The organism is Rivihabitans pingtungensis (genome assembly GCF_003201855.1).
Taxonomy (GTDB): Bacteria; Pseudomonadota; Gammaproteobacteria; order Burkholderiales; family Aquaspirillaceae; genus Rivihabitans; species Rivihabitans pingtungensis.
The window spans coordinates 227,792-434,445 of record NZ_QJKI01000001.1; the positions used below are offsets into that span (position 1 = coordinate 227,792).

At 63.4% G+C, this 206,654-nt stretch carries 189 protein-coding genes, 3 tRNA genes, 3 pseudogenes and 1 CRISPR repeat array (1 of these 196 cut by a window edge); of the genes and pseudogenes, 62 read left to right on the forward strand and 133 right to left on the reverse strand.

Annotation, left to right across the window (positions count from 1 at the left end):
• The 3 genes in view from lpxB to DFR34_RS01020 are tightly spaced (each overlapping or abutting the next) and all read left to right on the forward strand, a layout consistent with a single transcriptional unit that may run on beyond the window.
• On the forward strand, positions 1–190 hold the end of the coding sequence (lpxB, locus tag DFR34_RS01010) for a lipid-A-disaccharide synthase (protein ID WP_110389282.1). It extends 980 nt beyond the left edge of the window; only the last 190 of its 1,170 coding nucleotides appear in the window; the start codon falls outside the window, past its left edge; the stop codon is at positions 188–190.
• A complete protein-coding gene (gene rnhB / locus DFR34_RS01015; RefSeq protein ID WP_110389283.1) occupies positions 183–785 on the forward strand; it encodes a ribonuclease HII in 603 nt (200 codons plus the stop codon). Before lpxB ends, rnhB begins: the two co-directional genes overlap by 8 nt.
• Positions 785–1,297, forward strand: coding sequence for a DNA-deoxyinosine glycosylase (locus DFR34_RS01020; protein WP_110389284.1), 513 nt, complete (start codon positions 785–787; stop codon positions 1,295–1,297). The genes rnhB and DFR34_RS01020 overlap by 1 nt, the downstream gene beginning before the upstream one ends.
• A gap of 65 nt (positions 1,298–1,362) precedes the next feature.
• Here the strand turns inward: DFR34_RS01020 and DFR34_RS01025 are convergent, their stop codons facing one another.
• The 3 genes from DFR34_RS01025 to DFR34_RS01030 all read right to left on the reverse strand — a co-directional run bounded on the left by DFR34_RS01025 (position 1,363) and on the right by DFR34_RS01030 (position 3,594).
• On the reverse strand, positions 1,363–2,379 hold the full coding sequence (locus DFR34_RS01025; RefSeq protein WP_158281706.1) for a ribonuclease T2 family protein: 1,017 nt from the start codon (positions 2,377–2,379) through the stop codon (positions 1,363–1,365).
• Positions 2,380–2,498: 119 nt separating this feature from the next.
• Positions 2,499–2,672: a hypothetical protein gene (locus DFR34_RS17040; protein ID WP_158281707.1), complete on the reverse strand. Its 174-nt coding sequence runs from the start codon at positions 2,670–2,672 to the stop codon at positions 2,499–2,501.
• Between the two features lie 127 nt (positions 2,673–2,799).
• On the reverse strand, positions 2,800–3,594 hold the full coding sequence (locus DFR34_RS01030; protein ID WP_110389286.1) for an AraC family transcriptional regulator: 795 nt from the start codon (positions 3,592–3,594) through the stop codon (positions 2,800–2,802).
• Between the two features lie 97 nt (positions 3,595–3,691).
• Here DFR34_RS01030 and DFR34_RS01035 point away from each other — a divergent pair, with 97 nt between their 5' ends.
• Complete coding sequence (locus DFR34_RS01035) at positions 3,692–4,876, forward strand: YbfB/YjiJ family MFS transporter (RefSeq protein WP_110389287.1); 1,185 nt, start codon at positions 3,692–3,694, stop codon at positions 4,874–4,876.
• 240 nt (positions 4,877–5,116) lie between these two features.
• On the forward strand, positions 5,117–5,437 hold the full coding sequence (locus DFR34_RS01040) for a hypothetical protein (protein WP_110389288.1): 321 nt from the start codon (positions 5,117–5,119) through the stop codon (positions 5,435–5,437).
• A 108-nt stretch (positions 5,438–5,545) separates the two neighbouring features.
• On the opposite strand, the gene DFR34_RS01045 is transcribed toward DFR34_RS01040, so the two are convergent.
• Genes DFR34_RS01045 through lptF form a run of 3 tightly spaced genes read right to left on the reverse strand, consistent with a single transcriptional unit; the run spans position 5,546 to position 10,319 of the window.
• Positions 5,546–8,128, reverse strand: coding sequence for a [protein-PII] uridylyltransferase (locus DFR34_RS01045; RefSeq protein ID WP_110389289.1), 2,583 nt, complete (start codon positions 8,126–8,128; stop codon positions 5,546–5,548).
• Positions 8,129–8,158: 30 nt separating this feature from the next.
• The gene (gene lptG, locus DFR34_RS01050; RefSeq protein ID WP_110389290.1) at positions 8,159–9,232 is read right to left on the reverse strand and encodes an LPS export ABC transporter permease LptG; all 1,074 of its coding nucleotides are present in this window, start codon (positions 9,230–9,232) and stop codon (positions 8,159–8,161) included.
• Position 9,233: 1 nt separating this feature from the next.
• Complete coding sequence (gene lptF, locus DFR34_RS01055) at positions 9,234–10,319, reverse strand: LPS export ABC transporter permease LptF (protein WP_110389291.1); 1,086 nt, start codon at positions 10,317–10,319, stop codon at positions 9,234–9,236.
• 205 nt (positions 10,320–10,524) lie between these two features.
• Here lptF and DFR34_RS01060 point away from each other — a divergent pair, with 205 nt between their 5' ends.
• The 3 genes from DFR34_RS01060 (at position 10,525) to DFR34_RS01070 (ending at position 15,469) form a co-directional block, all read left to right on the forward strand.
• On the forward strand, positions 10,525–12,093 hold the full coding sequence (locus DFR34_RS01060; RefSeq protein ID WP_110389292.1) for a leucyl aminopeptidase: 1,569 nt from the start codon (positions 10,525–10,527) through the stop codon (positions 12,091–12,093).
• Positions 12,077–12,505, forward strand: coding sequence for a DNA polymerase III subunit chi (locus DFR34_RS01065; RefSeq protein WP_110389293.1), 429 nt, complete (start codon positions 12,077–12,079; stop codon positions 12,503–12,505). The genes DFR34_RS01060 and DFR34_RS01065 overlap by 17 nt, the downstream gene beginning before the upstream one ends.
• A gap of 147 nt (positions 12,506–12,652) precedes the next feature.
• Entirely contained in the window at positions 12,653–15,469 is a 2,817-nt protein-coding gene (locus DFR34_RS01070) for a valine--tRNA ligase (RefSeq protein ID WP_110389294.1), read from the forward strand.
• Positions 15,470–15,681: 212 nt separating this feature from the next.
• Here the strand turns inward: DFR34_RS01070 and DFR34_RS16700 are convergent, their stop codons facing one another.
• Positions 15,682–16,443: a hypothetical protein gene (locus tag DFR34_RS16700; RefSeq protein ID WP_146215022.1), complete on the reverse strand. Its 762-nt coding sequence runs from the start codon at positions 16,441–16,443 to the stop codon at positions 15,682–15,684.
• Positions 16,444–16,782: 339 nt separating this feature from the next.
• Here DFR34_RS16700 and DFR34_RS01075 point away from each other — a divergent pair, with 339 nt between their 5' ends.
• Entirely contained in the window at positions 16,783–17,061 is a 279-nt protein-coding gene (locus tag DFR34_RS01075; RefSeq protein WP_110389295.1) for a virulence factor, read from the forward strand.
• 232 nt (positions 17,062–17,293) lie between these two features.
• Here DFR34_RS01075 and DFR34_RS01080 read toward each other — a convergent pair whose 3' ends face one another.
• Positions 17,294–18,160, reverse strand: a complete 867-nt coding sequence (locus DFR34_RS01080) for a hypothetical protein (protein WP_110389296.1) — start codon at positions 18,158–18,160, stop codon at positions 17,294–17,296.
• 211 nt (positions 18,161–18,371) lie between these two features.
• On the opposite strand from DFR34_RS01080, the gene DFR34_RS01085 reads away from it, so the two are divergent.
• Together DFR34_RS01085 and DFR34_RS01090 are read left to right on the forward strand one after the other, a co-directional pair.
• The gene (locus DFR34_RS01085) at positions 18,372–19,229 is read left to right on the forward strand and encodes an EamA family transporter (protein WP_110389297.1); all 858 of its coding nucleotides are present in this window, start codon (positions 18,372–18,374) and stop codon (positions 19,227–19,229) included.
• A gap of 12 nt (positions 19,230–19,241) precedes the next feature.
• The gene (locus tag DFR34_RS01090) at positions 19,242–20,129 is read left to right on the forward strand and encodes a cobalamin-binding protein (RefSeq protein ID WP_110389298.1); all 888 of its coding nucleotides are present in this window, start codon (positions 19,242–19,244) and stop codon (positions 20,127–20,129) included.
• 34 nt (positions 20,130–20,163) lie between these two features.
• Here the strand turns inward: DFR34_RS01090 and corA are convergent, their stop codons facing one another.
• From corA to DFR34_RS01135, 9 genes are all read right to left on the reverse strand, one after another.
• Complete coding sequence (gene corA, locus DFR34_RS01095) at positions 20,164–21,234, reverse strand: magnesium/cobalt transporter CorA (protein WP_110389299.1); 1,071 nt, start codon at positions 21,232–21,234, stop codon at positions 20,164–20,166.
• On the reverse strand, positions 21,231–22,724 hold the full coding sequence (gene ppx / locus DFR34_RS01100) for an exopolyphosphatase (RefSeq protein ID WP_245906779.1): 1,494 nt from the start codon (positions 22,722–22,724) through the stop codon (positions 21,231–21,233). Before ppx ends, corA begins: the two co-directional genes overlap by 4 nt.
• Positions 22,725–23,165: 441 nt before the next feature.
• Positions 23,166–23,864 carry a phosphate signaling complex protein PhoU gene (phoU, locus tag DFR34_RS01105; protein ID WP_110389301.1) on the reverse strand — a complete coding sequence of 233 codons (699 nt, stop codon included), beginning with the start codon at positions 23,862–23,864 and terminating at the stop codon, positions 23,166–23,168.
• A 147-nt stretch (positions 23,865–24,011) separates the two neighbouring features.
• On the reverse strand, positions 24,012–24,677 hold the full coding sequence (gene rpiA, locus DFR34_RS01110; protein ID WP_110389302.1) for a ribose-5-phosphate isomerase RpiA: 666 nt from the start codon (positions 24,675–24,677) through the stop codon (positions 24,012–24,014).
• Positions 24,678–24,734: 57 nt separating this feature from the next.
• A complete protein-coding gene (ispF, locus tag DFR34_RS01115; RefSeq protein WP_110389303.1) occupies positions 24,735–25,211 on the reverse strand; it encodes a 2-C-methyl-D-erythritol 2,4-cyclodiphosphate synthase in 477 nt (158 codons plus the stop codon).
• 24 nt (positions 25,212–25,235) lie between these two features.
• Positions 25,236–25,937 carry a 2-C-methyl-D-erythritol 4-phosphate cytidylyltransferase gene (gene ispD / locus DFR34_RS01120; protein WP_110389304.1) on the reverse strand — a complete coding sequence of 234 codons (702 nt, stop codon included), beginning with the start codon at positions 25,935–25,937 and terminating at the stop codon, positions 25,236–25,238.
• A complete protein-coding gene (gene dnaQ / locus DFR34_RS01125) occupies positions 25,934–26,647 on the reverse strand; it encodes a DNA polymerase III subunit epsilon (protein WP_110389305.1) in 714 nt (237 codons plus the stop codon). Before dnaQ ends, ispD begins: the two co-directional genes overlap by 4 nt.
• Before the next feature lie 17 nt (positions 26,648–26,664).
• Positions 26,665–27,114, reverse strand: a complete 450-nt coding sequence (gene rnhA, locus DFR34_RS01130; RefSeq protein ID WP_110389306.1) for a ribonuclease HI — start codon at positions 27,112–27,114, stop codon at positions 26,665–26,667.
• Positions 27,111–27,869, reverse strand: a complete 759-nt coding sequence (locus DFR34_RS01135) for a class I SAM-dependent methyltransferase (protein WP_110389307.1) — start codon at positions 27,867–27,869, stop codon at positions 27,111–27,113. The genes rnhA and DFR34_RS01135 overlap by 4 nt, the downstream gene beginning before the upstream one ends.
• A 66-nt stretch (positions 27,870–27,935) precedes the next feature.
• Here DFR34_RS01135 and gloB point away from each other — a divergent pair, with 66 nt between their 5' ends.
• Positions 27,936–28,694, forward strand: a complete 759-nt coding sequence (gene gloB / locus DFR34_RS01140; protein ID WP_110389468.1) for a hydroxyacylglutathione hydrolase — start codon at positions 27,936–27,938, stop codon at positions 28,692–28,694.
• 147 nt (positions 28,695–28,841) lie between these two features.
• Positions 28,842–30,662, forward strand: a complete 1,821-nt coding sequence (locus DFR34_RS01145; protein WP_110389308.1) for a LysM peptidoglycan-binding domain-containing protein — start codon at positions 28,842–28,844, stop codon at positions 30,660–30,662.
• 116 nt (positions 30,663–30,778) lie between these two features.
• Here the strand turns inward: DFR34_RS01145 and DFR34_RS01150 are convergent, their stop codons facing one another.
• Positions 30,779–31,174 carry a hypothetical protein gene (locus DFR34_RS01150; RefSeq protein WP_110389309.1) on the reverse strand — a complete coding sequence of 132 codons (396 nt, stop codon included), beginning with the start codon at positions 31,172–31,174 and terminating at the stop codon, positions 30,779–30,781.
• Positions 31,175–31,868: 694 nt separating this feature from the next.
• On the opposite strand from DFR34_RS01150, the gene DFR34_RS01155 reads away from it, so the two are divergent.
• Positions 31,869–34,070: a malate synthase G gene (locus tag DFR34_RS01155; protein ID WP_110389310.1), complete on the forward strand. Its 2,202-nt coding sequence runs from the start codon at positions 31,869–31,871 to the stop codon at positions 34,068–34,070.
• 202 nt (positions 34,071–34,272) lie between these two features.
• Here the strand turns inward: DFR34_RS01155 and DFR34_RS01160 are convergent, their stop codons facing one another.
• From DFR34_RS01160 to DFR34_RS01170, 3 genes are all read right to left on the reverse strand, one after another.
• Positions 34,273–35,499 (reverse strand): multifunctional CCA addition/repair protein, encoded by a 1,227-nt coding sequence (locus DFR34_RS01160; RefSeq protein WP_110389311.1) that lies wholly within the window; start codon positions 35,497–35,499, stop codon positions 34,273–34,275.
• 10 nt (positions 35,500–35,509) lie between these two features.
• A complete protein-coding gene (locus DFR34_RS01165) occupies positions 35,510–36,448 on the reverse strand; it encodes a complex I NDUFA9 subunit family protein (protein ID WP_110389312.1) in 939 nt (312 codons plus the stop codon).
• Positions 36,449–36,592: 144 nt separating this feature from the next.
• Positions 36,593–38,065 (reverse strand): methyl-accepting chemotaxis protein, encoded by a 1,473-nt coding sequence (locus tag DFR34_RS01170; protein WP_110389313.1) that lies wholly within the window; start codon positions 38,063–38,065, stop codon positions 36,593–36,595.
• A gap of 343 nt (positions 38,066–38,408) precedes the next feature.
• Between DFR34_RS01170 and DFR34_RS01175 the strand changes: the two genes are divergently transcribed.
• A tRNA-Ser gene (locus DFR34_RS01175) sits at positions 38,409–38,498 on the forward strand.
• A gap of 132 nt (positions 38,499–38,630) precedes the next feature.
• The gene (locus tag DFR34_RS01180; protein WP_146215023.1) at positions 38,631–39,476 is read left to right on the forward strand and encodes a 23S rRNA (adenine(2030)-N(6))-methyltransferase RlmJ; all 846 of its coding nucleotides are present in this window, start codon (positions 38,631–38,633) and stop codon (positions 39,474–39,476) included.
• A gap of 102 nt (positions 39,477–39,578) precedes the next feature.
• Here DFR34_RS01180 and DFR34_RS17470 read toward each other — a convergent pair.
• The 12 genes and pseudogenes from DFR34_RS17470 to DFR34_RS01240 form a co-directional block, all read right to left on the reverse strand.
• Positions 39,579–39,704 (reverse strand): annotated as a pseudogene (locus DFR34_RS17470) (GIY-YIG nuclease family protein); the annotation flags it as partial.
• Positions 39,701–42,034 (reverse strand): carbamoyltransferase HypF, encoded by a 2,334-nt coding sequence (hypF, locus tag DFR34_RS01190; RefSeq protein ID WP_211309249.1) that lies wholly within the window; start codon positions 42,032–42,034, stop codon positions 39,701–39,703. The gene hypF and the pseudogene DFR34_RS17470, both read right to left, overlap by 4 nt.
• Positions 42,034–42,969 carry a hydrogenase nickel incorporation protein HypB gene (gene hypB, locus DFR34_RS01195; RefSeq protein ID WP_110389315.1) on the reverse strand — a complete coding sequence of 312 codons (936 nt, stop codon included), beginning with the start codon at positions 42,967–42,969 and terminating at the stop codon, positions 42,034–42,036. The genes hypF and hypB overlap by 1 nt, the downstream gene beginning before the upstream one ends.
• Positions 42,970–43,549: 580 nt before the next feature.
• Positions 43,550–43,891 (reverse strand): hydrogenase maturation nickel metallochaperone HypA, encoded by a 342-nt coding sequence (gene hypA / locus DFR34_RS01200; RefSeq protein WP_110389316.1) that lies wholly within the window; start codon positions 43,889–43,891, stop codon positions 43,550–43,552.
• Positions 43,884–44,927, reverse strand: a complete 1,044-nt coding sequence (locus tag DFR34_RS01205) for a hypothetical protein (protein WP_110389317.1) — start codon at positions 44,925–44,927, stop codon at positions 43,884–43,886. Before DFR34_RS01205 ends, hypA begins: the two co-directional genes overlap by 8 nt.
• A complete protein-coding gene (hybE, locus tag DFR34_RS01210) occupies positions 44,924–45,367 on the reverse strand; it encodes a [NiFe]-hydrogenase assembly chaperone HybE (protein ID WP_110389318.1) in 444 nt (147 codons plus the stop codon). The genes DFR34_RS01205 and hybE overlap by 4 nt, the downstream gene beginning before the upstream one ends.
• Entirely contained in the window at positions 45,364–45,570 is a 207-nt protein-coding gene (locus tag DFR34_RS01215; protein ID WP_110389319.1) for a rubredoxin, read from the reverse strand. Before DFR34_RS01215 ends, hybE begins: the two co-directional genes overlap by 4 nt.
• The gene (locus tag DFR34_RS01220) at positions 45,563–46,423 is read right to left on the reverse strand and encodes a hydrogenase expression/formation protein (RefSeq protein ID WP_110389320.1); all 861 of its coding nucleotides are present in this window, start codon (positions 46,421–46,423) and stop codon (positions 45,563–45,565) included. The genes DFR34_RS01215 and DFR34_RS01220 overlap by 8 nt, the downstream gene beginning before the upstream one ends.
• Complete coding sequence (locus DFR34_RS01225; RefSeq protein WP_158281708.1) at positions 46,420–46,872, reverse strand: thioredoxin domain-containing protein; 453 nt, start codon at positions 46,870–46,872, stop codon at positions 46,420–46,422. Before DFR34_RS01225 ends, DFR34_RS01220 begins: the two co-directional genes overlap by 4 nt.
• The gene (locus DFR34_RS01230) at positions 46,869–47,189 is read right to left on the reverse strand and encodes a HypC/HybG/HupF family hydrogenase formation chaperone (protein ID WP_110389321.1); all 321 of its coding nucleotides are present in this window, start codon (positions 47,187–47,189) and stop codon (positions 46,869–46,871) included. Before DFR34_RS01230 ends, DFR34_RS01225 begins: the two co-directional genes overlap by 4 nt.
• Positions 47,190–47,192: 3 nt before the next feature.
• Complete coding sequence (gene hybD, locus DFR34_RS01235) at positions 47,193–47,813, reverse strand: HyaD/HybD family hydrogenase maturation endopeptidase (protein ID WP_110389322.1); 621 nt, start codon at positions 47,811–47,813, stop codon at positions 47,193–47,195.
• Between the two features lie 282 nt (positions 47,814–48,095).
• Positions 48,096–48,317: a YMGG-like glycine zipper-containing protein gene (locus tag DFR34_RS01240; RefSeq protein WP_110389323.1), complete on the reverse strand. Its 222-nt coding sequence runs from the start codon at positions 48,315–48,317 to the stop codon at positions 48,096–48,098.
• 172 nt (positions 48,318–48,489) lie between these two features.
• On the opposite strand from DFR34_RS01240, the gene DFR34_RS01245 reads away from it, so the two are divergent.
• The 3 genes from DFR34_RS01245 (at position 48,490) to DFR34_RS16705 (ending at position 50,574) form a co-directional block, all read left to right on the forward strand.
• The gene (locus tag DFR34_RS01245; RefSeq protein ID WP_273479694.1) at positions 48,490–48,939 is read left to right on the forward strand and encodes an AtaL-like protein; all 450 of its coding nucleotides are present in this window, start codon (positions 48,490–48,492) and stop codon (positions 48,937–48,939) included.
• A gap of 26 nt (positions 48,940–48,965) precedes the next feature.
• A complete protein-coding gene (locus DFR34_RS01250; protein ID WP_110389325.1) occupies positions 48,966–49,316 on the forward strand; it encodes a hypothetical protein in 351 nt (116 codons plus the stop codon).
• A 433-nt stretch (positions 49,317–49,749) separates the two neighbouring features.
• A complete protein-coding gene (locus tag DFR34_RS16705; RefSeq protein WP_146215025.1) occupies positions 49,750–50,574 on the forward strand; it encodes a hypothetical protein in 825 nt (274 codons plus the stop codon).
• Between the two features lie 243 nt (positions 50,575–50,817).
• Here the strand turns inward: DFR34_RS16705 and DFR34_RS01255 are convergent, their stop codons facing one another.
• The 4 genes from DFR34_RS01255 to DFR34_RS01270 form a co-directional block, all read right to left on the reverse strand.
• Positions 50,818–51,627, reverse strand: coding sequence for a restriction endonuclease (locus DFR34_RS01255; RefSeq protein ID WP_110389326.1), 810 nt, complete (start codon positions 51,625–51,627; stop codon positions 50,818–50,820).
• A 173-nt stretch (positions 51,628–51,800) separates the two neighbouring features.
• On the reverse strand, positions 51,801–53,222 hold the full coding sequence (locus DFR34_RS01260; protein WP_110389327.1) for an aminotransferase-like domain-containing protein: 1,422 nt from the start codon (positions 53,220–53,222) through the stop codon (positions 51,801–51,803).
• Between the two features lie 60 nt (positions 53,223–53,282).
• Positions 53,283–53,885: a LysE family translocator gene (locus DFR34_RS01265; RefSeq protein ID WP_110389328.1), complete on the reverse strand. Its 603-nt coding sequence runs from the start codon at positions 53,883–53,885 to the stop codon at positions 53,283–53,285.
• A gap of 120 nt (positions 53,886–54,005) precedes the next feature.
• Entirely contained in the window at positions 54,006–54,629 is a 624-nt protein-coding gene (locus tag DFR34_RS01270; RefSeq protein ID WP_110389329.1) for a riboflavin synthase subunit alpha, read from the reverse strand.
• Between the two features lie 189 nt (positions 54,630–54,818).
• Here DFR34_RS01270 and DFR34_RS01275 point away from each other — a divergent pair, with 189 nt between their 5' ends.
• From DFR34_RS01275 to hypE, 5 genes are all read left to right on the forward strand, one after another.
• Positions 54,819–56,429 carry a peptide chain release factor 3 gene (locus DFR34_RS01275; protein ID WP_110389471.1) on the forward strand — a complete coding sequence of 537 codons (1,611 nt, stop codon included), beginning with the start codon at positions 54,819–54,821 and terminating at the stop codon, positions 56,427–56,429.
• 142 nt (positions 56,430–56,571) lie between these two features.
• Entirely contained in the window at positions 56,572–58,695 is a 2,124-nt protein-coding gene (locus DFR34_RS01280; protein ID WP_158281709.1) for a TonB-dependent receptor plug domain-containing protein, read from the forward strand.
• Positions 58,696–58,909: 214 nt separating this feature from the next.
• Positions 58,910–59,134 carry a HypC/HybG/HupF family hydrogenase formation chaperone gene (locus DFR34_RS01285; protein WP_245906781.1) on the forward strand — a complete coding sequence of 75 codons (225 nt, stop codon included), beginning with the start codon at positions 58,910–58,912 and terminating at the stop codon, positions 59,132–59,134.
• Positions 59,131–60,249: a hydrogenase formation protein HypD gene (hypD, locus tag DFR34_RS01290; protein WP_110389332.1), complete on the forward strand. Its 1,119-nt coding sequence runs from the start codon at positions 59,131–59,133 to the stop codon at positions 60,247–60,249. The genes DFR34_RS01285 and hypD overlap by 4 nt, the downstream gene beginning before the upstream one ends.
• Positions 60,246–61,292, forward strand: a complete 1,047-nt coding sequence (hypE, locus tag DFR34_RS01295) for a hydrogenase expression/formation protein HypE (protein WP_110389333.1) — start codon at positions 60,246–60,248, stop codon at positions 61,290–61,292. Before hypD ends, hypE begins: the two co-directional genes overlap by 4 nt.
• A 129-nt stretch (positions 61,293–61,421) precedes the next feature.
• Here hypE and DFR34_RS01300 read toward each other — a convergent pair whose 3' ends face one another.
• The 3 genes from DFR34_RS01300 to DFR34_RS01310 all read right to left on the reverse strand — a co-directional run bounded on the left by DFR34_RS01300 (position 61,422) and on the right by DFR34_RS01310 (position 64,954).
• Positions 61,422–62,348 carry a helix-turn-helix domain-containing protein gene (locus tag DFR34_RS01300; RefSeq protein WP_110389334.1) on the reverse strand — a complete coding sequence of 309 codons (927 nt, stop codon included), beginning with the start codon at positions 62,346–62,348 and terminating at the stop codon, positions 61,422–61,424.
• Positions 62,336–62,899 carry a zinc ribbon domain-containing protein gene (locus DFR34_RS01305; protein ID WP_110389335.1) on the reverse strand — a complete coding sequence of 188 codons (564 nt, stop codon included), beginning with the start codon at positions 62,897–62,899 and terminating at the stop codon, positions 62,336–62,338. Before DFR34_RS01305 ends, DFR34_RS01300 begins: the two co-directional genes overlap by 13 nt.
• A gap of 351 nt (positions 62,900–63,250) precedes the next feature.
• Positions 63,251–64,954: a glutamine--tRNA ligase/YqeY domain fusion protein gene (locus DFR34_RS01310; RefSeq protein WP_110389336.1), complete on the reverse strand. Its 1,704-nt coding sequence runs from the start codon at positions 64,952–64,954 to the stop codon at positions 63,251–63,253.
• 562 nt (positions 64,955–65,516) lie between these two features.
• Here DFR34_RS01310 and ppk2 point away from each other — a divergent pair.
• Positions 65,517–66,521 (forward strand): polyphosphate kinase 2, encoded by a 1,005-nt coding sequence (gene ppk2 / locus DFR34_RS01315; RefSeq protein ID WP_110389337.1) that lies wholly within the window; start codon positions 65,517–65,519, stop codon positions 66,519–66,521.
• 231 nt (positions 66,522–66,752) lie between these two features.
• Here ppk2 and DFR34_RS01320 read toward each other — a convergent pair whose 3' ends face one another.
• The 21 genes and pseudogenes from DFR34_RS01320 to DFR34_RS01420 form a co-directional block, all read right to left on the reverse strand.
• A complete protein-coding gene (locus tag DFR34_RS01320; protein ID WP_110389338.1) occupies positions 66,753–67,610 on the reverse strand; it encodes a substrate-binding domain-containing protein in 858 nt (285 codons plus the stop codon).
• Complete coding sequence (locus tag DFR34_RS01325) at positions 67,603–68,163, reverse strand: globin domain-containing protein (RefSeq protein ID WP_110389339.1); 561 nt, start codon at positions 68,161–68,163, stop codon at positions 67,603–67,605. The genes DFR34_RS01320 and DFR34_RS01325 overlap by 8 nt, the downstream gene beginning before the upstream one ends.
• Positions 68,164–68,235: 72 nt before the next feature.
• Positions 68,236–68,919: pseudogene (locus DFR34_RS01330) on the reverse strand (ABC transporter ATP-binding protein); the annotation flags it as partial.
• A 59-nt stretch (positions 68,920–68,978) separates the two neighbouring features.
• Positions 68,979–70,049: a FecCD family ABC transporter permease gene (locus DFR34_RS01335; RefSeq protein WP_211309252.1), complete on the reverse strand. Its 1,071-nt coding sequence runs from the start codon at positions 70,047–70,049 to the stop codon at positions 68,979–68,981.
• Entirely contained in the window at positions 70,030–71,064 is a 1,035-nt protein-coding gene (locus DFR34_RS01340; RefSeq protein ID WP_110389341.1) for an ABC transporter substrate-binding protein, read from the reverse strand. The genes DFR34_RS01335 and DFR34_RS01340 overlap by 20 nt, the downstream gene beginning before the upstream one ends.
• A 106-nt stretch (positions 71,065–71,170) precedes the next feature.
• Entirely contained in the window at positions 71,171–73,381 is a 2,211-nt protein-coding gene (locus DFR34_RS01345) for a TonB-dependent receptor (protein WP_110389342.1), read from the reverse strand.
• Positions 73,382–73,601: 220 nt separating this feature from the next.
• Positions 73,602–73,802 carry a zf-HC2 domain-containing protein gene (locus DFR34_RS17475; protein WP_110389343.1) on the reverse strand — a complete coding sequence of 67 codons (201 nt, stop codon included), beginning with the start codon at positions 73,800–73,802 and terminating at the stop codon, positions 73,602–73,604.
• The gene (locus DFR34_RS01355) at positions 73,799–74,419 is read right to left on the reverse strand and encodes a sigma-70 family RNA polymerase sigma factor (RefSeq protein ID WP_110389344.1); all 621 of its coding nucleotides are present in this window, start codon (positions 74,417–74,419) and stop codon (positions 73,799–73,801) included. The genes DFR34_RS17475 and DFR34_RS01355 overlap by 4 nt, the downstream gene beginning before the upstream one ends.
• Before the next feature lie 97 nt (positions 74,420–74,516).
• Positions 74,517–75,719, reverse strand: a complete 1,203-nt coding sequence (locus DFR34_RS01360) for a cation diffusion facilitator family transporter (protein WP_110389345.1) — start codon at positions 75,717–75,719, stop codon at positions 74,517–74,519.
• Positions 75,720–75,810: 91 nt separating this feature from the next.
• On the reverse strand, positions 75,811–76,245 hold the full coding sequence (locus DFR34_RS01365; protein ID WP_110389346.1) for a hypothetical protein: 435 nt from the start codon (positions 76,243–76,245) through the stop codon (positions 75,811–75,813).
• Positions 76,246–76,263: 18 nt separating this feature from the next.
• Positions 76,264–77,661: a sodium:proton antiporter gene (locus DFR34_RS01370; protein ID WP_110389347.1), complete on the reverse strand. Its 1,398-nt coding sequence runs from the start codon at positions 77,659–77,661 to the stop codon at positions 76,264–76,266.
• 288 nt (positions 77,662–77,949) lie between these two features.
• Positions 77,950–78,339, reverse strand: a complete 390-nt coding sequence (gene gloA, locus DFR34_RS01375) for a lactoylglutathione lyase (RefSeq protein ID WP_110389473.1) — start codon at positions 78,337–78,339, stop codon at positions 77,950–77,952.
• 265 nt (positions 78,340–78,604) lie between these two features.
• Positions 78,605–79,312 (reverse strand): M48 family metallopeptidase, encoded by a 708-nt coding sequence (locus DFR34_RS01380; protein WP_110389348.1) that lies wholly within the window; start codon positions 79,310–79,312, stop codon positions 78,605–78,607.
• Positions 79,313–79,315: 3 nt separating this feature from the next.
• Complete coding sequence (locus DFR34_RS01385) at positions 79,316–80,041, reverse strand: lysophospholipid acyltransferase family protein (protein ID WP_110389349.1); 726 nt, start codon at positions 80,039–80,041, stop codon at positions 79,316–79,318.
• Positions 80,042–80,097: 56 nt separating this feature from the next.
• Positions 80,098–80,643, reverse strand: a complete 546-nt coding sequence (gene gmhB, locus DFR34_RS01390) for a D-glycero-beta-D-manno-heptose 1,7-bisphosphate 7-phosphatase (RefSeq protein ID WP_110389474.1) — start codon at positions 80,641–80,643, stop codon at positions 80,098–80,100.
• Positions 80,644–80,729: 86 nt separating this feature from the next.
• The gene (gene glyS / locus DFR34_RS01395; protein ID WP_110389350.1) at positions 80,730–82,805 is read right to left on the reverse strand and encodes a glycine--tRNA ligase subunit beta; all 2,076 of its coding nucleotides are present in this window, start codon (positions 82,803–82,805) and stop codon (positions 80,730–80,732) included.
• 20 nt (positions 82,806–82,825) lie between these two features.
• Positions 82,826–83,245, reverse strand: coding sequence for a surface-adhesin E family protein (locus tag DFR34_RS01400; RefSeq protein WP_146215027.1), 420 nt, complete (start codon positions 83,243–83,245; stop codon positions 82,826–82,828).
• Positions 83,246–83,250: 5 nt separating this feature from the next.
• Positions 83,251–84,141 carry a glycine--tRNA ligase subunit alpha gene (glyQ, locus tag DFR34_RS01405; protein ID WP_110389352.1) on the reverse strand — a complete coding sequence of 297 codons (891 nt, stop codon included), beginning with the start codon at positions 84,139–84,141 and terminating at the stop codon, positions 83,251–83,253.
• A gap of 161 nt (positions 84,142–84,302) precedes the next feature.
• Positions 84,303–85,406 carry an anhydro-N-acetylmuramic acid kinase gene (locus DFR34_RS01410; RefSeq protein ID WP_110389353.1) on the reverse strand — a complete coding sequence of 368 codons (1,104 nt, stop codon included), beginning with the start codon at positions 85,404–85,406 and terminating at the stop codon, positions 84,303–84,305.
• 92 nt (positions 85,407–85,498) lie between these two features.
• A complete protein-coding gene (locus DFR34_RS01415; protein WP_110389354.1) occupies positions 85,499–86,626 on the reverse strand; it encodes a succinylglutamate desuccinylase/aspartoacylase family protein in 1,128 nt (375 codons plus the stop codon).
• 130 nt (positions 86,627–86,756) lie between these two features.
• A complete protein-coding gene (locus tag DFR34_RS01420; RefSeq protein WP_110389355.1) occupies positions 86,757–89,678 on the reverse strand; it encodes a sensor domain-containing protein in 2,922 nt (973 codons plus the stop codon).
• Between the two features lie 500 nt (positions 89,679–90,178).
• Between DFR34_RS01420 and DFR34_RS01425 the strand changes: the two genes are divergently transcribed.
• On the forward strand, positions 90,179–91,804 hold the full coding sequence (locus DFR34_RS01425) for a methyl-accepting chemotaxis protein (protein WP_110389356.1): 1,626 nt from the start codon (positions 90,179–90,181) through the stop codon (positions 91,802–91,804).
• Positions 91,805–92,102: 298 nt separating this feature from the next.
• Positions 92,103–92,273 carry a hypothetical protein gene (locus DFR34_RS17045; RefSeq protein ID WP_158281710.1) on the forward strand — a complete coding sequence of 57 codons (171 nt, stop codon included), beginning with the start codon at positions 92,103–92,105 and terminating at the stop codon, positions 92,271–92,273.
• A gap of 153 nt (positions 92,274–92,426) precedes the next feature.
• Here DFR34_RS17045 and asd read toward each other — a convergent pair whose 3' ends face one another.
• The 4 genes from asd to leuC all read right to left on the reverse strand — a co-directional run bounded on the left by asd (position 92,427) and on the right by leuC (position 96,871).
• Positions 92,427–93,539 carry an aspartate-semialdehyde dehydrogenase gene (asd, locus tag DFR34_RS01430; RefSeq protein ID WP_110389475.1) on the reverse strand — a complete coding sequence of 371 codons (1,113 nt, stop codon included), beginning with the start codon at positions 93,537–93,539 and terminating at the stop codon, positions 92,427–92,429.
• A gap of 95 nt (positions 93,540–93,634) precedes the next feature.
• Positions 93,635–94,702, reverse strand: a complete 1,068-nt coding sequence (gene leuB / locus DFR34_RS01435; RefSeq protein ID WP_110389357.1) for a 3-isopropylmalate dehydrogenase — start codon at positions 94,700–94,702, stop codon at positions 93,635–93,637.
• Between the two features lie 109 nt (positions 94,703–94,811).
• Complete coding sequence (gene leuD, locus DFR34_RS01440) at positions 94,812–95,450, reverse strand: 3-isopropylmalate dehydratase small subunit (protein WP_110389358.1); 639 nt, start codon at positions 95,448–95,450, stop codon at positions 94,812–94,814.
• Between the two features lie 14 nt (positions 95,451–95,464).
• Entirely contained in the window at positions 95,465–96,871 is a 1,407-nt protein-coding gene (gene leuC, locus DFR34_RS01445) for a 3-isopropylmalate dehydratase large subunit (protein WP_110389359.1), read from the reverse strand.
• Positions 96,872–97,237: 366 nt separating this feature from the next.
• Between leuC and DFR34_RS01450 the strand changes: the two genes are divergently transcribed.
• From DFR34_RS01450 to DFR34_RS01460, 3 genes are all read left to right on the forward strand, one after another.
• Positions 97,238–97,313: transfer RNA gene (locus tag DFR34_RS01450), tRNA-Met, on the forward strand.
• A 134-nt stretch (positions 97,314–97,447) separates the two neighbouring features.
• Positions 97,448–97,702, forward strand: a complete 255-nt coding sequence (gene infA / locus DFR34_RS01455) for a translation initiation factor IF-1 (RefSeq protein ID WP_110389476.1) — start codon at positions 97,448–97,450, stop codon at positions 97,700–97,702.
• 102 nt (positions 97,703–97,804) lie between these two features.
• Positions 97,805–99,385 carry an ABC transporter ATP-binding protein gene (locus DFR34_RS01460; protein WP_110389360.1) on the forward strand — a complete coding sequence of 527 codons (1,581 nt, stop codon included), beginning with the start codon at positions 97,805–97,807 and terminating at the stop codon, positions 99,383–99,385.
• Between the two features lie 21 nt (positions 99,386–99,406).
• On the opposite strand, the gene DFR34_RS01465 is transcribed toward DFR34_RS01460, so the two are convergent.
• Positions 99,407–99,928, reverse strand: coding sequence for a MarR family winged helix-turn-helix transcriptional regulator (locus tag DFR34_RS01465; protein WP_110389361.1), 522 nt, complete (start codon positions 99,926–99,928; stop codon positions 99,407–99,409).
• An 85-nt stretch (positions 99,929–100,013) separates the two neighbouring features.
• On the opposite strand from DFR34_RS01465, the gene DFR34_RS01470 reads away from it, so the two are divergent.
• The gene (locus tag DFR34_RS01470; protein WP_110389362.1) at positions 100,014–100,895 is read left to right on the forward strand and encodes an EamA family transporter; all 882 of its coding nucleotides are present in this window, start codon (positions 100,014–100,016) and stop codon (positions 100,893–100,895) included.
• On the opposite strand, the gene rarD is transcribed toward DFR34_RS01470, so the two are convergent.
• Both rarD and DFR34_RS01480 read right to left on the reverse strand, forming a co-directional pair.
• Positions 100,871–101,821, reverse strand: a complete 951-nt coding sequence (gene rarD, locus DFR34_RS01475; RefSeq protein WP_245906782.1) for an EamA family transporter RarD — start codon at positions 101,819–101,821, stop codon at positions 100,871–100,873. The two genes, DFR34_RS01470 and rarD, sit on opposite strands and share 25 nt — an antisense overlap.
• A gap of 178 nt (positions 101,822–101,999) precedes the next feature.
• On the reverse strand, positions 102,000–102,773 hold the full coding sequence (locus tag DFR34_RS01480; protein WP_245906783.1) for a tRNA pseudouridine(65) synthase TruC: 774 nt from the start codon (positions 102,771–102,773) through the stop codon (positions 102,000–102,002).
• Positions 102,774–102,879: 106 nt separating this feature from the next.
• Here DFR34_RS01480 and dinG point away from each other — a divergent pair, with 106 nt between their 5' ends.
• Positions 102,880–105,012: an ATP-dependent DNA helicase DinG gene (dinG, locus tag DFR34_RS01485; RefSeq protein ID WP_110389479.1), complete on the forward strand. Its 2,133-nt coding sequence runs from the start codon at positions 102,880–102,882 to the stop codon at positions 105,010–105,012.
• Positions 105,013–105,194: 182 nt separating this feature from the next.
• A pseudogene (locus tag DFR34_RS01490) lies at positions 105,195–105,482 on the forward strand (DUF3579 domain-containing protein); the annotation flags it as partial.
• A 288-nt stretch (positions 105,483–105,770) separates the two neighbouring features.
• Here DFR34_RS01490 and DFR34_RS01495 read toward each other — a convergent pair.
• The 11 genes from DFR34_RS01495 to DFR34_RS01545 all read right to left on the reverse strand — a co-directional run bounded on the left by DFR34_RS01495 (position 105,771) and on the right by DFR34_RS01545 (position 120,557).
• Positions 105,771–108,293, reverse strand: a complete 2,523-nt coding sequence (locus DFR34_RS01495; protein ID WP_110389364.1) for a DNA translocase FtsK — start codon at positions 108,291–108,293, stop codon at positions 105,771–105,773.
• 163 nt (positions 108,294–108,456) lie between these two features.
• Entirely contained in the window at positions 108,457–109,596 is a 1,140-nt protein-coding gene (locus DFR34_RS01500; RefSeq protein ID WP_110389365.1) for an ABC transporter permease, read from the reverse strand.
• Positions 109,593–110,744 (reverse strand): ABC transporter permease, encoded by a 1,152-nt coding sequence (locus DFR34_RS01505; protein ID WP_110389366.1) that lies wholly within the window; start codon positions 110,742–110,744, stop codon positions 109,593–109,595. The genes DFR34_RS01500 and DFR34_RS01505 overlap by 4 nt, the downstream gene beginning before the upstream one ends.
• Entirely contained in the window at positions 110,741–112,675 is a 1,935-nt protein-coding gene (locus DFR34_RS01510; protein ID WP_110389367.1) for an ATP-binding cassette domain-containing protein, read from the reverse strand. Before DFR34_RS01510 ends, DFR34_RS01505 begins: the two co-directional genes overlap by 4 nt.
• An 8-nt stretch (positions 112,676–112,683) precedes the next feature.
• Positions 112,684–113,706, reverse strand: coding sequence for an HlyD family secretion protein (locus DFR34_RS01515; protein ID WP_110389368.1), 1,023 nt, complete (start codon positions 113,704–113,706; stop codon positions 112,684–112,686).
• Positions 113,707–115,032 carry a TolC family protein gene (locus tag DFR34_RS01520; RefSeq protein WP_110389369.1) on the reverse strand — a complete coding sequence of 442 codons (1,326 nt, stop codon included), beginning with the start codon at positions 115,030–115,032 and terminating at the stop codon, positions 113,707–113,709. It lies immediately after the preceding gene.
• 263 nt (positions 115,033–115,295) lie between these two features.
• On the reverse strand, positions 115,296–115,664 hold the full coding sequence (locus DFR34_RS01525; RefSeq protein ID WP_110389370.1) for a DUF2325 domain-containing protein: 369 nt from the start codon (positions 115,662–115,664) through the stop codon (positions 115,296–115,298).
• A 150-nt stretch (positions 115,665–115,814) separates the two neighbouring features.
• Positions 115,815–116,942, reverse strand: coding sequence for an SPM autocatalytic domain-containing protein (locus DFR34_RS01530; protein ID WP_110389371.1), 1,128 nt, complete (start codon positions 116,940–116,942; stop codon positions 115,815–115,817).
• A gap of 123 nt (positions 116,943–117,065) precedes the next feature.
• Positions 117,066–118,523, reverse strand: coding sequence for a cobyric acid synthase (locus tag DFR34_RS01535; protein WP_245906784.1), 1,458 nt, complete (start codon positions 118,521–118,523; stop codon positions 117,066–117,068).
• Entirely contained in the window at positions 118,520–119,353 is an 834-nt protein-coding gene (locus DFR34_RS01540; protein ID WP_110389481.1) for an ABC transporter substrate-binding protein, read from the reverse strand. Before DFR34_RS01540 ends, DFR34_RS01535 begins: the two co-directional genes overlap by 4 nt.
• 373 nt (positions 119,354–119,726) lie before the next feature.
• Positions 119,727–120,557, reverse strand: coding sequence for an AraC family transcriptional regulator (locus DFR34_RS01545; protein ID WP_110389372.1), 831 nt, complete (start codon positions 120,555–120,557; stop codon positions 119,727–119,729).
• Between the two features lie 254 nt (positions 120,558–120,811).
• Here DFR34_RS01545 and DFR34_RS01550 point away from each other — a divergent pair, with 254 nt between their 5' ends.
• Positions 120,812–121,810: a bile acid:sodium symporter family protein gene (locus DFR34_RS01550; protein WP_110389373.1), complete on the forward strand. Its 999-nt coding sequence runs from the start codon at positions 120,812–120,814 to the stop codon at positions 121,808–121,810.
• Between the two features lie 187 nt (positions 121,811–121,997).
• Here DFR34_RS01550 and DFR34_RS01555 read toward each other — a convergent pair whose 3' ends face one another.
• Positions 121,998–122,417: an OsmC family protein gene (locus DFR34_RS01555; protein WP_110389374.1), complete on the reverse strand. Its 420-nt coding sequence runs from the start codon at positions 122,415–122,417 to the stop codon at positions 121,998–122,000.
• Positions 122,418–122,917: 500 nt separating this feature from the next.
• Between DFR34_RS01555 and tsaD the strand changes: the two genes are divergently transcribed.
• Both tsaD and DFR34_RS01565 read left to right on the forward strand, forming a co-directional pair.
• A complete protein-coding gene (gene tsaD, locus DFR34_RS01560) occupies positions 122,918–123,985 on the forward strand; it encodes a tRNA (adenosine(37)-N6)-threonylcarbamoyltransferase complex transferase subunit TsaD (protein WP_110389375.1) in 1,068 nt (355 codons plus the stop codon).
• Positions 123,982–125,895, forward strand: a complete 1,914-nt coding sequence (locus tag DFR34_RS01565) for an ATP-binding cassette domain-containing protein (protein WP_110389376.1) — start codon at positions 123,982–123,984, stop codon at positions 125,893–125,895. Before tsaD ends, DFR34_RS01565 begins: the two co-directional genes overlap by 4 nt.
• Positions 125,896–125,941: 46 nt before the next feature.
• On the opposite strand, the gene DFR34_RS01570 is transcribed toward DFR34_RS01565, so the two are convergent.
• From DFR34_RS01570 to DFR34_RS01580, 3 genes are all read right to left on the reverse strand, one after another.
• Positions 125,942–127,162: a molybdopterin molybdotransferase MoeA gene (locus DFR34_RS01570; protein ID WP_245906785.1), complete on the reverse strand. Its 1,221-nt coding sequence runs from the start codon at positions 127,160–127,162 to the stop codon at positions 125,942–125,944.
• Positions 127,159–127,656, reverse strand: a complete 498-nt coding sequence (gene mobB / locus DFR34_RS01575) for a molybdopterin-guanine dinucleotide biosynthesis protein B (protein ID WP_110389482.1) — start codon at positions 127,654–127,656, stop codon at positions 127,159–127,161. Before mobB ends, DFR34_RS01570 begins: the two co-directional genes overlap by 4 nt.
• A gap of 229 nt (positions 127,657–127,885) precedes the next feature.
• Positions 127,886–128,842: a DMT family transporter gene (locus DFR34_RS01580; RefSeq protein WP_158281711.1), complete on the reverse strand. Its 957-nt coding sequence runs from the start codon at positions 128,840–128,842 to the stop codon at positions 127,886–127,888.
• Positions 128,843–129,367: 525 nt separating this feature from the next.
• On the opposite strand from DFR34_RS01580, the gene DFR34_RS01585 reads away from it, so the two are divergent.
• Positions 129,368–130,207 (forward strand): polysaccharide deacetylase family protein, encoded by an 840-nt coding sequence (locus DFR34_RS01585; RefSeq protein ID WP_146215028.1) that lies wholly within the window; start codon positions 129,368–129,370, stop codon positions 130,205–130,207.
• Between the two features lie 14 nt (positions 130,208–130,221).
• Here DFR34_RS01585 and DFR34_RS01590 read toward each other — a convergent pair whose 3' ends face one another.
• Positions 130,222–130,881, reverse strand: a complete 660-nt coding sequence (locus DFR34_RS01590; protein WP_110389380.1) for an energy-coupling factor ABC transporter permease — start codon at positions 130,879–130,881, stop codon at positions 130,222–130,224.
• A 191-nt stretch (positions 130,882–131,072) separates the two neighbouring features.
• Between DFR34_RS01590 and nadC the strand changes: the two genes are divergently transcribed.
• Positions 131,073–131,918, forward strand: a complete 846-nt coding sequence (nadC, locus tag DFR34_RS01595; protein ID WP_110389483.1) for a carboxylating nicotinate-nucleotide diphosphorylase — start codon at positions 131,073–131,075, stop codon at positions 131,916–131,918.
• A gap of 203 nt (positions 131,919–132,121) precedes the next feature.
• Here nadC and DFR34_RS01600 read toward each other — a convergent pair whose 3' ends face one another.
• From DFR34_RS01600 to DFR34_RS01635, 8 genes are all read right to left on the reverse strand, one after another.
• Positions 132,122–133,405: a hemolysin family protein gene (locus tag DFR34_RS01600; protein WP_245906786.1), complete on the reverse strand. Its 1,284-nt coding sequence runs from the start codon at positions 133,403–133,405 to the stop codon at positions 132,122–132,124.
• Between the two features lie 330 nt (positions 133,406–133,735).
• Positions 133,736–135,088: a DEAD/DEAH box helicase gene (locus DFR34_RS01605; RefSeq protein ID WP_110389381.1), complete on the reverse strand. Its 1,353-nt coding sequence runs from the start codon at positions 135,086–135,088 to the stop codon at positions 133,736–133,738.
• A 98-nt stretch (positions 135,089–135,186) separates the two neighbouring features.
• Positions 135,187–136,107 carry a CobD/CbiB family protein gene (locus DFR34_RS01610; protein ID WP_110389382.1) on the reverse strand — a complete coding sequence of 307 codons (921 nt, stop codon included), beginning with the start codon at positions 136,105–136,107 and terminating at the stop codon, positions 135,187–135,189.
• A gap of 100 nt (positions 136,108–136,207) precedes the next feature.
• Complete coding sequence (locus DFR34_RS01615; RefSeq protein WP_110389383.1) at positions 136,208–136,675, reverse strand: flagella synthesis protein FlgN; 468 nt, start codon at positions 136,673–136,675, stop codon at positions 136,208–136,210.
• A 16-nt stretch (positions 136,676–136,691) separates the two neighbouring features.
• Positions 136,692–136,994, reverse strand: coding sequence for a flagellar biosynthesis anti-sigma factor FlgM (gene flgM, locus DFR34_RS01620; protein WP_110389384.1), 303 nt, complete (start codon positions 136,992–136,994; stop codon positions 136,692–136,694).
• A gap of 131 nt (positions 136,995–137,125) precedes the next feature.
• On the reverse strand, positions 137,126–137,797 hold the full coding sequence (gene flgA, locus DFR34_RS01625; RefSeq protein WP_110389385.1) for a flagellar basal body P-ring formation chaperone FlgA: 672 nt from the start codon (positions 137,795–137,797) through the stop codon (positions 137,126–137,128).
• A 41-nt stretch (positions 137,798–137,838) separates the two neighbouring features.
• Positions 137,839–141,168 carry a PAS domain-containing protein gene (locus DFR34_RS01630; RefSeq protein WP_158281712.1) on the reverse strand — a complete coding sequence of 1,110 codons (3,330 nt, stop codon included), beginning with the start codon at positions 141,166–141,168 and terminating at the stop codon, positions 137,839–137,841.
• 267 nt (positions 141,169–141,435) lie between these two features.
• Positions 141,436–142,026 carry an SAM-dependent methyltransferase gene (locus DFR34_RS01635; protein ID WP_110389387.1) on the reverse strand — a complete coding sequence of 197 codons (591 nt, stop codon included), beginning with the start codon at positions 142,024–142,026 and terminating at the stop codon, positions 141,436–141,438.
• A gap of 389 nt (positions 142,027–142,415) precedes the next feature.
• Between DFR34_RS01635 and DFR34_RS01640 the strand changes: the two genes are divergently transcribed.
• Positions 142,416–143,273, forward strand: a complete 858-nt coding sequence (locus DFR34_RS01640) for an isocitrate lyase/PEP mutase family protein (protein ID WP_110389388.1) — start codon at positions 142,416–142,418, stop codon at positions 143,271–143,273.
• Between the two features lie 98 nt (positions 143,274–143,371).
• Here the strand turns inward: DFR34_RS01640 and DFR34_RS01645 are convergent, their stop codons facing one another.
• Positions 143,372–144,916: a cryptochrome/photolyase family protein gene (locus DFR34_RS01645; RefSeq protein WP_170121682.1), complete on the reverse strand. Its 1,545-nt coding sequence runs from the start codon at positions 144,914–144,916 to the stop codon at positions 143,372–143,374.
• 11 nt (positions 144,917–144,927) lie between these two features.
• Positions 144,928–145,998 carry an AI-2E family transporter gene (locus DFR34_RS01650; RefSeq protein ID WP_110389389.1) on the reverse strand — a complete coding sequence of 357 codons (1,071 nt, stop codon included), beginning with the start codon at positions 145,996–145,998 and terminating at the stop codon, positions 144,928–144,930.
• A 144-nt stretch (positions 145,999–146,142) separates the two neighbouring features.
• Between DFR34_RS01650 and purM the strand changes: the two genes are divergently transcribed.
• From purM to DFR34_RS01685, 7 genes are all read left to right on the forward strand, one after another.
• Complete coding sequence (gene purM / locus DFR34_RS01655) at positions 146,143–147,180, forward strand: phosphoribosylformylglycinamidine cyclo-ligase (protein WP_110389390.1); 1,038 nt, start codon at positions 146,143–146,145, stop codon at positions 147,178–147,180.
• Positions 147,181–147,824: 644 nt separating this feature from the next.
• A complete protein-coding gene (purN, locus tag DFR34_RS01660; protein WP_110389391.1) occupies positions 147,825–148,454 on the forward strand; it encodes a phosphoribosylglycinamide formyltransferase in 630 nt (209 codons plus the stop codon).
• On the forward strand, positions 148,429–149,469 hold the full coding sequence (locus DFR34_RS01665) for a DUF3108 domain-containing protein (RefSeq protein WP_110389392.1): 1,041 nt from the start codon (positions 148,429–148,431) through the stop codon (positions 149,467–149,469). Before purN ends, DFR34_RS01665 begins: the two co-directional genes overlap by 26 nt.
• Positions 149,465–150,715, forward strand: a complete 1,251-nt coding sequence (locus DFR34_RS01670; RefSeq protein ID WP_373277927.1) for an RsmB/NOP family class I SAM-dependent RNA methyltransferase — start codon at positions 149,465–149,467, stop codon at positions 150,713–150,715. Before DFR34_RS01665 ends, DFR34_RS01670 begins: the two co-directional genes overlap by 5 nt.
• 223 nt (positions 150,716–150,938) lie before the next feature.
• Positions 150,939–151,475, forward strand: a complete 537-nt coding sequence (locus DFR34_RS01675) for an OmpA family protein (RefSeq protein ID WP_110389394.1) — start codon at positions 150,939–150,941, stop codon at positions 151,473–151,475.
• Positions 151,476–151,864: 389 nt separating this feature from the next.
• Entirely contained in the window at positions 151,865–152,404 is a 540-nt protein-coding gene (locus tag DFR34_RS17050; protein WP_158281713.1) for a hypothetical protein, read from the forward strand.
• 77 nt (positions 152,405–152,481) lie between these two features.
• The gene (locus DFR34_RS01685) at positions 152,482–152,769 is read left to right on the forward strand and encodes a DUF6156 family protein (RefSeq protein ID WP_211309254.1); all 288 of its coding nucleotides are present in this window, start codon (positions 152,482–152,484) and stop codon (positions 152,767–152,769) included.
• Positions 152,770–152,912: 143 nt separating this feature from the next.
• On the opposite strand, the gene nagZ is transcribed toward DFR34_RS01685, so the two are convergent.
• Genes nagZ through DFR34_RS01705 form a run of 4 tightly spaced genes read right to left on the reverse strand, consistent with a single transcriptional unit; the run spans position 152,913 to position 155,712 of the window.
• On the reverse strand, positions 152,913–153,995 hold the full coding sequence (nagZ, locus tag DFR34_RS01690; protein ID WP_110389397.1) for a beta-N-acetylhexosaminidase: 1,083 nt from the start codon (positions 153,993–153,995) through the stop codon (positions 152,913–152,915).
• Positions 153,996–154,019: 24 nt separating this feature from the next.
• The gene (locus DFR34_RS01695) at positions 154,020–154,307 is read right to left on the reverse strand and encodes a DUF4936 family protein (protein WP_110389398.1); all 288 of its coding nucleotides are present in this window, start codon (positions 154,305–154,307) and stop codon (positions 154,020–154,022) included.
• Positions 154,304–155,176, reverse strand: a complete 873-nt coding sequence (gene ubiA / locus DFR34_RS01700) for a 4-hydroxybenzoate octaprenyltransferase (RefSeq protein ID WP_110389399.1) — start codon at positions 155,174–155,176, stop codon at positions 154,304–154,306. The genes DFR34_RS01695 and ubiA overlap by 4 nt, the downstream gene beginning before the upstream one ends.
• On the reverse strand, positions 155,173–155,712 hold the full coding sequence (locus DFR34_RS01705) for a chorismate--pyruvate lyase family protein (protein WP_110389400.1): 540 nt from the start codon (positions 155,710–155,712) through the stop codon (positions 155,173–155,175). The genes ubiA and DFR34_RS01705 overlap by 4 nt, the downstream gene beginning before the upstream one ends.
• Positions 155,713–155,834: 122 nt before the next feature.
• On the opposite strand from DFR34_RS01705, the gene DFR34_RS01710 reads away from it, so the two are divergent.
• The 3 genes from DFR34_RS01710 (at position 155,835) to DFR34_RS01720 (ending at position 159,258) form a co-directional block, all read left to right on the forward strand.
• Positions 155,835–157,220, forward strand: coding sequence for an MATE family efflux transporter (locus DFR34_RS01710; protein WP_110389401.1), 1,386 nt, complete (start codon positions 155,835–155,837; stop codon positions 157,218–157,220).
• A 198-nt stretch (positions 157,221–157,418) separates the two neighbouring features.
• On the forward strand, positions 157,419–158,441 hold the full coding sequence (gene murB / locus DFR34_RS01715) for a UDP-N-acetylmuramate dehydrogenase (RefSeq protein WP_110389402.1): 1,023 nt from the start codon (positions 157,419–157,421) through the stop codon (positions 158,439–158,441).
• Positions 158,442–158,685: 244 nt separating this feature from the next.
• On the forward strand, positions 158,686–159,258 hold the full coding sequence (locus tag DFR34_RS01720; RefSeq protein WP_110389403.1) for a hypothetical protein: 573 nt from the start codon (positions 158,686–158,688) through the stop codon (positions 159,256–159,258).
• A 214-nt stretch (positions 159,259–159,472) separates the two neighbouring features.
• On the opposite strand, the gene DFR34_RS01725 is transcribed toward DFR34_RS01720, so the two are convergent.
• Positions 159,473–159,799 carry a hypothetical protein gene (locus DFR34_RS01725; protein WP_110389404.1) on the reverse strand — a complete coding sequence of 109 codons (327 nt, stop codon included), beginning with the start codon at positions 159,797–159,799 and terminating at the stop codon, positions 159,473–159,475.
• 873 nt (positions 159,800–160,672) lie between these two features.
• Between DFR34_RS01725 and DFR34_RS01730 the strand changes: the two genes are divergently transcribed.
• On the forward strand, positions 160,673–161,875 hold the full coding sequence (locus DFR34_RS01730) for an aspartate aminotransferase family protein (RefSeq protein WP_110389405.1): 1,203 nt from the start codon (positions 160,673–160,675) through the stop codon (positions 161,873–161,875).
• 75 nt (positions 161,876–161,950) lie between these two features.
• On the opposite strand, the gene DFR34_RS01735 is transcribed toward DFR34_RS01730, so the two are convergent.
• The 7 genes from DFR34_RS01735 to DFR34_RS01765 form a co-directional block, all read right to left on the reverse strand.
• Positions 161,951–162,556: a TetR/AcrR family transcriptional regulator gene (locus tag DFR34_RS01735; protein ID WP_110389406.1), complete on the reverse strand. Its 606-nt coding sequence runs from the start codon at positions 162,554–162,556 to the stop codon at positions 161,951–161,953.
• Positions 162,553–163,581, reverse strand: a complete 1,029-nt coding sequence (waaF, locus tag DFR34_RS01740) for a lipopolysaccharide heptosyltransferase II (protein WP_110389407.1) — start codon at positions 163,579–163,581, stop codon at positions 162,553–162,555. Before waaF ends, DFR34_RS01735 begins: the two co-directional genes overlap by 4 nt.
• A 183-nt stretch (positions 163,582–163,764) precedes the next feature.
• On the reverse strand, positions 163,765–163,968 hold the full coding sequence (locus DFR34_RS01745) for a zinc-finger domain-containing protein (protein ID WP_110389408.1): 204 nt from the start codon (positions 163,966–163,968) through the stop codon (positions 163,765–163,767).
• A gap of 61 nt (positions 163,969–164,029) precedes the next feature.
• Positions 164,030–164,953 (reverse strand): branched-chain amino acid transaminase, encoded by a 924-nt coding sequence (locus tag DFR34_RS01750; protein ID WP_110389409.1) that lies wholly within the window; start codon positions 164,951–164,953, stop codon positions 164,030–164,032.
• Positions 164,954–165,279: 326 nt separating this feature from the next.
• A CRISPR array of direct repeats spans positions 165,280–165,919; the repeat unit is 29 nt; unit sequence CGGGTCTTCCACACGCCCGTGGATGCAAC.
• Positions 165,920–166,078: 159 nt separating this feature from the next.
• Positions 166,079–167,302, reverse strand: a complete 1,224-nt coding sequence (locus tag DFR34_RS01755) for an RNA-guided endonuclease InsQ/TnpB family protein (protein WP_110389410.1) — start codon at positions 167,300–167,302, stop codon at positions 166,079–166,081.
• Positions 167,303–167,372: 70 nt separating this feature from the next.
• Positions 167,373–167,585, reverse strand: a complete 213-nt coding sequence (locus tag DFR34_RS01760) for a hypothetical protein (protein ID WP_110389411.1) — start codon at positions 167,583–167,585, stop codon at positions 167,373–167,375.
• Complete coding sequence (locus DFR34_RS01765) at positions 167,582–168,592, reverse strand: C40 family peptidase (protein WP_110389412.1); 1,011 nt, start codon at positions 168,590–168,592, stop codon at positions 167,582–167,584. The genes DFR34_RS01760 and DFR34_RS01765 overlap by 4 nt, the downstream gene beginning before the upstream one ends.
• A 93-nt stretch (positions 168,593–168,685) precedes the next feature.
• Between DFR34_RS01765 and DFR34_RS01770 the strand changes: the two genes are divergently transcribed.
• The 3 genes from DFR34_RS01770 (at position 168,686) to DFR34_RS01780 (ending at position 171,379) form a co-directional block, all read left to right on the forward strand.
• The gene (locus tag DFR34_RS01770; RefSeq protein ID WP_110389413.1) at positions 168,686–170,368 is read left to right on the forward strand and encodes an ABC1 kinase family protein; all 1,683 of its coding nucleotides are present in this window, start codon (positions 168,686–168,688) and stop codon (positions 170,366–170,368) included.
• Between the two features lie 51 nt (positions 170,369–170,419).
• The gene (gene yaaA / locus DFR34_RS01775; RefSeq protein WP_110389414.1) at positions 170,420–171,199 is read left to right on the forward strand and encodes a peroxide stress protein YaaA; all 780 of its coding nucleotides are present in this window, start codon (positions 170,420–170,422) and stop codon (positions 171,197–171,199) included.
• 104 nt (positions 171,200–171,303) lie between these two features.
• Positions 171,304–171,379: transfer RNA gene (locus tag DFR34_RS01780), tRNA-Thr, on the forward strand.
• A 136-nt stretch (positions 171,380–171,515) separates the two neighbouring features.
• On the opposite strand, the gene DFR34_RS01785 is transcribed toward DFR34_RS01780, so the two are convergent.
• From DFR34_RS01785 to DFR34_RS16710, 11 genes are all read right to left on the reverse strand, one after another.
• Entirely contained in the window at positions 171,516–171,989 is a 474-nt protein-coding gene (locus tag DFR34_RS01785; protein ID WP_110389415.1) for an acyl-CoA thioesterase, read from the reverse strand.
• Between the two features lie 138 nt (positions 171,990–172,127).
• Positions 172,128–173,006: a DMT family transporter gene (locus DFR34_RS01790; RefSeq protein ID WP_110389416.1), complete on the reverse strand. Its 879-nt coding sequence runs from the start codon at positions 173,004–173,006 to the stop codon at positions 172,128–172,130.
• 37 nt (positions 173,007–173,043) lie between these two features.
• The gene (locus DFR34_RS01795) at positions 173,044–173,832 is read right to left on the reverse strand and encodes a TrmH family RNA methyltransferase (RefSeq protein WP_110389417.1); all 789 of its coding nucleotides are present in this window, start codon (positions 173,830–173,832) and stop codon (positions 173,044–173,046) included.
• Positions 173,833–173,907: 75 nt separating this feature from the next.
• Positions 173,908–175,248, reverse strand: a complete 1,341-nt coding sequence (locus DFR34_RS01800) for an HDOD domain-containing protein (protein WP_110389418.1) — start codon at positions 175,246–175,248, stop codon at positions 173,908–173,910.
• A complete protein-coding gene (locus tag DFR34_RS01805) occupies positions 175,245–175,970 on the reverse strand; it encodes a class I SAM-dependent methyltransferase (RefSeq protein WP_110389419.1) in 726 nt (241 codons plus the stop codon). The genes DFR34_RS01800 and DFR34_RS01805 overlap by 4 nt, the downstream gene beginning before the upstream one ends.
• Complete coding sequence (gene motB, locus DFR34_RS01810; protein WP_110389420.1) at positions 175,967–176,932, reverse strand: flagellar motor protein MotB; 966 nt, start codon at positions 176,930–176,932, stop codon at positions 175,967–175,969. The genes DFR34_RS01805 and motB overlap by 4 nt, the downstream gene beginning before the upstream one ends.
• A gap of 25 nt (positions 176,933–176,957) precedes the next feature.
• Complete coding sequence (gene motA / locus DFR34_RS01815; protein ID WP_110389421.1) at positions 176,958–177,824, reverse strand: flagellar motor stator protein MotA; 867 nt, start codon at positions 177,822–177,824, stop codon at positions 176,958–176,960.
• Positions 177,825–178,075: 251 nt separating this feature from the next.
• Positions 178,076–179,455 carry an aspartate aminotransferase family protein gene (locus DFR34_RS01820; protein WP_110389486.1) on the reverse strand — a complete coding sequence of 460 codons (1,380 nt, stop codon included), beginning with the start codon at positions 179,453–179,455 and terminating at the stop codon, positions 178,076–178,078.
• Positions 179,456–179,541: 86 nt separating this feature from the next.
• Entirely contained in the window at positions 179,542–180,876 is a 1,335-nt protein-coding gene (locus DFR34_RS01825) for a glutamine synthetase family protein (RefSeq protein ID WP_110389422.1), read from the reverse strand.
• The gene (locus tag DFR34_RS01830; RefSeq protein WP_110389423.1) at positions 180,873–181,664 is read right to left on the reverse strand and encodes a gamma-glutamyl-gamma-aminobutyrate hydrolase family protein; all 792 of its coding nucleotides are present in this window, start codon (positions 181,662–181,664) and stop codon (positions 180,873–180,875) included. The genes DFR34_RS01825 and DFR34_RS01830 overlap by 4 nt, the downstream gene beginning before the upstream one ends.
• Positions 181,665–181,892: 228 nt before the next feature.
• Positions 181,893–182,108, reverse strand: coding sequence for a hypothetical protein (locus DFR34_RS16710; protein WP_146215030.1), 216 nt, complete (start codon positions 182,106–182,108; stop codon positions 181,893–181,895).
• Positions 182,109–182,125: 17 nt separating this feature from the next.
• Here DFR34_RS16710 and DFR34_RS01835 point away from each other — a divergent pair, with 17 nt between their 5' ends.
• Complete coding sequence (locus DFR34_RS01835; protein WP_110389424.1) at positions 182,126–182,671, forward strand: cupin domain-containing protein; 546 nt, start codon at positions 182,126–182,128, stop codon at positions 182,669–182,671.
• Between the two features lie 207 nt (positions 182,672–182,878).
• Here the strand turns inward: DFR34_RS01835 and DFR34_RS01840 are convergent, their stop codons facing one another.
• Genes DFR34_RS01840 through DFR34_RS01850 form a run of 3 tightly spaced genes read right to left on the reverse strand, consistent with a single transcriptional unit; the run spans position 182,879 to position 184,197 of the window.
• On the reverse strand, positions 182,879–183,439 hold the full coding sequence (locus DFR34_RS01840) for a DUF4136 domain-containing protein (RefSeq protein ID WP_110389425.1): 561 nt from the start codon (positions 183,437–183,439) through the stop codon (positions 182,879–182,881).
• Positions 183,440–183,474: 35 nt separating this feature from the next.
• Positions 183,475–183,960 carry a YajQ family cyclic di-GMP-binding protein gene (locus DFR34_RS01845; protein WP_110389426.1) on the reverse strand — a complete coding sequence of 162 codons (486 nt, stop codon included), beginning with the start codon at positions 183,958–183,960 and terminating at the stop codon, positions 183,475–183,477.
• A 33-nt stretch (positions 183,961–183,993) separates the two neighbouring features.
• Entirely contained in the window at positions 183,994–184,197 is a 204-nt protein-coding gene (locus tag DFR34_RS01850) for a DUF2788 domain-containing protein (protein ID WP_110389487.1), read from the reverse strand.
• Between the two features lie 324 nt (positions 184,198–184,521).
• Here DFR34_RS01850 and DFR34_RS01855 point away from each other — a divergent pair, with 324 nt between their 5' ends.
• The gene (locus DFR34_RS01855; RefSeq protein WP_110389427.1) at positions 184,522–184,833 is read left to right on the forward strand and encodes a hypothetical protein; all 312 of its coding nucleotides are present in this window, start codon (positions 184,522–184,524) and stop codon (positions 184,831–184,833) included.
• 281 nt (positions 184,834–185,114) lie between these two features.
• On the opposite strand, the gene DFR34_RS17300 is transcribed toward DFR34_RS01855, so the two are convergent.
• Positions 185,115–185,828, reverse strand: coding sequence for a hypothetical protein (locus tag DFR34_RS17300; protein ID WP_211309255.1), 714 nt, complete (start codon positions 185,826–185,828; stop codon positions 185,115–185,117).
• A 398-nt stretch (positions 185,829–186,226) separates the two neighbouring features.
• Between DFR34_RS17300 and ccoS the strand changes: the two genes are divergently transcribed.
• Both ccoS and DFR34_RS01870 read left to right on the forward strand, forming a co-directional pair.
• Entirely contained in the window at positions 186,227–186,400 is a 174-nt protein-coding gene (gene ccoS, locus DFR34_RS01865) for a cbb3-type cytochrome oxidase assembly protein CcoS (RefSeq protein WP_110389488.1), read from the forward strand.
• Positions 186,401–186,439: 39 nt separating this feature from the next.
• The gene (locus tag DFR34_RS01870; RefSeq protein WP_110389428.1) at positions 186,440–187,729 is read left to right on the forward strand and encodes an MFS transporter; all 1,290 of its coding nucleotides are present in this window, start codon (positions 186,440–186,442) and stop codon (positions 187,727–187,729) included.
• A 57-nt stretch (positions 187,730–187,786) separates the two neighbouring features.
• Here DFR34_RS01870 and DFR34_RS01875 read toward each other — a convergent pair whose 3' ends face one another.
• Positions 187,787–188,119, reverse strand: a complete 333-nt coding sequence (locus DFR34_RS01875) for a 7(1) septoil knot domain-containing protein (protein WP_110389429.1) — start codon at positions 188,117–188,119, stop codon at positions 187,787–187,789.
• A gap of 152 nt (positions 188,120–188,271) precedes the next feature.
• On the opposite strand from DFR34_RS01875, the gene DFR34_RS01880 reads away from it, so the two are divergent.
• Both DFR34_RS01880 and elbB read left to right on the forward strand, forming a co-directional pair.
• A complete protein-coding gene (locus tag DFR34_RS01880) occupies positions 188,272–188,664 on the forward strand; it encodes a hypothetical protein (RefSeq protein ID WP_110389430.1) in 393 nt (130 codons plus the stop codon).
• Positions 188,665–188,780: 116 nt separating this feature from the next.
• Entirely contained in the window at positions 188,781–189,470 is a 690-nt protein-coding gene (elbB, locus tag DFR34_RS01885) for an isoprenoid biosynthesis glyoxalase ElbB (protein WP_110389431.1), read from the forward strand.
• A gap of 95 nt (positions 189,471–189,565) precedes the next feature.
• Here elbB and gltX read toward each other — a convergent pair whose 3' ends face one another.
• Positions 189,566–190,951, reverse strand: coding sequence for a glutamate--tRNA ligase (gene gltX, locus DFR34_RS01890; protein ID WP_110389489.1), 1,386 nt, complete (start codon positions 190,949–190,951; stop codon positions 189,566–189,568).
• Between the two features lie 234 nt (positions 190,952–191,185).
• Entirely contained in the window at positions 191,186–191,638 is a 453-nt protein-coding gene (locus DFR34_RS01895; RefSeq protein WP_110389432.1) for an NfeD family protein, read from the reverse strand.
• 340 nt (positions 191,639–191,978) lie between these two features.
• Between DFR34_RS01895 and DFR34_RS01900 the strand changes: the two genes are divergently transcribed.
• Complete coding sequence (locus tag DFR34_RS01900; RefSeq protein WP_110389433.1) at positions 191,979–192,512, forward strand: DUF2059 domain-containing protein; 534 nt, start codon at positions 191,979–191,981, stop codon at positions 192,510–192,512.
• Positions 192,513–192,928: 416 nt separating this feature from the next.
• Here the strand turns inward: DFR34_RS01900 and prpF are convergent, their stop codons facing one another.
• From prpF to DFR34_RS01940, 8 genes are all read right to left on the reverse strand, one after another.
• The gene (prpF, locus tag DFR34_RS01905) at positions 192,929–194,116 is read right to left on the reverse strand and encodes a 2-methylaconitate cis-trans isomerase PrpF (protein ID WP_110389434.1); all 1,188 of its coding nucleotides are present in this window, start codon (positions 194,114–194,116) and stop codon (positions 192,929–192,931) included.
• A gap of 59 nt (positions 194,117–194,175) precedes the next feature.
• Positions 194,176–196,794 carry a Fe/S-dependent 2-methylisocitrate dehydratase AcnD gene (gene acnD, locus DFR34_RS01910; RefSeq protein WP_110389435.1) on the reverse strand — a complete coding sequence of 873 codons (2,619 nt, stop codon included), beginning with the start codon at positions 196,792–196,794 and terminating at the stop codon, positions 194,176–194,178.
• A 107-nt stretch (positions 196,795–196,901) separates the two neighbouring features.
• Positions 196,902–198,050, reverse strand: a complete 1,149-nt coding sequence (gene prpC, locus DFR34_RS01915; protein ID WP_110389436.1) for a bifunctional 2-methylcitrate synthase/citrate synthase — start codon at positions 198,048–198,050, stop codon at positions 196,902–196,904.
• A gap of 84 nt (positions 198,051–198,134) precedes the next feature.
• Positions 198,135–199,013, reverse strand: coding sequence for a methylisocitrate lyase (prpB, locus tag DFR34_RS01920; RefSeq protein WP_110389437.1), 879 nt, complete (start codon positions 199,011–199,013; stop codon positions 198,135–198,137).
• 297 nt (positions 199,014–199,310) lie between these two features.
• Complete coding sequence (locus DFR34_RS01925; protein WP_110389438.1) at positions 199,311–199,973, reverse strand: cytochrome b/b6 domain-containing protein; 663 nt, start codon at positions 199,971–199,973, stop codon at positions 199,311–199,313.
• Between the two features lie 102 nt (positions 199,974–200,075).
• Entirely contained in the window at positions 200,076–201,104 is a 1,029-nt protein-coding gene (gene trpD, locus DFR34_RS01930) for an anthranilate phosphoribosyltransferase (RefSeq protein ID WP_110389439.1), read from the reverse strand.
• A 177-nt stretch (positions 201,105–201,281) separates the two neighbouring features.
• Complete coding sequence (locus DFR34_RS01935; RefSeq protein WP_110389440.1) at positions 201,282–201,851, reverse strand: aminodeoxychorismate/anthranilate synthase component II; 570 nt, start codon at positions 201,849–201,851, stop codon at positions 201,282–201,284.
• 204 nt (positions 201,852–202,055) lie between these two features.
• Positions 202,056–203,681, reverse strand: a complete 1,626-nt coding sequence (locus tag DFR34_RS01940; protein WP_146215031.1) for a hypothetical protein — start codon at positions 203,679–203,681, stop codon at positions 202,056–202,058.
• Between the two features lie 165 nt (positions 203,682–203,846).
• Here DFR34_RS01940 and DFR34_RS01945 point away from each other — a divergent pair, with 165 nt between their 5' ends.
• Both DFR34_RS01945 and pdxH read left to right on the forward strand, forming a co-directional pair.
• A complete protein-coding gene (locus tag DFR34_RS01945) occupies positions 203,847–205,466 on the forward strand; it encodes a GGDEF domain-containing protein (RefSeq protein ID WP_110389442.1) in 1,620 nt (539 codons plus the stop codon).
• Between the two features lie 76 nt (positions 205,467–205,542).
• Positions 205,543–206,181: a pyridoxamine 5'-phosphate oxidase gene (pdxH, locus tag DFR34_RS01950; RefSeq protein ID WP_110389443.1), complete on the forward strand. Its 639-nt coding sequence runs from the start codon at positions 205,543–205,545 to the stop codon at positions 206,179–206,181.
• A 105-nt stretch (positions 206,182–206,286) separates the two neighbouring features.
• Here the strand turns inward: pdxH and DFR34_RS17055 are convergent, their stop codons facing one another.
• Complete coding sequence (locus tag DFR34_RS17055) at positions 206,287–206,448, reverse strand: hypothetical protein (RefSeq protein ID WP_158281714.1); 162 nt, start codon at positions 206,446–206,448, stop codon at positions 206,287–206,289.
• Between the last annotated feature and the right edge of the window lie 206 nt (positions 206,449–206,654).

The following is a 206,654-nucleotide window of genomic DNA, read 5'->3' on the forward strand; positions in this document are numbered from 1 at the left end:
CATCGTGCCGGAACTGCTGCAAGACGACGCCACCCCGGAAAACCTCGCCCAGGCCCTGCTCAACGCCTGGCGCGACGCCGACTACCGCGCCTGGCTGGATGGCAAACTGACCGAACTGCACCACACGCTGAAGCAGGACAGCGCTGCACGTGCTGCGCAGGCGGTGCTGGAGGTGGCAGAACATGGCTGAACAACAGAACCGACTCTGCGGCGTTGACGAAGCCGGCCGTGGCCCCTTGGCCGGCGCAGTATTTGCCGCTGCGGTGATTCTTAACCCCACCCGCCCGATCAGCGGCCTGGCCGATTCCAAAAAACTCTCTGAAGCCAAGCGCGATGCGCTGGCACTGGAAATCCGTGAGAAAGCCCTGGCCTGGGCGATTGCCAGCGCCAGTGTGGAAGAAATCGACCAGATCAATATCCTGCACGCCAGCATGCTGGCCATGGCGCGGGCGGTGGATGCGCTGGCAGTGACGCCCAGCGAAGTGCAGGTGGACGGCAACCGCACGCCCAAGCTGTTCAAACCGCTGCCGGTCAGCGCCATCGTCAAGGGCGACGCCAAGGTGGCGGAGATTTCCGCGGCGTCGATTCTGGCCAAAACTGCGCGCGACGCCGAGCTGGTGGCGCTGGATGCGCAATATCCGGCTTATGGCTTTGCCCGCCACAAGGGCTACCCCACCGCCGAGCATCTGGCAGCGATTGCCGAACACGGCGTGCTGAGCATTCACCGCAAGACATTTGGCCCGGTCAAAGCCTGGCTGGCGACGCATCAGGGCGAGTTGTTCTGATGGCGGCAGTGGGCGAGGGCGCTGCGCTGGCGCGCTGTTTTACCCCGGTGGTCAACGCCGACACGCAAGTATTGATTCTGGGCAGCCTGCCCGGCGCGGCCTCGCTGGCGGCTCAGCAGTATTACGCCCACCCGCGCAACCAGTTCTGGCCGCTGCTGGCGGCGGTGCTGAAGCAGCCCGACTTGCCGGCGCTGGCCTACCCCGCGCGGCTGCAAGCCTTGCTGGCGGCGGGGGTCGGGCTGTGGGATGTGGTGGCGCAAGCGCAACGGCGCGGCAGCCTGGACGCCAATATCCGCGACGCCCAGGCCAACCCGCTGCCGGCGCTGATTGCCCAGCTGCCGCGCCTGCACACGGTGGCCTTCAATGGCGCCACCGCCGCGCGGGCGGCGGTGCAACTGACGCCTTACCCCTGGCTGCGGGTGTTGCCGCTGCCCTCGTCCAGTCCGGCACACACGCTGGCGTTTGCCGACAAGCTGGCCGCCTGGCAGGCCCTGGGCGACGACATACACTAGCCTGTCACTGCTTGAGCATGTCTTTGCCCAGCCCGGCCTGTCGGTGACAGCGCCAGACCCGGTGCTTACATCACATCCACCCGGAAGCTCTCGCCGCAACTGGAAGAAAACCCTTCCTCGGCGGCTTGCAACAGCGGCCCCAGCTTGGGCTGCTGACGCGGGATGCTGTTCGGCAGGTTCATGTAGATGTCTACCAGTTGGCCATTGGTGCAGAAGAATTTCATCCGCTTGTGCGCATTGGCGCCCAGGCCCTGATCAATGACGGCAAACAGATCCTGGGTGGGAATGCTCAGGCCCCGGTTGGCCGCAATGAACGGCCCGACACTCGAGGCATTGAATTGCTTGACCAGATCAATGGCCACCTCAAAGTAGCCATCGGCATCCCATTCAGTCTGGCAGGTGCCGTGCTTGAACCACTCATGACGTTGCAGGCAAGAACCCGCCGCAGCGCTGGGCATCACTTCGCCCAGTTGGCGCATGGTGCTGGCGCTGATGGCCGGCTCAGGATAGTTGCAGAAATTCTTCTGCTGCGGCTGGCTGCTGCAATAGCCATAATTGGTGCCGCAGCGCCCCAGATTGGGCCACAGGCCATGCAGCGTGAAGTTCTGGCTGGCCCACGGGGTGGGCTGCTGACATTCTGGCTTGCTTTGATGGGTTTCACAGAAAGCCGCCTGCCAGCTGACGGCAAACACATAGCTGTCACCTTGCCCGGCCAGATTGCAGGCCTTGCCGCTGCTGGCTGACGACGTGCTGCTGGTGCTGGCAGGTCTGGATGTCAGCGCACCCCGACCGCAATGGGCCGATACCCAGCGCTCTGCCGGCTGTGCGCCTTGGGCTTGTATCCGATACCAGGTCGGGGCATTGGGTGCATCAGCGTCAATGATCGGATACACCACCCCGGACTGCACGGTGAACTGATCGGGATTATTGTCAGGCTTGCCGGCCTTGGGCTTGTTGACGGTGGCGGTGCAGGCTTGCTCAGCAGAGAATGCGCCAGCATAGCCGGCAGCGTGGGCCTGGGCGGTCAGACCGCCGAGCACCAGGGCCAGCGTCAGGGCAAGAGAAGGGCGTGACAGAATCATGCAGGGCTCCTTGGGAAGGGAAGATGAACGGGCGGCTTGCCATATCCACAACGGCAATTTATGCATTATTCATCATACCCATTCATGTCTGACAATAGCTGACTACCCCCTTCTCCCCGTTACCACTTGCCTTCCAGCGTCAGCAAAAAGCTGCGGTTGGCACGGCGGCTTTCCACTTCCTGGCGCTTGAGTGCACCAGTGCTGTCATACTCCCACACCTGATTGCGGGCTTTTTCACCGGTAACATGCTGTACCGAGGCGCGGGGAGGACAGGAGAAAAAAGCCGTGGGCATCCGAAGGCTTTGTTAAGAGCCGCTCACAAAACTCAGCGAAGCGCGCCTGGCTAGGTGCGCAGCCGCAGACAGTACAAGGCGTACGGCCAGGCTGCGCAACAACGCCAGGAGGGTCTTGTTAGCAGCTCTAACCACACTCCCCCCGCCGCCAGTCGCTCGGGCTGCACCCCATGGCCTGGCGGAACATATGGCTGAACGCCGAGGGTGAGGCGTAGCCCAGCTCCAGCGCCACGTCGGTGACGGCGCGGCCAGCGCCCAGCCATTCCAGCGCACGGATCAGCCGCAGGCGGGTGCGCCAGTCGCGCAGGCTGATGCCCAGTTCGCGCTCGAAACGTCGGCTCAGCGTGCGCGCCGAGGCGCCCAACGCGGCGCCCCAGGCGGGCAGGTCGCGCGGGTCGGCGGGCTGGGCGTACAGCGCCTCGCACAGGATGCGCAGCTGCGGGTCTTTTGGCCACGGCAGGTGCACATCCTGCCGGGGCAGGCGTGGCAGCTGATCAACAATCAACTGCTGCACGCGGGCGGTGTAGTCGGCGCTTTCCTGGCGCTGGCCGATGGCGTCCAGCTCGACAATCAGCGCGCGCAGCAGCGGGGTGGCGGCCAGCACCTGGCAGTGCTCGGGCATGTCCAGCGCCAGCGCGGCGTCCACATACAGATTGCGAAACTCCGCATCGTGCAGGGCGCCGGTGGCGTGCAGCACGCCGGTGGGCAGCCACACCGCTTGCTCGGGGGTGATCACGCACCAGGTGTCTGGCGCCTGCACCAGCAGCGCGCCAGCGGTGGCGTACACCAGCTGACGCCAGCGGTGGGTGTGCGGCAAAAAACTGTGCCGCGCCGGCAGGCGCTGCGAGCGCAAAAACACCGGGCTGGGCAGGGTGTCGATTTCTGGCAGGTCTACGGCGCGCCAGTCTGGGCCAAGGGGCATGGTAGCTGTCTTTTCATCGATAGTGATCGTCAGATTATCGAATGCCGGCCAGCCGCGCCAGCCTTACCATGGCGCATTGCCTGCCGGAGCGCCCATCATGTCTATTGCTGTTTCCCTCGACCCCGCCCTGGCCAGCGCCCGCTGGCGGGTGCTTGCCGCTGGCGTGTGCGCGCTGATTCTCACCGTGGGGCTGGCGCGCTTTGCCTATACGCCGATGCTGCCGATCATGCGCACACAAGCCGGGCTGAGCGATCTGGCCGGCGGCTGGCTGGCCACGTTCAATTATGTCGGCTATATCAGCGGCGCCTTGCTGGCGGCAACCTTGTCGCGCTTGCAGGATAAATTCCGCCTGTATCGGCTGGGGCTGGCGCTGGCGGTGCTGACCACGCTGGGCATGGGGCTGACCGACAATCTGTATCTGTGGACGGCCTTGCGCCTGCTGGCCGGAATTTCCAGCACCGCCGGCTTGCTGATTGCCTCTGGCCTGGTGCTGAACTGGCTGATTCGCCACGGCTGCCGCGCCGAGCTGGGCCTGCACTTTACCGGCATTGGCCTGGGCATTGTGGTGTCCGGGCTGGCGGTGGCGGCGATGGCGTCGCTGGATTGGGCCGGGCAGTGGCTGGGCCTGGGCGTGCTGGGCCTGGTTTTCATGCTGCCCGCCTGGTGGTGGATGCCGGCCCCGGCTGGGGCCGGCGCCACCGCCACAGCGCCGGCCGCCGGACCCAGCCGGCGCTGGATGGGGTTTTTTGTGGCGGCGTATTTTTGCGCGGGGTTTGGCTATGTGATCAGCGCGACCTTTATCATCGCCATTGTCGGCAAGCTGCCGCTGCTGGCCAATCTGGGCGGCTGGGTGTGGGTGCTGGTCGGGCTGATGGCCACGCCGTCGTGCTTTGTCTGGGATCGATTGGCAGCGCGGCTGGGGCAGATTCCGGCGCTTTTGCTGGCCTATGGCCTGCAAACCGTGTCGATTGCCCTGCCGGCGGCCAGTGAGGGCGCGCTGCTGAACCTGCTGAGCGCGGCCTTGTACGGCGGAACCTTTGTCGGGATTGTCAGCCTGACGCTGTCGATTATTGGCCGGCATTTTCCGGCCAACCCGGCCAAGGCGATGGCGCGCATGACGCTCAGCTATGGCGTGGCGCAGATTGTGGCGCCGGCGCTGGCTGGCTATATCGCCACCGTCACCGGCAGCTATCGCGGCGCGCTGTGGCTGGCGGCGGCGGTGATGCTGGCCGGTATGGCGGCGCTGGCGGCCCTGCGGGAAAAACCCGCTCACCACCCTTGACAAGATCAACAAGCCCGCAGTAAATTGGCACCCACAGCGCCGATTTGAGCTTCAGCTTGCGGGCGCTTTACAAATGCAGCTAAAGCGTATGCGAAACCCGCACAGCTTTGGCTGGCGGGTTTTTCGTTTTGGCCGGCCCGCCCGGCAGCGCCGATTTAATGCACACAACTTGCAGGCGCTTGATAAATCTTGCTAAAGCGTGGCCCACACGGGCTTCGCACACCGAACAGGAGATGCCCGATGTACGATTGCCAATCCGACAGCTATGCCGATTTCACCGTCGCCCAGCAGACCACCACGACCACCACGCAGGCACGGCGCCGCCCCGAGCCACTGGCCGGCGATGTGCGAGTGCGTGCCCTGCCCGGCCACGAGGCCGTGCTCACCGAGCTGGCCATCAGCGCCGAGCGCCAGGGCTATCTGGCCGAGCGACGCGGCGCACGGCTGACGCTGTTTGCAGTGACGCTGGCTGACGTGCTGGCATTCAACCGCGCCTTTGCCGCCCGCGCCACCTTCAGCGCCGAATTCCGCCTGGCAGCGCCAGTGGCGTTTCATGGCTGAGCGGTCCACCCACGACTGAAAAAACCCAGGATTGCCGCTGGTGCGGACATCCTGGGTTTTGATTTTTTGGCAAATACGATCTTGCTTGCGGGATCAATCCACGCCGCCCTAGCCCTGCAATTGCAGTTCATCCAGCAGTTCGCCTTCCAGTTGCAGCGCGCGTTTGGCGTCGTTCAGCGCACCGCCTTGCAGCAGGAAGGAGTCTTCCACCCGTGAGCCCAGGGTCATGATTTTGGCGGATTGCACGCTCACCTGGTGGCGCGACAGCACCCAGGCGATGCGCGCCAGCAGGCCGGGGCGGTCGCCGGTGACGATGGACAGCACATGGTAGTTGCCGCGATCGTCCGGGCGGATGCTGACCTGCGGTTCGATGGGAAAGTATTTCAAATGGCGGTTGATGCGCCCGCCGCTGGGCGGCGCCAGCGGGGCCTGGCGGGTGAGCAGGGCGGCCAGTTCAAATTCCACATAGTTGATCAGGTCGCGGTAGTCGCCGTCAAAGTGTTCGGGCACAAACACATGAAAGGTGTCCAGCGCGTAGCCGTGGCGGGTGGTGTAAATCTTGGCGTCGGCAATGCTGTAGTGGGTGCGGCCAAAAAAGCCGCAGATGCGGGCAAACAGGTCGGGCTGGTCGGGGGTGTAGACCAGTACCTTGATGCCTTCTTTGCTGGTGGAAATCCGCGCCTTGACGATGGGGGCATCGGTATCGACAAAGCGGTTGAGCACGCGCGCGTGCCAGGCGATTTCCCGCGCTTCGTGGCGCAGAAAATACACCGTGTCCAGCTGCTTCCACAGTTTTTCTTCGACGCCGTCGGGCACCAGCGACAGGCGCAGCAGGTTGCGCGCTTCGTTGCGGCGTTCTTCCAGCTCGGATTCGGTGTCCACCTGGCCGCCGCGCGCCAGCATGCGCAGGGTGGAGGTGTACAGGTCTTCCAGCAGTTTGCCTTTCCAGGCGTTCCACACCTTGGGGCTGGTGCCGCGAATGTCGGCCACCGACAAGAGATACAGCGCGGTCAGCCGGCGAACGTCGCCCACCCGCTCGGCAAAGGCTTGCACGGTTTCCGGGTCGTAGATGTCTTCTTTTTGCGCCACCGCCGACATGGTGAGGTGCTCGCCCACCAGCCATTCCACCAGATCAATGTCTTCTGGCGGCAGGCCGTGGGTCTGGCAAAATTCGCGGGCGTCGGCCATGCCCAGCTTGGAATGATCGCCACCCCGGCCTTTGGCGATGTCGTGGAACAAGCCAGCCAGATACAGCGCTTCCGGGCGCTCAAAGTCGTTCAGCAGCTTGCTGCAAAACGGGTATTCGTGGTTGAAGGCCGGCGAGGCAAAGCGGCGCAGATTGCGCACCACCATCAGGATGTGTTCATCGACGGTGTAGACATGAAACAAATCATGCTGCATCTGGCCAACAATACGCCCCCAGGCCGGCAGGTAGCGGCCGAGCACGCCGTATAAATTCATCCGCCGCAGGCCGCGCGTCAGCCCGGCCGGCTCGCGAAACATCTGCAAAAACAGCGCCTGATTGGCCGGGTCGCGGCGAAAAGCGCCGTTGATCTTGCCGCGCGCGTGCCACAGGGCACGCAGGGTTTTTGGAGTAAAGCCGGTCAGCTCGGGGTGGCGCTGCAACAGCAAAAAGCCTTCCAGGATGGCGGACGGGGTTTTTTCAAACACATCGGGGCGGCGCACCGCCAGCATGCCGTTCAGCGTGCGAAAACGCTCGTTCAGCACATGGCTGACCTGGCGCACTTGCGAATACAGCCGGGATTTCAGGTTGGGCAGCAGGATGCCGTTCAGTTGGCTGACCAGCCGGGCAGCGCGGTAATACAGCTGCATCAGCTGCTCGGAGGCGCGCCGGCTGGGGCTGTCTTGCAGACCCCAGCGCAGGGCGACTTGCTGTTGCAGGTCAAAAATCAGCCGGTCTTCGCGCCGTTTGGCGGTCAGGTGCAGGTCGATGCGCAGGCATTGCAGTTGGTGCTCGCTGTGGCGAATCAGCCGCGCTTCCTGGGCGGTGAGGATGCCGCCTTCCACCAGCGCGCCCCAGCTGTCGCCCAGGCCGCTGGCCTTGCTGATCCACAAAATGGTTTGCAGGTCGCGCAGGCCGCCGGGGCTTTCTTTGACGTTGGGCTCCAGATTATTGGCCACGCCAAAGTATTTATTGTGCCGCTGCTGTTGCTCGAATTGCTTGGCCTCAAAAAACGCCACCGGGTCGATGTGCGCTTCCAGCTGCTGGTTCAGCGCGGTGTGCAGCTGGGCATTGCCAATCAGCCAGCGGTTTTCCAGCAGGGTGGTTTCGATGGTGATGTCGCCGGCGGCCTCGGCCATGCATTCGCTCAGCGTGCGCACGCTGTGGCCGACTTCCATGCCCACGTCCCACAGCGCGCCAATCAGCTGCTCCACCGCCGCCGACAGCGCCTGGTCGGGGTTTTCTGGCAGCAGCACCAGCAGATCGATGTCCGAGTGCGGAAACTGCTGGGCGCGGCCATAGCCGCCCACGGCAATTGCCGCCGCGCGCTCGCCCAGCGCCAGCGCCTGCCAGACTTCGCGGATGATCACGTCTACCATATCGGTGGCGCGCTTCATCACCCAGCGCGGGTCGCGCTGGCGGGCAAAATGTTCGGCCAGTTTTTCGCGGCCTTGCTTGAGTTTTTCGCGCCAGCTGGCAAGCTGCTCGGCGGACAGGGGGGTATTCATCCAGCAACGCTTCCGGGGGTAGGATCAGGGTCAGCGACGTTCGCGCCGCGCGGTCAGGACGGCGCCAGCAGCCAAAAAGGTCAGCGTGGGCACAATCGCCACCGCCGCCGGCCACCAGTCATACAGCAAGCCCAGATGGCCCAGCAGGCGGTTGAAAAAGTGAAACGACAGGCCAATCAGGATGCCGATAAACAGCTGCATGCCCAGATTACCTTCGCGGCGGTTGACCGGGGTGAAGGCCAGCGCCATCAGCGCCATCGACAAACAGGCCAGCGGGTAAAAAATCTTGCCCCACAGGGCGATTTCATAGCGCGAGGTTTTTTGGCTGTTGTTTTTCAGGTGGTCGATATAGGCCACCAGGTTCAGGCCGGACATCTGCTCGGGCACCACCAGCAGCACCGAGAGGATTTCCGGGCGAATGACCGACTTCCACACCAGGGCATCATGGTGGCTGCGCACGATGCGCTCGGGCGTGATGTCGGAATCCTGGACTTTTTCCAGCCGCCAGCTGCCGTCACCCAGATAAAAACCACGCTCGGCGTAGCGGGTGCGGGTCAGGCGCAGATCAGCGTCGTAGCTGTAAATACGAAGGCCAATCAAGGAATTATCCGGCAGAATTTCCCGCACATTAATAAAATTGCGGTCGTCTTTCATCCACGAGCCAGAGTTGAATTGCTGGGCCACCACCGAGCGGGTAGCGCGGATTTTCAGCCGCTCGGCCTCTTGCTCGGCCTTGGGGGCAATAAATTCGCCCATCAGCAGCGTGACCAGGGCAAACACCAGGCCGATTTGCACCAGGATGCTGCCCACGCGCAGCAAAGACACCCCGGAGGCGCGCATCACCGTGTATTCCGAGCCCGAAGCCAGCAGGCTCATCGCCACCAGGGTGCCAATCAGCACCGCCAGCGGCAGCAACTCGTAAATATGGCCGGGAATTTGCAGCAGCACATGCACCAGCATGATGCCCAGAGTGTAGCTGCCTTTGCCCAGGTCGCCAGCTTCGTTGATGATGTCAAAAAACGAAAACAGCGCCACCAGCGCCAGCAGGGTGAACAAGGTCACCAGGCTGATGCGCGAAATCAGATAACGGGTGAGCAAGCTCATCTCAGCACACCCCCTTGTTGCGCCGCAGGGCGCCACTGCGCCAGGCCATCAGACCGACAAACAGGATGAACAGCGACAGGTGCAAGGGCAGCATGCCGGTCAGCCAGCCCACCTTGCCGCGCGAAATGGCTGATTCGACCACGCCCATGGTGTTGTAATAAAACATGTAAATAAACAGCGCCACCAGCAGGTTGAGGGTTTGCCCGGCACGCGGGTTGTAGTGCGACAGCGGAATGGCCAGCAAGGCCAAAATCAAGGCGCTGATCGGCACTGAGAAGCGCCAGGCCAGCTCGCCACGGCTGCCCTGATCCCCCTCAGTCATCAGCTCGACCGTGGGACGAATCTTGCTGCTGCTTTCGCTCAGCGGCTTCAAGCCCTGGTCAATGCGCACCCGGTAACGCTGAAACTCCACCACCCGGAAATCCTGGCGGCCGGCCTCGCCCTCGTAGCGGCGGCCATGCTCCAGCAGCAAAAAGCGCTCGCCATGGGTGTCGTCGGTATACAGCCGGCCCGATTGGGCAAACACCGACGACAAGCGGCCCTCGCTGTCGATCAACTGCACAAAGATATTATTGGCAGCGCCGGCCTCGCCCGAGTAATTCTCGATAAAGTACACCCGCTTGCCGCCCTGGGTTTCTTTGAACACCCCCGGCGCCAGCGCCGAGATTTCTTCGCGCTGCTTAAGGAGGTTGGCATACTGATTGCCTTTCCCCTTGGCCCACGGCGCCAGAAACAGGCTGACCACCGCCACCAGCGCCACCAGCGGCACGGCAAATTTCAGCACCGGGCTGATCCACGCGGTCGGCGACAAGCCGGAGGTTTGCCACACGGCCATTTCGCTGTCGCGATGCAGGCGGGTGAGCACAATCATGATGGAGATAAACAAGGTCAGCGACAGCACCACGCCAAACGACCCCAGCGTGGCAAAGCCCACCATGGCAAAGATGGCGTCAGAAGCCAGCTGGCCAGCGGCGGCGCGGCCAAACAGCTTGAGCACCTGGGTGGTCAGCACAATGGCGAGCAGCACGGTAAACACCGCCATCGCCACCTGAGTGAGCTCACGAATCAGGCTGCGTTGAAAAATCATGCGAAAAGCGCCTTCTTTGACTTTTTATCAGGGACAGGCCAATAATTGAAAACAATGCAAAAACGGCGGTGATGGTGAATTTTCTGCGCTTTGGCGCGGTTTTCACCAGACTTCGACGCGCCAGACGCGCGGCCGTTCCTGATGTCTGCACATATTCCCGGCCGGGCCGACCGGCCTGCAACCCTGCCAAATTTGGGAGCAAACCATGGAATTTAACATAAAAAGCGGCAGCCCTGAAAAACAGCGCGTGGCCTGCGTGATTGTCGGCGTCTACGAAGCCCGCAAACTGTCGTTTGCCGCTGACCTGCTGGATCGCATCTCCAATGGCTTCATCAGCGACGTGCTGCGTCGCGGCGATATGGAAGGCAAACTGGGCAGCACGCTGGTGCTGCATTCGGTGCCGCACACCCTGTGCGACCGGGTGATGCTGGTCGGCCTGGGCAAAGAGCGCGATTTCCGCGAAAAAGAATACCGCGACGCCGTGCGCGCCTCGCTGGCGGCGCTGGCGAAAACCGCCGCCGTCGAGGCAGTGAGCTACCTCACCGAACTCACCCTGAAAAAACGCGACGTCGAATGGATGATCGAAACCGCCGCCTGCCTGTCGCTGGACGCGCAGTATCGTTTTGATCAGTTCAAATCCAAAACCGACGACGCCCCGCGCAGCCTGCGCAAGCTCACCCTGTCGGTCAGCCGCCGCAGCGACCTGGCCGAAGGCGAAGTGGGCCTGGTGCGCGGCCTGGCCATTGCCAACGGCATGAAACTGGCCCGCGACCTGGGCAATCTGCCGGGCAATGTCTGCACCCCGGCCTATCTGGCCGACACCGCCCGCGCGCTGGCCGAGCGCTTTGGCTGCGAATGCACGGTGCTGGAGCAGGATGACATGGCCGAGCTGGGCATGGGCTCGCTGCTGTCGGTGGGCAAGGGCAGCATCCAGCCGCCCAAGCTGATTGTCCTCAAGCACAACGGCGGCCCGGCCGGGCAAAAGCCGGTGGTGCTGGTGGGCAAGGGCATCACCTTTGACACCGGTGGCATTTCGCTGAAACCGGGCGAAGGCATGGACGAAATGAAGTTCGACATGTGCGGCGCCGCCAGCGTGCTGGGCGCCTTCCAGGCGGCGGTGGAAATGAAGCTGCCGCTGAACGTCATCACCGTGGTGGCCGCCGCTGAAAACATGCCGTCCGGCGGCGCCTCCAAGCCGGGTGATATCGTCACCAGCCTGTCTGGCCAGACCATCGAAATCCTCAACACCGACGCCGAAGGCCGGCTGGTGCTGTGCGATGCGCTGACCTACTGCGAGCGCTTCGAGCCCGCCGCCGTGGTGGACGTGGCCACGCTGACCGGCGCGTGCATCATCGCCCTGGGCCATCAGGCCAGCGCGCTGTTCAGCAATCAGGATCACCTCAGCCGCGAGCTGCAAGCCGCCGCCGACGAAGCCGCCGACCGCGTGTGGCCGATGCCGATGTGGGAGGAATACCACGAGGTGCTGAAAAGCAACTTCGCCGACGTGGCCAATGTCGGCGGCCGCCCCGGCGGCAGCATCACCGCCGCGTGCTTTTTGTCGCGCTTCACCAAGGCTTACGACTGGGCGCACCTGGACATCGCCGGCGTGGCGTGGAAGAGCGGCAAGGAAAAAGGCGCCACCGGCCGCCCAGTGCCGCTGCTGACCCAGTTCTTGCAGGACCGCGCCGATACCGCCGCCGGCAATGTGGTGCGCCGTGGCCGCCCGCGCCGCGACGCCGCCGACACGAGCCACGACGATGACGCAGCGGATTGACTTTTATCACCATGTGCGCGACCCGCTGGCCTTTGCCTGCAAGCTGGCCGCCACGGTGATGGGCAAGGGTCAGCGCTTGCTGGTGCTGCTGGCTGACCCCGCCCAGCTGCACGCGTTTGACGAACGGCTGTGGACCTGGCAGCCCACCAGTTTTATCCCGCATTGCCGGCTGGACGAGCCCATCGCCGCCGATACCCCGGTGCTGCTGGCCACCCGGCTGCCGCCGGGGCCGGCGCCGTGCCCGGTGCTGCTGAATCTGTCGCTGGGCGTGCCGGACGAATATTCCCGCTTTGAACGCCTGCTGGAAATCGTTGGCGAAGACCCCGACTCACTCGCCCGCGCCCGCCAGGTGGCCCGTGCCTACAAGGCCGCAGGGTTAGAGACGGTATACCACGACATGACCGGCCGCTGATGCGGCCGGTTTTTTGTGCCCATCCGCCGGCCGGGCCCATTCTGCCCTTGGCCGGCTTTCTCTTCCGCCGCGCGCCCACCGCCAGCCACCCCAGCCGCCGGTGTATAATCAGCCACTTTTCTCATCAAAATTCCGCATAAGCACAACATGGAACTTGCCAAAAGCTTCGAACCGGGTGATCTGGAAAACCGTTGGTACGCGCGCTGGGAAAGCGCCGGCTATTTCAAGCCGCACATGGACCTCAGCAAACCGTCCTTTTGCATCCAGCTGCCGCCGCCCAATGTGACCGGCACCCTGCACATGGGCCACGCCTTCAACCAGACCATCATGGACGGCTTGACCCGCTACCACCGCATGAAGGGCGACAACACCAGCTGGATTCCCGGCACCGACCACGCCGGCATCGCCACCCAGATTGTGGTGGAGCGCCAGCTGGCCGAACAAGGCGTCAGCCGCCACGACCTGGGCCGCGAAGACTTCATCAGCAAGGTGTGGGAATGGAAAGCCAAATCCGGCGGCACCATCACCCAGCAAATGCGCCGCGTGGGCTGCTCGGTGGACTGGGAGCGCGAATACTTCACCATGGATGCCACCCGCGCCGAAGTGGTCACCGAAGTGTTTGTCCGCCTGTTTGAACAAGGCCTGATCTACCGAGGCAAGCGCCTGGTCAACTGGGACCCGAAACTGGGCACCGCCGTGTCTGACCTGGAAGTGATCTCGGAAGAAGAAGACGGCCATATGTGGCATATCCGCTACCCGGTGGTGGGCAGCGATGACACGGTGATTGTCGCCACCACCCGCCCGGAAACCCTGCTGGGCGACGTGGCGGTGGCGGTGAACCCCAATGACGAGCGCTATCAGCACCTGGTGGGCAAGCAACTGCAACTGCCGCTGACCGGCCGCCAGATTCCGGTGATTGCCGACGAATACGTCGATGCCGCCTTTGGCACCGGCTTTGTCAAAATCACCCCGGCGCACGACTTCAACGACTATCAAGTGGGCAAGCGCCATGCCACCACGCTGATCAATGTGATGAGCCTGGAAGCCAAAATCCTGGCCAAGGCGCAGGTGTTTGGCTTTGACGGCAGCGTGCAAGGCCAAATCGACCTGCCCGCCGCCTACGCCGGCCTGAGCACCGCCGAAGCGCGCAAGGCCATGGTGGCCGATCTGGACGCCGCCGGCCTGCTGGTGGAAGTCAAACCGCACAAACTGATGACCCCGCGCGGCGACCGCACCGGCTCGGTGATCGAACCCCTGCTGACCGACCAATGGTTTGTCGCCATGAGCAAGGTCAGCGAACAGGACCCCACCGGCAAATCCATCACCCAAAAAGCCATCGACGCGGTGGAATCCGGCCAGGTGCGCTTTATCCCGGAAAACTGGGTGAACACCTACAACCAGTGGATGAACAATATCCAGGATTGGTGCATCAGCCGCCAACTGTGGTGGGGCCACCAAATCCCCGCCTGGTACGACGAAGACGGCAAGGTGTATGTCGGCCGCAGCCTGGAAGCCGCGCAAGCGCAAGCGCCGGGCAAAACCCTGCGCCGCGACGACGACGTGCTGGACACCTGGTTCAGCTCGGCGCTGGTGCCGTTCTCCACCCTGGGCTGGCCGGAAGACACCCCGGAACTGCGCGCCTTTGTGCCCTCGCAAGTGCTGGTCACCGGCTATGAAATCATTTTCTTCTGGGTAGCCCGGATGATCATGATGACCACCCACTTCACCGGCAAAGTGCCGTTTACCGACGTCTACATCCACGGCATCGTGCGCGACCACGAAGGCAAAAAGATGTCCAAGTCCGAGGGCAATGTAATTGACCCGGTGGACCTGATCGACGGCATCGCCCTGCCCGAGCTGGTGCAAAAGCGCACCACCGGCCTGCGCCGCCCGGAAAAAGCCCCGCAAATCGCCAAAGCCACCGAAAAGCTCTTCCCGGATGGCATCCCGCCGTTTGGCGCCGACGCGCTGCGCTTTACCATGGCCAGCTACGCCAGCCTGGGCCGCTCGGTCAACTTTGACTTCAAGCGCTGCGAAGGCTACCGCAACTTCTGCAACAAGCTGTGGAACGCCACCCGCTTTGTGATGATGAACGTGGAAGGCAAAGACTGCGGCCAGGACGAAACCCTGCCTTTGGAATACAGCTTTGTGGACCAATGGATCATCGGCCGCCTACAACAATGCGAAACCAGCGTCACCACCGCGCTGGACAGCTACCGCTTTGACCTGGCCGCCCAGGACATCTACGAATTCATCTGGAACGAATACTGCGATTGGTACGTCGAGCTGGCCAAGGTGCAGCTGCAAACCGGCAACGATGCCCAACAACGCGCCACCCGCCGCACCCTGGTGCGCGTGCTGGAAGTCGCCCTGCGCCTGACCCACCCGATCATGCCCTTCATCACCGAAGAGCTGTGGCAAACCGTCGCCCCGCTGGCCAACGCCAACAAAACCGACTCGCTGATGCTGGCCCCGTGGCCGGTGGCCGCCCCGGAAAAGATCAACGCCCAGGCCAACGCCCGCATGGCCGCCTTCAAGGACATGGTCAACGCCGTGCGCAACCTGCGCGGCGAAATGGCCATCGGCCCGGCAGTGAAAGCCCCGCTGTTTATCGAAACCCAGGACGCCAGCCTGGCCGACTACATCCCCTACCTGAAACTGCTCTGCCGCCTGTCCGAAGGCAGCCTGCTGGCGCAACTGCCCGAAGACGACGCCCCCGTCGCCATGGCCGGCAACGCCCGCCTGATGCTCAAGGTGGAAATCGACAAAGCCGCAGAAACCGCCCGCCTGACCAAGGAAATCGGCAAGCTGGAAATTGAGCTGGGCAAGCTGACCGCCAAGCTGGAAAAACCGGGGTATGTGGATAAGGCCCCGGCGCATCTGGTGGAGCGCGACAAGGCGCAGCTGGCGGAGTTTGGGGATAAGCTGGTGAAGTTGAAGGGGCAGTTGGCCAAGTTGGGGTAAAGCCTAAAGATAAGCAGAAAAATTGTCATTTCCGCGAAAGCGGGAATCCAGTAGTTTTAATTTTGCTGGATTTTGCTTTTGACCAAGATGATTTTCTGAGCAAATCGGCACCCCCAACTGATTATGAACAAAGCCCTGACTGAGTGAGCACTCAGTCAGGGCTTTTTATACAGTACGCATGGATTGTGGTTTATTCTTAATTTGGAGCCGGGCTAATTTTTAGAAAATTTCATCTCGACTTGTATCTCACACGAAAAAAGCTGATCTTGAGCCTGCCTCCATAAGCTATCTAATTCTTGATATAGCTCATCTCTTGTTTCTCGGTATTTGCTCGTTGTTTCATTTATTGGTTTTATTTGCATGCTTGGAGGCATGCACGACGGCCCTAGATCATATGGAGTGGTCTGGCCGTGCAACATGCTCTCAATTTTATTGTAAAGTTTAGTTGCCTTTTCATGAAATTCATGTCCAAAAACATAAGTTTTTGAGAAGGCTTGGTATCTATGTGCGCTTATCTCTTCAAAGTCTTTCAGTGTAACATCTGCATTGCTTCCTTTTAAGCGGTTGAGTATGTGATGAGTTTTTCCAATGAGCCTAATAATTTCCAATCTTTCTGGTATAACCTGCATATCAATTGCGTTAATTGCAATTTGGTTGGCTAATTTCGCGGCTTCTTTGGCCGCTTCTGTTGCTTCACTGCTCTGCCGTGCAGCAAAATACGCCTTCCAAGTTGCAATTGCAGACAGCGCGGCAATCAAAATTTCAAGTACATCAACGCTAAAAAAATGGGATTTAATGAGGTTAATTACAGTAGTGGGTTTTTCTCCAACCGACAGAAAAATAACCCACCCATATTCGCTACTTGCGTTCGGGTATGAGTAGAAATCTAAAGAAATTACTGCGCACATTAAAAATATAATTGCCATGCCTGCAATTAAAAATCCGGTGCGATGTTTTTTGTAAAGCTCTCTCATGAATGCCTTTGTTTACTGAACATTTCAAACCGCCATATAAAAAGATGAGACACGCGAATAACACATGGCACCATCTCATGCTTATGAGATATTACACGAACTCGCCCCCCTACTCAATAGGAGAAAATTGATTTATTGGAAAACCATGCCCACCAAAAGCAAAATGCAGCAAAAGCAAGCACCTACCCCTTTGCATGGAAGTAACTTTTTTTAGTGCTTCGATAGACTGCTATGTATTGTTTCGCTTGGTAGCAGATTACTTGAAGTCGCTGTTACGTAACATACGTCAAGACGACCCCATCCAGCATACCCACAGAACCACGCACCAAAGAGAAACTCATGCACGCCATCATATTTGACCTAGACACCACCGACACCGAACACCACCACCCCAAAGGCGTTGCCCAAGCCTATACCGAAATAGGCGCGATTCTGGCGGAGTTCGGTTTTCGCCGGGTGCAGGGCAGTTTGTATGTCACCGACAGCGAAGACATGGCGCAGTTGTTTCTGGCCATTCAGGCCTTGCGTGCTCGCGCCTGGTTTCCCAAATCGGTGCGCGATATTCGCGCCTTCCGCATTGAGCAGTGGTCGGATTTTACCGCCGTGGTAAAGGCCTGATTTTGCCAGGCTTGGCCAGCCAAGCACCCATAAAAAAATAGCTGAGTTCACATCAGCATGGGACAGAATGTCCAGAACACCCGCCACGCCCGGCGGGTGGCTCAGTGCGATAGCGCGACCGATTGAACCTGGCCACCCAGGGCATCTGGCAACTCATGCGAAACGAATACGGCGACCGCTCCTTGCACGGGCCAAGAGACAGCGGCAAACCGGTAGCGATGCCCAACAACCATCAGTCAGCCGTCACACTGCCCGCACTGATACTGACATTCCCCGGATTGCTGGCCGGGCTAACGGCGGCGACTTGAATATTGAGCGAGGTATCGCCGCTGCCGGCGCTGCTCTGTGTGGCGCCACCGCTCAGGTTATTCAGCATCTTGCCGATGTCGCCCAGGGCTTTTTCAGCCTGGCGCACCACGCTATCGCTCTGCCGGCGCAGTTTGCGCTTGAGCATCTCCAGGGTGCGTTTGATGTCGCTGGCCAGTTCTTTGGCTTCACGCACAAAGTCCTGCTTTTCTTTATTGCTGGCGCCTTGGCCACTCTGGCCGCTGGCGGTGGCTGTCTGGGCGTTGGTCTGGTGCTTGCCGGTTTCCGTACTGTTGGCATCGGTGCTGTCAGGTGTGCTGCCGGCGGAGGCGGTTTGCGGGTTGGCTTGCTGAGCGGTGTTGTCTGGGCTGATGGCCGCGTTGGCGGATTTCGGGGCGCTGGTTTGCCCGCTGCCGCTGGCATCGGAAAAATTCTTCACCGCGGCTTTCAGTTCGTTGGCAATCTGCCCCAGTTGGCGCGCCAGTGCCTTGCGTTGTGCCGGGCTGGCGCCGGCCATCATGGATTTCAGCAGTTTCATGCGTTTTTTCAGCTCGGCCACTTTTTCGTTGGCGCGCTGACGGGCGCTGGCAGCGTCATTGCTGCTCAGCTGGCCAAAGCGGTCATAAATGCTTGGGCCGCTGTCACGGCCGCCCAATTGCACTTTGGTGTCTGGCGTACTGGTCGATGCGGTCTTGGCTTCGCTGACGGTGGCTACTTGGGCCACGGGACGGTTAAGCGGGTTCAAGTTGGCAAAGCGGCTGCGCAAGGAGTCGGTCAGGCTGGACAGGTTCATGGCTGGCTTTCGTTGAGCGTCAGGTTTTGTTATCGTCTGTCATTGGCGCAGGTTAAGCGCGCCATCGACCAAACTTCTGGCATGAATGCGCATTTCAGCCATCTGGCGCGATAAACCACGCCAGAAATGTGAATTCACGCAATAAATTTATCTCTTGCGGCTGGCACGACATACCGGCAGCCCTGCTGATTGCTTACCCCGAACGCTGCACATGAATCCTCCCACGCATCTTCCGATTATGGCGGCATTTGCCGCGCTGATTTCCGTACAGACTGGCGCCGCCTTTGCCAAGTCGCTGTTTCCGCTGGTGGGCGCCGAGGGCGTGGCGGCCTTGCGCCTGGGCCTGTCGGCGCTGTGGCTGTCGTTGTGGTTCCGGCCGTGGCGCTTGTGGCGGGCGCGGCCGGACTGGCTGGCGCTGCTGGGCTACGGCATCATGCTGGGCTTGATGAATCTGCTGATTTATCGGGCGTTTGTGTATATTCACGTCAGCCTGGCCGTGTCGATTGAGGTGATTGGCCCGCTGGCGGTGGCCTTGCTGAATTCGCGTCAGCGCAGGGATGTGCTGTGGGTGGGTTTGGCGCTGCTGGGCCTGGCCTTGCTGCCGTTTGGCCAGTTGGGCAGCGGGCTGGATGTTCGGGGCGTGGCGTATGCGCTGGCGGCGGCCTTGTGCTGGGCGCTGTATGTGGTGTTTGGTGCGCGCGCCGCCAGCGGCGGCGGCCAGGCCGTGGCCACCGGCATGCTGGTGGCGGCGCTGTTTGCCGTGCCGCTGGGCGTGGCGCAATCTGGCGCACAGCTGCTGACCCCCTACGCGCTGGCCATTGGCCTGGTGGTGGCGGTGTTGTCCAGCATGTTGCCGTTTTTGCTGGATATGTACGCCATGCGCTGGCTGCCAGCGCGGGTGTTTGGCGTGTTGCTCAGTGCGTCGCCGGCGATGAGCGCACTGGCGGGCTGGTGGGTGCTGGGCGAAACGCTGGGCCCGCTGCAAATTCTGGGGGTGAGCGCCATCATGCTGGCCTGCGCCGGCAGCGCGCTGTTTGCCCGGCCGGCGAGTACCGGCGATCAATCATGAACAAGGATGCACATGGTGTTGAAGTATTGTAAGCAGCTGGGGGTGGGCCTGGTGTTGTCGGCGCTGGCGGCCACCGCCGGGGCTCAGGTGCAGGTGCGCGACGATGCCGGGCAGATGGTGACGCTCAACGCGCCGGCACGCCGGGTGATCAGCCTGGCGCCGCATGTCACCGAGCTGATTTACGCAGCCGGTGGCGGTGCGCGGCTGGTGGGAGTGGTCAGCCACAGTGATTACCCCGAGGCGGCCAAGCAGGTGCCGCGCGTGGGGGACAATCGCCAGGTGGATATCGAGCGGGTGCTGGCCTTGAAGCCGGATTTGCTGGTGGTGTGGCTGCACGGCAACGCCGAGCGCCAGCTGGAGCCTTTGCGCCGGCTGGGTGTGCCGCTGTTTTACAGCGAGCCGACCAAGCTGGAGGCTATTCCGGAGACTTTGCTGAAGCTGGGCACGCTGATGGGCAGCGAGCTGCAGGCGCAGGCGGCGGCCGGGCAGTTTCGCCAGCGGCTGGCGGGCTTGCGCCAGCACTATGCCCAGGCGCGGCCGCTGCGGGTGTTTTATCAGGTGTGGGATCAGCCCTTGTATACGCTGAATGGTCAGCATATGGTCAGCGATGTGCTGCGGCTGTGCGGTGGGGTGAATATCTTTGCCGATTTGCCGGTGACAGCGCCGACGGTGACACAAGAGGCGGTGATTGCGGCCGATCCCGACGTGATTCTGGCGGGCGAGATGAGCGGGCGCGGCGCGGTGGACAACTGGAAGCGCTTTCCGCGGATGCGCGCGGTGCGCCAGCAGCAGCTCTACACGCTGAATGGCGATTTGCTGCATCGCCCGGGGCCGCGCATTCTGGATGGCGCCAGCCAGGTGTGCCAGCGGCTGGCGCAGGCCCGGGCGCAGCGGCCGTAGCCGCTCGTGGCCTTGCGCAAAAACGCTCAGCGGCTCACCACCAGCGCCAGCGCTTGAACAGATAGCCCATGCCGGCGGCAATCGCCGCCATCACGCCCAGCACAATAAAATAGCCCCACTTCCAGTGCAGCTCGGGCATGTATTCAAAGTTCATGCCGTAGATGCTGGAAATCAGCGTCAGCGGCATGAACAGCGTGGCGATCACCGTCAAAAAACGCATCTGCCGGTTCATCTGGTTGGATTGGGTGGAGATATACAAATCCACCATGCCGGCGATCAGGTCGCGCTGCATGTCCACGGTTTCCAGCAGGTGCACCAGATGGTCGTAGACATCGCGCAGATACACGCGGGTTTCGTCGTCCAGCAGCGCAGAATCGCCATGCTGCAAGGTCATCACCGCCTCGCGCAGCGGCCATAGCGCGCGGCGCAGCGACAGCAGGGCCATTTTCAGGGTGTGGATGCGCGCCAGCGTGCCGCCGTCCGCCTGGCCGGCCAGCAAGCGGGTGTCTAATTCTTCTACGGTGTCGCCCAGCTGATCCAGGGTGACAAAATACTGATCGACAATCACGTCCAGCAGGCTGTAGGCCAGATAACCCGCCCCCAGTCGGCGGCCCTGGCCAATGCCGTTTTTCAGCCGCTCGCGCAGCGGCTGAAAGCGCCCGGCCGGGCGCTCTTGAAAGGTCAGCACCACATTGCGGCCCAGCACCATGCTGATTTGTTCTTCGCTCAGCGTGCGGCTGGCCGGGTGGTAGTCAAACACATGGGTGACGATAAAAATATAGTCGCCGTAGTCTTCGATCTTGGGCCGCTGATGGGTGTTGAGCACGTCTTCCATCACCAGCGGGTGCAACTGAAAGCGCCGGCCGATTTCCGCCATCATCGCCACATCTTGCAGGCCGTAGACGTTCAGCCACAGCGTGCCGTCGCCTGGCTGGTGGGTGCGGCTGGCGGCCAGGCTGGCAAAGGTGGTTTCCTGGTAGTGCTCGGGGCTGAATTCAATCAGCAGAATGCGCGGTTCGGCGGTTTTGGTTTCGCCAATATGCACCAGTTCGCCCGGCGCGTGGCCTGCATGGCGGCTCAGCCGGGCGGATGGGTGGCGGCTCATGCCTGACGGACGTGAAAGCTCAGGCCAGTGGCGCGCCAGGGGGCTTCTTCCTGCTTCAGCGCCCCGGCGGTCAGCGGCGTGCTGGCCAGCCAGCCGCCGTCCACAGTCAGGGTAAAGCCGCGCGGTGCGGTACTCAGTTGCAGGGGGGTCGGCAACTCCACCGGCCGCCGGCTGCGGCTGAACAACACCGCCAGGCGCAGGGCCAGCACCGCCGGCCAGTAGGCCGGCTGCTCGTTCAGCAGCGCCACCATCTTGCTCAACGAGCCCTTGTGCGCCAGGATCAGATGGGCGATCTGACGTTGCTCGCGGCGCGAGAAGCCCGGCATATCCGCCTGTTCGACGATATAGGCCGAATGCTTGTGGTAGCTGGAATGCGAAATCATCAGGCCGATTTCATGCAGCTTGGCCGCCCATTCCAGCTGACGCGGGATTTCCGGGTGCTGCATCGCCTCGCTGCCGGCCAACTGGGCGTAAAACTGCCGCGCCAGCCCGGCCACCCGCTCGGTCTGGCCGGTGTCCACGTGATAGCGGCGCTTGAACTGGGTGACGGTGACGTCGCGCAAATCCTTGTGATACTGGCGGCCAAGCAAATCGTACAGCACGCCATCGCGCAGCGCGCCCAGGGTGACGGTCATCTGCTCGATGCCCAGCTCTTCAAAAATCGCCAGCATGATGGCCAGCCCGCCCGGCAGCACTGGCGCGCGGTCGGCGCGCAGGCCATTCAGGTTCACCGCCTCCATGCTGCCGCAGCGCAACAGCTCGGTTTTCAGCCGCTCCATGCCGGCGCGGGTGATGCCATCCACGCTGTAGTCGTTCAGCTCCAGGATGTCGCGCAAAGAGCGCGCCGTGCCCGAGGTGCCCACCGCCAGTTGCCATTGATCGGGAGTGTAATCATGGGTGATGCGCTGGATTTCATTGCGCGCCGCCACTTCGGCATTCTTGAAATTGGCCTTGCTCAGCTTGCCATCGGGAAAATACCGCAGGCTGTAGGTGACGCAACCCAGGCCCAGGCTTTCGGTTTTTTGCGCCTTCATGCCGCTGCCGATGATGAACTCGGTCGAGCCGCCGCCGATATCCACCACCAGGCGTTTTTCTTTGCCGGCCGGCAGGCTGTGTGCGGCGCCGACATAAATCAGCCGGGCTTCTTCGCGCCCGGCGATGATTTCAATCGGAAACCCCAGACGCGCCTCTGCTTCGCGGATGAAGGCGGCGGAGTTTTTTGCCACCCGCAGGGTGTTGGTGCCCACCACCCGTACCTGGTCGGGGCGGAAGTGGCGCAAACGGTCGCCAAACCGCGCCAGGCAGGTCAGCGCGCGCTCTTGGGTGGCGTCGTCCAGAAAATTGTCAGCAGTCAGGCCAGCGCCCAGGCGCACGGTGTCTTTGAGGGTGTCGAGCGGAAAAAACTGCTCGCCATCGACGCGGACGATTTGCAGACGAAAGCTATTGGAGCCGAGATCAACGGCGGCAAGGGTTTCAAACGAGGAAGGCACCAGAAAACCTCGGGACAGGATGGGTAAGAGTCAGTTGGGCGATATGATAGCGGGAAAGGGGCGCAGATCAAACAGGCTTGGCTTCGGCTGGCGTAAGTCGAACTGCGCTTGCGCGCAGAGCCTGATTGAGGGCGGGGTTTCACCCCGCACCCGACCCTATTTCTTTGTCTCGCCAAAGAAATAGGAGAAAGAAAGGCGACCCGGGCGTCGCGGTCAGCCCTGCGGGCTGACTCCCCTGCGCTTCTCGGAATCCGGGGCCGCCACGGAATGGCGCGTCGGCTGCGCCGCCGCTTAGCCGTGACGGATGGGGGTCCCCCGGCCTCCTGCGATGCTCGGCGCGCCACACGGGGAGGCAAAGCGGCTAAGCGCCACGGGTCGGCTAGCTTGATCTTAAGAGCCGCATGCCCTGTCCGCTACGCGCAAGGCCATGCAGACCAATAATTACAGCTCAATCCGCTCAACATCTTCCAGCGCGGTGTGGCGAATATCCTTGCCTTTGACCAGATACACCACATACTCGGAAATATTCTTGGCGTGGTCGCCAATCCGTTCAATCGCCTTGCACATGAAAATCGTGTCAATCGACATCGAAATCGCGCGCGGGTCTTCCATCATGAAGGTTACCAACTGACGGAAGTTGGCGTCGAATTCTTCATCCAGCTTGCGGTCCTGACGGGCCACGTCCAGCGCGCCGGCCACGTCCAGGCGGGCAAAGGCGTCCAGCGCGCGGCGCAGCATGGCCAGCGCCACTTCGGCCATTTTCTGGATTTCACGAAAGCGCGGCATGTGCACGCGGTCGGCCAGCAGAATGGTCTTGCCCATGCGCGCCACTTTTTGCGCCTCGTCGCCGATGCGCTCCAGGTCGGTGATGGTCTTGATCACGGTGATGACCATGCGCAGATCGCTGGCGGCCGGTTGGCGGCGGGCGATGATGTGCTGACATTCTTCGTCCAGGCTGACTTCCATGGCGTTGACCAGCGCGTCTTCGGCAATCACCTTGTCCAGCTTGGCGATGTCCGACGACATCAGGCCGTCGATCGCCCCGACGATTTGCGCCTCGACCAGGCCTCCCATCTGCAACACGCGGGTGCGGATGGTTTCAAGCTCCAGATCAAACTGCTTGGAAATATGCTCTGCCATGGTGAATTCCTGGGATTGAGGTTCGGTGAATGTGCAATTGTTGCGAGGCAAGATGAATATTTAATGACATCCATGCAAATAACGGGCCGACAGGCGCCGCCGCAGGCTGTTTTGGCGCGGCGGCGGCCGGTTTGGCCCGGTTTTTGGTCAGCGGATCACTTTGACGCCGTCGTCAGCACCCAGCAGCAGCACGTGGGCGTGCTGACGGGCAAAGATGCCGCAGCACACCACACCGGCGATTTGGTTGATGGCGGTTTCCATCTCCAGCGGCTTGAGGATGTCCAGATCGTGCACGTCCAGGATCAGGTTGCCGTTGTCGGTGGTGAAGCCCTGGCGCAGTTCCGGGTGGCCGCCCAGGTGCACCAGCTCGCGCGCCACCACCGAGCGCGCCATTGGAATGACTTCCACCGCCACCGGAAAAGCGCCCAGCTTGCTGACGTATTTGGCTTCGTCGGCAATGCAGATGAATTCGCGCGCGGCCGAGGCGACGATTTTTTCGCGGGTCAGCGCGCCGCCGCCGCCCTTGATCATGTGCAGCGAGTGGTTCACCTCGTCGGCGCCGTCGATATACACCTGCAACTCGCCAACGCTGGAGAGCTCGTACACCGGGATGCCGTGGGCTTTCAGTCGGGCGGTGGAGGCGTCCGAGCTGGACACGCAGCCGTCGATGCGCGCTTTGATACGGGCCAGTTCGTCGATAAAGAAATTCACCGTCGAGCCGGTGCCCACGCCGATGATGCTGTCGTCGGGCACAAAATCAATGGCCTTGCGCGCCACGGCGCGTTTTTTGTCGTCTTGGGTCAGGGTGCTCATGGGGGTCTCGCTATGGAAATCCAGTATTGGCCGGCATTATCCCATATTCGCCGGGGTTCAGGCCCGTTCGATCAGGCACACCGCCTGGGCGGCAATGCCTTCTTCGCGGCCCATCGGGCCGAGTTTTTCGCTGGTTTTTGCCTTGACGTTCACTTCGTCCATTTTCAGGCGCAGGTCGGTGGCGATATTGGCGCGCATGGCGGCGATATGGCCGGCCAGTTTCGGGCGCTGGGCAATCACCGTGCTGTCCACATTCACCACTTTCCAGCCGCGCTCACGCAGGCGGGCGGCGGTTTCCCGCAGCAGAATGCGGCTGTCCACGCCATGAAACGCCGGGTCGGTATCCGGAAAATGGCTGCCGATATCGCCCAGGCCGGCCGCGCCCAGCAGGGCGTCGGTGATGGCGTGCAAGAGCGCGTCGGCGTCAGAGTGGCCCAGCAAGCCCTTGTCGTGCGGGATGGTCACCCCGCCCAGAATCAGGGGACGCCCTTCCACCAGTTTGTGAATGTCCCAACCTTGTCCAATGCGGATCATCTTGCCTGTTTCCTGTGTGTTCGCTCAATTCTGGCCCGCGCTCAGCAAGGCGGCGGCCAGCCGGATATCCTGAGCATAGGTCACTTTGAAGTTGCTGGCGTCGCCGCGCACCAGGCGGGGGCAAAGGCCCAGGCGCTCGATGGCGGATGCCTCGTCGGTGATGTCGGCGCTGCTGCTGATTGCCAGCGCCTGCGACAGCAGGCCGTGGCGGAACATCTGCGGGGTTTGCGCTTGCCACAGGCCGTCGCGGGGCACGGTGACGGCCACGCGGCTGTCCTTGTCCTGGCGTTTGAGGGTGTCGGCCACCGGCAGCGCCAACAGCCCGCCGCAGGGGTCGGTGTCCAGCTCGTCGATCAGCCGGGCCAGCGCTTCGGCCGGCAGGCAGCAGCGCGCGGCGTCGTGCACCAGCACCCAGTCGTCGGGCTGGGCGTCCAGCGCGGCCAGGCCGTTGCGCACGCTCTCGGCGCGGGTGGCGCCGCCCTGGCGCAGCACGCGCAGCTTGGATTGCGCCCAGGCCTGTTGCGCAAAGCCAAATGGCTCGAACCAGTCGTCGTCCGGGCTGATCACCACCCACACTTGATCAATGCGCGGTTCGGCACACAGCACGGCCAGGGTGTGCGCCAATAGCGGCTGGCCGGCCAGCAGGGTGTATTGCTTGGGGGTGGCCTGGCCAAAACGGCTGCCGCTGCCGGCGGCCGGCACCACCGCCAGGCGGCGCGCGCTCATGCCGCCTCCGGCGGCGTTTGCCGCCACAGGCAGGGGCCTTTCATGGCTTTGTCCAGCTCGTCCAGATAGCCTTCGTGGGCGGCCAGTTCTTCGGCGCTGGCGGCTTGCACCCGTGGGCGCGGGCCGTCGGCCAGGCGCATGCTCGGGCCGCCGCGCTCGCTGCTGAGCGGCTCGATGTCCATCAGCAGGCTTTCCTGGCCTCGGGTCATGGCCAGGTACACCTCGCCCAGCAGCTCGCAGTCAATCAGCGCGCCGTGAAACACCCGGTTGGAGCGGTCGACTTCAAAGCGGTCGCACAGCGCGTCCAGGTTGTTGCGCTTGCCGGGAAACTGGTCTTTGGCCATGGCCAGGGTGTCGATCACCTCGCCCACTTGTTCGCGCGCGCTGGGCAGGCCCAGGCGGGTGAATTCCATATCCAGAAAACCCATGTCAAACGGGGCGTTGTGGATGATCAGCGCAGCGCCGCGAATAAACTCGCTGATTTCCGCCGCCACGCCGGCAAAGGTGGGCTTGCCTTCCAGTTGATCCAGGGTGATGCCGTGAATGCGCGAGGCTTCTTCCGGGATGTCGCGCTCGGGGTGCACATACAGGTGCAGCGAGCGGCCAGTGAGCTTGCGCCCGACCATTTCCAGCCCGGCAAATTCCACCAGGCGGTCGCCGGTGCGCGGGTTCAGGCCGGTGGTTTCAGTATCGAGAATGATGTAACGCATACATGCCTTGCCGGGGCTCAGCGCCCGGCCAACGCGGTTTCCACGCCGCGATTGGCCAGGGCGTCGGCCCGTTCGTTGAATTCATGACCGGCGTGGCCCTTGACCCAGCGCCAGTCGATTTGGTGTTGGCCAGTGGCGGCGTCCAAAAGACGCCACAGATCGGCGTTTTTGACCGGCTCTTTGGCGGCGGTTTTCCAGCCGCGCGCCTTCCAGCCGTGAATCCACTCGCTGATGCCTTTTTGCACATATTGCGAGTCGGTGTAGAGGTGGATGGCGCAGGGGCGCTTGAGGCTGTTGAGCGCCTGGATCACCGCCAGCAGCTCCATGCGGTTGTTGGTGGTGTCCAGCTCGCCGCCCCAGAGTTCTTTTTCCTGGCCTTTGTAGCGCAGCAAGGCGCCCCAGCCGCCTGGGCCAGGGTTGCCCTTGCAGGCGCCATCGGTGTAAATCTCGACAAATTCAGTGCTCATTCAGTCTGCTTCATGGAAGGGGCTTTGGGGTTCAGAGAGGGAGACACCGCGCCGCGCTGGCCCGCCGGGCGCGCCGCCACCCCGGCCAGCGGCGCCGGGGTCAGCAGGCTCCAGCGTGGGGCCAGCAGACGCATGCCACGCACGCGCTTGACCGCCGAAATGGCGTACACGCCGCCGGCCAGCGGCCACCAGCGCGCGCCCAGGCGCTCCATAAAGCCCCAGCGCGCGCGCCAGGCTTCGCGCTCAAACGGCGGCGCGTAACACAGGTGCTGGCAGTCGGCGGGCTCCAGGCCCAGCAGCTGCATCCAGTCTTTCAGCCGGCCTGGCGCAATAAAATTGGCCCGCCAGGGCATCACATCGCGCGGTTTGCAGCGCCGCGCCAGCCCCCACAGGCTGATCGGGTTAAAGCCGGTGACCATCAGGCGGCCTTCCGGCACCAGCACCCGCTCGGCTTCGCGCAGCACCTGATGCGGATGGCTGGTAAAATCCAGCACATGCGGCAGCAGCAGCAAATCCAGGCTCTGGCTGGCAAACGGCAGCGCCGCCGGGTCGCAGGTGACGTCCACCGCGCCGCTCTCGCCAGCGCGGCAGCGCCACGGCATGCGGTTTTCCCGCAGCAGCGGCTGATCGGGCAAGCCAAACTGCACGGCGTGATAGCCAAACACATCGGCCACCGCCTGGTCGAAATACGCCTGCTCGCGCGCCAGCACATGCTGGCCCAGCGGCGTGTCCAGCCATGAGTTCAACGCCGGCATGCCAGCCCTCCCGGGGTTGTGTGCGCCAAGATCAAGATCCTGTCCGACAGAAACGGAGTTTTCATGTTGCGCGTGTCTCCCGTTCCAGCATTTGCTGACAATTATATCTGGGTTTTGCACGACTCGACGCATGCGCTGGTGGTGGACCCAGGCGACGCCGCGCCAGTTCAGGCGTTTTTGGCCGAACATCAGCTGACGCTGGCCGGCGTGTTGATCACCCATGGCCATATTGATCACATTGGCGGCGTATCGGCATTGCGCGCCGACTGGCCCGAGGCGCCAGTGTATGGCCCGGCCGATGTGGCCTGTGTCACCCAGCCGGTGGGCGAAGGCGAATCCGCCAGCCTGCCCGGCCATGGCGAAGCGCTGACGGTGTGGGCCACGCCCGGCCACACCGCCAATCACCTCAGCTATCTGCTGCCCGGCGCGGTGTTTTGCGGCGATACGCTCTTTGCCTGCGGCTGTGGTCGGGTATTTGACGGCACGCCAACGCAGCTGCACGCCTCCTTGCAACGCCTGGCCGCCCTGCCCGACGACACCCAGGTGTATTGCACGCATGAATACACCCTGGCCAACCAGCGCTTTGCCCGCCATCTGGAACCGGACAACGCCGTCTTGCTGGCGCGCTGCGCCGCCGACGAAGCCCTGCGCGCGCAAGGCCTGCCCACCGTGCCGACCACTATCGGCCTGGAGCGGCAAACCAATCCGTTTTTGCGGGTGAATCAGCCAGCAGTGCGCGCCGCGCTGGCTGCGGAACTGGGCGAAGCGCCCGCCGATGCGCTGGCGGCGTTCACCGCCTTGCGTGAATGGAAAAACCGCTTTTGAATGCAAATGGAATGCGCAACTCAGGCCAGCGCGGCACAGGCGGCAAATTTTGCCGGCAATGCGCAAAATGATTGATTTTTATGGGTTGACAGCCTCGCCAAGTAAAACTAGCATCGCTGCAACTTTGAAAATAAAGGTCATTTTGGCATGAAACGACTGGCCCCGCTGACACTGGCGCTCTCACTGGCTTATTCCGCTGCCCAGGCGGGGACATTCTCCTCTTATGACGATGCCTCGCTGCAAGTTGGCCAGCAGCTGATGCAAAGCAATGGCCTGCTGCTGCGCAACGGCGACGACGTCTGGAAGCGCATCCGCGAAGGCTACCAGCTCACCGAAGTGGACAGCGAGCTGGTGCGCCGCCACGAGCGCATGTACAGCGCCAAGCCGGAATACCTCAAGCGCACCTTGACCCGTGGCCAGCGCTATCTGTTTCACATCATGAACGAAGTCGAGCGGCGCGGCATGCCGACCGAAATCGCCCTGTTGCCGCTGGTGGAAAGCGCCTTCAATCCCACCGCGGTATCCGGCGCCAAGGCCGCCGGCCTGTGGCAGTTCATGCCCGCCACCGGCCGCCACTATGGCCTGGAGCAAACCTTCTGGTACGACGGCCGCCGCGATGTGCTGGGCGCCACCAACGCCGCGCTGGATTACCTGGAAAACCTCTACGCCATGTTTGGCGACTGGAATCTGGCGCTGGCGTCCTACAACTGGGGCGAAGGCAATGTCAGCCGCGCGCTGGAGCGCAATCGCGCCAAGGGCCTGCCGGAGACGTTTGAAGCCATCCGCATGCCCAACGAAACCCGCAACTACGTGCCCAAGCTGTTGGCCGTGCGCAATATTCTGGCCGAACCCGAGCGCTTTGGCCTCAAACTGGACAAATTCGACAATCGCCCGTATTTCGTGGCGGTGAGCACCGGCAAGCATATGGACATTGACGTCGCCGCCAAGCTGGCCGGCATGTCGCTGGACGAATTCAAAGCCCTCAACCCGGCGTTTAACCGCCCGATCTACGCCCACAAGCCTGGCCGTCAGTTGCTGGTGCCGGCCAGCAAGGCCGAGCTGTTCGAAAAAAATCTGGCCGAATACCGCGAGCCCCTGCTCTCCTGGCAGGTATACACCGCCCAGGCCGGTGACAATATCGACGAACTGGCCCAGCGCCACGGCATGAGCGTGGAGCGCCTGCGCAATGTCAATGGCCTGGCCAGCAACAGCCTGGCCCCCGGCCAGCCGCTGCTGCTGGCCGCGCTGAGCAGCCAGACCGCCAGCCCGGCGCCGGCCGCGCTGAATACTGATGTGGACACCACGCCGGACACTTACGTCTCGCCGCTGCTGACCGCCAACGCCGGCGCTGGCGCCGCCGTCGAACGTCTGGCCCAGACTGACAGCAAGCCTGCCGTGGTGCGGGTGAGCGCCGACAGCGAAGCCAAACCGCGCCCGGCCACGGTGGCCAGCGAACCGGCCCGCGCCGTGCAAACCGCCGCTGCCGACGCCAATGGCGGCAGCACCCGCCGCGTCAGCGCCGTGCTGACGCCCTCGCCGGCCGTGACCAGCAATACCGTGGCCAGCAGCGCCGATACCCCGGCCACCAGCCGCCACACCGTGGCGCCGGGCGACACGCTGTACAATATCTCGCGCCGCTACAACCTGAGCGTGGCCGAGCTGAAAACCCTGAACCAGCTGGATGGCGAAGCCGTGAAGCTGGGGCAAACCCTGGCGGTGAAGCTGATGGCTACCGCCGTGGCGGCCGCCGCGCCGTCGGCCTCGCCGGCCAAGGCTGACAAAGCCGACAAGCCCGAGCAGAAGGAAGTGCGCAAAGAATACGTGGTGCAAAGGGGTGACACCTTGTTCAGCATCGCCCGCAAGTTCAATATCGACCACGACGACCTGAAAAAATGGAACCCCACCCACGCGCTGGCGCGCCTGCAACCGGGTTTCAAGCTCACCCTGTGGACCTCAGGCGTGCGTTGATGAGGTTGTGAAACAGACGACGTAAAAAAACCGCCGCAGGTGCCAACACCTGCGGCGGTTTTTTTACACCAGCGCCTGACGGCGCTGACTGCCCTACACGGCGCAATACGCGCCGATCAATTCACCAGGCCCGCATACGCCAGCCCACCGCTGGCGCGACCCAGCGCGGTAAAAAAGCGCGAGGTATTGCGGATTTCCTGTTGCAAATAATCGCCCCAGGGTTTGGCCCAGGCCGGTTGGCCGCAGGCATCGTACATCAGCTGCCACTGGCTGACCTGTGCTTGCAGCGCTTGCACCGACAAGTCATGGCTCAGGGCCAGGCTGTCGCTGAAGCCAATGCAGGCCAGGCGCTCGCGCTTGCGCTGCCACGGTTTTTCACGGGCGGCTTCGCGCATCACGCGCAGCATCGAATCACCCACGCGGGTATAACAGGTTTGTTGCTGGCGCAGGGCATGCAAGGCGGCTTCATTGCCCAGCGCAACATTGAGGGAGGCTACGGCAGGATAGTCCATGATGCGTCCTTTCCAAATTTGTGCATTGCAACATCACTATACGTGAAACTACGGCAAACAGCAAAAAGCCTGGCCGATTTTTTGTCGGCAATGTCGCTTACACGCAAAAGAAATGTACTTAAAAACCAAATATTTCCACATTGACATCAGGGTTAAGCAGAATCCATGCCAATGGCTAGGCGCAGCGCACCAACCGCCACATGCATATTGCAAAGCAACATAAAGCAGCCACAGCGCTCCCACAATGTGACCATGGTCATCGCCCGGCCCGGCAGGCTTTCCGCCCACGTCAACTTCAGGCCGACAAACTACAAAAAAGCGACGCGCTATTTGGAATAGCGGACAGTTCATGCAACAATACCGCGTTATCCAAACATGCCGCGCACGTCAGCGCCGCGCCCGCTTCGGCGGCGCGGGGAAGCGGGCCACAAGCCCTGCGCCCGGCCAGAACCTGTTTGTCAGCCACAACAGCCGCACAGCCTGCTCAACGCGCGCTGGCCCACCGCCAGCCGCCACACCCCGCCGTTGACAGCGCTTGCGCCGCCGCGCCCCTGGCGCGGACACACAGCAGCCCACGACGCCCGCCGGACGTCGCCGCGCCAATGCGCGCAGCATGGCGACGCCCAAATAGCCGGGCGCGATGGGCCGCGCCGCACAGACATCGAAAAAACTTATTGATTTGAAAGGTTGTTTCATGACCGCACGCACCCCCCTCCACGGTCTGCAAGTCGCCAACGAGCTGCATCGTTTTGTTGAAGAACAGGTGCTGCCCGGCACTGGCGTGAACAGCGAGGCCTTCTGGGCCGGCTTTAGCCAGATTGTCAGCGACCTGGCCCCGAAAAACGCCGCCCTGCTGGCCGAGCGCGACCGCATCCAGGCCGAGATGGACGCCTGGCATCAAGCTCACCCCGGCCCGATTGCCGACATGGCCGCCTACCAGGCCTTCCTGGCGCAAATCGGCTACATCGTGCCGGCGCCGGCCGAGGTGCACGCCACCACCAGCAATGTGGATGACGAACTGGCCGTGCAAGCCGGCCCGCAACTGGTGGTGCCGGTGCTGAACGCCCGTTATGCGCTGAACGCCGCCAACGCCCGCTGGGGCAGCCTGTACGACGCCCTGTACGGCACCGACGCCATCCCGGAAGACGGTGGCGCCGAGAAAGGCGCTGGCTACAACCCGGCGCGCGGCGCCAAGGTGATTGCATTCGCCCGTCAGTTCCTCGACCAATCCGCCCCGCTGGCCGGCGCCAGCCACCAGGACGCCGCTGGCTACGCCATTGTGGACGGCCAACTGGCGGTCAAGCTGGCCAATGGCGGCAGCGCCGCGCTGGCCAACCCGGCCCAACTGGTGGGCTACCAAGGCGACGCCGCCGCCCCCAGCAGCGTGCTGCTGGTGAACAACGGCCTGCACATCGACATCCGCATCGACCGCAGCACCACCATCGGCGCCTCGGATGCCGCTGGCGTGGCCGACGTGGTGCTGGAAGCCGCGCTGTCCACCATTCTTGACCTGGAAGACTCGGTCGCCGCCGTGGACGCCGAAGACAAAGTGCTGGGCTACAGCAACTGGCTGGGCATTCTGCGCGGCACGCTGACCGAAACCTTCAGCAAGGGCGGCAAGGCGCTGACCCGTGGCCTGAACCAGGATCGCGTGTACACCGCCGCCAACGGCCAGGGCGAAGTCACCCTGCACGGCCGCAGCCTGCTGTTTGTGCGCAACGTCGGCCACCTGATGACCAACCCGGCCATCCTGTGGGGCGCAGAAGGCAAGGAAATCCCGGAAGGCATCATGGACGCGGTGATCACCACCACCATCGCCATCCACGACCTCAAGGGCCTGGGCCAATCCGGCCTGAAAAACTCGCGCAAGGGCTCGGTGTACATCGTCAAGCCCAAGATGCACGGCCCGGCCGAAGTGGCCTTTGCCTGCGAACTGTTCAGCCGCGTCGAACAACTGCTGGGCCTGCCGGAAGCCACCGTCAAGCTGGGCATCATGGACGAAGAACGCCGCACCTCGGTCAACCTCAAGGCGTGTATTGCCGCTGCCGCGAACCGTGTGGCCTTCATCAACACCGGCTTCCTCGATCGCACTGGCGACGAAATGCACACCGCCATGCTGGCCGGCCCGATGATGCGCAAGGGCGACATCAAAACCAGCGCCTGGATTGCCGCCTACGAGCGCCGCAACGTGCTGATCGGCCTGCAATGCGGCCTGCGCGGTCGCGCCCAGATCGGCAAGGGCATGTGGGCCATGCCGGATCTGATGGCCGAGATGCTCAAGCAGAAGATCGGCCACCCCAAGGCCGGTGCCAACACCGCCTGGACCCCGAGCCCCACTGCCGCCACCCTGCACGCCCTGCACTACCATCAAGTGCTGGTGGCTGACGTGCAAAAAGCCATCGAAGCCAGCGGCGACGCCGACAACGCCGACGTCACCGCCAAACTGCTGGCCGACCTGCTGACCATCCCGGTGGTCGCCGAAGCCCAGTGGAGCGACGCTGAAAAGCAGCAAGAAATCGACAACAACATCCAGGGCATTCTGGGTTACGTGGTGCGCTGGGTCGATCAAGGCGTGGGCTGCTCCAAAGTGCCGGACATCAACGACATCGGCCTGATGGAAGACCGCGCCACCCTGCGCATCTCCAGCCAGCACGTCGCCAACTGGCTGCACCACGGCGTGGTGACCGAAGCGCAAGTGCGCGAGAGCTTCGCCCGCATGGCCGCCAAGGTGGACGGCCAGAACGCTGGCGATCCGGCGTACCAAAGCCTGGTGGCCAACCCGGACGGCGCCGCCTACCAAGCCGCGCTGGAACTGGTGTTCAAGGGCAAGGAACAGCCGAGCGGCTACACTGAGCCGCTGCTGCATGCCTGGCGGTTGAAGGTGAAGGCGGCTTGAGCTTGCCACGCTGACTGAGCGGCCGCTGTGGGTTTGAGCTGCGGCGGTGAAGCCAAACAAAAAGCGCCGAAGTGGCGCTTTTTGTTTTTAGAACCGCTCACCAAACCTTCCTGACCTTAATTGCCGTTGTCTGCGGTCGTGCGCCTGACCAGGATCGCTGTGCTGGGTGTTGTGAGCGGCGCTTATGGCCTGTGACGCGCGCTCACTTCCCCAATCGTGCTTTTTCCCCCGCCACCGCCGCTTCCCGCGCTGCGTCCACCGCCTTGGCAATGTCCGCCGGATTGCTGCATTGGCGGGCGATGGCGCCGGCGTCCACGCTTTGCGCGGCTGTAAGCAGGGCGGCCAGGTAGTCGGCTTGCGGGTAGGGGCTGTCGGCAAAGCCCAGGCGGCCACGGGCGTCGGCGCGGCAGGCGGCCAGCAGTTGGGCAAAGCGCGCAGGGCGGCGCAGGGCGTCGGCGCGTTTGAACAGTTTCAGCACGGTGTCGGCGCGCAGTTCGTGGGCGCGGTGCACCAGGGTGTGTTCGGCGCACATCAGCAGGGCCAGTTCGCGGCATTCCACTGGCGCGCGCAGGCGTTCGCACAGGGCTTTGAGTGGGGCGAGGCCGCGTTGTTCGTGCATCAGGTGGCGGGGCAGCACGTCGGCCGGGGTGAGCGCCTTGCCCAGGTCGTGGGTGAGGGCGGCAAAGCGCACGGGCAGCGGCTGGTTTTCTTGCGCGGCGTAGTCCAGCACCATCAGGGTGTGCACGCCGCAGTCGATTTCCGGGTGGTAGTCGGCGCGTTGCGGCACGCCCCACAGCGCGTTGATTTCCGGGGCGATGCGCGCCAGCGCGCCGCAGTCGCGCAGCACGGTGAACATGGCTGAGGGCGTGGTTTCCATCAGGCCCTTGGCCAGTTCTTGCCACACCCGCTCGGCCACCAGCGCATCCACTTCGCCGTCGGCGACCATCTGTTGCATCAGCGCGCGGGTTTCCGCCGCCACGGCAAAGCCATAGCGGGCGGCAAAGCGCGCCAGGCGCAAGATGCGCACCGGGTCTTCGGCAAAGGCGGGGCTGACGTGGCGCAGCAGGCCGGCGCGCAGGTCGTCCTGGCCGTGGTAGGGGTCGATGATGTCGCCGTCGGCGGTTTGCGCCATGGCGTTGATGGTCAGGTCGCGGCGGGCGAGGTCTTCTTCCAGGGTGACGTCGGGCGCGGCGTGGCAGACAAAGCCATGGTAGCCCTTGGCGGTTTTGCGTTCGGTGCGCGCCAGCGCGTATTCCTCGTGGGTGCGCGGGTGCAAAAACACCGGAAAATCCCGCCCCACCGGCTTGAAGCCGGCGGCCAGCATGGCCTCGGGCGTGGCTCCCACCACCACCCAGTCCCGATCCGGGGCCGGGCGGCCCAACAGGCGGTCGCGCACGGCGCCGCCCACCATATAACACGTAAAGTTCATGCCTGCCGTTTCAGCGCCGCGCCAGACGGCGGAAGCTGTCGTAACGCGCGCGCGGGGTGTTGCCGGCCAGCCAGCCCGGCGCAATGCTGGTCAGCGCGGCGGGAGCAAAGCCAAAGGTTGCCGAGGGAAAGCCCTGCGCGCTGACATTGTCGTGGCGCAGCGAGCGCACATTATCGCGCGACATCGGCGGCTTGGGCAGCCTTTCCATCAGCGCCGCCTGCGCCATGGCCAGCCCTTCCGGCAGGCCAAACACTAGGCGCGGGTGGCCGGTGAGCTGGCCGACATAGCGCACCAGCTCGGCCAGGGTGAAGGTTTCCGGGCCGGCCAGCTCATAGCGCTGGCCGTGGGTGTCGGCGCGGTCCAGGCAGTCGGCCAGCACATGGGCGACGTCTTCCACCCACACCGGCTGAAAGCGCGTGCCGGCGCCGGCCAGCGGCAGGCAGGGGGCCACGGCCAGCAGGTCGGCAAACAGGTTCAAAAAGCTGTCGCCCCGACCAAAAATCACCGAGGGGCGAACAATGGTCCAATCCAGCCCGCTGGCCATCAGCGCGGCTTCGCCCTTGGCCTTGGTTTGCTGATAATCCGAGGCGGCGTCCACCGCCGCGCCCAGCGCGCCCACCAGCACCAGCCGGCGCACGCCCTGGCGCTGGCAGGCGGCGATCACGTCTTGCAGCAGCCCGACATGGGCGCGCTCAAAGTCTTGCCGGCTGCCGTGCAAAATCCCCACCAGATACACCGCCGCGTCCTGCCCGGCCAGGAGCGCATCCAGCGATTCGGCGCCGCCTTCGTGCAGGCTGACGCCCGGCAAGGTGGCCAGCGCCTTGCAGCGCTCGCGCCGACGGGTGAGCACGCGCACCTGGCGCTGACGGCGCACCAGCCATTCGATTAAATGCGTGCCGACAAAACCTGTGCCGCCAATCAGGGCGATGTGTTGCGGACCAGAAGACATAAAGCACTCCAAAAAAACCGCGTAACGAGAGCTTCATGATAGCAAGGAATTGTGACTGTCACAGCCAATCGGCTGAGCACTGCGCACAAAACCTGCCGGGTGTGCTTGCATGGTGCCGGTATGGTCCGGGGTGAAACAGCGCGCTCAGCGCCCCGCCTCCAGCGTGCGCACGGTGTCGCCCAAATCCGCCATCAGCTTGTCCAGCCGGCGGGTAGCGCCAGCGATGATTTCGGTTTCGGCCGACAGGCTTTGCGTGGATTGGCCGATTTCTTCGATGTCGCGGGTGAACTCGCGGAATCCTTCGGTTTGCGAGCGGCCGGATTCTGACACTTTGGCCAGCACGCGCGACAGATTGCGTGTGCCGCCGATAATCGCCGCCAGGCTATCCTGCGCGCTGCGGGCGTGGCTGGCGCCGTGGGTCATTTTTTCGTTGCCGTCGCGCATCGCCACCAGGGCGTGGTTGGTGCCGCTGACAATCAGGGTGACTTTGTGGTCGATGTCCTTGGTGGCTTGCTGGGTGCGTTCGGCCAGCTTGCGCACTTCGTCGGCCACCACGGCAAAGCCGCGCCCGGCTTCGCCCGCGCGGGCGGCCTCAATCGCCGCGTTCAAGGCCAGGAGGTTGGTCTGGTCGGCAATCTCGGCAATCATCTGGGCAATGCCGCTGACTTCGCTGCTGCGCCGGCCAAGCTCTTCCATTTGCGCTGCCGCACGGCCAATCACCTCGCTGGCCTCGGTCAGCCGGCGCATGGCGCTGTCCATCACCTCGCCGCCGTCGCCGGCCTGGCTTTCCGCCTCGCGCGAAACATTGGCCGCCTGGCTGGAGGCGTCGGCGTTTTTGCGCGTCATGGCGTCCATCTCCTGCACGGCGCTGACCATATCGTGGGTGCGGCGGGTTTGCTGGTTCATGGTGGTGGCCATCATGTGCGCGGAATCGGCGATTTCCTTGCTTTCGCGGCTGGCGGCGCGGATTGAGCGGGTGACTTGCTCCAGCATGCGCGCCAGGCTGGCGTGCGAGCGCTCGGCTTCTTCGCGGGCTTGCTCCAGCTTGGTGAAGCCCCGGCTCTTGGCGCCTTCAAAAGCCAGCACCAGCGCCAGCACGACAATGGTCAGGCCAATCAGTGATTTGGCTTGCAGGCTAGGCAAGGCCTCGTGCGGAATCGGCGACACCGGCAGCCAGCCGGGTTGATCGTGCGCCAGCAGAAATAAACCAATGGCGGCAAAGGTGAGCACGCTCCACACATAGCCGGCGCGACGGCCCGAGACAAACACCGCCGCCACCGGGATGCAGGCATACCAGATGATCGAGGTGGACATGATGCCGTTGTTGACATACACCATCCAGCTGACCATGCCAAACATCACCGTGGTGACGTATTCCGCCGCCAGCCACACCCGGCCGGTGAGTTTGAGCAGGGCGATGGCCAGCACCATGCCCACGCCGCCCAGCACAATGCCGTGCGCCATCGGGTAGTGGTGCAGCTTGTAATAAGACAAGGCAAACAGCGGCGCCAGGCCGCCGGCCAGCAGCGCCACCATGATCACGGTGCGCGCCTGGATGGCTTCGTCTTGTTCGAGTGTGTCCGGGAGCAAACGCTCCAGCATGGATTTGGCCGCCATGTTTCCCCTCTTTCCTCGCGGTGGTGCAGTCGCGTGCTTGTGCGCGACGGTCTGGTGTGTGGCTGCACAGCGCATGCTGTTGAGAATTTTTTGCGTTGCAATACAAGTCACTGCACGCAATCATGCGTCTGTTTGGCGAGGGGATTATGCCCCTTTTTTTCAGCAAATCAAACGGGTGTTTGAGTTATTTTGTTGTTGCACTGCGATGGATTGGCCAAATCCGCCACACTGTGGCGCGTGTCGCCAGCACCACAAGCAGCGGGCCAAATCGGCCTGAGTCAATTTTTTCTGCAAGAACCGCTTGCCAAAACTGAAAACCATGTCTAAGATACGCATCTCTTTTGGAGAGATGCCGGAGCGGCTAAACGGCCCTGACTCGAAATCAGTGGGGGACGCAAGTCCCACTAGGGTTCGAATCCCTATCTCTCCGCCAGCATCACCGCAAAAGCCCTTGATTTTTCAAGGGCTTTTGCTTTTTGTGCGCCACGTCCCGCTTAGGCTGGCCTTCGCACCTGGCGCGCTGCTTATCGAAATCAGTCGCCGCCCGGCGGCCAAAGGACTCGCCATGCTCAGCTACCGTCACGCCTTCCATGCCGGCAACCACGCCGATGTGCTCAAGCACTGGGTGGAAATCCTGCTGCTGGATCACCTGGGCCGCAAAGACAAACCTTATTGGTATATCGACACCCACGCCGGCGCTGGCGCCTATGCGCTGGACAGCGCCTACGCCAGCAAAAACGCCGAATACAATACTGGCATCGGCCGGCTGTGGACGCGCGACGACCTGCCGCCCTCGCTGGCCGACTATGTGGCGCTGGTGAAAACCTTCAATCCCGATGGCCAACTGCGCGCCTACCCCGGTTCGCCGATGGTGGCGCAGCGCCGGCTGCGCGCCAGCGACCGCATGCGCCTGTTCGAGCTGCACAGCACCGACCACGGCCTGCTGGCGGAAAACTTCGCCCACGCCCAGCGGCAAACACGCATTGAGCACGCCGACGGCTTTGATGGCGTAAAAGCCATCCTGCCGCCGCCGCCGCGCCGCGCGCTGATGCTGATCGACCCCCCTTATGAGGATAAGCGCGACTACGCCCGCGTGCTGACCTGCCTGAAAGAATCGTTCAAGCGCTTTGCCACCGGCTGCTATGCGGTGTGGTATCCGCAATTGCAACGACTGGAATCGCGCGACCTGCCGGAAAAACTCAAGCTCTTGGGCGAGATGGATTGGCTGCACGTCAGCCTGTCGGTGCAAACCCCGTCGGCCGACGGCTTTGGCATGCACGGCAGCGGCATGTTTGTGCTGAATCCGCCGTGGACGCTGCCGGAAGTGTTAAAAGCCGAGCTGCCGTATCTGGTCAAGGCGCTGGGGCAGGATGCCGGCGCGCGCTACACGCTGGACTGGCGGATTCGCTAACAGTCACCAACTAAACTCAGCGCTGCGCGCCTGGCATGCAGCCGCAGACAATACCAGCAGTACGGCAAGACCGGGTAACCATGCATGGCGGATTTGGCGGGCAAAGCCTTGCGCCGTGCCTTGCCGGTGTAGCCAGATGCGCGGCGCCAAGTTGGACGTCACGCCGATGTACAGCGTGCCGTTGCCTTGGCTGGCCAGGATAGACACCGCTGGCGCGCGTCTACTCATCGGCCGAGGTGTCGCGCCACCCACGCTTGCCCCAGGCTGACGCCGCCGTCGTTGGGCGGCAGTTCAATGGCCAGCAGCGGGGTGAGGCCGGCGGCGGTGAGTTGGGCGCATAGTGCGTCCAGCAGGGTGAGGTTCAGGCAGACGCCGCCGGCCAGCGCGATGTGGCGCACGCCTTGGCGCTGGCTGGCAGCATGCGCCCAGTGGGCCAGCGCCGCCGCCAGGTTGGCGTGCCACAGCGCGGCGCTGGCGTGGGCGTCGTTGAGGGCGCTGATGCGCGCCAGCAGCGGGCGCAGGTCCAGCTCGGATGCGTCATCGGCCAGCCGCCACAGCGCCGGATCAGGCGCGGGCCAGGGGCCTTGGGCGTGGGCTTCCAGTTTTTGCGCGGCTTCGCTTTCGTAGCTTTGTTCGGCGCAGACGCCGGCCAGCGCGGCCACGGCGTCGAAGGCGCGGCCCAGGCTGCTGGTGGGCGGGCAGTTGACGCCGCGCGCCAGCATGGCGGCCACCGCCGCCGCGCCAGGGTGCATCGCCAGCCGGGCGGCGATGTCGGCTTCGCGGTGGCCCAGCGCCGCCAGCGCGCTGGCGGCCATGCGCCAGGGTTGGCGGGCGGCGATGTCGCCCCCGGGCAAGGCCAGCGGGCGCAGCCGGCCCAGGCGCTGGCAGTCGGCGCCGCGCACGCGCAGCAGCTCGCCGCCCCAGGCGCCGCCATCGTCGCCCAGGCCAAAACCATCCAGCGCCAGGCCCAGCACTGGCTGCTCAGCCGGCCAGTGGTGTTCGGCCAGCACAGCGGCCAGGTGGGCGTGATGGTGTTGCACCGGGGCCAGCTCGGCGTCAAAGCGCAGGGCCAATTCAGCGGCCAGCCGCGACGACAGTGCGTCCGGGTGGCGGTCGTGGGCGATGCGCGTGGGTTGCGCGCCGGTCAGCGTCAGCCAGTGACGTACGGCGTCTTCCAACACGTCCCAGCTGTCCGGGTGATCCAGGTCGCCCAGATGCTGCGAGGTGTGCCAACCACTGCCGCTGGCCACGGTGAGGGTGTTTTTCAGCTGTGCGCCCAAGGCCAGCACCGGCTCGCCAGGCGCAGCAGCCAGCGGCGTCGGCGTGCGGCCCCGGGCGCGGCGCACCCACACCTGACGCGCGCCGCGCACCGCCAGCACGCTGTCGTCACAGCGGGCGACAATCTCGCGGTCGTGCAGCAAAATAAAATCCGCCAGCCCGGCCAGGTCGCGCAGCGCCTGGGCGTTGTCGGTAATCAACGGCGCGCCGCTGAGGTTGGCGCTGGTGAACACCAGCCGCAGCGGGTGCGGCTGCGTCAGCCAGTCCACCCCGCTGGGGCGGCCGGCGGCTTCGTGAAACAGCAGGTAATGCAATGGCGACATCGGCAGCACCGCGCCTACCCGGCTGACGCCGGGGGCAATGCCCGGCCAGAGGGCGTCCAGCCCGGCGCGCGCCGGGCTGAGCACCACCGGACGGCTGGGGTCGTTCAGCCAGCGCGCCGCCAGCGGGGCGATGTCGGCCACGTCGGCCAATGAATCAGCATTGAGCGCCATCACCGCCAGCGGCTTGGCCGGCCGGCGCTTGCGCGCGCGCAGCATGGCCACCGCCTGCGGCTGGTCGGCGTCGCACACCAGATGAAAACCGCCCACGCCCTTGATGGCGATAATCTGCCCGGCGCGCAGCAAGGCCACGGTGTGCGACAGCGCATCGCCAGCCACCGGGCTGCCGTTCAGGTCGCACAGGCTGAGCCGGGGGCCGCAGTGCGGGCAGGCAATCGGCTCGGCATGAAAACGCCGGTCAGCCGGCTGGCGGTATTCGCCGGCGCAGTCGGCGCACAGGGCAAAGCCGGCCAGGCTGGTGTGGGCGCGGTCATACGGCAGCCGGCGGCTGACGCTAAAGCGCGGGCCACAGTCGGTGCAATTGATAAACGGATGCCGCCAGCGGCGGTTGCTGGGGTCGAACAGCTCGGCCAGGCAGGCCGGGCACGGGGCCAAATCCGGCGGCAGGCGCGCGCCGCCGCCTGCGCCGGGCTGGCTGTCGATCACGGCAAACCCCGTTTCTCCCTGACACGGCTGCACGCTGAGTTCAGCATGGTCCACCTGCGCCAGCGGCGGCAGCGCAGCAGGCAGCGCCGCCAGCCAGGCGTGCAGATCGGCGCGCGCGCCTTCCAGCTCGATGCATGCGCCGTCGCCGTCATTGCGCACCCAGCCGGCCAGCGGCCAGCGCTGGCTGAGCCGCCAGATCGCCGGGCGCAAACCCACGCCCTGCACCCCGCCCAGCAAGCGCAGCCGCAGCCGCGCCGGATCGGGCAGCGCCGGGCAGGCCGGCAGCCAGGCCATCACAGCCCCTGCGCGGCCAGTTGCGCTTCCAGCGCGGCAATGCGCGCCTTCAGCTCGGACACCGTGTGCTGGCCCGCCTGAATCACCTCGCCGCGCCGCGCCGCCAGCCACGCCAGCCAGGCGTCCATGCCCTCGCCCGTGCGCGCCGACAATTGCAGCACTTCAATGGCCGGATTCACCCGGCGGGCGTAATCAATGCAGGCGGCCACGTCAAAATCCAGATGCGGCAGCAGGTCGATCTTGTTCAAAATCATCAACCGGGCGGCGGCAAACATATCCGGGTATTTCAACGGCTTATCTTCGCCCTCGGTCACCGACAAAATCGCCACCTTGGCGGTTTCCCCCAGATCAAACGCCGCTGGGCACACCAGATTGCCGACGTTTTCAATAAACAACACGCCCTGCTCATCCAGCGGCAAACGTTGCAGCGCCTCGCCCACCATATGCCCATCCAGATGACAGCCCTTGCCGGTGTTGATCTGCACCGCCGGCGCACCCGCCGCGCGAATGCGCTCGGCGTCGTGGCTGGTTTGCTGATCGCCCTCAATCACCGCCACCGGCATCTGCGGCAACAAACGCGCCACCGTCGCTGCCAGCAAGGTGGTCTTGCCCGAACCGGGGCTGGACACCAGATTCAGCGCCAACACACTGCGCTCCTCCAGCCAATCGCGGTTGCGCTGGGCGTATTGGTCGTTTTTGGACAGGATATCTTGCTCAATCTTCACCATCCGCGCCTGACTCAAGCCCGGCGCATGCGCCCGCGCCGGCCCCGCGCCATAATCCAACGCCCCTTCACTGGCCGACACAGGCGACGGCGCAGCGGCGGCAGCCGGCGCAGCCGCCGGCTTGCGGCCCAAGGCGCGATAATTGAAATGACCGGGCGCCTGCCCGTCGATATGGACCTGATCCGGGCCACAGCCACATACCGTACACATAAGGTTCTCCTTGTCGGCCCTGCTCCGGCCTGCCTGTTGCTATCCGCGCCGACCACGACGCGCATCCTGCTTGCCCACTGATCGCGGCAAGTATTGTTATTTTTTATGGACTGCTTTTAAAACCAAAAATCAAACAAAATCAAAAACCTGGATTCCCGCCTGCGCGGGAATGACGGGGAGACGCAGCGGTAAGATATTAAACGAGCGCAAGACATTTAAATTGCCAAGCATTAAATAAAACACCTGCAACACCAAGCAAGCCAACTATTCAAGCACCGCCCGTCGCGCCTAGCCGATTTACCCCCCGTGTGGCGCGCTGAGCATCGCAGCCGGACAGGGAGGTGTCCGCCACGGCTAAGCGGCGGCGTAGCCGACGCGCCATTCCGTGGCGGCCCTGGCCGGCGAGAAGCGCAAGGCGCCCGAAGCCGCAGGCGCAGGGCGCGACGCCCGGGTCGCCTTTCTTTCCCCTATTTCTTTGGCGAGACAAAGAAATAGGGTCGGGTGTGGGGTGAAACCCCGCCCAAAATCAACCCCAGCCCCTCTGCGCGCAGCGCAGCCAACCCACCCCCGACCTACAATCTCACTCCACCTCCAACTCCGCCACCCGCAACGCATCTCCGCCACTCACCTGCAACTGATGACTGCCGCACAGCGGGCAACCACTCACCCGATCCCGCACCTCCACCGCCTGCGAACACGCCAGACACCACCCCTGCGCCGGCTGGCGGCGGATATGCACCTGTGCGCCTTCCATCAAGCTCTCGCGCATCACCACATCCAGACTAAACGTCAGCGCCTCGACCTCCACCCCGGCCAGCTCGCCAATCTCCAGCCAAATCGCCTTCACCCGGCTGAACCCCTCCGCCTCGGCGTGGCTTTCCACCAGGCTGACAATGCTTTCCGCCAAGGACATCTCATGCATATTGACGGCTATCCCTGATCATCAATTGATACTCCACACACGGATCCAGCCACAGCGCGGCGCGGCGGGCGGCGGCTTCGGCCTGCTCGGGCAACACGCGGTCCAGCGCCGCCGCCCAGGCCCCTTGCGGATGAAAATTCCAGGCGGTGGGCGGCAGGATGCGCCAGTCGGCCACCTGGCCGTGGGCGTCCACCGCCACCGCGTGCAGCAACAGGCCGCGCGCGGTGTCCACCGCCGCCACCGCCCGCTGCGGGTCCAGCGCCACCGCACGCGCCTGATAGCCGGCGCGGCCCTGGCTCAGCCGCACCAGCTCAATCAGCCGCGCCAGCATGCGCGCGGCCGGCCAGTATTCGGCGGCAAACAGGCTGGCCACCCAGTTGGCCTGGCGCGCCAGCGGGCCGGTTTCAGCCGGGCTGCCCACCCAACTGGGGGTTTGGGCAAATTGATCGTCGTCCAGCAGCTCACGGCCCAGCGCGGCCAGCTCGCCTTCGCTCGGAAAACTCAGCAAGGGCATGCCGCCGCAGGATTCGGCCATCAGATCCGCCAGCCGCCAGGCGTATTGGGTGTGGCGCTGGCGCGCCCAGGCCAGCCAGCCGTGATAGCCGCGCGCCAGCCAGTCGGCGCAGGGTTCGCCCAGCACATAGTCTTGCAGCGCCTGGCCCAGCGCGGCGGGCTGGGCGCGCACGGCGGCGACAAAGTCGGCGTCCGGGCTGTCGCCGCAGGCCAGCGGCCAATCCAGCGCCACCCGGCGCAGGATGTCCTGGCGGGCTTCGGCTTCCAGCTCGGCCAGCGCCTCGGGGCGGGGCGCCGCCGGGCCGTGCAGCGCCTGGGCGGCCAGGTCGGCGGCCAGCGCGTGGGCGCGGCGGCACACGGCAAACAGCGGCGCCAACCGGGCGGCGGCGTCAGCGGGGGCAGCGCCGGCCAGCAGGCGGGCGGCCAGCGGCGGGCGGGAGAATTCGCTATGGCAATGGGTGACGGCGGCGCCGTCGTGGGTCAGCGTCAGGGTCAGGCGGCCAGCCAGGTGTTCAAGGGTCATGCGCGCAATCCAAACAGCCGCCGCCGCGACAAATCCGGCGCGGGCGCGGCTGGAAACAGCAGGTTCATCACTTCCTCGGCCGTGGCCCGCGCTGCGTCCTGATGGGCAAATTGCCACATCGGCGAAAACAGCGAAGCTTGGCGGTAATGGCCGAGCGCCGGCTCGAAAGCGCCATGGAAATCCACCGCGCCATCGGGCAGGGTCAGGCTGTCCACCGCGTGCGCGCCCAGCGGCGCAAACGGGGTGACCCCGGCCAGCGCCAGCAGATTCATGCTCCACGGGGTGATCAGCACGCCCAGCCAGCTATCCTGCCACAAGCGAAAGCCCACCGTCTCCACTGTCAGCGCCGGATTGAGCAAGGGCACGTCGGCCATGCGCTCGGCCTGGATGCGGCTGAACACCTCGCGCAGACGGGCGGAAGGATTGCCGTGATGGATCATTCCAGCACCATGAACTGGTCACGCGCGCCGTCGCACACCGGGCATTTCCAGTGCGCCGGCAGCTCGGCAAACGGCGTGCCGGGCGGAATCTGCCAGACATCGTCACCCAGCGCCGGGTCGTACACCCACCAGCAGATTTTGCATTCCAGCCGGGCGTCGGCCGGCAGTCGGCCGGCGTCGCCCAGGTAGCTGCCTTCAAACATGGTCAAACGCTCCGCACAGCCAGTGGTGCGCCTCGCCCAGCCGCTCGGCAGAATCGGCGATGTCCTCGCCGTCGGCCAGCGTCACATCGGGGATGCGGGTGATTTCCAGGGTGTCCAGCAGCAGGGTGTTCATGGTGTTGAAATACTGCACCCGCCAGACATGGGTCAGCGCGGTGGCCAGCACCCGGCATTTGCCATAGCCGCGCGAAAAAATCCCCACCGCGCCTTCGCCGACCAACTCGGTGATCCAGGCCAGGTCATCCGGGGTGACCGGCAGCAGGGTGAAGTTGATCACATGCGGGCTGTCCAGCGCCTGGCGCTGGCGGGCCAGCAGCTCGGCGCCGATGGGCGCGGCGTTCATCAGCGTGGCTGGCATTGGCGGCAGCGCGTCCAGCCAGCGGCTGGCGGCCTGGGCGCGCTCGATCAGCAGCTCGGGAATGGGGGCCACTTCCACGCTGTCGCCGGTTTGCTGGCCATTGGCGTCAAAGCGGCACACCCGCCACACCCCGGCAAACACCGATTCCTGAATGCGCGCCTCGCCGCCGTCGGCCAGCAGCGCCTTGGCGCTGACTTCGCCCTCGCCCAGCACCTGATTCACCAGCGCCAGCTCTTCGCTGTTCAGCCCGGCCAGCTCGCGCACGCAGCGCTCGCCCGGCTGCCAGCGCGCCGCCAGCGCGGCCAACTGGCCAATCAATTCAATGGCGCGGCCCAGGTGGCTGACGTCTTCCGAACTGGGCAGCGCCGGCATGATAAAGCTCTCGACTTCGCCGGGCAGCGGCATATAGGCCAAATCCGGGTCTTCCGGTTGCGAGCCCGCGCCCAGGGCCACCACAGGCAGAGGAAACGGTTTCATGCGCAGCCTCCTGCATTCGGGCCGGCCACCTTGATGCCGATGCTGGGCGCGCGGCCCACCGGGCGGGCGCGCATCTCGTGGACTTCGTGCAGGTATTCGCCCCAGCTGCGCAGGCCGGCCATCACGCCGACATAGCCGCCATCGCGCAAAAACAAAAACGCCGGGTATTTCATCACCCCGTAGCGCGTTTGCAACTCGGCGTTGCCGGCGGGATCGACCACACAGGGGGTGAGCGGCAGACCGCTGTCTTTCAGCAGCTCGGGCAAAATCACCGCCGCGTCGGCCACTTCCGGCAGCTTGGTGGGGTCGTCCACACAGAACGCCACCACTTCGCCGTGCTGGCGAGCAAAATCGGCCAGCGCATCCACGCTGAGCAGCGGCCAGCCGCGCGCGCTCAGGCGCGACAACAAAGCCGGCAGGGCGGCAGAAACAGAAACAGGGGCAGTCACGCAGCGGACTCCTTGGCGGGCAGTAAAAATTCGGGCAATTGCGGTTCGCGGTTGATCAAATCGGCAAAGTGCGCGTCCAGATCGTGTTCGCCGTCCAGCGCGGCGGCCACCGCCGCCAGCGCGGACTGAATCTGCGCGGCGGTCTGTTCGTCGATCACCTCGCGCGCCGCGCCTAAAAAGGTCAGCAGCCAGTCGCCCGGCTGCGGCGCGGCAATCAGGCCGATGTCGATCAGCGCTTCGCCGCCGCTGGCGTCGCGGCACCACACGGCAAACGGGGATTCCAGCCGCAAGACTTGCATTGGCACACCCACACACATGGCTTAGCCCTCCCCTTGCGCCAGCACGCGCGCATCGCCCACCCGACAGGCGGCCTCGGCGCTGGGCCGGCCGGCTTCGTAGGGCAACAGCGCCAGGCTGGCGTCGTGCAGGCCGTCGGCGGCCGGCGCCTGGCGTGCGGCGGGATACACGCCCCAGCCGGCCAGGATGTCCAGCGCGCGCGCCAGCGCCAGCGGCAACTGCGCGCGCACCGGCGCAGTCAGGCTGCCGCCGTAGTCTTCCAGCTCCACCGGCTGCACGCCCACCAGCGCCAGCCGGCACGGCGACTGACCAGACAACTCGGCCAGCGCCAGCACCTCGGCAAAGCCGGTTTGGTGCAAGCTCATTTTTTTGGCGGTGAGATAGGCCGGCACGGCATCGTCGGCAAACACCGCCAGCTCGCCCGGCGCCAGACCGGCGTCGATGGCGTCCAGAATCAGCAAATGGCTGGCCGCCTGCACAATCGGCAATAGCGCCAGCCCCTGAGTGCCGCCATCCACCAGCTCGACCTCGGCCGGCCACTGCCAACCCGCGTGCAGCGCCTCTACCGCGCGCACGCCAAAGCCCTCGTCGGCCCACAGCAGGTTGCCGATGCCCAGAATGACAATATGAGAAGAATCCGCCATGTGCACAGGCCCAGACGTGTTACAGATGGCGTAACACAGACACAAAGCGTGCCATGGCCGGTTAAAGCAGGAGAATGGGAATTGTGGCGTGAAATCAGGCCACTGGCGGAACAGAAAGGGAAAGCCTGAGGATTTTTGCGGTTATGTGCTTTGCGGTTTATCAGCCAACTGCAAGACAGATAACCACTTGCCAGCAGGATAATCTGGCATCACACCATCTCGGCGGGGTGCGACCATGCCGTCACCCCGCTGCGTGAAGGCTGGCCGAGCGGCCAGCCGGGATTATTTTTTCTTGCCGCTGTCGCCCTGGCTGCCAATCACGCCGCCCACCACCGCGCCACCCACGGTGCCCACCGTGCTGCCGCCGGTCAAGACCGAGCCGGCCACGCCGCCCACGGCAGCGCCAATGGCGGTGTTGCGCTGGCGTTTGTTCATGTCGGCGCAGCCCGTCAGGCTGGCGGTCAGCAACAGGGCACACACCCCGATACTCAGCATGCGATTCATCGAACATCCTTTCCCGGCGTCGCGCGCCGTTTATCAAAGCCACAAATAGGGCCGCGCCATCGGGCAAAAAGTTCCGACGGCCTCCCTTTGTGCGGCGAATGGTTTTACACTGGCGGCTGTTTTGCGTCCAGCCAAATAAAGGACTGTTGTGTACTTCGAGCATGTTATCCAGGTGAACGACCTGAACAACCCCATGGCCACCACCCTCTCGCGCCAGGTGCTATGGCGTGGCCTGGTGCGCCGCGCCGAGCGGCCGCAGGATTTTCTGCCCGACCTGGCTCACGGCGACATCATCGCCCGTGGCGAAGACTGGTTCGACCGCGTCGTGCGCCTGGGCACCCTGCACGTGCGCGACCGCGTGACCCTGCAAGCCGAACACAGCCTGCGCCACGACACCGCCGCCGGCGATGGCTACCCGGCCAGCACGCTGACCATCAGCATTGAAGAACCCGAACCCTTGTCGCTGTTTGTGCGCTTTGTGTATCAATCCACCCTGCCCGAGCACACCCCGCCAGGCAGCGAAGTGGATTACGTGGCCTACCTGAAATCCGCCTATCAGCAAATGGACACCGAAGCCATCGCCACCCTGCGCCAACTAGCCGAAGCCGGCGAACTGGATTGACCCTTCACCCCGCAAGGATTGCCACGATGAATGTTCGCCTGTGCGCGCCGCTGCTGGCGGCGCTAAGCCTATCCCCACTCGCCCTGGCCGACACCCCCGCGCAACGCTGCCAGGATTTGCTGGAAAGCGGCATGCGCATGGCCGGCTGGGAACAACACTGCCAATTTAACGCCGGCGTCGCCCCCGCCCTGCGCGCCGCCTATATGCAAGCCGGCTGCCCCGGCATCATCAAGGACGACACGGTAGACCGCACCGTGCGCCAACTGGACGCCGAACTGAACGGGCAAATCCAGCGCGCCGGCAGCGAAGCGGCGTTTTGCACGGCCGTGCGACCGGCGTATGAGGATATTGTGGGGGCGATGCCGAGGGGGAGGTAGGGAGCATTGTAGGAATGGGGGCGAACAACGGCGAGCAAACAAATGTTGATTGAGATGATCGGGTGGCATTTGGGTAGAATGCGATCAAGAGACTCAAGGCTTGCTAATTTTTAGCATTGGCATAAAATATGCTATGATGATTGTTTAAATTGTACAAGTGAACCCTGTTTATAGATTAAAATCTAAGATAAGTGTATTTGCACAGCCTGGCCAGAGAGATTAAAATGTAAATATCATAAATTTTAACAGCAAATTCGCCAAGCCTATCGATACCTGCCTTGCTAAAACACTTGGTCCTGGAGTGCCTAATTCCTGGTTATATTCTATCGTACCAAAAAGAAAGCTGGGCTTGCCCACATATGGGCTTACCCACATAACTTTTTAATTCAAAAAAGCAGTGCCCCCCTTTTGTTTTATTTTTCTGGTAGCTTATATGTCTAGATTATCTGCTTGTACAATGATTGCATGGAGCATTGGAGCCCTCCTGATTTTTTCTATTTTTTCAAGTGCAATTGGCTTAAAAAGCCCCTTGCTCGTTTTAAATGAAAACCAAGTTCTTTACTTGTTCTCAACATCCGCTCAAGTAATTGCCGCGATTTATGGTCTAACACTCACCGGATTTCTTTTCTTTCGAAATGAATTGACCCGCGAAGTTACGGAAGATGAAACTCTCGCTGAAGCAATTGATCAACTCAAGTCTCGATACTTTGTGCTACTTGTATTTATAAGCATATTGGTTTTTTTAATGCTTGCCTTGGCAAATATTATTATTTCCTATGAGGCATCGCCTTATACAAATCAGACTACAATTCTAATCAATATCGGGCAATCCACATTTGTTGTTTCATTTCTTGCTATTGTGCTATTCATCTTCGATGTCGTTGCGCCTCAACGTATCGAAAGTGCCAGTAGAAACATCCAGGACCAATTAGACCCAAAACAAGCCAATGAAAAACCGGGCGACATAAGCGAATTTCTTCGCAATTATAATGAAATCGAAATTTTGCTCAATGAGGCTGGCAAGTCTTATCTATCGACCACCGCTGAATTCAAGAGATCGCACAGGGTATCAAATATACGCTTAGCTGAAATGCTATTTCGCAATGAGCAAATTGACTCAGCCCTCTATCAACAACTTCGAGAGCTCATAACTCTTCGAAATGTAATTATTCACGGAGCTGAGCCAGTCGTTAGTAAAGCGCTCGTTAAAAACTCTGCTGAGGTACTTTGTAAATTAAAAGCGGTGGTTGGTAACTAATAATAGACAAGGCTAAAAATGGCGATTTACTCAAAGCAGTTAATTCACGGCCAGAGTATTTTTTGAGATATTCTGTGGTATTAAAATTCAACCCCTACGGAGAACCGGAAACCTTATCCATCCGATGTTAGCAACGAAGAATGGGCATTCGTCGCATCGCACTTGATCCTGTTTTTCCATGGGCACAGAGCAGCACAAACACCCCACCTCCTAAAAGGAAGTGAAATTGGGTGCTGGGTTAACTTAATTTAAGCGGTAACTAGATATCCAGCCAAGCACATCATTTATATCCCTCAAGTCCATATCCCATTTGCTTCGCGAACCCTCATTAGCGAAGCAAATGGCTTCGGAAGTGAATGACGAAGTAGTTGCAATGATGGATTTGTTGGGGCCGCCATTGCCTGAATGAACCCCATATAGAGCACGAACAATACCAACGTCAACCTTGTTTTCTGGGGCGAATTTTTTGCACTCAATAAAATAACGAGTTTCTATCCCCATTGAATCTCTTTGAATGGCAATGATATCTTTTCCTCCATCCCGTGTTCGCTTTGTTAGCTCAACACCAAAACCCTGCCGCCTAAAAACCTCAGCAATAATTTCTTCAAATTCTCTGGAGGAGATTTTATAGATGTGGCTATTGTTCTGCTGAATCAAATGTATTAGTTTCGGAATGGTGCTATTTATATCGGATAGCTCTGTAATTATCCTTTTGTCGGGAATGTGAATCTTAGGTTCTGGAAACGTATAGATCGGGCTTTCATCGGCATGCTCTATAAATGGCACTCCGTTACAATCGACACCCGTGGAGTTATCAATTACGTAACTAAGAAAGCCTGCTGGATATTCTGTAGCATCAAACGAAACCTCAAATTCTGAACGGCAATTGCGACAAGAGAAGGCCTGGAAAATTTCGTAGTTACTCTCTTCCCCCATGCCATTTTCGTGATATTCACCCCCATAGCAATTTACATCCAAATCAGAAACATTGATTTCATGCTCGGTGCCACATTTATTGCAGGTGGCAATGATTACGCCATCAAAATGCCACATCGAAGAATAGCTCCTCTTAAACCTAACGTAAAAATCACCTACAAACTCTAGGGAAATATCCCACCCTAGATTCCCGCCCTCTCCAGAATGACGCCTTCTTCAGCGCACCCTTATCAGCCTAACCAAGCAGCCATGTTAAACCCCACCCACTTTACATAGCAAGCGCCCCCCCCTCACGCCAACCGCAACCGCCTCTCCCCCAGTGCGTCCAACCCCTCCCGCAAGCACGCTAGCACCGCCGGGTCACTGGCGTAGGCGGCGTGCAGGCGCAGGTGTTGTTGGCCGCCGCCGCTGGGGGAGAACAGCGTGCCGGGGGCGAACAGGATGCCGGCGTCGGCGGCGCGGCGGGTGATGGCGTCGGCGTGCAGGCCGTCGGGCAGTTGCGCCCACAGGAACACGCCTTCGCCATCGGCGTGCGGCAGGGTGACGCCGCATTCGGTGAGGGCGGCGATGCTGACGCGGCGGGCGCGGGCCAGGCGTTCGCGCAGGCGTTCGGTGTGGCGGCGGTAGTAGCCGCTTTCCAGGATGTCGGTGATCACTGCTTCGTTCAGCGCCGAGCCGGACAGGGTGCTCATCACTTTCAGTTCAATCAGCTTGTCCAGCCAGGTTTTTGGCGCGGCCACATAGCCCAGGCGCAGGCCGGGGTTGAGGGTTTTGGAGAAACTGCCGATGTAAAACACCCGGTTCAGGCCGTCGATTTGCGCCAGGCGCATGCCGGGCTGGCTGGCCAGTTCGCCATACACATCGTCTTCCAGCACCAAAAAATCATGGCGTTCGGCCAGCATCAGCAGGCGGTGCGCCACTTGCGGCGAGGTATTGCCGCCAGTGGGGTTGTGCAGCAGGGTTTGCGTGAACAACAGACGCGGGCGGTGTTCGCGGGCCAGGGCTTCCAGGGTGTCCAGGTCGGGGCCGTCGGCGCAACGTGGCACCGGCAGCACCTGCATGCCCAACGCGCGCAGTTGCGCGTGGATCATGAAATAGCCGGGGTCTTCCACCAGCACGCTGTCGCCGGGGCGCAGGCAGGCGCGCAGCACCAGGTCAAAGGCCTGGGTGGCGCCGTGGGTGATCAGCAGTTGTTCGTGCGGGATGGGCAGTTGCAGTTGCGCCAGGCGCAGGGCAATTTGCTCGCGCGCGGCCGGGTGGCCTTGCATCGGGGCGGGTTGGCTGGCAAAGGGCTGACGGCGCAGGGCGCGGGTGAGCACGGCCGGGGCCAGGGTGTCTTCCAGCCAGGCTTCGGGCAAAAAGCCCGAGCCGGCCGGCACTTTATAGCGGCTGCCGCCCAGCACGCCCTGCACCAGGCCCAGCGCGGTGTTGGGCAGCAATTGCGGGTCGGCGGCGGCCACCAGCGCCGGCGCGCCAATGCCGGGCCGGCGGCACACAAAATACCCGGCGCCCACCCGCGAGCGGATCACCCCGCGCGCCAGCAGGCGGTCGTAGGCGTTGACCACGGTGAACACGCTGACCTCCAGCCGCGCCGCCAGCTGGCGCACCGAAGGCAGCCGCGCGCCTTCGCCCAGCCGGCCGCTGTCGATGGCGGCTTGCGCCTGATTGACGATTTGTTCGGTGGCGGGCAGGGTGGGGTCCAGGGTGAACATGGCTTTCTCGTGTATTCAGCAGCCGCCCGTCGGGCGGCGGGCGGGGTGGGTGAAGTGGCGCTAACGCCACACCAGCATCGCGGCGGTGCCCACCAGCAGGGCGGCCATCAGTTGGTTGAATTGCCGCAGCCGTGCCGGCTCGGTCAGCGCCCGGCGCAGCATGGCGCCAAACAAGGTCCACACCGACACGCAGGGGTAGTTCACCACCACGGCCACCAGGGTCACCCAGGCGGCGCCGGCCAGCAAGGGCCAGTCCGGCGGCAGGAACAGGCTGGCCACCGAGGTGGCCATCACCCAGGCCTTGGGGTTGATCCACTGAAACCCGGCCGCTTGCCAAAAGCTTTGCGGCCGCTGCAAGGCCGCCTCACCCGCGCCGCCCGCGCCCAGCATGCGCCAGGCCATCCACAGCAGATACGCGCCGCCGGCCCAGGCCAGCAGTTGGTGCAGCCAGGGCCAGCGCACAAACACGCTGCCCAGGCCCAGGCACACCAGGCCAATTTGCGCCGAATGGCCCAGGCTGACGCCCAGCAGATGCGGCAGGGTGCGGCGATAGCCAAACGCCACGCCCGAGGCGGTCAGCATGACATTATTCGGGCCGGGGGTGATCGACATCACCGCCATATAGGTGGCCAGCGGCAACATCCAGGAAAGTGAGACAGTCATTGCATCAGTCCTTTGCAAGCCATGAAGAATACGCCCCCATGCTAGGGGGCGCAGGCCAGCGCGGACAGTGACAGTGAGCGCAGACTGTGTGACAGAAAAAACAATACAGTTGGGGCGGATTCAGCCCCCGGCAATCAAACCACGTTCCAGCAGCAAGCGCTCGACGGTGTCCACAATCACCTGGGTTTGCGGGTCGATTTCGATATTCACCCGCTGGCCGGGGGCGCGCCAGCCCAGGGTGGTGCGGGCCAGGGTTTCCGGGATCAGGTGCACGCAAAACTCGCTGCCGCGCACTGCACCGATGGTCAGGCTGCATCCGTCCACACCGATATAGCCCTTGGTGAACAAAAAGCGCGCGTAGTCGTCGGGCAGGCGGAACCAGGTGGTGCGGTTGTTCGGGGTGTCGATCACCTCGATTACTTCGGCGGTGCACAGCACATGGCCGCTCATGGCGTGGCCGCCGATTTCGGCGCCAAAGCGGGCGGCGCGCTCGATGTTCACCCGGTCGCCGGTTTTGATGTCGCCCAGATTGGTGCAGGCCAGGGTTTCCTGCATCAGGTCAAAGCTCACCCGTGCGCCGTCCACGGCGGTGACGGTCAGGCAGCAGCCGTTGTGCGCCACCGAGGCGCCGGGCTCCAGGCCGTCGGTCCAGTCCAGCGGCAGCTCGACAATATGGGTCTGAAATTTTTCGCGAGCATCAATGGCCACCACCGGCGCGGTGCCGGCGACGATTCCGGTAAACATGGGCATGCCTTTCTGACAAAGGGTGGGGTTAAAGGATTGTACTCGCTTCGCTGTGCCGATGGCGCAATGCAGCAGGAGGCACAGGTGCGTCGCTTTGACGGCGGCAATTTGGCCGGCACGCTGGCGCGGGGTTTTGCTGACCGGCTATCTCCGTTACAATTCAAGGCTTTTTCTTTCCCTGGCCCTCCCATGTCCGACGCCTTGACCGCCGTGGCCGGCGAAGCCGCGCGCCGCCGCACTTTCGCCATTATTTCTCACCCTGATGCGGGTAAAACCACGCTTACCGAAAAACTGCTGCTGTTCTCCGGCGCCATCCAGATGGCCGGCACGGTCAAGGGCAAGAAAAGCGGCAAGTTCGCCACCTCCGACTGGATGGAAATCGAAAAGCAGCGCGGCATTTCGGTGGCCTCGTCGGTGATGCAGTTTGACTACCGCGAGCATGTGGTGAACCTGCTGGACACCCCAGGCCACCAGGACTTCTCGGAAGACACCTATCGCGTGCTGACCGCAGTGGACGCCGCCTTGATGGTGATTGACGCCGCCAAGGGCGTAGAAGCGCAAACCATCAAGCTGCTGAATGTCTGCCGGCTGCGCACCACGCCGATTGTGACCTTCATGAACAAGTACGACCGGGAAGTGCGCGACTCGCTGGAGCTATTGGACGAAGTCGAAAACGTGCTCAACATCCGTTGCGCGCCGATCACCTGGCCGATTGGCATGGGCAAGACTTTCCGTGGCGTGTATCACCTGATGAATGACCAGGTGATGCTGTTTGAAGCCGGGCAAGACATCGCCGACCAATTGGTCAGCGAGGTGATTCAGGGCATCGACAACCCGCGTCTGGACGAGCTGTTCCCGCTGGAAATGGCCCAGCTGCGCATGGAAATCGAGCTGGTCAAAGGCGCATCCAATGAGTTCGACCTGGAAGCCTTCCTGGCCGGCGAGCTGACCCCGGTGTTTTTTGGCTCGGCCATCAATAACTTTGGCGTGCGCGAAATCCTCAACGCCCTGGTGGATTGGGCGCCGCCGCCGTCGCCGCGCGATGCCAGCGTGCGCATGGTGGACCCGAGCGAAGAAAAATTCTCCGGCTTTGTGTTCAAGATCCAAGCCAATATGGACCCGAAACACCGCGACCGCATTGCTTTTATGCGCGTGTGTTCCGGCCGTTTTGAGCGCGGCATGAAAATGAAGCACCTGCGGCTGAACCGCGACATCGCCGCCTCCAGCGTGGTGACCTTCATGGCCCACGACCGCGAGATTGTCGAAGAAGCCTTTGCCGGCGACATCATTGGCATTCCCAACCACGGCAATATCCAGATTGGCGACAGCTTCTCGGAAGGCGAGGCGCTGCAATTTACCGGCATTCCGTTTTTTGCCCCGGAGCTGTTCCGCTCGGTGCGCATCCGCAACCCGCTGAAAATCAAGCAATTGCACAAGGGCTTGCAACAGCTGGGTGAAGAAGGCGCGGTGCAGGTGTTCAAGCCGGCCAATGGCGCCGATTTGATTCTGGGCGCGGTGGGCGTGCTGCAATTTGAAGTGGTGGCGCACCGTCTGCAAACCGAATACGGCGTGGAAGCAGTGTTCGACCCCTGCCAGATTTACACCGCCCGTTGGGTGAGCTGCGACGACGCGCGCATGCTCAACGACTTTGAAAAAGCCCTGGTCAACAACGTCGCCATCGACGCCGCCGGCAGCCTGGCCTATCTGGCGCCCAACCGCGTCAATCTGGACCTCACCCAGGAGCGCTGGCCCAAGGTGGTGTTCCACGAAACCCGCGAACACGCGGTGAAACTGTCGTAAGCGCCGCTGACAAAACCCCCTGGCCTTGTGGCGTGACCTTGCCGTAGGGCCGCTACGCTGGGTTTTGTGAGCCACGCCAAGCCTGTGTGGTCAGGCCGGATATGCCGGCCTGGCCGCCCGCCCTCCTGCTGAAATGTCCGCCATGCGCCATTCTCCCCACGCCCTCAGCCTGACCGTTGGCGCCTTGCTGGCCGCTCTGCTGCCTGCCGCCCAGGCTGCCGAACCCACCGAACCCGACGCCGCCGTGTTGTCGGAAATCACCGTCAGTGCCACCCGCAGCGCCGAAGCCCTGCGCCGCGACGCCAGCGCCGGCAAGCTGGTGGTCGGCCGCCAGGAGCTGGACGCGCTCAACAGCAGCAGTGTGGCCGAGCTATTGCGCAAGCTGCCCGGCGCCGGGATTTTTACCGATCTGGACAACCCCGGCCGGGGCGGGCGCAGCCGCGTTGCCGAACGCAATCTGCCGCAAATTCTGGTGGATGGCCAGTTGCTGCCCGGCGGCGGCCGCGCGCCGGCCACCGCGCTGCGCCTGCCGGTGGAGCTGATCGAGCGGGTGGAGATCATCCGCAACAGCACGGCGGAATTCCCCAATGTCAGCCCGGCTGGCACGATTAATCTGATTCTGCGCGACGCGCCCAACCGGCGCACACTGGCGGCCAAGCTGGGCGTGGGCGCCAGTCAGGGTCGGCCCAGCCTGCGCGCCGAAGGGCAATATGGCAATCGGGAGGGTGGGTTCAGTTATTTGTTGTCCGGCTCGCTCACCGAGCGCCCCAGTCAGGGCAGCCGCGACACCGCGCGCAGCCTGTACAGCGCCCAGGGCGAAACCCGGCAGCAAGAAGCTGCGCACAGCCATGGCCAGGATCGCAACGCCAGCTTCAGCCCGCGCTTTACGTGGCGGCTGGGCGAGTATGGCCAGTTGATTGTCAGCCCCTTGCTCAGCTACACCCGCGCCGACCAGCGCAGCAGCACCGACATCCCCGGCGTCAGCCACGAAGACAGCCAGCAGCACGACACCCGCGCCAGCGCCCGCCTGCTGACCGAGTGGAAGCTCAGCCATGCCGATAATGGCGAAACCAGCATCAAGCTGATGAGCCAGGGCGAGCGCGAGCAATCGCGCCGGCGCAGCGTGCGGCCAGACGCCAGCGGCGCGTGGCAAAGCCAGCAAGACGACACGCTGCGCCACGAGCGCGAATGGCTGGCCAGCGCCCGCCATCAGCGCGCATTGGGCGAGGCGCATCTGCTGACCGGCGCGCTGGAATGGCGCATCCGCAGCGGCGACGACCGCCAAAACGGCGGACGCGACCCCAGCCAGGCCGGCCAGCGGGCAGAAACCCGCGAACGCCAGCAGGTATTCTGGATTCAGGACGAATGGCAACTGGCCGGGCAACAGGTGCTCACCCCTGGCCTGCGCTGGCAGCTGGACCACACCGAGGTCAGCGATATGGACGGCGAGCGTCGGCGCAGCCATCGCGCCTGGTTGCCGTCCTTGCATTATCTGTGGCAAGTGAACAGCCAATGGAATCTGCGCGCCAGCGCCAGCCGCAATAACCGCGCGCCGTCGATTTATGAGCTCAGCCCGGTGGTGCGCGCTGCCAGCGGCGACAACAGCGCCAGCAACCCGGACCGGGGCGGCAACCCGGATTTGCGCGGCGAACAGCTCACCGTGCTGGACATGGGCATCGAACACTTTTTGCCCGACCGCGCCGGGGTGATTGGCCTGTCCTTGTTTGCCCGCCGCATCGACAACTACAGCCAGCGGCTGACGCTGCTGGAAGGCGAGCGCTGGGTGGCGCGCCCGCATAATCTGGGCCAGGCCAGCACCCATGGCCTGCTGTTCGACGCCAAGGCCAAACTCAGCCAATGGGGCCTGCCGCAGCTTACCGTGCGCAGCAATGCGATGCTGTCGCGCACCCGGCTGCGCGACAGCCCACTGGGCGACGGCCCGCGCAAAAGCGCCAATCTGGGGCTGGATTACGAATCCCCCGCCGGCTGGAGCGTGGGCGGCACGCTCAGCCATGTGTCCACGCTGGACCGCGACAGCAGCCTGACCGTGCGCCAGCAGCAAGACGCCAACACCCAGCTGGACCTGTACGCCACCTATAAGCTGGATCGTCAGTTGACGGCGCGGCTGGCTTTGAGCAATGTCACCGGGGCAAAATCACGCAATCAGGTGTGGGAATACGACAGCACCGGCGCTTTGCAGCGCCAGGAAGTCGAAAGCCGCCGCGCCAACCGCAGTGTGCTGCTGACGCTGGAAGGCAAGTGGTGAACCCGGGGGCGTGAGAGATGCGCGGATGGATTCAGCCATACAGGGATAAAATTTGCCCAAAGCCCGCCCCTGAAAAATCAAAATGTATACGCGCAGGCGGGAGCCCAGACGGTTCCACGTCGTGCGTGACTGGCGCGCAGCGCACCCATGGATGTTTCGTCCTGGCGATTTTTGCCAAGACATTTTGTAAGGAGTCACAAGCATGTGTCTGGCCATGCCAGTTCAAGTGACCGAGCTGTTGCCCGGTCAGCGCGCGCGCGTCAGCGTGGATGGCGTCAGCCGTGAGGTGTCGGTGGCGCTGGTGGAAGACTTGGCCGTGGGGGATTTTGTCATCCTGCACGTCGGCTACGCCATCGGCAAGCTGGACGAGGACGAGGCGCGGCGCACGCTGGCCTTGATTGCCGAGGCGGTGGACAAGCTGGCGGAGGGCGCGGTATGAAATACGTGGACGAATTCCGCGATGGCCACGCCGCGCGCGCGCTGGCGGCCGAGATTGCCGCCGTGGTCCAGCCCGACCGCCAGTATCGGCTGATGGAGTTTTGCGGCGGCCACACCCACGCCATTGCCCGCTACGGGCTGAGCGCCTTGCTGCCGGACAATGTCGAGCTGATCCACGGCCCCGGCTGTCCGGTGTGCGTGTTGCCGATTGGCCGGCTGGATGGCGCGATTGCCCTGACGCTGGAGCACGGCGTGACCTTGTGCACTTACGGCGACACCCTGCGCGTGCCCGGTTCAGGGCGCATGAGCTTGTACAAGGCGCGCGCGGCTGGCGGCGATGTGCGCATGGTGTATTCGGTGGATGACGCCTTGGCCCTGGCGCGCGCCGAGCCGCAGCGCCAGGTGGTGTTTTTCGCCATCGGCTTTGAAACCACCACGCCACCTACCGCGCTGGCCTTGCTGACCGCCCGCGCCGAGGGGCTGAACAACTTCAGCGTGTACGCCAACCATGTACTGACCCCGGCAGCGATGCGCCATTTGCTGGCCAGCGGCGATGGTGTGGCGCTGGATGGTTTTATCGGGCCGTCGCACGTCAGCACGGTGATTGGCTCGGACGCCTACGCCGACATTGCCCGCGACTCGGGCAAGCCGGTGGTGATTACCGGCTTTGAGCCGCTGGACGTGCTGATTGGCGTGCGCATGCTGATCGAGCAGATCAACCAGGGCCGCGCCGAGGTGGAAAACCAGTTTATCCGCGCAGTGACCGCCACCGGCAACCGCAAGGCGCGGCAGGTGGTGGACGAAGTGTTTGCCCTGCGCCCGGTGTTTGACTGGCGCGGGCTGGGCGAGGTGGCCGCCAGCGCGCTGGCCATTCGCCCGGAATGGTCAGCGTGGGACGCCGAGGTGAAATTTGGCCTCACCACCCACAGCGTGGCGGATAACAAAGCCTGTGAATGCGGCGCCATTTTGCAGGGGCGCAAAAAACCGCAAGACTGCAAAGTCTTTGCCACGGTGTGCACCCCGGACAACCCGCTGGGCGCCTGTATGGTGTCCAGCGAAGGCGCCTGCGCGGCGCACTACGCCTATGGCCGTTTTGTCAGCAAGGAGCCGGCATGAGCATCAAACCAGGCTACACCCGCCCGCTGGACCTGAAACACGGCCGGGTGGACATGACCCACGGCAGCGGCGGCCGGGCGATGGCGCAGCTGATTCATGAGCTGTTTGCCGCCGAATTTGGCAATGAATGGCTGGCGCAGGGCAACGACCAGGCGATTGTGCCGCCGCCGGGTGGCCGCCTGGCGGTGGCCACCGATGGCCATGTGGTGTCGCCGCTGTTTTTTCCCGGCGGCGACATCGGCAGCCTGGCGGTGCACGGCACGGTCAACGACCTGGCCATGGGCGGCGCCACGCCGCTATACCTGACGGTGGGTTTTATTCTGGAAGAAGGCCTGCCGCTGGCTGATCTGGCGCGCATTGTCCGCTCGCTGGCGCACGCTGCACGTGAGGCTGGCGTGGCGGTGATCACCGGCGACACCAAGGTGGTCGAGCAGGGCAAGGGCGACGGCGTGTTTATCACCACCACCGGCATTGGCGTGGTCCCCGACGGGGTGAATCTGTCTGGCCACCTGGCGCAGCCGGGTGACGCGGTGCTGGTGTCCGGCATGCTGGGCGACCATGGCGTGGCGATTCTCAGCCAGCGCGAAGGCCTGGCGTTTGCCGCCGATGTGGTCAGCGACAGCGCCGCGCTGCACACCCTGGCCGCCCAGTTGATTGCCGCCTGCCCGTCGCTGCGGCTGATGCGAGACCCCACTCGGGGCGGCCTGGCCACCACGCTGAACGAAATCGCCGTGCAATCTGGCGTGGGCATTCGTCTGGACGAAGCGGCGATTCCGGTGCGCCCGGTGGTGCGCGCCGCCTGCGAGTTTTTGGGGCTGGATCCGCTGTACTGCGCCAACGAAGGCAAGCTCACCGCCATCTGCGCCGCCGCCGACGCCCCGGCGCTGCTGGCCGCCATGCGCGCCCACCCGCTGGGCCAGGACGCGGCCATCATCGGCGAGGTGATTGCCGACCCGCGCTGCTTTGTCCGCGCCCGCACCCCGTTTGGCGGCGAGCGGCTGGTGGACTGGCTGAATGGCGAGATGCTGCCGAGGATTTGCTAGGAATGCGCTGAAGCCCGATACGCCAGACAGACAAAACCCCCGCCAGCGTCAGCCAGCGGGGGTTTTGTCATCTCATCAACCCGGGAGGGTCTGCAATCACACGCCTTTGCCGAGTTTTGTGCGCGGCGCTTACTCCATCCCCAACACCCGCCGGGCATCCATGCTGTTGAAACGGTAGGGCCACAGCGCCGGATCCTGCTCGGCCAGCTGGCGGGCCAGTTGCGCCGGGCTGTAGCCGGTAAACCGACGCATGTCGCGGCTGAAGTGGGCTTGATCAAAATACGCGCCATCCAGCGCGATATCGGCCCAGGGCCGTGGCTTGCTGGCGGACGACATGCCAAACACCTGACTGGCCAGCAGCTGACTGCAACGCCATTGCTGACGAAACTGGCGCAGGCTTTGGCCATAGGCGCGCAAAAACTGACGCTCGAACTGACGCACACCCAGCTGACAATGCTCGGCCAGCCTGGCCAGCGGCCAGTCCAGGCAAACCTGCGGCAGCACCAGGTCCGGGCTACGCTGCATGTGGCGGGCGGCCTGGGTGCACAAGCCGGTTTCCAGCGCATGGCGGCAGGCAGCTGGGGTGCCGGCCTGGCGCAGACGCTGTGCCCAACTGGCCACCCAGGCAGGCGGGGCCAGGGTATCCAGCGGCACAAATTCTTCCATCACATCCTGTGCTGATACGCCAAACAGCCGTGGCAGTTGGCCTGTGCGCACGGTCACGGCCAGAATTTGCGTGCCGGGCGTGGCCCACGCTTCACGCACGCTGCGGGTGGCGCCACACAGCCCCAGCACCGGCAGAGCCGGGCACGCCTCGGCAGGCCGTAACAGATCGGCTGGCGCCAGGCGGATTTCACCGTGGGTGATGGCCAGCAGCATCGGTTGCAGCGTGGCCGGCAACAGATAGCGTCCGCCGGGCAAGGTGGCGGTCAGCACATTGGCCACCAGCGGCAGCAGGGCGGGGGCGTGGGGTGGCGTAGCAGGGGAAGCGGAATCGACATTGACATCCTCCCCGGCCTGAAGGCCGGAGATTCCTACAGCGCTCAGGCGCGGCATTGCGCCACCCCTGAATCGCTTCGGTGAGTTCCTGCTGCTGGCAGCATGACTGCACCGCTCACTTCACAGGCTAACCGGGCGTGTCCCGCCCTTAGTATATTGATCGCGCCGACGACATCGGCGTTTTCTTCAAAGCCGCATTCGACGCATTCAAACTTGGCTTGCGTCTGGCGATTCGCCGCCGACACATGGCCGCAGCACGGACACGTCCTGCTCGTGTTCTGCGGCGGCACGGCGATGATCGGACTGGTTTTTTTCTTGCAGCGCGGGAAGTCGGCCCGCTTGGCGAAGAAGTTGCTGTAGGCCCGTTCCAGGTCTTTGAGCGCCTGTTGCAAGGGATGGACTGGCGCATCGGCCAGCCAAGCCGTTTCCGTGCTGTTGCGCCACTCGGTGAGCAGCTTGCACAGTCCTGCGTAGCCGAGCTTCTTCTCCCCTTGCTCATAGCGTTCCTTCTGCAACGCCAGCGCCTTGTTGAACACGAAGCGGCGCATTTGCCGCACCTGCTGGCCGTCTGGCATCAGTTCGTATTTGAAGGCTTGAAGTCGTTGCATGGCTCTATCATATCCCAAAGGACGGCTGCGCCGTCGCGCTATCCTCCCCCGCCCTGAACGGCGGGGCTTGTCGCGCACAGGGTCATGATGATAGGGCGCCGCTGGTGAGGTAGCAGAACACGGCCGCAGCTGGCGTATTTATCTTGAATCAAAGATAAATACGCCAGCTGCGGCCAGAATACCGACCAAAGTCAGACGGGCCACATGCTCCACCCGTGAAGCGCCCGCGGCCGCGCGTCGCGTCGCGCATAAAACTCAGCGCAGCGTTCCTGGCTGGGCACGCGACCACAGACAGTACCAGTCGTACAGCAAGGTCGCGCACAACACCAGGGCGGGTTTTGTGAGCCGCGCTTACTTGCTCCAGGTATCCTTCAGCCCCACCGTGCGGTTGAACACCGGGCGGCTGGCGCTGTGTTCGTGGCGGTCGGCGCAGAAGTAGCCGATGCGCTCGAACTGATAGCGGGCTTCGGCTTGCGCCTGGGCCAGCGCCGGTTCGGCGTAGCCGGTGACCACGCTGAGCGAATCCGGGTTGATGAAGGTTTTGAAGTCGATTTCGGCGCCGGCTTCGTCTTTCATGGCGTCCGGGCGCGGCACGCTGAACAGGCGGTCATATAGGCGCACTTCAATCGGCAGGGCGTGGGCGGCGGCGACAAAGTGGATCACGCCCTTCACCTTGCGGCCCACCGGGTTTTTGCCCAGGGTGTCGTGGTCGATCGAGCAGTGCAGTTCGATCACTTCTCCGGCCGCGTCGCGCACCACGTCATCGCATTTGATCACATAGCTGTAGCGCAGGCGCACTTCGCCGCCCGGAGTCAGCCGTTGCCAGCCGGCCGGCGGGTTGTCGGAGAAATCATCGCGTTCGATCCAGATTTCGGCCGACAGCGGCACTTCGCGCTCGCCAAATTCCGGGTGGTTGGGATGAAAACCGGCACTGCGCGCGGCGGTGACGCCTTCGGTGTAGTTGGTCAGCGTGACTTTCAGCGGGTTGATCACCGCCATCACGCGCGGCACGCTGTGCTCCAGCTCTTCGCGCACGGCGCCTTCCAGCACGCTCATGTCCACATGGTTGTCGGATTTGGAGATGCCGATGCGGCGGGCGAACAGGCGGATGCCTTCCGGGGTGTAGCCACGGCGGCGCATGCCGGCGATGGTGGGCATGCGCGGGTCGTCCCAGCCGGCCACCAGTTTTTCGGTCACCAATTGGTTGAGCTTGCGCTTGGAGGTGACGGTGTAGAACAGCTCCAGGCGGGAGAATTCATACTGGCGCGGGTGGCAGGGGATGTCGAGATTGTCCAGCACCCAGTCGTACAGCGGGCGGTGGTCTTCAAATTCCAGCGTGCACAGCGAGTGGGTGATGCCTTCCAGCGCATCCGAGATGCAGTGGGTGTAGTCGTACATCGGGTAGATGCACCAGGCATCGCCAGTGCGGATGTGGTGGGCGCGGCGGATGCGGTAGATCACCGGGTCGCGCAAATTGATATTGGGCGAGGCCATGTCGATTTTCAGGCGCAGGGTTTTGCTGCCGTCCGGAAATTCACCGGCCTTCATGCGGCGGAACAGGTCCAGGTTTTCCGCCACGCTGCGCTCACGGTAGGGGCTGTTTTTGCCCGGCTCTTTCAGCGAGCCGCGATATTCGCGCATTTGCTCGGCGTTGAGCTCGCACACATAGGCCTTGCCGGCCTGAATCAGCGCCTCGGCGTACTGGTAGAGCGCATCAAAATAATCCGACGCCCATTTCACCTCGCCGGCCCACTCAAAACCCAGCCAGCGCACGTCGGCCTGGATGGATTCGGCGTATTCGGTGCTTTCTTTTTCCGGGTTGGTGTCATCAAAGCGCAGATTGCACTGGCCGGGGTAGGCAGCTTCGCCCTGCACCAGGCCAAAGTTCAGACAGATGGATTTGGCGTGACCCACGTGCAGATAGCCGTTGGGCTCAGGCGGAAAACGGGTGAGGAGGCTGCTGTGTTTGCCCTGCGCGAGGTCGTCGTCGATGATGTTGCGGATGAAGTTGGCGATCACCGGCTCCTGGCCGGGGGCTTTATCAGTGTGGCTCATGGTGGCTCGCGTCATGAAAGGGACAAAGGCGCGCCCGGGGCGGATTCGGCCAGGCCCAAACAGGCCGGCGTGCGTCCAGGGCGCGCGGTTTAACCTGCAATTCTACCCAAAACCGCTGAAACTGGCGCTGTGCATCTGGTCATGCCCGGCAAAACAGCGTCACTGAATTGCAATACTGTCGACAGGGTTATTTGAAAGGCATAGGATAGTGGATGAGGCGAGTCGCCCAGGCCAGCCTGACCTGCTGGAGGGCGACTCTTGAAAGCGCCTGCATGGCGCTTTCCAAACCCATCCCGAACCGGCTGATCCGCCAGAACGGGGCGTCACACCAGGCTTGGGCCTGGGCTTGCTGCGGCATGAAACGGACGACCGAGCCGTCATCCCCCCACGCTGCGCAGCCCGGCCTTGGCCAACGGGATGAGTGCCCCAGGCGCGCAACAGACCGACGGGACGGGCCGACAGGCCGCCGCCCACCCGCGCGCCGCCCGCCGACCTGCCACGCCAGGCCTGGTCACGCTTGAATTTCGCCATTTCTGAAATCCCAAGAAAGGAAGGTTGTGCAATGACCGATTCGCTGGAAAACAAGACCCCCGCCACCGCTACCGCGACGGCCGCGCGCACTCGTCACCGGTCACAAGCCACAACGGACAAGGCGCACCAGCAACAGGAACACGCCGCCGAAGAAATCCGCGCCATCAGCGAGGCGCCCGTCGCCGTCCAGGTGGCCACCGCCCCGCACGGCAGCGACGAAGACAGCTCGTCCGCCCCGCTACCGGCTGACTACCCCTACAAGACCCGCATCCGCCGCGCTGATTACGAGCGGCAAAAACAAGCGCTGCAAGTTGAATTGCTCAAGGTGCAAAACTGGGTGAAAGAAACCGGCCAGCGCATTGTGATTCTGTTTGAAGGCCGCGATGCCGCCGGCAAGGGCGGCACCATCAAGCGCTATATGGAACACCTCAATCCGCGCGGCGCGCGGGTGATCGCCCTGGAAAAACCCACCGAAATCGAACGTGGCCAGTGGTACTTCCAGCGCTATATCCAGCACCTGCCGTCGGCTGGCGAAATGGTGTTCTTCGACCGCTCCTGGTACAACCGCGCCGGCGTTGAGCGGGTGATGGGCTTTTGTACCCCCAGCGAATACCTGGAATTCATGCGCCAGACCCCCGAGCTGGAGCGCATGCTGGTGAACAGCGGCATCCGCCTGTTCAAATACTGGTTCTCGGTGAACCGCGAAGAGCAGCTGCGCCGCTTTATCTCGCGCCGTGATGATCCGCTCAAGCACTGGAAGCTCTCGCCGATCGACATCCAGTCGCTGGACAAATGGGACGACTACACCGCCGCCAAAAAGGCGATGTTCTTCCACACCGACACCGCTGACGCGCCGTGGACGGTGATCAAGTCCGACGACAAGAAGCGTGCACGCCTGAACTGTCTGCGCCACTTCCTGTCCACGCTGGACTACCCGAACAAAGACCCGAAAGTGGCCTGCCCGCCGGATCCGCTGCTGGTGGGCAATGCCTCGCACGTGCTGGAAGCCGACGAAACCCATATCGACCGCTTCTGACGCGCTGCGTGCAGGCAAAAAAATCGGGCGGGGGAGTCATCCCCGCCCGCGCCACGCCCCGCGCACTCGGCTCGGAAATCATCTGACGGCCTGTTGCCCATGTCTTACCGCATGGGGGACAGGCCGTGATCACGTGGGGCGGCGAAAAACCTACCACAGCAAGGCGCTTCATGGCTGGCGGGACAGCCGTTGTGCGCCCGCTTGCTGCACCACGGCCGCACCAGCTGTCTGTCAACGCGCCGGGCCGCTTGTTGTCAGCGCAAACACCCACGGCCCGCCGGCCTCACGGTCTGCCGCGCGCAAATCGGCCTGGCCGTGCGCGCTCAGCAGATAATCCGCCAGCCGCCGCGCCAGGCGGCGGCGCTCGGCATTGGCCGGGTGCGCCGGGCCGGGTTCGACCAGCACATACACCCGGCGCATGGCCGGATCGCCATGCAGCAGCACCTTCAGGCCATGGCTGGGCATCTTGCCGCTGGCCACTGGAATATGTCCGACCACGGCATAAGCGCCCTGACGCGCGGCGCTGACCAGCACGGACTGTGGCGATTCGGCGTCGTCGTACAGTTGCTGGCGCGGGCCAGGGCGCACGCCAGCGCGGCGGAACAGCGCCTGGGCAATGCTGAAGCTGCCGGGGTCGCGAAACGCCAATAAGGGCGCGTCGGCGGCAACAATCCGCGCCATCGCCGCCGCGCCATCCGCCGCCTGCGCCACGCCGGCCGGGTCATCCGCAGGGCCGACCAGCACATGCTCATTGGCCGCCCAGGCGCGCAGCGGCGCTGCCAGGCCGGCAGCCAGCAGCGCATAGCTTTCGTCGCTGCCATGAATCAGCATCAGGTCGGCGTCGCCACGGGCGAACACCGGCACAATGCCCTCCTTGGGCGCCGCCGCCACGGTGTCCACCCGCAGGCCGGCGCCCACAGCCGCCTTGTCGGCCAGCCGTGGCCATACCCCGCTTTGCAGCAAGCCGCCAACCACCGCCACCCGCACCACAGGCCTGGCCGTGGCGCTTGGCGCTGGCGGCTGCGCGCCCGCCCATGTCGCCCAGACCAGCGCCAGCAGGCCGAGGCCGCTGCGCCAGGCCTTAAGCATGACGCGCCGCCATCTCGGCATAGCCCCAGCGCGCCGGCTGCGCCTTGGTGGTGCGCCGGTTGATCATGCGCAGCGAGAAGGGCTCCATCCACGCCCAATATTCCTCGCGCACCGCCGCTGGCGCGGCGCAGTCAGCCAGCGCCTGCCACAGCAGGGTCAGCCAGACTTCGCGCGCCGCTTCGTCAATGGTGAACGGAAAATGCCGGGTGCGCATGCAGGTGTGGCCGTGCGCCGGCGTGTATTGCGCCGCGCCGCCACAGGCCTCGACGACAAAATCGGCCACCCGCTCGACCAACTGGGCAAACTGCGCCGCATCCTGGGCAAACAGATGGCCGATGGCGCTCTGGCGCAGCAGCGCGTGATGCTGCGCCACCAACTGGCGCAGGCCGTGTTCGCCCAGCGCTTCGATCACCCGCAGGGACGGAAACGGCACTTCCGGCAAAATCAGTTCCGGCGCAGCGGGAACCCGCTTGCCCGGATGCGGGCCCGCCTGCTGCTGGCAGGCGCAGTGATGTTCGGCGGCCGGGGTCGGTGGGGAAGCGTGCTGACACATGGCGAGGCTCCTTCAGTCAAAAAACACAGTCAAACAGCAATGTAAAAAATCAGACCAACAGCGTCAGCGAGATCAGCGTGCGCTCAGCAGGCGCTGTTCGTCCTCATTCAACCCATACAGCCTGGCCACCGCGGCCTCGGTCAGCACCTCGGCGGGCGCGCCGTCGGCGTCTATCCGGCCGTCGGCCAGCAGCGCCACCCGGTCGGCGGCCTGGCGGGCGTGGTCGGGGTGATGGGTGGTGAACAGCACGCCATGGCCGGCCTGGGCCAGCCGGCGCATGCGCGCCAGCAAGCGCAACTGGCCGCCGTAGTCCAGGCCATTGCTGGGTTCGTCAAACACCAGCAGCCGCGCGCCCTGCGCCAGCGCGCGGGCAATCAGCACCCGCTGACGCTCGCCGCCAGATAGCTCGGTGTAGCGCCGCTCGGCCAGCGCGGTCAGTTCCAGCTCGGCCAGCGCGACGTCGGCGGCGTGCAGGTCGGCGCGGCTGGGGGCGGCCAGCAGGCCATGGCTGGGCAAGCGCCCCAGCAGCACCACCTCGCGCACCCGATACGGAAACGGCGCTTGGTGCAGCTGCGGCACATAGGCCAGCTCGCGCGCCAGCGCCCGTCGCGGCCAGGCGGATAACGGGCGTTCGTGCAGGCGCACCTCACCGCCAGTCGGGCGCAGCAGGCCCAGCAACAGGCGCAGCAGCGTGCTCTTGCCAGCGCCATTGCCGCCCAGCAGCGCCAGCACTTCGCCAGGGCGCACAGTCAGGTTCACGCCTTGCAACACGGTGCGGGCGCGGTAGGCAAAGCGCAGGTCATGGGCGCGCAGCGTCATGCCGTCCACCCATGGCGGGCGCGGCGCAGCACCAGCACAAAGGCCGGGATGCCCAGCAGTTCGGTGAGGATGCCCAGCGGGATTTCCGTGGTGGTCAGCGTGCGCGCCAGGCCATCGGCACACAGCAGAAAAATCGCCCCCAGGCAGGCGCTGACTGGCAGCAGCCGGGCATTGCCGGGCCCGGCCAATAACCGCGCCAAATGTGGAATCAGCAGCCCCACCCAGCCGATCATGCCGGCCAGCGACACAGTCAGCGCCGAAGCCAACGTGGCCAGGGCAATCACCCCATAGCGCAGCGCGCGCACCGGCACGCCCAGGCTGCGCGCTTCGTCGTCGCCCATGCTCAATGCGTCCAGCCCGCGTCCGCACAGACACATCGCCAGCATGGCCAACAGCATCGGCGGCCCCAGCCGCGCCAGGTCGTCCAGATTGGCCATGGCCAGGCTGCCCATCAGCCAGTAAACAATCGCCGGCAGCTGGTTGTAGGGGTCGGCCAGGTATTTGCTGATGGACAGGATGGCGGTGAACAAGGCGCCGCTGATCATGCCGCCCAGCACCAGGGTGATCAGTGAGCCGCCGCACCAACTGGCCAGCAGCACGCCCAGCAGCACCGCCGCGCCGCCCAGGGCAAACGCGCCCAACTGCACCAGCCGCCAGTCGCCGCCATACAGCATGCCCAGCGCCGCGCCGGCCGCCGCGCCCGCCAGCACGCCCAGCAAGTCGGGCGACACCAGCGGATTGCGAAACACCGCCTGATACGCCGCGCCCGAACACGCCAGCGCCGAGCCCACCAGCACGGCGGTGAGCACGCGCGGCAGGCGGATGTCGATGATGAGATTGTCCAGCAAGGCCAAGCGCGCAGGCGGCAGGCTCAGCCAGCCCAGCTTGGCCAGCGCATAGCCCAGCACCTCAGTTGGCGGCAGCGGAAAACGGCCAATGCCCAGCGCCAGCAGCATGGCCAGTGGGGTGGCCAGCGCCAGCAGGGCCGGCAAGCTCGCGCGGCAGAGGCCGCGCCAACGCCGCGCCAGGCCAGCCGGCAGGGCGGGATTACTGAAACAGGCGGTCAATGTCTTGCTCCGTCAGGCTCACCCCCAGCACCTGCTGATAAAACGCCCGGGTGTGCGCCAGCCGGTCAAACGGCAGTTGCTTGGGGTAGAACAGCCCGGCCAGCCACTGCACGCCCAGCACGCGCATCAGCGACGGCGGACGGTCGATCCAGTTGTGCGGCCAGCGCGGCACGCTGTACACCCGGCCGGCGCGCACGGCTTTCACCTGCCGCCAGCGCGGGTCTTGCGCCACCACGCGGGCAAACTGGGCGTCCTGGGCGATGATGATGTCCGGGGCAAAGGCCAGCACCTGCTCCAGGCTGACTTTTTCCATGCCGGTGTGGTCCTTGGGCTGGCAGCGGTAGACGTTATAACCGCCGGCCAGCTCAATGGCTTCGGTGTGAAACGACTGATGGCAATCGGTGGCCAGGCCGTCCGGGCCTTCGGCGTAATACACCCGTGGGCGCTGCTCCAGCGGAATGCGCGCAGTGACTTGCGCCACCTTGGCCAGCGGCGCTTCCACCAGACGGGCCAGCGTTTCGCCGCGCGCCGGCTGGCCCAGCAGCCGGCCGGTGTAGCGCAGCGCTGCCGGCCAGTCGGCCAGCGTGTCCAGCTGGATGAACACCACGGGCAGGCCAATCTTGGCAAACGCCGCTTCAATGCGGGCCTGGTCAATAAACGGGCTCTTCCAGGCCAGGGCAATGTCCGGCTGCATGGCCAGCACAGCTTCCGGGTTCATTTGCTGGCCCATGCCGAAAATGCCGCCCACCACCGGCAGTCCGCGCAGGCGGGGCGGAAAATAGCGCTGGCCCTCGGCCGGAATCGGAAAGCTCAGGCCAATCATCTTGTCTGGCGCCAGGCTGTGCAGCAGCACATTCAGCGGCGGCGCGGCGCCAAACACCCGCTCGATATGGTCAGGCGCCTGCACGCGCCGGCCGACCATATCCACCACTTCGGCGGCCTGGGCGCTGGCGGCCAGCGCCAGACTCAGCGCGCCCCAGCTCAGCCGCCGCCAGGCGTCAATCATTCGTGTCATCAGTCATTCTCCGGGATAACGCCGCTCACCACGCCCGCGCCACACGTCGAGCCCGGCATGCTGTTTCAGCCAGCACAGGGGAACAGGCCGGGATGGTGAGCGACGCTTAGAAGGTCAGCTTGACCTTGCCCACCACCGTGCGCGGCGCGCCGGGGTAGTAGATGGCGCCATTGCTGGTGGTGTTGATTTCGCTGGTGCTGATCTGGCCGATATAGCGGCGATCAAACACATTCAACACGCTCAGGCCCAGCTCCCAGCCGCCCCAGCGCGCCTTGCCGGCATAGCTGAAGTTCAGGTCGGCGGTGAGATAGCCGGGCAGCCGCTCGGTGTAGGTGCTGGTGCCCCAGCGCGAACCGATATAGTTGACGCTGGGGGCGACGGTCAGCCCCTGCCACTGCCAGGCCGCGCCCAGATTGGCCATCCAGCGCGGCACATCGGGCAATTGCTTGCCCTGCACCGGCAGCCAGGCGCCGTTATTGGTGCGCACGTCTTCGCTGAATTGCGACCGGCTGTAAGACAGCGCGCCAAACAGGCGCAGCCCGCTCAGCGGGGTGAGGCCGGCCGACAGTTGCAGGCCATAGCCGCGGGTCTGGCCGATGTTCTGCGAATACACCGTGCGGGTTTGCTCGCTGTAGACATTCACCCCCTTATTGCGCGAGCGGCTGAAATACAGCGTCGGCTCCAGGTAGGCGCGTTCTGCTTGCCAGCGCAGGCCCAGGTCCAGCTTGGTGCTGAGCTCGGGCTTGAGCTGGTCCCAGTACTGCTGGCTGGTGGTGATGGCGCCGGACGGCGCCTGGTTGTAGGCGTCAAACGACGGCGCGCCGATGGTGCGGCCCAGGCTGGCGCGCGCTTGCAGTTGTGGGGTGAGCTGGTAGGCCGCGCCCAGTTGCGGCAGCCAGTAGGCCAGCGTGCGGCCACTGACGCTGCGCGCGGCATTGCGGCTGGCCAGGCTGTAAGCCTGGTCGGCGGAGACGTCCCAAGTGCTGTTGGCGCCGACGGTATAGGCGTCGATCGACGGCAGGGTTTCCCGCGCGTAGCGCAGGCCGCCCTGCACGGTCAGCGGGCCGGCCTGGTGCAGCGCGCTCAGATAAAAGCTGTGGAATTCATGGCGGTCCACGGTTTTCGACAGCATGGCCCAGCGGTCAAATTGCAGGCTGCCATTGCGGATCACATACTGTGTGCGCGTGGTCGGCGGCCCCGGCGGCTCGGTGGAGGTCCAGCTGTGGCCCAGTTTGATTTCGGTGTCGCCCCACAGCCCGCGCAATTCGCTGTTGACGCCATAGGTGGTGTGGTCGATCAGCCATTTCAGCACCTGGGTGTCGGTGCTGCCGGCGTACAGGTAGTAGCCTTGCTCGCGGCTGTAAAACGGCTTGATGCTCAGGCTCAGCGTCGGGCTGAAGGTGTAATTCAGCTCGGCCAGCAGCGCTTCGTTGCGAAAATCCTGGCGGTTGTAGTCGTAGTGCAGGGCGGAGTTGCGGTTGTTGGGGTAGTCACTGCGGTAATAGGCGTCCAGATTGGTGGCCTGGCTGTAGGTGAGCGCTTGATAGTTGTGCTGGGATTGCTCATTGCGCGCATACCACAGCTTGAGGTTCAGCGGCCCCAGCGCCTGGCTGAGGCCAAATTCCAGATTGTCGCGGTTGCCCGGCGCCTGGCCGTTGCCACGCCATTTATTGGCGCGGGTGTCCGAGGCCGAGATGAAAAACGCCGTGCCGCTGGCCAGTTGGCCGCTGTCGGCGCGGGCAAATACCCGCTGAAAGCGTTCTGAGCCCATGCTGAACGACAGCTCACCGCCCGCCTCGCGGCGCGGCCATAACAATTGGCTGTCCAGCGCACCATAGCTATTGAACAAGCCGGCCTGGTCGGCTGCCAGCGCGCCCTGGGCAAAGGTCAGGCTGACCAGGTTTTCCCGATCAAACAAAAACAGATAACCCGGCCCTGGCCCCGGCCCGTTCAGCGCCAGGCCTTCCACCGTGCCGGATACGCCATGGGTGCTGACTTCGCCGCGCACGCGCATGCCTTTTTGGCCGCCTTGCATATTGTTCAGGCCGTAGGCGTCCACCGGGGTGATTTTCACGCCGGGCAGGTCAGCCAAGTTCAGGTAGGGGTTGGTTCCGCCGGGGTTGCCAAACGCGCCCAGCGCCTCGCCGCCAACGCGGTAAACCGTGCTGGGCGTGACGCGTTCTGGTTTCAGCCAACCGTCTTCAGCGGAGGCAGAGACTTCCACCACCGGCAGGGTGGTCACTTCAGCGGCCAGGCTGGGCGCGCACAGGCTGGCGAGCAGGCAGGGCAGCAGTTTGCGGCGCATTGGGGGTGTCATGGGCCAGGGTTCCTCTCAAGCGTGTCATCCGGGGATTGCCCGCAGTATTCGTCATGTAAATGTTTATATATCGACGAACGGGCAACGACAGCTCAAGAGCACGCAAGAGCCAGGCCAATGGTTAATTTTGCTTAAAGCACCTTGAAATCAGCGTTTTGCTGATAGCCCAACAAAGCGAAGGGATTCGTTATGTCATCTTGACTACAACGAATGTCAGCTATCAGTCAGAAGAGTCACCCGGGTCTTCTGTGTGCCCAGGGGTGAACTGGCGGCAGGCGCGGTGCAGAAAATCCAGCTGCTGCTGATAAGCACGGCAGCCAGTGCAATAGCCCAGATGCACGCGCAGGCCCAGGCGTTCGCGAAAGCTGAGCGGGCGGTCCTGGCGCAGCGACAGCAGCCAGGTGGCGTGTTTGCAGTTCATGCGCGCGCCTCCTCGCCAAACCAGCGGGTTTGCAGACACAGCCGCAGCCCGGCGCGGGCGCGGTGCAGGATGACCCAGCAGTGATTGGGGGTGATGTCGAAATGGCCGCAGATTTCCGGGGTGTCCAGGTCGAGAAACTCGCGCATCATGAACACCCGTGCGGTGGATTCCGGCAGCCGGGTCAGGCAGGTTTCAAATACCTGCCAGAACTGGCGCTGCTCCAGCGAGGCGTCCGGATCGCTCCAGGCAGGCGGCTGGTCGTCGGCGTTCCAGTGGCCGCGCGCGTCAAAGAGTGCGTCAAAATCGTCAGCCTCGTCCTCACTGGGCAAGGGCGTCAGATACACCCGCCGGCGCTGGCGACGGATTTCGTCGATCAGCTTGTGCTTGAGAATGCCAAACACCCAGGTGCGCACCACTGCGCGGCCAGCAAAACGCTCGGGCGCGCGGCTGGCGGCCAGCAAGGCCTCCTGCACGGCGTCTTCGGCGCTGTCGTCGTCGTGGTTCAGGTATAAACAGGCAAAGCGCAGCAAGTCGCGGCGCAGGCTGGCCAAAAAGCCGGCGTCGCGCAGCAGGCTGGCGGCGTCGGCGGCAGACGGAGAATCAGCAATATCGGGCATGGAGCAGCACTGTAGCGAATGACAAGGCCAAAGGCAAAACTGGCGCGGCGCGCACGCCGCCGCCGCACCAGAAAAACCACAAGCGTATCAGAACACTCTACCGCAGCGCCGCCGGCTGGCTGGGGCTGGCTTCCAGTGTGTGGTGAATGCGCACCTGGCTCAGCCCGGCCACCTGGCCCACCAGGGCATGCAGTTGCCGGCTGATCCGTTCGCGCTCGGCGGCGTCGCGGCAGGCTTGTGGATCGAGCACGGCGTCCAGCTCCAGCACGCCGTTCAGGTAGTGCAACTCCAGGCTGATGCGGGCGCGCACGTGTTCGTCCAGCACCTCGGCCAGTGCGTCTTCCACCTGCGCCCGATGCGGCAGCGCCAGCATCTGCCGGCTGTGGCCGCTGTCGTCTTCCGGGTCGATGTGCACCATCACGTCCAGCACCCGGTGCGCGTCCAGCACGCGCTGGCGGGCGTTGGCGGCGATATAGTGCCCTTCCGAGACGCTGATGCGGCCATCCACCAGAATATGCACGTCCACCATGGCCAGGTCGCCCATGCGCCGGGTGCGCAGGTCATGCGCGCTGCGCACGCCGGGCGTGGCCTCCAGCGTGGCGCAGATGGCGGCTTGTTCTTCGTCGTCCAGGCTGTGGTCCATCAGGTCGGACAATGCCGACCAGCTGAATTTCCAGCCCATATGGGTGATCATGAAACCCACCAGCGCCGCCGCCAGCGGATCCAGCCAGGCAAAGCCCAGCAGATTGCCGGCCACGCCAACGCCCACCACCAGCGACGAAGCAGCGTCCGAGCGGGCATGCCAGGCATTGGCCACCAGCATGCTGGATTTCACCGATTCGGCGATTTTCAGCATATAGCGAAACAGCAATTCCTTGCTGACCAGCGCCAGCCCGGCCACCCACAGCGCCAGGCTGTGCACCTGGCCAATGCTGGCCGGATCGGTGATTTTATGCGCCGCCGACCACAGCATGCCCACGCCCACGCTGAGCAAGAGCACGCCAATCACCAGCGAGGCGGCGGTTTCAAAGCGGCCATGGCCGTAAGGATGATTTTTGTCGGCGTCGGCGGCACTGTGGCGGTTGGCGAACAGTACGACAAAGTCCGACACCAGATCCGACAGCGAATGCACGGCATCGGCCACCAGCGCCTGTGAGCCGGCCCACAGGCCGACCAGCATCTGGGTGATCGACAGGGCGATATTCACCCCCACGCTCACCCAGGTGCTGCGCTGCGCCGCCGCCTGGCGGGCGGCGTTGGGGGTTTCTTCGCGCGGATCAAAGGAATGGGAATGCGTCACAATACAAATTCCATCTAAATCAAAGACTTGGCATTGTGGCACAAATAAATGAATTTTCGCTTATCTGCATGGGCTGTGCCGACAGCAGCGCTTAGCGCCCGGCGCCAGCGCGCGCGCCGGGCATTGGCGCCAGCCGTCCGCCGATGATGCGCACCCGCTCGCCGCGTCGCCACGGCGGCGGCGCGGTGTAGGCAAAGGTGTGCGTCGGGCCGCTGTCCAGCTGCACATGCACCGTCCAGGCGCGGTTGCGCCAGCGCTCGGCGGCCAGTTCGCGCTCGACGATCTCGCCGGCCATCATGCCGGCCGCGCCGCCATAAATCGCCCCACCCGCGCCGCCGTGCTGGGCGCCCAGCTGCGCGCCGGCCATGGCGCCCGCCTGCTGGCCAGCGCCGTTCACCCGTGGCGCGGCGGGCGCTTCAATCCACACCACCACGCCATTGCGCGGCTGGGTGCCGACATTCCAGTTGCCGGCCGCCGCCAGCGGCGCGGCGGCCAGGGTCAAACTTAGCAGCAGCCTGTGCAGCATGGCGCGCTCCCGGTGGGTTTACAAAAAGAACAGCACGCTCAACAGCACAAACAGCGGGAACAGCCACACCCAGGCCCAGGCCATATAGCCAAAAAAGCCAGGCATGGCCACACCGCGATGCTCGGCAATGGCTTTGATCATGAAGTTGGGCGCATTGCCAATATAGCTGTTGGCGCCCATGAACACCGCGCCGGCCGAAATCGCCAGCAGGGTGCTGCTGTATTGCGTCATCATCAGCGCCGGGTCGCCACTGGCCAGGTTGAAAAACACCAGATAGGTCGGCGCGTTGTCCAGAAAGCTCGACAAGCTGCCGGTCATCCAGAAATACATCAAATCAATCGGGCTGCCGTCGGCGCGCGACACCAGGCCCACCAGTTGGGCCAGCGCGCCATCCGGGCCGGCGCGCAAAATGGCGATGGCCGGCGCCATGGTGATGAAAATCGCGCCAAACAGCTTGCCCACTTCGGCAATCGGCTCCCAGTTGAATTCATTGCCGTCGCGGATGCGGGTGGAAGTAAACGCCAGCGACGCGCCGGCCAGGCCCAGCAACATGCCGTCGCGCAGCAGGTTTTGAATGCCGACTTTCACGCCAAGAATGTTCAGCTCCAGCCCGGGCTTCCACATGCCGGACATCAGCACCGCGCCGACCACGCCGGCCAGCAGCAGAAAATTAAACCCGCCCTGCACGCCCAGCCGGGCGTTGTCCGGGGTGGGGTCGCGCGGCAACACGCCTTCTTTGCGGTAGTAATAACTGTCCAGCAGGTAAAACGCCAGCAGCAACAGGCCGCAGGCGGTGAGCACCGGCAGCAGCATGGCCTGGAAAGTCCAGCTGAAACTCACGCCCTTGAGAAAACCCAAAAACAGCGGCGGGTCGCCAATCGGGGTCAGGCCGCCGCCGATATTGCCCACCAAAAAGATAAAAAACACCACCACATGCACGTTGTGCCGGCGGTTGTCGTTGGCGCGCAGCAGCGGGCGAATCAGCAGCATGGCCGCGCCGGTGGTGCCCATCAGGCTGGCGCACGCAGCGCCCAGCGCCAGAATGCCGGTGTTCAACGCTGGCGAGCCGTGCAGATTGCCGGTGATCAAAATGCCGCCAGAAATGGTGTACAGGGCAAACAGCAGCACGATAAACGGCAGATATTCGTCCACCATGGCGTGCACCACCACATTGCCGGCGTCGGCTGGGCTCAGCCACAGCGCGCAGGGCAGCAAAAAGGCCAACGCCCAGCCCAGGGCAATCTTGCCAAAGTGATGGTGCCAGAAGGCCGGGGCAACAATCGGAAACAAGGCAATCGACAGCAGCAGGCCGGCAAACGGCAGCGACCACAACAAGGACAACTCGGCGCCGTTCAGGCCGGCGGCCTGCGCCAGCGTGGGGCACAGCAGAGCAAACACACACAATACACGGGACATCGCAGACTCCTGTGGCGCGCGGGGGGACGCGCGGTCAGGCCGGGCAAGGCGCCCGGCAGGGTCGGCGGCAGGCAGGGCCAAAGGGCGCGGCAGGGGCCGCAGGCAAGACAGGACAACCGCCTGGCCTGGGGGAGTCTGGCCTGCGCCGCCGCCAGGAGGCGGCGCAGGCGCGGTCAGCGGGAGCCGCGCCGAGCTGGCTTCGCGTCGCTCACCAAACCCAGTGAAGCAATCCTGGCTAGGCGCACGGCCGCACGCCACAACGCCAGGCGGGTTTGGTGAGCGGGACGCTTACTGCGTGCCGCGCTGAATGAATTCGATTTTGTAGCCGTCCGGGTCTTCGACAAAGGCAATCACCGTCGTGCCGTGCTTCATCGGCCCGGCTTCGCGGGTGACCTTGCCGCCCAGCGCGCGCACCTGATCACAGGCTGCCGCGGCATTGGGCACTTCCACCGCCAGATGGCCAAAGCCATTGCCCAGCTCGTAGCTGGCGGTGTCCCAGTTGTGGGTGAGCTCAATCACCGTGTGGTCGATTTCTTCGCCGTAACCGACAAAAGCCAGGGTGAAGCGGCCTTCCGGGTAATCGGTGCGGCGCAGCAGGCGCATGCCCAGCACTTCGGTGTAAAAACGCAGCGAGGCATCCAGATTGCCCACGCGCAGCATGGTGTGCAGTAAACGCATAATCAGAAAAAACTCCAACAGGCGCCGCCGTGGCGGCGCGGGGGTAAAGGGCGGGGGCTTAAAGCGGCTAAGAGTCGCTCACAAAACCCAGCGAAGCAGCCCTGGCTAGGCGTGTGCAGACAGTGCAAGCCGTACGGCAAGGTCACACAACAACGCTAGGAGGGTTTTGTGAGCCGCGCTTAATATTCGGGCAGATTCATCACCATTTGGCGCATTGTGCGCCGTCTGCCGTCAGCGCCTTGCGCCAGGCGGAGAAAACAGGCGCTCACCACTGTGGCGCATGCTGTCCGTATTGCCTGAGCCAGGCGCGTTGTGCCGCCCAATCGGGACATAAACGTGCCACTTCGACCCAAAAGCGCGACGAATGGTTCATTTCGATGCGATGCGCCAGTTCGTGGGCCAGCACATAATCAATCACCGGCAGCGGGGCAAACAGCAGCCGCCAGGACAGGCGAATCACCCCGTCGTGGGTGCAGCTGCCCCAGCGCGCGCGCGCGGGCGAGAGCTTGAGCGCGCTGGGCGGCGTGCGCCAGCGCCCGGCAAAGCCTTGCAGCCGTTCGGCAAACAGGCGGCGGGCCATGGCCTGATAGCGCTGTTTCAGCAGCTGCGCGGCGTGGGCGTCGTCGCGCGCGCCGCGCACGCACACCCGCTCCGGCTCCAGGCTGACGCCGGGCGGGCCGGCTTCGCGCACAATCGGCAGCGGCCGGCCCAGCAGCCACAGTTGTTGCAGCGCCGCCAGCTGCGGCGCAGGGGCCAGCGCGCTCAGGCGGTCCAGGTGTTTCCACAGCCAGTCGGCGCGCTGGTTCAGCAGGGCGACAATCTCGGCGTGCGGCAGGCGCAGCGGCGCGCGCACTTCCACCCCAGCCGGGCTGACGCGCAAGCCGATGGTCTTGCGCGCGCTGCGCGCCAGCGTGTAGTCCAGCGGCCCGCGCGCGGTGGCCAGCTGGTGCGAGCTAAGGCGCGCGCCGGCCATGTTTCAGTCCGGGCGGCACGGCCCACGGCCAACCAGCGCCGCTTGTTGCGCCAGCGTCCAGCTTTCCAGCGCCTGGGTCAGCGCTTCGGCGCTTTGGCCAGCGGGCAGGATGGGCGGGCCAATCACCACGTCGATCACGCCGGGGTGCTTCAGAAAAGAATTGCGCGGCCAGAATTCACCCGAATTCAGCGCCACCGGCGACAAGGGCACATCCAGCGACTGCGCCAGCCGCGCCGCGCCCTGCTTGAACTTGCCCGGCTTGCCCGGCGGCATGCGCGTGCCTTCCGGGAAGATCACAATCCAGAAGCCGTCGCGCATGCGGTCGCGGCCCTGGTCCACCATCTGCTGGGCGGCCTGGCGGCTTTTGCGGTCGATCATGATGGCGCTGACCGCCGCCAGCCCCCAGCCAAAGAACGGAATCCACATCAGTTCTTTTTTGGCCACCCACACCTGACGCGGAAAAATCAGTTGCAGGGCCATGGTTTCCCAGCCGGACTGGTGCTGGCAGGCAATCACCGAGGGGGTGTTGGGGATGTTTTCCAGCCCGCGCACGCGGTAATGCAGGCCGCAGGTCAGCCGCAGCCAGGCCAGCATCAGGTGCGTCCAGGTGGTGACCACGCGATGGCGCAGCACGCGCGGAAACGGCAGCATCAGGATGGCCAGCAGCGAATACGGCGGGGTCAGCAGCAAAAAGCCGACCCAATACAGCAGGTTACGCAACACTAACATGAGCAGGAACAATCGCTTTCTACAAACACGGACAAAAACCGGCGCGCGGCGCGCGCTCAGTCGGCATGGTGACGGATCAGATATTCCGCCGCCACATACAAATCGTCAAACACCAGGGTGCGCGGCGGCAAATCACCCTTGGCCAGGGTGGCCTCGCCCTTGCCGGTGCGCACCAGGATGGGCAGGCCGCCCACCGCCGCCACCGCTTGCAGGTCGCGCAGGCTGTCGCCCACCAGCGGCAGGCTGTCCGGGCGCAGGCCAAAGCGCTCGGCGATGTCCAGCACCATGCCCGGCAGCGGCTTGCGACAGGCGCAGCCGGCTTCGGGCTTGTGCGGACAGAAAAACACCGCGTCGATGCGCCCGCCGGCCTTATGCGCCAGATGGTGCATTTTTTCGTGCATGGCGTTCAGCGCGTGCATATCGAACAAGCCCCGGCCCAGGCCGGATTGATTGGTGGCCACCACCACATGCCAGCCGGCCTGCGTCAGCATGGCGATAGCGTCCAGGCTGCGCGGCAGCGGCACCCATTCCATGCTGTTTTTGACGAAATCATCGCGATCGTGGTTGATGACGCCGTCGCGGTCGAGGATGACGAGTTTCATGCATTCCATCCAGAAAAAACCGCCCGGACAGCACACGGCCCGCCGTTGCCAGCGGGCCGGGCGCAAGGGCGCAAAAAGAGCGTGGGTTATTCCGCCAGCAACGAAATATCCGCCACCCGGTTGAACAAGCCCGCCAACTGCGCCAGCAGGGCCAGGCGGTTCTGGCGCACGGCCAGGTCGTCGGCCATCACCATCACGCCGTCAAAGAAGGCGTCCACCGGGGTTTTCAGCGCCGCCAGGCGGGTCAGCGCGCCGGTCAGGTCGCCAGCGGCCTGGGCGGCGTCCACCTCGGCGCGCACGCTGGTGATGGCCTGGGCCAGCGCCTGTTCGGCGGCTTCGGCCAGCAGGGCCGGGTTGACCGCTTCGCTGACTTCGCCTTCGACCTTTTTCAGGATGTTTTTCACCCGCTTGTTGGCGGCGGCCAGGGTGGCGGCTTCCGGCAGGGCGCGGAAGGCGGCCACGGCGGCCAGCACGGCGCGCACATTGTCCAGGCGGGTGGGCGCCAGCGCCAGCACGGCGTCGATTTCATCAGCACGGGCGTCGGCCAGCAGCAGGTTTTTCAGCCGTTCCTGCATAAAGCCAAACACATCGGCGGCCACGGTGGCGGACAGCTTGCCAGCCGGGAAGGCGGCGGCGGTCAGCGCCAGCAGCGCGGTGATATCCAGCGGCAGCTCCAGCGCCATGCGCAGAATGCCCAGCGCGTGGCGGCGCAGGCCAAACGGGTCTTTGTCGCCGGTCGGGATCAGGCCGATGCCATAGATGCCGACCACGGTTTCCAGCTTGTCGGCCAGCGCCACGGCCTTGGCCACGTCGCCCACCGGCAGGCTGTCGCCGGCAAAGCGCGGGTGGTAGTGGCCTTCGATGGCGGCGGCGACGGTGTCGTTTTCGCCATCCAGGCGGGCGTAGTACATGCCCATGATGCCTTGCAGCTCGGGGAACTCGCCGACCATATCGCTGACCAGGTCAGCCTTGGCCAGGCGGGCGGCGCGGCGGGCGTCGTCCACATTGGCGCCAATCAGCCCGGCAATCTGGCCGGCCAGGCTTTCCAGCCGCTCGACGCGCTCCAGCTGGGTGCCAATCTGGTTGTGGTACACCACATTGCCCAGACGCGGCACGCGGCTTTCCAGTTTTTGCTTTTGGTCTTGCTCAAAGAAAAACTTGGCGTCAGACAAGCGGGCGCGCAGCACGCGCTCGTTGCCGTGGATGATGTGCGAGGGGTCGGCGGTTTCCAGGTTGGACGCCAGCAGGAAGCGGTTGATCAGCTTGCCTTCGGCGTTCAGCAGCGGAAAGTACTTCTGGTTTTGCTGCATGGTCAGGATCAGGCATTCCTGCGGCACTTTCAGAAAGTCTTCGGCAAAGCCGGCTTCCAGCACCACCGGCCATTCCACCAGCGCGGTCACTTCGTCCAGCAGGGCGTCGTCGCTGGCCAGGGTGGCGTTCAGCGCGGCGGCGCGGCTGGCCAGGCCAGCGCGAATGGCGTCGCGGCGGGCTTCAAAACTGGGGACCACCTTGCCCACGCTTTGCAGCGTGCTGACATAGCTGTCGGCGTCGGTCAGCGTGACTGCGCCAGCCGACAAAAAGCGGTGGCCGCCGGTTTCGCGGCCGGCCGTCAGGCCCAGCACTTCGCCAGCCACCACCTCGGCGCCGTGCAGCATCACCAGCTTGTGCACCGGACGGACAAAAGTCACGTCAGAATCGCCCCAGCGCATCACCTTGGGGATGGGCAGCTTTTTCAGCGCATCCTGCACGATGCCGGCCAGCACGTCGGCCAGCTTGGCGCCGGCGGCCTGGTAGCGGTAGAAAAAGGTTTCGCTCTTGCCGTCCAGACGACGCTCGAACTGGGCGACGGCGTCCAGGGCAATACCGCGCGCTTCCAGTTTTTTGCGCAACGCCGGGCTGGGCTGGCCATCGGCGCCCAGCGCCACCGCCACCGGCATGATTTTTTCAACGGCTTCTTCGTCGGCGGCCACCGCCAGCACGGCGGGAATGCTCACGCCCAGGCGGCGCGGGCTGGCAAAAATCTGCGCGGCGACGTCGGCGGCGACGAGTTTTTTCTCGGCCAGGCCGGCCACAATCGCGCCGGCAAAGCTGGCGGCCAGGCGCGGCAGCGCCTTGGGTGGGAGTTCTTCGGTAAACAGTTCGACAAGCAGGGTGTGTTTCATGGCGTCAGGTCAGGCATTCGTTAGGGTTGCGCAGGCGCGAGCTTGCAGACCACATCCAGCATGCCCGCGCCCATCGAGCCGTCCGGCGCAGGCTGGAATTTCCATTGGAAATCCTGCAACTGGAACAGCGAGTGGTAGACCGACTTGCCGGCCTGGTCAAAGAGATCAATCGAGGCAAAGGCGTAGCGGCGCTGAAGGCAGTCGCCGATCACCAGCATGCGTCGGGTGTGGAAAGAAATTTTCAGCTGCGGGTCGCGTTGTTGCTGGGTGTAGCGCTCTTCGTGCTCAAAGCGCAGCAGATTGTTTTTTTCCGTCCGCACCGAATTGCGGTCCACCGCCAGCGCGGCCAGCGTGCCGCGCTGGTACACCACCCAGTCCGGGGCGGCGAAAGCGGGCGCGGCGGCCAGCAGGGACAATGACAACAGGGCAAGTCGGCGCATCAGCGTCAGTCCTTTTTCAGCATCGGGAAGCCCAGCGCTTCGCGCGAATCGTAGTAGGCCTGCGCCACCAGCCGCGCCAGCGCGCGCACCCGGCCGATGTAAGCGGCGCGCTCAGTCACCGAAATGGCGCCACGGGCGTCGAGCAGGTTGAAGGTGTGCGAGCACTTCACCACCATTTCATACATCGGCAGCGCCAGATTCACTTCGTGCAGGCGCTTGGCCTCGCCTTCAAAGTCGTTGAACAGGCGGAACAGCAGCTCGGTGTTGCTGTGCTCGAAGTTATAGGTGGATTGCTCGACTTCGTTCTGGTGGAACACATCACCATAGGTGACAACCTGGCCATCCGGCAGCACATTCCACACCAGGTCGTAGACGTTTTCCACGCCTTGCAGATACATGGCCAAGCGCTCCAGGCCATAGGTGATCTCGCCCAGCACCGGCTTGCAATCCAGGCCGCCCACTTGCTGGAAGTAGGTGAACTGGGTGACTTCCATGCCGTTCAGCCAGACTTCCCAGCCCAGGCCCCAGGCGCCCAGCGTCGGGCTTTCCCAGTCGTCCTCGACAAAGCGGATGTCGTGCACCGAGGTGTCGATGCCCAGCTCGCGCAGGCTGCCCAGGTAGAGGTCTTGAATATCCGGCGGGCTGGGTTTCAGCACCACTTGATACTGGTAATAGTGTTGCAGGCGGTTGGGGTTTTCACCGTAGCGGCCATCCTTGGGGCGGCGCGAAGGCTGCACATAGGCGGCACGCCACGGCTCCGGGCCCAGCGCCCGCAGGAAGGTGGCGGTATGGAAGGTGCCTGCGCCCATTTCCATGTCGTAAGGTTGCAGCAACGCGCAGCCTTGCGCGTTCCAGTAGTTCTGCAAGCGGAGGATGATTTCCTGAAAGGTGAGCATAGTCCCGGCACGGCAACGTGAAAAATAACACGTCATTTTACTGGCGTTTGCGGGTGGGGGAAAGGTGGCGGTGATTCTGCTGCTGCCAGCCCAGCCCGATGGCGGCATCGCCAGCTGCCGTGACGAGGCAAGCCAGCCGGAAAACCCCTCATCGGCGGCGATCAGGCCGGATACAGCGCCCCCAGCACCCGCCCGCCTGTCGCGCCGGTGACGGCGGGCAGATTGCCCGGCAAGCGCTGCATAAACCGTTGCGCCAGCCAGGCAAAGGCCAGTGCTTCCACTTGCATGGCCGGCACGCCCAGTGCATCCGTGGCGCTCACCCGGCAATGCGGCAGCGCGGCGGCCAGCTCGGCCATCAGCAGCGGGTTCAGCGCGCCACCACCGCACACATACAGCGCACGGGTGGCGGGCGCGTGCTGGGCAATCGCCTGTGCCGCGCTGCTGACGGTCAGCTGCAACAAGGTGCGCTGCACATCGGCCGCTGCCAGACCAGGGTGAGCGGCCAGCCGCGCGTGCAGCCAGTCCAGCGAGAACAGCTCGCGGCCGGTGCTCTTGGGCGGCGGCGCAGCAAAATACGGGTCGGCCAGACAATCCGCCAGCAGCGCAGGCACGCAACGCCCGCTGGCCGCCCAGGCGCCGCCCGCATCAAAACGCGCCCCCGGCTGGCAATCGGCAATCCAGGCATCCATCAGCATATTGCCCGGCCCGGTGTCAAAGCCGATGACGGGCAAGGCCGGATCCAGCCGGGTGAGGTTGCCGATGCCGCCCAGGTTCAACACCACCCGCGCTTCGTGCGCGTCGCCAAACCAGGCCTGATGCGCTGCCGGCACCAGCGGCGCGCCCTGGCCGCCCGCCGCCAGATCGCGACGACGAAAATCGCCCACCACATCAATGCCGGTCAACTCCGCCAGCAAAGCCAAATCGGCCAATTGCACGGTGTAGCCAGCCTGCGGCGCGTGGCGCACGGTCTGGCCATGACACCCCACCGCCACCACCTGCGCCGCGCTGACACCAGCCTGCGCCAAGGCCAGCTGGCACACTTCGGCGTACAAGCGCGCCAGCTGCTGAGCCAAGCGGGCGGCGCGATCCAGTTCATTATCGCCCACCGGCTGCAAGGCCAGAATCTCGGCACGCAGCGCATCCGCATACGGCAGGCTGCCGCAGGCCAGTACGCGCGGTTGGGCGGCGGATAAATCCGCCAGAACGGCGTCTACGCCGTCCAGGCTGGTGCCGGACATCAGGCCGAGATAAAAACCTTGGGGCATATGTTGTGGTGAGATGTGCATTCGGTCAGTGAGAAAAAAGGGCGATCGTGTGGCATCGCCGTGCGGGGGCATGAGATGTTTCGGACAGGTATTTACGCCGTCAACAAGGCCCCGGTGCGAAACGGCGTGCTGCCGGCGATTTTGACCAGTTCCATGCCCAGCATGGCGTAGCGCTGTGTGGTGCGGGCGTACACGCGGCCAGCCACGCTGGCGCGGCGGGTGCTGCGCGTGCCGCTGATCGGGTCGAGCAGTTCACAAACCGGCTCACCAGCGTCCACCCAATCACCCAGGGAGCGCAAAAATGTGACGAGGCCGGCCCGGTCTGCGCGCACGGCTTCCGACCCGGCCAGAGGGGTGGGCGGAAACGGCAATGGCGGCAGGGGCGGGGGCTCGCCGCGCAATACGCCACGGTGGCGCAAAAAGGCCAGCAATCGAGCAGCGTCTTCCTGGGCCAGTTTTTCATCGACGTCGGTCTGGCCGCGCAATTCCAGCGTAACGGCCAGACAGGCCAGCGGCAGTGGATGATCCGGCGGCAAGGTGTCGGCCAAGCGCCACCAGGGCTGGCTGCATGCCTCGTCAAACGAGCAGGCCACGCCGCTGCCGCGCGCCAGCAGGTTGACTTCACTGCCCAGGCAGCGCGCCAGGGTTTCCGCCTGCGGCCAGTACGGGGTTTCGGTATACAGATGGACAATCGCCTCGGTATCGGCGTGCACGTCCACCACCACATCGGCATCGCAGGCCAACCCCAGCAGGGTGAGCCGCAGTGCGTCCAGCTCGCTGATGGCGTCCTGACGCAGCTCGGTCAGATGCTGGCGCATGGCGGCGCGCACCAGGGCGATATTGTGGGCGCCGTCATTGCCCCATTGCCCGGCCAGCCGGGCGCGCACCGGCTCGGCCAGCTCGGGGTAGCCCCGATTGAAATTGTCACCACTGTGCAGGGCAAAGCGGCCCACCGGCTCGCGCAGCACGCTTTGCCCCAGGCCGATCGGGTTGGCCACCGGCACGACAATCACCTCGCCAATCAGCTCGTCCGCTTGCTCGGCCGCCGCCAGCGCTTGCGCCAGATGGTGTAGCACCAGCATGCCCGGCAGTTCATCGGCATGCAGGCCGGCTTGCAAATACACTTTGGGCCCGGCGCCGGGCGCACCAAAGTGCAGGCTGACCACGTCGCGCTGCATACCCAGGCTGGGCGCGGGCAACGGGTGGGAATGACGGTGCATGCAAGCTCTCCGTAGGGCAGGCGGGGACAGCATATGGTATGTCAACTTGCTGCGCCGCTCCAGCGGCTTGGCGGACAGCTCAGGGGGCAACGGTCATCCTGTGGCCTGACATGCGGCAGGATGACCGTATTCAGGCGGCAGGCGCGGGCGGTGTCAGAAAGCGTTTGATGAATTCGGCTTCCGGGCTGGGGTAGCCCAGCAGATAGCCCTGGGCTTCGTCGCAGCCGCGCTGGGTCAGCAGGGCCAGCTGTTCGCGGGTTTCCACGCCCTCGGCAATCACCGACAGGCCCAGATTGCGCGCCAGATTCAGAATGGTGTCCACGATGGCGGCGGCGCTGGTGTCGCTGGCGATGTCGGTGACAAACGAGCGGTCGATTTTCAGCCGGTCAATCGGAAAGTGCCGCAGATAAGACAAGGACGAATAGCCGGTGCCAAAGTCGTCAATGGCCAGGCGTACGCCAATGCGCTTGAGCTCGGACAGAATGGCGATGATGGCCTTGATGTCACCCATCACCGTGCGCTCGGTGACTTCCAGCTCCAGACAGCGGGCGTCCAGCCGGTAACGAGCCAGTGCCTCCTGCACTTTGCCGGGCAAGCCCGGATCCTGAAAGTGGACGGCGGAAAGATTGATGGCGATGGTCAGCGGTTCGCCCTCGAAGGTCCACGCCGGCCAGCTGGCGCGCTGGCGGCAGGCTTCGTTGAGCACCCAGTCGCTGATGTCGCGGATCAGATGCGTGTCTTCCGCCACGGGAATAAAACGCGCCGGGCTGACCAGGCCCCATTGCGGGTGCTGCCAGCGGATCAGCGCTTCGCCGCCAATCAGCTTGCCGTCGCTCAGACGGAATTGCGGCTGCACATACAGGCGGAATTCATCACGACCATGGGCGTGCTTGAGGGCGTTGAACAGATTAAAGCGTTCGGCGGCGCGCTCGGACAAATCCGGCTTGAACAGGGCAAAATTATCGCCGCCCAGCGCCTTGGCCTCCTGCATGGCCGATTCAGCCTGCTGGGCCAGCACCTCCACCGTATCGGCGTCATACGGAAAGCAGCTGACGCCAATGCTGGCGCTCAGATGCACATTGGCGGCGCCGTCCACCGTGCATGGCTGGCGCACGGCATCCAGCAGACGCTCGACCAGCGGGCGCCATGACTCGCCGCCCCCCACGCTGGGGGCCAGAATCAGAAAATGGTCGCTTTCCAGCCGTGCCAGCGTGGCGTCGTCGTCCAGGCAGCTGTGCAGCCGCCGCGCCATCGCCACCAGGAGCGCATCGCCGGCATGTGGCCCGGTGATGTCGTTGACCAGCTTAAAGCCATCCAGATCGACAAACAGCATGGCCGCCGAGCCGCCGTGCGCCAGTTCGGCAGCCAGCGCCAGCCGGGCGCGCTCGTTGAACAGGTGGCGATTGGGCAGCAGCGTCAGACTGTCATAATTGGCCAGTTGATAGATGGCGCGTTCTTTTTCCTTGCGGCTGGTCATGTCGGTGAAAATGCCGATAAAGCGATGAATCGCCCCCTCGGCATTGCGAATGGCGGTGATCGACAGCCATTCCGGGTACACCTCGCCGGATTTGCGTCGGTTCCAGATTTCACCGGACCAGCGCCCCTGCTCGTGCAGCGACGCCCACATATCGCGGTAAAAGTTGCCGTCCTGGCGGCCAGAAGCCAATAGCGCCGGGGTATGGCCCACGGCTTCTTGTGCGGTGTAGCCGGTGATGCGCTCAAACGCCCGGTTCAGTGCAATGATTTTGCCGTTGGTGTCGGTGATGACAATCCCTTCACCGGAGTGCTGGAACACCTGCGCCGACAGCTGCAATTGCTCGGCGGCCTGCTCACGGTCGCTGACGTCAAACGACATGCCGATCACGCCGGGGCGACCTTGCTCGTCCGGCATTGGGGTGTAGTGGGTTTCCAGCCACAGGCGCTCGCCAAAGCGGCGCAGGGCGCTGAAGCGCTCGCCCTTGCGCGCGCGCTCAATTTGAAACGGGAAATCCGGCAGGCTGGCCAGGCAATCCTGCACCCGCGCGCCCACCACCGGGGTGAGGTTGGCCGGCAGGCCGCGCAGGCCGGTGCCTACGCACAGGGTAAAGCGGTTGTCGCCGTCCACTGCCCACAGAATCACTGGCAGCTGGCGCAGCACCTGATCCAGATAGGTTTCGCTCAGGTGCAGCTGGCGGGTGAGGTCGTGCCAGGCGGATTGGTCACGCAAGGTGGTCCACACCGCGTGACGACCATGAAAATTCAGCCGGTGCGAGCTGACTTCCACTGGCAGCTCCGGGCCGTCGCGGCGCAGCAGTCGTGCCTGCCAGCGATGCTCGCTACAGGTGTCGCTGGACAATACCGCATGCACCTGATCGCGCAGCACGGGCAGATCGTCAGCGTGCAGCAGGGAGGACAGTGGCGCATCCAGCAGGGCATCAGCCGATTCGTGGCCCACCAGCCGGGCGCAAGCCGGGTTGGCGAACAACACGCGCTGGCGGTCGTGAATCAGCATGGCGTCGCTGCTGGCGGCCATCAGCTCGCGTTCGTGGCCTTCTACCTGGGTGGCCAGCGCCATGGCCTGGTCGCGCTGGTGCAACAGGCTGAATACGCCCACCAGGGTGGCCAGCGCATCGCGCTCGGCCTCGCTCCAGTGATATGCACTGTCACGGTGCGCCACGCACAGCAACGCTGCCCCCTGACCGGGCACGCGCAGCACCGCCAGCGCCGCAGTCTGGAAGCTGTGCTGACCATCAAAAAACGGCGACAGCACGAATACCTCGCACATGCGTTCCGGCTGTTGCAGCAACCAGTGACCCAGTGCCGGGATGGTCTGGCAGAGCGGCATGCCCGATTCACTCATCGGGCAGCGGCTCAGGCAGCGATCATCCTGGATCTGGTAGTCCGGGCAAAAGGCATCCGCGCGGAAGGCGCCGTAATCGGCGCCCACCTGGGCACACAGCAGTTCAATCGCCTCACGCATCGGCGACTGGCCTGGCGTGGGCGTGGCAAAGAAACTTTCCAGGGTGTGCCGGACCCGCTGCGCCAATGTCGAAATGGCGTCAGTGTTGGTCATGTCCGCGACGGAACTGGCTGATGGATGAGACAGACTGGCATCTCCCTTGCTAAATCTACGGGGCTGAATCGGCCATGCGGTGCTGCCATAGGGTGGCAGGCAGGGCAAGGCGGGAGCTCGTTCAGGCGGCGCGCAGTGTAACACGCCTGCAACGGGCAACCAGCCGGGAATCCGCGCATTGTCTGACTTGGCGCAAATTCCCGACCTATGGTTTGACCAGGGCTTTGTCCGTATGCTACGGCCCGGATTGCATTCGGGCCGCAACGGACGTGCACCACACGATCCATAACCAGTTTTGCAAAATGGTTACACAAAAGTCATGTTTTGACCATGCACCATTTGAGCTTAGCAAAAAAACCGGCAGCGTTCACCCCGCATAGCCGGTGCTCAGGCGTCCGCCTACCCCATGGCGGGCATAAAGAAGATGAGTGCCAGCGCTTCCTACCCGGAAGGCCGCCGGCCCGCGCCACAGCCGGCGCGGATCACGAGAGAGACGATTCATGAAGCTGACCCTGTCGCGCAAGCTGTACGGGGGATTTGGCGTGGTGCTGGCCATTCTGGCCGTGCTGGTTGCCGCTGCCTTATTCTCTACCGACCGTCTGGTCGAATCCAAAACCGCCAGCCAACGCAGTTACGACACCGTGCAGCGTGCGCTTGAGCTGGAAAACCAGCTGGCCAATATCAGCATTGGCATTCGCGGCTTTATGCTCACCGGCAAAGAAGACATGCTCAGCGCCGTGTATGCCGGCGATGGCGAAGTGGAAAAAACCCTGAAAACCCTGCGCGCCAATCTGGCCGATCAGCCAGAACAACTGGCGCGGCTGGATAAAGTCTCCCAGCTCAAGGGCGCGTGGATGGGCACCTCGGTGTATCCGGCCATTGAGGCACGGCGCGGCAAGTTGAATGACAACACCGCCATTGGTCAGGTATCCAGCTATTATCTGTCGCTGGGCGGCACCGACAAGGCCGGGCTGATTCGCCATGAGCTGCGCGCCTTTATGGCCGCCGAACGCCAGGCGCTGGAGGCGCGCAACGAAGCAGTGGAGCAATCCACCGCACTGGCGCGCACTGTGCTGCTGGGCGGCGGCGCCATCGCCCTGTTGTTGGGCTTGTTGATTGCCGCCGGTCTGGGCCGCCATATTGCCGGCCGCCTGCGTCATGCGGTGGACGTGGCACACGCCGCCGCCCAGGGCGACCTCACCGTCAAGGTGCGCGCCGACGGTCACGACGAAGTGGCCGACGTGCTGGCTGCGTTTGCCAGCATGCAACAGCGCCTGCGCACCCTGCTGACTGACATCCAGCACGGCGCGCGCAATCTGCTGGATTCGTCCGGGCAGATTTCCGCCGCCTCGGCGCACATCAGCGAATCCAGCGAAGTGCAATCCCACTCCGCCACCGCCATGGCCTCGGCGGTGGAACAACTGTCGGTGAGCATTGGCCATGTCACCGAAAGCGCCGCCGAAGCGCAGCGCATCTCCACTCAATCCGGCGAATTGTCGATCAGCAGCGGCGACATCATCGCCCAGGCGGTCAGCGGCATTCAGCATATTGCCGAAAGCGTGACCCACGCCGCCGAAGAAATCGCCCAGCTGCAAGCGCAGTCCAGCAAGATTTCGGCGATTGTCACCGTGATTCAGGACATCGCCGACCAAACCAATCTGCTGGCGCTGAACGCTGCCATCGAAGCCGCCCGCGCCGGCGAGCAAGGGCGCGGCTTTGCCGTGGTGGCCGACGAAGTGCGCAAGCTGGCCGAGCGCACCAGCCAGGCCACCGGCGAAATCACCCAGATGATCCAGTCCATCCAGAACGGCAATCAGGGTGTGGTCTGCACCATGCAGGAAGGCGTAACCCAAGTCACCCAAGGCGTGGCGCTGGCGCACCAGGCCGGCGAAGCGGTGGTCAGTATTCGCGCCAGCGCCGAGCGGGTGGTCAATGTGGTCGGCGCCATCACCACGGCGCTGCAAGAGCAGGTGCAGGCCAGCGCCGACGTGGCCGCCAATGTGGAAAAAATCGCCGCCATGGCGGAAAGCAACAGCCAGTCAGTGCGCCAGGCACACAGCACCGCCGTGGGCCTGCAACAGCTGGCGCAGACGCTGGAGCGTTCGGCGGCGGGTTTCAAGGTGTAAAGGCGCACTGATTCTGCCACGCATCGCACGAAGAGCCGCTCACAACCCCCCCTGGCGTTGTGGTGTGACCTTGCCGTACTACCCGTACTGTCTGTGGTCACACGCCTAGCCAGGACCGCTTCGCTGGGTTTTGTGAGCGACTCTCACTTTGGCGCAGTTCACCCCGCACGGCAACCGGGTGAGGCATACCGTGGCCTGAACAGACAAATCGACACGGTGAGGGCCGCAGACAAAACCGGTCTGGCGCGATGGATTAGCGTTTTTATTTCACGCGCATGCGTTACGTTGGCGAGGTCAGGTGGGCTGGTTTCAGCTGGGTGCCGAGCCTGCGTTCTATGCGCCAAAACACTCGGTGCTGATTTTTAATCCTGCAGGAGGGGTAGATGTGGCCAGCGGCGCCAACCTGGGGGATACCAGTGATTTTCTGCAGGGCTTGCACAGCGCTTACGATGCCAGCCTGATGATTTGATGGCAGGTGCTGCTGACGCTGTTGCCGGCTACAACAGGCTGGAGAGTGTGGAGGGTTTGTTGGCCGGATCGCCGGGCCAAGCGCCGCTCGCCACGCCAAAGGCTTGTGAGCGGCGCTTGGGTCATCATGCCCTGCGTGGCAGCGCCTTGCTTGTTACTTGTCCAGCACGATGCGCAGCATGCGGCGCAGCGGTTCGGCGGCGCCCCACAGCAGTTGGTCGCCGCAGGTGAAGGCGCTGATGTATTCGCCGCCCATGCCCAGCTTGCGGATGCGGCCGACCGGGACGGTCAGCGTGCCGGTGACGGCGGCCGGGGTGAGGTCTTTCATCGAGGCTTCGCGCTGGTTGGGCACCACTTTCACCCAGTCGTTGGCCTTGGCCAGCAGGGCTTCGATTTCGGCCACCGGCAGGTCTTGCTTGAGCTTGATGGTCAGCGCCTGGCTGTGGCAGCGCATGGCGCCGATGCGCACGCACAGGCCGTCGATGACGATCGGGCTGTCGCTGCGGCCCAGGATCTTGTTGGTTTCCACGCCGCCTTTCCATTCTTCCTTGGATTGGCCGTTGCCCAGATCTTTGTCGATCCACGGAATCAGGCTGCCGGCCAGCGGCACGCCAAAGTATTCGGTCGGGTTGGCGTCCGAGCGGATGAACTCGGCCACTTTGCGGTCGATGTCCAGGATGGCGCTGTTCTTGTCGGCCAGCTCGGCGGCCACGGCGGCGTTGACTGCGCCCATGCCCTTGAGCAGTTCGCGCATATTGTTGGCGCCAGCGCCCGATGCCGCTTGGTAGGTCATCGAGGTGGCCCAGTCCACCAGGTCGTTCTGGAACAAGCCGCCCAGCGCCATCAGCATCAGGCTGACGGTACAGTTGCCGCCGACAAAGGTCTTGCCGCCCTTGGCCAGCGAGTCCTTGATCACGTTCATATTGACCGGGTCGAGGATGATGACGGCTTCGTCTTCCATGCGCAGGGTGCTGGCGGCGTCGATCCAGTAGCCGTTCCAGCCAGCGGCGCGCAGCGGGCCGTAGACTTCGGTGGTGTAGTCGCCGCCCTGGCAGGTGATGATCACATCACATGCCTTGAGCTCGCCCAGGTTTTTGGCGTCCTTCAGGGCCGGGGCGGTTTTGCCGCCAAAGCTCGGCGCGGCGCCGCCGGGGTTGGAGGTGGTGAAATACACCGGATCGATGTGGGCAAAGTCGTTTTCTTCGACCATGCGCTGCATCAGCACCGAGCCGACCATGCCGCGCCAACCAACCAGACCTACTTTCAACATGATGATTTCCTTACTTTTTTAGTTGTGCATTCTGTATGCCGCCCGCAGGCGGCAAGTGGGGGGTGTTGTCTCGCTTTGTACTGCGCCGGCAATCAGGCGGTCAGCGCCTTGATCACCGCATCGCCCATTTCCACGGTGCCGACGCGGGTGGCGCCGTCTTCGTAGATGTCGGCGGTGCGCAGGCCTTGCGCCAGCACCGATTTCACTGCGGCTTCGATGCGGTCGGCGGCGGCATCCTGGTTAAAGGTGTAGCGCAGCATCATCGCCACCGACAGGATGGTGGCCAGCGGATTGGCCAGGCCCTTGCCGGCGATGTCCGGGGCGGAGCCATGAATCGGTTCGTACAGGCCCTTGCCGTTGGCGTCCAGCGAGGCGGACGGCAGCATGCCGATCGAGCCGGTGAGCATCGAGGCTTCATCGGACAGGATGTCGCCAAAGATGTTGCCGGTGACCATCACATCGAATTGTTTCGGGTTTTTTACCAGTTGCATAGCGGCGTTGTCCACCAGCATGTGCGACAGCTCAACGTCCGGGTACTCGGCGGCCACTTCGGTGACCACGTCGCGCCACAGCTGGGTGGATTCCAGCACGTTCATTTTGTCCACCGAGCACAGCTTTTTGCTGCGCTTTTGCGCGGTCTTGAACGCCACATGAGCGATGCGGCGGATTTCGCTTTCGCTGTAAATCATGGTGTTGAAGCCGACTTTTTCGCCGTTGCGCACTTCAATGCCGCGCGGCTCGCCAAAGTAGATGTCGCCCACCAGTTCACGGATGATCATGATGTCCAGGCCGGCCACCACTTCCGGCTTCAGCGACGAGGCGTTGGCCAGCTCGGGGTAGAGAATCGCCGGGCGCAGGTTGGCGAACACGTTCATTTCTTTGCGGATTTTCAGCAGGCCGCGTTCCGGGCGCTGTTCGCGCGGCAGGGTGTCGTACTTGGGGCCACCCACCGCGCCCAGCAGCACGGCGTCGGCTTCCAGCGCCAGCTTCAGCGTGGCATCCGGCAGCGGCACGCCGGTGGCGTCCACCGCGCAACCGCCAATCAGGCCGGTTTCGGTTTCAATCGGCAGGCCCTCGGCCTTGAGCACGTCGAGCACGCGCAGCGCTTGCGCAATAATTTCCGGACCAATGCCGTCACCCGGCAGAACAGCAATTTTCACTTGAGTTTTCCTTGTCAAACAATGTTCTGAATCAGTGCGCCGATGGCGCAGTATGCCATGATTGGCCACCATCAAGGGCCATCCGCGCACACTGCGCCACCCGCTCAGCTTACACGTAGAACCACGGCAGGCTTTGCTTGCGGGCGTCTTCAAACGCGCGGATTTTATCGGCGTGCGCCAGGGTCAGGCCGATTTCGTCCAGGCCGTTGAGCATGCAGTGCTTGCGGTGCGGGGTGATGTCAAAGGCAAACGACTGGCCGGACGGGGTGGTGACGGTCTGTGCGGCCAGGTCCACGGTCAGGCGGTAGCCTTCGCTGGCCACGCATTCTTTGAACAGCTGATCCACCACCTCGGCCGGCTGCACAATCGGCAGCAGGCCGTTTTTGTAGCAGTTGCTAAAGAAAATATCGGCAAACGACGGGGCGATGACCACGCGCAGGCCTTGGTCTTCCAGCGCCCACGGCGCGTGTTCGCGCGAGCTGCCGCAGCCAAAGTTCTCGCGCGCCAGCAGCACTTGCGCGCCCTGATAGCGCGGGAAGTTCAGCACAAAGTCCGGGTTCACCGGGCGGGTGCTGTTGTCCATGCCCGGTTCGCCGTGGTCGAGGTAGCGCCATTCGTCAAACAGGTTGGGGCCAAAGCCGGAACGCTTGATCGACTTCAAAAATTGCTTGGGGATGATGGCGTCGGTGTCCACATTGGCGCGATCCAGCGGGCACACCAGGCCATTAAGAGTGGTGAAGGCTTTCATGGGGTGGGCTCCTGTCAGAAACTGCGCACGTCAACAAAGTGGCCAGCCAGCGCGGCGGCGGCGGCCATGGCCGGGCTGACCAGATGGGTGCGCCCGCCCTGGCCCTGACGGCCTTCAAAGTTGCGGTTGGAGGTCGAGGCACAGCGCTCGCCCGGCTCCAGGCGGTCGGCGTTCATCGCCAGACACATGGAACAGCCCGGCTCGCGCCATTCAAAGCCGGCTTCGACAAACAGGCGGTCCAGCCCTTCGGCCTCGGCCTGCGCCTTGACCAGGCCCGAGCCCGGCACCACCAGCACGCGCTTGACGTTGGCGGCTTTTTGGCGGCCGCGAATCACGCTGGCGGCGGCGCGCAGGTCTTCGATGCGCGAGTTGGTGCACGAGCCGATAAACACCACGTCCACCGGGATTTCATTCACCGGGGTGTTGGCGGTCAGGCCCATATAGCTGAGCGCGCGCTCGATGCCGGATTTTTTCACCGGATCGGCTTCTTGCGCCGGATCGGGCACGCGGTCGGCCACGGTGACCACCATCTCGGGCGAGGTGCCCCAGGTGACTTGCGGCAGGATGTCTTCGGCTTTGAGCTCAACCACGGCGTCAAACTGCGCGCCTTCGTCCGAATGCAGGGTTTTCCAGTAAGCCACGGCTTGATCCCACATCGCGCCGGTCGGCGCCAGCGGGCGGCCTTGCACATAGTCGATGGTGGCTTGGTCCACCGCCACCATGCCAGCGCGGGCGCCGGCTTCGATGGCCATATTGCACAAGGTCATGCGGCCTTCCACCGTCAGGCCGCGAATGGCGCTGCCGGCAAACTCAATGGCGTAGCCAGTGCCGCCAGCGGTGCCAATCTTGCCGATGATGGCCAGCGCCACATCCTTGGCCGACACGCCTGCGCCCAGCTGGCCTTCCACCGAAATCAGCATGGACTTGGATTTTTTTGCCACCAGGGTTTGCGTGGCCAGCACATGCTCGACTTCGGAGGTGCCGATGCCGTGCGCCAGACAGCCCAGCGCGCCGTGGGTGGAGGTGTGGCTGTCGCCGCACACCACGGTCATGCCCGGCAGGGTGGCGCCTTGTTCCGGGCCCATGACGTGAATCACGCCCTGGCCTTGATCCTTGAACGGAAAGTAAGCGCGCGCGCCCACTTCGCGGATATTGGCGTCCAGGGTTTCCACCTGCTGGCGGGAAATCGGGTCCTGAATGCCCTTGTCCCAGTTGTCGGTGGGGGTGTTGTGGTCGGCGGTGGCGACAATCGAGCCCACGCGCCACGGCTGGCGGCCGGCCAGCTTCAGGCCTTCAAAGGCTTGCGGGCTGGTCACTTCGTGGATCAGGTGGCGGTCGATGTACAAGAGCACGGTGCCGTCGGCTTCTTCGTGCACCACATGGCTTTGCCAGAGTTTGTCGTAAAGCGTTTGTGCGGTCATGGTTGCGGCTCGCTTGTGCGGGAAAATTCAGCCCGAATTATGCCGCTGCCCCGACCTGAACGGAACTGAAAATAACAGACGCAGCCATCGCCAATCACGATGGCTGGATGGGTTTTATAACCAAATAAAAATAAATGCTCGACTTATTCCCAATGAGCTGTTATATTGGCGGTTCGTTGGTTGTTTTGGTCGTTCATTTTCGTTGTACAGCGGATGACCGGCCGCCCGATCTGGCGCCCCGTAGTGCTACGGCGCGGCGCCCTGGCATCAGTCATGAAGCATCAGGCGGGGAGTGCTTGAAGTCCCTGCACCAGTTTATTCTGGCGTTGCCCTCGTTCTTGCGAGGGGCGGCGCCTGCCTTTCAGACGCGGGATGGAGCAGTTGGCAGCTCGTCGGGCTCATAACCCGAAGGTCACAGGTTCGAGTCCTGTTCCCGCAACCAGTTTTCCGCCTCCTTTTTCCTGCATTGCATGTGCTGTGCCGAAACCGGATACGGTGTTCTATTGATTCGCGCGTAAGCCCTGCATGGTCTGGCGCGCACCGTGGGTCGCCCCGGCGCGGCCTGGGAGCCTGGCCATGGCCAAAGAAGAACCGATTGAATTTGAAGGCCGCGTCAGCGAGCTGCTGCCCAACTCCACCTTTCTGGTTAAACTGGACAACGGCGCTGAAGTGATTGCCTACGCCTCGGGCAAAATGCGCAAGCATCGCATCCGCATTCTGGCGGGCGACCGCGTCACCGTGGAAATGTCCCCCTACGACCTGAGCAAGGCACGGGTGAGCTTCCGCCACAAAGACACCAACCCGCGTCCGACACCGGCCCCCAGCCGCTAAAGCAGCCCACGGGGCGGGTTTCTGGCCACGCCCCTCACCGTCCGTGCAACACGGCCGGTATACTACGCAGGTCTGAATCGTCATCCTCAGGACCTCGCCCCGATGGCCACCCCCTTGCTGCACATTGATCAGCTCACCGTCCGCTTTGGCGCTGCCGAAGTGGTGCGCCAAGTCTCGCTGGATATCCACCCCGGCGAAAAACTCGCCCTGGTGGGCGAATCCGGCTCGGGCAAGACGGTGATGGCGCAAGCCGTGCTGCGGCTGAACCGCGAAGTGAGCTACCAGGGGCGCATCGAGCTGGACGGCGTCGGCGATGTGCTCAGCCTGTCCGAGCACGCCCTGCGCGGCGTGCGCGGGCGCGATGCGGCAATGATTTTTCAAGAGCCAATGACCGCGCTGAACCCATTGTACAGCGTGGGCAACCAAATCTGCGAAACCCTCACCCTGCACCTGGGCCTGAGCCCACGCCAGGCGCGCGCCGAAGCGCTGGCGCTGCTGGCGCGCACCGGCATCCCCGACCCGGCCAGCAAGATCGACAGCTATCCTTTTCAGTTATCCGGCGGCCAACGCCAGCGGGCGATGATCGCCATGGCGCTGGCCTGCCGCCCGCGCCTGTTGATCGCCGACGAACCCACCACCGCGCTGGACGTCACCGTGCAAGCGCAAATCCTGGATTTGCTGGCCGATGTGCAGCGCGAATTTGGCATGGCGGTGTGGCTGATCACCCACGATCTGAACCTGGTGCGCCGCTTTGCCGACCGGGTGGCGGTGATGCGCGCCGGGCAGATTGTCGAATCCGGCCCGGTGGCCCAAGTATTTGCCCAACCCGCGCACGACTACACCCGCCAGCTATTGGCCAGCCGCCCCGGCCGGCTGGTGGACGCAGGCGACCCCAAGGCCGCCGAAGTGGCGCGCGCCGAGCAATTATCGGTCAGCTACCGCCAACGCGCCGGCTGGCTGCGCAGCCGCGACATCCCCATTCTGCGCGATGTCTCCCTGCGCCTGCGCGCCGGCCACACGCTGGGCATTGTTGGCGAATCCGGCTCGGGCAAAACCACGCTGGGCCTGGCCCTGCTGAAACTGGTGAATGCGCAAACGCGCGGGCGGGTGGTGGTGGCCGGCCAGGCGCTGGACGGCCTGCCGGCGCGCGCACTGCGCGCATTTCGCCGCCAGGCGCAAGTGGTGTTTCAAGACCCGTTCTCCAGCCTGTCGCCGCGCCTGACCGTGGGCGAAATCGTCGGCGAAGGCCTGGCCCTGCACGAACCCCAGCTCAGCGCCAGCGAACGCCAGGCGCGGGTGGCCGCCATGCTGGCCGAAGTCGGCCTGTCGGCCGACTGCCTGCCGCGCTACCCGCATGAGTTTTCTGGCGGCCAACGCCAGCGCATCGCCATCGCCCGCGCCCTGGTGCTGCGCCCGCAGCTATTGCTGCTGGACGAACCCACCTCGGCGCTGGACGCCTCGATCCAGCAACAAGTGCTCACCCTGCTGCGCGACGCCCAGCAACGCTACGGCGTGGCCTATCTATTCATCAGCCACGACCTGGCGGTGATCCGCGCCATGGCCCACGACGTGCTGGTGCTGCGCCACGGCCAAGTGGTGGAAAGCGGCCCGGCCGAACAACTGTTCGCCGCCCCGCAGGCGGAATACACCCGGGCGTTGTTGGCGGCGGCGCGGGTGGGGTGATGGAAAACGGGTATACCCCTCTTACATATCACGGCCCTTTTCCCCCTCGCCCTCCAGCCCCGCCATCCACTTCCCCAGCAAGCTATCCAGCTGCGCCAGTTCTGTCGCGTCCAGTGTGCTGGTGAGTCGATGCAGGTTGTCCACGTGCTCGCCAACCGCGCTGTCGATCAGCGCCAGGCCTTCGGCGCTCAGTTGCACCAGCACGCTGCGGGCGTCGGCGGGGTTGATCTGGCGCTGGATCAGGCCGCGTTTTTCCAGTTGTTGCAGTTGCCGGGTCATGGCGCCGGAGGTGAGCATCAGCGAAGAAAACAGCACGGTGGGAGCCAGGCGGTAGGGTTCGCCGCTGCGGCGCAGGGTAGCCAGCAAGTCGAACTCCCAGCTGGCCAGTTGGTGGCGGGCAAAGACTGTATCCAGGCGTTTTTGCACTTGAACGGCGCTGCGTCTGAGGCGGCCCACCGGGCCCATTGGCGTGACGTCAAGGTCGGGGCGTTCGCGCCGCCATTGTTGCAGGATGGTGGCGACTGGGTCGTTGGGCTGGCTCATGGGGACTCCTGGGGCAGGGAAATTATCTTGCATGTGAGATAAAAAGCTATTAGGCTGTATTATCTTACACAAAAGATAGTTAGCCATGTTTCCTGTGATGTCCGCCAGCGCGCGCGACGCGCTGCTCACGGCCTGTGCGCCGTTGATTTGGGGTTCGACGTATTGGGTCACCAGCCAGTGGCTGCCGCCGGATCGGCCGTTAACGGCGGCGGTGTGGCGGGTGCTACCGGCCGGGCTGCTGTTGCTGCTGTGGGCGCGGCAGTGGCCGGCGGCCGGCCAGTGGCGGCGGGTGTTCGGCCTTGCGGTGTTGAATATCGCCGTGTTTCAGGCGCTGTTGTTTGTTGCCGCGTATCGTCTGCCCGGCGGGGTGGCGGCGATTCTGGGCGCCACGCAGCCCCTGCTGGTGCTGGGTTGGGCGTGGTTGTTGGATGGCCAGCGGCCGGCGGGGGCGGTGACCACGGCAGCGGTGCTGGGGGTGGCCGGCATGGCCTTGCTGCTGAATGCGCCAGGCGCGCAGTGGGATACGGTGGGAGTGCTGGCGGCGGCGCTGGGCGCGGCGTCGATGGCCTGCGGCAGTTATCTGGCCGGGCGTTGGCAGGGTTGCCAGTTGCCGGTGCTCGCGCTGACCGGCTGGCAGCTGACGCTGGGCGGGCTGTGCCTGGCGCCGCTGGCCTGGGCGTGGGAGCCGCCCTTGCCGGCGCTCAGCCTGACGCAAGGGCTGGCGTATGGGTATTTATCGCTGTTTGGCGCGCTGCTGGCCTATGTGCTGTGGTTTCGCGGCATTGTCCGCCTGCCGGCGGTGGCGGTGTCGTCGCTGAGCTTGCTCAGCCCGCTGTCGGCGGCGGTGATTGGCGCGCTGGCGCTGGGCCAGTGGCTGCATGGCTGGGCGCTGGCCGGCTGGTTGCTCACCCTGGGCAGCGTGCTGGGCGTGCAGCGGCTCAGTCAGCGCCGCCGCTCGCGCCAGTAGCTGAGCAAGCCATGGCCGGAATACAAGGCCAGCGCGGTCCAGATCAGGCCAAAACCCACGGCGCGCGCAGCGCCAAACGGCTCGTGGTATAGCCACACGCCCAGCAAGAGCTGCATGGTCGGGCCGATGTATTGAATCAGCCCGACCGTGGCCAGCTTCAGCCGGCGCGCGCCGCTGGCGAACAGCAGCAAGGGCACGGCGGTGACCACGCCCGCGCCCATCAGCAAGGCATCGACGGCCAGGCCGTGCTGGCCAAACGCGCCTTGCCCCTGCCAATGAAACCAGGCCAGCGCCAGCGCGGCCAGCGGCGCCAGCAAAAAGGTTTCCAGCGCCAGGCCCTCCAGCGAGGGCAGCGGCGCTTGCTTGCGCAGCAGGCCATACACGCCAAAACTGGCAGCCAGCGACAGCGCCACCCACGGCAAGGCGCCCAGGGACAGCGTCAGCCAGGCCACGCCCAGCGCCGCCAACAGCACCGCCAGCGCCTGCGGCGGCGACAGCCGCTCCCCCAGAAACACCCGACCCAGCAGCACATTGACCAGCGGGTTGATGAAATAGCCCAGGCTGGCTTCCACCACGCGGTTTTCGTTCACCGCCCAGATATAAATCAGCCAATTCACCGACAGCAGCAGCGACGAGGCGACAAACAGCCCAAGCAGGCGAGGCTGGCGCACGCTGACAGCCAGCCAGGCCCAATGGCGCTGCCACAGCAAGACGCCGGCGACAAACACCGCCGACCAGACAATCCGGTGACACAAAATCTGCAAGGCCGGGGTTTGCCCCAGCGGCTTCCAGTACAGCGGGAACAAGCCCCAGATAAAAAAGGCGGCCATGGCAAACAGCACGCCACGGCGGGTTTCTTGCAGGGAGTCGGTCATGATGGGAATGGCGCAATCTGTCTGCTGGCTGGCGGACAGCGCAAAAAACATGGGTTGGGAATGGCTCCCCATGGTAACCGGGAAGCTAAGGGCGGCCAAGGGGCGTACAAGCAATACGCCAAGATCGAGCGGCAACCCTGAGCGCCGCGGATCAAGCCCAGCGTGGCGATCCTGGCCAGGTGCATGCCCGCAGACATGGCAAGCTCAGGAGGGTTTTGTGAGCGGCTTCTCAGAGTCGGCTGGCGTCCTGCCAGGCGTCGCCCCAGCCCAGTTCGGTCAGCACATGCAAAAACTCTGCCGATGGTGGGCAATGCAAGGTCAGTGTTTCACCGCTGACCGGGTGTGGCAGGCGCAGCCCGGTGGCGGCCAGCAGCAGGCGGTTGACGGCAAAGCGCTCGGCAAACATGCGATTATGCCGGCCGCGGCCGTGGGTGGCGTCGCCGATGATCGGGTGGCTGATGTGCTTGAGGTGGCGGCGCAGCTGATGGCGGCGGCCAGTGTGCGGGGTCAGCGCCAGCAGGGCGTAGCGGCTGCTGGGGTAGCGTTCCACCGCCACGGGCAATTCCACCGTGGCCAGCCGCTGATAGCTGCTGTGCGCCGACTGGGGCGGCGCTGGCGTCACCGGGCCGGGTTCGCGCTCGTCGGGTTGGCGCGACAGCGGGTAATCAATCTCGCCTTGCGCGTCCGGCCAGCCGCGCACCACGGCCAGATAGCGTTTGTCCACCTGCTGGGCCTCAAACGCCTGCGACAGCGTGCGCCCGGCCTCGGGGCTGAGGGCAAACAGCAAGATGCCCGAGGTGCCCTTGTCCAGCCGATGCACGCCATACACATGGCGGCCCAACTGGTTGCGCACGGTTTGCAGGGCAAAGCGGGTTTCCTGGCGGTCGATGGGCGAGCGGTGCACCAGCAAGCCGGAAGGCTTGTGCACCGCCACCAGATGCTCGTCCTGATACAAAATCGGCAAGCTCAAATCGTGGGGGTCAGCGGTATCAGGCAGCATCATCGGTCGCAGCAGGCAAAACGCGCAGCATAGCAGGCGTGCGCCATGGGCAACAGTTGCTGTCGCCCTGGCCCGCCCGGCATTCCGGCCTTTGCGCTACAATGGCGCCATGCTCACCGACGCCGAAAAAGACGCCATCCGTCACCATTACCAAGCCATCGGCAAAAGCCTGCCGGGCTTTCGTCCGCGCGCCGCCCAGCGGCAAATGCTGGCCAGCATTGCCCAGGCGTTTGCCCGCAGCAAGCCGCGCGAGGGCGACGCCCTGCCCGAGCGCAATGGCGAAAGCATTGTGGTGGTGGAAGGCCCTACCGGCGTGGGCAAGAGCCTGGCCTATTTGCTGGCCGGCTGTGTGATGGCCAAATCGCGCGGCAAAAAGCTGGTGATCAGCTCGGCCACCATCGCCCTGCAAGAGCAACTGGTCAACCGCGATTTGCCCTTTGTGCTGAGCCACAGCGGCCTGGAGGCCAGCTTTGCCCTGGCCAAGGGGCGCGGGCGCTATCTGTGCCCCTATCGCCTGTACCAGCACACCGCCGACGCCAGTCAGGGCGAGCTGCTGGCGCCCGACCCGAATATGCTGCTGTGGAATCACAAACCAGAAAAACGCGAGCTGGAGCAGCTCAAGCGCATGGCCGATGCGTTTTATTATCGGCGCTGGGACGGCGACCGCGATGCGTTTGACGAAACCGTGGAAGACCGGCTATGGAGCCGGGTGACCAACGACCGCCACGGCTGCCTGAAATCCGCCTGCCCCAACCGCAGCGAATGCCCGTTTTATGTGGCGCGCGACCAGCTCGACCAGGTGGACATCGTGGTGTCCAACCATGATTTGCTGCTGGCCGACGCCTCGATGGGCGGCGGGGTGATTCTGCCGCCGCCCATCGACACGTTTTACTGCATCGACGAAGCCCACCAACTGGCCAAAAAAGCCATCAATCAATTTGCCGCCGACCACCAGGTGCAGCAGGCGCTGTGGTGGCTGGACAAGCTGGACGCCACCGTCGGCCGCGCCGAGGCGCTGATCAGCCGCAAAGAGCTGGCCACCCAGGCGCTGGACGCCGCCACCGGCTGTGCGCAGGGCCTGGGCGAGCTGGCGCAGCTGCTCACCCCGCTGGCCCAGCTGGAGCCCAGCGCCGACGAGCCCGAACCCACCTGGCTGCTGGAAAACGGCGAGCTGCCGGAGAATATGGCGCTGACCGCCGCCAATTTGAATGTCTCCGCCGCCACCTTGCTCAAGCAGCTGACCGCCGTGCAGGATGCGCTGGTGGAAGCGCGCCGCGACAAAAACGAAGACAGCGGGCAAATCGACCAACTGGGCAGCGAGCTGGGGTTTTTTATTGCCCGCGCCGAGGCGCTGGCGGCGGTGTGGGCGCTGATGTGCGCCACCCCACCAGAAGGCGCGCCGCCCATCGCCAAATGGATCACCACCCGCCAGCCCGGCAGCGGCCGGCGCGACTGGCAGGTGTGCGCCTCGCCCGTGTCGGCGGCGGCGGATCTGGCCAATAATCTGTGGCGGCTGGCCGCAGGCGCGGTGCTGACCTCGGCCACGCTGCGCTCGCTGGGCTCGTTTGATTTGCTGCTGGCGCAAACCGGGCTGAAATGGCTGGGCGACACCGAATGCGTGGCGCTGGAGTCACCGTTTGATTTTCAGCGCCAGGGCGAGCTATACGTGCCGGCCATGCGCGCCTCGCCCAAGGATGCGCCAGCGCACACCGCTGAAATCATCCAGCTCTTGCCCAAGCTGATCGACGCCGCCGCGCCCCTGGGCACTTTGGTGCTGTTCACCTCGCGCAGGCAGATGCAGGAAGTCCACGACGGCCTGCCGGCCGAGCTGGCCGCCTGTGTGCTGGTGCAAGGCAGCCTGCCCAAGGCGGTGCTGCTGGCGCGCCACCACGAGCGCCTGGCCGCCCAGCAGGCCAGCGTGATTTTTGGTCTGGATTCGTTTGCCGAAGGGCTGGACTTGCCCGGCGAAGCCTGCGTGCAAGTGATTCTGGCCAAGCTGCCGTTCGCCATGCCGGACGACCCGGTGGGGCAAACGTTGTCGCAGTGGATTGAATCGCGCGGCGGCAACCCGTTTATCGAAATCACCGTGCCAGAAGCGTCGATCAAGCTGATTCAGGCCGTGGGCCGGCTGATCCGCACCGAAACCGACTACGGCCGGGTGACCATCCTGGATAATCGCCTGTTGCGCCAGGCTTACGGCAAGAAACTGCTGGCCGCGCTGCCGCCCTTTCGCCGCTTGTAGCGCCAATTGGCACAATCCGCCACAGCGGACGCTTTTTTCACGCAAACTGCCGTAGCGTGATTCAAGAGCGAACGAAAAAGGCGTAGAATCGAAAAAAACGCGATGTGCACCGACCAGCTCAGCTGGCGGATGCTCATCCACCCCTCCCTCTCCGCGAGAGACACACCTGGCGTTCTGGCAACATGATCTGTAATCCTTACGAAATCATTATTCAAGGCATCACGTCCGAGGGGCGCACTTTCCGCCCCAGCGACTGGGCCGAGCGCTTGTCCGGCATCCTGGCCAGTTTTGGCGCCGACAAGAAAATGTCTTACCACAGCTATGTCCGTCCGCTGATGATGGACAATGTCCGCTGCGTGGCGGTGGACAAGAAACTGGAAAAAATCGACCCTCGCGTCTACCAGTTTCTGCTGTCATTCGCCAAGGACAACGACCTGCGCGTGGTGGATTGCCGCACGCTGATCGACGAAGTCTATCCGAACCAGTTTTTGGGCTGAAGCAGCCCATGCCGCCGGCGCGGGGAATACGCCGGGGGCATTAAGAGCGGCCAACAAAACTCAGCGCAGCGATCCTGGCTAGACGCGCGACCGCAGACAGTACGGGTAGTACGGCAAGGTCGTGCAACAACGCCAGGAGGGTTTTGTTAGCCGCTCTAAACATGTTCGAAAACGAAAAAGCCTGCCCATGACCACATGGCAGGCTGTTGGTATTGGCCAATCCGCGGAGTAGCTGGCCGGGCGCATTGCGCCCGGCGGTGGTCAAAGGCTGACGGCCAGCACCTTGCGGTGACCGTTAGCGTCGGCCGCCGAGATCACGCCAGTCAGCTCCAGGCTGTCCAGCAGGCGGATGGCGCGGGTGGCACCGATATTGAATTCGTTTTGCAGCAGCATCACCGTGGCCTTGTCCAACTGGCGCACCAGCGCCACAGCATCGTCGTACAGCGGGTCCAGCGCCACTTCGGATGGATCCGCCACCCGATGCGGACGCGGCAAGCCCACCGAGGGCGCGCCTTCCAGCAGGCCATCCACATAATCCGGCTTGCCGGTGCGGCGCACAAACTCGGTGACCTGACTGATATCAGCCGGGCTGACATCAGCGCCGTGCACCCGTAGGGCATAATCACTGCCCGGCGGCTTGTACAGCATATCGCCCTGGCCCAGCAGGGTTTCGGCGCCCATCTGCTCCAGAATCAGCCGGCTATCCACCTTGGATGCCACCTGAAACGCCATGCGGGTGGGAATATTGGCCTTGATCAGGCCTGTGATCACCTCGGCCGAAGCGCGCCCAGTGGCCAGCACCAGATGAATGCCGGCCGCGCGGGCTTTTTGCGCCAGGCGGGCCAGGCGCTCTTCCACCTGCTTGCCTCCCTGCGCCATCAGCTCGGCCAGTTCATTGACCACCACCACGATGGCCGGCATCAGTTCCAGCGGTTTAAGGTCGTCCGGCTCGCTGAACGGGTCGGCAATGCGTTCGTCGCGGCTGTCGGCTTCGCGCAGTTTTTGGTTGTAACTGGCCAGATTGCGCACGCCCAGCCGCGCCATCAGCTGATAGCGGCGCTCCATCTCGCTCATGCACCAGCCCAAGGCAAGAGCAGCTTGCTGCATATCGCTGACCACCGGAGCCAGCAGATGCGGCAGCTCACGATAGGCGGCCAGGCTGTGCTCGGGGTCGATCAGCAGCAGGCGGGCTTCTTCCGGGGTGGCTTTATACAGCAGCGAGAGCAGCATGGCGTGCAGCGCCGTGGTCTTGCCCGAGCCGGGCGCGCCGGCCAGCAGCACATGCGGCATGCGCGCCAGGTCGGCGGTCATGGGCTGGCCGCTGCTGTCCACCCCCAGCGCCAGGGTCAGCCGCGACGGGCTGTTGCGCCAGGCAGGGCTGCGCAGCGCCACAGACAGCAAAATGGGCTGGCGCTGGCGGCGGGGGTGCTCCAGCGCCATGCAGGATTTACCAGGCACGCTATCCAACAGGCGCAGTGAATCCACGGCCAGCGCCTGGGTCAATTCACGGGCCAGGGTGGCGCGGCGTTCCGGCGCGATGGCATCACCGGCTTCGAACTCATAGCGGATCACCACCGGGCCCACATGGGCGCTCAGCACGGTGGCCGGCACCCCCAGGGCCAGTAGCGCCTGTTCAACGCGGGTTTTGTCTACCGTTTCCTCGTCGGTGGCCGCGTCTGGCGGCAGGCGTTGCAACAGGGTATCGGGTGGCAGAGGCGCACTGGGCAGCAGCAGCCGGGGCGGGCCATGGCGGCGCGGCACTTGGGCGGGCACGGTGGAGGGCTGCGCCTCAGGCATGGCCGCCGTGGGGGAATCACGCTCGGTGGCTGATGTCGGCTCGTCTTCGCTATCCAGCGCCAGCACCGGCGGCTCGTGGCTGGCTGCGCTGGCGGTTGCTGCATGGTGATCTGCCGGGCTGTCTGCCTGTGCGGCGATGTCTGCCTGTGCCGGATGCTCATCCGCCAGTGTGGGCTCGTCACCCAGCCGTGGCTCGATGCGGCTGCCGCTGGCCAGCGGAGCGGCTGGCGCCTCCTCGGCCGGGCTGTCGGCGACAGGTTCGCTGGCCACCTCGGCAGCGGGGGCTTGGCTGGCGGGCGAGCCAGCATGCGGGGTGTCCAGCATTTCTTCGCCCAGGCTGCGCTGCCACAACCGGCGCACCGCCAGCGCCAGGTATTCCACCCCGGCGCCAATAGCTTCCATCAGGTTCAGCCACGACACATGGGTGAAGGCGGAAAACCCCACCAGCATGGCTATCATCAGCAGCAGTGAAGCGCCGTTGAAGCCCAGTGCCCGGTGCAGCGTCTTGCCCAGCATGTCGCCGACAATCCCGCCAGCCGACAGCGGCAGCGCCACGTCCAGGCTATACAAACGAATGGCCTCAAACGCCGAGCTGGACAGCAACAGCACGGTAAACCCGCCATACACCGCCAGACCCGCCCAACTGAGCAGCTCGGGCGAAAAGCGCTCGTCGTCACGCTGGCCAAACCAGACCATCAGCGCGGCATACAGCGGCAGCCACCAGGCTGACAGGCCAAATACAAACAGCAGGATGTCGGACAGCCAGGCACCTGGCGCGCCCATCCAGTTATGGGTGTAGGGCAGGTCGGCACTATGTGACCAGGCGTTGTCATCCGGGGAGTAACTGGCCAGCGCGGCCACCAGCAGCAACACACCCAGCGTCAGCGCCAGGCCAGTGGCCAGGTGCAGCAGGCGGGACAGCTTGGGGGGCAGCGCCGGGGCATCATTGCGCACCGCTGCCGGCTTACGTTTTTTCAGAAATGACATGACTCGCGTCTGGGGTCGGAACCGCGCCGATTATAGCGGGGAATGCCCCGGCGCGCAGGCGGCAGGGCGATGGATAAAAATCCTGGCGGGGCAGAGCTATCCATATAGTACGCATGAAATGACAATGCCATACAACAGCATCAGGCGTATTGTGTAAAAGTGCTCAACCCATGCGCACCCGGCGCAGCCCCCAGACAAACACCGTCACGCCAATCAGCGTCATGCCAAGCAGCGAGCGCCACAGTTCCAGCGCACCCTGGCCCTTGAGCAGCACGCCAAAGGCGGCGTCGATGTAATAGTGCATCGGCGACAGATAAGTCAGCGCGCGCAGCCAGGCCGGCATGGCTTCTGGCGGCGTCCAGGCGCCAGAAAGAAAAATCATCGGCGCCAGAATCAAAATGGACAACATGCCCACCTGGGCCAGATTGCGCGCCAGCGTGGCGGCGGCCAGGCCCAGGCCGGCAGTGGTGAACACATACAGCGCGGTCAGCAGCAAAAACAGCACGGCGCTGCCGCGCACCGGCACGGCAAACCCCAGTTGCAGCACGCCAAACAGCGCCAGCGCGCTGCCCAGCACAATCACCAGCGTCATCGCCAGCACCTTGGGGAACACAATCTGGAACGGCGACAAGGGGCTGACCAGCAATTGCTCGACCGTGCCGCGTTCTTTTTCGCGTACCATCGCCGCCGCCGGCAGCAAAATGGAAAACACCGTGACGATATTCAGCAGCTCGGTGATGCCCATAAACCAGCTGTCCAGCTGATTGGGGTTGAACCACACCCGCACCTGGTTATCAATCACCGGCAGCGCCGCGCCGCTGGCGCCCAGTGCGCTGGCGGCTTGCTCCAGGCCAAAACGGCTGGTGATCAGGCTGGCGTAGCTCGACGCCAAAAAGCCCAGCACCGAATTGGTGGCGTCTACTTGCAATTGCACGGCGGTGGGCTGGCCGCGCTGTAAATCTGCCTGAAAGCCCGGCGGAATGGTCAGCGCCAGCATGGCGCGGCCGTCGTCCAGCCGCGCCTGGGCTTCGCTGTCGTGGCTGATTTGCCCATCCACGCGAAAATACGGCGACACAAAGCGCGAGCTCAGCTCGCGCGAGGCGGTGGAGTGGTCAAAGTCCTGCACCAGGGTGGCGGCGCGGTTCAGTTGCAGGCTGACCCCCGAGGCCGCCAGAAAAATATCCACGCTGAACGCGTAGACAATAAACGCCAGCAACACCCGGTCGCGCAGCAGCTGGCGCAGCTCTTTGCCCAGCATCACCCGCAGGCGCAGCGCCCACAGCGCCAGATCGTCGCGATTCATGCCGATGGCCTCTTGGTGAACAGCCGATAGCCCAGCGCAAACAAGGCGCAGGCGTAGCCGGCCAAAATCAATAACTCCGGCCACAGCGCCGTCAGCCCCACCCCCTTGAGAAAACAGCCAACGGCAATGCGGGTGTAGTACACCGCCGGCATCAGGTGCGCCACCACATAGGCCACGGGCTTGAGCGAGGGAATCGGAATAATAAAACCCGAATACAAAATCGCCGGCACCAGGGTGACGATCAGGGTGACGATCATCGCCGCCATCTGCGTGCGCACCAGCACCGACACCAACAGCCCGATGCCGGTGGTGCACAGCACATACACCACGCTGGCCAGCAAAAAGAACAGCGGGTCGCCCTTGAACGGCACGCCATACAGCCACACCGCCAGCGCCCATAAAATCAGGATGTTCAGCGTGGAAATCGCCACATACGGCGCCAGCTTGCCCAGCAAAAACTCGCCCCGGCTGGTGTTGGAGGCGTACAGATTGAAAATCGAACCGCGTTCTTTCTCGCGCACCACGCCCAGCGCAGTCAGAAACGGCGGCGAGGCAATCAGGATGAACATGATCAGCTTGGGCGCCAGCCCCCAGATGCTGGAAATGCTCTGGTTATACAGATAGCGCACCTCCAGCCTGACCGGTTGCAGCGCGCGCCGCGCCTCGTCTGGCGTGGCGCCCAGCTGGCCGGCGTGGCGGGCCAGATTGTCCAGGCTGGCGGCGGCGTTGATGGCGGTGACATAGCCCTTGGCGATCAGCGCGCGGCTGGGAAAGGTGCCATCCAGCAAGGTTTGCGTCTGCGCCGGCTGGCCGGATTGCACCAGCTCGCCAAAGCGCGGCGGAATGATGATCACCGCGCGCAGCTGGTTGTTGGACAGCAACTCACCCGCCTGGCGCTCATCGCACAGATACCCCTTGAAGGTGAAATATTGCGAGGCGCTGAAGCGCTCGATATAGGCGCGGCTGCTGGCGCTGCGGTCGTAGTCCAGCACCCCCAGCGGCAGGTGGTTGACGTCCAGCGACAGGCCATAGCCAAACAGCAGCATCAAAAAGGCCGGCACGATAAAGGCCAGGGCAAAAAACAGCCGGTCGCGCAGGATTTCGCGCCATTCCTTGCTGGCTACGGCGAGGATGCGGTGTCGGTTCATACGGGCTTCTCGGCTTCCAGCGCGGTGACGCGCTCGACGAACACGTCTTCCATGCTCACCGGCCGCAGCTGGCAGCGGGCGTCGGCGCCCAGCAGCGGGCGCACGCGGGCGTTCAGTTCGTCTTCGCGGGCAAACAGGTGCAGGCGGTTGCCGTAGGCGCTGGCCGCCACGCCGGCGGCGCGCAGCCGCGCCAGGGCGGCGGTGGGGTCGGCGCAACGGATGTCCCACAGCGGGCCGCGCTGGGCGGTGAGTTCGCGCTTCATTGCCGCCGGGCTGGCGTCGGCCACCAGGCGGCCGGCAAACATCAGCGCCAGGTGGTCGCAGTGTTCGGCCTCGCTCATGGCGTGGGTGGTCACCAGCAGCGCCACGCCGTCGCGGCGGGCCAGGGTGAATAAAATATCCCAAAACTGGCGGCGGCCCAGTGGGTCCACCCCCGAGGTGGGTTCGTCCAGAAACAGCACCTGCGGCTGATGCACCAGCGCGCAGCCCAGCGCCAGCCGCTGGCGCAGGCCCATCGGCAGGCTGGCGGCCAGGGCGTCTTCAAAGCCGTGCAGGCCGGCCATGTCCACAATCCAGTCCAGCCGCGCCTGGGTGCGCGCGCGATTCAGGCCATAAATGCCGGCGTACAGGCGGATGTTCTCGCTGACGGTGAGGTCCAGATACAGGGAAAACGCCTGCGACATATAGCCGATGCGTTCTTTGATGGCGCGCCCGGCGCCGCGCATGTCCACCCCGGCCACCCGGCCCACGCCGCTGCTGGGCGGCAGGATGCCGGTGAGCATCTTGATCACCGTGGTTTTGCCGGCGCCGTTGGCGCCAAGCAGGCCAAAAATCTCGCCCGGCTGCACCTGAAAACTCACCGCGTCCACCGCGCGAAACTCGGCAAAGTCGCGGGTCAGCGCCCGCGCTTCAATCACCGGCTCGCCGCCGCTGGCGCGCGCCGGGGCGGCGGCGGTGAGCGCTTGGCTGTCGGGCAGGCGCTCACCGCGCTGGCGCAGCATGGCGATGAACACGTCTTCCAGCTCGGGTTCACCGGCTTCCAGCTGATAACTGTCCGCCGCCAGCACCGGGCGCAGGCAGGCGTCCACGGCGGCCAGCGCCTGCGCTTCGTCGCCGCCGTCGGCGTACACCTGCAAGGCATTGCCCAGCGCGCCCAGCTGGGCAAACTGCGGGCGCAGCGCCGCCAGCGCCGGCCATTGCGCCTCGGTGTGCACGGTCACCATGCAGCCGGGGGCGTGCGCCAGCAGCTCGCTGGGGCGGCCCACCGCCAGCGCCTGGCCGGCGTGCATCAGCGCCACGCGGTGAAAGCGGCTGGCTTCGTCCATATAGGCGGTGGACACCAGCGCGGTCATCTGTTCTTCGGCCAAGAGCTCGGCCAGAATCGCCCAGAAATCCCGCCGCGAGACCGGGTCCACGCCAGTGGTGGGTTCGTCCAGAATCACCAGCTCGGGGGCGTGAATCAGCGTGCACACCAGGCCGAGTTTTTGTTTCATGCCGCCGGAGAGGTTTTTCATCGGCCGCTGGCGAAAGCGCGCCAGCCGGGTCATTTCCAGCAGTTTGTCCTTGCGCGCGGCGGCGACATCGGGCGGCACCAGGCGCAGGCGGGCAAAAAAATCCAGGTTTTCTTCTACTGACAAATCGGCGTACAGGTTCTGGCCCAGGCCCTGCGGCATCAGCCCCAGCCGCGCCTTGGCCGCCTCGCAGGCGGCGTCGCTGACTAACGATTGGCCAAATACAGCAAGCTCGCCGCCGTCAAAGGTGAGCACGCCGGCAATGGCTTTCATCACGCTGGATTTGCCGGCGCCGTCCGGGCCAATCAGCCCAAACAGCTCACCGCGCGCCACATTTAAATCCAGCGCGTTCACCGCCAGCGTGGCGCCATAGCGTTTCACCAGGCCGCGCGCGGCAATCAACGGGGGCAGTTCGCTCATTGCCTGGCTCACCAGCGCGGCTTTTGCCAGTCTACGGCGCTGTCCCAGCGAATCACCGCGTCGGCCGGCAGGCCGGGGCTGAGCTTGCGCTCGCGGTTGTCGCTCAGGTTCAGCCGCACGGCGTACACCAGCTTGACCCGCTCATCGGCGGTTTGCACCTCTTTGGGGGTGAATTCGGCGCGGCTGGCGATGGTGGCCACCTGGGCGGCAAAGGCGGCGTCGGGGAAGGCGTCCACATACAGGCGCGCCGGCTGGCCCAGACGCACTTTGCCGATCAGGTTTTCCGGGATATAGGCTTTCAGGTACAGGCGATCCAGGTCCACCAGGTCAAACACCGGCGCGCCCGCCGCGACGGTTTCGCCGGCTTGCTTGAGCTTGCTGACCACCACGCCGGGGCTGGGCGCGCGCAGGGTGAGATCGTTGTGCACGGCGCGCGCTTCCGCCAGCGCGGCTTCGGCCTGACCCAACTGGGCGCGCAGCGCCGCCACCCGGTCAGGGCCGAGTTCGGCTTCGCGCACTTGCTGTTCGGCCTGGGTGAGCTGGGTGGCGGCGGCGGTGGCGGCCAGGCGCATTTGCTCGCTGCGGCGGCGGTCCACCGAGCCGCGCTCCAGCAGAGCGTCAAAGCGTTCGGCGTCGCGCGCGGCCTGGGCCGAGGCGGCGGCGGCGCGCTCACGGGCGGCGCGCGCCGAGGCCACCGCCAGCGGCACTTGTTGTTCGGCCACTTTCAGTTGCGCCTGCAAGGCCGCCACGCTGGCTTCGGCCTGGGCGACTTTGGCGCGAATCTGGCTGTCGTCCAGCTCGGCCAGCACCTGGCCGGCGCTGACGCTGTCGCCCTCGCGCACCAGCACGCGGGCCAGCTTGCCGGCAAACTTGCCCGACACCAGCACATGGTCGCCCTCGATGCGGCCATTGGCCTGCACCAGGCCTTCGGGCAGCTTGCCGCGCTGGGCGCGCCAGTACAGGCCGGCGGCCGCCAGCATGGCCAGCGACAACAGCAGGGCAATCAATAGCGGACGGGAAGGACGGGCCATTTACAGTTCTCCGGTGGCGCGCTTCAGGCGCAGCACCGCCAGCGCGTGGTCGTAGCGGGCGTTAAACAGATTGCGCGCGGCGTCGGCGCGGCGGGTTTGTGCGTCCAGCACTTCGGTCTGGATGGCCAGGCCGTTGGCGTAGCGGTCGAGCTGGATTTTCAGGTGTTCGTCGGCCAGCGCCAGCGCGGCGCGCGCCACCTCGCGCCGCTCGGCGGCTTCGTCCTGCAAGGACCAGGCTTGCTCCACCTGCAAGGCCACCTGGCTGGCCAGGTCGTTGCGCTGCACGCGCAGCGCGTCGGCTTTCACCGCCACGGCGGCGGCGCGCTCGCGGTGGATGCCGGCGTCCAGCACATTCCAGCGCAGCATCACCCCGGCGGAATTGACATGCTCGCGGGTCAGGTAGGAGTTTTGCACATAGGTGTGCGCGGCAAACAGCGCCACCTGCGGGCCGTCTTCGGCGCGGATGGCGCGCGCCTGCGCGTGCAGCGCCTGCGCCTGGGCGGTGAGCTCTTCCAGCTCGGGGCGCTGGCGGGCGGCGTTGTCTTGCAAGGTGGCCAGTGGCTCGGCCTGGCGCGGATAATTCACCTCATCCAGGCTGACCGGGGTGGACAGCGGCCGCGCCAGCAGGCGGTTATAGGCGCTGCGGCCCAGGCTGACGGCGTGGCGGGCCTGGATATGCTTTTGCCGGGCGTCGGCCAGCGCCACTTCCACCGCCAGCACATCGCTGCGCGCCACCAGCCCTTGCTGGAAAAACTGCCCGACATCGCGCTGATGGGCGGCAAGCGCTTCCACCAGCTGATTGGCCACTTTCAGCGCCTCGCCAGCGCGCAACACATTCAAATACGCCTCGGCCACCGCCAGCTTGAGGTCTTGCCGGACGCGGGCTTCGCTGGCCTCGGCGGCCTCGACGCCGGCTTCGGCGGCGCGAATGCCGGCGGTGATCTTGCCGCTGGTGAATACCGGCAGGCTGACCGTGGCGTTGGCGCTCCAGCCCTTGTCATCGGCCACCGGCTGCGCCACCGAGCCGGGCAGACGCGCCAGCGCCATCGGCGGCAGCAGGCCGGCCAGGCCGCTGGTCAGGCCGGTGAGGTCGGTTTGCACCTTGGGCATGGTTTGGTGGCGCGCCCACACCGCGCCGGCCGACAGCGTGGGCCAGCGGTTGGCCTTGGCGCTGTTCACCAGATGGCGGCTGGCCTGGGTGTTGGCTTCACTGGCTTGCAGCGCCGGGTTGGCCGCCAGTGCCGCCGCCCAGGCGGCGTCCAGCGATTCGGCCAGCGCCGGCGGCGCCAGCAGGGTCAGGGCCAGAAAAAGAGGGGCGTGTTTCATGCTGACTTTGCAGAAGTTTGAGGTCGCGCGACACGAATGCGCTCAAGCATACGTTTGAAAAACAGCGCCGGCAAGCGAACCGCATATTTTTTTAGAGCCAGCACGCTACCATGAAGCAGGTCAGGACGTCGAGCCGCAGAAAGTCGCACGCCCCGTCCAAGGACGGGGCGTGAAAACCGCATCGGCAAGCGGCCACTGACGGCACAAGCGTGTACGGCAAGTACACCAGGAAAGATTGCTGAGCCGCGCTGAAGCCCACGGCCTCAGGCGTTTGCCCGGCTCTTGCCCTTGCGCTGTGCGCAGCCATTGGCCTGGCAGCGTTGACAGTCGACGCTGGCAAAACCGGCACTGTCCAGCGATTGTTGCAGCGCGCACACCGAGCGGCGGCAGGCGATAAAGCGGATATTTTCTTGCGCAGCCAGCGAGCGAAAATGCTTCATCACATTGTGCCCAAGAAAATCGGTAAACAAGATCAATAAGTCAGTGCCGGCCGGCAGGCGATCCTGTTTGCGCTGGTGGGCGCTGTTGCGACCGGTGAGGTGGCGGTGAATTTCAATGCCGTAGCCGCTGAGCACGGCGGGGATATTGCCCAGGGTGTCGGCTCCGACCAGCATGGCTTGGGTGGCGTTCATGGCAAGCTACTCATGTAAATGATATTCGTTATCATCTTAACGGCAGCCCAAGCCATTTTGCAAGCGTAAAAACACGGGGTGTGGCAAAAAAATCAGCCGGCCGCGCCCAGTGGCGCGCCGGCTGATGGGGATGTATCGCCCAATGGCGGTTTACACGGCCAAATCAATCTGTTGCAGCGTGCCCGCCGTGCCGTTTTCACGCAGGAACACCCCGGTTTGCCGCACTTGGCCTTGCAACTGCTGCTGATTGTCCTTCAAGGAAAACTCGGTGGATTGACTGCCCAAAAACAGCGCGCCCACGCCGGCTTCGGTCAGACTGAGCAGTTGATCCTGGCCGTGTTCGCCCTGCGCCCAGATTTTCAGCTGGGCAAATGCCTTATCGCCTTCGTCGATCCAGCCATTGCCGTCTTCGTCGTACTGGGCCAGGTCAGCAAAGCCATTGCCGCTTTGTGTGCCAAACAACTCGCCGCCATCGCTGACCTTGCCGTCGCCGTCTTTATCCAGCGCCAGAAAGCCGCTGCCGGAAGCCAGCATCGAGAAGGTTTCATTCTCGCCGTCCTGATCCAGGTCCAGCGTGCGCCGGCCAGCGCCCAATTGGGCGGCAGTGCCGGCAAAGTTGATCACCAGCGGGTCTTTCGGTGGCGGGCCAATGCGCTTGACCTGGGTTTCTTCCCATTGCGCGCTGCGCGACAAACCCAGGCTGAGTTCAAAGCTCAGCGTTTGTCCATCGGCGGTTTGCACCACGCCACTGGCCTGCCAATCCAGGGATTCTTCTTCGCTGTAGCGGGTGGTGGTGTAGCGCAGGGCAGAGGCGCCTGTGCTTTGCGTTTGTATCAATTGCTCGATGGTGGGTTCTTGATTGGGCAGATCGGCCACCGGGGCGGCCGACGGATTGGCCTGGCCAGCGGCTGCGTCTGGGGTGGGCTGGCCGGTTTTTGGATCGAGGTCGCGCGGGTTGAACAGCTTGACCTTGACGCCAAACACGGTTTCCAGAATCGAGCGCAGAATCGCCATGCCGGGGCTGAGCGCGGCTTCTTCGGTTTCGGCGCTGACCTTGTTGGCCGATGCCTTGTTGTGGTCCTGTATCTGCTGGCGCGCTTGCTCGGCCAGTTTTTTGCCTTCTTCGCTCAGCGTGACCGGCTCAGACAAGGGCGACAGCGTGCCGGCCATCGGGCTGCGCGGCACCACCAGGGCCTCCAGACGTGTGTTCACCACGCGCGCCGAACGGCTGGCGCGGTGCTCGGATTGCATGGTGATGTCGGTGTTGACAATGCGCATGGCGGGCCTCCGGCAGACAATAAAGTCAAGATGACATACTTATCGTCCGCTGGCGCAGAATCTTGAAAAACTTCTTTAAATCAAGATGCTGTTGCGGCTACCGGCCATGTTTGCCACGTAGTTTTACCGATTCAGGCTGCGCAAGCGCTGATACAAGGGCTGGCAGGCGTCGGCCAACCGTTCCAGGCTGGCTTCGCGCAGCGCGGCCAGATCCACCTGCTGGGCGTCGCCCAGCCCGGCCCAGCGCAGCAGCGCCTGGCCGGCTTCGGGGTGGTCGAACAGGCCATGCAGATAACTGCCCAGAATCTGCCCGTCAGCGCTCATGGCGCCGTCCAGGCGGCCATCGGCCAGGGCAAAGGCCGGGCGCTGGCGGCAATCCGGGCCGTCGGTGTGGCCCAGGTGAATTTCGTAGCCGCGCACTGGCGCCTCAGCAAACAGGCAACGGCCGCTGACTTCTCGCAATTGCTTGTTGGCCGCCAGCGTGGTGTCGGCGTCCAGCCAGCCCAAGCCGGCGCTGACGCCGGGCGCGCCTTCGTGGCCGTCCGGGTCGGCCACGCTGCGGCCCAGCATCTGGTAGCCGCCGCAAATGCCCAAGAGCTTGCCGCCATAGCGCAGATGGCGGCGCAGATAGTCCGGCCAGCCTTGCGCCTGCAAAAACGCCAGGTCGGCGCGGGTGTGCTTGCTGCCGGGCAGAATCACCAGATCAGCCGGCGGTTTGGGCGCGTCCGGGCCGACAAAGCACAGCTTGACCTGCGGGTGGGCGCGCAAGGCGTCAAAGTCGGTGTGATTGCTGATGCGCGGCAGCACCGGCACGACGACATTCAGCCCTTCGCCGCGCTGTTCGGCCTGGATGGCGTCTTCGGCGTCCAGCATCAGGCCGTGCAGATAGGGCAGCACCGCCAGCACCGGCTTGCCGGTTTTGGCTTCCAGCCAGTCCAGCCCGCCTTGCAGCAGGCTGATGTCGCCGCGAAAACGGTTGATGACAAAGCCGACCACGCGGGCGCGCTCGCTGGCGGACAGGCAGTCCAGCGTGCCGGTGAGGTGGGCGAACACGCCGCCACGGTCGATGTCGGCCACCAGAATCACCGGGCAGTCCACCGCCTCGGCAAAGCCCATATTGGCGATGTCGCGCGCGCGCAGATTGATTTCCGCCGGGCTGCCGGCGCCTTCCACCAGCACGCAGGCATAGCGCTGGCGCAGGCGGGCAAAGGATTCCAGCACCGCTTGCATGGCGGTGGTTTTATAGCGGTGGTAGTCGCGGGCGGACATGTCGGCGCGCACGCGGCCGTGGATGATCACTTGCGCGCCGATGTCGCTGCTGGGCTTGAGCAGCACCGGGTTGAAGTCGGAGTGCGGCGGCAAACCGGCCGCCAGCGCTTGCAGCGCCTGGGCGCGGCCAATTTCGCCGCCATCGACGGTGACAGCGCTGTTCAGCGCCATATTCTGTGGCTTGAATGGGGCCACGGCTACGCCGTCGCGCGCCAGCAGCCGGCACAGGCCAGCCACCAGCGTGCTTTTGCCGGCGTCCGAGGTGCAGCCTTGCACCATCAGCATGGAAAACGGAAAGTCTGTGCGGGTCATTCCGCCAGTGTACCGTGATGGCGCGCATGCCAGCGGCCAATCAACTGTTGCAACTGGCTTAGGCCGTGCTGAATGGCCGCCGGGCCGGGGGCAAGAATGTCGCTGGACTTGATCTCGCACACCATGCCGTCGGCCGCCATGCGCACTGCCGGGATGTCCGCCCACCCCGGCCGCGCCATCAGCGCCTCACGGTCAAACGCGCGTCCGCACCACGAGCCGATGATGATGTCCGGCTGGCGGCGAATCACTTCTTGCGCATCGTCGATCTTGCGCTCTTTGGCGCTATTGCCCTGGCTCAACTCGGCAAAGGCATCCACCCCGCCGGCCAGCTGGATCAGCTCGGACACCCAGCCAATGCCGGTGGTCAGCGGCTCGTGCCATTCTTCAAAGTACACCACTGGCCGACGCCAGCCGGCCAGATCCCACAGCTTGGCCTGGGTGCGCGCCACGTCCAGCCGGGTGTGCAGGGTGATTTCCAGTAGATTGCCCTGTTTTTCTTTTTCGACGAGCGCGGCCAGCACCCGCACCATGCGCAGGATGCCGGAGATGGTGCGGTGGTTGAACAGCAGCACCTCGACGCCGGCCTTGGACAAATCCTTGCACAACTCGGCCTGCAGGCTGGAATAACCCACCACCAAATCAGGCTCGACCGACAGAATGCGCTCGATCTTGCCGCTGGAAAACCCGCTGATCTTGGGTTTTTCTTCGCGAGCGCGCGGCGGGTGCACGGTGAAGCCGGAAATGCCGGCGATGTGTTCTTCTGCGCCCAAGGCATACAGCGTGTCCACCGCTTCGGTGCACAAGCAGGCAATACGTTGGTAATGGCTCATGACGGATTGGGCCTTTTCCTCTTTCTTACTGGGGTCATCAATGTGCGCGCCTCGGGGGGCGCCACCGGCAGACGGCTGCAAAGCGCGCGCACTATCAAGATGTGACACATGCCTATAAAAATGCCATACGGATTTTTTATCCGTGTATGAATGTCATGGTAATGCAAGTTGACCGCACTGGCTATGCTTAAGTCACCTGAACTTCACCTAAGCGAAAGGCAATTCCAATGGAATGAAATTCCTGATAAAGAACTGACCTGACTCAGTGACGAGTCAGTGGGGGACAAGAGTAATAAATGTAAACACTTGGCTGCCGGCCTGTGCTGCCGCCAAGCGCGGGGTGGGGGTCTGTCTGGCTGACGCCGCCCGCCATCTATGCCAAAGGCAAATTTTTGTGCGCAACCCGCGCCGAGGCATCAGGGTCTTGCTGACGCAGCAGCGCACCAGGCGTGCAAAAAAATGCACTGCGAAACGCCGCAATAAACGCGGATGGAGAGTCATAGCCGTGCGCCAGCGCCACCTGGGTGACGCTGTCCCCGGCTTGCAGGGCATCCAACGACAGTAATAGCCGCATACGCTGGCGCCACTGGCCAAAGCCCAGGCCGGTTTCCTGCACAAACCGCCGCGCCAGCGTGCGCTCGGAAGCCCCCACCACGCCGGCCCAATCCGCCAGCGTGCGTGCGTCATCCGGCTGAGCTTCCAGCGCGGCGCATATCTGTAGCAAGCGTCGGTCGTGCGGCAAGGGCAGGCCGAATGCCGCACGCGGCAAGCCGGCCAACTCATCCAGCAACACCGCCACCAGCCGGCCGGGCGCACCGGCTTGGTCGTATTCCACCGGCAGACTGGCAAAGCGCAAAATCAACTCGCGCGCCAGCGGGCTGACCTGCAACACGCAGCATTCGGCTGGCAGGATTGAGGCCTCGGGCGCGATGTACAGGCTGTGCATCTGCGCGCGGCGGCGGTTGAATAGCTGATGGCGCACTCCCGGCGGCGTCCACACGGCAAATCGTGGCGGCGCCATATGGTCGCCCGCTGGCGTGCGCACCCCCAGCACGCCCTGACTGGCGTAGGACAACTGCCCCCATGGGTGGCTGTGCTCGGCAGTCCACGCCCCGGCAGCCAGTGCTTCATGGCGGCTGAACACCGGGCGCGGCAAGCTGTTCAAGGTGGGAGGCTGGCGCTGTGGGCCGGTGTCAGCAGGCATGGTGATTTGGCAGTTTCTCGATAGTGTTTGACTTTATCACGAGAAACCGCCAACACAGATGGCGGTACAGTAGCGCCAGATCGCAGATAGGTCACAGTTGCTCACCACACTGCGCACCGTGACCCTAACCGAGCGTGCCGCCGCAGGCAGTACAAGAGGTACGGCGGGGTCGGGCAACACCGCTAGGCGGGTTTTGTGAGCCGTGCTGAATACGCTCTTCCGCCTGCATGCCTCATATTTCTGGAGAACCCCGCATGTCCCCGATTGCCTGGCCGCAGCGTTTGCGCGCCATCCTGCACAAAGAATGGTTTTTGTTTGGCATGCTCGGCGCGGTGGCGCTGGCCAGTCTGGCGCCGGATATCGGTCGCGCGGGTGGCCCGCTGCACGGCGATGTGTTGGCCGATCTTGGCATTGCCGTGGTGTTTTTTCTGCATGGCCTGGGGATTTCGTTTGCCAGCCTGCGCCAGGGCATGCTGCGCTGGCCGGTGCATCTGCTGGTGCAGTTGCTGACCTTTGCCGTGTTTCCGCTGCTGTGGCTGCTGGCCGCGCCGCTGGTGAGCGCCTGGATGCCGGCCGGGCTGGCGCTGGGCTTTTGCTATCTGTGTGCCTTGCCGTCCACCATCTCGTCATCGGTGGCGATGACCGGGCTGGCGCGTGGCAATGTGCCGGCAGCGATTTTCAACGCCACCCTGTCCAGCGTGCTGGGCATTGCGCTCACCCCGCTGCTGGTGGCGGCGCTGGCCCATCTGGGCGGTGGCCAGGGCATGGATCTGGGCCAGGCGGTGCTCAGCATTGCCCGCCTGCTCTTGCTGCCCCTGCTGGCCGGACAACTGCTGCGCCCGCTGCTGCACGCCTGGCATCAGCGTTACAAACGCTATACCAATCTGCTGGACCGCTGGGTGATTTTGCTGCTGGTGTACACGGCATTCTGTGATTCGGTCGCCTCCGGCCTGTGGCGTGACCATGGCCTTGCCACCCTGGCCACGGCCATGCTGGGTGCGGCGCTGGCGCTGCTGGTGGTGCTGATGCTGTCCACCTGGCTGGCGCGGCGCGTGGGCTTCAGTGTGGAAGACGAGATCACCACGGTGTTCTGCGGCTCGAAAAAAACCCTGGCCTCTGGTGTGCCGATGGCCAAACTGCTGTTTGGCGCCCACCCGGCCATTGGCCTGATCGTGCTGCCGATCATGTTTTATCACCAGATCCAGCTGCTGGTGTGCGCGGTGCTGGCCAACCGCTACGCCGCCCGGCGTTAGAGCAGCCCACAAAATCCTCCTGGCGTCGTTACACGACCTTGCCGTACTGCTTGTACTGTCTGCGGTCGTACGCCTGGCCAGGATCGCTGCGCTGGATTTTGTTAGCCGCTCTTAGCCCGCAGACGCACGCCCGCCCCGGCGCCGGTAGGCGGCAGCGGGGCGGGCAACACAGCAGTGGCTCACGCACTCAAGCGTCTTCGCGCAGCTCAAAATCGTGGGTGATCTCGGCGGTTTTGGCCAGCATGATCGACGCCGAGCAGTATTTTTCCGCCGACAATTTGATCGCCCGCTCCACCGCATCCGCCTTCAAGCCACGGCCGGTAACGACAAAATGAAAATGAATGCGGGTGAACACCTTGGGATCCACTTCCGCGCGCTCGGCATCGAGCTCCACCCAGCAATCCCGCACATCCTGACGCGACTTGCGCAAAATGCTGAGCACGTCATAACTGGTGCACCCGGCCGTGCCAAGCAGCACCAACTCCATCGGCCGCGGCCCCAGATTACGCCCGCCGCCCTCCGGCGCGCCATCCATCACCACGGCGTGACCGCTGCCGGTCTCGCCCATGAAACATACTCCGTCAATCCATTTCAGCTTGGCTTTCATTGTGGCTCCTGAGGGGGATAATGGTCGTGATGGGAAATTCTGGCTGAACGCGGATGCTTGCGTAAACAAGAAATCAAACCTTGGTTCGTGGCACTTAGCCGCTGTTCACCCCCGTGTGGCGCGCCGAGCATCGCAGAAAGTCAGGGAGGTTTCCGGCCCGGCTAAGCGGCGGCGCAGCCGACGCGCCATTCCGGGCCGGCCCTGACTTTCGAGAAGCACAGGGGAGTCAGCCCGCAGGGCTGACCGCGACGCCCGGGTCGCCTTTCTTTCCCCTATTTCTTTGGCGAGACAAAGAAATAGGGTCGGGTGCGGGGCGAAGCCCTGCCCAAAATCAGCGGCCAGCAGCCCTGCGCGCCAGCGCAGCCATCCGCCAGGCGGCAGCCTTCCATCACCAAAGCCCCACAGCATACCGCTTCCCCTCCCGCCCCCAAAGCACCTCTTGTCCCATCCATATGCCGGAACCGCTACAATACCGGATTGCCTTAGCGACGACCCACCCCATGCGAGTTCTGGGAATTGAATCCTCCTGCGACGAAACCGGCGTCGCCCTCTACGACACCGAAGCCGGCCTGCTGGCCCACGCCCTGCACACGCAAATGGCCATGCACGCCGAATACGGCGGCGTGGTGCCCGAGCTGGCCAGCCGCGACCACATCCGCCGGGTGATTCCACTCACCCGCGAATGCCTGAAAACCGCCGGGCTCACCCTGGCCGACCTGGACGCCATCGCCTACACCCAAGGCCCCGGCCTGGGCGGCGCGCTGCTGGTCGGCGCGGCGGTGGCCAACGGCCTGGCCTTTGGCCTGAACCTGCCGGTGATTCCGGTGCACCACCTGGAAGGCCATCTGCTCTCACCGATGCTGGCCGACCCGGCGCCGACGTTTCCCTTTGTGGCGCTGTTGGTGTCTGGCGGCCACACCCAGCTGATGGCGGTGCGCGGCGTGGGCGACTACGAAACCCTGGGCGAAACCCTGGACGACGCCGCTGGCGAGGCCTTCGACAAAACCGCCAAGCTGCTGGGTCTACCCTACCCCGGCGGGCCGGAGCTGTCGCGCCTGGCCGAACACGGCGACCCCACACGCTTTACCCTGCCGCGGCCGATGCTGCGCTCGGGCGACTTTGACATGAGTTTTTCCGGGCTGAAAACCGCCGTGCTGACCCTGGTGCGCCAGCAAGAAGCCGAGTGCGGCGGCGCACTGGACGACGTCACCCGCGCCGACATCTGCCGCGCCTTTCAGGAGGCGATTGTTGAGGTGCTGGTGAGCAAATCGCTGGCCGCGCTCAAGGCCACCGGCATGCAAAGGCTGGTGATTGCCGGCGGCGTGGGCGCCAATCGCCAACTGCGCGCTGCACTGGACCGCGCCGCCCAGCGCCGCCGCTTTGCCGTGTACTACCCGCCGCTGTCGCTGTGCACCGACAACGGCGCGATGATCGCCTATGCCGGCGCGGCGCGGCTGGCGCTGGCCCAGCCGGCCGGCGTATTTTCGGTGCGTCCGCGCTGGCCGCTGGCCAGCCTGGCCCCGGTGTCTTCTTCCCCCCGTTCGACCGATTCTGGCCTGAGTTCATGATTCAACTGAAAAACCTGTCCCTGCGCCGTGGGGCCAAGGAGCTGTTCAACAGCGTCACCCTCACCATCAACCCCGGCCAGCGCGTCGGCATTGTCGGCGGCAATGGCGCGGGCAAATCCAGCCTGTTTGCCCTGTTGCGCGGGCAATTGCACGCCGACAGCGGCGATGCGCTGTTTCCGGCCGGCTGGACGGTGGCGCATGTCGCCCAGGAAACCCCGGCGCTGAGCTGCTCGGCGCTGGATTATGTGCTGGATGGCGACGCCGAGCTGCGCGCGCTGGAGCAACAACTGGCCGCCGCCGAAACCGCCCACGATGGCGAGGCGATTGGCCGCCTGCACAGCGAACTGGCCGCCATCGACGCCTACGCCGCCCCGGCGCGCGCCGGCAAGCTCTTGGCCGGCCTGGGCTTTAGCCAGGAAGCCACCACCCGACCGGTGGCCAGCTTTTCTGGCGGCTGGCGCATGCGCCTGAACCTGGCGCAGGCGCTGATGTGCCGCTCGGATTTGCTGCTGCTGGATGAACCGACCAACCACCTGGACCTGGAAGCCGTCATCTGGCTGGAGCAATGGCTGGCCAGCTATCCGGGCACCCTGCTGCTGATTTCGCACGACCGCGAGTTTCTGGACGCCATCACCACCCAGATCATCGAAGTGGCGCGCGGCCAGCTGACCGCCTACACCGGCAATTACAGCGACTTTGAAGACCAGCGCGCCGAGCGCCTGGCCCAGCAGCAACAGGCATTCGACAAGCAACAGCGCACCATCGCCCACCTGGAAAGCTTTATCACCCGCTTCAAGGCCAAGGCCACCAAGGCCAAGCAGGCGCAAAGCCGCATCAAGGCGCTGGCGCGGCTGGAGCGGGTGGCGGCGGCGCATGTGGACACGCCGTTTGATTTTCACTTCGAGCCGCCCGAACACAGCCCCAATCCGCTGCTGCAAGTGGAGCTGGCCGACATCGGCTATGGCGAAGCGCCGATTCTGCGCCGGGTGAGCCTGTCGGTGGAATCCGGCGCGCGCATCGGCCTATTGGGCCCCAACGGCGCCGGCAAATCCACCCTGGTCAAGCTGCTGGCTGGCGAGCTGGCGCCGCTGAACGGCCAACTGAAAACCGCGCGCGAGCTGAAAATCGGCTACTTTGCCCAGCACCAGCTGGACACCCTGCGCGAGGACGAATCGCCGCTGTGGCATCTGCAAAAACTGGCGCCGACCACCCGCGAGCAAGAGCTGCGCAATTTTCTGGGTGGATTCAATTTTATTGGCGACATGGCCACCGAGCCGGTGGGCCCGCTGTCCGGTGGCGAAAAATCCCGCCTGGCGCTGGCGCTGATTGTCTGGCAGCGGCCCAATCTGCTGCTGCTGGACGAACCCACCAACCATCTGGACCTGGACATGCGCGCGGCGCTGACCCTGGCGCTGCAAGACTTTATCGGCAGCCTGATCGTGGTGTCGCACGACCGCGCCCTGCTGGAAAGCGTCACCGACCAATACTGGCTGATCGACGCTGGCCAGGTGCAGCCGTTTGACGGCGACCTGGCGGATTACCGCGCTTATCGCCTGGCCCAGCAAGCCGCCGACGCCGCGCCGCGCGCCAGCGCCGCAGGCGGCGCGGAAGTGGACCGCAAAACGCAAAAGCGCCAGGAGGCCGAAGCCCGCCAGCGCTTGTCCGAGCAGAAAAAACCGCTGCTCAAGCGTTTGACCGCACTGGAGCGCGAGCTCACCCCGCTGAACGCAGAAAAAGCCGCGCTGGACGCGCAACTGGCCGACGAGGCGATTTACAGCGCCGAGCGCAAAAGCGAAATGCAGGCCGCGCTCAAGCGTCAGGGCGAAGTCAGCGCCCGGCTGGCCGAGCTGGAAGAAGACTGGCTGATGGTGCAGATGGAAATCGAAGCACTGGAAGAAGCCAATATCTGATGATCAGGGCGCTGGGCCGCATGCCAACGCCCTTGCGGCCGGGTTTTCAGCTCAGCAATTCATCAAATGGCAGATAGTCAATCTGCTCGCCGGCCTTGACGATGTGATTGGCCGGAATGCGCGCCAGACCGTCGGCCCAGGCCATCGAGGTCAGCACGCCAGCGCCTTGTTTGGGGAACAGCTCCAGCACGGTCTGGCCGTCGCGGCTGGCCTTGCGTACACGCACAAATTCGGTGCGTTGCGGGTCTTTGCGCGGCCAGTCAAACGCTGCAGTCAGACGGCTGACCGGCCAGCTGGCGCGGGCTGCTCGGCCCTGACGGGCGCGGATAAACGGCGCAATCAGCAGCAAGAAGGTAACATAGCCCGACACCGGGTTGCCCGGCAGGCCAATGAAATCCGCATGGGCAATCCGGCCAAAGGCCAGCGGCTTGCCCGGTTTGATGGCGATTTTCCACAAATCCAGCTGACCTTCGCGCTCGACGGCGTGCTTGACGTGGTCTTCTTCGCCCACCGACACCCCGCCGCAGGTCAGCACCACATCGCTGGTGGCGGCAGCGTCAGCCAGCGCCAGACGGGTGGCGGCCAGGCTGTCAGGAATAATGCCCAGGTCGCGCACCTGGCAGCCCAGCGCTTCCAGCAGGCCGCGCAGCCAGTAGCGGTTGGAATTGTAGATTTTACCCGCCGTCAACGTCTCGCCCGGTTCGGCCAGTTCGTCGCCAGTGAACAGCACGGCCACCCGCAGCGGGCGCAACACATCCAGATAGGCTTCGCCCACCGAGGCCGCCAGGCCCAGTTGCGCCGGACCCAGCTGGGCGCCCGCCGGCAGCACCACGCCATCCCTGGCGATATCTTCGCCCGCCAGGCGGATGTTCTGGCCGGTTTTGGCCACGGCGCTGAAACGCACGCGTTCGCCATCGGCGTGGGCTTGCTCCTGCATGATCACCGCATCCGCGCCGGCCGGAATCGGCGCACCGGTAAAGATGCGCGCCACTGTGCCTTCGGCCAGCGGACCAGGGGCATCACCGGCGGCAATGCGTTGCGACACCGGCAGCCAGGCATCGGCGTGAACCTCGGCGCTGCGCACGGCGTAGCCATCCATGGCGCTGTTATTGGCGGGCGGCACGTCCAGGCGGGCGCGCAGCTCGCCGGCCAACACGCGCTGGCCGGCGTTGAGCAGGTGAACGGATTCGGTTTCGGTCAGCGGGCGGGCGCGGCTCAGCAAAAACTCCAGCGCGGCCTCGACGCTCAGCATGGCAGATGCAGTCATGACAAAACACTCTTGTGTATCAATTGGAGGATGCCTTCCACGTCATGGCGGGAAAAGCGCGGTAGCGGACAGTCCGGCAGCGGCATATCGCACGCCACGGCCAGCACATCAGGGTCGGTCAAATAAAGCGCCGGGCGCGACAGGGCCGGATCAAACACTTCGACCTTGGCCAGCCCACGCTCGTGCTTGAAGCCTTCCACCAGCACCAGCTGACACGGACGCAGGGCGGCCAGGTGCTCGGCCAGCGGCAGATCATTGGCCGCCGGCAGCTCTTCAATCAGCATGCGCCGCCGCGCCGCGGCCAGCATCACCTGGCGCGCACCAGCGTGGCGATGCCGCCAACTGTCGCGCCCGATTTCGTCGGGGTCAACATCGTGGTGGGTGTGCTTGATCACCGCCAGATCAACGCCATCGGCGCTCAGGCGGGCAATGAGTTTTTCCAGCAGCGTGGTCTTGCCGCTGCCGGAATAGCCGACAAAGGCCAGGACTTTCATCAGGGCTTCCATGGATTGGGTGGCGTACCGTGCTGAACATGGGTTTAGCATGCCCGGTCACGGTGCATCCGTCATTGACCTGCATCATACCGCAGAAGCATGGAGGTTTTCGAACTTGGCGTGGCGCACAACATCCCGCGCAAGCGCCCAGGACAGATGTGCGGCCGTAGACCATACAAACAGTACAGCCAGACCGCGCAAGCACGCCAAGCAGTTTTTTGAGCCACGCTCAGCGCGACGAACGCCCCAGCGCCAGGCCAGCAAACACCGCCGCAATGCCCAGCACATGCCAGGGGTGCAGGGTTTCGCCTAGCAATAGGCAGGACAATAGCGCGCCAAAGGCCGGCACCAGATGCAGGCAGGCGCTGGCACGCTCGGCGCCCAATTCGGCAATCGCCCGGTTGTAGCACAGATAGGCCACCACCGATGGGAATACCCCCAGATACAGCACGCCGGCCAGCGCCGACGACGACACGCTGGGCAGGCCATGTTGACTGATATCCCACAACGCCAGCGGCGCCAGCAGCAACCAGCCCAGCAGCATGCAGGCAGCGGTGAGCGCCAGCCGATCCAGCCCGGCGGGCAGGCGGCGCATCAGCACGGTGTAGGCCGCCCAGCAGGCGCAGCCGGCGAACACCCAGGCATCGCCGCCGCTGGGGGTAAGCGCCGACAGCCGCCACGGCGCGCCCTGGCTGACCAACACCAGCACCCCCACCAAGGACAAGACCAGACCCAGCCATTGGCCGCGCGCTGGCTGGCGCTGGCCGCTGCACACGGCGTAGATCAACACCATCACCGGGGTGAAAGCGTTCAGCAATACCGCCTGGGTGGCCGAGGTGGATTGCAAGCCTTGGTAAATCAGCGTATTGCAGGCCGTCACCCCGGTCAGCGCCAGCGCCAGAATCAGCCGCCGTGCCGCCCACAAAGCACCAGCCTGAGCACGCAGGCGCGGCCAGGCAAACGGCAGCAGGCACAGCAGCGCCACGCTCCAGCGGCCAAACGCCAGTTGCAAGGGGGAGAGGCTATCGTGCAGGGCGCGGCCAGCGACAAAATTACCCGCCCAGAACAAAGCAGCCAAGCCGGCCAGCAAAGGCCCCAGCGGCAGTTCGGCCAAACGCGGGAAAGACAGCAAAGAAGAAGGCGTGCGGGCAGCGCCCGTGCCCAGATGAGGCAGAGAGAAGTTCATGGCAGATTTCTTTTCGGGTAGAAAAGCACACACGGCCATGCGCTTGTGGCACATGGTCAGACCAGCCGGTGCGCAAGATGAGCGTACCAGCACACTGCGCAAGCAGAGCCAATGCCGGGTGGGGCGTGTCTCTGTGCGCACGATTCAGGCAAGCAAGCTTGATGCCCGCCCGGTGGGCAGTGTGCCATGAACACGCCGCGCGGGTTGAACTTTCCCGCCTGATGCACATGACTCACCGCACGCAGTGTGAGAGCGCGCAAACACGAGAAAGCCACGTCACCATGCGGGGAGCGTTTGCTGAACAATACTGACCGGGAGTGCGCACCGCCATCGACATAAGAGCCGCTGACAAAATACGCCTGGCGTCGTGACACGGCCTTGCCGCACGGCTTGTACTGTCTGCGGCGGCACGCCCAGCCAGGATCGCCTCGCTGAGTTTGGTTAACGGCTCTCGCGCACTGCTGGTCAAAGCCGCCGGCATGGCGGACAATTCGCGCCCATTGTCGTTCTGTGATGAAAATTGCCGTGAAAATTGCCCTGCTGATTACCGTTGAAACCGCGCGCGGCATGCACACCGCGCTGCCGCGGGTGTTGGACGCGCTGCATGCCGCCCAGGCCAGCGCCACGGTGTGCCTGCATCTGGGCCGTGATGCCGGTGCGCCACTGACTGGCCGCCGGCGTGAGCGGGCGCGCTGGTATGGATGGGGCAGCTTGTGGCGAGGCCGGGTCTGGCCGGGGGCACGGCTGGATAAGCTGGCGCCAGCGGCGCTGAGGGCGATTGGCCATGCCGGCTGTGTGGCGGGATTGCACCTGGAAGCATCTCGAGTGTGGCGCGGCACCCTGGCCGCCCAGCCGCTGGCGGCGCGAGTGGCGCTGTTTCGCCGTCTGGCCGGTCTGGCAGCCGAGGCGCCCTTTACCGTCAACTTGCCGGGCGGCCTGGCCAGTTGGCCGCTGCTGCGGCAGATGCAGGCGCTTGGCGTGGGTGCGCTCACTGGCGTGCCCGGCCAGCACGGTTTTTTGCCTTGCCATCATGCTGAGCTATTGGCCGTGCCGGTCTTGCCCACCAGCTTGCCCAATCTGGGTGATGTGCTGCGCGCCGAGCGCGGTCAGGCAGATGCCGCCGTGCACACGCTACTGAGTCATAGCGCCGGGCTGGCTGGGCCTGCGCTGTGTTGGCTGGATGCCGAGCGGATTGGTGGCGCCTGGCAAGCGGAGTTTGCCCGGCTGCTGGCCGGCTGGCGCGAGCAAGGGCATGTGCTGTGCGCGGTCAGCGATAGCCTGCTGACGCATGCTGTGCTGCCGCACGCCGAGCTGGAGATCAGCCCGCGCCTTGCGCTCAGACAAGGCGCGACGCGCTTTGCCTGAGCGCCCAAGCAACCCTACTTGCGCAACAAATAACGCCGGTCGTCAAACGTGGCCACCCAGTGTGGCTTATACACCACGAAAATCGCCAGCATCAGGCCAGTGGTGAACGCCTCGGACCAGGACAGCAAAAAGTAAAAGCTCAGCGCGTCGCCAAACAGATAGTCCGGCGCATAGGCGTCGGCCAGCGCCAGCACGCTGACGCCGAGCAGGCAGGCACAAAAAAAGCTCAGCCAGCCGGTCAGGAAGGCATTGAAAAAAATATACACAAAGTAATTGGCTGGCAGCCGCTGCGCCAGGCGCAGGGTGAGGCCGGTCACTGCCACCGGCGCGGCGGCCATCACCAAAAAATTGACGCCAAACGCCGCCCACTCGGCCATGCCGTAGGCGGTGACGCCGGCCAGCACAATGGCCAGGCCAATCAGCGCCAGCCATGGCCCGGCCATCAGCGCAAATGCCGCGCCGCCCAGCAGATGAAACTCCAGCCCCGGCTTGAAGCCGCCCTTGAGCGACCAGAACAGCATCACCGCCACACAGGCGCCCATCCAGGCGTTCAGCCCGACCGGATCCAGCTGTCGCCAGCGCACCCGCCACACGGCTTGCACCAACAGGGCGGCGCACAAGGCATGGCACAGCCACAGCGTGGCAGGCGCAAAAAACTGGGCGGGAAAGTGCATGGCGAAGGTCCAGCGGCAAAGACTTTATCCTTCATGATAGCAAAAGCCAGGCAGGCCGTTGTGCGGCGCAATGTCGCGGCGGGCAATCCTGCTTTGACACGCCGCCCCGGCGCCCGCACAATCGAAAGTTTGGCGCGCTGCCAGGCTGCACAGCAGGCAGGCGCGATGGTTTTTTACTCAGGATGCTGGCCATGAGCGCTGTCTTGCCCCCTTCTCATCTGATTGCCCAACACGTCTCCCGCGCCCTGGCCGAGGACATCGGCCCGCGCGACTGGACGGCCGAGCTGATTCCCGCCAACGCCATTGGCCGCGCCACTGTGGTAGCGCGCGAGGCGGCGGTGATTGCCGGGCAGGCGTGGTTTACCGAGTGTTTCCGTCAGGTGGACCCGCGCTGCCATGTGGTGTGGCGGGTACAAGAAGGTGAGATGGTGTTTGCCGACACCGAGCTGTGCACGCTGGACGGCCCGGCGCGCGCACTGCTGACCGCCGAGCGCTCGGCGCTGAACTTTTTGCAAACCCTGTCCGCCACCGCCACGCTGACCCGCCGCTACGCCGACGCCATCGCCGGCTACCGGTCGCGCATCATGGACACCCGCAAAACCCTGCCCGGCCTGCGCGTGGCGCAAAAATACGCAGTGACAGTGGGCGGCGGCGTCAATCAGCGCGTCGGGCTGTACGACGGGATTCTGATCAAGGAAAACCACATCCTGGCCGCTGGCGGCATCCGCCCGGCGCTGGAAGCGGCGTTTGCCGTGGCGCCGAGCAATGTCAGCGTGCAAATCGAAGTGGAAAACCTGCAAGAGCTGGCCGAAGCGCTGGACGCGGGCGCGCGCCTGGTGCTGCTGGACAATATGTCGCTGACCGATATGCGCGCGGCGGTGCAAATGGCCGCTGGCTGCGCCGAGCTGGAAGCCTCGGGCAATGTCAGCCTGAACACCATCGCCGCGATTGCCGCCACCGGGGTGGACCGGATTTCGATTGGCAAGCTGACCAAGGATATTTCGGCGGTGGATTTGTCGATGCGTTTTGCGCTGTAAACCGTCCAGCAGCAGCATTTCATGACAACCCCCCGTCCGCTTTCTGGCGGACGGGGGTTTGCACGGCAAAGGCCACAAGAACGCGCCATCGCGTCTGGAGGGTTTGCTGAGCGGCGCTTACACAGGGGTGTTTGCGATCACGAGCAAGATATTGTGACGTCTGAGCCTGTCTGCGCCATCCAGCATCCGAATGGCGCTGGGGCTCAAGCGGTTTCGGTATTGCGCAGCGGTGCCGCCAACACCTTATCGATGCGTTTTTCGTCCATGTCCACCACTTCAAAGCGCCAGCCTTCCCAATCGGCATGGTCGCCAGTGCTGGGCACGCGGCCAAGCAACAGCATCATCATGCCGCTGAGGGTGTGGTAACGGCCTTTGTCTTCTTCCGGGGTGGTTTTCAGCTCCAGACGGTCTTTCATCTCCGGAATCGGGATGGCGCCGTCCAGCAACCAGGAGCCATCCTCGCGGCGCACCGCCCAGGCGTCGTCGGCGTTGCGCGGGGTGAATTCACCCGTCACCGCTTCCAGTACGTCTTGCAGGGTGACAATGCCCTTGGTGTCGCCGTATTCGTCGATCACAAAAGCCATTTGCATATTATTGGCGCGAAACTGCTCCAGCAGCTCCATGCCGGTCAGGGTTTCCGGCACATACACCCCGGCTTGCAGATGGCTCAGGTAGTCTGGCAGCTCGCCCTTGGCGACATAGGCCAGCGCCTGTTTGGCGTGAATCACCCCCAGCACCTTGTCCAGGCTGCCGTCGCACACCGGAAAACGCGAATGCTCGGATTCAATCAGCTGGTTCAGGCTGGTTTCTGGCGGCAGGTTGATATCGATAAACACCACATCCGAGCGCGGAATCATCAGCGAACCCAGCTGGCGGTCGTCCAGGCGGAACACGTTGCGCACCATTTCGTGCTGGTGTTGTTCGATCACCCCGGTTTCCGAGCCTTCTTCCAGCATGGCGTGGATTTCTTCTTCGGTGACGCCGTTCGGGGTGTGCTGGCGCACGCCGAGCAGGCGCAGCAGGGTGTGGGTGGAGAAAGTCAGCAGCATGACAAACGGCCGGGTGCACATGGCCAGCAACTGCATCGGCCGCGCCGCCAGCCGGGCAATCAGCTCCGGGTTGATCTGGCCCAGGCGCTTGGGCGCCAGTTCGCCGACTACGATGGACACATAGGTCACCGCCACCACCACCACCGCCGTGGCGGCCAGATGGGCACTGGCCTCGGGCAGGCCCAGCGACAGCAGCCAGCGCGCCAGCGGCTCGGCCAGCACCGCCTCACCGACAATGCCGTTCAGCAGGCCAATCGAGGTGATGCCAATCTGGATGGTGGACAGAAATTTAGTGGGGTCTTCGCCCAGTTTCAGCGCCACGGCGGCGGCGCGGTCGCCATCGGCGGCCAGTTTCATCAGCCGCGCCTTGCGCGCGGTAACCAAGGCAATCTCTGACATGGCGAACAGGCCATTGATCACCACCAGGCCAATCAGCATCAGCACTTCCACAGCACAGCCCCGCATTCAGGAGAAGCAAAACCCATAGCTTGCCGGAAAGCGCGTGACAGGCACAAGCACAGCGGGGCGTCAGCGGCGGGGCTCATTGAGCGGGTGAAACACGGTCGGGGATAGTCCATATGCAGTCGGGGCAAGCCCGAAGTTGTCTCCAGAAACAAAAAGATGTTGGCCGCCTATCTGCTCGGCCAGACTGAGCGGGCGGCGTGAACGGCGATTTATCCGCGCCTGTTCGAGCCAGACCATGTCATAAAGTTCAGACGCGGCAACGCCCCTGGCGGGCGGCAGGGGCGTTGGCGTGGCGCTACAAGCTTAGCGGTAGCGCGGTGGCAGCAGCAGCGCCGGGATTTCGCGCGGCTCGCCGCGCAGGGCGGCATGGCTGAAGCGGCGCAGTGGCGCCGGGGTGGATGGCGTGCTGCGGGTGGGCGCCGCCGACAGCGCGGCCAGGGCGCGCTTGCTGCTGACGGTGTCCACCGGCGCTGTGGCGGCCACTTCGCGCTCGCGCTCGGGGCGCGGCATCCAGCTGGGCCAGAAGCGGCGTTCGGTTTGCGGCGGCAGCTTTTGCTTGATCAGCGTTTCGATGGCTTCCAGCTGGCGTTGCTCGTCCTCGCCCATCAGCGACAGCGCCACGCCCTTGCTGCCGGCACGGCCGGTGCGGCCAATGCGGTGTACGTAGTCTTCCGGCGAGTTGGGCAGCTCGAAATTCACCACAAACGGCAGTTCTTCGATGTCCAGGCCACGGGCGGCCACGTCGGTGGCCACCAGCACGCGCACCTGGCCATCCTTGAACGCCGACAGGGTTTCCAGCCGCTGGCTTTGCGCCTTGTCGCCGTGAATGGCTTCGGCGGCCAGGCCGTCGCGCTTGAGTTCGCGCGAGAGCTGCTCGGCGCCCTGGCGGGTGCGGCAGAACACAATCACCTGGGCGATGCTGCGCGCTTGCAGCAGATGCACCAGCAAATGGCGCTTGCGCGCGGCGTCCACCGCGTACACCACTTGCTCGATGTTTTCGCTGGTGGCGTTTTGCCGGGCCACTTCCACCAGCTCCGGCTCGCGCATGAAATCAGCCGCCAGGCGCTTGATTTCCGGGGCGAAGGTGGCCGAGAACAGCAGGGTTTGCCGATTGGCCGGCAGCAGGCTCATGATGCGGCGGATGTCCTGCACAAAGCCCATGTCCAGCATGCGGTCGGCTTCGTCCAGAATCAGCATTTCCACCCGGTTGAGCATCACGTTTTTTTGCTCGATATGGTCCAGCAGACGGCCCGGCGTGGCCACCAGCACTTCCACGCCACGGCGCAGCGCTTCTTTTTGCGGATCCATCGCCACGCCGCCAAACACCACCGCCGAACGCAACGGCAGGTATTTGTTGTACTGCGCCACGCTGGCGCTGACCTGGTCGGCCAGTTCGCGGGTGGGGGTGAGGATCAGCGCGCGCACCGGGTGCATGGCGGGCGAGGCGCTGTTGTTGGCGTGCGCGCGCAGGCGCGACAGCAGCGGCAGGGTGAAGGCGGCGGTCTTGCCGGTGCCGGTCTGGGCGGCGGCCAGCACATCGCTGCCGCCCAACACCACCGGAATGGCTTTGGCTTGAATCGGCGTCGGTGACGCATAGCCCAGCTCTTCAACCGCCTTGAGCACTTCTGGCGACAAGCCAAGCTCGGCAAACGTCATGACGGGGTTCCTTTATGACTAAACACAGATTGCAATACTCACGCTGTTCGTCAGACTAACCTCACGAACAGCGCAGAAAAAAACAGAGGGAAAAGCGCTTACACCCACCAGGCCAGCGAGATGACGGCAATCATGAACAGCCAGAACATCACCACCCGCCAGACCAGGCCCACGGCGCTTTTCAGGTAGCGCGGGTCGGCGTCGTCGCCCACGCCCAGTTCAGGGCGGAACTTGACGGTGTAGTCCTGGCGCAGCGGGTCGCCCAGCTTGATGCCCAAGGCGCCGGCGGCGCTGGCCAGCAGGATGCCGTAAGCGTAGTGGCCCCAGGCTTGCGCCTGAGCGCGCCAGCAATACACGGCGTCTTCAAAGTCGCCCATGATGGCAAAGCTCAGCGCGGTCAGCCGGGTGGGCAACCAGTCCAGGGTTTCTTGCGCACGGTAGGCAAAGCGGCCAAACAAATCGCCAAACTGGCTGTCGCGCATGCCCCACTTTTGAAAAAGAATGCTGGAAAAACGGTACAGCACGGCGCCCACCGGGCCGGGCAGCACGGCAAACCAGAACATGGTGGCGAACACATGGCGGTAGCTGTCGATCACGCCTTGCTCGATGGTGACGCGGGCGATTTCGTTGACTTCCAGCTCGCTGGTGGATTGACCAGACCAGCGCGCCAGCGCAGTGCGGGCGTCCATCACCCGTTGTTCGGCCAGGGCGTCGGTGATTTCGGTGAGCGCGCTGCTGAAATGGCGAAAACCCATGGTCAGGTAGAGCACCAGCACATTCCAGGCCAGCGCCAGAAACGGCGACACCTGCAGGCACAGCGCATACACGCCGTACACGGCAAGGCAGACCGGCAACACGCCAGCCAGCCAGGCCAGTACGCCATGGCGGTTCTGGCCGGCGTTGAGGTTGCGCTCCAGGGTGTTGGCGTAGCGGGTGAACAACAGGAACAGGCGGTTACGGTTGCCCAGCGGGCGAAGCTGTTCCAGCGCCAGGGCAACAATAATCGAAAGCAGGGTCATGCGAACATCCGGGGCACAGAGTCAAGTGCCAGCACGATACCATAAAGCCCGGCAGCTGGGCAGCCTGCCCGGGCGGGTATGGCAAGATGGGCAATAAAAATCAGGCAGAGCCGAGGCGGCGGCCGCCAATCAGTGCCGAGCGCGCACCACCGTCACGGCTATAGGCAAAGGTGCTCTGATCACTGGTGAACAGCACTTCCAACGAGGCTTCCACCTGCTCCATGTGGGTCAAAATCAGCTTGCCATTGATCTCGTTGATCAGCTTGGCTTTTTGCGCCAGCACTTCCAGTCCCAGCCAGGCCGGCAACAATTCAGGCTTGTCAGCCAACCAGGCGCGCCAGGCATTCAAAGACACCATGCCCAGTACGCGCATGTGGTCGCCACGCTGTTGGGCCAGTGCGTCCAGCTCTTGCAGGACAATGGCTTTCTGCTGGGCCAGGGCTTCCAGCTTGTGTGCGGTGCCGGAGATCAACTCGCGTTGTTCTTGCTCCAGCAGGGTGATCAGTTCAGTGTAGCCCGCGCGTTCTTCCGCAATCAGGCGATTCAGTTCCTGCAGACGATCACTCATGGATTCCTGTCTCACATCAAGATTTGTTTTGCAGCAGTTCCCGGCTCACCGCAATCAGGCTGTCGGCGATGGCTTCAGGATTGATCTGGAATTTGCCAGCGGCAATGGCGTCCTTGATGGCAGCCACTTTTTCGGCGTCAAATGCCGGGCGCTCGCGGATCTCCTGCTCAGCCGCCGCCATCTGGCTGGCCAGCGGATTGATGTCAACGTTGTCTTCCGAACGGCTTTCACCGCCGGTGACCGACGAACGAGCGCTGGCACGGCCCTTGCCGCCAACTGGCCGGGTGACAACCGGTCTGCCCGTGGAGTCGATTTTCATGATGGCATCACTTCGTGCATAAGGAATTCAAGCTTCGGTATCGGTAAAACGCTGGCAATCTTGAGTATTTTAGCCGGTTTTTACCCGCTTGGCGCACAACTTTACCGGATTGAACGCATCACCAGCACGCTTCAGAAGCGCACTTCCACTGCACCACTGGCGCTGACCACGCCACTGATCACCCGGCCGGAAGGCATACGCACACCGATCACCTCACCCACGCTGCCATTTTTCAATGCAACACCTTCAGCCGAGACCTGAAAACTGCCATCGGTCGCCATCAACTGGACTTTCTGACCAGACTGAATCACCTGCTGTTGGCGCAACAATCCCCGACGCAGGATCAGGCCAGCGGGCAGATTCTGGCCAACCACCTGGCCGATGGCTTCATTGAGCGCTGTCACCGACACCGAGGCCATATTGCCACGAGCGGGCACCAGCATCACATCATCCGGGGTCAGCATGCTGCCCGCGGTGACTGGCCGACGCATGGCCACCACCATGGTTTCCCGCTCGACCTTGACTGGCACACGAATATTCCAGCCCAGTTGCGGGCAAGACATCTCCACGGCGGTGTTGCCTTCAAAACGGCCGCCTTGCCAGTTGGGCATGGGGGGAATCGGGCAGGCAGGCAGGCGCAGGCGGGTGTCCACCACGCCAACAGTCACGCGGGCCTGGGTGCCCGCCAGAGAAGCTTCGGCAAACTGCCGGGCCTGGCCAATCAGGCCGGCCATATCCTGATAGCCGGCGGCGGTTGCCGCCGTGCATGCACACAGCGACGCCACTGCAAGAATCGTTTTCATGCTGGCGATTCTACCCGGTTTTTGTCCGGACGTCGGCCTGTTCACTGATCGCGCACCACGCGGTTGCGTCCTTCATGCTTGGCTCGATACAGCGCACTGTCTGCCCTCGCCAGCCAGTCGTCGCTAGAGAGCGTGGCATCAGCGATTGCATACACGCCAATACTGGCCGTGACGTGCACCAGGCCTTCGTTCACCTCCACCCGCACATCAGCGATGGCAGCACGCAGGCGCTCGGCCACTTCACAGGCATGATCGGCCGGGGCGCCAGGCAAGAGCACGGCAAATTCTTCGCCACCGAGACGACCGGCCACATCATCGGCGCGCAGGGTGTGACGAATGACCGAGGCGGTTTGTTGCAGCACCTTGTCGCCCACGCCGTGGCCATAGCTGTCATTGATACGCTTGAAAAAATCCAGATCAATCATCAGCACCGCACCGCTTTGCTGCGTGCCACGGACAAGATCCTGAGCGTATTGCTCCAGATGCGCAATAAAGGCGCGACGATTGGGTAACCGGGTCAGCGCATCGGTAGCCGCCAGGGTTTCCAGAATGGCTTCGCGGCGCTTTTGCCCGGTGATGTCACGCACCAGCCACAGCCGGCCAAAATATTGCTCGTCGTGGGTAATCGGCTGCTGGTCCACTTCCAGCGTGCGCCCATGGTTGGCAGGGATTTCTCGCGCCAGATACCCATCCGAGCGCGAGCGCCCGTCCGTTTCAAACAAGGCCCGGCTGCTTTCTGGCAGACTGCTCAGCAACTGGCGCTGCACCTGCCCCACCAGATGCGTCGGCACATCGTTGACTTCCAGCAGGTCGCACAGATTCTGGTTGATCAGCACGATATGGCCGTCTTCATCATCCACCCACACGCCGGCAGGGAAACGATCAATGATGGCAGTGAGCCGTACACGTTCGGCGGCCAGGGCAGTTTCGGCCTGATGACGCTCGGTCGTGTCGATCAGCGTCCAGATCACATCGGCATCGGGACGATCCGGATCCAGCAGGGTGCCGTGGGCGTCAAACCAGCGGATCTGGCCGTGTGCGTCACGCAGCGGGTGTTCCAGCCGCACCTGGCCATTGCGGCGCAGGGTGTCGTAATAGCTGCCAAATGCTTCGTAGGTTTGTGTATCCACATGTAGCTGGCTGAACGACAGATTGCGTAATGTCTTGCCATCCTTGGCAAACATTTCCACGGCGCGGGCATTGGCGTGGCGGATGGTGCGGTCTGGGGCGGCCAGGAAGATGGCCGCCGCGCTTTGGTCCAGCAGCGCACGGCGCAGGTGTGCCTGCTCGACGCGCTGGCTGATGTCGCTGTACGTGCCCATCATGCGCACATGCTGGCCACTGGCGTCCTGCACCAGTTGGCCACGGATTTCCACCCAGCGCCAGTCGTGCTGGGCAGTGCGCAGCCGGCACTCCACCCGAGCTCCCTCCCGCGGCATCGACACCGGATCAAGTTTGGCCAGGGTATGCTCGCGATCCAGCGGGTGCAGCATTTCGGTCCACACCATCAGGGTCAGCGGAAAAGCCTGTGGCTCGTAGCCCAGCATGTCGTAGCAGCGGTTATCCCAGTGGATCACTCCACTGCGGGTGTCCCATTCCCACAGACCATCGCGCACGGCGGACACCGTCAGCCGCAGGCGCTCTTCGCTCTGGCGCAACGCCTGCTGCACGGTGTAGGTGGCAGTGATGTCATGGATATAGCCATGCCACAAGGTGCCGCCATCGGCTTCGCGCTCGGGGTTGGCCTGGCCGCTGAGCCAGCGCACTACGCCATTGGCGAAGCGCACACGGTATTCGCACTGCCACGGTGTGAGATTGACAGCCGATACCCGGATGGAAGTCATCACCCGTTGCAGGTCATCCGGATGAATCACGGCAAACACCGGATCAGCGTTATTGCGCACGTCTTCCGGCTGCAATTGATAAATGGCACGAATGCCCACACTGGCATACGGAAAGCAGGCTGTGCTGTCCGGGCGTAGCCGGTATTGGTACACCATACCTGGAACCTGAGCCACCAGCTTGCTCAGACGCGCCTGCAATTCGGCACGGGCGGCTTCGGCCTGCTTGCGGGCAGTGATGTCCAGATGCGTGCCCACTGCGCGCAAGGGCGCGCCGGCCGAACTCCAGTGGGTGACACGCCCCTTGGCCAGAATCCATACCCAGTGACCATCACGGTGCAGCATGCGGTGTTCGGACTCAAACACCACGCTGGCGCCTTCCAGATGGTTTCTCAGTGCGGCCAGCTTGCGCGGCCAATCATCCGGATGAGTCAGTGTCTGCAGACCATTGAAGGTGTGTGGCAGATCATCCGGCTGATAACCCAGCATCTGCGCCCAACGAACACTAAAGCTAATCGCATCGCTGGGAATATCCCAGTCCCAGGAGCCCAGATCTCCACCCTGCAGGGCCAGACCCAGACGCTCTTCACTTTCCTGCAATTGCGCCATGCCGCGTTGCTTCTGGAAGAACAGCCAACTGATGCCGGACATCCCCAGCAGAATCATCAGCGTGCCCAGGCCATTGCGCAGCAGGCTCAGTTGCAGGGCGTGCTGAACAGCCTGCAGGGCCGTATCCTGGTTCAGGCCGACGTTGACCACCACGGGATAACTGGCAGCACGATGCCAAGCGTAGTAACGCATGACATTATCCAGAGGCGCTTTGGTCAGATATTCGCCACGCTGCTGACCAGGGTCAATCAGAAAGCCTGAACCGGGGGGTTGCACAGCTTTGCCCAGCACGCTTTCCTGCTGCTGGGAACGGGCCAGATAGCTGCCATCATCGCGCAGCAGCATGACCACATCCCCGGACTGATAAAACACCTCACGAAAGAAATTCGAGATGTAATCCGGCGAGATAGACAGCACAACCACACCAGCAAATACCTGGTTGTGGTAAATGGCGCGCGAAAACTGGATGGACCAGCGTTTTGATACCCGGCCCTGCACAGGATGGCTGATGTACATGCCCTCCACCAACTTTTGTGCATGCACGCTAAAATGCTCGCGATCGGCAATCGACACCGGTTTGCCGTCGGATTTGTCCTGCAAGCTGGAAAACTGTACTAAACCCTGGGCATCGGCGACGGCAATCTGCACCAATGCGCCCTCCGGGAAGGCTTTCTTTTTGGCCAGATCCAGCGCCTGCCGGAAGACTTCCGGCTGATCATCCCGATAAGTGTTCGCCAGCGTGCGCGAGACATAATCCACGCCATTGAACAACGAACCGATCTGCAACGACAAAGCGCTGGCCATCTGCGTTGCACGCAAACGGGTCTGGGCTTCTACCTGAGCCAGTTGATCTCGATGGGCTTGCAACAGTTGCGCCCAATACAGCACCAGCACCACCATCACCAGCAGCCATAACGGCAAGGCGCGACGTATCAGGGCAGAATAACTGGGTATGGAGGCGGAAGCGGGGGCTTTGGTGTGTGTGGGCATAACTCTTCATCACCGCGGCTGGACCATGCCCGTGGCGGGCACGACAGGCTGCGCTTTGGCTACCCTGCGGGAAAAACGGTTGACAAGCTTGTCCGGCATGTTGCCGAAAACGGCAACATGCCGGACAAGGGCTGCTTTTGTCATTTTATGTGGCTGACATTGAATTGTGCAAGCTGAAAGCACGTGATCAGTCACGTCTCAGCATGGCTTGCGACCAATGAATTGCACGACTGAGGCCAGGCCGGTATGCAGGCGCCCCTCGTGCACCTCACGCGTCAACTCTTGCAGCAGCACAGGCTCCAACCCGGCAAAGCCGCACCGGATGGCGTCTACCGACATCAGTAAATCCGGGTCTTTTGGCCCGCCGGTTGTGCGTGGCAGCTGCGCCAGCGAATACGCCTCCAGCAGCAGCAACCCACCTGGCTGCAGACAATCCACCAGCAACGGGTATAACCGCGTACGCACCGCGCCAGGCACGTGGGCAAAAATTGACACCACGGCGCCATACGCCGCGCAGGCGGGCACAAACTCAGCCAGATCCGCCTGCTCGACATGCAGGCTGACCCCACGCGCAGCGGCCAGCGCCTGAGCCTTGGCCAAGCCCACCGCCGAACTGTCTACCCCATGAACCGTCAAGCCCTGCCCAGCCAGAAACACACCATTGCGTCCCTCGCCCTCGGCCAGTGACAACACCGGGCCACGCAGCAGGCCGGCATGCTCAACCAAAAACCCGTTTGGTTCAGTGCCATAAACATATTCAGCGGTCGAATAGCGCTCGTCCCAGCTCATCGTACAGGCTCCGTAAATACCATAAAGCCCAATAAAAACACAAAAGCGACCAAGACGATAGCTGTGTACACGTTCACGCCATCGTCAATAATAACAGGGTCATCTATCGCCCCTTGGCACACCTGCCGCACCGCACAGCCAACACACGGCAGCAGCATGCCAGCGCAACTCGGCATTAAGAATGGCTCACAAAACTCAGCGAAGCGATCCTGGCCAGGCGCACGACTGCAGACAGTACGGGAAGTACGGCAAGGTCGGGCAACCACGCCAGCAGGGTTTTGTTAGGTGACAAGCACATCTGCGCCCACCCTCTCCTCTGCTGGGGATGGCCAGCCCGCCGCCGCGCAGGCATCATCCCTGTCCGCGCCCCACCCGCCAGAAAGCTGCTCATGCCCGCCGACGCTACCCACCAAGCCCGTGATTTTCTTGCCCTGCACCAAAGAGGCACCTTCCTGATGCCCAACGCCTGGGACGCCGGCAGCGCCAAATACCTGGCTGCCTGCGGTTTTGCCGCACTGGGCACCACCAGCGCCGGCATTGCCTTTGCCGCCGGCCATCGAGACTCCGACCCGCGCCAATCGGTGGACGCCATGTTTGCCGCCATCGCCAGCATTGTCGCCGCCGTGTCCATCCCGGTCAGCGCCGACCTGGAAGCCGGCTTTGGCGACAGCCTGGACGACGTGCAACGCACCTTCACCCGCGCCATCGCCATCGGCTGCGCCGGCGGCAGCCTGGAAGACGTGGCCGGCTACGCCACCCCCGGCCAATTTGTGCTGCGCTCGCGGCAAGACGCCATCGAGCGCGTGCGCGCCGCCCGCGCCGCCATCGACCAACACGCTACCCCCTTTGTGCTGACCGCCCGCACCGAATGCTTTTTAACCGGCCACCCCAGCCCGCTGGCCGAAGCCATCGACCGGCTATGCGCCTTTCGCGACGCTGGCGCCGACTGCCTGTTTGCCCCCGGCATCAGCCAGCCAGCCGACATCGCCACCCTGGTGCGCGAAGTCAACGCCCCGCTCAACGTGCTGACCGCCGGCCCCGCCGCGCAACTGACCCTGGCGCAACTGCGCGACCTGGGCGTGCGCCGCATCAGCACCGGCAGCGCCCTCGCCCGCGCCGCCTTCACTGCCCTCCACCACGCCGCCGACGATATGCTGAACAAGGGAAACTTTGCTTATGCGCGGACGGCGCTGTCGGGGGAGGTGTTGGATGGGGTAATGGGAAAAGATGCATCAGAATTTATTTAAAAATCAAATACATATAAAAATATTGAGCACCATAATGATGGCCAGACAAACAATGGCAGGCTGCGCCACAAAGCCAGGGGAATTTTGTCAGCGGCACATTAAAACCGATCCGGGTCGGCCATGATCTCGCCCGCTCGGGCGCGGATGGCGCTTAGTTCGTCGGCCGGCAGGTCGGCCAGCAGTTTGAGCATCATCGCCATGCGCGGGTTGCCGGCAAAGTGGGCTTTTTTGTCATCCAGAAAACGCCAGTACAGGCTGTTGAACGGGCAGGCGTCGTGGCCGGTGCGCGCCTTGACCTGATAGGCGCAGCCAGCGCAGTAGTTGCTCATTTTGTTGATATAGCTGCCTGAGGACACATAGGGTTTGCTGGCCAGCAGGCCGCCATCGGCGTATTGGCTCATGCCCCGGGTATTGGGCAGCTCCACCCATTCGATGGCGTCGATATACACGCCCAGATACCAGGCATCCACCGCGTCCGGGTGGCGCTGGCTGAGCAGGGCAAAGTTGCCAATCACCATCAAGCGCTGGATGTGGTGGGCGTAGGCATGGCGCAGGCTTTGCGTCAGCGCCAGATGCAGGCAGCGCATGCGCGTGTGGCCGGTCCAGAACATCTGCGGCAGCGGGTGGTGATTGTCCAGCTGGTTCAGCTGGCCGTATTCCGGCATGGCCTTCCAGTACACGCCACGCACATACTCGCGCCAGCCCAGAATCTGGCGCACAAAGCCCTCGATTTGCGCCAGACTGATCTGCGCGGGCTGCTGCTGAAACTGTGCCACGGCGGCGTTGATGACTTCTGCGGGTGAAATCAGCTTGAGATTCAGCGCAAACGACAAGCGGGAATGAAACAAAAATGCCTGTTCGCTGTGCAGGGCGTCCTGGTATTCGCCAAAGTGAGGTAGCAGGTGTTGGCAAAAATACGCCAGTTGCGCCAGCGCCTCGTCGCGGTTGGCCGGCCAGGGAAACGCCGTCGCGTCGATCTGGCCAAAACCGCTGACCCCGGCGGTGGTGATTTCCGCCAGCAGCGCCGACACATCGCGGGCAAAGCTCAGCGCGGGCGGCACCGGCGGCGTGCCTTTGTATTTTTTGCGGTTGTCGTGGTCAAAGTTCCAGCGCCCGCCCAGTGGGGCCGCGCCATCCAGCAAGATCCCGTGCGTGCGGCGCATGCGCCGGTAAAAGCGCTCCATCAGCAAGGGGGTGTCGCCAGGAAAGCACGCGGCCAATTCATCGCGGCGGGTGTAAAAATGCGCGCTGTCGCAAGCCTCGCCCGGCTGCGGCAGGGATTGGCTGAACAGCAGCAATTGCTGATCCAGCCGGTATTCGTCCGGCTGCTGGTATTCAAAGCGCGCCGCGCCGTGCTCGGTGAGTATCTGGCGCAGCACCTCGGGCAGCGGCAGTTGGCTGGCGGCGTCGCCGATGCGCACATAGTGCAGCCGGTGGCCAGCAGCACGCAGGGTGTCGGCAAACTGGCGCATGGCCAGCAAAAACCCCAGCAGCTTTTGCCAGTGATGGCGCACATAGCGGGCTTCCTGGTGCAGCTCGGCCATCAGGTAAAGCACGCTGTCGTCCACCTGGGCAAACCAGGGGTGGCGAATGTTCAGCTGGTCACCCAGGATCAGCCGCACGGTGCGAATGGGCGGGGCCATCGGGCGTGCCCTCAGCGTCGGCGGCGATAAAAACGGCTGGCCAGATAGCGCGCCTGCGCCAGCTTGACCACCACCACCAAGGCCGCCGACACCGGCAGCGCCATCATTACCCCAACAAAACCAAACAGCTGACCAAACGCCAGCAGGGCAAAAATCACCACCAAGGGATGCAGGCCAATGCGCTCGCCCACCAGCTTGGGGGTGATGAACATGCTTTCCAGCAGTTGGCCAATCATGAACACCAGCCACACCAGCAGCAGCCCGCCCAGCCCGCCAAACTGCAACAGCGCCGCCAGCGTGGCCAGGGTCAGGCCGATGGCGGCGCCCACATAGGGGATGAACACCAGCAAGCCGGCCACCACGCCAATGGCAAAGCCGGACTCCAGCCCCACCAGCCACAGCCCGCCGCCGTACACCCCGGCCATGATCAGCATCACCGCCAGCTGGCCACGCAAAAACTGGCCGAGCATATCGTCGATTTCATCGCCGAGCATACCCAAGTCCCGATACCAGCGGCGCGGAATCAAGCGCGCCAGCGGCCGGGTAAACTGCTGCCAGTCGCGCACCAGATAAAACAACACCAGCGGCAGCAGCAGCAAATTGGACACATAGCCAAACAAGGCCAGGCCCTGGTCGGTGATCAAGGGCGCGGCGCGCGCCAGCATGCCGCGCAGCGCACCCAGATTGCTGGTCAGCTCGCGCTTGAGCGTGGCGGCGTCAAAATGCCAGGTCATGCCCCAGGTGTCGCGCAGCCAGGGCGACAGGGTGTTTTCCGCCCAGTCAACCAAGCCAGGCAGGCGCAGCGACAAGGCCTGGCCCTGGTTGATCAGCATCGGCACGATCAACACCAGCAGGCAGGCCAACGCCAGCATCAGCAACACAATCACCAACAGCGTGCCCAGCGTGCGGCCCACGCGCCGATGCTCCAGCCAATCCACCAGCGGCGCCACGATGTAAGCCAGCACCGCGCCAGCCACAAACGGCGACAACATCGGGGTGAGCAAATAAACCAGCCAGCCAAAAGCCGCCAGGCCAGCCAGCCAAAACCAGCCATTTCTGGCGGAATCGCGAGTGCGTTTCATGATTTGAGGTAAAATACCGGAGATTGACCGCCCAAGATGGCGGCAAAAGACAGACAGCATTCAATCCCCACGGCGATCCGTCAAGCCTGACCTACCCGGACAGGCCCATCCACGGCGCGCCGGACTGACGAAAGTGAGCGCATTTTGACCCAAGCTTCCCTCTCCTACCGCGACGCTGGCGTGGACATCGACGCCGGCGACCAACTGGTTGAAAACATCAAGCCGTTTGCCAAGCGGACGATGCGCCCTGAAGTGCTGGGCGATTTGGGCGGCTTTGGCGCGCTGGTGGAAATCTCCAAGAAATACAAAGAACCAGTGCTGGTGTCCGGCACCGACGGCGTGGGCACCAAGCTCAAGCTGGCCTTCGACTGGAACCGTCACGACACCGTCGGCATCGACCTGGTGGCGATGAGCGTCAACGACATTCTGGTGCAAGGCGCCGAGCCGCTGTTCTTCCTGGATTACTTTGCCTGCGGCAAACTGGATGTGCCGCAAGCCACCGACGTGATCAAAGGCATTGCCGCCGGCTGCGAACAAGCCGGCTGCGCGCTGATTGGCGGCGAAACCGCCGAGATGCCGGGCATGTACCCGGTGGGCGAATACGACCTGGCTGGTTTTGCCGTTGGCGTGGTGGAAAAAACCCAGGTCATCACCGGCCGCGACATCGTGCCGGGCGACGTGGTGCTGGGCCTGAAATCCAACGGCGTGCATTCCAATGGCTACAGCCTGGTGCGCAAGATTCTCGACCGCGCCCAGCCCGAGCTGGACGCCGAGTTCGACAATGGCAAAACCCTGCGCGATGCCATCATCGCCCCCACCCGCATTTATGTGAAGCCGCTGCTGGCGCTGATGCAGCAACTGCCGGTCAAGGGCATGGCCCACATCACCGGCGGCGGCATCACCGAAAACACCCCGCGCGTGCTGCCAGCCAACACCGTGGCGCAGATCGACGCCGGCAGCTGGGAGTTGCCCAAGCTGTTCCAGTGGCTGCAAACGCAGGGCAATGTGGACATGCAGGAAATGTACCGCACCTTCAACTGCGGCATCGGCATGGTGGTGATTGTCGCTGCCGAGCACGCCGAGCAAGCTGCTGCGGTGCTGAACGCCCAGGGGGAAACCGTGTCGCGCATTGGTGTGATCCGCGCCCGCGCAGGCGACGAGCATCAGACGCAGATTGCCTGAGTGAACGCCGCCCTGCTGCCGGGCGGCAGGCAAGGCGCGGACGCTGCCGGGTGAGCCTGGCAGCGTTTGTTGTTTGCGGGTGGAGCTGGCGTGAGAGGTGGGATGCGCTGACGCGCAGTGTGGCTGGGGCTGGATTTTGGGCGGGATTTCATCCCGCACCCGACCCCTTTTCTTTGTCTCGCCAAAGAAAAGGGGGGAAAGAAAGGCGACCCGGGTGGCGCGCCCTTCGGGTGCCCTGTGCTTCTCGAAAGTCAGGGCCGTCCCGGAATGGCGCGTCGGCTGCGCCGCCGCTTAGCCGGGCCGGAAACCTCCCTGACTTCCTGCGATGCTCGGCGCGCCACACGGGGGTGAACGGCGGCTAAGCGCGACGATGGGTGTTTTGGGTATTGCGTGTGTGTGGGTGTTGGCGGACAGGTGCTGTAGTGTGCGCCAAGTGAGGCGCGCGCTAAGTGACGACAATACCAAGCAAAAGAGTACTCTAAGTACGCTACTGGCTCTGTCAGGCCTATTCTCGCATCGCGGGAACCCAAGCAAAGCGCAACGGCAAGCTGGTGTGTCTCACCCCCAATCCTCCCGCGCGCCAGCGCGGCCCACTCACCCCCACGCCACGCTGACCGCCACACCGAATACACTAAAAAAACATCATGAAAAACATCGTCATTCTTATCTCCGGCCGTGGCTCGAATATGCAAGCCATTGTCGAAGCTCAACTGCCCGGCGCGCGCATTGCTGCGGTGATTGCCAACCGGCCAGACGCCGCCGGCTTGGCCTGGGCGGCTGAGCGTGGTATTGCCACTGCCGCGCTGGATCATAAAGCCTTTGCCAGCCGCGAAGATTTCGACGCCGCGCTGGCGGCGCAGATCGACGCCTTCGCCCCCGACTTGGTGGTGCTGGCCGGCTTCATGCGCATTCTCACCCCTGGCTTTACCCAGCATTACGCCGGGCGGATGTTTAATATCCATCCCTCGCTGCTGCCGGCTTTTCCGGGGCTGCACACCCATCAGCGCGCGCTGGACGCCGGTTGCCGGCTGGCGGGGGCGACGGTGCATTTTGTCACCGCCGAGCTGGACCACGGGCCGATTGTCGCCCAGGGCGTGGTGGCGGTGGCGGACGACGATACCGCCGACAGCCTGGCGGCCAAGGTGTTGCGCGTGGAGCATCAGATTTACCCGCAGGCGGTGCGCTGGTTTGTGGAAGGCCGGCTGACGCTGGCTGGCCAGCGCGTGCGGGTGGACGGCGGCAGCGCCGATGGCGCGCTGGTCTGCCCGCGCTGACTGGCGGCTATGGCTGGCGCTGCTGGCCTCGCTGCTGGCGCACCTGCTGTGGCTGACGCCGGATTGGGCGTGGCTGCCGGCGCCCGTGCGTGACGAGCCGCCGGCCAAGCCCTTGACCGCGCGCTTGCAGGTGCTGGCGGCCCCCACGGCGGCGGCCAAGCTGGCCCAGGCGCCCGCCGCCAGCCCGGCGGCGCCGTTGGCGCAACTGGCAAAGGCGTCTGCGCCCACGCGCGGCAACGCCAAAAAGCAGCCTACCCCGTCGCCGGCCGACGCGGTTGACGCGGATGCAGTTGACGCGGCGGGCCAGACCGCGCCTGAATCAGCGCCCGTTGCACCAGCGCCGTCTGCCCAGGCCGATGCGCGCTTTCCAGCGCAGGTCAGCCTGCGCTATGAAGTGTTTTATGGCAGCCTGATGGCCGGCATTGGCGAGCTGGACTGGCAGGGCGGCGAGGGCCAATATCGGCTGGAGCTGACCTTGCGCTCGCTGTTTGCCCCGCGTCTGCGCTATGTCAGCGAAGGCGAGCTGAACGCAAATGGGCTGAAACCACTGCGCTTTGACGCCTATCGCGGCGACACCCGGCGCGAGCACGCCGAGTTTGACTGGGCGGCCGGCGAGCTGCGCTATGGCGACCGCGACGAGCAGCGCACCGAGCTGCAAGCCGGTGCGCAGGACATCCTCAGCCTGGTGTTTCAGCTGGCGCTGCGCGCCGGGGCGCTGGAGGGCCAGACCGTACAGATGACTTCCGGTAAAAAGGTGTACAGCCAGCCGGTGCGCATCGACGGCGAAAGCGAGCAAAACCTGGCCGGCCAAACCCTGGTGGTGGTGCAGGTCAGCAGCGAGGCGCGCGGCCAGCGCACCGAGGTGTGGCTGGCGCGCGAGCAGCATAATTTGCCGCTGCGCATCCGCAACAGCGGCGAGAATAAATTGATTGATCAGCGCGTCATCCGCGTGCAAGTGGATGGCGAGACGATCCTGGAACGACCCGAACCTGAAAGAATTCACCATGGCCATTAGCCATTCTTTGTTTCAACACGCCGTAGACGCGCTGCGTCGCGTGCTGCCCTGCGACAAGCCGGCCGACGCCGCGCTGTCGGCGTTTTTTCGTGACAACCACAAGCTGGGCCAGCAAGACCGGCACTTTATCGCCGAATCGGTGTTTGCCGTGCTGCGCCGCCATGCGCTGCTGACCGCGCTGACCGCGCCGCAATCCACCCCCAAGCGGCTGCTGATTGCCTCGCTGGTGCGGGTGCGCGGCCATAATCTGCGCGAACTTTCCGACGCGCTGACCGAAGCCGACCGCAAATGGGCTGGCGAGCTCAAAGCGCTGGAGCCCGAGCTGAGCCTGGCCCAGCGCGCCGAGCTGCCGGATTGGGTGGTCGAGGCGCTGCAAGCCGGCGGCATGGACGACGACACCCTGCTGACGCTGGGCCGCGCCATGCAGCATCCGGCGCCGCTGGATTTGCGGGTGAACACCCTGAAAACCCGCCGCGAAGACGCGCTGGCCGCGCTGCAAGCCGCCGGCATCAGCGCCGAAGCCACGCCGCTGTCGCCGTTTGGCCTGCGGGTGAAGGGCAAGCCGGCGCTGACCAAGATGCCGCTGTTCACCAGCGGCCAGATTGAAGTGCAAGACGAAGGCAGCCAGCTGCTGGGCCTGCTGCTGGCCCCGCGCCGGGGCGAAATGGTGGTGGATTTTTGCGCGGGCGCTGGCGGCAAAACCCTGCTGCTGGGCGCGATGATGGCGTCCACCGGCCGCCTGTATGCGTTTGATATTTCAGAAAAACGCCTGGCCAACCTCAAGCCGCGCCTGGCGCGCTCGGGGCTGTCCAATGTGCATCCGCAATTGTTGGCCTCAGAAAACGACAGCCGCATCAAGCGGCTGGCCGGCAAGATCGACCGCGTGCTGGTGGACGCGCCCTGCTCGGGCCTGGGCACCCTGCGCCGCAACCCCGACCTGAAACTGCGCCAGTCGCCGGACAGCGTGGCGCAGCTGAACGCCACCCAGGCCTCCATCCTCAATGCCGCCGCCAGCCTGGTGAAGCCGGGTGGACGTCTGGTGTACGCCACCTGCAGCCTGCTGCCGGCCGAAAACGACGCCATCGTCGACGCCTTTCTGGCCAGCCACCCGGAATTCAGCCTGCTCAACGCCGAAGCGCTGCTGGCCGAACAGCGCGTGCAGCTGGCCACCGGCGAGCGCCTGCGGCTGAATCCGGCACGTGACAATACCGACGGATTTTTTGCCGTGGCGCTGACCCGCGCCTGATCTACCCGCCCGGCATCCAGTCTGGGCGCCGGGCGGATGAGCTTGCGCCGGCATGCGTATAGGCCCAAGCGGCTGCTCGGTCAAATATTGACATGGGCATGGTAAATATTGGTAAATTCTGTATTTTTCATGCGCGTCCGCCTGGCGCCACTCAACAGCACCTCGTATGGAGAATTTGGTGAGCGGTGGATGGCTTGTACGCTAATTTCAGGAGGTTCTCTCAATGTTGTTGCGTGCTCATCGTTTACTACTGATTGCGCTGGCTCTGTTGCTGGGCGCCTGTGCTAGCCCAGCCAGCAAAAATGTCCAGATTACCCAGACCACCCGTGGCGTGGAAATCCGCTCCAGCGATAAGATTCTGTTCGACAGTGGCAAGGCTGATGTCAAGCCCGAAGGCAAGGCGTTTCTTGATCGGATCGCGTCTATTTTAAAAACCCGCACCCGCAAGCCAATATCAATCGAAGGTCACACTGATAATGTTGGTTCAGTTGAGCTGAACCGTGATCTGTCCGAACTACGTGCATTGGCGGTGATGAAGGGCTTGATGGATCGTGGCGTACCCAAGGCACGTATGGCTTATGTCGGTTACGGCATGAGCCGGCCAATTGCGGATAACAGCACGGCTGAAGGCCGCCTGCTCAACCGTCGCACCGAAATAATTATTCTGGAAGAGCGTAAGGAAAACATCGGTAGCCCGCTGGATGATCTGGCTGGCTTCTTCAATGGGATGGTGGAACTCGGCAAACGCCTGTTCAACTGATCGTTACTTTATCCCGGCTGCGTGGCGCAGCCGGTCAAGGAATTCGCATGATCGAATGCCCATCGTGTCACACGACTTGTCCATCCAAAATTCGTGTTTGTCCGAAATGTGGACATACGCTGACGTCTAAGGCATCAGTGCCTCCTCCCAAACCAGAACCCAGACCAGAACCCAGACCAGAACCCAAACCAGAACCCAAACCAGAACCCAAACCAGAACCCAAACCAGAACCCAAACCAGAACCCGTTATACCTCCTCCGGTCTTGACGCCAGAGTCGGTTTCCAGTCCGGTATCTGCGGCCGCTTCGTCAATGCCCCCGCCCTTGCTAGTGTCAAAAACGGCTGATAGCAAACCCGCACCTCAGCCTGCACGTCGTAAGCATGGGCTCTTGCTTGGTGTTTTGGCTGGATTGGTATTGGTTTTACTGGCCATGATAGTGGGCGGGGTCTGGTGGTTTCGTCAGCTTTCTCAACCGGTCAGTGCAACGGAAGCTGAAGTTGTTAAATCGATACCTGCACCTATTGAGTTGGCTCCCGGACTCAATCCGACAGACAAAACCTTGCCCATTAAGCCAAAAAGTGACAACACAAGCTCATCCGCCGCACAGGAGAGAGCTGAGGATGCCCTGCCACCACGTTCCACGGGCTCTACCCTGTCCGGTAGAGCTGATCCGTTGGTGGAGCCTCCGCCAGTAAATTTGGAAAGCAGGCCCGTTAAGGCTGATACAGCACTGATTGAACCAGTGAAGCCTACAAGCAAGTCAACGCCTGTAGAAGTGTCGCCTGGCGTGCCTTCGTCCGCATTGAAAGAGCCGGTGGTGAGTAAACCCACGCCTTCCAAACCAGCGGGAAACCAAAGTGGTTCCACCTTGCACGAAGACATCGTGCGCCGCAAAGAAGCCTTGAAGCGGCAGATGGGCGTGGAGTAAATCAGGTGCGGTCAATGGGCCGCAACAAAGTAGGACCCCTCACGGCACCGGCCTGATCAGCGGTGCCGTGTCATTTTGTGTCTTACTCTGGCGTCAAACTGCCGCTCAAGCTGCATACCCCACTCGACGAAGATGGCCTGCGCCATCGCATCACTTTTTTTCGGGCGAATTACACCCCGGATGATGTGTTGAGCAAGGTAGAAAAAGTGGTATACGGCGAGATTGAGTTTACCCATGACTACCGCTATCACGCCGCAGGTGGGCTAAGCGAAGCGATCGTCACCCTACACGCAGAAGATGAGCGCACGGTATTGCAGTTTGCTGAAGATGGCGAGTTAGCATCGTCCGACACAGAAGCGTGCTGAGCTTGGGTGGCTTTTACAAAAAAACAAACTCTTGCCATGGCAAACCACCCGCCGCGCCCTGGTCATCAGTCCCGCGCAGGCGGGAATGATGCGGCGGCAAGCCGCCGTACACAACAAGGCCATGAGGGTGTTGTGAGCCGCTCTTAGTTCACCTCGCCCACCGCCGGGCCTGTCTGCGGGGCCACATCCTGTGCTTGCAAAGCCGCCACCAGCGCGCGCAGTGCGGCAAATTCGGCGCTGGCTGTATGTGCCTGCCAATCGGCGGCGCTGCCGTGCCCGGCCATGCCAGCCAGCCGGCTGGCCAATGCTGCCGGGGCGGTCACATCCAGTTCGGCCAGCAATTGCTCGGCCAAATCCGGGCGGTTGCACACCAGCGCCATATCGCAGCCGGCGGCAAATGCAGCGCGGGCGCGGGCGCTGATGTCGCCGGCTGCGGACGCACCTTCCATGCACAAATCATCGCTGAAAATCGCCCCGGCAAAGCCCAGCTCGCCGCGCAGGATGTCTTGCAGCCAGCGCGGCGAGAATCCGGCCGCTTGCTCGTCCACTGCCGGATACACCACATGCGCCGGCATCACCGCCGCCAGCCCGGCTTGCGCCAGACGGGCAAACGGACGCAGGTCGTCGGCGCGCAGCGCTTCCAGGCTGCGTTCATCGCGCGGAATCACATGGTGGGAATCGCCTTCCACCCAGCCATGGCCAGGAAAGTGCTTGCCGCAGGCGGCCATGCCGCCGCGCAGCAAGCCGGTTTGCAGCGCCAGCGCCAGCTCGGTCACCACTTCGGGGTCACGGTGAAACGCCCGGTTGCCAATTACCGCGCAGCGTGACCAATCCAGATCCAGCACCGGGGTAAAGCTTAAGTCCACGCCGCAGGCGCGCAGCTCGGCAGCCAGCACCTCGCCCACCGCCTCGGCGCGCGCGCGCGCCAGCTCGGGCGATTGCCCCCACAGCATACCCAGCGCGCGCATTGACGGCAGGCGGGTAAAACCATCAATAAAGCGCTGCACACGGCCGCCTTCGTGGTCCACGGCGATGATCAGCGCCGGCGAGCGCAACGCGTGGATGTCGGCGGTCAACGCGCGCAGCTGCGCCACCGACTGAAAATTGCGGCGAAACAGAATCACCGCGCCGACCAGCGGGTGCAACAGGCGTTGGCGTTCGGCGTCGGTCAGGCTCAGGCCGGCAACGTCCACCATGATCGGGCCACGCGGGCAGTGAACAGACATGCAAAACTCCTTGAAACAAGCAATTCAGCCCGGCACAGCCGGGCTGTTGTCAGTGTCGATGAACCATTCTTCGTGGCGGCTGGCGCGCCAGTCGCCGTCGGGGTCGAGCGCGGCCAGCGCGGCGTGGTAGGCGGGCGCGAAGTCGGCGCTGACGTCCGGGTAGATTTCCATCCAGGTGTCGGCGTCGTCGCGGCGGCATTGTCGGCGCGGCTGGTGGGCGGCCAGCGCCGCCGCCAGCGCGCGCCATTGCCTCAGGCGCTGGGCGCGCTTGTCGTCGTTCACCCGGTAATAGACGTAGAGCGAAGTGTTCATCCGCGCAGCCAGTAATCCAGCACGATGCCGGCAAACACCACAAAACCGATGCGGTTATTGGCCAAAAAAGCGGCAAAACAGCGCTGGCGGTCGCGCTCGCGGATCATGCGGTATTGGTCCATCACCAGCACGCCGGCGGCGGCCAGCCCGGCAAAATACCCCGCGCCCAGCCCGGCTTGGCCGCCCACCGCGCCCATCAGCGCCAGAAAGGCGCAGTGGCAAGCCATGATGGCGGCGACATCGTGGCGGCCAAAGGTGATGGCCGAGGTGCGGATGCCGATTTTCAGGTCGTCGGGACGGTCCACCATGGCGTAGGCGGTGTCGTAGGCCACCGTCCAGCACAGATTGGCCAGCAGCATCAGCCAGGCGATGGCCGGCACCTGGTCCTGCGCGGCGGCAAAGGCCATCGGGATGCCAAAACCAAAAGCAATGCCCAGATAAGCCTGTGGGATGGCGAAAAAGCGTTTGGTGAAGGGGTAACTGCCGGCCAGAAACAGCGCCGGCAGGCTGAGTTGCCAGGTCAGCAGATTCAGCGGCAGCACCAGCATGAACGCCGCCAGCGCCAGCGCGGCGGCCAGCAGCAGCGCTTCGCGCTCGCTGACCACGCCACGGGCAAACGGCCGGTGCTGGGTGCGCTCGACCTGGCCGTCAAAATGGCGGTCGGCGTAATCGTTGATCACGCAGCCGGCCGAACGCATCAGCAGCGTGCCCAGGGTAAAAATGCTTACCAGCAGCATGCTGGGGTGGCCGTCGCCGGCCAGCCACAGCGCCCACAGCGTGGGCCACAGCAGCAAGAGCGAGCCAATCGGTTTATCCAGGCGGGTGAGCTGCATATAGACGTGCAGGCGGTCTTTCAGCAACAGGGTCATGATGGGGTCACTTCGGCAAGCAAGGGGTGGAACACTTCATGCACCAGCAGGGCATCGTCGGGCTGGCCAAACAGCGAGCGGCGGGCGTGCAGCCAGTCGCCGGCACCGGGCAGCGCGGCGCGCGCGCGCGCCAGCAAGGCCGATTGCGCCGCCAGGCCGGCGCAAAAATTCAGCGGATGGCGGGCAATGCCCGGCTCGCCAAACAGCGTCAGCCCCAGCGAGCGGCTGCCGCGCGCCAGCACGCCGGCCCAGGCCGGGCTGTCGGCGCGGCACAGGCTGCGCGCATACACAAACGGCACACCATCCAGCGTCAGGCGCACTTCGCGCGCCAGCGCCGGCGCGCCGGCGGCCAGGCCCAGCGCGGCGGCCTCGTCCGGCCAGGCCGGCTCAACGCCCTGCGCCAGCACTTCCACGGCAAACAGCCGGCCGCTGGCGATCAGGCGTTCGGTCAGCGAGCCGGTTTCACACAGCCAGTCGGCCAGGGCCGCCGGCACATTCTCAGCAGGCGCGGCGCGCCAATCGGGAAAAGCATACATGGCGCAGGATTATAAACCAGCGTGAGGTGCTGTTGCTGGCCTTGCGCGGCAGATGCCGTCGGGCGCCTTTGCCGGCGTCGGGCGCGCCGGTATACTAGGCTGCTTTTTTCCTGCTGCACCCCATGTCTGCTCATACTCCCTCTCCCGCCGCCGCCGAAACGCGCGCCCTGCTGCACCTGGCCGTGCCCATCATGGTGGCCCAGCTGGCCCACACTGCGACTGGCTTTGTCGATACCGTGATGGCCGGCCGCCTGGGCGCCGAGGCGCTGGCGGCGGTGTCGATTGGCGCGTCGGTGATGATTTCGGTGTTCATCACCCTCAGCGGCGTGGCGGCGGCGCTCAACCCGCTGGTGGCGCACCATATCGGCGCCCAACAGCCCGAGCAGGTCGGCCCCACCGTGCGACAAGGCCTGTGGACGGCGCTGGCCTGCGGCCTGCTGGGCGCGCTGGTGCTGCTGGCCGCCGGGCGCTGGGGGGTGTGGATGATCGGCCTGGAGGCGCCAGTGGCGGCCTCGGCCGAAGGCTATTTGCAGGGTGTGGCCATGGGCATGCCGGCGGCGCTGCTGTATCGCGCGCTGCATGCTTATTCGTCCGCCGTCAGCCAGACGCGGCCGATCATGGTCATCAGCCTGCTGGCGCTGGCGCTGAACACCGTGCTCAACTACCTGCTGATCTACGGCAAGTTTGGTTTTCCGGCGCTAGGCGGCGCCGGCTGCGGCTGGGCCACTGGCGTGGCGTTCTGGTTTAGCCTGATTTGCCTGGCCGGCTGGACGCGCTGGCGCGCCAGCTATCGCCGCTATGCGCTGTGGTCGGCCTGGAGCTGGCCGCAGTGGCCGCCACAACGCGCGCTGCTGAAACTGGGCGTGCCGATTGCGCTGTCGTATTTTGTCGAAGTCACCGCCTTTACTTCGGTGGCGCTGCTGATCGCCAATCTGGGCGCGCAAGTGGTGGCCAGCCACCAGGTGGTGATCAACTTCACCAGCCTGCTGTACATGATTCCGCAAAGCCTGGGCGTGGCGCTGTCGGTGCGCGTGGGCCATGCGGTTGGCGCCGGCGACTTTGCCCGCGCCCGCTTCAATAGCCGCATCGGCCTGCGCCTGGGCGCGGCGATTGCGCTGTGCTCGTCGCTCTTGGTGTTTGCCCTGCGCGCGCCGATTGCCGCGCTGTACAGCGCCGACGCCAATGTCATCGCCATGGCCGCCAGCCTGCTGGGCTTTGCTGCGGTGTTCCAACTGGCCGACGCGCTGCAAACCATTGCCTCGGGCGCGCTGCGCGGTTATAAACTCACCACGGCGCCCATGCTGATCCACACCCTGTCGTTCTGGGGCATCGGCCTGGGCCTGGGCGTCTGGCTGGGCTTGCTCGGCCACGGCCAACTGGCCGGCTGGACCCTGCCGCTGGGCGCGGCCGGCTTCTGGGCCGCGCTCACCCTCAGCCTGTTGGTGGCCGCCGTGCTGCTGCTGGCCTTGCTGCGGCATGAAAGCCGGCGCCGGCTGGGTCAAGGCTGAGCCAGGCTGGATGCCCATCTGCGCGGGAATGACGGTTTTTTCAGCTGTTTTTAAAGCCGCTGTTCATGGCGACTCTGGCCGCTTTTCCCTTTTCTTTGGCGAAACAAAGAAAAGGGGTCGGGTGCGGGGGGAACCCCCGCCCAAAATCAACCCTCAGCCTTACTGCGCGCAGCGCAGTCAACACTGCCTAGCCAAATCATGCCACCCCTCTTCCACCCCGACGTCCCCCTCACCGCCCTCAACACCTTCGGCCTGGTCGCCCGCGCCCGTCGGCTGGCCACCCTCAGCGACGAAGCACAATTGCCCGCCCTGCTGGCCGACGACGACTTCCGCCATGGCCCGCGCCTGCTGCTGGGCGGCGGCAGCAATCTGCTGCTCACCCACACCGAGGTCAACGCCAGCGTGCTGCGCATCGCCACCCAGGGCATCCGCCTGCTGGCCGACGATGGCGAACAGGTGCAGGTGGAGGCTGCTGCGGGCGAATCCTGGCATGGTTTTGTTCGCCACACCCTGCAACACGGCTGGTTTGGCCTGGAAAACCTGTCGCTGATTCCCGGCACGGTGGGCGCCAGCCCGATTCAGAACATCGGCGCCTATGGCGTGGAAGTCAAAGACCGCCTGCACAGCCTGCGCGCGCTGTCGCTGGACGACGGCCAGATGCATGAATTTGCCGCGGGCGACTGCGCCTTTGCCTACCGCGACAGCCTGTTCAAGCAACAGGCCGGGCGCTGGCTGGTGCTGGCGGTGCGCTTTACCCTCAGCCGCCGCGCCGCCGTGCAGATTGATTACGGCGAGCTGCGCCAGGATTTGGCCGAACACGGCGTCAGCGCGCCCACCCCGCTGGAGGTTTCCGACGCGGTGATGCGCGTGCGCCAGCGCAAGCTGCCCGACCCGGCCGAGCTGGGCAATGCCGGCAGTTTTTTCAAAAACCCGGTGGTGGACGCCGCCCACGCCGCCGCCTTGCTGGCGCAGTGGCCGGATTTGCCGCACTACCCGCAGGCGGATGGTCGGGTGAAGCTGGCGGCGGGCTGGCTGATCGACCGCGCCGGCTGGAAAGGCCGCCGGCTGGGCCCGGCCGGCGTGCACGCCCGCCAGGCGCTGGTGCTGGTCAACCACGGCGGCGCCACCGGCGCCGATATTGTGGCGCTGGCCGAGGCGATTGCCGCCGATGTGCGCCAGCGCTATGGGGTGGCGCTGGAGGCCGAGCCGGTGCGGGTGTGAGGGTGGCGGGCTTCACGGGGTGAGCGGCAACGCGTTCAGAAAGACGCGCCAACCCGCCTGGCGGCCATCCGGCGACAGTGCAATAAGAGTCGCTAACAAAACCCAGCGCAGCGTTCCTGGCTAGGCGTGTGACCGCAGACAGTACAAGTAGTACGACAAGGTCACACAACAACGCCAGGAGGGTTTTGTTAGCGGCTCTAACTGTCGCCAGCCCAAGCTCAGCACCACGCCAAGGAGTTTTCTCATGCCTGATTGGATCATCACCCCAGCCAGCAACGCCATGGACAAGATTGTCAGCTACCGCACGGTCTTGCAGGCCATGCGCCAGTTTGTCCGCCAGAATGCCGTGGTCAGCGATACCGTCAACATCTACCACGATGCCGCGCGCACCCAGCGCACTTCGCTGCGCTATTCCAACAATAATTACCAGGTGGATCAGATCAACGGGCAGAACATTCTGTACAACTACCCTGACCCGCTGCCGGACTTTAATATCAATACCTTGCCGTCTGGCTTTCCGCTGCAAGGCACGGCGGTGAACGCCACGCAAAAAAGCCAGTTGCTGTTCCTGCTGCCCGAGGCCGCGCGCAGCGAGGAAATCCAGTCGCGCATGGAAGCTGCTTTCAGCAATGCCGCCACCATTGCCCTGCAACCGCTGGCCGTGCTGGTGAAAAAATACTCGGCCACCTGCGCGGTGGCGGGGGTCAATGTCGCCCATCCGGCCCGTCCGCTGGTGCGCGCCGATTATTTGGCCTATGCCAACACCCTGCCGCCCAACAACCCGGATCGCGTGGCGATTCTGCAACTGCTGGGTTAAGAATCGCTCACAACACCAAGCAATCAAGTTCAAGCAGAAGGTAAAAAAAATCGCGCCCCCAGATACCTGGGGGCGCGAGGGCTTGCTACTTACTCTGACGGTTGAATGGCTAACAGCATTCAAGGCCGCGACCTTGGCTGAACGCGCGACCGCAGACAGTGCAGCGGAACGGCCAAGCCAGACAACCAGGCCAGAAGCGTTCAGTCAGCCACGGTTACTCTATCAGGTTGATGGCAAAACCAATGATGGTGGTGCCCACCGCTTCGTAGGTGGCGATCTGGTCATTGGCGGCATAGCCCACAAACGGCGTGCCTTGGCCAGAAGAACCCAGCACGGCGTGGCCATACACGGTAACTGCCAGGGCATCAGCCGGCACGCCGATGGTTTCCAGCGGCGGGGTGGTGACCGATTGCGCCACCGGATAGTTGCCGCTGTTCCAGGTGGAGGTGACCCAGCGGCCATCGCTACCCAGCCATTGCACCGAGTAGTTGAACACATAGCCGCCTTTGTTGATGACGGTGATTTTTTGCACTGCGCGCATAAGACTCTCCTGATTTGAGAACGTGAGTGGGTGAAACAACAGACACAAGCAACATCTCATGTTGCTTTTAAAATTTTTCTACTGGCATTTTCTGTCGCCAGATGCCTTAAGGAAGACATCTCAACAATCGCCATCCCCACAAAAACGTGACCCCAAGGTTTTGATTTTTGCGATTGGCAGGCATGATTCCCCTCAAGAAATCAGTGCTTCACTCACCAGGTGCATGGTGTCGAGTTTTGTGAGCAGCTGCAGATCATTTTTGCTTGTTTGCCAAATGTGGCTACACTAACCTGCCAGAGAGCAAACAAATACAATCAATTGATTTTAAATAAAAAATATCTATCAATTTTTCAACAATTTTCCAATCCTGTTATTCAAAACTATTTTTAGCCCATACCCCCAATAAAAAAACAAAGTGCAATATAAAACACAAGATGGTTAATATATTTTTTCCCTGCCTTCAGCCAAGTTAGCTAGTAGAATTACGCAAGCTCGCGGCTGCCACCCATAAGCGAAATATGCTTTTAGGGCATATCCATGGCTTTCTTTATCTACCCACGCAGAAAATTAAATCACATATGCATTTTTATGACAAATAGGCCGTGTATTTTTTTGTAGAATACGTCACCAAAGTGTGGCTTTTTTGCCATGTCATGAAGATATCCCCTGCAACATGTTCACCGTCACTCGGCATGCGTGGCCGGATGAGGACAGCCAGGAGAGGCTCGACCAGCAGGGCCAAACCGCCGCACGGCATGGCCATCCCGTGCCATCGCCCTTGCTGTTCCCCCCTTCTGCGTTGCACAATTCTTCGTCTTGGGCGCGTGATGGCTGGCGCGCCGTCTTTACTTTCCTCTCGAATAAGGACCCGTCATGCATCCCGTCACCCGCGCTGATTTCGACCAGTACATGGTTCCCAACTACGCCCCGGCCCAATGGCTGCCGGTGCGCGGCCAAGGCAGCCGCCTGTGGGATCAGCACGGCCGCGACTACCTGGACCTCGCCGCCGGCATCGCCGTCACCTCGCTGGGCCATTGCCACCCGGCCATGGTCAAAGCGCTGACCGAGCAGGCCCAGCAGCTCTGGCATGTGTCCAACACGCTGACCAATGAGCCGGCGTTGCGCCTGGCGCGCAAATTGGTGGACGCCACCTTTGCCGAGCGGGTGTTCTTTTGCAATTCCGGCGCCGAGGCCAACGAGGCGGCGTTCAAGCTGGCGCGCAAGGTGGCCAGCGACCGCGACCCGGCGCGCGATGAAATCATCGCCGCCAGCAATAGTTTTCATGGCCGCACCTTGTTTACCGTCAGCGTTGGCGGCCAGCCGAAATACAGCGAAGGCTTTGGCCCACGCCCGCAGGCAATCAGCCATGTGCCGTATAACGACATTGCCGCCTTGCGCGCGGCGGTGAGCGCGCGCACTTGTGCGATTGTGGTCGAACCGGTACAGGGCGAAGGTGGCGTGTTGCCGGCCAGCCGCGAGTATTTGCAAGCGGCGCGCGAACTGGCCGATGCACATGGCGCGCTGTTGATTTTTGATGAGGTGCAAACCGGCGTCGGCCGCACGGGCGCGCTGTACGCCTACCAGCAATACGGCGTCACCCCGGATATTCTGACCAGCGCCAAGGGCCTGGGCGGCGGCTTCCCGATTGGCGCCATGCTGACCACCAGCGAGATTGCCCAGCATTTCAGCGTCGGCACCCATGGCACCACCTACGGCGGCAACCCGCTGGCCTGCGCGGTGGCGGAAGCGGTGATCGACACGGTGAACACCGCTGAGGTGCAAGCCAATGTGACCGCACGCGCCGCGCAGCTGCGCGCCGGGCTGGAGGCGCTGAATGCCGAGCTGGGGCTGTTTGCCGAGGTGCGCGGGATGGGGTTGTTGCTGGGTGCCGTACTGAATGACCACTACGCCGGCCGCGCGGGCGAAGTGGTGGCCAAGGCGGCGGAGGCCGGGGTGATTGTGTTGCAGGCTGGCCCGAATGTGGTGCGCTTTGCGCCGTCGCTGGTGATTGGCGAGGGCGAAGTCAGCGAGGCGCTGGGCCGCCTGGGCAGTGCGCTGCAAGCGTTTGCCGGCTGATCGCACAGCATAAACGGCGCGGGGCGCTGGGCTGATTGCCCAAGCGCCCCGCGCCGTTTTGTCTGGTATATAGCGTCAGTCCGCCTGCGGACGCGGGCCAATCACCAGTTTCAGCATGCGCTCGGCCAGCGCATCCACCGAGTCGCCGCCATCGCGGCGGAACCACTGCACCGACCAATGCAGGCTGCCCAGCACCATGCGGCGCAGCAACCGGGTGTCCTGGCCGACCACGCCAGCGGCAGCGGCTTCGTCCAGCGCGCTTTGCCACAGCGCTTCGTAGCGGTCGCGCAGCACGATCAGGCCGGGTTTTTGTTCGGCCGACACACTGCGCCACTCGTAGAGCATGACTTCCAGCGCGGCCTGGTTTTCGCCCAGCAGGGAATTCAGGTGCACATGAATCAGCGCCGAGACTTTGTCGTAAGGGGTTTTCGCCACTTCCAGCGCGGCGGCCAGTTGCTCCGTGGTGCTGGTGATGCCCAGCGCCATCACCGCCACCAGGATTTCTTCCTTGTTGCGAAAGTGATAGAACAGGCTGCCTGATTGCAGGCCCACGGCGTTGCCCAGGTCGCGCACCGTGGTGCGTTCGTAGCCTTGGTCGCGGAACAGGCGCGCAGCGGTGCGCACCAGCTCGGCGCGGCGGCTGTTGTCTTCGGCTTGAGGGGGGGCGGCTTTTCGCGTCATGGCAAACTATCAGGAAGAAGTCGCCCGACGGCAGGCCACACCTGGTCGGGGGTGAGCTGCGTCAGGCAGTGCGTGTGCCCCAGTGGACACTCGCGTTTAAAACACGGGCTGCAATCCAGTTTCAGGCTGAGAATCTCGGCCTGGTCAGACAGCGGCGGGGTAAAGCCGGGGCTGGACGAACCATACAACGCCACCAGCGGCACGCGCAAGGCGGCGGCAATATGCATCAGGCCAGAGTCATTGCACACCGCCAGCCGCGCCAGCGACATCAGATCAATCGCCTGATCCAGGCCGGTGCGGCCGCACAGGTTCACCAGCCCGGTGGGCGCGCCAGCCAGGCGGACAATCTCGTCGGCAATCGCTTGGTCCTTGCCCGAGCCAAACACCCAGGTCTGCCAGCCGCGCGCCAGCGCATCCTGCGCCAGCCGGGCAAAATGCGCCGCCGGCCAGCGCTTGGCCGGGCCGTATTCGGCGCCGGGGCACAGTGCCATCACTGGCTGTCCGGCAGACAAACCACAGGCTTGCAAAGCCGCTTCGCGCGCCTGCGCCGACACATTCAGCCGGGGATGGGCAATCGGCCGCTTAGGCGGCGCGCCAGCGTCTTCGGCCAGCGCGCAAAAGCGCTCGACCATGGTTGGCAGCGCGGTTTTGTCCAGCCGGCGGGCGTCATTGAGCACGCCGCGACGAAACTCGCCAACAAAGCCGGTGCGCTGCGGGATGCCGGCAAACCACGGAATCAGCGCCGATTTCAGCGAATTGGGCAGCACAATCGCCTGGTCATAGCCGCTGGCCGCCAGTGCGCGGCCTTCGCGCCAGCGCTGGGCTAGCCGCAGCGCGCCATGGCCAAACGGATTGACCACGCCCTGGCGCACGCAGTCCATGCGCGCGGCCAGCGGCAGCGTCCAGGCCGGAGCGTACAGGTCGATGGCGGCCCCAGGCCAGCGTTCGGCCAGCCGGCGGTACAGCGGCTCGGCCATCACGGCGTCGCCCACCCAGGATGGGGCGATGACGAGGATGTTTCGCATGCGTGTGTCTTGTCGTCGCCTGCCTGCGCAAACGACGCCCGAATAAAAACTGCGGATAAAACTTGGCGAGGAATCGGCGCTGTGCGGTAAAAAAGCGCCCCTGCAAGTAAAAAAGGTGCGGCTGCGCCACACCTTCCTTGCTGCCCGCGCGCCAGCGGCGCTCAGGCGCGTTGGCTCACCGGATCAGTGGTGGCCCTTGACTTCGCCCACCAGCTTGTAGCGGGTGCCGCAGTACGGACAGAGGGCTTCGCCGCCGTTTTGCACGATGGGCAGGAACACGCGCGGATGCTGGTTCCAGGACACCATATCGGGCATCGGGCAGTGCAGGGGCAGGTTGTCGGCGTTGACTTCGATGTAGCGGGCGCGGTTTTCTTTGAGTTCGCTCATGGTCGTGCTCGGAAGGTCGGAGTGGGGGAAGCGCCGACCGGTAGACCGGTCGGCGTGCGGCTTAAACCGCCAGGGTCAGCCAGTCGGCGTGGTTCTGGTCTTCGCCCTTCACGCAGGCAAAGTAGCGACGCTGGATTTCGGTGGTGATCGGGCCGCGCTTGCCTTCGCCAATCTGGCGGCGGTCCAGCTCGCGGATCGGGGTGACTTCAGCGGCGGTGCCGGTAAAGAAAGCCTCGTCGGCGCTGTACACCTCGTCGCGGGTGATGCGCTTTTCAATCACTTCCAGGCCCATTTCCTTGGCGATGGTCACCACGGTGTCGCGGGTGATGCCTTCCAGCGCGCTGGTCAGGTCCGGGGTGTAAATCTTGCCCTTGCGGATGATGAACACGTTTTCGCCCGAGCCTTCGGCCACATAGCCTTCCACATCCAGCAGCAGCGCCTCGTCGTAGCCGTCGGCGGTGGCTTCGTTATTGGCCAGGATGGAGTTCATGTAGTTGCCGTTGGCCTTGGCCTTGCACATGGTGATGTTCACGTGATGGCGGGTGAACGAGCTGGTTTTCACGCGGATGCCTTTTTCCAGGCCATCTTCGCCCAGGTAGGCGCCCCACGGCCAGGCGGCGACGATCACTTGCACATCGTCTTTTTTCGGCGCCACGCCCAGCTTGCCCGAGCCATAAAACGCCATCGGGCGGAAGTAGCAGGATTTCAGGCCGTTGGCCTTCACCACGTCCAGGTGGGCGGCGTTGATTTCTTCTTTGCTGAACGGCAGGCTCATGCCCAGGATATGGGCCGAGCGGAACAGGCGGTCGGTGTGATCCTGCAAACGGAAAATCGCCGGGCCTTGCGCCGTTTCGTAGGCGCGCACACCCTCGAACACGCCCATGCCGTAGTGCAGGGTGTGGGTCAACACATGGGTGTTCGCCTCGCGCCAGGGCACGAGTTTGCCGTCAAACCAGATGAAACCGTCGCGGTCAGCCATCGACATGAGATACTCCGTTCACTCGCTAGTGTGTGCAAAATAATCGGGGATTATAGCGCCATCCGGGCGGATGGCGCAGGGGGGTGTGAAAAAACGTCGAGGCTCGGCCCATGAGGGTAGCCGGAAGTAGCAGGAAATTGCCTGCGGCCGCAGGCAATCCCAAGGGCCGCTAAGGTAATTTAATTAGCGGCCCTCTATATAGGTAAAGCTATTCACCCCCGCGTACGCGGGGAATCCCCCACCGCTGCCGCATCCGAAGCGGTTACCTTCCGTTCACCCCCGCGTACGCGGGGAATCCTCTAATTTGATGCCGCTTTAAAGCACTTCATGTGCGGGTCTTCCACACGCCCGTGGATGCAACGCAGCGCATCGGCGCGCACCAGCGGGAAAACCACGGGTCTTCCACACGCCCGTGGATGCAACGTTGGAGAGGAAGGAAGAGGCAACGCCCAAATCGGGTCTTCCACACGCCCGTGGATGCAACTCCGCCTGGCCGCGTTGGCGGTCGGGTATGAGCGGGTCTTCCACACGCCCGTGGATGCAACTGGCACAAACACAACGCAGATCGCCACCACGGCGGGTCTTCCACACGCCCGTGGATGCAACGCGCCAGTGGATTGAGCCAGTAGTAAATCTAGCGGGTCTTCCACACGCCCGTGGATGCAACGTTGAGGCGCAGGGCCTCAAAATCCACGCCGTCGGGTCTTCCACACGCCCGTGGATGCAACTACGCGCCGTGGGTCAGAGTCTGCGTGGTCTGCGGGTCTTCCACACGCCCGTGGATGCAACGCGGTGGGCAATCTGTCAGCCGGGTGTTATTCCGGGTCTTCCACACGCCCGTGGATGCAACTGATTTGCCGGATGAAGTGGCAAAGATCTTCTCGGGTCTTCCACACGCCCGTGGATGCAACTGGGGTATCCGTCTGGACAGCTTTTCATTGCACGGGTCTTCCACACGCCCGTGGATGCAACCCTGAGCGCAAGTAGTTGATATGCAAGGTATAAATTCCAGGGCACCAAACTACAGAGAGAGCATGCACGGATTTATGGATTCAGGTTTCACAGAAGCAAAACAACAGCCCCTCCACCTGCATAAGTTCGGCGGGATGCTCCGCCTACCAGCGCATTAAGCTATGCGCCGAAAGCATGCGCCAAAATATTTTTGGCGGCATTCACATCTGCGTGTTCAATGTACCCACACTTGACACACAGAAATCGGGTTTTCTTACGATTTTCTGCACTGATATGCCCACAACGTGCGCATTTCTGACTGGTGTACGCGGGATTGACGGCCTGTGTCTGGCGTCCGCCCCATTTGGCCTTATATTCTATTTTGCTTCTCAGACTTGTCGGTGCAACATTCAACATCAAGGCATGTAACCGAGCTTTAGCGCTTGACCGATTAGGCAGATATCGTTGTGTTGCAGGGTCTTGTTGAGGCGCTGGCGAGCGGGTCATGGCTTTGATGTTCAAATCTTCAAACGCAATGGCTTGGAAGCGCATGACCAGTGAGCGAGTTATTTTATGTTGCCATGTTGTGCGGGAGTCTGCCATACGCGCATGCAATCTGGCAATTGCTTTCCTTGTTCGCTCGCGAGAGTGGGATTTTTTGTCTTGTCGCGCCAATTTCCGTTGCAGATGAAGCAGTCTGCGTTGTCGCTGTGGGCTTAGAAACGCTGGTGCATCCACCAGTTCTCCTGTAGACAGCGCCAGAGCATGTGTGACGCCGATGTCGATGCCAACGGCGGCTGTTGCCGCAGGAAGTTGTTCTATAGCTTTTTGGCAAGTGAAAGAGGCGAAGTAACGCCCAGCGGCATCTCGACGTATGGTTACACTTTTTGCTTGCTGAGGTGTGCCTCGCCGATCCCAGCGAATTTTAAGCGGCGTCTTTTGTTTGGATAAAACCAGTTCGCCGGTTTGTTCCGACCAGCGACAATGCACAATGTTATAAGTGGCAGACGCTTCATGCGCAGCTTTTTTGAAGCGTGGAAAGCCTGGCTCCTGTTTAGCCTTGCATCGACGAAAAAAGTGCTTGAACGCACTATCGGCATGCTTGGCCGCCCATTGTAAGCATTGAACGCTGGCCAAGCGTGACCATGACCAGTCAGTGGTTTTTTTCCATTGTGTGATGGCTTTTTTGAAGCCTTTTTCACCGGGATAAGGCTCTCCTTGCGCATAAGCATGGCGAGCCATTTCCACCGACAGATTGTACACAAGCCGGCAAGCTTCAAACTCAATAGTCAGCTGAGCTTGCTGCTCGACAGTAGGATAGCAACGAACATTGTGCCGCGCCGTTTCTGTATGTGCGGAGCTGAGTAAATCATCAGACTGCGTTGGATTTTCTGACGGAGTCATGTCGCCTCATATTGGTCAGATCACCTCAGCAGTTCTTGATGGAAGGCTCCGAGGCGACATAACAAATAGGTCAGTTATACGGGTTTTCCAGCGCCTGCATCATGCCCACCATGAAGGCGCGCACCTGGTGTTCGTCGCAGCCCATCAGGATGGCGTCTTCCAGGGCGTCCTGCGCCATCTGGCGCAGTTCTTCCAGGTTTTCGTGCATCACCTTGATTTTTTCCACGCAGGCCACTGGCTGGCCCTCCGGGTTGCACCACACCGGGAAATTCAACGCGCTCATCGTTTTTTCTTGTTGGTCGGTTTGACCGCGGCGGCCTTGCCTTTGCCTTTGTCCTTGCTGCTGGCGGCGGCGCGGTATTTGCTGTTGCCCTTGGCGGATGACTTGGCTTCGGCCTTGTCGCGCCCCTTCTTGCCCTTGATGTTCTTGCCGGACTCGCCCTTGCTCAGGGTGTATTTACCCTTGCCGGCGGCCTTGGCGGATTTTTCTGCCTTGGCGATGGCTTGTTTTTCTGTTTTGCACTTGGCGGTTTTGGCATTGCGCGCTTGCTTGCAGGCGGCCGATAGCGTGGGGATTTTCACTTCGGCGTCTTTGCTGCGCAGGGTGGCGTGCACGCGCGGGCTGGCGGCGGCGGCGGCGGCGGCCACGGCACCAACGCCTGCCACGCTGGCGGCGGCGCCGGCATCGGCCAGGGTGCTGGTTTCTTCGCGCTCGCGCTTGCGGCCCAGGCTTTCGGCGCGTTTGACGTCGTCGGTGACTTCATGCGCCACCACCCCGCCCGCGCCCTTGACCATGCGCCGGGCGCCATTGAAACGGCTGCTCCAGTAACTGGCGTTCAGGCTGGTGATTTCGATGTTCTTGCCGGTGCGCGGGGCGTGGATAAAGCGGCCATTGCCCAGATACAGCCCGTTGTGCGAGTAATTAAAGCCACGGGTGTTGAAGAACAGCACGTCGCCGGGCTTGAGCTCGTCGCGGCTGACCGGGCGGCCCACTTGGGCTTGTTCGGCGGCCGAGCGCGGCAGGTTGACGCCGGAGGACTGGAAGACATAGCGGATAAAGCCACTGCAATCAAAGCCGTTTACCGGGGTATTGCCGCCAAAGCGGTAGGCAATGCCCATCAGGCTGACGGCTTGCAGGATCATATCGCCTACCGCGCCTTCGCCAGCCGCCGAGGCGTGCGGGACATCGGCGGATTTGCCGGCGGATTCGCCGTCATTGCCTGGCGCCGCGTAGGCGTGTGGCAGCAACAGGGCGCAGAGCAGGGCTAGCGTGCGGACGGTCAATTTCATAGACTGCACTCTAATCGAAGCATGTCCGCGCTGTAAAGCCGCGCGGGCTGTTGCCCTGCTGTGCCATCGCCCCTGTCGGGCGGGAATGTTTTCATGCTCAAAGAAACCCTGGTCGCCATGCGCGACTTGCCGCGCCTGCGCGAAATCAGCGCCATTCTGATTCGTCACGGCCTGGGCGAATTCGCCCAGCGGCTGAAACTGCCCAAGGCCATGGAGCGCGCCACCGAATGGCTGCGCGTGCCGCTGCCCGACCCGGAAGAATTCATCGAAACCCCGGTGCGGGTGCGCCGCGCCTTTGAAGAACTGGGACCGACCTTTATCAAGTTTGGCCAGATTCTGTCCACGCGGGTGGATGTGTTTCCGCCCGACTGGATTGCCGAATTCGAAAAACTGCAAACCGACGTCCCGCCGCTGCCGCTGGAGGTATTGCAACCCTGGCTGTTCAAGCTGTGCCAGGGCGACCCGCACGAGGTGTTTGCCGAATTCGACTACACGCCCATCGGCAGCGCCTCGATTGCCCAGGTGCACCGCGCCCGCCTGCACGACGGCACGCCGGTGGCGGTGAAGGTGCGCCGGCCGGGCATTGCCGAAACCATCGAGGCGGATTTGCGCATCCTCTCGCACCTGGCGTATCTGGTGGAGCTGGAGTTCCCCGACACCCGCCGCTATCAGCCGGGCGAGATGATCAACCAGTTTGCCAAATCGCTGCGCCGCGAGCTGGATCTGGCGGCGGAAGCGCGCAATATGGAGCGCTTTGCCCAGCATTTTGCCAACGACCCGGTGATTGTGGTGCCCAAGGTGTACTGGCAGCACACCCACGCGCGGATGAATGTGCAGGATTTTATCGAGGGGATTCCGGCCAGCAAGCTGGAGCAGGCCGACGCCGCCGGGCTGGATCGGGTGACGCTGGCGGCGCGCGGCGCCGATGCGGTGCTGAAAATGATTCTGCTGGACGGGTTTTTTCATGCCGACCCGCATCCGGGCAATGTGTTTTTTCTGCCGGAAAACCGCATTGTGTTTATCGACTTTGGCATGGTCGGCCGCTTGTCGCCGGCCCGGCGCGATGAGCTGGTGGATTTGCTGGCGGCCTTGTCGCGGCGCAATGAGCGCGGCATTCTGGAAGTGCTGCTGGAGTGGACTGGCAGCGAGGCGGTGGATGAATCGCAGCTGCATGCGGATATTGGCGAGTTTTTGTTTCAGTACGATCAGGTGCAGCTGAAAGACCTGAATCTGTCGATGCTGATCAATGACGTAATGGCGCTGATGCGCGACCACTCGATCATGCTGCCCTCGGATTTGTCCATGCTGTTCAAGGCGCTGATCACCCTGGAAGGCTTTGCCCGCCAGATCAACCCGCATTTTCAGATGGTGGAGCATCTGACGCCGTTTGTCCGCAAGATCATCCTCGACCGCTACACGCCATCCACCCTGCTGGAAAAAGGCGGGCGCACGGTGATGGAGCTGCTGGGCATGGTGGGCGGTCTGCCGCGCGATTTGTCGCGGCTGAGCAAGGAAATCCGCCGCGGCAAGTTTCGCATCGACATCGACGTCAAGCGGCTGGACCATTTTGGCCAGCAACTGGATAAAAGCGCCAACCGGCTGACCCTGGGCATTGTCACCGGCTGCCTGATTATCGGCTCGTCCATCGTCATGACGGTGAAGGCCGGGCCGATGCTGTTTGGCCTGCCCTTGCTGGGGTTTCTCGGCTTTGTCGTGGCCTTCTTCAATAGCCTGTGGCTGATGGCGTCGATCTGGCGTTCGGGCAAGGACTTGTGACGGCAGTGCTACAATGCCGCCATCCCTGACCCCTCCCCCGAGGCCCAAGCCATGTTGATGGTGATTTCCCCCGCCAAAACCCTGGATTACGACACCCCGCCCAACACCGCGCGCCACACCCTGCCCGATTATCTGGCGCGCTCGGCCGAGCTGATTGCCCAACTGCGCGAGCTGACCCCGGCCGCCATCGCCCAGCTGATGCACATCAGCGACCCGCTGGCGGCGCTGAACGCCGGCCGCTTTGCCGAGTGGACGCCAGCCTTCACCCCGGCGGTGGCCAAGCAGGCGGTGCTGGCGTTTATGGGCGATGTGTACGAGGGCATGGACGCGCAAGCCATGAGTGAAGCGCAGCTGGACTGGCTGCAAGACCACCTGCGCATCCTGTCCGGCCTGTACGGCCTGCTGCGCCCGCTGGACCTGATGCGCCCCTATCGGCTGGAAATGGGCACGAAGTTCGCCAACGCCGCCGGCAAGGATTTATACGCCTTCTGGGGCGACACGCTGACCGAAGCGCTGAACGCCTTGCTGGCCGAGCACAACAGCCGCGTGCTGGTCAACCTGGCCAGCGATGAATACTTCAAGGCGGTCAAACCGAAAAAACTGGCTGTTCCGGTGGTCACCCCGGTGTTTCAGGACCTGAAAAACGGCCAGTATAAAATCATCAGTTTTTATGCCAAACGCGCACGTGGGCTGATGGTGCGCTACGCCGCGCTGAACGGCATCGACCACCCGGACGGCCTGCGCGATTTTGATCTGGAAGGCTATCAGTTTGTGCCGGCCGGCTCGGATGAACACACGCTGCTGTTCCGCCGCGACCAGGCGCCGGGTTGAGTATTGCGCAGTCTGACGATGGATGCGAAAGGGCTGATGGCAGTCAGCACAAAGTCATGGCGGCTTGCGCTCAGGCGGCGTCTGGGGCATAATTCGCCCTCTTCGCCGGCGTAGCTCAGTTGGTAGAGCAGCTGACTTGTAATCAGAAGGTCGAGGGTTCGACTCCTTTCGCCGGCACCAGTTTTTTGCAGTACATTCAACGGGTTAGCATGTTACCGCATGCGACCCGTTTTATTTTTTGGCACATCTTGTGCCAAATTTGTGCCAGATCACCATGCCTAATGATCTGGCGTGATGCCTGCCGCCGTCAGCCCGTTCAATGCAAATTCTCTTCCGCCAGCGCCCGGCGCAATGCCTTGCGGCGCTCGGCCTTGGTAAAGCGCGCGCGTTCTTCTTCGTTGGCCGGCTCAAAGCGCGGCACTTCCACCGGTTTGCCCTGTTCGTCCACCGCCACCATGCTGAAATAACAGCTATTGGTGTGCCGGCTGACGCGCGAGTGGATGTTTTCCGCCACCACCTTGATGCCGATTTCCATCGAGGTGCGGCCGACGTGATTCACCGCCGCCAGAAAGGTCACCAGTTCGCCGACGTGGATGGGTTGTTTAAACGTCACCTGATCCACCGACAGGGTCACCACATACTGGCCGGCGTAGCGGCTGGCGCAGGCGTAGGCCACTTGGTCGAGCAGTTTCAGGATGGCGCCGCCGTGCACATTGCCAGAAAAATTGGCCATGTCCGGCGTCATCAGCACGGTCATCGATAAAAAGCGGGTCTGGTCTTGCGCGGACATCGGGTGAATCTCCTCATGGGGTGGTTTTCATATTTAGAGCCGCTCACAAAACCCTCCTGGCGTCGTTGCGCGGCCTTGCCGTACTGCTTGTACTGTCTGCGGCCGCACGCCTAGCCAGGACCGCTGCGCTGGGTTTTGTTAGCGACTCTTACGCAGGGCAAGCAAAGTCAGCGCCAGGGCAATCAGCGCCATGCCAATACATTCGGCCGAGGACGGCTGCTCGCCCAGTTGGAGCCAGGCAGCCAGCACGGCGATGGCCGGGATGATCAGCACATTCAGCCCGGCGGCTCCGGCTGACAGGCGGCCCAGCAGCATCAACCACATCAGCCAGCCAATGCCGCCGGCAAACACCCCGGCAAAGCCCAGCGTCAGCCATAAGCCCGGTTCGGCCCAGGCGGTGGGCGCACCCGGCCACAGCCAGGCCAGCGCCAGCAGCGGTGGCAGACCGTACAGCATTTGCCAGAAGGTCAGCGCCAGCACGTCCACCTGATGGCTGGCGCGCAATTGCTTGGCGATGATGGCGCTGGCCGCCCAGCTGACACCGCCAGCCAGCGCCAGCACCTCGGGCAGGCCGGCGGTGTGGCTGGCGCGCCAGGGCTCCAGAATGGCCAGCAGGCCCAGCAGCGCCAGGCCGATGGCCAGCCACTGGCCGCCGCGCACGCGCTCGCCCAGCCATAGCCAGGCCAGCGGCAAGGTCCAGAACGGCATAGTGTAGGCCAGCACCGACACCTTGCCTGCGCCGCCAGCCACCAGCGCCAGATGGGTGAGGCCGGTAAAACCAGTGGTTTGCGTTAACCCCAGCCACAGCGTGGCGCGCCAAGGCGGCGGGGCCAACGCGCGGCGGCTACCCAGCAGAATCAGGCCCAAGGTGAGGGTGGCCAGCACGGTGCGGCCCACGGCAAACTCCAGCGCGCCCATCCAGTGCAGACCGGTTTTGGACACCACCCAGTTGTAACCCCAGATCAGCCAGAGCGCCAACAACAGCGCCGGCGCGCGCCAGGAAGCAGGAAAAGACATGAGAACCGAAATACAGGAGGGTAAAGAAAGAACCGACTCAGTCAGGCAGCCGCTGGCGCACTTGCTCAAACAAACACACCGCCACCGCCGCCGCTACGTTAAGGGATTCCGCCACACCCGGCATCGGGATGCGCACCGGGTGGCTGGCGCGGGCCAGCACTGGCGCCGACACGCCGGCGCCTTCGTTGCCAAACACAAAGGCGCACGGTTGGCGCAAATCCAGCGCATACAGCGATTGCGTGGCGTCCAGGCTGGTGACAATGGCCGGGCCGTTGAATTCGGCCAGCACGCGGGTGAGCTCGGCATCGGTGTGCAGCGCCACGGCAAAGTGCGCGCCCATGCCGGCACGCAGCACCTTGGCCGACCACGGATCGGCGCACTGCGGCGACAGCCACACCTGGCGCACGCCAGCGGCGGCAGCGGTGCGCAGAATGGCCCCCAGGTTGCCGGGGTCTTGCACCGCGTCCAGCAGCAACAGGCTGTCGTCGGCATCGGGCGCGGCGGCGGCCGGGGTGGGGATGACGGCAACCAGCTCGGGCGGGGTATTCAGGCTGCTGAGCTTGGCCATCACCGCCTCGCTGACTTCGTGGCCGCGACAGCTGGCTGGCAGGCGCGCCAGCAGCGCCGACACTTCCGGGTGGGCCAGCGCGCGGCTTTGCACCAGTACTTCGTCCACCGCCAGGCCGTGATTCAGCGCGGCGTCCAGCAGATGGATGCCTTCCAGCAATAACTGGCCGCGCGCGCGTCGCTCAGCCGGTTTGGCGACCAGCCGCGCCAGGGCCTTGATGTGTTCGTTTTGGGTAGACAGAATCGGGTTCAGATACATTGGGCAGTCCCAGAAAACAGTTCGCCCGGCCAGCAGGCGCCAGCCGGGCGGAAATCGCCATCAAATCAAGCAGGGTCAGGCACACAGCCGCGACACGGCGGCCTTGAATTGCTGATAAACCAGATCGTCCACCGGTTTGCCAGACGAGCAGTTGTCAAAATAAAACACGCCCAGCAAGCGCCCATCGCGCACCACCGACATGGCGGCAAAACCATGGTCGCCAATGCGGGCAAAGAAATCATCGGCAAAGGTGGCGCGCAGCCGGTCCAACTGGCCGGGCTGGCAGCGGAAGGCTTGCGCCTTTTGCCCCAGGCTGGCAAAGAACGGGTGCTGGGCCAGCGGCAGCGGGCGGGCAATCAAGGTGTCGTCGTCGTTCAGGCCAACATACTGGGTGGCAGACAGCTGCCAGTGTGGGCTGTTGTGGCGGAAAAAGATCACCCGCTCTTGCGCCATGTCCTTGGCCAGGAAGCTGACCACCCAGTTCAATGCCTGGTCGAATTCAGCCGGCGGCTCGCTGCTGCTGGCCGGATCCCACTGGATGCTGAGGTTCAGAAAACTCTGGCTGAGCGGCTGTTCCGGCTCAGGCATGGCCGCCAGTTGGCGGGCCAGGAGGCCATAGCCCGGCACATGCGGGTTGCGCGCCACATTGAGCACCAGTTGCAGCATGTCGTGCCAGATGGTTTCAAACGGACGCGCCAGCAGGTGGGCCACGCCGACGATTTTTTCCACCAGCTCAATGCGCCACCAGCCTTGTTCCAGCATATTGGCCACTTCGATGGCGCTTTTCAGCAGCAGGCGGCGGCGGTCAAAACCGGGCGGCGTGGTCAGCAGGTCAAGCAGCAGATCGGACAGACGCTGGCTTTCGATAAAGCGCTCGATCATCTGTTTGTAATCCAGAAAGCCTGCCTGCCGCGCCAGCACATCCAGATCGGCAAAGGATTTGTCCACGCCGGTTTCAGCACGGAAGGCGCATGCCGGCACATTGTGCATCAGTGCGGCCACAAAGCAGTCTTCCACGCGGTGTTCTTCCATCAGCGACAGCCAATCCTTGATCAGCAGCGCCGCCACGCGCGAGCGCGACATCAGGCTGATGATCTGATCCACCCCGGTTTGCGACAGGGAGAACATGGATTCCAGCGCGTCGAATTTGTTGAATTCTTCAAAAAACGCATTGGCGCCCAGAATCATCAGCGCGTGCTCAATATTCAGCGATTCGCTGAAGGTGCGCGTGCGTTCGATGCGCGCGGTGCTGCGCAAGACCTGAAACGCCATCAGCGGGTCGGCCAGCACCACATTGGACAGGTCAGCCAGGTTGAACTGGTCGCTGGGAATGCGGCGAAAAGCATCCACGCGTTTGCAGGTTGCCTCCAGCACCGGCAGACGGTGCTGAGTCAGGGTATCAAGCCAGGTAGTCATGTCGTCAAACGCCAAATGTACAGGGTTGAGGCGGTAGCGTCGTCAATCGCAATCGACTCGTCCGGTTGGACACCGGGCACCGCAAAAGAGTTGCTGACCAGCCAAGCATTGGAGTCAGCCTCTTGTTTCACTTTATGCCAGATTTTGGCCATCGGTTCCGGGGAAAGATAGGTGTAAATCACCCCATAGCCAGCCAGTGAGGCCTGCCAGATGTCACCCAGCGTCACGCTGACATTGGGCCGGCGGGCCAAGCGCAGCCGTGCCCACAGCCAGGGCAGCCAGGCACTTTCCACCCCGTGCAGGATCAGGTCGGGCCGGCGGCGCGACAGGCCTTCCAGCAGGCGGCCGGTACCGCAGCCCAGATCGATCAGTCGGGCAGCGGGGGGCAGGCGGGCGGCCAGGGCATCCAGCGCGGCCTGTGACGTCAGGAACAGCGGCACCCGCTCGGTCAGCGCGTTGCGGCTGATGGCAAACAGCAGCAATGCAGCCAGCAGATACAGCCAAGGAGGCAGATCAGCCTGCATCGCCAAAAAGACAGCGGGCAACAACAGCAGATGCAACAGCCACCACCAGCGTGGTGTGCGCCACAGCATGGCCAGCAGCATCGCCAGCGGCGGCTGCATCCACACCAGCGGCCACGGGGCGCCCAGCAGGCCGGCCACAATGGCCAGCGCCAGCGCCATCAGAAAGATAGCCAGCTGGCGCAGGTGGAGTCGCATCATTGAGCAGGCGAGCCTGGCGGCGGGGTAGCCGCAGTGGCTGCAGTGGCCGGGGCCGGCGGCGTCATCCGGTTGGCCAGGCCCGGCGGGGCGTAGACCGTTTCACCCGGCTCGCTTTCCCGCAGGACAGCCGCTTCGGATTCTTTGTTCAGCACCACGATCGAAATACGGCGGTTAACCGGATTGAGCGGGTTGGCCTTGTCCAGCGGGGTAGCCGAACCCTGGCCGATCACCCGCAACAACTTGTTATCCTGCATGCCGCCACCGACCAGTTCACGACGGGCGGCATTGGCACGTTCGGACGACAGCTCCCAGTTACCCATGCCGCGATCCCCGGCGGCGTACTGCGAGGCATCGGTGTGGCCGGAGATGGTCAGCCGGTTGGGTACTTCGTTCAGTTGCTTGCCCAGTTCATGCAGCAGCTCGCGGGTATGCGGCAGCAATTGCGCGCTACCCGAGTCGAACATCGGCCGGTTTTTTTCGTCCACAATCTGTACGCGCAGGCCTTCCGGCGTCATTTCCAGCAACAGTTGATTCTTGTACTGCTGAAGAATCTTGTTGTTTTCGATGGCCTCTTTGATGCGTTTTTGCAGGTTGGACAGCGCCTGCTTGTCGCGCTCGCGATTTTTTTCTTTCTCGCGGCTCTTTTCATCAAAGATTTCGTGCGATCTGCGCAGCTGGCCGTCCGTGCGAGTGAGATCCTGCCCGCCGCCCTTGATCGGGCTCGAGGTATCTCCCGAGCGGCTGCCACCCATCAGCGCGATTTTCAACGGGGTGCGAAAGTACTCGGCAATGCCGTTGAGCGCGCCCTGCGACACCGAGGACAGCAGCCACAGGAGCAGGAAGAATGCCATCATGGCCGTCACAAAGTCGGCGTAGGCAATCTTCCAGGCGCCGCCATGGTGGTCGCCATGGCCCTTCTTGACGCGCTTGACAATAATGGGGCGTTGAGATTCGTCTGCCATGATTCCTGCCTTGTCTCAACCGCGATCAACGACCGCCGCTGCGAGCTTTCTTGAGATGTTCTTCCAGCTCCAGGAAGCCCGGACGATCTTCGCTGTTGAGCGCCTTGCGGCCGAACTCCACTGCCACCGGCGGGGCGTAGCCGTTCAAGCTGGCCAGCAGGGTCACTTTCACGCATTGCAACACACGGTGCACATCGTTCAGGCGGTGTTCCAGACGGGTGGACAGCGGGCTGACAAAACCATACGAGATCAAGATACCCAGGAAGGTACCCACCAGGGCGGCGGCAATCAACCGGCCGAGCTCGGCCGGCGAGACACCCACCGATTCCATGGTGTGCACCACCCCCATCACCGCCGCCACAATACCGTAGGCGGGCAGCGAGTCGGCCATGCGTGCCAGCGCGTTCACCGGCATGGCGCCTTCGCTATGGTGGGTTTCGATTTCGATGTCCATCAGGTTTTCGATTTCGAACGGATTCAGGTTACCCCCCACCATCAGGCGCAGGTAGTCACACAAGAATTCGATCACCACATGGTCGGCAACCACAATCGGGTACTTGGAAAAAATCGGACTGTTCTGCGGGTCGTCAACATCGGCTTCGATCGACATCAGGCCTTCTTTACGCACCTTGGACAGCAGCTCGTACAGCAGGGCAAACAGCTCCATGTACAGCGCCTTGTTGTAGCGCGAGGCCTTGAACGCACCGGGGACGGCGGCAAAGATGGCCTTCATCGGCGCGCCGCCGTGGGCAGTGATGAAGGCACCCACCGCTGCACCCACGATGATGATGAATTCCGCTGGCTGGATAAGTGCAGCCACGTGACCGCCGGCCAGAAGGAAGCCGCCGATAACGCTGGAAAAAACGATGATGTAGCCGATGATTACAAACATGTACCGAGATCCCTGGGTTTTTGTTATCTATCGTCCGTGCCCGCTCCAGGTTAAGAGCAGCCACGACAAACAGAAAGCGGGTCGATTCTATCAAACCCGCCCGCCGCGCGCGAAAACTTTTATCCTTATTGGATGGCAAGCGCACAAGCCATGCAGACCGGATAAACACCGGCCGGGTCACATGAGTGGCCTGGCACCGGAGAGCATCCTCCCCCGTAGAAGCCCCTGGCCTGCTGCGGGGGAAGCGGTGTTTACACCAGACCCCGGGCGGCAAGAGCATCCATGGTCTGGCCCACACAACGCACAGCCAGTGCAATCATCTCATCAATTTCTGTCCGGGTCATTACCAGCGGCGGCGCGCTGACCATGCTGTCGCCCACGGCGCGCATGATCAGGTTGTTCTTGAAAAAGATGTCGCGGCAGATTGTGCCGATTTCCCCGGGGTTGGCGAACAGCTCGCGCCGTGATTTGTCCTTGACCCAGGTAAACGCTGCTAAAAAGCCCACGCCGCGCACATCGTCCAGATGTGGGTGGTCAGCAAATGCGTCTTGCCATTTTTTTTGCAAATAAGGGCCGGTGTCGTCGCGCACCCGGTCGACAATGCCTTCGTCGCGCAGGATTTTCAGGTTGGCCGCCGCCACTGCTGCTGCCACCGGGTGGCCAGAGTAGGTCATGCCGTGGTTGAAATCGCCCGAATTCATCAACACCTGGGCCACCCGGTCGCCGACCATCACCCCGCCAATCGGCTGATAACCCGACGACAAGCCCTTGGCAATCGGCATCAGATCCGGCGCAAAGCCAAAATACTCGCAGCCAAACCAGCGCCCGGTGCGGCCAAAGCCACAAATCACTTCGTCGCTGATCAGCAAAATATCGTGCTCGCGGCAGATGCGCTGGATTTCTGGCCAATAGGTGGACGGCGGGATAATCACCCCGCCAGCGCCCTGAATCGGCTCGCCAATAAAGGCAGCGACGTTTTCCGCGCCCAGCTCGAGGATTTTGGCTTCCAGCGCGCGGGCGGCTTTCAGGCCGTATTCTTCCGGGCTGAGCTCGCCGCCATTCACATACCAATACGGCTGCTCGATATGCACAATGCCGGGAATCGGCAAATCGCCCTGCGCGTGCATATAGCTCATGCCGCCCAGCGAGGCGCCGCCAATGGTGGAGCCGTGATAGGCGTTGATGCGGCTGATCAGGGTTTTTTTCTGCGGCTGGCCTTGCGCCGCCCAAAAATGCCGCGCCATGCGGATCACGGTGTCGTTGGACTCCGAGCCGGAATTGGTCAAAAACACATGGTTGAACTGCGGCGGGGTCAGCTCGGCCAGCAGGGCGGACAGCTCGATCACCGGCGGGTGAGTGGTCTTGAAAAACGTATTGTAAAACGGCAGCTCCAGCATTTGCTGGTAGGCCGCCTCGGCCAGCTCCTTGCGGCCATAGCCGAGGTTGACGCACCACAGCCCGGCCATGCCGTCGATGATGCATTGGCCTTCCGAATCCCAGATGCGCACGCCTTCGCCGCGCACCACCACCCGGCTGCCCAATTGATTGAGCGAATGGGCGTCAGAGAACGGATGCAGATGATGGGCGGCGTCAAGCGCCTGCCACGCTTGCGTGGTGCGGGGGGTGTTCATGATGCGGCTCCTGGTGGCGTTGGCCATGCGCCCATGGCATGGCCAACGGAATAGTCTGGGAGAGGATGAGATGAATGGCGTGCAGTTTACACATGCAGCAGCAGGAATTTACGTTCCCACGGGCTGATCACGCGGAAATACTCGGAGAATTCTTTTTCTTTCATGGCGATGTACAGCTCGACAAAGCGCGGGCCAAGAATCTCGGCGATTTCCGGGCAGGCCTTGAGTTGCTCCAGGGCATCTTCGGTGCCGCGCGGCAGCTCGTAAGGCAGCGAATAGGCGTTGATCTGCACCGGTTCGGCGCAGTCGATCTGGTTGACCATGCCCAGATAGCCGCAGGCCAGCGAGGCGGCCATGGCGATATAGGGATTGACGTCCACTCCCGGCACGCGGTTTTCCACCCGGCGCGCCGCCGGGCTGGAGTGCGGCACGCGCAGCCCCACCGTGCGGTTGTCAAAGCCCCATTGCACATTGGTCGGCGCCGCGGTGTACGGGGTCAGCCGGCGGTAAGAGTTCACATACGGAGCAAAAAACGGCATGGTTTTCGGCAGATAGCGCTGCAAGCCGCCGATGAAGTGATAAAACGCCGGCGACGGGCTGCCGTCTTCGTTGGAGAACACATTGCGCCCGCTGGCGGTGTCGATCACGCTCTGGTGCATATGCATGGCGCTGCCCGGCTCGCCTTCCATCGGCTTGGCCATGAAAGTCGCGTACATGCCATGGCGGAACGCCGCCTCGCGCACCGTGCGCTTGAACAAAAACACCTGGTCGGCCAGGTCCAGCGGGTTGCCGTGCAAGAAGTTGATTTCCATCTGCGCGGTGCCGATTTCGTGAATCAGCGTGTCCACTTCCAGGTTTTGCGCGTGGCAGTAGTCGTAGATGTCCTCGAACAGCGGGTCAAATTCGTTCACTGCATCAATGGCGTAGGAGCGGCGGCCAAACTCGGCGCGACCGGTGCGCCCCACTGGCGGCGTCACCGGGATGTCCGGGTCCGGGTTGGTGGCAATCAGGTAAAACTCCATTTCCGGGGCAATCACCGGCGACCAGCCGCGCTGGGCGTATAAATCCAGCACCCGGCGCAGCACGGCGCGCGGCGCGGCTTCCGACATTTGTCCATCGGATTTGTAGCAGTCAAAGATGATCTGCGCGGTCGGATCCAGTGCCCAGGGCACAAAGCGGATGGTGTTTTGATCCGGTTGCAGAATCATGTCGGCGTCCACCGGGTCCAGCACGCTGTCGTCCGGGTAATCGCCAGTCACAGTTTGAATCAGCACGGCTTCTGGCAGCCGCATTTCTGGTTCGCTGATGAACTTGTCCTTGGGCACAATCTTGCCGCGCGCCACGCCGGTCATATCGGGGACAATGCATTCCACTTCGGTGATGCGGTGTTCGCGCATCCATTCGATCATATAGCTGCTCATCGGGCTTCTCCTTGCGGGGTGGGCAACGCCGGCTGGCCGGTGCGGGCCTGCCGGTATTGCCGACAGGCTTCGCCAAACGCGGTAAACAGCGCCAGCGAAGCCGGGTTGTGTGCATACTGCCATTCCGGGTGCCATTGCACCGCGTGCAGCCAGCCCGGCGCATCGGGCAGGCTGAAGGCTTCGATCAGCCCATCCGGCGCGTGCGCCTCGGCGCGCAGGCCGGGGGCCAGGGTGGCCACGCCTTGCTGATGCAGTGAGTTCACCTGAATCTCGTCCACGCCCAGCGCCTGGGCCAGCAGGCTGCCGGGGCGCAGCCGCACCGGGTGCGCCAGCCCGTAGCTGACCTCCAGCGGCGCGTCGCCGGATAAATCCCGGTGGTCGGCCAGGCCGGCTTGTTCCTGCACATGCTGATGCAGCGTGCCGCCCAAGGCGACGTTGATCTCTTGAAAACCCCGGCAAATGCCCAGCAAGGGCATGCCGCGCGCGATCACTTCGCCAATCAGCGGCAGCGTGGTGGCGTCGCGCGCCGGGTCGTGCAGCGTGCCGGGGCGGCTGGCTGCGCCAGCGTAGTGCTGCGGCTCGACATTGGACAAGCTGCCGGTCAGCAACACGCCGTCAAACTGATCCAGCGCCGCCGCCAGCGGCAGCTGCCCGCCCAGCGCCGGCAGCAGCAGCGGCAAACAGCGGGCGCCGCCGGCCACGGCGGCGACGTATTTCACGCCAGCCGCATGAAACGGATGCTTGCCTACCGGCTTGATGTCACAGGGAATTCCCACTACGGCGTACATGGCGCGCTCCTTGCACCCATCCGGAAGAAGAACAGCTTACCCAACCCTCCTGGCGTTGTTGCCCGATCTTGCCGTGCTGTCAGCACGGTCTGCGGTCGCGCGCCTGGCCAGGCGCGCTGCGCTGAGTTTTGTGAGCTGTCCGAAATATCTGTCAGGACTGATGCCATCGTTAACAAGTTCTTAAGTTCTGCGGCCATAGCGATTACCATAGGCGGCCGCGCCGCCGGCTCAGGCCATGGGCGTGAGTGAGGCAAATCGCATGGTTTGTTTAAAAAAATCTACAATACCGCCAGATTGTTTGTAAATTCTGGCTGCAAACGGGCTGGCATGCCAAGAAACACCGGTTTTGCCATGCAGCATTCGTGCCATTGTCGTAGCATGAATGGGCAGGTCGTCTAGAATTGTGAACAGTGGTGACCGCAAGCGGCGCAGGCCGTCTTGCATATCAGGAAGGATCAGGCATGGATGTGGGCGCGCGTTTGCGCATGGTGAGGGACAAGTTCGGGCTGTCGCAGCGTGAGCTGGCCAAACGGGCCGGCGTCACCAATGGCACCATTTCCCTGATTGAACAGAACCGGGTCAGCCCGTCGATCAGCTCGCTGAAGAAAGTGCTGGAAGGTCTGCCCATGTCGCTGGCCGACTTCTTCACCTTCGACGCCGAGACGGCCGCACAGCAGGTGTTTTACCGCCATGATGAGCTGCCCGACCTGGGCAATAACGGCATCGAGCTGCGGCTGGTGGGCGTGGGGCACGAGCGGCGCGACATCGCCATCCTGCGCGAGCGCTATGAGATTAACGCCGACACCGGGCCGGACATGCTGCAACACGACGGCCAGGAAGGCGGCGTGGTCATCCGTGGCCATGTAGAGCTCACCGTAGGCACAGAATCACGGGTGCTGGGCCCTGGCGACGCTTACTATTTTGACAGCCAGCAGCCGCACCGCTTTCGCAATGTCGGCGATGAAATTTGCGAAGTGGTCAGCGCCAGCTCGCCGCCCACCTTCTGATGATCCCGTCTGACGGGCTCATTGTCAGCCGCGCCGATTGCGTGGCGTTTGGTGAGCCGCGTAGCAAACAGGGGCCGCCAGGCAGCCACACTTAGAGCGGCTAACAAAACCCTCCTGGCGTTGTTGCCCGACCTTGCCGTACTACCCGTACTGTCTGCGGTCGCGCGCCTAGCCAGGATCGCTTCGCTGAGTTTTGTTTAGCCACACTTAGGGTGCTGGCGGCGGCAGCGCCTTGATCACCTGACGCATGCCATCCAGCATGCCGGCCTCGTCCCACTGACCATTGCTGTTGAGCGTGGCGCGGGTTTCGCCGCGCCACAGCAGTGCACCATCCTTGAGCAGGTCCACCCGCAAGCGGCCTTCCTGATAGTCGCGCTGCATCGGCACTTGCCAGCCCAAACCCCAGCCCGGATAGATGCCCCGGCCAATGCCCACGCTGACGCGCGGGCGTGGGTCGATGATCTGGCTGACTTCGCGCTGTTCGACTTCCACATTCACCTGCACATCGGCCTGACGCGACAAGGGGCTGACACCGCGCTCGGCAAATGCCGTGGCCAGCACACGGCCGATGCGGTCTTTTTGCAAGGTGTTGTCGGCGTCCAGCCGGCCCTGGGCGTCGTAAACGCGCACCTCGCCCAGTTGATAGGTGCGCAGCGGCGGCAGCGGTCGGGCCGGGTTGTAGTCGGTCTGCACCGACAACTGGGCGCAGCCGGCCAGCAGCGTCAGCGCAGCGCTGGCCAGCAAGACATGGCGAATCATCGAGCGCATCGCACCCTCCAGAACCCGGCGGCGCGCCGGGAGAATCAATCGCGGAAGTTATTGTATTGCAGCGGGAAATCCGTGACTTCCTTGCGCACCATGGCGATGCACTCTTGCAGCAGATCGCGCTTGGCGCCGGACACGCGCACGGCGTCGCCCTGGATCGACGCCTGCACCTTCAGCTTGCTGTCCTTGATCAGACGTACCAGCTTCTTGGCCAGTTCGGTGTCCACGCCCACTTTGACGGTGATGGCCTGCTTGACCTTGTTGCCGCTGACTTTTTCGACTTTGGCGTAATCCAGGCAGCGGATGTCCACATTGCGCTTGCTGAGCTTGGTCTTGAGCACGTCAATCACCTGCTCCAGCTTGAAATCATCGTCGGCAAACACGGTCAGCACCTTGTCGCCCTGCTCGACGCGGGCGTCCGAGCCCTTGAAGTCAAAGCGGTTGCTGACTTCTTTGTTGCACTGCTCGACGGCGTTCTTGATTTCGACGACATCGACTTCCGAAACAATATCAAATGATGGCATAACATTTCCTGAGGCGGGTAAACCCGGCTGCGCTTATTTGGCGATGATGTAGCTGACCAGCAGCTCTTTGAACACAAAGCCGGTGACGCCAAAACCCAGCGCCAGAAACAGCACGAACATGCCAAAGCGGCCGGCGTTGGACTTTTTGCCCAGATCCCAGATGATGAAGCCCATGAACAGGATCAGACCGGTAAGCAGCACGGCCATCGAGATATTGGTGAATTGTTCTTCAGACATGCGGTTCTGCTCCAGCATCGGCGCGCGCCGAGGATGAAAAAAGCGATATTGTATAGACAAGGACAGCATGGGGAAACGACACCTGCCACTGACATGGCCTGGTGACGGACGGCCAAGGAACTTTTGCCCGGGCTCAGGGTCCGGGTGAGGTTCGCCAGGTGGCTGCATATGCTGATCTGGCCCCCGGGCGCCGGCCCGGATACGGCGCACAAAGTGCCGGGCAAAGCGGCCGGCATGTCATATAATGGCAACACAAGCTTAATATTGTGCAGTGCAAACCCCCCGTATCATCACGACAGGTTCGACACTCACCAGGAACGTGACATGAATGCAGCAAAAAAAATCCGCAAATTGATCGAATCCGGCGCCGCCGAGGGCGATGTGGCCGTGTTGGTGGATCTGGCGCGCAGCCTGGAAACCGGTGTGCCTTTTCAGTTGTCGCAACTGAACGCGCTGGACATGCGCAATTTCGATCTGGCCATGGAGCTGATTGCCGATTGGCGCTTTGACCATCACATCCCGGCACGGCGCAAACTGACCGATGTCATCATGAATCTGCACGAGGAAAGCGCCGCCGAGTCGGTGGATCTGGCCCCGGTGGCCGAGCGTATTGAGGCCGCCGACAAGGCGGAGTGAGCCACTGCGCGCTTGCATGCACAGCCGCCGGCCTTTGGTCGGCGGCTGTTGTTTTTACAGGCGATTAAGTGCAACACATGGCACTTATTTTTCCATAAAGTGCAATATCATCCATTATATGGCTGTGCGCTTTGGCCGCCTGCACAGACCCGGCTGGCACGCCGTTCATACGTCGCCAAATCACTTTGGCTGCCGGCCTGACGCCTGGCCAATCGGCACAGCTGACCCGTGCCTTTCGCCAGCGCATTATTGGTGCCAGCGCGACGGAATCCGCACAGCGCTCAACGGATATCCCGCGCCTGCCGTGGCGCAAACTGACGTTCCTGCTGGCGTTGGCCAGATTGCCGGGCCAATACCACCACCAGGCACGAAGCCAACAGCGACACCAGCGCATCGGTGATAAAGCTGGCTATGCCGGCGGCGGCCAGCGAAAAAGTCACGATCTGCAAGGCACTGACCGTCAGCAAGGTCAGCGTAGTGAGCAACCAGCCTTGGCGATGTCGGGCCACCCAGGCCAGTGGAAACAGATACAGCGCGTGCAGCCGGATATCGTTGCCACTGTAAAGATCCAGCAAAAAAATAGCGCCAATCGCCAGCATGACAAGTCCCGTCTGCCAGTGCTGCAGATGAGGCGTGCTGGTGGCATGGCTGTGCTGATGGTCAAACCGCCGTTCGGCCTGCCCCAGATGGCTGATCAGCACATGCGAAAGCAGATTCACCCCCAAGCCGGCCAGGGCTGCCGGCAGCACATACAACACCAGGGCCAGCTGATCGGTAAACAACTGCATGCCAGGCAGGTCTGGCGTGCGCCGGGCTTTTTCGGTCAGCGATTGCAGCAGCGCCACGTCCACCCCGGCCAATACCATCAGCAGCATGGCAAAGCCCAGCACGGTCCGTCGCGAAATCGACCAGCGACCATACAGAAAAGCATAAGCCCCGGCGGGCGCCACCAGCGAACACACCACCAGTAGCACCAGCTCCAGTTCCAGCAGCACGCCTGATCTCATGGCCGGATACCCGGATGGGATAGCTGGATGAGGCTGCGGAGGGGCATATCGAGGGTTCCATGGGATTCTGGCGGCAATGTCGCAGCATAGCGCGATGGCGCACCGCCAGCGGTAACAAAGTGCAACAGTGTGTGTCATGCGCAAGCGGGTACTGGATTCGGTCTGCCGGGGTTGCCCCATCACCGTGTTGTTCTGAACAAGAGTAAATATGTTTACCGATGTGGTGTCTGTGTCCTGACGACTGACCTTGCAGGGCATGGCCTCGTTGCTGCGGGATGTGATGACGGCCATAGGGGTCAAGTCGGTGGCGGCAGGCGGAGCGTGAGGCATGGGCGGCAACGGTGTACAATCGCCGCTCACCGCAAACTTGCGCACAAGGTGTGGCCGTGGAAAGTCTGTATTTGCTGATTCCGTTTTCGATTCTGCTCGCCTTTGTGATTGGCGGGCTGTTCTGGTGGGCTACCCGCTCAGGCCAGTTCGACGATCTGGAAGGCCCCGGACATCGCATCCTGATGGACGATGATTCAACCAAACCAGAAAACAAACAGCCGCCGCCCTGAGCACCGTGCTCTGCGGTGCGCCGCGCCAGAGAGTTTTTCATGTCCAGTACATTTGCTTTTTTTGCCAGCCGGCGTTTTCTGCCGCTGTTCTCTACCCAGTTTCTGGGCGCTTTCAATGACAATCTGCTGAAAACCGCATTCCTGGTGTGGGTGAGCTACGCTGGGCTGTCGTTTGCCGGCTTGCCCGCCGAGCAGATTGTCAATCTGGCTTCCGGCTTGTTCATTCTGCCGTTTTTCCTGTTTTCGGCCACCGCTGGCCGGTTGGCGGAAAAAATCGACAAGGCCCGTGTGGCGCGCTGGGTGAAGCTTAGCGAGCTGGCCATCATGTTGCTGGCGGCACTGGGGTTTTACCAGCAACACGCGGGCGTGCTGCTGCTGGCGCTGTTCCTGATGGGCGCCCATTCCACTTTTTTTGGTCCGGTCAAATACGCCATGCTGCCGCAGCATCTGCGCCCGCACGAGCTGATTGGTGGCAATGGCCTGATCGAGATGGGCACTTTTATTGCCATCCTGCTTGGCCAGATGGCCGGTGGCATGCTGGCGCTGCATTCACTGCCACTGACCATCGCGCTGCTGATGCTGGCGGCGGCGCTGGGCTGGGCCAGCAGCCGGACAATTCCACCCGCCCCGCCCAGCGCACCAGACTTGCCGCTACACCTGAATTTATGGCGCGACACCGCAGACCTGCTGTGCCAGGCACGACGCACACCGGCCTTGTGGACCGCCATGCTGGGGATTTCCTGGTTCTGGTTGCTCGGCGCGGTATACCTGACTCAACTGCCCACCTTCACCCGCCTGCATCTGGGTGGCGACCCACAGGTATATACCTTGATTCTGGCGGTGTTTTCGGTGGCAATTGGCCTGGGTTCGATGCTGTGCGCGCGGCTGTCCCATACTCAGCTACGGCTGGGTTGGGTGGGCGTGGGCTTGCTGGGCATGACGGTGGCCGGGCTGGATTTGTATGCCGCCAGTCATGCCCGGCACAGCGGCGAGCTGATGGGGCTGGCGACATATCTGGCGCGCCCGGCGGCTTGGCGACAATTGCTGGATTTTGCCTTGCTGGGCGGTTTTGGCGGCTTGTTCACGGTGCCGCTGTACACCTGGCTGCAAACCGCCAGCCCGGAAGATTTTCGCGCGCAGGCAATTGCAGCCAACAATATCGTCAACGGCCTGTTCATGGTGGCGGCCGCTGCACTCAGCGCCGTGCTGCTGGCCTGGCTGGATAGCATTGCCTTGCTGTTTCTCTGTGTGGCGGTGTGCAATCTGCCGGCCTTGTGGTGGCTGGCGCGGCGCGAGCCGATGCTGTGGCCGTGGCGACGGCAGGGCTAAAAGCGTGTTCAACGCGCCGCTCACAAAACGCAGCGCAAAGACGGCAACAAGCATGTCTCAGCGCGGCTGAGCACCAGGGAAGCTGTCGACAAACTGCACGCGCACATCGGGAAAGCTGTCTACATACTGGATGCGCACATCCGGAAAACTTTCTACCTGCTGCCAGCGCCCGCAGCGATCCGGAAAGCTATTGACCCACTGCACGCGCATATCCGGAAACGATGCCACGACTTGCACGCGCACATCGGGAAAACTGTTCACCACCTGCACCCGGCCGGCCAGGGGCTTGCCATTGAATGTGCAGCGGGCTGCATCCAGACCGCCCCCTTGGGCCAGTGCGCTGGCACTGGCCAGTCCGATGGCCAGTTGGCCAAGACGAAGACATGACATGGTATTTCCTTTCTGAGTGAGTCGGGCAAACCCTCAATATGGCCATACGGATTCGCCTGAGCGCGCTGGCCCAGGTCAACAGCGCGCCCTTGCCGTCGTGGGTTTTGCGCGCTATGGTAAGGTGATTGTCTGCCCCTTATCAGGAGCCTGCCATGCCTGTTACCCCGCTAGACCGCGCCAGCGCCGCCCGTGTGGCGGCGCTGCCTTCACAAGCGGTGTCCAGCCAGCCATTTGCTGAATTGCTACACAGCAAACAAACCCGCATCGGCTTGAACCCGGCCAGCGTACTGGATGCCTTGTCGCCCGCAGCCCGGCGTGCTTTTGATGCCGCCATGCGTGCTACCCCCACACTGGCGGGCCAGGATGTGGGAGCGCAAGCCGTCAGCAGTTCGCCAGCGGTGCTGAATGCCGCACTGGACAGCCTGCTGAATCCAAGCTCGCCGGATTTCACCCCCGAAGCAGTCAAGACCGCCTTGCGCCAATTGCAGGCCAGTCTGGCAGCGGGTAAAGCACCGACTACTCCATCGGCCACGCCGTCTGCATAACTGGCTGCGGAGCCAGACCCGCGCCGGCCATGGCTTCAGGTAGAATGGCGCATTCACTGCGGCCCCGTCCGTGTCTGGGCCGCGCACCGTTGCCACCCTGAATCTGGAGATGCCCAATGAAACCTTCCCTGCCTGTTGCCGTGGTGCTGTCTGGTTGCGGCGTGTATGACGGCACTGAAATCACCGAAGCCGTGGGCCTGCTGATTGCCCTGTCGCAAGCCGGCTTCAGCTACCGCTGTTATGCGCCAGTTCGCGAGCAATATCATGTGGTGGATCACTTCAAGGGCGCACCGGCCGACGGCGCGCGCAATATCCTCACCGAATCGGCGCGTATTGCCCGCGGCGCCATTCAACCGCTGAGCGCCTTCAAGGCTTCTGAGCATTGCGCGCTGGCCTTTCCCGGCGGTTTTGGCGCCGCCAAAAACCTGACCACCTTTATCGACCAGGGCGACAAGGCGCAGCTGTACGCCGATGTCAACTCGGCAGTGACTGACGCCATGGCGCGCAAGCTGCCGCTGCTGGCGCTGTGCGCTGCGCCGCTGGTGCTGGGCATTGCCGCCCGTGACGCCGGCTTGAGCGGCGTGCGGCTGACTTTTGGCGATTGCGAAGGCCCGGCCATGAACGCCGCGCTGGCCACCTGGGGCCAGACCCATGTGGTCACTCCACTTGAACAGGCCTGCGTGGACAGCAAGCACCGCATGATCAGTGCACCGGCCTATATGTACGGCGACGCCAAGCCGGCCGAGGTATTTGCCAGCATTCAGGCAGCGGTGAAGGCGCTGGACGAGATGCTGGCGGCTGCTTGAGCGAGATCGCGCCATCGCCATGACAAAGCGGCGGACAGAGTGAACACTGTCCGCCGCTTTGTCACATCGTCACTGGCCTGACGGCCCAGTTAGCATCAGCCAGCCAGGCGCGCCAGCACCTGTTCGCGACCAATCAAGGCCAGCACGGCGTCCACCGATGGCGTTTGCGTGGTGCCGCACACCAGTACGCGCAGCGGCATGCCCAATTGGCCCATCTTGATGCCTTCTTCGGCGCAGAACGGCTTGAACAGCCCATGGATGGCTTCGGTGTTCCATTCCGGCAGCGCGGCCAGCTGGGCGGCAAAGCGCGCCATGCGCTCGCGGGTGTCCGGCAGGATGTGCTTGTCCAGTTCGGCTTGCTGCGGCTGGCGCGGCTGATAGAAATAATCGCACTCGCGCGCCAGCGCGTTCAGCTCCTGCACGCGCTCCTTGACCAGCGCCACCACCTCGGCCAGCGCCGGGCCTTGCGCGGTGGAGATGCCCGCCGCAGTCAGCCGTGGGGTGATCAGCTCGGCCAGACGGGCGTTGTCAGCGGCCTTGATATGCTGGGCGTTCAGCCAGAGGAATTTTTCCTGATTGAAGCGGCTGGCCGACGGGCTGACCGCTTCCAGGCTGAACCATTCGACAAACTGGTCCATATTGAAAAACTCTTCGTCGCCATGCCCCCAGCCCAGCCGCGCCAGGTAGTTGAGCAGCGCCTCGGGCAGAATGCCCTTGCCTTCGTAGTCCACCACGCTGACCGCGTCGCGGCGCTTGGACATCTTGTGGCCGTCTTCGTTAAGAATCATCGGCAGATGGCCATACACTGGCAGCGGCGCGCCCAGCGCTTTCAGGATGTTGATCTGGCGCGGGGTGTTGTTGACGTGGTCATCGCCACGGATGACGTGGGTGATGTTCATGTCCCAGTCGTCCACCACCACGCAGAAGTTATAGGTGGGGCTGCCGTCCGGGCGGGCGATGATCAGGTCGTCGAGTTCTTCGTTCTGGAATTCAATCCGGCCTTTGACCGCATCGTCCCAGGCCACGCTGCCGGACAGCGGGGTTTTGAAGCGCACCACCGGCGGCACGTCAGCCGGCGGAGTGGGCAGGGTTTTGCCGTCTTCTGGGCGCCAGCGGCGGTCGTAGCGCGGTTTTTCGCCACGGGCTTCCTGCTCGGCGCGCATGGCGTCGAGTTCTTCCTTGCTGCAATAGCACAGATAGGCGTGGCCGCTGGCCAGCAGTTGCTGAATCACCTCTTTGTAGCGGTCAAAGCGCTGGGTTTGGTAAAACGGGCCTTCGTCGTAGTCCAGGCCCACCCAGTGCATGCCGTCCAGAATCGCCTGCACCGATTCGGGAGTGGAGCGCTCCAGGTCGGTATCTTCGATGCGCAGCACAAAAGTGCCACCGTGCTTGCGGGCGTAGGCCCAGGAGAACAGCGCGGTACGAACACCGCCAATATGCAGAAAACCGGTGGGACTGGGAGCAAAACGGGTGCGGATCATGGAAGGCTCGGCCGAAGATAGCGGAAAAATCGGCATTCTACTCTTGCACTGCCAAGGGGAAAACCGCTGCACGCGGTCAAAGCCTACGCTGTTGGCCTTGACCGGCAGCAGGAGCAAGATGTGGCGCTGCTCACAAAACACAGCGAAGCGGCCCTGGCCAAGCGTATCACTGCAGACAGTACAGCGAACACGACAAGATCACACCACAACGCCAGGGGATTTTGTTCGCCGCACTCAGTGCAGCTTGACAGGGGGGCTACCAATGTCAGTGAACGGCTCTATCCACAGCAGATTGCCTTCCTGCGCACTGATGATATAAGTCGCCTCGCCAAACAGGCTGGCATGCCCTTTGGCCAGCCGGGCATCCCAGTGTGCGCCACGCCACTGCACGCGCGCCTGCTGCGGGCTGAGCCATTGCTCCACCACCACGGGCTGGCCGATGACTTCCAGCGCCTCCAGCGGCCGCTGCCGTTGTATCTGCTGATAGCGCCACAGCCGCCAACAGCCCAGCCCGGACAGCGCCACCACCAGCACGCCTTGCATATTGGCATCCAGATAGCCCCACACTCCGCCCAGCCCAACTAGCATCATGCTGACGCCGATGACCAGAAAGTAAAACGTGCCCAAAATCAGTTCTGCCACCAGGGTCAGCGCGGCCAGAACAAACCACATATAAGGATGGTGCATGACATGGCTCCGTGGATAGATAGGCAAAAACGATTTATGGCCAGCGCTGCATTAGGGCCGATAAGGCTGGCCACACGGCAATTTACGCCAAAAGAATAACATGGGCGCAGTATAGGTAGTGGGGATGGCTATGACAATTCGTAGGATTACCTGCCCGGCTTGCCGAATGCAGCAGCGAATGGCACCTGCCATCCAGCCTGCAGGCCGGCGTAAGCAGTTTCAAGCATTGAATCGGCCTGGTGCAGGCCTGTAACATGCTGTTGGCACGCTGTCAGTGCTTGTTCTGGCCTGACGGACATGTTCAAAACCCCGGCCGAATCTGTGGCCAGAAAGCCCTACCATGAAAACCTCCCTGCTTGCCATCAGCCTGTTGCTGGTCAGCCACACTTTGCCCGTCTGGGCCAACGAGGCGCCAGCCAGCGAGCCATCCGTGCGCGAGATGCTGCACATCACCCAGACCGAACAAAACTACCGCGATACCATGGTGCAGGCACAAGCCCAGGTTTTGCGTCTACTGGAACAACAAATGGCATCGATGTCCGTAGCCGTCAACAGTGAGCGCATGCGTGCCTTTCAGGCCAAACTGGTGACTGTCATGATGGACGAGTCCGGATGGAGCAAGATGGAACCAGAATACGTCCGTTTGTATCAGGACACATTCAACCAAACGGAAATCGACGGCATGCTGGCGTTTTATCGCTCTGAGGCCGGACAGGCCGTGGTGGCCAAGACACCGATCCTGACGCGCAAGAGCATGGAATTGGTCATGGCTGAGCAAATGCGCCTGCTGCCACGGGTAGAAGCGTTGATCACAGCATTTCTCAAGGAAGCGCGTGCAGCTGCCTCGCCAAAATCTGGCAAGGCGCATCATTGAGATGTCTGATTGGTTAAGCGCTGATCGCAAAACCCCGCACAGCGCTCCTGGATGTGCGATTTGTTGGCCAGCATGGTGGTGGTATTGCGTCGAGGGGGGGCCGGCGGCGACTTCAGGCTGAACGATTAAAAAAAAGCCCGGCGCAAGGCCGGGCTCAATCACCTGGGTTTTACAACAGACACGAAGAAACCCTGTTTGGGCGGAGCTGACGACCTGCGGTCAGCCCCGCGCAGTGCGTAAAATCTTGAGCTGCTCTCCACACTCAGCGCCACAACGCCAAGAGGGCATTAGTAAGCGGCGCTTAGAGTGGCTCACAAAACCCAGCGCAGCGGTCCTGGCTAGGCGCACGACCGCAGACAGTACAGGTAGTACGGCAAGGTCGTGCAACAACGCCAGGAGGGTTTTGTGAGCCGCTCTCAGAACGTGCCGCCGGGCACGCGCACCCAACCTTCCATAATGATGCGGGCGCTGCGGCTCATGATCGCCTTGGTCACCGTCCACTGGCCGTCCACCTGCTTGGCCTGGGCGCCCACGCGCAAGGTGCCGGACGGGTGGCCAAAGCGCACGGCTTCGCGCTCGCCGCCGCCAGCAGCCAGGTTGACCAGGGTGCCGGGGATGGCGGCCGCCGTGCCGATGGCCACCGCAGCGGTGCCCATCATGGCGTGGTGCAGCTTGCCCATCGACAGCGCGCGCACCAGCAAATCGACATCACCTGCGTCGATGGTCTTGCCGCTGGACGCCGTGTAAGTGGTCGGCGGGGCAACAAAAGCAATCTTCGGCGTGTGCTGGCGGGTGGCGGCTTCTTCCGGGGTTTTGATCAGCCCCATGCGCAGCGCGCCGGCCACGCGAATCGCCTCAAAGCGCTTGAGCGCTTCCGGGTCGCTGTTGATCTGCTCGCGCAGTTCAGTGCCGGTGTAGCCGATGTCGGCGGCGTTGACGAACACCGTCGGGATGCCGGCGGTGATCATGGTGGCCTTGAAGGTGCCCACGCCGGGGACTTCCAGATCGTCCACCAGATTGCCGGTGGGGAACATCGAACCGCCGTCTTCGCCGTCGTCGGACGGGTCCATGAACTCCAGCACGATTTCCGCCGCCGGGAAGGTCACCCCGTCCAGCTCGAAATCGCCGGTTTCCTGCACCTGGCCGTTGCTCACCGGCACGTGGGCGATGATGGTTTTCTGGATATTGGCTTGCCAGATGCGCACCACGGCCACGCCGTTGTCGGGGATGCGCGCCGGGTCCACCAGGCCGGCATGAATGGCAAACGCGCCAGCGGCGGTGGACAAATTGCCGCAGTTGCCCGACCAGTCAACAAAGGGCTTGTCGATCGACACCTGGCCATACAGATAATCCACATCGTGCTCGGGCACGCTGGACTTGGACAAAATCACGCACTTGCTGGTGCTGGAAGTGGCGCCGCCCATGCCGTCGATGTGCGCGGCATAAGGGTCGGGGCTGCCAATCACGCGCATGAACAGCTGGTCGCGCGCCGCGCCCGGAACCTGGCAGGCTTCGGGCAGATCCTGCAAGCGGAAAAACACGCCCTTGCTGGTGCCGCCACGGATATAGGTGGCGGGGATTTTGACTTGGGGGAGATGGGCCATCAAATCAGTTCCTTGCGTCGGGCCGCGCCCGCCAGTCCCCCGGCGGGCGCGGCGTCAGATCAGGCGTTGGATTCCAGGAAGTCCTGGGCAAAGCGTTGCAGCACGCCGCCGGCCTGGTACACGCGCACTTCGGCGGCGGTGTCCAGACGGCAGGTGACCTGGGCTTCGGTGGTTTCGCCATTCTTGCGATGGATCACCAGCGTCAGGTCGCAGCGCGGCGACAGCTCGCCCTGGATGTCGTAGGTTTCCGTGCCGTCCAGGCCCAGGGTCAGGCGGGTGACGCCCGGCTTGAACTCCACCGGCAGCACGCCCATGCCGATCAGGTTGGTGCGGTGAATGCGCTCGAAGCCTTCGGCGACAATCACTTCCACCCCTGCCAGACGCACGCCCTTGGCTGCCCAGTCGCGGCTGGAGCCTTGGCCGTAGTCAGCGCCGGCAACGATGATCAGCGGCTGCTTGCGGTTCATATAGGTTTCGATGGCTTCCCACATGCGCAGCACCTTGCCGTCCGGCTCGACGCGGGCCAGCGAACCCTTTTTCACCTGGCCATCGACCACGGCCATTTCGTTCACCAGCTGCGGGTTGGCGAAGGTGGCGCGCATGGCGGTCAGGTGGTCGCCACGGTGGGTGGCGTAAGAGTTGAAGTCTTCTTCCGGCAAGCCCATCTTGGCCAAGTATTCACCCGCGGCCGAGCTGGCCAGAATGGCGTTGGACGGCGACAGGTGGTCGGTGGTGATGTTGTCCGGCAGCACGGCCAGCGGGCGCATGCCCTTGAGCGTGCGCGGATTGGCGGCCAGCGCGCCCACGCCTTCGGTGTCCCAGTACGGCGGGCGGCGGATGTAGGTGGACATCGGACGCCAGTTGTACAGCGGGCTTTCGGCTTGCTCGGCTTCGCCCAGATCGAACATCGGGATGTAGATCTGCTTGAACTGCTCGGGCTTGACGGCGGCGGCGACGATGGCGTCGATTTCTTCATCCGACGGCCACAGGTCTTTCAGGCGGATTTCCTTGCCATCCACCACGGCCAACACGTCTTGCTCGATGTCAAAGCGCACGGTGCCGGCGATGGCGTAGGCGACCACCAGCGGCGGCGAGGCCAGGAAGGCCTGCTTGGCGTAGGGGTGGATGCGGCCGTCAAAGTTGCGGTTGCCCGACAGCACGGCGGTGGCGTACAGGTCGCGGTCGATGATTTCCTGCTGGATTTTCGGGTCCAGCGCGCCGGACATGCCGTTACAGGTGGTGCAGGCGTAGGCGACGATGCCAAAGCCGAGTTTTTCCAGCTCGGGCAGCAGGCCGGCTTCTTCCAGATACAGCTTGGCCACCTTGGAGCCCGGCGCAAACGAGGTCTTCACCCACGGCTTGCGCACCAGGCCCAGCGCGTTGGCTTTTTTGGCCAGCAGCGCGGCGGCCACCACATTGCGCGGGTTGGAGGTGTTGGTGCAGCTGGTGATGGCGGCAATCACCACCGCGCCATCCGGCAGCAGGCCCTGGGCTTCTTCGGCGCGGGCGGCGGCCAGCTTGGCCTCGTCGGCAATGCCGCGCTCTTGCAGGGCGGAAGTCGGCAGGCGCTTGTGCGGATTGGACGGGCCAGCCATATTGCGCACCACGCTGGACAGATCAAACTCCAGCACGCGCTCGTATTGCGCGGTTTTCAGCGACTCAGCCCACAGGCCGGTCAGCTTGGCGTAGTTTTCCACCAGCGCCACTTGCTCCGGCTCGCGGCCGGTGAGCTTCAGGTAGTCGATGGTTTGCTGGTCGATGTAGAACATCGCCGCCGTGGCGCCATATTCCGGGCACATGTTGGAGATGGTGGCGCGGTCGCCAATCGACAGGCTGTCGGCGCCTTCGCCAAAGAATTCCACATAGGCGCCGACCACGCGCTCTTTGCGCAGAAACTCGGTCAGCGCCAGCACGATGTCGGTGGCGGTGATACCGGGCTTGCGCTGGCCGGTGAGCTTGACGCCCACGATATCCGGCAGGCGCATCATCGACGGATGGCCCAGCATCACGGTTTCGGCTTCCAGGCCGCCCACGCCGATGGCGATGACGCCCAGCGCGTCCACGTGCGGGGTGTGGCTGTCAGTGCCCACGCAGGTGTCCGGGAAGGCCACGCCGTCGCGCGCCTGAATCACCGGGGACATTTTTTCCAGATTGATCTGGTGCATGATGCCGTTGCCGGCCGGGATCACGTCCACATTCTTGAACGCGGTGCGCGTCCAGTTGATGAAGTGGAAGCGGTCTTCGTTGCGGCGGTCTTCAATGGCGCGGTTTTTCTCGAAGGCTTCCGGGTCGAAGCCGCCGCATTCCACGGCCAGCGAGTGGTCGACGATCAGCTGGGTGGGCACCACCGGGTTGACCAGCGACGGGTCGCCGCCTTGGTCGGCGATGGCGTCGCGCAGGCCGGCCAGGTCCACCAGCGCGGTTTGGCCCAGGATGTCATGGCACACCACACGGGCCGGATACCACGGGAAATCCAGATCGCGCTTGCGCTCGATCAGTTGCTTGAGCGAATCGGTCAGCGCGGCCGGGTCGCAGCGGCGCACCAGCTGTTCGGCCAGCACGCGCGAGGTGTAGGGCAGGGTGTCGTAAGCGCCGGGGGCGATGGCGTCCACCGCGGCGCGGGTGTCGTAGTAGTCCAGCGCGGCGCCGGGCAGGGGCTTGCGGAATGCAGTGTTCATGACGTGACAAAATCCAGGTGAAGACGGTTGGCACGGGCCTGTGAGCAGGCTCTGTGGCGCAAAAGGGGAGCCGCCGCCAGGCGGCCCGCTCCCCTTGGGTCAGTCGATCAACGCTCGCTGATCGGCGCGAACTTCAGATCGTCCGGGCCAATGTAGTTGGCGCTCGGGCGGATGATCTTGCCGTCTTCGCGCTGCTCGATCACGTGCGCGGCCCAGCCAGTGGTGCGGGCAATCACGAACAGCGGGGTGAACATGGCGGTCGGCACGCCCATCATGTGGTAGGACACGGCGCTGAACCAGTCCAGGTTCGGGAACATCTTTTTGATGTCCCACATCACGCTTTCCAGACGCTCGGCGATGTCGAACATCTTCATGTCGCCAGCGGCGGAAGACAGCTCACGAGCCACTTCCTTGATCACCTTGTTGCGCGGGTCGCTGATGGTGTACACCGGGTGGCCAAAGCCAATCACCACTTCTTTTTTCTCGACGCGGGCCTTGATGTCGGCTTCGGCTGCATCCGGCGAGTCGTAGCGCTTTTGCACTTCAAACGCCACTTCGTTGGCGCCGCCGTGCTTGGGGCCGCGCAGCGCGCCGATGGCGCCGGTGATGGCCGAGTACATGTCCGAGCCCGTGCCGGCGATGACGCGGCCGGTAAAGGTGGAGGCGTTGAACTCGTGTTCTGCGTACAGGATCAGCGAGGTGTGCATGGCCTTCACCCACAGCTCGGACGGCTTTTCACCGTGCAGCAGGTGCAGGAAGTGGCCGCCCACGGAGTCGTCATCGGTTTCCACGTCGATGCGCTTGCCATTGGTGCTGAAGTGATACCAGTACAGCAGGGCCGAACCCAGCGAGGCAATCAGGCGATCGGCGATGTCGCGCGCGCCCGGTGCGTTGTGGTCGTCTTTTTCCGGCAGGGCGCAACCCAGCACCGACACGGCGGTGCGCATCACGTCCATCGGGTGGCTGGCGGCCGGCAGGGCTTCCAGCGCAGTTTTCACCGCCGCCGGCAGGCCGCGCAGGGCCTTGAGCTTTTTCTTGTAGCCAGTCAGTTCGGCCTGGTTCGGCAGCTTGCCGTGCACCAGCAGGTAGGCGATTTCTTCAAACTCGCAGGTGGTGGCGACATCGAGAATGTCGTAGCCGCGATAGTGCAGGTCGTTGCCCGAACGGCCAACGGTGCACAGCGCGGTATTGCCGGCGGCCACGCCGGACAGGGCCACGGATTTCTTCGGCTTGCCAACAACAGGTGCTTCAGACATGGACAACTCCTCTATTTCGATGTGGGGGCGGCGCGGTCAGTCGGGGGAACGATCCGCCGCGCCTGTTATGACCGGCAATAAAACTTACTTGGCTTCTTTGGCGAACAGCGCGTCCAGCTTCTGTTCGTACTCGTGGTAGCCAAGGTGATCGTACAGATCCATGCGGGTTTGCATGGTCGGCACCACATTCTTTTGCGTGCCTTCCTGGCGCAGGGTCTGGTAGACATTCAGCGCGGCCAGGTTCATGGCGCGGAAAGCCGACAGCGGATACAGCGCCAGCGACACGCCCACCGAGGCCAGCTCTTCGGTAGTGAACAGCGGGGTGGAGCCAAATTCGGTGATGTTGGCCAGCACCGGCACCTTCACCGCCTCAACAAACTGCTTGTACATGGCCAGTTCGGTCATGGCTTCCGGGAAGATCATGTCGGCGCCGGCTTCCACGCAGGCGCAGGCACGGTCGATGGCGGCTTGCAGGCCGTCCACCGCCAGCGCGTCGGTGCGCGCCATGATGACAAAGTCGTTGTCGCGGCGGGCGTCCACGGCGGCCTTCACGCGGTCCACCATTTCATCCAGCGGCACAATGGCCTTGTTCGGGCGGTGACCACAGCGCTTTTGCTGCACCTGGTCTTCGATGTGCACGGCGGCGGCGCCGGCTTTTTCCAGATGGCGAATGGCGCGGGCGATATTGAAAGCGCCGCCCCAGCCGGTGTCGATGTCCACCAGCAGCGGCAGTTCGGTCACGTCGGTGATGCGGCGCACGTCGATCAGCACGTCTTCCAGGGTGGTGATGCCCAGGTCAGGAATGCCGCAGGAGCCGGCCGCCACGCCGCCGCCGGACAGGTACAGCGCCTTGTAGCCGCTATGGTCGGCCAGACGCGCGGCGTAGGCATTGATTGCGCCCACCACCTGCAAGGGTTTTTCCGCGGCCACAGCGGCCTTGAAACGTTGTCCGGGGGTCATCATGTGCCGTTTCTCCTCTAGGTGTTCTGGGCTTGATGAACGGCATTCTAGCAAGTGCTTGGTTGAGGCGCAAATACTAAAATGCACCAAGCGAGGCAAATCCAGTTGAATCCAACAATGGGACTGGTTAACCATTTAATCTTGAATGAAAAACATGTCCGTTTGGCAATGCCTGAGCACGTGTTTGATGCCAATATGTTATCCAGGTGGTTTGTCCGTCTGGCGTCCAGGCATGCAAAAGGGACGGCCTAGGCCGTCCCTCGTTATGCAACACACTGTATCTGGCGTAAATCGTCTTTCTCACCCCAAGCCATTCACCACCCCCGCCACCACGCCCACGGCCACCAGCGCGCACAGCACGGCCAGTTTCCATGAGGCAAAGCGCAGTTCGGGCGGTTGGCTGGCGTAGGTTTGCCAGCCGCTGAGCATGGCGACCACCAGATTGCGGCGCTTGATCAGGCGATAGAACACAATGGCGCTCAGGTGCAGGCCAACGGCGGCCAGCAGCAGTTTGAACGAAATTTTGTGCCAGCCAGTGATGGCCTCTGACAGATCGCTATTGATCAGCTTGGCCAGCGGGCCATCCCACAAGAACGAATCGACATCAGTGGCAAACAGGCCGCTGCCCACCTGAAAACCCAGTAAACCCAGCAGCGCCAGCACCATCAGCGCACCCAGCGGGTTGTGGCCGGGGATGCGGTGTTCTGGCAGCTTGCCGCGCAGATAGGCCAGCATGGCGCCGGGGCCGCGCACAAAGCGGGCAAAGCGGGCTGTGTCGCTGCCCAGCACGCCCCACAGCAGGCGAAACAGCAGCAGGCCGGCAATGCCATAGCCAGCCAGCAGGTGAAGGCGCAAGGCATCGCCACCGGTTTCACCGGACCACCACATCACCCCGAACAGGGCAACCAGGCTCCAGTGAAACAGACGGGTAGGGGCGTCCCACAGTTTGATTCGGTATTGCATGACGGTACCTCCACAAAAGCCCAACAGACTGGTGTCATGGCATCCGGGTTCCCCGGCGCCAGCGGGAAAACCACCCGGACAGCAGCGGCCTATGGCCAGGGTTCAGACGGCCAGCGCCTGGGTGCGCTCAGCCAGAGCAGCCAGGGTGCGCTGGGCTGCGCCGCTGTCGATGGCCTGGCGGGCGCGGTCGATGGCCTCGCTGAGGGTGGCGGCCACGCAGGCCACATAGATGGCGGCGCCAGCGTTCAGCAGCACGATATCACGGCAGGGGCCGGTTTCGCCGGCCAGCACAGCGCGCACGCGGGTGGCCGATTCTTCGGCGCTGCTGGCTTTCAGGGCGCTGATATCGCAATAGTTCAGGCCGAATTCACGCGGATCCAACAGGTATTCGCTGACCGCACCGTCTTTCAGCTCGGCTACGCGGGTGCGGCCGGTGAGGGTGATTTCGTCCAGGCCGTCTTCGCCGTGCACCACCAGCACATGGCGGCTGCCCAGCTGGCGCAGCACCCGCGCCTGAATGCCAACCAGATCCGGATGAAACACGCCCATCACCTGATTATCAGCGCCGGCCGGGTTGGTCAGCGGGCCGAGGATATTGAACAACGTGCGCACGCCCAGTTCGCGGCGCACCGGGGCGACGTGCTTCATGGCGCTGTGATGGTTGGGAGCAAACATAAAACCCAGGCCAATATCGTCGATGCATTGGCCCACCGCCTCGGCGCTGAGGTTGAGCTTGACGCCCAGGGTTTCCAGCACGTCGGCGCTGCCCGAGCTGGACGACACCGAGCGCCCGCCATGCTTGGCCACCCGCGCGCCAGCGGCGGCGGCGACAAAGGCCGAGGTGGTGGAGATATTAAACGTATGCGCGCCGTCGCCGCCGGTACCACAGGTGTCTACCAGACGCTCGCGCTTTGCCACAGGCACCGGGGTGGCAAATTCGCGCATCACCGTGGCGGCAGCGGCGATTTCCGAGACACTTTCTACTTTTACCCGCAGGCCGATCAGGATGGCGGCAATCTGCGCCGGGGTGAGCTCCCCGCGCATGATCTGGCGCATCAGGTCCAGCATTTCGTCGTAAAACAGTTCGTTGCCGTCAATCAGGCGATTTAACGCGGCTTGGGCGGAAATCATCAAAGGCTCTCTATCGCAATGGAAAATGGCAGGTCAGTCCGTGACATAGGCCCGGCAGCGCGGGGCCATCGGCATCAAGCATGGCTAAAAAACCCAGTGCCGCGGTCCTGGCCAGGCGCACGGCTGCAGACAGTAAAGATGTTGTGCAGCAAGGCCAGGAGGGTTTTGTTGGCCGCTCTAGGCGTGGGCGGTCAGGAAGTTGCGCAGCATGGTGTGGCCATGCTGGGTCAGGATGGATTCCGGGTGAAACTGCACGCCCTCGACCGCCAGGGTTTTGTGGCGCACGCCCATGATTTCGCCGTCTTCTGTCCAGGCGGTGATTTCCAGGCAATCCGGCAGGCTTTCGCGCTCGATCACCAGCGAGTGGTAGCGGGTGCAGGTCACCGGGTTGGGCAGGCCGTGGAACACACCGAGGTCCAGATGCTGCACCGGCGAGGTCTTGCCGTGCATCAGCTGCTTGGCGTGGATGATCTTGCCACCAAACGCCTGGCCGATGCTCTGGTGGCCCAGACACACGCCAAGGATGGGAATCTGGCCGGCAAAGCGCTCGATGGCGGCCACCGACACACCGGCTTCCAGCGGCGTGCACGGGCCGGGGGAAATCACCAGGTACTGCGGCGCCAGGCGGGCGATGTCGTCCAGGCTGATTTCGTCGTTACGGAACACCTGCACGTCTTGCCCCAGTTCGCCGAAGTACTGCACCAGGTTGTAGGTGAAGGAGTCATAATTGTCGATCATCAGCAGCATGTTTGGCGTATCCCATTGATTTATCTGGCTAAGTTATTTTTTAAAGTCTATGCATACCCGCTTGAACCCGCTGTCTGTCGGGTGGGCCAGGGCTTTTGGCGGCGACAAAGAAGTATTATCTCCAGTGCAGCGCCGGGCGGCAAGAAATGCAAAAGGAGCCCATCGGCCCCTTTTGTAGCAACCCCTCGCTGTGCGCCAGCCGGCTCAGCCATCAATCAGCTTGACCAGATCGCCATAGGCAAAGGTCTCCTTGCTGGCGGTCATCAGCTTGAGAAAGCGCTTCTGGTCTTCGTTACACAGATGCAGGATGACGACCTGGGCCAGTTGGCGCGCCAGTTGCTGGTTGGCGGTGAGTTCGCTTTGCCCATCACGTCCCAGCTCAGCCAAATCCAGCAAGGTGCAGGCTTGGCCATGGTAGCTGTTTTTAATGAAGCCTACTGTCCGCGCGAACCACTTCGCACCGCTATAGACGGTAGTCAGCAGACCGAACGGGGTAACCCCGAATACCGCCTTGGCCGCCGTCCAGTCAATTGAATCCAAACAGGCATTCAGGCAGGTTTCCAGTTTTTCTAGGTCGGAGTCAGTATCCGATTTCAGTGTGTTGCGAACTTGTTCACGGGCGCTGAACAGCGGGCCTTGTTTTTTCACCAATTTGGAAAACGCATAGGTGGCTGTCCACGGCGCCAGCACATTGCTACCAAAGGTGACTGCCTTGCCGCTGAACCCCAGCACCGAGTAGTCGATCAGCCCCACGGACTGGCCAGCCGCCGCATCCAGGCCTTTGTTAATCCCCTTGGCCATCACTGCGGCCAGAGCGTACTCTGCCAGGGTCTGAAAGAAATTTGTTGTTTTGCTGTCAGGGAGAGTCGATTGTTCACGGAACCAGATTTCCCAGTCACTATTGCCGGTCTGTCGTGGCATGCTGGACCACAGCGGCCACAGCTGCTGGCAAATACTGTCCAGCGCCACCAGATCGGCCGGCAAGGTGGCTTGCTGCAACAGCGTGGACGACGACATGCGCGACACCATCACGTCATTGTCTGCTCTGGGCAAAAATTTGTCCGTGGCACGCACAAATGCGGCCAGTCGTGCTGACAAACATGCCCCAGACTGGGTATTGAATAAGCTCTCTACCGGGCCACGAGCTTGTTCATATTGCTCAGGTGATGCCGGTTCGTCTTCACCATTGCTTTGGTAAGCGTACCATGCCCACCCCAGATGGGCGCCGGCCTCTTGCTGGCACACTGAGGCATAGCAACTTGAATTCACCAGCAAAAACCGGATTTTGTCGCGAAACTGCGGCATGCCCCAGTCACGGCTGACCCTAGGTACATCCCGAGCCAGGCCCTTGTCGTTAAAAGCCAGCCGGTCGCTCAGGACTTGGTCAAACGTGGCACAAGCCGGGCAACTCAGCGTCTGGAACGTGGTCTCCTTGGCCGGTGCGGACAAGGCCCGCTCCAGGCTGCTGATTATGGCATTTTCATCAGGCGGGTTCACGGTATTGCCCGGCGTGTCACGGACAAAGCGGGCCAGGCGCTCGGGCAGATTCAAGTTGTCGTCAACATCAAACAGAATTTCCACCGGGCCGCGATAGCCGGCGATGTTCTCACTCTTGTAGGCGTCCCTGGCGCGTTCCAGCGCGTCCCTGGCGCCGGCCAGCTCAACGGCGGCACGCAGATTGGCCTCGCTGGTCATATAGAACAGATTGTTGCAGATTTTCTGGTCGTCCCAGCCGTTGCGTTTCTGGGCGGCCCTGGTCTCCTGCAACAGTGTGTCAAATGTCTGGCATGCCGGTGACGAAATCACTTTCAGCGTGGTTGAGGGAGGCATAATGATCTCCTGAGCAAAATAATGGCCGCGCACACCCTGGGCGGCCCTGCTGCAATAACGCAGCGGGCGCCCTGGTGTGAAGCGGGCAGTCTGCCGGTGCAGCATCCCATGGTGAAATGGCATGTAGCATCGGTTTGCCCGGTAAATCTGTTATGCTCATTGGCCATGCATGTCTTTTCTTTGCCCCGCTTAATCTGCCGTCTCTGCCTGATCCTGCTGCTGGCGCCCTGCCTGTTGCTGGCCCGGCCGGCGTGGGCATTGACAGCGGTCACCCTGCAACTGAAGTGGACGCATACCTTCCAGTTTGCCGGTTACTATGCGGCACAAATACGTGGCTACTACCGCGAAGCTGGCCTGGATGTCACCCTGCGTGAGGCCCAGCCCGGCGATGATCCCTTGCGTGCCGTACTGTCTGGCCGTGCCGAATTTGGCGTCGGCACCAGCAGCCTGCTGCTGGCCCGTCACCGGGGTGCGCCGGTAGTGGTGCTGGCGGTGATTTTTCAGCACTCACCCTTGGTATTGCTGAGCAAATCCGGCGGGCCTTCCGCTGGCATTCACGACTTGCTGGACAAGCGGGTGATGCTGGAGCCGCAATCCGACGAGCTGCTGGCCTACTTGCAGCAAGAGGGCATTTCTTCACGGCGCATTACCTGGCTGGCACACTCTTACCGCCCCACGGCCTTGCTTGACCCCAACGTGGATGCGGTTTCTGCTTACTCGATCAATGAGCCGTATTATCTGGATCAGGCCGGGCTGCAGTATCAGACCTTCACCCCGCGTTCGGCCGGCATTGATTTTTATGGCGATAATCTGTTTACCCGCGAAGCCTTGCTGAACGATTCTCCCGAGATGGTACGGGCATTCCGGACGGCCAGCTTACGCGGCTGGCAGTACGCCATGGCCCATCCGGAAGAAATCATCCAGTGGCTGGTCAACACCTACCCTGGCCGCCACCCAGCTGATTTTCATCGCCACGAAGCCCGGCGCATGGCGCCGCTGCTGCGCACGGACCTGGTAGAAGTTGGCTATATGAACCCGGGGCGCTGGCGGCATATTGCCGACACTTACGCCGAGCTGGGCCTGCTGCCGAGCCAGTTTTCACTGAAAGGTTTTTTATATCAGACCAAACCTGCCATCGACTGGCTCTGGCTGGGCGGTGCGCTGGCCGTGACGGCCATGATTGGCGGCGTGGCCCTGTACATTCACCGCATCAACCGCCAGCTGACCCGCGCGCTGGCCACCAGTCAGGCCACCCTGAATGCCCTGTATGCCAGTGAGGCACGGTTGCGCGAACTGAATGCCCGTGACGCCCTCACCGGCCTGGCCAATCGTGAACGCCTGTTCGAGCAACTGGACGCCCTGCTGGGCGCGCCACAGGCGCAACTGGCGGTATTGTTTATTGATCTGGATGGCTTCAAGGCGATTAACGACCAATTTGGCCACGCTGCGGGCGACCAACTGCTGCGGGTGATGGCCGAGCGCATGCGCGCCAGCCTGCCCGCCCGGGCCTTGCTGGCGCGGCTGGGGGGCGATGAGTTTGTGGCCGTACTACCCGAGGCCGCGCACGCGACCGAACACGCCCAGCAGCTGCTGGCCGCGCTGGCCGCCCCACTGCCCACCTGTGAGTGCGCCCTGTCGGCCAGCATCGGCATGGCCTGTGCGCCAACCGACGGCCACGATGCGCAAACCCTGGTGCAACACGCCGATCTGGCCATGTATGCCGCCAAGCGCAATGGCCGCAATCAGTTGCAACGCTGGCCGGTGGCCGCCTTGGCCAGGGACTGAGCCGCACGCGCTGCCATTGCCGCGCCAGTCTGGCCGCCGTATGCTGTCAGCCTTGTTGCCTGACTGTGTTCCGCCCATGAAAAACATCGCCGATATCCGCAAAGACTACGCCAGCCAAACGCTGGACCCTGACGACTGCCTGGCCCACCCGGTGGCGCAATTCAGCCGCTGGCTGGATGACGCCATCGCCGCCGACGTGCCCGAACCCACCGCCATGCTGGTGTCCACTGTCTCGCCCGAAGGCCGCCCGGCCGCGCGCGTGGTGCTGCTCAAGGGCGTGGAAGACAATCAACTGGTGTTCTACACCAATTACCACAGCCGCAAGGGCCAGCACCTGGGCCATACGCCGTTTATTGCGCTGACTTTTTTCTGGCCCGAGCTGGAGCGGCAGGTGAATATCGAAGGCGTGGTCAATCGCGTGGCAGACGAAACCTCCGACGCCTATTTTGACAGCCGCCCGTACAAAAGCCGGGTGGGCGCCTGGGCATCCGAGCAAAGCCAGCCAATCAGCGGCAAAGAAGTGGTGATGGCGCGCTTTGCCCGCTTTGCCGCGCAATACCTCACCCATGTGCCGCGCCCGCCGCACTGGGGCGGCTTTGCCGTCACCCCCGAGCGCATGGAATTCTGGCAAGGCCGCCCCAGCCGGCTGCACGATCGTGTGCTGTATCTGCCCGATGGCCAGGGCGGCTGGCAAAAGCAAAGGCTGGCGCCGTAAATCCACCCACACAGAGCCGCGCGCCGCCGATCCACTCCAGCGGGGGCGGCGCTGTGCGACCCTGGCCGCTGGCAACGCACCCAGCCAGCCGCACGACGCGCCGGGTTAGTTCGACTGTTGATCCTCCTCCGGCAGCGTAAACGGATCCGCCTCTGGCACAGCCTGCCACCACGGCAAAGCCCCCAGCGCCGGCAACGCCGCCTCATCCAGAATCGCCGCCCCCAGCGCACGATAATGCTGCGCCTGCGCGGGGTCGATGTCTGGCAACACCGCGTCGAAGAGAAGCGTAAAATTCCAATGCGCGCGTGGATAATTCTTATTTAATAAATTTTTTAGGCGACTTAGAGCATGTTCTGAACCATCCCAACAACATCAGGAAGGTGCGGCAGCATCAACATGGCAAACGCCACGTAATGTAATCCAGCCAGCGTCTGCGGCAGCTTCTCGTAAGCTCTGGCCAAACGCCGGAAGCG

Bases quoted from the DNA above. Each gene is read 5' to 3' on its own strand.
- DFR34_RS01750 (WP_110389409.1), bottom strand. From the start codon at position 164,953: ATGTCGATGGCTGACCGCGACGGTTTCATCTGGTTTGACGGCAAACTC.
- DFR34_RS01725 (WP_110389404.1), bottom strand. From the start codon at position 159,799: ATGCGCGCAGTGCAAAAAATCACCGTCATCAACAAAGGCGGCTATGTG.
- DFR34_RS01415 (WP_110389354.1), bottom strand. From the start codon at position 86,626: ATGCACCGTCATTCCCACCCGTTGCCCGCGCCCAGCCTGGGTATGCAG.
- DFR34_RS01165 (WP_110389312.1), bottom strand. From the start codon at position 36,448: ATGTCTTCTGGTCCGCAACACATCGCCCTGATTGGCGGCACAGGTTTT.
- DFR34_RS01030 (WP_110389286.1), bottom strand. From the start codon at position 3,594: ATGCCCCTTGGCCCAGACTGGCGCGCCGTAGACCTGCCAGAAATCGAC.
- DFR34_RS01610 (WP_110389382.1), bottom strand. From the start codon at position 136,107: ATGACCCTGCTTTCGATTATTGTTGCCCTGGCGCTGGAACAGCTTCGC.
- DFR34_RS01830 (WP_110389423.1), bottom strand. From the start codon at position 181,664: ATGTACGCCGTAGTGGGAATTCCCTGTGACATCAAGCCGGTAGGCAAG.
- prpC (WP_110389436.1), bottom strand. From the start codon at position 198,050: ATGTCTGAAGCACCTGTTGTTGGCAAGCCGAAGAAATCCGTGGCCCTG.
- DFR34_RS01160 (WP_110389311.1), bottom strand. From the start codon at position 35,499: ATGAACTTTACGTGTTATATGGTGGGCGGCGCCGTGCGCGACCGCCTG.
- DFR34_RS01825 (WP_110389422.1), bottom strand. From the start codon at position 180,876: ATGAGCAGCTATATGATCGAATGGATGCGCGAACACCGCATCACCGAA.
- prpB (WP_110389437.1), bottom strand. From the start codon at position 199,013: ATGATGACCCCCGGACAACGTTTCAAGGCCGCTGTGGCCGCGGAAAAA.
- DFR34_RS01550 (WP_110389373.1), top strand. From the start codon at position 120,812: ATGTCCCCGATTGCCTGGCCGCAGCGTTTGCGCGCCATCCTGCACAAA.
- DFR34_RS01150 (WP_110389309.1), bottom strand. From the start codon at position 31,174: ATGGACTATCCTGCCGTAGCCTCCCTCAATGTTGCGCTGGGCAATGAA.
- DFR34_RS01170 (WP_110389313.1), bottom strand. From the start codon at position 38,065: ATGGCGGCCAAATCCATGCTGGAGCGTTTGCTCCCGGACACACTCGAA.
- leuC (WP_110389359.1), bottom strand. From the start codon at position 96,871: ATGACCGCACAAACGCTTTACGACAAACTCTGGCAAAGCCATGTGGTG.
- leuD (WP_110389358.1), bottom strand. From the start codon at position 95,450: ATGAAAGCCTTCACCACTCTTAATGGCCTGGTGTGCCCGCTGGATCGC.
- DFR34_RS01570 (WP_245906785.1), bottom strand. From the start codon at position 127,162: ATGACTGCATCTGCCATGCTGAGCGTCGAGGCCGCGCTGGAGTTTTTG.
- DFR34_RS01205 (WP_110389317.1), bottom strand. From the start codon at position 44,927: ATGACCCTTGAACACCTGGCTGGCCGCCTGACCCTGACGCTGACCCAC.
- DFR34_RS01895 (WP_110389432.1), bottom strand. From the start codon at position 191,638: ATGCACCATCCTTATATGTGGTTTGTTCTGGCCGCGCTGACCCTGGTG.
- rarD (WP_245906782.1), bottom strand. From the start codon at position 101,821: ATGTTTTTTGCGCTGTCCGCCAGCCAGCAGACAGATTGCGCCATTCCC.
- rnhA (WP_110389306.1), bottom strand. From the start codon at position 27,114: ATGAGCACTGAATTTGTCGAGATTTACACCGATGGCGCCTGCAAGGGC.
- DFR34_RS01025 (WP_158281706.1), bottom strand. From the start codon at position 2,379: ATGATTCTGTCACGCCCTTCTCTTGCCCTGACGCTGGCCCTGGTGCTC.
- gloA (WP_110389473.1), bottom strand. From the start codon at position 78,339: ATGCGTTTACTGCACACCATGCTGCGCGTGGGCAATCTGGATGCCTCG.
- DFR34_RS01600 (WP_245906786.1), bottom strand. From the start codon at position 133,405: ATGCTGATTGGCCTGGTGGTGATCAATGGCCTGTTCGCCATGTCAGAG.
- hypB (WP_110389315.1), bottom strand. From the start codon at position 42,969: ATGTGTACGGTATGTGGCTGTGGCCCGGATCAGGTCCATATCGACGGG.
- DFR34_RS17040 (WP_158281707.1), bottom strand. From the start codon at position 2,672: ATGCCCACGGCTTTTTTCTCCTGTCCTCCCCGCGCCTCGGTACAGCAT.
- DFR34_RS01320 (WP_110389338.1), bottom strand. From the start codon at position 67,610: ATGCTTAAGGCCTGGCGCAGCGGCCTCGGCCTGCTGGCGCTGGTCTGG.
- DFR34_RS01520 (WP_110389369.1), bottom strand. From the start codon at position 115,032: ATGAAACACGCCCCTCTTTTTCTGGCCCTGACCCTGCTGGCGCCGCCG.
- DFR34_RS01040 (WP_110389288.1), top strand. From the start codon at position 5,117: ATGTACGATTGCCAATCCGACAGCTATGCCGATTTCACCGTCGCCCAG.
- ubiA (WP_110389399.1), bottom strand. From the start codon at position 155,176: ATGACCCTGTTGCTGAAAGACCGCCTGCACGTCTATATGCAGCTCACC.
- infA (WP_110389476.1), top strand. From the start codon at position 97,448: ATGGCCAAAGAAGAACCGATTGAATTTGAAGGCCGCGTCAGCGAGCTG.
- nadC (WP_110389483.1), top strand. From the start codon at position 131,073: ATGAGCGCTGTCTTGCCCCCTTCTCATCTGATTGCCCAACACGTCTCC.
- gltX (WP_110389489.1), bottom strand. From the start codon at position 190,951: ATGATCCGCACCCGTTTTGCTCCCAGTCCCACCGGTTTTCTGCATATT.
- DFR34_RS16710 (WP_146215030.1), bottom strand. From the start codon at position 182,108: ATGCAAGACGGCCTGCGCCGCTTGCGGTCACCACTGTTCACAATTCTA.
- hybE (WP_110389318.1), bottom strand. From the start codon at position 45,367: ATGATCCATCACGGCAATCCTTCCGCCCGTCTGCGCGAGGTGTTCAGC.
- DFR34_RS01145 (WP_110389308.1), top strand. From the start codon at position 28,842: ATGAAACGACTGGCCCCGCTGACACTGGCGCTCTCACTGGCTTATTCC.
- DFR34_RS01340 (WP_110389341.1), bottom strand. From the start codon at position 71,064: ATGACACGAATGATTGACGCCTGGCGGCGGCTGAGCTGGGGCGCGCTG.
- DFR34_RS01790 (WP_110389416.1), bottom strand. From the start codon at position 173,006: ATGTCTTTTCCTGCTTCCTGGCGCGCGCCGGCGCTGTTGTTGGCGCTC.
- DFR34_RS01380 (WP_110389348.1), bottom strand. From the start codon at position 79,312: ATGGCCGGCGCGCGCCTTAGCTCGCACCAGCTGGCCACCGCGCGCGGG.
- dnaQ (WP_110389305.1), bottom strand. From the start codon at position 26,647: ATGCGTTACATCATTCTCGATACTGAAACCACCGGCCTGAACCCGCGC.
- flgA (WP_110389385.1), bottom strand. From the start codon at position 137,797: ATGAAAACGATTCTTGCAGTGGCGTCGCTGTGTGCATGCACGGCGGCA.
- DFR34_RS01545 (WP_110389372.1), bottom strand. From the start codon at position 120,557: ATGCCTGCTGACACCGGCCCACAGCGCCAGCCTCCCACCTTGAACAGC.
- DFR34_RS01370 (WP_110389347.1), bottom strand. From the start codon at position 77,661: ATGTCCCGTGTATTGTGTGTGTTTGCTCTGCTGTGCCCCACGCTGGCG.
- DFR34_RS01720 (WP_110389403.1), top strand. From the start codon at position 158,686: ATGCCTGATTGGATCATCACCCCAGCCAGCAACGCCATGGACAAGATT.
- dinG (WP_110389479.1), top strand. From the start codon at position 102,880: ATGCTCACCGACGCCGAAAAAGACGCCATCCGTCACCATTACCAAGCC.
- acnD (WP_110389435.1), bottom strand. From the start codon at position 196,794: ATGAACACTGCATTCCGCAAGCCCCTGCCCGGCGCCGCGCTGGACTAC.
- DFR34_RS01345 (WP_110389342.1), bottom strand. From the start codon at position 73,381: ATGACACCCCCAATGCGCCGCAAACTGCTGCCCTGCCTGCTCGCCAGC.
- DFR34_RS01840 (WP_110389425.1), bottom strand. From the start codon at position 183,439: ATGCGCTCGATGATTCGCCATGTCTTGCTGGCCAGCGCTGCGCTGACG.
- corA (WP_110389299.1), bottom strand. From the start codon at position 21,234: ATGAGCCGCCACCCATCCGCCCGGCTGAGCCGCCATGCAGGCCACGCG.
- lptF (WP_110389291.1), bottom strand. From the start codon at position 10,319: ATGATTTTTCAACGCAGCCTGATTCGTGAGCTCACTCAGGTGGCGATG.
- DFR34_RS01220 (WP_110389320.1), bottom strand. From the start codon at position 46,423: ATGAAACCGTTTCCTCTGCCTGTGGTGGCCCTGGGCGCGGGCTCGCAA.
- DFR34_RS01900 (WP_110389433.1), top strand. From the start codon at position 191,979: ATGAAAACCTCCCTGCTTGCCATCAGCCTGTTGCTGGTCAGCCACACT.
- DFR34_RS01645 (WP_170121682.1), bottom strand. From the start codon at position 144,916: ATGGCCCCGCCCATTCGCACCGTGCGGCTGATCCTGGGTGACCAGCTG.
- DFR34_RS01215 (WP_110389319.1), bottom strand. From the start codon at position 45,570: ATGTTTGAAGGCAGCTACCTGGGCGACGCCGGCCGACTGCCGGCCGAC.
- motB (WP_110389420.1), bottom strand. From the start codon at position 176,932: ATGGCAGACGAATCTCAACGCCCCATTATTGTCAAGCGCGTCAAGAAG.
- DFR34_RS01845 (WP_110389426.1), bottom strand. From the start codon at position 183,960: ATGCCATCATTTGATATTGTTTCGGAAGTCGATGTCGTCGAAATCAAG.
- DFR34_RS01280 (WP_158281709.1), top strand. From the start codon at position 56,572: ATGCGCCATTCTCCCCACGCCCTCAGCCTGACCGTTGGCGCCTTGCTG.
- mobB (WP_110389482.1), bottom strand. From the start codon at position 127,656: ATGAAAGTCCTGGCCTTTGTCGGCTATTCCGGCAGCGGCAAGACCACG.
- DFR34_RS01035 (WP_110389287.1), top strand. From the start codon at position 3,692: ATGTCTATTGCTGTTTCCCTCGACCCCGCCCTGGCCAGCGCCCGCTGG.
- DFR34_RS01480 (WP_245906783.1), bottom strand. From the start codon at position 102,773: ATGATGCTGCCTGATACCGCTGACCCCCACGATTTGAGCTTGCCGATT.
- DFR34_RS01285 (WP_245906781.1), top strand. From the start codon at position 58,910: ATGCCAGTTCAAGTGACCGAGCTGTTGCCCGGTCAGCGCGCGCGCGTC.
- DFR34_RS01385 (WP_110389349.1), bottom strand. From the start codon at position 80,041: ATGTTAGTGTTGCGTAACCTGCTGTATTGGGTCGGCTTTTTGCTGCTG.
- DFR34_RS01805 (WP_110389419.1), bottom strand. From the start codon at position 175,970: ATGATGCGACTCCACCTGCGCCAGCTGGCTATCTTTCTGATGGCGCTG.
- DFR34_RS01070 (WP_110389294.1), top strand. From the start codon at position 12,653: ATGGAACTTGCCAAAAGCTTCGAACCGGGTGATCTGGAAAACCGTTGG.
- DFR34_RS01500 (WP_110389365.1), bottom strand. From the start codon at position 109,596: ATGAATCGCGACGATCTGGCGCTGTGGGCGCTGCGCCTGCGGGTGATG.
- DFR34_RS01085 (WP_110389297.1), top strand. From the start codon at position 18,372: ATGAATCCTCCCACGCATCTTCCGATTATGGCGGCATTTGCCGCGCTG.
- gmhB (WP_110389474.1), bottom strand. From the start codon at position 80,643: ATGAAACTCGTCATCCTCGACCGCGACGGCGTCATCAACCACGATCGC.
- hypE (WP_110389333.1), top strand. From the start codon at position 60,246: ATGAGCATCAAACCAGGCTACACCCGCCCGCTGGACCTGAAACACGGC.
- hypA (WP_110389316.1), bottom strand. From the start codon at position 43,891: ATGCATGAGATGTCCTTGGCGGAAAGCATTGTCAGCCTGGTGGAAAGC.
- DFR34_RS01580 (WP_158281711.1), bottom strand. From the start codon at position 128,842: ATGAACTTCTCTCTGCCTCATCTGGGCACGGGCGCTGCCCGCACGCCT.
- DFR34_RS01835 (WP_110389424.1), top strand. From the start codon at position 182,126: ATGGATGTGGGCGCGCGTTTGCGCATGGTGAGGGACAAGTTCGGGCTG.
- pdxH (WP_110389443.1), top strand. From the start codon at position 205,543: ATGAAAAACATCGCCGATATCCGCAAAGACTACGCCAGCCAAACGCTG.
- DFR34_RS01855 (WP_110389427.1), top strand. From the start codon at position 184,522: ATGAATGCAGCAAAAAAAATCCGCAAATTGATCGAATCCGGCGCCGCC.
- hypF (WP_211309249.1), bottom strand. From the start codon at position 42,034: ATGGCCTGGCTGCCGGCCTGCCCGGCGCTGCCCGATCCGGCGCGGCTG.
- DFR34_RS01020 (WP_110389284.1), top strand. From the start codon at position 785: ATGGCGGCAGTGGGCGAGGGCGCTGCGCTGGCGCGCTGTTTTACCCCG.
- DFR34_RS01250 (WP_110389325.1), top strand. From the start codon at position 48,966: ATGAATGTTCGCCTGTGCGCGCCGCTGCTGGCGGCGCTAAGCCTATCC.
- DFR34_RS01565 (WP_110389376.1), top strand. From the start codon at position 123,982: ATGATTCAACTGAAAAACCTGTCCCTGCGCCGTGGGGCCAAGGAGCTG.
- DFR34_RS01420 (WP_110389355.1), bottom strand. From the start codon at position 89,678: ATGACCAACACTGACGCCATTTCGACATTGGCGCAGCGGGTCCGGCAC.
- DFR34_RS01650 (WP_110389389.1), bottom strand. From the start codon at position 145,998: ATGAAACGCACTCGCGATTCCGCCAGAAATGGCTGGTTTTGGCTGGCT.
- DFR34_RS01230 (WP_110389321.1), bottom strand. From the start codon at position 47,189: ATGTGTGTGGGTGTGCCAATGCAAGTCTTGCGGCTGGAATCCCCGTTT.
- DFR34_RS01555 (WP_110389374.1), bottom strand. From the start codon at position 122,417: ATGAAAGCCAAGCTGAAATGGATTGACGGAGTATGTTTCATGGGCGAG.
- ispD (WP_110389304.1), bottom strand. From the start codon at position 25,937: ATGAGCGCGCGCCGCCTGGCGGTGGTGCCGGCCGCCGGCAGCGGCAGC.
- DFR34_RS01745 (WP_110389408.1), bottom strand. From the start codon at position 163,968: ATGAGCGAACTCAAAGAAAACCGCGCCCGCTACATCGAAGTCAACGCC.
- DFR34_RS01880 (WP_110389430.1), top strand. From the start codon at position 188,272: ATGCCTGTTACCCCGCTAGACCGCGCCAGCGCCGCCCGTGTGGCGGCG.
- DFR34_RS01515 (WP_110389368.1), bottom strand. From the start codon at position 113,706: ATGGCCCGTCCTTCCCGTCCGCTATTGATTGCCCTGCTGTTGTCGCTG.
- DFR34_RS01510 (WP_110389367.1), bottom strand. From the start codon at position 112,675: ATGAGCGAACTGCCCCCGTTGATTGCCGCGCGCGGCCTGGTGAAACGC.
- DFR34_RS01310 (WP_110389336.1), bottom strand. From the start codon at position 64,954: ATGAGCCACACTGATAAAGCCCCCGGCCAGGAGCCGGTGATCGCCAAC.
- DFR34_RS01705 (WP_110389400.1), bottom strand. From the start codon at position 155,712: ATGTATGCTTTTCCCGATTGGCGCGCCGCGCCTGCTGAGAATGTGCCG.
- motA (WP_110389421.1), bottom strand. From the start codon at position 177,824: ATGTTTGTAATCATCGGCTACATCATCGTTTTTTCCAGCGTTATCGGC.
- tsaD (WP_110389375.1), top strand. From the start codon at position 122,918: ATGCGAGTTCTGGGAATTGAATCCTCCTGCGACGAAACCGGCGTCGCC.
- lptG (WP_110389290.1), bottom strand. From the start codon at position 9,232: ATGAGCTTGCTCACCCGTTATCTGATTTCGCGCATCAGCCTGGTGACC.
- DFR34_RS01675 (WP_110389394.1), top strand. From the start codon at position 150,939: ATGTTGTTGCGTGCTCATCGTTTACTACTGATTGCGCTGGCTCTGTTG.
- DFR34_RS01400 (WP_146215027.1), bottom strand. From the start codon at position 83,245: ATGCGCCGACTTGCCCTGTTGTCATTGTCCCTGCTGGCCGCCGCGCCC.
- DFR34_RS16700 (WP_146215022.1), bottom strand. From the start codon at position 16,443: ATGAGAGAGCTTTACAAAAAACATCGCACCGGATTTTTAATTGCAGGC.
- DFR34_RS01755 (WP_110389410.1), bottom strand. From the start codon at position 167,302: ATGACTCCGTCAGAAAATCCAACGCAGTCTGATGATTTACTCAGCTCC.
- DFR34_RS01355 (WP_110389344.1), bottom strand. From the start codon at position 74,419: ATGCCCGATATTGCTGATTCTCCGTCTGCCGCCGACGCCGCCAGCCTG.
- DFR34_RS01065 (WP_110389293.1), top strand. From the start codon at position 12,077: ATGACGCAGCGGATTGACTTTTATCACCATGTGCGCGACCCGCTGGCC.
- DFR34_RS01300 (WP_110389334.1), bottom strand. From the start codon at position 62,348: ATGCCGCGCCTGAGCGCTGTAGGAATCTCCGGCCTTCAGGCCGGGGAG.
- DFR34_RS01605 (WP_110389381.1), bottom strand. From the start codon at position 135,088: ATGACGTTTGCCGAGCTTGGCTTGTCGCCAGAAGTGCTCAAGGCGGTT.
- DFR34_RS01265 (WP_110389328.1), bottom strand. From the start codon at position 53,885: ATGACTGTCTCACTTTCCTGGATGTTGCCGCTGGCCACCTATATGGCG.
- waaF (WP_110389407.1), bottom strand. From the start codon at position 163,581: ATGCGAAACATCCTCGTCATCGCCCCATCCTGGGTGGGCGACGCCGTG.
- DFR34_RS01870 (WP_110389428.1), top strand. From the start codon at position 186,440: ATGTCCAGTACATTTGCTTTTTTTGCCAGCCGGCGTTTTCTGCCGCTG.
- DFR34_RS01305 (WP_110389335.1), bottom strand. From the start codon at position 62,899: ATGCAACGACTTCAAGCCTTCAAATACGAACTGATGCCAGACGGCCAG.
- glyS (WP_110389350.1), bottom strand. From the start codon at position 82,805: ATGAAACACACCCTGCTTGTCGAACTGTTTACCGAAGAACTCCCACCC.
- ppk2 (WP_110389337.1), top strand. From the start codon at position 65,517: ATGACCGATTCGCTGGAAAACAAGACCCCCGCCACCGCTACCGCGACG.
- DFR34_RS01255 (WP_110389326.1), bottom strand. From the start codon at position 51,627: ATGTGGCATTTTGATGGCGTAATCATTGCCACCTGCAATAAATGTGGC.
- DFR34_RS16705 (WP_146215025.1), top strand. From the start codon at position 49,750: ATGTCTAGATTATCTGCTTGTACAATGATTGCATGGAGCATTGGAGCC.
- DFR34_RS01425 (WP_110389356.1), top strand. From the start codon at position 90,179: ATGAAGCTGACCCTGTCGCGCAAGCTGTACGGGGGATTTGGCGTGGTG.
- purN (WP_110389391.1), top strand. From the start codon at position 147,825: ATGAAAAACATCGTCATTCTTATCTCCGGCCGTGGCTCGAATATGCAA.
- DFR34_RS01665 (WP_110389392.1), top strand. From the start codon at position 148,429: ATGGCGCGCTGGTCTGCCCGCGCTGACTGGCGGCTATGGCTGGCGCTG.
- rnhB (WP_110389283.1), top strand. From the start codon at position 183: ATGGCTGAACAACAGAACCGACTCTGCGGCGTTGACGAAGCCGGCCGT.
- trpD (WP_110389439.1), bottom strand. From the start codon at position 201,104: ATGATTTCCGCCCAAGCCGCGTTAAATCGCCTGATTGACGGCAACGAA.
- DFR34_RS01945 (WP_110389442.1), top strand. From the start codon at position 203,847: ATGCATGTCTTTTCTTTGCCCCGCTTAATCTGCCGTCTCTGCCTGATC.
- elbB (WP_110389431.1), top strand. From the start codon at position 188,781: ATGAAACCTTCCCTGCCTGTTGCCGTGGTGCTGTCTGGTTGCGGCGTG.
- DFR34_RS01540 (WP_110389481.1), bottom strand. From the start codon at position 119,353: ATGAGCCATTACCAACGTATTGCCTGCTTGTGCACCGAAGCGGTGGAC.
- hybD (WP_110389322.1), bottom strand. From the start codon at position 47,813: ATGGCGGATTCTTCTCATATTGTCATTCTGGGCATCGGCAACCTGCTG.
- DFR34_RS01935 (WP_110389440.1), bottom strand. From the start codon at position 201,851: ATGCTGCTGATGATCGACAATTATGACTCCTTCACCTACAACCTGGTG.
- DFR34_RS01850 (WP_110389487.1), bottom strand. From the start codon at position 184,197: ATGTCTGAAGAACAATTCACCAATATCTCGATGGCCGTGCTGCTTACC.
- DFR34_RS01240 (WP_110389323.1), bottom strand. From the start codon at position 48,317: ATGAATCGCATGCTGAGTATCGGGGTGTGTGCCCTGTTGCTGACCGCC.
- DFR34_RS01465 (WP_110389361.1), bottom strand. From the start codon at position 99,928: ATGAGCCAGCCCAACGACCCAGTCGCCACCATCCTGCAACAATGGCGG.
- DFR34_RS01365 (WP_110389346.1), bottom strand. From the start codon at position 76,245: ATGCTGCACAGGCTGCTGCTAAGTTTGACCCTGGCCGCCGCGCCGCTG.
- DFR34_RS01590 (WP_110389380.1), bottom strand. From the start codon at position 130,881: ATGCACTTTCCCGCCCAGTTTTTTGCGCCTGCCACGCTGTGGCTGTGC.
- nagZ (WP_110389397.1), bottom strand. From the start codon at position 153,995: ATGTCTGTTCACTGCCCGCGTGGCCCGATCATGGTGGACGTTGCCGGC.
- DFR34_RS01940 (WP_146215031.1), bottom strand. From the start codon at position 203,681: ATGCCTCCCTCAACCACGCTGAAAGTGATTTCGTCACCGGCATGCCAG.
- DFR34_RS01695 (WP_110389398.1), bottom strand. From the start codon at position 154,307: ATGAACACTTCGCTCTACGTCTATTACCGGGTGAACGACGACAAGCGC.
- DFR34_RS01460 (WP_110389360.1), top strand. From the start codon at position 97,805: ATGGCCACCCCCTTGCTGCACATTGATCAGCTCACCGTCCGCTTTGGC.
- DFR34_RS01925 (WP_110389438.1), bottom strand. From the start codon at position 199,973: ATGCAATACCGAATCAAACTGTGGGACGCCCCTACCCGTCTGTTTCAC.
- DFR34_RS01045 (WP_110389289.1), bottom strand. From the start codon at position 8,128: ATGAATACCCCCCTGTCCGCCGAGCAGCTTGCCAGCTGGCGCGAAAAA.
- DFR34_RS01800 (WP_110389418.1), bottom strand. From the start codon at position 175,248: ATGACTACCTGGCTTGATACCCTGACTCAGCACCGTCTGCCGGTGCTG.
- DFR34_RS01760 (WP_110389411.1), bottom strand. From the start codon at position 167,585: ATGAGCGCGTTGAATTTCCCGGTGTGGTGCAACCCGGAGGGCCAGCCA.
- DFR34_RS01075 (WP_110389295.1), top strand. From the start codon at position 16,783: ATGCACGCCATCATATTTGACCTAGACACCACCGACACCGAACACCAC.
- DFR34_RS01875 (WP_110389429.1), bottom strand. From the start codon at position 188,119: ATGTCATGTCTTCGTCTTGGCCAACTGGCCATCGGACTGGCCAGTGCC.
- DFR34_RS01180 (WP_146215023.1), top strand. From the start codon at position 38,631: ATGCTCAGCTACCGTCACGCCTTCCATGCCGGCAACCACGCCGATGTG.
- DFR34_RS01710 (WP_110389401.1), top strand. From the start codon at position 155,835: ATGTCTGCTCATACTCCCTCTCCCGCCGCCGCCGAAACGCGCGCCCTG.
- phoU (WP_110389301.1), bottom strand. From the start codon at position 23,864: ATGGCAGAGCATATTTCCAAGCAGTTTGATCTGGAGCTTGAAACCATC.
- DFR34_RS01820 (WP_110389486.1), bottom strand. From the start codon at position 179,455: ATGAACACCCCCCGCACCACGCAAGCGTGGCAGGCGCTTGACGCCGCC.
- ispF (WP_110389303.1), bottom strand. From the start codon at position 25,211: ATGATCCGCATTGGACAAGGTTGGGACATTCACAAACTGGTGGAAGGG.
- DFR34_RS01410 (WP_110389353.1), bottom strand. From the start codon at position 85,406: ATGCCCCAAGGTTTTTATCTCGGCCTGATGTCCGGCACCAGCCTGGAC.
- DFR34_RS01770 (WP_110389413.1), top strand. From the start codon at position 168,686: ATGCTCAAAGAAACCCTGGTCGCCATGCGCGACTTGCCGCGCCTGCGC.
- DFR34_RS01735 (WP_110389406.1), bottom strand. From the start codon at position 162,556: ATGACGCGAAAAGCCGCCCCCCCTCAAGCCGAAGACAACAGCCGCCGC.
- flgM (WP_110389384.1), bottom strand. From the start codon at position 136,994: ATGAAAATCGACTCCACGGGCAGACCGGTTGTCACCCGGCCAGTTGGC.
- DFR34_RS01640 (WP_110389388.1), top strand. From the start codon at position 142,416: ATGCCCGCCGACGCTACCCACCAAGCCCGTGATTTTCTTGCCCTGCAC.
- DFR34_RS01470 (WP_110389362.1), top strand. From the start codon at position 100,014: ATGTTTCCTGTGATGTCCGCCAGCGCGCGCGACGCGCTGCTCACGGCC.
- DFR34_RS01060 (WP_110389292.1), top strand. From the start codon at position 10,525: ATGGAATTTAACATAAAAAGCGGCAGCCCTGAAAAACAGCGCGTGGCC.
- DFR34_RS01635 (WP_110389387.1), bottom strand. From the start codon at position 142,026: ATGAGCTGGGACGAGCGCTATTCGACCGCTGAATATGTTTATGGCACT.
- DFR34_RS01495 (WP_110389364.1), bottom strand. From the start codon at position 108,293: ATGTCATTTCTGAAAAAACGTAAGCCGGCAGCGGTGCGCAATGATGCC.
- hypD (WP_110389332.1), top strand. From the start codon at position 59,131: ATGAAATACGTGGACGAATTCCGCGATGGCCACGCCGCGCGCGCGCTG.
- DFR34_RS01785 (WP_110389415.1), bottom strand. From the start codon at position 171,989: ATGTCCGCGCAAGACCAGACCCGCTTTTTATCGATGACCGTGCTGATG.
- DFR34_RS01135 (WP_110389307.1), bottom strand. From the start codon at position 27,869: ATGCCGGCGTTGAACTCATGGCTGGACACGCCGCTGGGCCAGCATGTG.
- DFR34_RS01080 (WP_110389296.1), bottom strand. From the start codon at position 18,160: ATGAACCTGTCCAGCCTGACCGACTCCTTGCGCAGCCGCTTTGCCAAC.
- DFR34_RS01325 (WP_110389339.1), bottom strand. From the start codon at position 68,163: ATGTGTCAGCACGCTTCCCCACCGACCCCGGCCGCCGAACATCACTGC.
- DFR34_RS01155 (WP_110389310.1), top strand. From the start codon at position 31,869: ATGACCGCACGCACCCCCCTCCACGGTCTGCAAGTCGCCAACGAGCTG.
- DFR34_RS01090 (WP_110389298.1), top strand. From the start codon at position 19,242: ATGGTGTTGAAGTATTGTAAGCAGCTGGGGGTGGGCCTGGTGTTGTCG.
- DFR34_RS01275 (WP_110389471.1), top strand. From the start codon at position 54,819: ATGTCCGACGCCTTGACCGCCGTGGCCGGCGAAGCCGCGCGCCGCCGC.
- DFR34_RS01765 (WP_110389412.1), bottom strand. From the start codon at position 168,592: ATGAAATTGACCGTCCGCACGCTAGCCCTGCTCTGCGCCCTGTTGCTG.
- DFR34_RS01525 (WP_110389370.1), bottom strand. From the start codon at position 115,664: ATGAACGCCACCCAAGCCATGCTGGTCGGAGCCGACACCCTGGGCAAT.
- DFR34_RS01530 (WP_110389371.1), bottom strand. From the start codon at position 116,942: ATGCGCATTGTCAACACCGACATCACCATGCAATCCGAGCACCGCGCC.
- DFR34_RS17475 (WP_110389343.1), bottom strand. From the start codon at position 73,802: ATGAACTGCAAACACGCCACCTGGCTGCTGTCGCTGCGCCAGGACCGC.
- DFR34_RS01730 (WP_110389405.1), top strand. From the start codon at position 160,673: ATGCATCCCGTCACCCGCGCTGATTTCGACCAGTACATGGTTCCCAAC.
- DFR34_RS01535 (WP_245906784.1), bottom strand. From the start codon at position 118,523: ATGACCCGCACAGACTTTCCGTTTTCCATGCTGATGGTGCAAGGCTGC.
- murB (WP_110389402.1), top strand. From the start codon at position 157,419: ATGCCACCCCTCTTCCACCCCGACGTCCCCCTCACCGCCCTCAACACC.
- DFR34_RS01795 (WP_110389417.1), bottom strand. From the start codon at position 173,832: ATGTATCTGAACCCGATTCTGTCTACCCAAAACGAACACATCAAGGCC.
- DFR34_RS01260 (WP_110389327.1), bottom strand. From the start codon at position 53,222: ATGTTCACCCTGGACCCCACCCTGCCCGCCACCGAACAAATCGTCAAT.
- yaaA (WP_110389414.1), top strand. From the start codon at position 170,420: ATGTTGATGGTGATTTCCCCCGCCAAAACCCTGGATTACGACACCCCG.
- prpF (WP_110389434.1), bottom strand. From the start codon at position 194,116: ATGGCCCATCTCCCCCAAGTCAAAATCCCCGCCACCTATATCCGTGGC.
- DFR34_RS01270 (WP_110389329.1), bottom strand. From the start codon at position 54,629: ATGTTTACCGGAATCGTCGCCGGCACCGCGCCGGTGGTGGCCATTGAT.
- glyQ (WP_110389352.1), bottom strand. From the start codon at position 84,141: ATGCTCACCTTTCAGGAAATCATCCTCCGCTTGCAGAACTACTGGAAC.
- DFR34_RS01615 (WP_110389383.1), bottom strand. From the start codon at position 136,675: ATGAGTGATCGTCTGCAGGAACTGAATCGCCTGATTGCGGAAGAACGC.
- rpiA (WP_110389302.1), bottom strand. From the start codon at position 24,677: ATGAGCACCCTGACCCAAGACGACAAAAAACGCGCCGTGGCGCGCAAG.
- DFR34_RS01505 (WP_110389366.1), bottom strand. From the start codon at position 110,744: ATGAACCGACACCGCATCCTCGCCGTAGCCAGCAAGGAATGGCGCGAA.